Origin of the sequence: Variovorax endophyticus (assembly GCF_025376855.1) — a bacterium.
In the GTDB taxonomy this organism is placed as follows: Bacteria; Pseudomonadota; Gammaproteobacteria; order Burkholderiales; family Burkholderiaceae_C; genus Variovorax.
Map to the genome: position 1 here is coordinate 111041 of NZ_JAHUTH010000009.1, position 170849 is coordinate 281889.

General features: G+C 70.2%; 151 protein-coding genes (1 of these 151 cut by a window edge). 75 read left to right on the forward strand and 76 right to left on the reverse strand.

Features of this window, described 5'->3' with window-relative positions; all coding sequences use genetic code 11:
• Positions 1-300, forward strand: the end of a protein-coding gene (locus KV106_RS13965; RefSeq protein WP_261210763.1) for an NAD(P)/FAD-dependent oxidoreductase. The gene continues 1038 nt to the left of window position 1, outside the view; the window shows 300 of its 1338 coding nt (coding positions 1039-1338); its start codon lies off the left edge, out of view; the stop codon is at positions 298-300.
• 138 nt (positions 301-438) lie between these two features.
• Here the strand turns inward: KV106_RS13965 and KV106_RS13970 are convergent, their stop codons facing one another.
• The 3 genes from KV106_RS13970 to gcl are packed head-to-tail and all read right to left on the reverse strand — an operon-like array spanning position 439 to position 4002.
• Positions 439-1347 (reverse strand): 2-hydroxy-3-oxopropionate reductase, encoded by a 909-nt coding sequence (locus tag KV106_RS13970; protein WP_057591560.1) that lies wholly within the window; start codon positions 1345-1347, stop codon positions 439-441.
• A 35-nt stretch (positions 1348-1382) separates the two neighbouring features.
• Positions 1383-2168 (reverse strand): hydroxypyruvate isomerase, encoded by a 786-nt coding sequence (gene hyi, locus KV106_RS13975; RefSeq protein ID WP_057591559.1) that lies wholly within the window; start codon positions 2166-2168, stop codon positions 1383-1385.
• 40 nt (positions 2169-2208) lie between these two features.
• Positions 2209-4002, reverse strand: a complete 1794-nt coding sequence (gene gcl / locus KV106_RS13980; protein WP_057591558.1) for a glyoxylate carboligase — start codon at positions 4000-4002, stop codon at positions 2209-2211.
• A gap of 130 nt (positions 4003-4132) precedes the next feature.
• Here gcl and KV106_RS13985 point away from each other — a divergent pair, with 130 nt between their 5' ends.
• Positions 4133-5035 (forward strand): LysR family transcriptional regulator, encoded by a 903-nt coding sequence (locus KV106_RS13985; RefSeq protein WP_057591557.1) that lies wholly within the window; start codon positions 4133-4135, stop codon positions 5033-5035.
• A gap of 17 nt (positions 5036-5052) precedes the next feature.
• Here the strand turns inward: KV106_RS13985 and KV106_RS13990 are convergent, their stop codons facing one another.
• The 8 genes from KV106_RS13990 to KV106_RS14025 all read right to left on the reverse strand — a co-directional run bounded on the left by KV106_RS13990 (position 5053) and on the right by KV106_RS14025 (position 15980).
• Complete coding sequence (locus KV106_RS13990; RefSeq protein WP_261210764.1) at positions 5053-6558, reverse strand: carotenoid oxygenase family protein; 1506 nt, start codon at positions 6556-6558, stop codon at positions 5053-5055.
• Between the two features lie 10 nt (positions 6559-6568).
• On the reverse strand, positions 6569-7030 hold the full coding sequence (locus KV106_RS13995; RefSeq protein ID WP_261210765.1) for a DUF2141 domain-containing protein: 462 nt from the start codon (positions 7028-7030) through the stop codon (positions 6569-6571).
• Positions 7031-7170: 140 nt separating this feature from the next.
• Positions 7171-8286 (reverse strand): AI-2E family transporter, encoded by a 1116-nt coding sequence (locus KV106_RS14000; RefSeq protein ID WP_057591555.1) that lies wholly within the window; start codon positions 8284-8286, stop codon positions 7171-7173.
• 101 nt (positions 8287-8387) lie between these two features.
• A complete protein-coding gene (locus tag KV106_RS14005; RefSeq protein WP_057591554.1) occupies positions 8388-9095 on the reverse strand; it encodes a GntR family transcriptional regulator in 708 nt (235 codons plus the stop codon).
• A 21-nt stretch (positions 9096-9116) separates the two neighbouring features.
• Entirely contained in the window at positions 9117-10457 is a 1341-nt protein-coding gene (locus tag KV106_RS14010; RefSeq protein ID WP_057591553.1) for a C4-dicarboxylate transporter DctA, read from the reverse strand.
• 182 nt (positions 10458-10639) lie between these two features.
• Entirely contained in the window at positions 10640-13168 is a 2529-nt protein-coding gene (locus KV106_RS14015) for a CehA/McbA family metallohydrolase (RefSeq protein ID WP_261210766.1), read from the reverse strand.
• 364 nt (positions 13169-13532) lie between these two features.
• Complete coding sequence (locus tag KV106_RS14020; protein ID WP_261210767.1) at positions 13533-15335, reverse strand: ATP-binding response regulator; 1803 nt, start codon at positions 15333-15335, stop codon at positions 13533-13535.
• A gap of 18 nt (positions 15336-15353) precedes the next feature.
• Entirely contained in the window at positions 15354-15980 is a 627-nt protein-coding gene (locus KV106_RS14025) for a response regulator transcription factor (RefSeq protein ID WP_261210768.1), read from the reverse strand.
• A gap of 132 nt (positions 15981-16112) precedes the next feature.
• On the opposite strand from KV106_RS14025, the gene KV106_RS14030 reads away from it, so the two are divergent.
• Positions 16113-16511, forward strand: coding sequence for a hypothetical protein (locus tag KV106_RS14030; protein ID WP_261210769.1), 399 nt, complete (start codon positions 16113-16115; stop codon positions 16509-16511).
• A gap of 12 nt (positions 16512-16523) precedes the next feature.
• Here the strand turns inward: KV106_RS14030 and KV106_RS14035 are convergent, their stop codons facing one another.
• The 8 genes from KV106_RS14035 to KV106_RS14070 all read right to left on the reverse strand — a co-directional run bounded on the left by KV106_RS14035 (position 16524) and on the right by KV106_RS14070 (position 23883).
• Complete coding sequence (locus KV106_RS14035) at positions 16524-17183, reverse strand: hypothetical protein (protein WP_261210770.1); 660 nt, start codon at positions 17181-17183, stop codon at positions 16524-16526.
• Between the two features lie 64 nt (positions 17184-17247).
• Positions 17248-18174 carry a non-homologous end joining protein Ku gene (gene ku, locus KV106_RS14040; RefSeq protein WP_261210771.1) on the reverse strand — a complete coding sequence of 309 codons (927 nt, stop codon included), beginning with the start codon at positions 18172-18174 and terminating at the stop codon, positions 17248-17250.
• Positions 18175-18292: 118 nt separating this feature from the next.
• A complete protein-coding gene (locus tag KV106_RS14045) occupies positions 18293-19477 on the reverse strand; it encodes a GGDEF domain-containing protein (RefSeq protein WP_082321711.1) in 1185 nt (394 codons plus the stop codon).
• A 91-nt stretch (positions 19478-19568) separates the two neighbouring features.
• Complete coding sequence (locus KV106_RS14050) at positions 19569-20384, reverse strand: SDR family NAD(P)-dependent oxidoreductase (RefSeq protein WP_057591545.1); 816 nt, start codon at positions 20382-20384, stop codon at positions 19569-19571.
• Positions 20385-20436: 52 nt separating this feature from the next.
• Positions 20437-21243 carry an enoyl-CoA hydratase/isomerase family protein gene (locus tag KV106_RS14055; protein WP_057591544.1) on the reverse strand — a complete coding sequence of 269 codons (807 nt, stop codon included), beginning with the start codon at positions 21241-21243 and terminating at the stop codon, positions 20437-20439.
• Between the two features lie 32 nt (positions 21244-21275).
• A complete protein-coding gene (locus tag KV106_RS14060; protein WP_261210772.1) occupies positions 21276-22439 on the reverse strand; it encodes a thiolase family protein in 1164 nt (387 codons plus the stop codon).
• Positions 22436-22858, reverse strand: coding sequence for a Zn-ribbon domain-containing OB-fold protein (locus KV106_RS14065; protein WP_261210773.1), 423 nt, complete (start codon positions 22856-22858; stop codon positions 22436-22438). The genes KV106_RS14060 and KV106_RS14065 overlap by 4 nt, the downstream gene beginning before the upstream one ends.
• A gap of 38 nt (positions 22859-22896) precedes the next feature.
• On the reverse strand, positions 22897-23883 hold the full coding sequence (locus KV106_RS14070; protein ID WP_057591541.1) for a Bug family tripartite tricarboxylate transporter substrate binding protein: 987 nt from the start codon (positions 23881-23883) through the stop codon (positions 22897-22899).
• A 196-nt stretch (positions 23884-24079) separates the two neighbouring features.
• Between KV106_RS14070 and KV106_RS14075 the strand changes: the two genes are divergently transcribed.
• From KV106_RS14075 to KV106_RS14120, 10 genes are all read left to right on the forward strand, one after another.
• The gene (locus KV106_RS14075; RefSeq protein WP_261210774.1) at positions 24080-24844 is read left to right on the forward strand and encodes an IclR family transcriptional regulator; all 765 of its coding nucleotides are present in this window, start codon (positions 24080-24082) and stop codon (positions 24842-24844) included.
• A gap of 63 nt (positions 24845-24907) precedes the next feature.
• Complete coding sequence (locus KV106_RS14080; RefSeq protein ID WP_057591539.1) at positions 24908-26059, forward strand: acyl-CoA dehydrogenase family protein; 1152 nt, start codon at positions 24908-24910, stop codon at positions 26057-26059.
• A 13-nt stretch (positions 26060-26072) separates the two neighbouring features.
• Positions 26073-28208, forward strand: coding sequence for an acetate--CoA ligase family protein (locus KV106_RS14085; RefSeq protein ID WP_261210775.1), 2136 nt, complete (start codon positions 26073-26075; stop codon positions 28206-28208).
• Entirely contained in the window at positions 28205-29311 is a 1107-nt protein-coding gene (locus KV106_RS14090) for a CaiB/BaiF CoA transferase family protein (protein ID WP_261210776.1), read from the forward strand. Before KV106_RS14085 ends, KV106_RS14090 begins: the two co-directional genes overlap by 4 nt.
• A gap of 6 nt (positions 29312-29317) precedes the next feature.
• On the forward strand, positions 29318-30328 hold the full coding sequence (locus KV106_RS14095; protein WP_261210777.1) for an NAD(P)H-dependent flavin oxidoreductase: 1011 nt from the start codon (positions 29318-29320) through the stop codon (positions 30326-30328).
• Positions 30325-31272, forward strand: coding sequence for an NAD(P)H-dependent flavin oxidoreductase (locus KV106_RS14100; RefSeq protein ID WP_261210778.1), 948 nt, complete (start codon positions 30325-30327; stop codon positions 31270-31272). The genes KV106_RS14095 and KV106_RS14100 overlap by 4 nt, the downstream gene beginning before the upstream one ends.
• 388 nt (positions 31273-31660) lie before the next feature.
• On the forward strand, positions 31661-33010 hold the full coding sequence (locus tag KV106_RS14105) for a dicarboxylate/amino acid:cation symporter (RefSeq protein WP_057591534.1): 1350 nt from the start codon (positions 31661-31663) through the stop codon (positions 33008-33010).
• Between the two features lie 138 nt (positions 33011-33148).
• Positions 33149-34924 carry a sensor histidine kinase gene (locus tag KV106_RS14110; RefSeq protein WP_261210779.1) on the forward strand — a complete coding sequence of 592 codons (1776 nt, stop codon included), beginning with the start codon at positions 33149-33151 and terminating at the stop codon, positions 34922-34924.
• Positions 34921-36291, forward strand: a complete 1371-nt coding sequence (locus KV106_RS14115; protein ID WP_057591532.1) for a sigma-54-dependent transcriptional regulator — start codon at positions 34921-34923, stop codon at positions 36289-36291. The genes KV106_RS14110 and KV106_RS14115 overlap by 4 nt, the downstream gene beginning before the upstream one ends.
• 37 nt (positions 36292-36328) lie before the next feature.
• A complete protein-coding gene (locus tag KV106_RS14120) occupies positions 36329-37198 on the forward strand; it encodes an aldo/keto reductase (protein WP_261210780.1) in 870 nt (289 codons plus the stop codon).
• Positions 37199-37205: 7 nt separating this feature from the next.
• On the opposite strand, the gene KV106_RS14125 is transcribed toward KV106_RS14120, so the two are convergent.
• Entirely contained in the window at positions 37206-37868 is a 663-nt protein-coding gene (locus KV106_RS14125) for a TetR/AcrR family transcriptional regulator (protein ID WP_261210781.1), read from the reverse strand.
• 189 nt (positions 37869-38057) lie between these two features.
• Here KV106_RS14125 and KV106_RS14130 point away from each other — a divergent pair, with 189 nt between their 5' ends.
• From KV106_RS14130 to KV106_RS14150, 5 genes are read left to right on the forward strand one after another with little or no spacing between them, the layout of a single operon-like run.
• Positions 38058-40178: a hydantoinase/oxoprolinase family protein gene (locus tag KV106_RS14130; protein ID WP_093340531.1), complete on the forward strand. Its 2121-nt coding sequence runs from the start codon at positions 38058-38060 to the stop codon at positions 40176-40178.
• On the forward strand, positions 40175-41899 hold the full coding sequence (locus tag KV106_RS14135) for a hydantoinase B/oxoprolinase family protein (protein ID WP_261210782.1): 1725 nt from the start codon (positions 40175-40177) through the stop codon (positions 41897-41899). The genes KV106_RS14130 and KV106_RS14135 overlap by 4 nt, the downstream gene beginning before the upstream one ends.
• 60 nt (positions 41900-41959) lie before the next feature.
• Entirely contained in the window at positions 41960-42961 is a 1002-nt protein-coding gene (locus KV106_RS14140) for an ABC transporter substrate-binding protein (protein WP_261210783.1), read from the forward strand.
• Between the two features lie 25 nt (positions 42962-42986).
• Positions 42987-43754: an ABC transporter ATP-binding protein gene (locus KV106_RS14145; protein ID WP_261210784.1), complete on the forward strand. Its 768-nt coding sequence runs from the start codon at positions 42987-42989 to the stop codon at positions 43752-43754.
• 2 nt (positions 43755-43756) lie between these two features.
• Entirely contained in the window at positions 43757-44545 is a 789-nt protein-coding gene (locus KV106_RS14150) for an ABC transporter permease (protein WP_057591526.1), read from the forward strand.
• A 68-nt stretch (positions 44546-44613) separates the two neighbouring features.
• Here the strand turns inward: KV106_RS14150 and KV106_RS14155 are convergent, their stop codons facing one another.
• The 8 genes from KV106_RS14155 to KV106_RS14190 form a co-directional block, all read right to left on the reverse strand.
• Positions 44614-46101 (reverse strand): nucleobase:cation symporter-2 family protein, encoded by a 1488-nt coding sequence (locus KV106_RS14155; protein ID WP_261210785.1) that lies wholly within the window; start codon positions 46099-46101, stop codon positions 44614-44616.
• 172 nt (positions 46102-46273) lie between these two features.
• Positions 46274-47266 carry an NAD-dependent epimerase/dehydratase family protein gene (locus KV106_RS14160; protein WP_261210786.1) on the reverse strand — a complete coding sequence of 331 codons (993 nt, stop codon included), beginning with the start codon at positions 47264-47266 and terminating at the stop codon, positions 46274-46276.
• A gap of 102 nt (positions 47267-47368) precedes the next feature.
• The gene (locus KV106_RS40090) at positions 47369-47911 is read right to left on the reverse strand and encodes a helix-turn-helix domain-containing protein (protein WP_409976520.1); all 543 of its coding nucleotides are present in this window, start codon (positions 47909-47911) and stop codon (positions 47369-47371) included.
• Between the two features lie 11 nt (positions 47912-47922).
• Positions 47923-48690 carry a GntR family transcriptional regulator gene (locus tag KV106_RS14170; protein WP_261210787.1) on the reverse strand — a complete coding sequence of 256 codons (768 nt, stop codon included), beginning with the start codon at positions 48688-48690 and terminating at the stop codon, positions 47923-47925.
• Between the two features lie 46 nt (positions 48691-48736).
• Positions 48737-49477 (reverse strand): aspartate/glutamate racemase family protein, encoded by a 741-nt coding sequence (locus KV106_RS14175; protein ID WP_057591522.1) that lies wholly within the window; start codon positions 49475-49477, stop codon positions 48737-48739.
• A 28-nt stretch (positions 49478-49505) separates the two neighbouring features.
• Complete coding sequence (locus KV106_RS14180) at positions 49506-50999, reverse strand: NCS1 family nucleobase:cation symporter-1 (protein ID WP_261210788.1); 1494 nt, start codon at positions 50997-50999, stop codon at positions 49506-49508.
• Between the two features lie 251 nt (positions 51000-51250).
• Positions 51251-52942, reverse strand: a complete 1692-nt coding sequence (locus tag KV106_RS14185; protein WP_261210789.1) for a CehA/McbA family metallohydrolase domain-containing protein — start codon at positions 52940-52942, stop codon at positions 51251-51253.
• Positions 52943-53124: 182 nt separating this feature from the next.
• A complete protein-coding gene (locus tag KV106_RS14190) occupies positions 53125-54045 on the reverse strand; it encodes a LysR family transcriptional regulator (RefSeq protein ID WP_261210857.1) in 921 nt (306 codons plus the stop codon).
• A 156-nt stretch (positions 54046-54201) separates the two neighbouring features.
• Between KV106_RS14190 and KV106_RS14195 the strand changes: the two genes are divergently transcribed.
• From KV106_RS14195 to KV106_RS14210, 4 genes are all read left to right on the forward strand, one after another.
• Entirely contained in the window at positions 54202-55104 is a 903-nt protein-coding gene (locus KV106_RS14195; protein ID WP_261210790.1) for an amino acid ABC transporter substrate-binding protein, read from the forward strand.
• Between the two features lie 77 nt (positions 55105-55181).
• Complete coding sequence (locus KV106_RS14200; RefSeq protein ID WP_261210858.1) at positions 55182-56432, forward strand: aminotransferase class V-fold PLP-dependent enzyme; 1251 nt, start codon at positions 55182-55184, stop codon at positions 56430-56432.
• A 96-nt stretch (positions 56433-56528) separates the two neighbouring features.
• Entirely contained in the window at positions 56529-57305 is a 777-nt protein-coding gene (locus tag KV106_RS14205; RefSeq protein WP_261210791.1) for an acetoacetate decarboxylase family protein, read from the forward strand.
• 10 nt (positions 57306-57315) lie between these two features.
• A complete protein-coding gene (locus tag KV106_RS14210) occupies positions 57316-58167 on the forward strand; it encodes a helix-turn-helix transcriptional regulator (RefSeq protein ID WP_261210792.1) in 852 nt (283 codons plus the stop codon).
• A 3-nt stretch (positions 58168-58170) separates the two neighbouring features.
• Here the strand turns inward: KV106_RS14210 and KV106_RS14215 are convergent, their stop codons facing one another.
• The 4 genes from KV106_RS14215 to KV106_RS14230 are packed head-to-tail and all read right to left on the reverse strand — an operon-like array spanning position 58171 to position 62860.
• Positions 58171-59406 (reverse strand): M20 family metallopeptidase, encoded by a 1236-nt coding sequence (locus tag KV106_RS14215; RefSeq protein WP_093340503.1) that lies wholly within the window; start codon positions 59404-59406, stop codon positions 58171-58173.
• Between the two features lie 5 nt (positions 59407-59411).
• Positions 59412-61193, reverse strand: coding sequence for a 2-oxo-4-hydroxy-4-carboxy-5-ureidoimidazoline decarboxylase (gene uraD, locus KV106_RS14220; protein WP_261210793.1), 1782 nt, complete (start codon positions 61191-61193; stop codon positions 59412-59414).
• Between the two features lie 21 nt (positions 61194-61214).
• Positions 61215-62174: an allantoinase PuuE gene (puuE, locus tag KV106_RS14225; protein ID WP_057596530.1), complete on the reverse strand. Its 960-nt coding sequence runs from the start codon at positions 62172-62174 to the stop codon at positions 61215-61217.
• 11 nt (positions 62175-62185) lie between these two features.
• Positions 62186-62860 (reverse strand): GntR family transcriptional regulator, encoded by a 675-nt coding sequence (locus KV106_RS14230; RefSeq protein ID WP_057596531.1) that lies wholly within the window; start codon positions 62858-62860, stop codon positions 62186-62188.
• A gap of 84 nt (positions 62861-62944) precedes the next feature.
• Here KV106_RS14230 and uraH point away from each other — a divergent pair, with 84 nt between their 5' ends.
• A complete protein-coding gene (gene uraH / locus KV106_RS14235) occupies positions 62945-63295 on the forward strand; it encodes a hydroxyisourate hydrolase (protein WP_203202341.1) in 351 nt (116 codons plus the stop codon).
• Positions 63296-63357: 62 nt separating this feature from the next.
• On the opposite strand, the gene KV106_RS14240 is transcribed toward uraH, so the two are convergent.
• The gene (locus KV106_RS14240) at positions 63358-63858 is read right to left on the reverse strand and encodes a hypothetical protein (protein WP_261210794.1); all 501 of its coding nucleotides are present in this window, start codon (positions 63856-63858) and stop codon (positions 63358-63360) included.
• Between the two features lie 53 nt (positions 63859-63911).
• Between KV106_RS14240 and xdhC the strand changes: the two genes are divergently transcribed.
• The 4 genes from xdhC to KV106_RS14260 all read left to right on the forward strand — a co-directional run bounded on the left by xdhC (position 63912) and on the right by KV106_RS14260 (position 69410).
• Entirely contained in the window at positions 63912-64718 is an 807-nt protein-coding gene (xdhC, locus tag KV106_RS14245) for a xanthine dehydrogenase accessory protein XdhC (protein ID WP_057596534.1), read from the forward strand.
• A 239-nt stretch (positions 64719-64957) separates the two neighbouring features.
• Entirely contained in the window at positions 64958-66169 is a 1212-nt protein-coding gene (locus KV106_RS14250; RefSeq protein WP_057596535.1) for a urate hydroxylase PuuD, read from the forward strand.
• A 64-nt stretch (positions 66170-66233) separates the two neighbouring features.
• Positions 66234-67586, forward strand: a complete 1353-nt coding sequence (locus KV106_RS14255) for a glycerate kinase type-2 family protein (RefSeq protein ID WP_261210795.1) — start codon at positions 66234-66236, stop codon at positions 67584-67586.
• A gap of 378 nt (positions 67587-67964) precedes the next feature.
• Positions 67965-69410, forward strand: a complete 1446-nt coding sequence (locus KV106_RS14260) for an NAD-dependent succinate-semialdehyde dehydrogenase (RefSeq protein WP_057596537.1) — start codon at positions 67965-67967, stop codon at positions 69408-69410.
• An 80-nt stretch (positions 69411-69490) separates the two neighbouring features.
• Here KV106_RS14260 and KV106_RS14265 read toward each other — a convergent pair whose 3' ends face one another.
• The 5 genes from KV106_RS14265 to KV106_RS14285 form a co-directional block, all read right to left on the reverse strand.
• Positions 69491-70207 (reverse strand): MgtC/SapB family protein, encoded by a 717-nt coding sequence (locus KV106_RS14265; protein ID WP_261210796.1) that lies wholly within the window; start codon positions 70205-70207, stop codon positions 69491-69493.
• Positions 70208-70286: 79 nt separating this feature from the next.
• Positions 70287-73019, reverse strand: a complete 2733-nt coding sequence (gene mgtA / locus KV106_RS14270; protein WP_261210797.1) for a magnesium-translocating P-type ATPase — start codon at positions 73017-73019, stop codon at positions 70287-70289.
• A gap of 355 nt (positions 73020-73374) precedes the next feature.
• On the reverse strand, positions 73375-73587 hold the full coding sequence (locus KV106_RS14275; protein ID WP_057596539.1) for a hypothetical protein: 213 nt from the start codon (positions 73585-73587) through the stop codon (positions 73375-73377).
• 411 nt (positions 73588-73998) lie between these two features.
• Positions 73999-74292: a HigA family addiction module antitoxin gene (locus KV106_RS14280; RefSeq protein ID WP_057596540.1), complete on the reverse strand. Its 294-nt coding sequence runs from the start codon at positions 74290-74292 to the stop codon at positions 73999-74001.
• A 67-nt stretch (positions 74293-74359) separates the two neighbouring features.
• On the reverse strand, positions 74360-74641 hold the full coding sequence (locus tag KV106_RS14285; RefSeq protein WP_057596541.1) for a type II toxin-antitoxin system RelE/ParE family toxin: 282 nt from the start codon (positions 74639-74641) through the stop codon (positions 74360-74362).
• 139 nt (positions 74642-74780) lie between these two features.
• On the opposite strand from KV106_RS14285, the gene KV106_RS14290 reads away from it, so the two are divergent.
• Positions 74781-75251, forward strand: a complete 471-nt coding sequence (locus KV106_RS14290; protein WP_261210798.1) for a low molecular weight protein-tyrosine-phosphatase — start codon at positions 74781-74783, stop codon at positions 75249-75251.
• A 154-nt stretch (positions 75252-75405) separates the two neighbouring features.
• Here the strand turns inward: KV106_RS14290 and KV106_RS14295 are convergent, their stop codons facing one another.
• From KV106_RS14295 to KV106_RS14340, 10 genes are all read right to left on the reverse strand, one after another.
• A complete protein-coding gene (locus KV106_RS14295; protein ID WP_261210799.1) occupies positions 75406-77256 on the reverse strand; it encodes an alkaline phosphatase D family protein in 1851 nt (616 codons plus the stop codon).
• A 111-nt stretch (positions 77257-77367) separates the two neighbouring features.
• On the reverse strand, positions 77368-77784 hold the full coding sequence (locus tag KV106_RS14300) for an acyl-CoA thioesterase (RefSeq protein WP_057592023.1): 417 nt from the start codon (positions 77782-77784) through the stop codon (positions 77368-77370).
• Positions 77785-77807: 23 nt separating this feature from the next.
• Complete coding sequence (locus tag KV106_RS14305) at positions 77808-79109, reverse strand: TRAP transporter large permease (RefSeq protein ID WP_057592022.1); 1302 nt, start codon at positions 79107-79109, stop codon at positions 77808-77810.
• Positions 79106-79630 (reverse strand): TRAP transporter small permease, encoded by a 525-nt coding sequence (locus tag KV106_RS14310; protein ID WP_261210800.1) that lies wholly within the window; start codon positions 79628-79630, stop codon positions 79106-79108. Before KV106_RS14310 ends, KV106_RS14305 begins: the two co-directional genes overlap by 4 nt.
• A 5-nt stretch (positions 79631-79635) precedes the next feature.
• A complete protein-coding gene (locus KV106_RS14315) occupies positions 79636-80673 on the reverse strand; it encodes a TRAP transporter substrate-binding protein (RefSeq protein ID WP_057592020.1) in 1038 nt (345 codons plus the stop codon).
• A gap of 90 nt (positions 80674-80763) precedes the next feature.
• Entirely contained in the window at positions 80764-81756 is a 993-nt protein-coding gene (locus KV106_RS14320; RefSeq protein ID WP_261210801.1) for a Bug family tripartite tricarboxylate transporter substrate binding protein, read from the reverse strand.
• Between the two features lie 38 nt (positions 81757-81794).
• Positions 81795-83438, reverse strand: a complete 1644-nt coding sequence (locus tag KV106_RS14325; protein WP_261210802.1) for an indolepyruvate oxidoreductase subunit beta family protein — start codon at positions 83436-83438, stop codon at positions 81795-81797.
• A 13-nt stretch (positions 83439-83451) separates the two neighbouring features.
• Positions 83452-85620, reverse strand: a complete 2169-nt coding sequence (locus tag KV106_RS14330) for an indolepyruvate ferredoxin oxidoreductase subunit alpha (RefSeq protein ID WP_261210803.1) — start codon at positions 85618-85620, stop codon at positions 83452-83454.
• A gap of 105 nt (positions 85621-85725) precedes the next feature.
• Positions 85726-86394: a c-type cytochrome gene (locus tag KV106_RS14335; protein WP_261210804.1), complete on the reverse strand. Its 669-nt coding sequence runs from the start codon at positions 86392-86394 to the stop codon at positions 85726-85728.
• 10 nt (positions 86395-86404) lie between these two features.
• Entirely contained in the window at positions 86405-87622 is a 1218-nt protein-coding gene (locus KV106_RS14340; protein ID WP_172705586.1) for a PQQ-dependent sugar dehydrogenase, read from the reverse strand.
• A 114-nt stretch (positions 87623-87736) separates the two neighbouring features.
• On the opposite strand from KV106_RS14340, the gene KV106_RS14345 reads away from it, so the two are divergent.
• Positions 87737-88666: a LysR family transcriptional regulator gene (locus tag KV106_RS14345; protein ID WP_093340459.1), complete on the forward strand. Its 930-nt coding sequence runs from the start codon at positions 87737-87739 to the stop codon at positions 88664-88666.
• 6 nt (positions 88667-88672) lie between these two features.
• Here KV106_RS14345 and KV106_RS14350 read toward each other — a convergent pair whose 3' ends face one another.
• Complete coding sequence (locus KV106_RS14350; protein ID WP_261210805.1) at positions 88673-89110, reverse strand: hypothetical protein; 438 nt, start codon at positions 89108-89110, stop codon at positions 88673-88675.
• Positions 89111-89148: 38 nt separating this feature from the next.
• Positions 89149-90222, reverse strand: coding sequence for a LacI family DNA-binding transcriptional regulator (locus KV106_RS14355; RefSeq protein WP_057592014.1), 1074 nt, complete (start codon positions 90220-90222; stop codon positions 89149-89151).
• Between the two features lie 112 nt (positions 90223-90334).
• Here KV106_RS14355 and KV106_RS14360 point away from each other — a divergent pair, with 112 nt between their 5' ends.
• From KV106_RS14360 to KV106_RS14440, 17 genes are all read left to right on the forward strand, one after another.
• A complete protein-coding gene (locus KV106_RS14360) occupies positions 90335-91372 on the forward strand; it encodes a TRAP transporter substrate-binding protein (protein WP_203202321.1) in 1038 nt (345 codons plus the stop codon).
• Between the two features lie 9 nt (positions 91373-91381).
• Entirely contained in the window at positions 91382-93283 is a 1902-nt protein-coding gene (locus KV106_RS14365; RefSeq protein WP_261210806.1) for a TRAP transporter large permease, read from the forward strand.
• Between the two features lie 31 nt (positions 93284-93314).
• Positions 93315-93854: a VOC family protein gene (locus tag KV106_RS14370; RefSeq protein WP_057592011.1), complete on the forward strand. Its 540-nt coding sequence runs from the start codon at positions 93315-93317 to the stop codon at positions 93852-93854.
• Between the two features lie 5 nt (positions 93855-93859).
• Positions 93860-95143, forward strand: a complete 1284-nt coding sequence (locus KV106_RS14375; RefSeq protein WP_409976521.1) for a ribulose-bisphosphate carboxylase large subunit family protein — start codon at positions 93860-93862, stop codon at positions 95141-95143.
• Complete coding sequence (locus KV106_RS14380) at positions 95140-96438, forward strand: four-carbon acid sugar kinase family protein (protein WP_261210808.1); 1299 nt, start codon at positions 95140-95142, stop codon at positions 96436-96438. Before KV106_RS14375 ends, KV106_RS14380 begins: the two co-directional genes overlap by 4 nt.
• Before the next feature lie 202 nt (positions 96439-96640).
• The gene (xdhA, locus tag KV106_RS14385; protein WP_261210809.1) at positions 96641-98284 is read left to right on the forward strand and encodes a xanthine dehydrogenase small subunit; all 1644 of its coding nucleotides are present in this window, start codon (positions 96641-96643) and stop codon (positions 98282-98284) included.
• 4 nt (positions 98285-98288) lie between these two features.
• A complete protein-coding gene (gene xdhB / locus KV106_RS14390) occupies positions 98289-100748 on the forward strand; it encodes a xanthine dehydrogenase molybdopterin binding subunit (RefSeq protein WP_261210810.1) in 2460 nt (819 codons plus the stop codon).
• Between the two features lie 193 nt (positions 100749-100941).
• A complete protein-coding gene (locus tag KV106_RS14395) occupies positions 100942-101919 on the forward strand; it encodes a LysR family transcriptional regulator (RefSeq protein ID WP_057592004.1) in 978 nt (325 codons plus the stop codon).
• 144 nt (positions 101920-102063) lie between these two features.
• Positions 102064-103365 (forward strand): NCS2 family permease, encoded by a 1302-nt coding sequence (locus tag KV106_RS14400; RefSeq protein WP_093340442.1) that lies wholly within the window; start codon positions 102064-102066, stop codon positions 103363-103365.
• Between the two features lie 148 nt (positions 103366-103513).
• Positions 103514-105055, forward strand: a complete 1542-nt coding sequence (locus KV106_RS14405) for an ABC transporter ATP-binding protein (RefSeq protein ID WP_261210811.1) — start codon at positions 103514-103516, stop codon at positions 105053-105055.
• Positions 105048-106193 carry an ABC transporter permease gene (locus KV106_RS14410; RefSeq protein ID WP_057591999.1) on the forward strand — a complete coding sequence of 382 codons (1146 nt, stop codon included), beginning with the start codon at positions 105048-105050 and terminating at the stop codon, positions 106191-106193. Before KV106_RS14405 ends, KV106_RS14410 begins: the two co-directional genes overlap by 8 nt.
• Before the next feature lie 330 nt (positions 106194-106523).
• Positions 106524-107444 (forward strand): ABC transporter permease, encoded by a 921-nt coding sequence (locus tag KV106_RS14415; protein WP_057591998.1) that lies wholly within the window; start codon positions 106524-106526, stop codon positions 107442-107444.
• 50 nt (positions 107445-107494) lie between these two features.
• A complete protein-coding gene (locus KV106_RS14420; RefSeq protein ID WP_057591996.1) occupies positions 107495-108667 on the forward strand; it encodes a BMP family ABC transporter substrate-binding protein in 1173 nt (390 codons plus the stop codon).
• Positions 108668-108743: 76 nt separating this feature from the next.
• Positions 108744-109136 carry a hypothetical protein gene (locus KV106_RS14425; RefSeq protein ID WP_057591994.1) on the forward strand — a complete coding sequence of 131 codons (393 nt, stop codon included), beginning with the start codon at positions 108744-108746 and terminating at the stop codon, positions 109134-109136.
• Positions 109137-109274: 138 nt separating this feature from the next.
• Positions 109275-110015 (forward strand): hypothetical protein, encoded by a 741-nt coding sequence (locus KV106_RS14430; protein WP_261210812.1) that lies wholly within the window; start codon positions 109275-109277, stop codon positions 110013-110015.
• Positions 110012-111202 (forward strand): glycoside hydrolase 100 family protein, encoded by a 1191-nt coding sequence (locus tag KV106_RS14435; RefSeq protein WP_261210813.1) that lies wholly within the window; start codon positions 110012-110014, stop codon positions 111200-111202. Before KV106_RS14430 ends, KV106_RS14435 begins: the two co-directional genes overlap by 4 nt.
• 88 nt (positions 111203-111290) lie before the next feature.
• Positions 111291-112208, forward strand: coding sequence for a DUF3883 domain-containing protein (locus tag KV106_RS14440; RefSeq protein ID WP_261210814.1), 918 nt, complete (start codon positions 111291-111293; stop codon positions 112206-112208).
• Between the two features lie 4 nt (positions 112209-112212).
• Here the strand turns inward: KV106_RS14440 and KV106_RS14445 are convergent, their stop codons facing one another.
• From KV106_RS14445 to KV106_RS14470, 6 genes are all read right to left on the reverse strand, one after another.
• Positions 112213-112617, reverse strand: coding sequence for a nuclear transport factor 2 family protein (locus KV106_RS14445; protein WP_057591984.1), 405 nt, complete (start codon positions 112615-112617; stop codon positions 112213-112215).
• 65 nt (positions 112618-112682) lie between these two features.
• Positions 112683-113021 carry a hypothetical protein gene (locus KV106_RS14450; protein ID WP_261210815.1) on the reverse strand — a complete coding sequence of 113 codons (339 nt, stop codon included), beginning with the start codon at positions 113019-113021 and terminating at the stop codon, positions 112683-112685.
• 13 nt (positions 113022-113034) lie between these two features.
• Positions 113035-114321, reverse strand: a complete 1287-nt coding sequence (locus KV106_RS14455; RefSeq protein WP_409976522.1) for an NAD(P)/FAD-dependent oxidoreductase — start codon at positions 114319-114321, stop codon at positions 113035-113037.
• Positions 114318-115064 (reverse strand): amino acid ABC transporter ATP-binding protein, encoded by a 747-nt coding sequence (locus tag KV106_RS14460; RefSeq protein ID WP_261210816.1) that lies wholly within the window; start codon positions 115062-115064, stop codon positions 114318-114320. Before KV106_RS14460 ends, KV106_RS14455 begins: the two co-directional genes overlap by 4 nt.
• Complete coding sequence (gene ehuD, locus KV106_RS14465) at positions 115061-115729, reverse strand: ectoine/hydroxyectoine ABC transporter permease subunit EhuD (RefSeq protein ID WP_057591978.1); 669 nt, start codon at positions 115727-115729, stop codon at positions 115061-115063. Before ehuD ends, KV106_RS14460 begins: the two co-directional genes overlap by 4 nt.
• A 14-nt stretch (positions 115730-115743) precedes the next feature.
• Positions 115744-116523 carry an ABC transporter substrate-binding protein gene (locus tag KV106_RS14470; RefSeq protein WP_057591976.1) on the reverse strand — a complete coding sequence of 260 codons (780 nt, stop codon included), beginning with the start codon at positions 116521-116523 and terminating at the stop codon, positions 115744-115746.
• Between the two features lie 172 nt (positions 116524-116695).
• On the opposite strand from KV106_RS14470, the gene KV106_RS14475 reads away from it, so the two are divergent.
• Together KV106_RS14475 and KV106_RS14480 are read left to right on the forward strand one after the other, a co-directional pair.
• Entirely contained in the window at positions 116696-117520 is an 825-nt protein-coding gene (locus KV106_RS14475; RefSeq protein ID WP_093340419.1) for an IclR family transcriptional regulator, read from the forward strand.
• Between the two features lie 95 nt (positions 117521-117615).
• Positions 117616-118686 carry an adenosine deaminase gene (locus KV106_RS14480; protein WP_261210817.1) on the forward strand — a complete coding sequence of 357 codons (1071 nt, stop codon included), beginning with the start codon at positions 117616-117618 and terminating at the stop codon, positions 118684-118686.
• Here KV106_RS14480 and KV106_RS14485 read toward each other — a convergent pair.
• Positions 118641-119960 (reverse strand): MFS transporter, encoded by a 1320-nt coding sequence (locus tag KV106_RS14485; RefSeq protein ID WP_261210818.1) that lies wholly within the window; start codon positions 119958-119960, stop codon positions 118641-118643. The genes KV106_RS14480 and KV106_RS14485 overlap by 46 nt on opposite strands.
• Before the next feature lie 84 nt (positions 119961-120044).
• Here KV106_RS14485 and KV106_RS14490 point away from each other — a divergent pair, with 84 nt between their 5' ends.
• The 3 genes from KV106_RS14490 (at position 120045) to KV106_RS14500 (ending at position 124603) form a co-directional block, all read left to right on the forward strand.
• Positions 120045-120995 carry a LysR substrate-binding domain-containing protein gene (locus KV106_RS14490; RefSeq protein WP_057591969.1) on the forward strand — a complete coding sequence of 317 codons (951 nt, stop codon included), beginning with the start codon at positions 120045-120047 and terminating at the stop codon, positions 120993-120995.
• Between the two features lie 114 nt (positions 120996-121109).
• Positions 121110-121925, forward strand: a complete 816-nt coding sequence (locus tag KV106_RS14495) for a helix-turn-helix domain-containing protein (RefSeq protein ID WP_261210819.1) — start codon at positions 121110-121112, stop codon at positions 121923-121925.
• A 131-nt stretch (positions 121926-122056) separates the two neighbouring features.
• Positions 122057-124603, forward strand: coding sequence for a penicillin acylase family protein (locus KV106_RS14500; RefSeq protein WP_261210820.1), 2547 nt, complete (start codon positions 122057-122059; stop codon positions 124601-124603).
• A 158-nt stretch (positions 124604-124761) separates the two neighbouring features.
• Here the strand turns inward: KV106_RS14500 and KV106_RS14505 are convergent, their stop codons facing one another.
• Complete coding sequence (locus KV106_RS14505; protein WP_409976523.1) at positions 124762-125910, reverse strand: MFS transporter; 1149 nt, start codon at positions 125908-125910, stop codon at positions 124762-124764.
• 225 nt (positions 125911-126135) lie between these two features.
• On the opposite strand from KV106_RS14505, the gene KV106_RS14510 reads away from it, so the two are divergent.
• The 7 genes from KV106_RS14510 (at position 126136) to KV106_RS14540 (ending at position 133243) form a co-directional block, all read left to right on the forward strand.
• Complete coding sequence (locus KV106_RS14510) at positions 126136-126528, forward strand: carboxymuconolactone decarboxylase family protein (protein WP_261210822.1); 393 nt, start codon at positions 126136-126138, stop codon at positions 126526-126528.
• Between the two features lie 74 nt (positions 126529-126602).
• The gene (locus KV106_RS14515; RefSeq protein WP_261210823.1) at positions 126603-127712 is read left to right on the forward strand and encodes a BMP family ABC transporter substrate-binding protein; all 1110 of its coding nucleotides are present in this window, start codon (positions 126603-126605) and stop codon (positions 127710-127712) included.
• Between the two features lie 264 nt (positions 127713-127976).
• Positions 127977-128513, forward strand: coding sequence for an Rrf2 family transcriptional regulator (locus KV106_RS14520; RefSeq protein WP_057591960.1), 537 nt, complete (start codon positions 127977-127979; stop codon positions 128511-128513).
• A 159-nt stretch (positions 128514-128672) separates the two neighbouring features.
• Positions 128673-129959 (forward strand): guanine deaminase, encoded by a 1287-nt coding sequence (guaD, locus tag KV106_RS14525; protein WP_057591959.1) that lies wholly within the window; start codon positions 128673-128675, stop codon positions 129957-129959.
• A 68-nt stretch (positions 129960-130027) separates the two neighbouring features.
• The gene (dcd, locus tag KV106_RS14530) at positions 130028-130594 is read left to right on the forward strand and encodes a dCTP deaminase (protein ID WP_261210824.1); all 567 of its coding nucleotides are present in this window, start codon (positions 130028-130030) and stop codon (positions 130592-130594) included.
• Between the two features lie 135 nt (positions 130595-130729).
• On the forward strand, positions 130730-131617 hold the full coding sequence (gene ypfJ / locus KV106_RS14535) for a KPN_02809 family neutral zinc metallopeptidase (RefSeq protein ID WP_057591957.1): 888 nt from the start codon (positions 130730-130732) through the stop codon (positions 131615-131617).
• Between the two features lie 153 nt (positions 131618-131770).
• Complete coding sequence (locus KV106_RS14540) at positions 131771-133243, forward strand: DEAD/DEAH box helicase (RefSeq protein WP_261210825.1); 1473 nt, start codon at positions 131771-131773, stop codon at positions 133241-133243.
• Positions 133244-133306: 63 nt separating this feature from the next.
• Here KV106_RS14540 and pdxR (KV106_RS14545) read toward each other — a convergent pair whose 3' ends face one another.
• Positions 133307-134845 (reverse strand): MocR-like pyridoxine biosynthesis transcription factor PdxR, encoded by a 1539-nt coding sequence (gene pdxR / locus KV106_RS14545; protein WP_057591955.1) that lies wholly within the window; start codon positions 134843-134845, stop codon positions 133307-133309.
• A gap of 149 nt (positions 134846-134994) precedes the next feature.
• Between pdxR (KV106_RS14545) and KV106_RS14550 the strand changes: the two genes are divergently transcribed.
• From KV106_RS14550 to KV106_RS14595, 10 genes are all read left to right on the forward strand, one after another.
• Positions 134995-135396: a nuclear transport factor 2 family protein gene (locus KV106_RS14550; RefSeq protein WP_057591954.1), complete on the forward strand. Its 402-nt coding sequence runs from the start codon at positions 134995-134997 to the stop codon at positions 135394-135396.
• An 8-nt stretch (positions 135397-135404) separates the two neighbouring features.
• Positions 135405-136853 (forward strand): NAD(P)/FAD-dependent oxidoreductase, encoded by a 1449-nt coding sequence (locus KV106_RS14555; RefSeq protein WP_057591953.1) that lies wholly within the window; start codon positions 135405-135407, stop codon positions 136851-136853.
• A 209-nt stretch (positions 136854-137062) separates the two neighbouring features.
• Complete coding sequence (locus KV106_RS14560) at positions 137063-138664, forward strand: ABC transporter substrate-binding protein (protein WP_261210826.1); 1602 nt, start codon at positions 137063-137065, stop codon at positions 138662-138664.
• 12 nt (positions 138665-138676) lie between these two features.
• A complete protein-coding gene (locus KV106_RS14565; protein WP_261210827.1) occupies positions 138677-139651 on the forward strand; it encodes an ABC transporter permease in 975 nt (324 codons plus the stop codon).
• A gap of 29 nt (positions 139652-139680) precedes the next feature.
• Positions 139681-140601: an ABC transporter permease gene (locus tag KV106_RS14570; RefSeq protein ID WP_208512634.1), complete on the forward strand. Its 921-nt coding sequence runs from the start codon at positions 139681-139683 to the stop codon at positions 140599-140601.
• A gap of 1 nt (position 140602) precedes the next feature.
• Positions 140603-141634 (forward strand): ABC transporter ATP-binding protein, encoded by a 1032-nt coding sequence (locus KV106_RS14575; RefSeq protein ID WP_261210828.1) that lies wholly within the window; start codon positions 140603-140605, stop codon positions 141632-141634.
• Positions 141631-142665: an ABC transporter ATP-binding protein gene (locus KV106_RS14580; protein ID WP_261210829.1), complete on the forward strand. Its 1035-nt coding sequence runs from the start codon at positions 141631-141633 to the stop codon at positions 142663-142665. Before KV106_RS14575 ends, KV106_RS14580 begins: the two co-directional genes overlap by 4 nt.
• A 49-nt stretch (positions 142666-142714) precedes the next feature.
• Positions 142715-144376 carry an amidohydrolase gene (locus KV106_RS14585; protein WP_261210830.1) on the forward strand — a complete coding sequence of 554 codons (1662 nt, stop codon included), beginning with the start codon at positions 142715-142717 and terminating at the stop codon, positions 144374-144376.
• Between the two features lie 16 nt (positions 144377-144392).
• A complete protein-coding gene (locus KV106_RS14590) occupies positions 144393-145367 on the forward strand; it encodes a CobW family GTP-binding protein (protein WP_261210860.1) in 975 nt (324 codons plus the stop codon).
• A gap of 70 nt (positions 145368-145437) precedes the next feature.
• Positions 145438-145899 (forward strand): GNAT family N-acetyltransferase, encoded by a 462-nt coding sequence (locus KV106_RS14595; protein WP_261210831.1) that lies wholly within the window; start codon positions 145438-145440, stop codon positions 145897-145899.
• A 4-nt stretch (positions 145900-145903) separates the two neighbouring features.
• Here KV106_RS14595 and KV106_RS14600 read toward each other — a convergent pair whose 3' ends face one another.
• The 11 genes from KV106_RS14600 to KV106_RS14650 all read right to left on the reverse strand — a co-directional run bounded on the left by KV106_RS14600 (position 145904) and on the right by KV106_RS14650 (position 156245).
• A complete protein-coding gene (locus tag KV106_RS14600; RefSeq protein WP_261210832.1) occupies positions 145904-147289 on the reverse strand; it encodes a glycosyltransferase family protein in 1386 nt (461 codons plus the stop codon).
• 57 nt (positions 147290-147346) lie between these two features.
• Positions 147347-147553, reverse strand: a complete 207-nt coding sequence (locus KV106_RS14605) for a hypothetical protein (RefSeq protein WP_261210833.1) — start codon at positions 147551-147553, stop codon at positions 147347-147349.
• Entirely contained in the window at positions 147537-147953 is a 417-nt protein-coding gene (locus KV106_RS14610) for an SEL1-like repeat protein (protein ID WP_261210834.1), read from the reverse strand. The genes KV106_RS14605 and KV106_RS14610 overlap by 17 nt, the downstream gene beginning before the upstream one ends.
• Positions 147954-148326: 373 nt before the next feature.
• Positions 148327-148887, reverse strand: a complete 561-nt coding sequence (locus KV106_RS14615) for a gamma carbonic anhydrase family protein (RefSeq protein WP_057591942.1) — start codon at positions 148885-148887, stop codon at positions 148327-148329.
• 73 nt (positions 148888-148960) lie between these two features.
• Positions 148961-149689 (reverse strand): TerC family protein, encoded by a 729-nt coding sequence (locus KV106_RS14620; protein ID WP_261210861.1) that lies wholly within the window; start codon positions 149687-149689, stop codon positions 148961-148963.
• Between the two features lie 126 nt (positions 149690-149815).
• Positions 149816-150817, reverse strand: coding sequence for a TRAP transporter substrate-binding protein DctP (gene dctP, locus KV106_RS14625; RefSeq protein WP_261210835.1), 1002 nt, complete (start codon positions 150815-150817; stop codon positions 149816-149818).
• A gap of 123 nt (positions 150818-150940) precedes the next feature.
• Positions 150941-151588 (reverse strand): class I SAM-dependent methyltransferase, encoded by a 648-nt coding sequence (locus KV106_RS14630; RefSeq protein WP_261210836.1) that lies wholly within the window; start codon positions 151586-151588, stop codon positions 150941-150943.
• Entirely contained in the window at positions 151585-152910 is a 1326-nt protein-coding gene (locus KV106_RS14635) for an adenylosuccinate synthetase (protein WP_261210837.1), read from the reverse strand. Before KV106_RS14635 ends, KV106_RS14630 begins: the two co-directional genes overlap by 4 nt.
• Positions 152911-152926: 16 nt before the next feature.
• Positions 152927-153904: a VWA domain-containing protein gene (locus tag KV106_RS14640; protein WP_261210838.1), complete on the reverse strand. Its 978-nt coding sequence runs from the start codon at positions 153902-153904 to the stop codon at positions 152927-152929.
• Positions 153905-153943: 39 nt separating this feature from the next.
• Positions 153944-154912 carry a protein kinase family protein gene (locus KV106_RS14645; RefSeq protein WP_261210839.1) on the reverse strand — a complete coding sequence of 323 codons (969 nt, stop codon included), beginning with the start codon at positions 154910-154912 and terminating at the stop codon, positions 153944-153946.
• A 16-nt stretch (positions 154913-154928) separates the two neighbouring features.
• Positions 154929-156245 carry a hemolysin family protein gene (locus tag KV106_RS14650; RefSeq protein WP_261210840.1) on the reverse strand — a complete coding sequence of 439 codons (1317 nt, stop codon included), beginning with the start codon at positions 156243-156245 and terminating at the stop codon, positions 154929-154931.
• 23 nt (positions 156246-156268) lie between these two features.
• Here KV106_RS14650 and KV106_RS14655 point away from each other — a divergent pair, with 23 nt between their 5' ends.
• Positions 156269-157132 carry a symmetrical bis(5'-nucleosyl)-tetraphosphatase gene (locus tag KV106_RS14655; RefSeq protein WP_261210841.1) on the forward strand — a complete coding sequence of 288 codons (864 nt, stop codon included), beginning with the start codon at positions 156269-156271 and terminating at the stop codon, positions 157130-157132.
• A 12-nt stretch (positions 157133-157144) separates the two neighbouring features.
• Here the strand turns inward: KV106_RS14655 and KV106_RS14660 are convergent, their stop codons facing one another.
• Complete coding sequence (locus KV106_RS14660; RefSeq protein WP_261210842.1) at positions 157145-158707, reverse strand: M20/M25/M40 family metallo-hydrolase; 1563 nt, start codon at positions 158705-158707, stop codon at positions 157145-157147.
• 135 nt (positions 158708-158842) lie between these two features.
• Here KV106_RS14660 and KV106_RS14665 point away from each other — a divergent pair, with 135 nt between their 5' ends.
• Positions 158843-159760, forward strand: a complete 918-nt coding sequence (locus KV106_RS14665) for a LysR substrate-binding domain-containing protein (RefSeq protein ID WP_261210843.1) — start codon at positions 158843-158845, stop codon at positions 159758-159760.
• 6 nt (positions 159761-159766) lie between these two features.
• On the opposite strand, the gene KV106_RS14670 is transcribed toward KV106_RS14665, so the two are convergent.
• The gene (locus KV106_RS14670) at positions 159767-160513 is read right to left on the reverse strand and encodes a GNAT family N-acetyltransferase (RefSeq protein ID WP_261210844.1); all 747 of its coding nucleotides are present in this window, start codon (positions 160511-160513) and stop codon (positions 159767-159769) included.
• A gap of 103 nt (positions 160514-160616) precedes the next feature.
• Between KV106_RS14670 and pdxR (KV106_RS14675) the strand changes: the two genes are divergently transcribed.
• A complete protein-coding gene (pdxR, locus tag KV106_RS14675; RefSeq protein WP_261210845.1) occupies positions 160617-162113 on the forward strand; it encodes a MocR-like pyridoxine biosynthesis transcription factor PdxR in 1497 nt (498 codons plus the stop codon).
• On the opposite strand, the gene KV106_RS14680 is transcribed toward pdxR (KV106_RS14675), so the two are convergent.
• From KV106_RS14680 to KV106_RS14695, 4 genes are all read right to left on the reverse strand, one after another.
• Positions 162114-163094, reverse strand: a complete 981-nt coding sequence (locus tag KV106_RS14680; RefSeq protein ID WP_261210846.1) for an ABC transporter substrate-binding protein — start codon at positions 163092-163094, stop codon at positions 162114-162116.
• A 13-nt stretch (positions 163095-163107) separates the two neighbouring features.
• The gene (locus KV106_RS14685; protein WP_261210847.1) at positions 163108-164109 is read right to left on the reverse strand and encodes an ABC transporter substrate-binding protein; all 1002 of its coding nucleotides are present in this window, start codon (positions 164107-164109) and stop codon (positions 163108-163110) included.
• Between the two features lie 25 nt (positions 164110-164134).
• Entirely contained in the window at positions 164135-164956 is an 822-nt protein-coding gene (locus KV106_RS14690; RefSeq protein ID WP_261210848.1) for a class II aldolase/adducin family protein, read from the reverse strand.
• A gap of 61 nt (positions 164957-165017) precedes the next feature.
• Positions 165018-166139 (reverse strand): LLM class flavin-dependent oxidoreductase, encoded by a 1122-nt coding sequence (locus KV106_RS14695; RefSeq protein WP_261210849.1) that lies wholly within the window; start codon positions 166137-166139, stop codon positions 165018-165020.
• A gap of 141 nt (positions 166140-166280) precedes the next feature.
• On the opposite strand from KV106_RS14695, the gene KV106_RS14700 reads away from it, so the two are divergent.
• From KV106_RS14700 to KV106_RS14715, 4 genes are read left to right on the forward strand one after another with little or no spacing between them, the layout of a single operon-like run.
• Positions 166281-167516, forward strand: a complete 1236-nt coding sequence (locus KV106_RS14700) for an acyl-CoA dehydrogenase family protein (RefSeq protein WP_261210850.1) — start codon at positions 166281-166283, stop codon at positions 167514-167516.
• Positions 167513-168493: an ABC transporter substrate-binding protein gene (locus KV106_RS14705; RefSeq protein ID WP_261210851.1), complete on the forward strand. Its 981-nt coding sequence runs from the start codon at positions 167513-167515 to the stop codon at positions 168491-168493. Before KV106_RS14700 ends, KV106_RS14705 begins: the two co-directional genes overlap by 4 nt.
• The gene (locus KV106_RS14710) at positions 168490-169122 is read left to right on the forward strand and encodes a cysteine dioxygenase family protein (protein WP_261210852.1); all 633 of its coding nucleotides are present in this window, start codon (positions 168490-168492) and stop codon (positions 169120-169122) included. Before KV106_RS14705 ends, KV106_RS14710 begins: the two co-directional genes overlap by 4 nt.
• Entirely contained in the window at positions 169119-170768 is a 1650-nt protein-coding gene (locus KV106_RS14715) for a rhodanese-related sulfurtransferase (RefSeq protein ID WP_261210853.1), read from the forward strand. The genes KV106_RS14710 and KV106_RS14715 overlap by 4 nt, the downstream gene beginning before the upstream one ends.
• The last annotated feature ends 81 nt before the right edge of the window (positions 170769-170849 follow it).

A 170849-nucleotide genomic window follows, 5' to 3' on the forward strand; every position in this document is an offset into this window, starting at 1 on the left:
TTCCGCCACTACGAGAAGGTCATGAAGCGCGGTCCGAAGATGTTCTCGTGGTTCATCTACCGCATCACCTCGCCGGCGATCCGGCGCCTGTTCATGGCGCCGCGCAACGTCTGGCGCATGCAGGAGGCGCTGCTGTCCATCCTGGCCGGCGACCTGTTCCGCGACACCCCCATCGGCCCGCGCTTCTGGGGCTTCAAGGTGACCTACTACGCCTCCTGCCTCGGCATCCTGCCGCAGGCCATCAAGACCTGGGCCTGGCGGCGGCGCAACCTCAAGGAGTCGCTGGAGGCGGCGAAGTAGGGAGCGGACTTCCGGACGCAGAGGACGCGAAGGTTTCGCGAAAGACGCAAAAGAAATCTCAAAGTTGTCTTCGGTCCCTTTCGCGTTCTTCGCGAAATCTTTGCGTCCTCTGCGTCCGGCTGCCCGATTTCGACGGTTTCAGTCCGGCGCCACCGTGTGCTGCGCCAGCGCTTCCAGCGCGCGCACCAGCGCCGAATGGTCCTGCTGCCCGTGGCCCAGTGCCGCGCAGGCGTTCATCAGTTGCGCCGCGCCGGCCGTCTGCGGCAGCGCCACGCCCAGCGAACGCGCGCTCTGCAGCGCGAGGTTCAGGTCCTTCTGGTGCAGCGAGATGCGGAAACCCGGCGCGAAGGTGCGCTTGATCATGCGTTCGCCATGCACCTCGAGGATGCGCGAGCTCGCGAAGCCGCCCATCAGCGCCTGGCGCACCTTGGCCGGATCGGCGCCGGCCTTGCTCGCGAACAGCAGCGCCTCGCCCACGGCCGCGATGTTCAGCGCCACGATGATCTGGTTGGCCACCTTGCAGACCTGGCCGTCGCCCACGCCGCCCACCAGCGTCACGTTCTTGCCCATCTTCTCGAGCAGCGGGCGCACGCGGCCGAAGGTGCCCTCGTCGCCGCCGCACATGATCGTGAGGCTCGCGGCCTTGGCGCCCACCTCGCCGCCCGAGACCGGCGCGTCGATGTAGCCGCAGCCCAGCGCCTCGATGCGCTGCGCGAAGCCCTTGGTGGCGATCGGGTCGATCGAGCTGCAGTCCACCACGATCTTGCCCTTGCTCAGGCCCGCGGCCACGCCGTCGCGGCCCGGTTCGCCGAACAGCACCTTCTCCACGTCGGGCGTGTCGGGCACCATCACGAACACGATGTCGGCCTGGCGTGCGACCTCGACCGGCGAGGCGCAGATGGTGGCGCGCGAGATGAAGGGCTCGGGCGTGTTGCCGTGCGTGTTCACGAACAGCTGGTGGCCGGCCTCGAGCAGGTGGCCCGCCATGGGCGCGCCCATGATGCCCAGGCCGATGAATCCGATGCGTTGCGATGCTTGTTGCGTCATGTCTGAGGTTTCCTTGAATCTTGTCGTGTCGTCGTTCACTGCGCGCGGGTCAGCGCCTCGCGCCAGCCCAGGCCTTCGACGGTGGTGGCGCGTGGCTTGTATTCGCAGCCGATGAAGCCGTCGTAGCCGAGCGCATCGATGTGCTGGAACAGCCACGGGTAGTTGATCTCGCCCGTGCCTGGCTCGCCGCGGCCCGGGTTGTCGGCCAGCTGGATGTGGCCGATGCGCGCGAAGTGCTTCGTGAGCGTGTTGCCCAGCTCGCCCTCGGTGCGCTGCGCGTGGTAGATGTCGTACTGCACGCGCAGGTTGGCCGAGCCCACTTCGTCGATCAGCGCGATCGCCTGCTCGGTGCGGTTGAGGAAGAAGCCGGGAATGTCGAAGGGGTTGATCGGCTCGATCAGCAGGCGGATGCCCGCCGCCTCGAGCTCGGAAGCGGCGAGGCGCAGGTTCTCGACCACCGTGCGGTGGGCGATGTCGTGGCTCACGCCGGCCGGCACCTTGCCGACCAGGCAGTTGACCTGCGGGCAGCCGAGGGCCGTGGCGTAGTCGATGGCCATCGCGATGCCTTCGCGGAACTCGCCGGTGCGGTCCGGATGGCAGGCGATGCCGCGCTCGCCCTTGTCCCAATCGCCGGCCGGCAGGTTGTGCAGCACCTGCACGAGACCGTTGGCGCGCAGCGCGGCAGTCAGGTCCTTCTTCTCGAAGGGATAGGGGAACAGGTACTCCACCGCCTCGAAGCCCGCCTTGGCGGCGGCCTCGAAGCGCTGCAGGAACGGCAGCTCGGTGAAGAGCATGGTGAGATTGGCTGCGAACTTGGGCATGGTGTGTGGTCCTTCGAATCGATTCGGCGATGACCCGTGCTCAGTCCAGCAGCACCGCCGCCACGGCGGTGGGCGCATCGGCCGGCGTCTCCGCGAGCGGCTCGAACTCGGTGATGTTGTCGATCTCGGTGCCCATCGCGATGTTGGTCACGCGCTCGAGCATCACCTCGATCACCACCGGCACGCCGTGCTCGGCCATCAGCGCCTCGGCGCGGCGGATCGCGGGGGCGATCTCTTCCTGGCGGTTGACGCGGATCGCCTTGCAGCCCAGGCCCTCGACCACCTTCATGTGGTCCACGCCGTAGCTGCTCTCGATGCCGGCGTCGGGGCCCGCGTTGATGTTGTCGAAGGCCAGCTGCACGCAGTAGTCCATCTCGAAGCCGCGCTGCGCCTGGCGGATCAGGCCGAGGTAGGAGTTGTTGACCACGATGTGGATGTAGGGCAGCTTGAACTGCGCGCCCACCGCGAGCTCCTCGATCATGAACTGGAAGTCGTAGTCGCCCGAGAGCGCGACGATCTTGCGCGTGGGGTCGGCCGCGCGCACGCCGAGCGCGGCGGGAATGGTCCAGCCCAGCGGGCCGGCCTGGCCGCAGTTGATCCAGTGGCGCGGGTTGTAGACGTGCAGGAACTGCGCCGCGGCGATCTGCGACAGCCCGATGGTGCTGACGTAGCAGGTGTCGTTGTCGAAGTTGTTGTTCATGCACTGGTACACGCGCTGCGGCTTCATCGGCACTTCGTCGAAGTTGGTCTTGCGCAGCATGGTCCTCTTGCGCTCGATGCAAGCGTTGGCCCACTCGCGGCGGCTCGGCAGCCGGCCCGCGGCCTTCATCTCCTCGGCCACCTGCACGAACAGCTCGAGCGCGGCCTTGGCATCGGAGACGATGCCGAAGTCGGGCGTGAACACGCGGCCGATCTGCGTGGGCTCGATGTCCACGTGCACGAACTTGCGGCCCTTGGTGTAGACGTCGACCGAGCCGGTGTGGCGGTTGGCCCAGCGGTTGCCGATGCCCAGCACGAAGTCGGAGGCCAGCATGGTGGCGTTGCCGTAGCGGTGGCTGGTCTGCAGGCCGCACATGCCGGCCATCAGCGGATGGTCGTCGGGGATCGAGCCCCAGCCCATCAGCGTGGGGATCACGGGCACGCCGGTGGCTTCGGCGAAGCGCACCAGCAGCTCGCTCGCGTCGGCGTTGATGACGCCGCCGCCGGCCACGATCAGCGGGCGCTCGGCCGCATTCAGCATCTCGATCGCGCGCTCGATCTGCGCGCGGCTCGCGGCCGGCTTGTAGGGCTTGAGCGGTTCGTAGCTGTCGATGTCGAACTCGATCTGCGCCATCTGCACGTCGAAGGGCAGGTCGATCAGCACCGGGCCCGGGCGGCCCGAGCGCATCAGGTGGAAGGCCTGCTGGAACACCTGCGGCACCTGGCCGGGTTCGCGCACCGTCACCGACCACTTGGTGACCGGCTTGGAGATCGATTCGATGTCGACCGCCTGGAAGTCTTCCTTGTAGAGGCGCGCGCGCGGTGCCTGGCCGGTGATGCACAGGATCGGGATCGAGTCGGCCCAGGCCGAGTACAGGCCCGTGATCATGTCGGTGCCCGCGGGGCCCGAGGTGCCGATGCACACGCCGATGTTGCCGGCGACGGCGCGGGTGTAGCCCTCGGCCATGTGCGAGGCGCCCTCGACGTGGCGCGCGAGGATGTGCGCGATGCTGCCGCGTTGCCGCAGCGCCGAGTACATCGGGTTGATGGCGGCACCGGGCACGCCGAAGGCCTGCGTCACGCCCTCCTTCTCCATCACCAGCACGGCGGCCTGGACCGCGGTCATCTTTGCCATTGAAAGTCTCCTTAAAAGCTTGGGTCCACTGTAGGAAGCGGGGCGGATTCCAAGAAGACGGCACGGGACCATAAAACCTATTCCATTGCGGAATAAGTGATTAGGATGGCGGCGATCCGAAGGAGTGGCGATGGACCGGTTGCTGGCAATGGAAATGTTCGTGCGCGTGGTGGAGACCGGCAGCTTCTCGAAGGCCGCGCTCGAGTTCCACACCACCCAGCCCACGGTGACCAAGCAGATCGCCGCCACCGAGGCGCGCCTGAAAGTAAGGCTGCTCAACCGCAACACGCGCGGCGTGAGCCTCACCGAGCCCGGCGCGCTCTACTACGAGAAGTGCAAGTCGATCGTGCGCGACGCCGAGGAGGCCGACAGCGTGGTGCAGCTGCGCCAGAACCAGGCACAGGGCCTGCTGCGCGTCGGCACCTCGGTGGCCTTCGGCCGCCGCGTGGTGGTGCCGCTCGCGCTCGAGTACATGCGCCGGTATCCGCAGGTGCAGATCGACCTGAGCTTCGAGGATCGCTACGTGGACCTGATCGCGCAGGGCATCGACGTGGCGGTGCGCATGGGCAAGCTGGCCGATTCCTCGCTGGGCGCGCGCTACCTGGGTGCCAACCCCTGGGCCATGGTCGCCTCGCCGGCCTACCTCAAGAAGCACGGCACGCCCAGGCGCGCGCAGGACCTGAGCGCGCACGTGGCGCTGATCTACAGCAGCGTGGTGGGCGACGAGTTCTGGCGCATGCACACGCCCAAGGGCGAGCCGGTGACGGTGCCGGTGTCGGGCCGCTTCCGCTCCAACAACCTCTCGGCCGTGCTGGCGGCCGCGCGCGACGGCCTGGGCATCGCGCTGATGCCGCGCTACGTGGCCAGCGAGTCGCTGGCCGCGGGCAAGGTGCGCGCGGTGCTGGCCGACCATGCGCTGCCCGAGCAGGAGATCCACGCCGTCTTCCCGTCGCCCAAGCTGGTGCCGGGCAAGGTGTCGAGCTTCGTGGCCTTCCTGCAGGGGCGCTTCGACGAAGGCTGGTGGGACGCCTGACGGCGTCCCCTCGCGCCTCAGGCCTTCACGAAGGCCCCGTGCAGCCCCAGCGGCAGTGCGTAGGGCAAGGTGGCCTGCGCCACCGGCCCCGCCGCGAGATGGTCGGCCGCGAAGCAGGACAGCACCGTGCACTTGCGGCCGAAGTCGAGCGAGGTGCCCAGCACCCAGCCCGGCTTCCTGCCGTCGGGCACGAACACATGCTCCTCGACGATCGACTGCGCGCCGTGGACGAAGCGCTCGCTGCGGCCGCTCTCGACGTCGGTGCGCGCCACCGCCTGGAAGCCCGGCACGTCGGGCCGCGTCAGCGTGGCATGGATCACCTGGCGATGGCGCAGGCCGACGCGGCGCGGATCGATGCGCGGGAACTCGGCCTCCTGCGGCAGCACCTTCTGCGTGGCCCGGCCGGCGGCCAGGTCGAGCGTGGCGACGGTCAGGCGCGGTTCGTTCTGGCGCACGCGGCGTGCGCGCATCAGCTCGCGGTTGGTCGTGAACACCGACTCGGCATCCTCGGTGCGCACGTAGTCGATATGGATGCGCGGGCCGCGCGGCGTGTCCTCCTCCCAGGCATTGCCGACATGGAACAGGAAGCCGGCCGGCAGGGTCAGCAGCTGGCGCCGCTCCCAGTCGCGCTTGTCGACCACCAGCGCGCGCATGCCGAGCTCGGGCCGCCAGACATGGGCGTCGAGGAAGCTGGCACCGGCCTCCTTGCGCTTGCCGTCGTAGACCAGCGGCGGCATCAGGAACACCAGGTGGCGCTCGGTCACGGCGAAGTCGTGGACCATCGGCAGGTCGGGCACCGGCACCGCGGCGGCGCGGCGCAGCGTGCCCTCGGGCGCGATCTCGTAGAGCGCGAGCAGGCTCGCGCCCGAGCTCACGCCGAAGTTCCACACCGTGCCGTCGGGGTCCACCTTCGGATGGGCCGAGAACGGCATGCCCGCGAGGTCGGCGCGCCAGGTCTTCAGGCCCAGCGTGTCGAGCGTGCGCGCATCGAGGCGCGTGGCCGAGCCGCCTTCCCACAGCGCCAGCACCTCGCCCTGCAGCGGCAGCACGCTGGTGTTGGCGACGTTCATCGCGTCGGGCGAGGCCGGCGGCTCCGCGCCCGGCGGCACGGTGCCGAAGGCCTCGACCAGCCGGCGCCCGGCGCGCAGCTCGGCCACGCGCTTGGGCGTGGCCACGTAGCGGCCCTGGTGCAGCACCTCGCCGCCCGCGATCGCGAAGCGGTGCACCATGCCGTCGCCGTCGAACCAGTGGTGGTAGCGCTCGCCGCCGAGGTCGTGGCCGGTGGGGCCGACACGGAACAGCGTGCCGGCCACCGCGTCGGGAAAGCGCCCGCGCACCGTGGCGCGGGTCGGCGGCAGGTCGCCGGGCGGGGTGGCGAAGCCGATCTTCCAGGGGGCGTCGGCGGCCTCGAACTGGGCCTGCCAGTTCTCCTCGCCGGCCGCGCCCGCCGCTCGGGCCCAGGGCGCGAGCAGGGGCAGGGCGCCGGTGCCGGCCAGCAGGCGCAGCAGTTCGCGTCGTTGCATGGCGGCCTCCTCAGCGCAGGTGGATGGCGCTCTGCAGGTCGGCGTCGACGCCGATCGCCGCGGCCTCGAAGTCGGGTGCGCCGAGCTTGCCCCTGGCATCGTTCGAGAAGCCGTAGCGCTCGGTCGGCAGGCCCACGAGGTTGGTGTCGAGCTTGCCGTTGCCGTTCTCGTCGGCATAGGCGCGCACGGCATAGCGGCCCGGCGGCAGGCCCGCGAACACCACGCGCGCCTTGCCCTCGCGCAGCGGCAGGCTCTGCGAGGCCAGCGGCTTGCTGGCGCCGAAGCTGGCGGCATCGGCGTACAGCGCGATGTAGAGCGTGGCCTCGGTCGCGGGGCCGTCGGCCACGTTCAGGCTGAGGTCGGCGGCCCGCGCGCTCAGCGGGGCGAAGGTGGCGGCCGTGAGCGCGGCGACGGCGGTCGCGGCGTACAGGGTGCGCGCGGCCGGGCGGGGCAGGAAAGCGGGAAGGTGCATGGCGGTCCTCGTCGTGGTGGATGGGAAGACCCGACGATCCCAAAGGCGGCGGATGCTGCCCACCGCCATGCGACGGAATGCGCGAATGCACGCGCGAAATGCGCGAGGGCCGGCGCGAACGGCCGGCGCTCGCGGTGTCCTCAATGCTTGTGAGGATTCTTGCGGCGGCCTTCCTCGCCGTCCGCTTCGGGGGGCTCGTGGCCCGTTCCCACGTGCCCCGAATCGGCGAACAGGCTCCACGCCGCCATGAACAGCGCCGCCACCACCGGCCCGATCACGAAGCCGTTGATGCCGAAGATCGCCATGCCGCCGATGGTGGACATCAGCACGATGTAGTCGGGCATCTGCGTGTCCTTGCCCACCAGCACCGGGCGCAGGATGTTGTCGACCAGGCCGATCACGAACACGCCGACGAAGATCAGGATGCCGCCCTGCCAGAAGTGGCCGGTGGCGAGGAAGTAGATCGCCACCGGACCCCAGATCAGCGCCGCGCCCACGGCGGGCAGCAGCGACAGGAAGGCCATCAGCACCGCCCACAGCAGCGCGCCCTGCACGCCGAGGAACCAGAAGGCCAGCCCGCCCAGCGTGCCCTGCGCCACCGCCACCGCCACGTTGCCCTTGATGGTGGCGCGGATCACGGTGGTGAACTTGTTGAGCAGGTAGTGCGTGTGCGGCTTGGCCAGCGGCAGCGCGTCGCGCACCTTCTTCGACAGTTCGGCGCCATCGCGCACCAGGAAATAGAGCAGGTACAGCATCACGAAGAAGCTGACCACGAAGTCGAAAGTGTTCTGTCCGATCGCCAGCGCCTGGCTCGCGATCAACTGGCTGCCCTGGCCGGCGATGGCCGAGATGCGCGCCTGCCAGGCGGCCGCGTCGCCGAGGTTGAAGCGCTCGACGAGGTTGAGCAGCCACTGCGGCGTGGCGGCCAGGATCTGCTGGAAGTAGGCCGCGAAGTTGATCTGCCCCGAGCGGATGTTCTGCGTGACCAGCGCCACTTCCTGCACCAGCGACACGCCGATCATCGCCAGCGGCAGGATCACGATCACCAGGCAGATCGCGAGCGTGGACAGCGCCGCCGCGTTCGGCTTGCCGCGCATCTTCCTGAGCAGCCACTTGTAGAGCGGCGTGAACAGGATCGCGAGCGCCACGCCCCAGAGCACCGCGCCGAAGAACGGCATCAGCACCCAGAGGAAAGCGACGGTGACGACGGCGAGCAAGGCGAGGAACACGCCGCGCTGGAGTTGGGGAGAATTCATGGTTGTCCCGGACTGTAGCCGAGCGCGCCGGGCCGCTTTTGTAGTCGCCGACCCCTTCGTGCGCCCTCGCCAGCGGCCGGCGCGGACCTAATGCACGGTTCTCAGCGCTTGGCGCGCGGCAAGGCCACCGGCGCCAGCGTGGCGCGCAGCCGCGCCGAGGCATCGGGTTCGGCGCTGGCTTCGACCTCGAGCGCGCGCTCGACGTTGCCGATGTGCGCCAGCATCAGGCTGCGCGCGCGCGGCCGGTCGCCGTTCTCGAGCGCGGCCACGATCGCCTCGTGGTCGGCGCACGACTGGCCGGCCTCGTGCTTCGACTGGTAGAGCGTGGCCGCGAGCGTGGTGCGCGCCGTCAGGTCGCGCAGCACGTCGACCAGCAGCTGGTGGCCGAGCTGCTCGGCCAGGCAGACGTGGAAGTCGGCCAGCAGGAAGGCGCGGGTGGCGGCATCGGCGCCTTCCACCGCGCGCTGCTCGTCGGCGATGTGGTCGCGCAGCTTGCGGATCACCTTCGCCAGTGGCCGGCCCTCGGGCTCCGAGAGGATGCCCGACTCGATGATGCGGCGCGCGCGGAAGGCGTCGCGCGCCTCCTCGGCCGAGGGCTCGACCACGTACCAGCCGCGGCGCGACTGCACCTCGACGAAGCCGCGCGCCTGCAGCTGCATCAGCGCCTCGCGCACCATGGTGCGGCTGACCGCGAAGTTCTCGGCCAGCGCCTGCTCGCCGAGCCGCTCGCCGGGCGCGAGCTTCTGCGCGAGGATCGCCTCGACCACGCGCTCGGCGATGACGGTGGGGCTGACTTCGGTGGTGCTCATCGGTGGCGGCGGTGGCTTGCTTCAGTGGCGTTCGAGGGCGGCGCCGGCGAGCGGCGCGCCGGATTCTGCCAGCGCCGGCTCGAGTGCCGGTTCTTCGGGCGCCACGCGGCCGTCGAGCACCGCATGGGCGCGCTCGCGGTCGATGTCGCCTTCCCAGGCGGCGATCGCCACCGTCGCCACGCAGTTGCCGATCAGGTTGCCGAGCGCGCGCGCGATGCCCATGAACCAGTCGACCGACAGCACCAGCACCAGCCCGATCGCGGGAATGGCCGGAATCGCGTGCAGGGTGGCGGCCAGCACCACGATCGCCGAGCCCGGCACGCCGTGCGCGCCCTTGGAGGTGACCAGCGAGATCGCGAGGATCGTCAGCAGGTCGGTCATGGTGATCGGCGTGTTGGTGGCCTGCGCGATGAACACCGCCGCCAGCGTGATGTAGATCGAGAAGGCGTCGAGGTTGAACGAGTAGCCGGTGGGGATCACCAGGCCCACCGTCGAGTCGCGGATGCCCATGCGGCGCAGCTTGGCCATGATCTGCGGCAGCACGCTGTCCGACGAGGTGGTGGCGAACACGATCGCGAGCTCCTCGCGCAGGTAGCGCAGCAGCTTCCAGAGGCTGAAGCCCGACATGCGCATCACGAAGCCCAGCACCACGAACACGAACAGCAGCACCGCGAGGTAGAACAGCGCGATCAGCATGCCCAGCTGCTTGAGCGAGCCCAGGCCGTACTGGCCCACCGTGAAGGCGATCGCGCCGAGCACGCCCAGCGGCGCCAGCTTGATGAGGATGCCCATGATCTTGAACAGCACCAGCGAGAGCGCGTCCACCACCACCGCCACCGGCTTGCCGCGCTCGCCGAGCAGCGACAGCGCGCAGCCGAACAGCACCGCGAACAGCAGCACCTGCAGCACGTCGCCGGTCGCGAAGGCGTTCACCACCGTGGTGGGGATCAGCTTCATCAGGAACTCGACCGTGCCGCCGCTCGTGAGCTTGTCGGCATTGGAGGCATAGGCGCTCATCGCGGCCGGGTCGAGCTTGCCCGGATCGACGTTCATGCCCACGCCGGGCTGGAACACGAAGGCCAGCACCAGCCCCATCGCCAGCGCGATGGTGGTGAGCACCTCGAAGTAGATCAGCGCCTTCACGCCGACGCGGCCCACGCGCTTCAAGTCGCCCGCGCCGGCGATGCCATGCACCACCACGCAGAAGACCAGCACGGGAATGATCATCTTGATCAGCTTGATGAAGCCGTCGCCCAGCGGCTTGAGCTTGACGGCGAACTGCGGGGCCACGAGGCCCAGCACCACGCCGATCAGCAGGGCGAGCACGACCTGGCCGAACAGGGAGCGGGTGAAACGACGCATGGAAATCTCCTGTGTTATTTGCATGCAAGTCGTCGGAAATCTTGCATACAAGCAATGTAGGCAAGAAAGGGCCCGGGCTGGCAGAGGGTATTCCCGGGCCTGTGGGAGCCCTTTCTTCAGGCATCGGCCCCATGAAAAATGCCCCGCATCGGCGGGGCATCGGGCTCGAAAGCGGGGGCCGCCTACTTCGCGGACAACAGGAACACCTGCTGCGTCGGGTCGCGCTGCAGCCGCGTGGCGTTGCGCGTGCTCGCGAAGGCGATCACACCGCCCGAGGTCACGGGCCAGGTGTTGATGCCGGTGCCTTTCAGCAGCGTGCCGGTGTCCCAGCCCGCGGGCTTCCTGTAGACCGCCGTCATCACGCGCCAGCGCCAGTCGGCCGAGCGCGAGTCGAACCAGACCGCGCGCACCGAGCCGTCCTTGTCCACACCCAGGCGCGGCCGCTGGCTCATGGTGGTGGGCTCCGCGGCCAGCACCGTGGGGGCCGAGAAGGTCGCGCCGCCGTCGCCCGACACCGCCGCGAGCACCGCGATGTTCTTGCCGGCCGGCTCCTGCTCCTTGCTTTCCCAGGCCACGACGAGATCGCCGTTGCCGCCGAAGATCACGTCGGGATGGCGATCGGCGCGGTCGGTGGCGCCGAGGCTCACGGGCGTCTTCCAGGCGCCGGCCGCATCGCGCACCGCGACCTGGACCTGCCAGTCGTCGGGATTCGAGCCGTCGCCGTAGGCGGCGGCGCCGGTCCACAGCGGATCCTGGTCGTTGCGGTTGTCCTGCCAGGCCACGGCGACCCGGCCGTCGGCCGCGACCGTCAGGTTCGGCAGCACCGAGGCCGGGTAGTGCGGCGAGCGCGTGTCGTCGAGCACGCCGGCGTCGACCGACTTGCCGGCGCGCGAGAGGTTGCGCGGCTGCGCGTCGGTGCCGACCTCCTGCACCATGATGTCGAAGGGCTGGTCGGCCCGGATCTCCTGCCAGGCCAGCACCGGCTTGCCGCTCGCGGCCACGGCGACGTCCGGATGCTCGGCACGGCCCTCGAGCGAGCGCACGGTGTCGGTCGAGGCCCAGGTCGCGCCGCCGTCGGCCGAATGGCGCAGGTTGATGACCGGGCGGTGCGGCACCTGCACCGCGTCTTCCTCCCAGGCCACCCAGACGTCGTTGCCGCGCACGGCCACGCGCGGGAAGCGCGCCTGGCCCTTGCCGCTCAGCGTCTGGCCGGCATCGCTCCAGACGCCCTTGGCGTCGCGGCGGCGGTAGACCACGGTGCTGGTGGCATCGCCATGCATCTCGGTCACGATGTGCGTCACGCCGTCGGCGGTCACGAGGTCGGGGAAGCCGGCGAAGTCCCCGCGCGCACCGGCGACGCGCAGCGCGCCGTCGGGCACGCTGTCTTCCTTCGGCACGGCGATTTCGGCCTTGGCCTCGACCGGGGCGGGCGACACGAAGATCGGCGACACGGCCGCCTTGAGCTCCATCGCGGGCGCGGCCGGCGGAATCGGCACGTTGATGCCGCGCACCTCGACGCGGTACCAGTCGGGCTGCGAGCCGGCGGTGATGTCGACCGTGTAGGTCTCGTCGTCGCGGGTGGGCTTGAAGGTCTTCATCGGGCCGGCGCTCTTGCCGGGCATGCGGAACAGCAGCACGTCCATGCCGGCGGCGCGCTGCACGCCGATGCGCAGGTGGCCGGTGGTGCCCGCGGGCACGAAGACCTCGTCGCCGCTCATGGCGGTGTAGCCGCCGCCCTTGAGGTCGGTGGTCATCGAGACGCCGGGGCCGGTCGGGTTGATCGACAGGCTGGTGTAGCCCGCGCGCAGCGCCTCGAGGATGCCGCGCTCGTTGTAGCCCTTGGCCAGCACCTTGGTCACCGGCATGCCGGGGCTGTTGAGGTAGGGCGCGCCCCAGTACTCGCGGAAGTGGTTGTCGCTGGCGCCGGCCACGCCGAAGCGGAAGCCCGCGTTCCAGCGGTTCTCCGCGTAGTCCATCTGCTTGTCCGGGCTCTTCGAGCGGTTCCAGACCTCGACCAGGTTGACGCCCTGCACGTTGGCGTTCACGTTGGGCGAGCCGTCGGCATTCGTCTCGCCGTCGTCGGCATGCGCGACCGACCAGATGGCGCCCTGGGCGTGCGCATCCCAGACCGACTGCTGGACCAGCGCGAACTGCGCGCGGTCCGGATGCATGGCGCCTTGCTCCACCGAGTCCACGCCGCCGAGCGCGATGGCGTGCGGCTTGCCGTTGGCTTCCTCGCCGCGGATCAGCAGCAGCGAGGACGACTCCCACAGCGGGTCGTAGTGCTGGTCGTAGGTGCGGTGGTCGGTGAAGGGCACGAAGTCCAGGCCGGTGCGGCCGGCCTGGCCGATCTGGTCGGCCAGCGAGAGGTTGCCCTTGGCCTTGTCCTTGTTGAGCTGGCGCGGCGCGCTGCCGTCGTCCGAGTGGTCGTCGTGCACGTGGGTGTCGCCCTTGAACCAGGTGCCCGTGGGCGCGGCGTTCGCGGCCAGCGAGAACTTCGCCACCACGTTGCGCGCCTGGTCCATCGTCAGTTCGCAGGCCTCGGTGCCTTCGCAGGCGCCCTGCCAGCCGTCGAAGACCGAGCCGCGCGCGGCGGTCGCGATGAGCTTGACGCTCGCACCCTCGGCGTAGTCAGCGCTGCAGTCGGCATGGCAGGCGAGCGTGGTGTCGAGCGACTCCACGTCGCCGCTGCCGTCGCCCTGCACGCTCACGGCCGCGGCATGGCGGACGTTCGGGTTGTCGGGCGTGCCGGAGCCGCCGGAGCCACCGGAGCCGCCGGAGTCACTGGAGCCTCCTGTGCCTTGGCCGGCGGGCGGAGGAAGGAAGGCCAGCCCGCCGTTGCCCGAGCCTCCCCCGCACGATGCGAGGAAGACTGCGCAGGCCACCGCGAGGAAGCGTTTGGAAAAAGACTGGGGCGTCGTCAACACCATGAACCTCTGGAAGTAGGGACGGGTTCCGCCATGCAGGGCTGCGCGGTCGGAGGGCGCCGTCGAAGTGAGAACCAAAGGATGTGGTTTGCTCGTTACATCGCCATGAAAAATGTTCAGCCTAATTTCTTCATAAGATAAAGAAAACTCAAAGACGCGTGGCTCCGTGCGCCGCCAGCAGCGACTGGATCGTCGCGCGCAGCGTCTGCGCATCCACCGGCTTGTGCAGCAGCGGCCAGCGTGTGGCGCGCGCCTCGCGCAGGGCCTCGGACGAGGTCTCGCCGGTGATGAAGGCCACCGGAAACTCGCCATGGATCTCGCGCATGCGCGCGACCAGCGCCGGCCCGTGTTCGTTGCCGCGCAGCCGCAGGTCCGCGATCAGCAGGTCGGGACAACCGCCTTCGTCGAACAGCGCCGCCGTGCCGGCGACATCGAGGGCCGTGCGCACCTCGAGCTTCCAGGCCTGCAGCAGGGTCGTCATGCCGCGCACGATGTCGGGCTCGTCGTCGACCAGGTAGATCCTCGGCCGGCTGCCGGCCACGGCCTCGAGCGCGGCGGCCACCGGCGCCGGCGCGGCCGCGGCAACGGGCGGCGGCGCATCGTGCACGCCCGGCATGCGCACTTCGAAGCGGCTGCCGGCACCGAGCCGCGATCGCACCGAGATCCGCGCGCCGATCAGCGTCACCAGCCGCTCGACGATCGCCAGCCCCAGTCCCACCCCCTGGCTGCGGTCGCGTCCCGCGTTGCCGAGCTGGTAGAACTCCTCGAAGATGTGCGCGTGCTCCGAGGCGGCGATGCCCTTGCCGCTGTCCTCGACCACGAGGACGGCGCACAGGCCGTCGTGCCGCAGCCGCACGCGCAGCCCGCCGCGCTCGGTGTACTTGATGGCGTTGTCGATCAGGTTGCGCGCGATGCGCAGCACCGCGGTGGGATCGCTCTCGAGCGTGACGGGCCGCAGCTCGCGCTCGAAGTACAGCCCCTTCTTCGCGGCGGCCGCCTCGAATTCGGCACAGACGTTCGCGATCACCGCATCGAGCGCGAAGCGCTGCCGCGCCGGCACGTAGTGGCCCGAGGACAGCTGCGACAGGTCGAGCAGTCCGTGCAGCAGCGCACCGAGCGAACGCACCAGCTGGTCGATGTGCGTGGCGACCTCGTCCAGCGTGGCCGGCGTGGGGCTCGTGGCCAGGATCGCGCTGTAGACCGACAGCGCATGCAGCGGCTGGCGCAGGTCGTGGCTCGCCGCCGCGAGCACGCGCGTGCGCGCCAGCGCCGCGGCCTCCGCGCGCGTGACCGCCGCGTTGACCTCCGCATTGCTGCGCTCGAGGTGGCGCACCATCTCGTCGCGCTCGCGCCGGATCGCCACCGAGCGCGTGAGCAGCTTCTCGTTCTCGTTGGCGGCGAACAGCAGCGCGAGCATGTAGGCGAGCGTCATGACGATGGTCGCCAGCAGGTGCTCGGGATGCAGCAGCACCCAGGCGGTGGAGGTGGGTACGAGGATGGCGGCTGCGTAGACGCCGGCGAGCAGGCGCGAGGAGATCGAGACCGCGACTCCGATGGCCGGCAATGCCACCAGGATGAAGGTCAGGAAGGTCTGGTTCAGCGCGCTCAAGTCGGGCTTGAACAGCGGCAGCATCACGCCGGCCTCGGCGCCGGCCAGGAAGGCCAGCGCGACCTGCTGGCGCAGGGCCTTGCGCAGGTCGAGGCGGGAGAGCCGCCGCAGCAGCTGCCAGGCATGGGCGGCGCGCGCTCCCTCCATGCAGAGCACCGCGACGGCCCACAGCGCGAACTCGATGAGCGGCACCTGCGGCAGCAGCACGAAGGCGGAGCCACCGACCAGCAGGGCCTGCACCAGCGGAATGCGCAGGGTGACGCGTGCATGCAGCTCGACGAACTCCCGCAGCAGCTCGCGCTGGAACGAGGCCTCGGCCGCGGGGTCGTGGGTGGCTGGCACGCTGTCCCCGGGGCCGGGTCAGCAGGGACGCGGCAGGTCCAGCAGGCCGAGCCGGCTCGCGGTGATCACGGCCTCGGTGCGGTTGTGGACGTCGAGCGCCTCGAACAGCCCGCATATGTATTCCTTGACGGTGTATTCTGAAAGCCGCAGCTCGCGCGCGATCGCCTTGGTCGGCAGGGCCCGGGCCAGGCCGCGCAGCACGTCGACCTGGCGCGGGCTCAGCGCGGGAAGCTCGTGCGCCAGCGCGATGGTGTTCAGCACCTCCTGCGGCAGGTAGATCTGGCCGGCCAGCACCCGGCGCAGCGCCCGCGTCAGGGTCTCGGGCGGCATGCTCTTGGGCACGAAGCTCATGGCGCCGGCATCGATGCAGGCCCGCACGGTGGCGAGGTCGCTGGTGGCCGACACGATCACCACCGCGACGTCGGGCGCGGCTGCCTTGAAGGCGGTGAGTGCCTCATGGCCGCGTTCGCGCGCGAGCGTGAGGTCGAGCAGGCAGACGGCGAGATCGGGGTGTGCGGCGACGGCGGCCGTCGCCTCGCGCAAGGTGGCGGCCTCGTAGACCGCCGCGCCGCTCTCCATGCTGGCGAGCAGCAGACGCAGACCCGCACGGAACAGTGCGTGGTCGTCCACGACAAGAATCTTCATCTTGTACCTCTCCCTGCGCCGGGCCGGAGCTGGCTCTGCGGCCGCGTTTTTACACCATCGCAGGGCCCGATCGGGCGCGGCCCCCTCGCAAGAGGGGATGTTTTCCGGGGGGCTAAAAACTATGGTCGGGGCATGACGCTCAAGCGCCTTCATCAACTGCTGCGTGTGACCTCGCACCTGCTGGACCAGGCGGCCGCCGATGCCCACAGGACGCAGCTGCACCCCCTGTCCACCAACATCGAAAGAATAGGCCGCGCGCTGATCGAGGTGCTCGACGTGCAACGGCAGATCCACATCGCGCACCCCGAACTCAGGCCGCGGTCGCTGGCGGCGCCGGCACGCGAGCGCGATGCCATCCTTCTGTTCGCGCGCTGCATGGCGGAGGCGCTCGAACTCGAGGAACGCGGCGAGACCCAGGCCGCGATCGCGACCTACGAATGGTTCCTCGGCAATTCGCGCTCGCTCTCGCGGCGGGCCATCGCGCAGGCGCAGATCCGGCGGCTGTCCTTGTCGGCGGTTCCGGCGCGTTGAGCGCCCGGGTCCTCAGTGGCGGGTGGCGGGGTTCTCCGCTTCCTGTCGCAGGCGTTCGGCCTCCCGCGCCAGCGCGACGATCTCGACGATCTCGCGCAGCGCGAGCCGCCCGGTCAGTTCGGCTTCGCCGGCCAGCACGCTCTGCAGTGCCTCCCGGCCCTTGGCGCCGGTCAGCCAGGCGGCGGCCGACGAGATCGATCCGCCACCGAAGCGGACCTTCAGCGCCTTGCCCGCGGCGTGGCTGATCCGCACGAACTCCTCGTGGTTCGTGGCCGCCGATGCCTGGCGCACCACCAGGCAGAAGGCTTCGAGCTTGTCGGTTTCGGTGCGCAGGCGGCGGGCCTTCGCTTCGCTCGGTGCGATGGGCCCCAGAAGCACCGGTTCCGAGGCTTCGGTGAACAACCGGATCTCGCGGCCTTCCGCCCATCCGGCATCGCCGCGCGACAGCACCTCGACCGGCCGGCCCTGGGCCTGGGTCGCTCGCTCGGCGGCGGCGCGCGCTTCGTCCGCCCGTGCCGCAGGCCATGCGAGCAGCGGCGAGTCCGGCGTGCCATGCACCGCCCACCGGCCCGCGGCGTTGAGGCAGCGCGCATGGCTGTCTTGCCGTTCGGCGGCAGGTGACGCCGAGGGGTGATCCGCGAGGGACAGGAACAGGTACTGGGTGGGCGGCATGGGAGCGGGCTTTGCGGACAAGGGCCCGATTGTCCCCTCGTCGTCCCCTCGTTGCCTTCGCGTGCTACGCCGCCTTGCGCTCCTCGGACTTCCTGGCCGGCGCCGCCTTCGCACGCGTCGTCTTCTTCGCGGCCGCCTTGCCCGCCTTGGGCGCCGCGCGCGCACCCTTCTTCGCGGCGGCCCCCGCCTTCGCGCCCTTGAGGCTTCGCGTCAGCAGCTCGGTCAGGTCGATCACCTTCGCGCCCGGACCCGGTGCCTCTTCCTCGGGCTCGACCACCGTCTCGGTGTCGCCGGCCTTGACCTTCTTCTCGACGATCTTCATCACCGCGTGCTTGAACTCGTCCTTGAAGTCCTCGGGGTCCCAGGCGCCAGACATGTCCTTGACCAGCTGCTCGGCCATCTTCATCTCGGCCGGCGTGATCTTCGCGCTCTTCACGCCCTCGGGCGGAAGATCCAGCCCCTCGGTCGACTTCACCTCGTCGCCCCAGCGCAGCAGGTTCAGCACCAGCACCTTGCCAGAGGGCACGAGCACGGCGAGGTGCTGCTTGGTCGAGATCACCACCTTCGCAAGCCCGACCTTGCCGGTCTTCACGAGCACCTCGCGCAGCAGCGCATAGACCTTCTGGCCCTTGTTGATCGGCGCCACGTAGTAGGGCCGCTCTAGGTAGACGAAGGGAATCTCGCCGGCGTCGATGAAGCGCTCGATCTCGATGGTCTGCGTGGTGCGCGGAAAGGCGGCCTCGATCTCGGCCGGCGAGACGATCACGTACTTGCCGTCCTCGTACTCGACGCCCTTGACGATGTTGTCGCGGTCGATCTCGCGGCCGGTGCGCTTGTTGATGCGCTTGTAGCCCACGGGGTCCATGCTGCGCTTGTCGAGCCAGTCGAAATCCACGCCCTGCTCGCTGCTCGCGGTGTGCAGGCCGACGGGGATGTGGACCAGGCCGAAGCTGATCGCGCCTTTCCAGAGGGTTCGGGTGCCGGTGGCCATGGGCGTGACTCCTTGCCGGCTCGAAACGCAGCCGGTTCATGGCCGCACCATGCGCGCGGGCGCGGCCGCGGCTCGTAGGAGACCGGCGGCCGATCGCGTCGGGCCGTTGCCGCGGTGATCAGCCGGCCATGGCCAGCACCACCCGGTCGCGCCCCTGCGACTTGGCGCGGTAGAGCGCCTCGTCGGCCTGCCCGAGCATGTCGTCGATGTCGGCGCCCGGCCATTGCGGCGCCACGCCCACGCTGACGGTGAACGAGCCCACCGCGGCCAGCGGCGAATCGGCCGGGAAGGCCTGGCGCGCGCCATGGCGCAGTTCTTCGGCCAGCGCGGTGGCCTCGTCGGTGCTGGCTTCGGGCAGCATCACGACGAACTCCTCGCCGCCGTAGCGCCCGAGCACGCCCTGGCCGCCCAGGCTGCGCTGCATGCGCCCGACCGCCTCGCGCAGCACCGCGTCGCCGGTCTGGTGGCCGAAGCGGTCGTTGATCGACTTGAAGTGGTCGACGTCGATCATCAGCAGCGCCATGCGCCGCGGCGCCGAGGCCTCGCGGCCGGCCGTGCCGAGCTGGGCCTGGCAGGCGTCGAGCAGCGCGCGCCGGTTGAGCACGCCGGTCAGCGGATCGTGGGTGGCGAGGAACTCGAACTCCGAGTGCATGCGGTCGGTGGCCATCAGGATGGCGCCGATCGACAGCAGCAGCACGGTGAAGGAATACATCGAGATGTAGATCGACTGCAGCAGGGTTGCGTCCATCAGGCCCACGCCGGCCATGCCCAGCAGCGCCGACACCAGCCGCGCCAGGGCCACCAGCGACTGCAGCAGCAGCAGCACGATCATCAGCCGCATGCCGAGCACGCGGCCGCGGTTGCGGATGTAGAGCAGCGCGTGGTTGAAGAACAGGGCGGCGACCAGCGCCGTGACGATCACCAGCCGGATCTCGTAGTCGGGCTTGAACTCGCTGAACCAGAACAGCGCGCAGGCCATCACCACGGTCAGGCCGTGCCAGCCGGCGGTGTCGCTGCGGCCGTGCAGGAAGCGCTGGCTGCCGGCGTAGTAGAGAAGGCAGGCCTCGAACAGCACCACGTTCGCGACCACGATGGTGATGAAGTCCGGCAGCACGTCGCGGCCGGCGAACAGCAGGGTGCTGACGAAGGCCACCAGCGGCGCCCAGGCCCACTCGCGCAGGCCCTGGATGGTGGCCGGGTAGCTGCGGCGCATGAAGAACACGACCACCGACATCACGACGCCCATCAGGCCCGCCAGCATGATGACGGAACGGGGATCGAGAACGGAGGGCAATGCAGCCATGGGACCGGATTCTGCATTGCCCCGCACGGCCCGTGCCGGCGCGGGGCTGCGGGAGAACCCTGGGCGCGGCCCGATCTTCAGGAACGCGCGCTCAGAGCATCGCGAAACCGCCCGAGGCGCCCAGCGTCTGGCCGGTGACGAACAGCGCCCGGTCCGAGGCCAGGAAGGCCACCACGCCCGAGACGTCCTCGGGCCGCGAGAGCCGGCCCACGCCCTTGGCGATCGGGTAGACGTTGAGCATCTTGGGCAGGCGCTCGTCGTTCTCGACCGTGGCGTCCACGCGCAGCGGGCCGTCCTTGATGCCGGCGTGCGAGACCGCGCCCAGCGCGATCGAGTTGACCGTGATCGCGTGCCGGCCGTGCTCGCGCGCCAGCGCCTTGCCGAAGCCGGCGATCGCGGCCTTGGCGCCCGAGTACACCGCCATGTTGGCCTCGCCGATGCGCCCGGCCTCCGAGATGATGTTGACGATGCGCCCGCCCTTGCGCGCCACCATGCCCGGCAGCACGGTGCGGCAGCAGTGCATGGTGCCGTAGACGTTGAGGTTGACGATCTTGGCCCAGTCCTCGATGGGCATGTCGAGGAAGGGCGGCGTGCGCCCGCCCTTCTCGCGGCGCTCGGGAATGATGCCGGCGTTGTTGACCAGCACGCTGACCGGCGCGTCGAAGTGCGCCGTGCCTTTGGCGACCATGGCCTCGACCTGGTCGGCGCGCGTGATGTCGGCCGGCGCCGCGAGGGCCTGGCCGCCGGCGGCCGCGATCTCGGCCGCCACCGCTTCGGCGCGCTCGGCGAACAGGTCGTTGACGATGACGCGCGCGCCCTCGGCCGCGAGCTCGATGCAGATCTGGCGGCCGACGCCCTGGCCGCCGCCGGTGACCAGCGCGACCTGGCCTTCCAATCCGAGTTTCATGGGATGCGTTCCTTGTCTTGTAGGGGATGGGGAAGAAATGGAGGGAAGGGACTCAGCGGCCGGTGAACACCGGCTTGCGTTTCTCGACGAAGGCGCGCATGCCTTCCTTGCGGTCCTCGCTGTCGATGATCATGGCGGCCGCGTAGCGCTCGTACTCGAGGCCCGAGTCGAGGTCGGTCTGCATGCCGCGGTTGATGGCGCGCTTGGCGAAGCGCACCGCCAGCGGCGGATGCTCGGCGATGCGCTGGGCCAGCTCGAGCGCGGCGGGCATCAGCTCGGCGGGCGGCAGCACGCGGCTCACGATGCCGTAGCGCAGCGCGGTGTCGGCGTCGACCAGGTCGGCCGTGAGGATCAGCTCCTTGGCGCGCGCCTCGCCGATCAGCCGCGGCAGCCGCTGGGTGCCGCCGGCCGCGGGGATCACGCCGAGCTTGATCTCGGGCAGGCCGAAGCGCGCGGCCTGCGAGGCCAGGCGTATATCGGCGCACAGCGCGATCTCGAGCCCGCCGCCGAGCGCCACGCCGTTGATGGCGGCGATCACCGGCTTCTCGAACTCCTCGATGTCGCGGAACAGGTCGTGCGTGGCCTTCTGCGCCACGAAGTAGTCGGTGCCGAGGGTGGCGTTGCCGGCGCGCTCCTTGATGTCGGCACCGGCGCAGAAGGCGCGCTCGCCGCTGCCGGTGACCAGCACGGCGCGCACGCGCTCGTCGGCGCGCGCGTACTCGAAGAAGGCGCGCGCGAGGTCGGGCTTCATCGAGCCGCCGAGCGTGTTCATGCGATCGGGCCGGTTCAGCGTGACCACGGCGACGTTGCCGCGCACTTCGTACAGCAGGGTTTCGAGGGCAGGGGTGTTCGGGTTCATGGGGAGCTTCTTCCTGTGTCGTCTTCTGTTCTTCAGCCCTGCGCCGTGCCGCCGAGCACGTGCGCGATAGCCACCGACCCGAGGCCGATCATGTGGGCCATGCCCCAGCGCGCGGCCGGGTGCTGGCGGCCCTCGGCCTCGCCGCGGATCTGGCGCACGATCTCGGCGACCTGGCCGATGCCCGTGGGCCCGAGCGGATGGCCCATGCCGATCAGCCCGCCCGAGGCATTGATGGCGCAGCGCCCGCCGATGCGCGAGTCGCCGCGCTCGAGGTAGGCCGCGCCCTCGCCGGGCTGGCACACGCCCACGGCCTCGCTGTAGAGCAGTTCCTCGACCGAGAAGGCGTCGTGCAGCTCGAGCAGGTCGAGCTCGGTGGCGCCGATGCCGGCCTGCTCGAGCGCGGCGCGCGCGCTGTCGCGCACCAGCTCGACCGGGCCCTCGCCGTAACGCGTTTCGTCGCGCTCGCTGTTGGCGGCCGAGGCCTGCACGCGCACGCAGCGCTTCGGGTCGAGCCCGAGCCGCGCCAGCGCCTGGCCCGACACCAGCAGCACCGCGGCGGCGCCCTCGCCGCGCGGGCAGCACTGCTGCACCGTGAGATCGCCCGCCACCTTGGGCGAGGCCAGCACCTGTTCGAGCGTGCGCGGCTTGCGGAACTGCGCATAGGGGTTGAGCGCGGCGTTGCCGTGGTTCTTGACCGCCACCTTCGCCATCGATTCCATGCCGCCGCCGTGCTCGCGCAGGTAGCTGCGCGCCATCAGCGCGAACTTCACGGCCGGGATGGTGGCGGTGTCGCTGAGGCGCTCGAGCCCGTCCTTGTTGGCCGCGCGGCGGCCGTCGCCGTGCTTGTCCACGCCCATCGCGAGCACCACGTCGCTGATGCCGTGCGCCACTTCCATGCAGGCCTGGCGGAAGGCGAAGGAGCCCGAGGCCGAGGCGTTCTCGACCTGCGTCACCGCGAGCCCGGTCGAGCCCAGGTGGCGCAGCATCACGCGGCCCGCGGCCATGCCGATCGAGGTGGTGCCCACGTACGCGGCCTGCACCTGTTTCCAGGCCAGGCCGGCGTCGGCCAGCGCGGCGCGCACGGCCGTGAGGCCCAGGTGGGTGTAGGGCGTGTCGCTCGGGAACTGGTAGGGATGCAGGCCGATGCCGACCACGTAGACGCCGCCGTGGCCGGCCAGCCAGTTGCTGCTGCTCATGCCGCATCCGCCGGCACGAAGTGGCAGCCGTAGTGCTCGCCCGAGGGCAGCGGCACCGCCACCGCGCGCAGCGCCATGCCCGGCGCGAGCAGGCTTTCATCGGCCACGCCGATCACGCCTTCCTCCACCACCTGCTCGGCGATGCGGATGTCGCCCGCGATGCTGGGCGCGCTCAGGCCCGGCACCATCGGCACGTGCAGGGTCACGTACTCGAGCAGGGTGCCGCCGCCGGGCCGTGCCACCTGCGCCGAGGCATCGATGGCGTGGCCGCAGTGCATGCAGCCCGGCGCGTTGGCCGGAAAGCTCAGTTGCCGGCATTGCGGGCACTGGGCGAACAGGAAGTCGAGCGAGCGGCCGTCGGCCGCGAGCCGGTAGAGCGTGGGCCGCAGGGGCTGGAGCGTGGTCAGGTCTGGGGTCATGGAGGAAGGAATCGCGGAGGAAAGGAAGAGGCGTGGGGTCAGTCGATGCGGGCGCCCGATTGCTGCACCACCTCGCGCCAGCGCACCATCTCGGTCTTGACGAACTCGCCGAGCTTCGCGTCGCGCAGGTCCTTGAGCGGCACGCTGCCGAATTTCTCGGTGACCTGCAGCATCTCGGGGTCGACGATGGCCAGCGCGATCGCATCGCCTAGCTTCTTCACGACCTCGGGCGGCGTCTTCGCGGGCACGAAGACCGCGCTCCAGGCCGAGGACTCGGCGCGCGGGAAGCCGAGTTCGCCCACGGTGGGCACCTCGGGCATCACCGACAGCCGCGCGCGGCCGGTCATCGCGAGCGGCTTGAGCTTGCCGGCCTGCACGAAGGGCATGACCACCACCGGGTAGTCGAACATCAGGTCGAGGTTGCCGGCCATCAGGTCGGTCAGCGCCGGGCTGCTGCCCTTGTAGGGCACGTGGGTCATCTTGATGCCGGTGGCGACCTGGAACAGCTCGGCCGTCAGGTGCGTGCCGGTGCCCGGGCCGGCCGAGCCGAAGTTGAGCTTGCCGGGATTGGCCTTGGCGTAGGCGATCAGCTCGGGCACGGTCTTGAACGGCCGGTTCGGGTTGATCACCAGGATCAGCGGCGTCTCGGACATGGCGTGCACCGGCACGAAGTCCTTCACAGGGTCGTAGCGGATGTTCTTGTAGAGCGCGAGGTTGGCCGCCTGCGTGCCCTGGGTGCCGTAGATCATGGTGTAGCCGTCGGGCGCCTGGCGCGAGGCCGCCTCCACGCCGATCGAGCCGCCCGCGCCGGGCCGGTTGTCGACCACCACCGGCTGCCCCAGCTTGTCGCCCACGATCTTCGCGAGCACGCGCGAGGTGTTGTCGGTGATGCCGCCCGGCGTGAACGGCACCACGAAGGTGATGGGCTTGGCGGGCCAGGCCTCGCCGGCCGCCCGGGCGGGGCCGCCGAGCAGGGCGGACACCGCCGCCAGCCCCACGAATGCTGTCTTCCAGAACTTCTGCATGCCTTGTCTCCGGGTTTGTTTTGGGTCTCGTTTGTCTACGAGTAATCGCAATATACTTCGACCATTCGTAGAAAAACAAGAGGAAATCCGCCGATGCCGAAAAACCCGTATCGGAAGAAACTGCCCGTCACCAATGGAAGTTCTAGACCGTCCCTTCGTTAATATTCGTGGATCTCTACGAAATATCGGAGGAAATATGCCCACACTCGTCCCCGCCGCCGCCCGCACCATGGCGCTGCTCGAGCTGTTCGCGCGCGAAAAGCGCGAGCTCTCCAATTCCGACCTGGCGCGGCTCATGGACCTGCCCGAGAGCAGCTGCTCGGACCTGCTGCACACGCTGCACGAGCTCGGCTACCTGCTGCGCACCGCGCGCAGCCGGCGCTTCTATCCCACCGCCCGGCTGCTGGCCGTGGCCCGGGAGATCTCGGCCAGCGACCCGCTCTATGCCGTGGCCTCGGAAGCCGCCGAGCTGCTGCGCGACAAGACCGGCGAGACCGGGCTGGTCGGCCGCGTCGAGGGCGGCGTGGTCAAGGTGCTGGCCTTCTTCGAGGGCCGCCATCCGCTGCGCTACATGCAGAACCCCGGCGACAAGCTGAGCCTGCACGTCTCGGCGCTCGGCAAGGCGGCGCTGGCGCTGGGCACGCCCGAGGAGGCGGCGCGCCAGCTGCGCCTGAAGCCGCTGCGCCCGCTCGCCGAGGGAACCATCACCGACCTCGCCGCCCTCGAGGCGCAGGTGGCGCGGGCGCGCGAGCAGGGCTGGATCTGGGTCGAGAACGAAGGCGGCGACGGGCTCTCGGCCCTGGCCGTCGCCGGCTACGTGGGCGGGGAGCCGATCGCGCTCTCGGTCGCCGGCCCCACCGACCGCCTGCGCCAGCAGCGCGAACCTTTCCTGGCCGCCCTGCAGGAAGTGCAGGCGCTGGTCTTCCGTCCCCGCAACGCCCGGGAGCCCGGCGCCTCGTAGACCGAGGGCCGGGCGCCCGGCGTGCGTCCTCTTTCCATCCAACGCCACACAGGAGACATCTCGATGAATTTCACCCCCGACGCCGACCAGGAACTGCTGCGCGACAGCATCCGGCGCTTCATGAAGAGCGAGGTGGCGCCCCTGGTGGCGAAGCACGACGTGGAGAAGACCTTCCCGTTCGAGATCCTGAAGCAGCTCGCGCAGTTCGGCTACATCGGCGGCCGTCTGCCCGAATCGGAGGGCGGCATGGGCCTGGACCAGATGACCTGGGCCATGCTGATGGAAGAGGCGGGCCACACCTGGCTGTCGCTGCGCACCATGCTCAACATCACCAACGGGCCGATCCACAAGATCGCGAGCGAGGGCACGGCGGCGCAGAAGAAGAGGTTCCTCGAGCCGCTGCTGGCGAGCGAGCGCCGCGTCTTCACCGCCATCAGCGAGCCCGGCACCGGCTCGAACATCGCGCAGATCCAGACCCGTGCCGACCTGCAGGGCGACCACTACGTGCTCAACGGCCGCAAGCTCTGGATCACCAACGGCGCCTTCGCCGACTTCGGCATCGTGGTGGCGCGCACCTTCAGCCCCGACTGCCAGGGGCAGCTGTCGACCTTTCTCGTGGAGCGCGAGGTCTCGCCCTTCGAGGCGCGCCGCGTCGACACCATGGTGCTGCGCAGCACCGGCACCGCCGAGCTGAGCTTCGACAACGTGAAGGTGCCGCGCGAGAACCTGCTGGGCGAGGAGGGCAGCGCGCTCAAGCGCATGCTGGTGGGGCTGGACGGCGCGCGCGTGAACATCGCGATGGGCGCGGTCGGCGCCGCGCGCGCGGCGCTCGAGCTGTCGATCGACTACGCGCGCACGCGCACCCAGTTCGGCAAGCCGATCGGCAGCTTCCAGCTGGTGCAGAAGCTCATCGTCGACATGACGGTGCGCGTGGAGGCGGCGCGCGCGCTCGCGCTGCGCGCGGCCGCGGCACTCGACGCCAACGCAGACGACGCGCGCATGGCCTGCTCGATCGCCAAGCTCTATGCCACCGAGGCCGCGCACGAGGTCGCGAGCATGGCGCTGCAGGTGCATGGCGGGCTCGGCTATTCCACCGACTACCCGATCGAGCGCATCTTCCGCGACACCCGCGGCGGCACCATTCCCGAGGGCACGACCGAGGTCCAGACGCTGATCGTCGGGCGCGAGATCCTCGGCATGTCGGCGATCGCCTGAGGGGAGCACCGCAATGCAAGGCACCCAGGACACGCGCCCGGTCGACATCGCGCGGCTGATCCGCCCGCGCTCCATCGCGCTGGTCGGCGCTTCCGAGCGCGAAGGCAGCATCGGCGAGCGCACGCTGACCAACCTGATCGAACACTCCGAATTCGACGGCGAGGTCTACCTCGTCAATCCCACCAAGGCCGAGCTTCGCGGCCGCCAATGCTGGCCCAGCGTGGCCGCGCTGCCTGCCACGCCCGACGTGGCCGTGGTCGCGGTGCCCGCGAGCGGCGTGCTGGCCGTGATCGAGGAATGCACGGCGCGCGGCGTGGGCTTCGCCGTGATCCTCAGTTCGGGCTTCGGCGAGGCCGGCGAGGAAGGCGAGCGCGAGCAGCAGCGCATGAAGGAGATCGCCGCGCGCGGCGGCCTGCGGCTGTACGGCCCCAACTGCCCGGGGCTGACCAACGTCAACCATCGGCTGGGCCTGACCTTCTCGCCCTCGTTCCCGCACGACCTCACGAAGGGCCCGATCGGCCTGGCCACGCAGGGCGGCGGCCTGGGCCGCAACGTGATGCAGGCGATGGAGCGCGGCATCGGCATCGGCCTGTGGGCTTCGACCGGCAACGAGGTCGACCTGCAGGTGGCCGACTTCATCAATTACATGGCCGACGCGCCCGACATCAAGGTGGTGGTCACGCTGCTCGAAGGCATCAAGGACGGCGCGAAGTTCGCGGCCGCGGTGCAGCGCTGCGCGGCCAACGGCAAGCCCGTGATCGGGCTCAAGGTGGGCCGCTCCGAATACGGGCGCAAGGCCGCGCAGTCGCACACCGCCTCGCTCACGGGCTCGGCCGAGGTCAACAGCGCGGTGTTCCGCCAGTTCGGCGTGATCGAGGTCGACGACATCGACGAGCTGGTCGATACCGCCTGGCTGTTCGCGCGCGCCATGCCGGGGGCGCAGGAGGCGCTGGGCATCTACTGCTCCTCGGGCGGCACGGCCGCGCTGACCGCCGACGCGGTGGGCGCCGCCGGCCTCACGCTGGCCAGCTTCGCGCCCGAGACCACGGCGGTGCTGCGCGCCAAGCTGCCCGACTACGCGGCCATCGGCAACCCGGTCGACACCACGGCGATGGTGCTCAGCGACAAGACCGTGGTCGAGACCACGCTGGGCTGCGTGGCGAACGATCCGCACACGGGCCTGACCATCGTGCCGATCGCGCTCGACTACGGCGAGACCACCACGCGCATGGCCGACAACATCATCAATGCGCAGAAGGACAGCGCCTCGCCGATCGTGCCGATCTGGATGAGCGACCGGCTCGGCGAGGGCTACCGCAAGCTGGTGGCGGCCGGCTTCGCGCCGCCGCGCTCGGTCAACAAGGCGATCGCGGCGATCGCGCGCTGGGTCGAGTACGGGCGCTGGAAGCGCGCGAATCCGTCGAACCCCGAGGCGCGACCGGTGCTGCCGACGCGCGCGCCCGAGGGCGAGTTCGCCACGCGCAGCCTGTCGGAGTCGCAGGCCAAGGCGCAGTTGAAGCAAGCCGGCATCGCGTTGCTGCCGCAAGGGCTCGCAAGCTCGGCCGAGCAGGCGTGCGCGCTGGCGGAAGGCATGGGCTACCCGGTGGTCGCGAAGATCGCGAGCGCGCAGATCGTCCACAAGTCCGACATCGGCGGCGTGAAGGTGGGACTGCAGGACGCGGCCCAGGTCGCCGAAGCCTGGCGCGAGATCATGGCCGCGGCCGCGAAGCACCATCCCGAGGCCACGGTCGATGGCCTGCTGGTCGAGAAGATGGCGCCGCGCGGCGGCACCGAGCTCATGGTGGGCGTCACGCGCGACCCGGTGTTCGGCCATGTCATGACCTTCGGCCTCGGCGGCATCTACGTCGAGGTGCTGCGCGACGTGACGCGGCGCATGCTGCCCATAGGCCCGCGCGACGCGGCGGCGATGGTGCGCGAGATCCGCAGCTTCGCGCTGCTCGACGGCGCGCGCGGCCGGCCCAAGGCCGACCTCGCGGCGCTCGAGGCGCTGCTGCTGCGCGTGTCGGAGTTCGTGGTGGCGGATGCCGACCGCATCGAGGAGATGGACCTCAACCCGGTCTGGGTGGGCGCGATGGGCGAGGGCGCGCTGCCGCTCGACGCCGTGATCATCGAGCGCGTGCCGGCATGACGCGGGACGTCGCAACGCCGCCACTGGCCGGCATCGTGGTGGTCGACTTCAGCGAACTGCTGCCCGGCCCCTTCTTCACGCAGAACCTCGCCGAGCTCGGCGCGCGCGTGATCAAGATCGAACGCCCGCCGCATGGCGACAACGTGCGGCGCATGGGGCCGGGCGTGTTCGAGGCCGTGAACCGCGGCAAGCAGAGCCTGCTGGTCGACCTCAAGGACGAGGCCCAGCGTGCCGAGGTGCGCGCGCTGATCGCCACGGTCGACGTGGTGGTGGAGTCGTACCGGCCCGGCGTGATGGCGCGGCTGGGGCTCGATGCAGACAGCCTGCGCGCGGAATTCCCGCGGCTGGTCTACGTGTCGCTCAGCGGCTATGGCCAGCAGGGGCCGTGGGCCGACCTGCCGGGGCACGACATCAACTACCTGGGCGCGGCCGGCGTGCTCGCGGTCTCGGGCGTGCCCGGCGGCGGTCCGGCGCAGAGCTTCGGCCTGCCGGTGGCCGACCTCTGCGGCGCGATGTATGCGCTGTCGTCCACGCTGGCCGCGCTGCTGCAGCGCCAGCACACGGGCCAGGGCCAGCACCTCGACGTGGCGCTGGCCGACTGCGCGCTGCACTGGATGAATCCGCGCCTCGGCGCCTGGCGCTCGTCGGGCGATGCGGACCTGGAGGCGCAGCGCGAGGCCACGCTGGTGAAGGCGGCCTACGGCGCCTTCCTCTGCCGCGACGGCAGGCACCTGTCGGTGGCCGCGCTCGAGGACCACTTCTGGGCCCGGCTGTGCGAAGCGCTCGATCTCTCGCCCTATGGCGACGCGGCCTTCCGCTCGCATGGCGCGCGCAAGAAGGTGGCGCCGGCGATCAATGCGCGGCTGGCCCAGGCGCTGGCCGCGCTCGATGCCGACGATGCTTTCGCGCTGCTGCAGCGGCATGACGTGCCGGTGGCGCCGGTGGTGGAGCCGGCCGCGCTCGCGGCGCTGCCGCAGTTCGCGCAGCGCGGCAAGTTCGAAGGCGATGCGGCGCTCGCGCTCGCGCGCTATCCGGTGCCGATGGCGGGCGTGGCGCCTGGCGGGCTCGGCGGCGCGCCGCGGCTCGACAGCGCGCGCGGCTGAGCGGCCATGACGGCACCGCTCTTTTGCACCCGCATCACCGAGCTGTTCGGGATCGACCATCCGATCCTCGGCGGCGGGCTGATGTGGCTCTCCGACGCGCGCTACGTGGCCGCGCTGGTCAATGCCGGCTGCATGGGCTTCGTCACGCCGCGCTCCTTCGCCGACGACACGGCCTTCGCGGCCGCGCTCGTGCAGTGCCGCGAACTCACGCGCGGGCGTCCCTTCGGCGTGAACCTCACGCTCTCGAAGCGGCCCGAGGCCAACACGGCGGTGCGGCGCTGGATGGAGATCGCGCTCGCGCATGGCGTGCGCCACTTCGAGACCGCGGGCTATGCGCCCGGCGAGCTGATCGGCACCTTGCACGCGGCCGGCGCGGTGGTGATCCACAAGGCGCCGGGCCTGCGCCATGCGCTCGCGGCCGAGCGCGCGGGCGCCGACGCGGTGGCGCTGGTCGGCATGGAGGAGGGCGGCCATCCGGGCGCCAACGAGCTGCCGACCATGCTGCTGGGCGCGCTGGCGGCCGAGCAACTGCGCGTGCCCGTGGTGCTGGCCGGCGGCATCGGCCATGGGCGCCAGCTCGCGGCCGTGCTCGCGCAGGGGCTCGACGGCGTGCTGATCGGCAGCCGCTTCCTGGTGGCCGAGGAGATCGCCACCCATCCGGCCTACAAGCGCCACCTGCTCGACTGCGACGAGCAGTCCACCGTGCGGCTGCTGCACACGCTGGGCAACACCTGGCGCGTGCTGCGCAATGAGACCGCGCTTGAGGTCGAGGCGATCGAACGCGCCGGCGCGGCCGACCACGCCGCCTTCGGCGCGCTGATCGACGGCCGCCAGACGCGCGACCACTGCTATGCGCAGGGCGACTGGCAGCGCGGCATGGTGTCGCTCGGGCCGGCTATCGCCTTCGCGCGGCGCATCGAGCCGCTGGCGGCCATCGTGGCCGAGCTGCTGGCGCAGGCGCGGGCCTCGCTCGCGCGCCTGCCTTCCCTCGTGTCCCCCGCATCGGAGCCCTCATGACGCAGCGCCTGCCTTTCCTCGACCGCCTGGCGGTGCCCGCGATCGCCGCGCCGATGCTGCGGGTGTCGGGCATCGAACTGGTGTCGGCCGCCTGCCGCGCCGGCGTGGTCGGTGCCTTTCCGACCGCCAATGCGGAATCGCTCGAGGCCTTCGCGGGCTGGATGGCGCGGCTCAACGACGAGGCGGCCGCGGCGCGCGATGCCGGCACCGCGCATGCGCCCTGGTGCCCCAACCTGATCATGCGGCGCGACCCGGCACGCGTGCGCGCCGAGGTCGAGCTGATCGTGCGCCATCGCGCCGAACTCGTGATCACCAGCGTGGGCTCGCCCGCGGCGGTGATCCCCGCGCTGCACGACGGCGGCTGCCTGGTGCTGGCCGACGTGGCCTCGGTGCACCATGCCGAGCGCGCCATCGAGGCCGGCGCCGACGGCCTGGTGCTGCTGACCGCGGGCGCGGGCGGCCACACCGGCTGGGCCAATCCCTTCGCCTTCGTGCGCGCGGTGCGCGCCTTCTTCGACGGCCCGCTGGTGCTGGCCGGCGGCCTGCCCGACGGCGTGGCGCTGCGCGCGGCCACCGTGCTGGGCTGCGACCTGGGCTCGATGGGCACGCGCTTCATCGCCACCGAAGAGAGCCTAGCCTCGGTGCCCTACAAGAAGATGCTGGCCGCGAGCTCGCTCGACGACGTGATGACCACGCGCGCCTTCACCGGCCTGCCGGCCAACTTCCTGCGTCCCTCGGTGGTGAACGCCGGGCTCGATCCGGCGGCGCTCGACGAGACGGTGTCGGTGCAGGAGGCGCGCCAGCGCTTCGGCGGCGGCTCCGAAGGCGCCGTGATCCAGCGCTGGGCCGACCTGTGGAGCGCCGGGCATTCGGTCGGCGGCGTGGCCGGGCTGGCCACGGTCGAGCAGGTGGTGCGCGGGCTGCGCGCGGAATTCAGCGCCTAGGGTTTTCCCTGAAGGGTGCGTCCGAAACGCCGGACGGCCCGCGCGGGCCGCGTCCGGAAGCGCGGCGCGGGGTCTCGTTGGCCCCTGATTTTCTTCAATGAAATCAATGACTTGAGTCGGGTTCACGTGCCGTTTCGACTGGCATGTGCGTTGCTCTGTGTTCTGCACTGCCGGCGCCGCCTTTTCGGACGGCGCAGCCGGCGACAACGAGCCCAGGAGACAACCATGACCCTCAGCCGACCGGCCTTGCGGCCCCCTTCGCCAGCACGCCCCGCTCCGAGCGGCGGCGCGCCGGCGCGCTGACCCCGTCCGACCGCGCCCGTCGGGCGCACCCCTTTCCATCCCAGTGTTCAGCCCCGGCCGGCCCCCGGCCTCAAGGAGATTTCCCGTGGACCACGTATCCGCATCCGCCCCCAAGCCCTTCTACAGATCGCTGTACTTCCAGGTCATCACCGCCATCGTCATCGGCGTGCTGCTCGGCCACTTCTATCCCGACACCGGCGCCGCGATGAAGCCGCTGGGCGACGGCTTCATCAAGCTGATCAAGATGATCATCGCGCCGATCATCTTCTGCACGGTGGTGGTCGGCATCGCCGGCATGGAGGACATGAAGAAGGTCGGCAAGACCGGCGGCCTCGCGCTCTTGTACTTCGAGATCGTCAGCACCATCGCGCTGATCGTCGGCCTGGTCATCATCAACATCGTGCAGCCCGGCCACGGCATGAACGTGGACCCGAGCCAGCTCGACGCCAAGTCGATCGCGGCCTACACCGGCCCGGGCAAAATGGCCTCGACCACCGAGTTCCTGCTCAACGTGATCCCGACCACCGTGGTCGATGCCTTCGCCAAGGGCGAGATCCTGCAGGTGCTGCTTTTCGCCGTGATGTTCGGCTTCGCGCTGCACCGCTTCGGCGGCCGCGGCACGCTGGTGTTCGACTTCATCGAGAAGTTCTCGCACGTGCTGTTCACCATCGTCGGCTACATCATGAAGGTGGCCCCGATCGGTGCCTTCGGCGCGATGGCCTTCACCATCGGCAAGTACGGCGTGGGCTCGCTGGTGCAGCTCGGCGCGCTGATGGCGACCTTCTACGCCACCTGCCTGTTCTTCATCTTCGTGGTGCTCGGCGCGATCGCGCGCGCGCACGGCTTCAGCATCTGGAAGTTCATCAAGTACATCAAGGAAGAGCTGCTGATCGTGCTGGGCACCTCCTCGAGCGAGGCCGCGCTGCCGCGCATGATGGCCAAGATGGAGAACCTCGGCGCCAAGAAGTCGGTGGTCGGCCTGGTGATTCCCACCGGCTACTCGTTCAACCTCGACGGCACCTCGATCTACCTGACCATGGCCGCGGTGTTCATCGCCCAGGCCACCAACACGCCGATGTCGATCACCCAGCAGATCACGCTGCTGCTGGTGCTGCTGCTGACCTCGAAGGGCGCGGCCGGCGTGACCGGCAGCGGCTTCATCGTGCTGGCGGCCACGCTCTCGGCCGTGGGCCACGTGCCGGTGGCGGGCCTGGCGCTGATCCTGGGCATCGACCGCTTCATGTCGGAAGCGCGCGCGCTGACCAACCTGATCGGCAACGGCGTGGCCACCATGGTGGTCGCGAAGTGGACCGGCGACCTCGACACCGAGCGCCTGACCAGCCAGCTGAACCAGGGCAGCGGCGCCGAGGCCGACGAGCCCGAGCTGGTGCTCGACGCCAAGGAAGCGCACATGCCCGCGGGCAGCGGGCGCTGATCGGGGCCGGCGTTCGCGCCGGTCTTTCCTCGGACGCCCGCCTCGCGCGGGCGTCCTGCCTTGCGGCTTCGCAATCTGCATTAACCTGCGCCCCAGAATCGAACCGGAGCGGCGCGCCCTTCCATGGAGACTTCCACCGTGACCTTCCGTCCCCGCACCCGGCGCGCGGTGGTGCGCTGGTGCGCCGCGCTCGTGCTGGTGGCGCTGTCCGCCCTGGTCGGCCACCACCTCTCCATGCAGGCCGGCCTGGCGCGATTGCGCGAGGCCGCCGAGCACCGGCTCGACATGGTCGCCACCGGGCTCGACGCCGAGCTCACGCGCTTCGACTACCTGCCCGCGCTGCTCGAGATGACGCCGGTGGTGCCCGCGCTGCTGAACGCGCCGGCCGACGCCTCGCTGCGCGACGCCGCCAACCGCTACCTCGCGGGCGTGAACGCCACCGCGCGCGCCGAGATGCTCTACGTGCTCGATGCCGGCGGCACCTCGCTCGCGGCCTCCGACTGGGACCGGCCCGGCACCACGCTGGGCCAGCACTACGAGTTCCGGCCCTACATGATCGATGCGCTGGCCCAGGGGCGCGGGCGCTTCTACGGCGTGGGCATCACGAGCCGCCGGCCCGGCTACTACCTCTCGTACGCGCTGCGCCGCGAGCGCTCCGTGCCCGGCGTGGTCACGGTGAAGATCAACCTCGAGGACAACGAGGCCGCGTGGCGCAAGCTGCCGGGCGACGTGGTGGTGGTCGACCAGCGCGGCGTGGTGATCCTCGCCACGCGCGACGACCTCAAGTTCCGGCCGCTGCTGCCGCTCGACGCGCTGCAGCGCGCCGAGGTGCTGCGCTCGCGGCCCTATGGCGAGGCCGCGCTCGCGCCGCTGCGCTGGCAGCGGCTGGAGGCGCTGGCGCCGGGCGTGCAGCTGATCCGCGTGGAGGGCGCCGACCGGCTCGTCGCCAGCCGTACCCTGCGCAACGCGCCGTGGCAGTTGCTCACGCTCGACGACATGGCGCCGCTGCGCGTGGCCGCGCGCAATGCCGCGATGACCGCCGCGCTCGGCATGGTCGCGCTGCTGCTGCTGGGCGTGACGCTGTGGCAGCGCCGCCGCGCCGAGCGCCAGAAGCTCGCCAACCAGGCCGCGCTGCAGGCCGCGCACGACGGCCTCGAGTCGATGGTGGCGGCGCGCACCGCGCAGCTGCGCGCCGCGCAGGACGAGCTGGTGCAGGCCGGCAAGATGGCCGCGCTGGGCCAGATGTCGGCCGGCCTCGCGCACGAACTCAACCAGCCGCTGACCGCGATGCGCACGCTGTCGGAGAGCGCGGCCATCCTGCTCGACCACGAGCGCCACGACGAGGTGCGCGGCAACCTCAAGCGCATCCGCGACATGGTCGACCGGCTCGCGCGGCTGACCGCGCAGCTCAAGACCTTCTCGCACAAGAACCAGCTCGGGCCCTCGCCCGTGGCGCTGGCCGCCGCGATCGACGATGCGCGCGTGATCGTCGCCGGCGCCGAGCAGAAGCACGGCGTGCAGGTCGAGGTCGACATCGAGCCGCCGCAGCTCGCCGTGATGGCCGACGAGGCCGCGCTCGGCAGCGTGCTGGTGAACCTGATGCGCAACGCGATCGAGGCCATGGAGCACATGCCGCAGCGCGTGCTGCGCCTGCAGGGGCGGCTCAGCGAGGACGGCCGCGCGGTGCTGACCGTGAGCGACACCGGGCCCGGCATCCGCGACGACGTGGTGCCGAAGCTGTTCGAGCCCTTCGTCACCACCAAGCCCGCGGGTTCGGGGCTGGGGCTCGGCCTCGTGCTGTGCGCGCAGCTCGTGCGCGCCATGAACGGCGGCCTGCGGGCGGACAACCGGGAGGGCGGCGGGGCATACTTCGTCGTCGACCTGCCGGCCGCCAGCCCCCACGCCCACCCATGACACCACCGCCCGCCAACGAAGCCTCCGCCATCCGCGTGCTGCTCGTCGAAGACGACGACGACGTGCGCCTGAGCACCGCGCAGATGCTGAGCCTGGCGGGCTTCGAGGTCGAGGCCTTCGCGAGCGTGGAGCGGGTGCGGCCGCACATCGCCTTCGGCGTGCCCGCGGTGGTGGTGTGCGACGTGCGGCTGCCGCGCATGAGCGGCACCGAGTGGCTGGTGGAGGTGCGCGGCATCGATCCCGAGCTGCCGGTGATCCTGGTCACGGGCCATGGCCACATCGCGATGGCGGTGGCGGCGATGCGCGACGGCGCCTACGACTTCATCGAGAAGCCCTTCACCACCGAGCGGCTGGTGGCCATCGTGCGGCATGCGATCGAGCGGCGGCAGCTGGCGCTGCAGGTGCGCAGCCTGCGCGAGGCGCTCGACAACTGGAACGGCATCCAGTCGGTGCTGATCGGCCGCTCGGCCCAGATGCAGCGGGTGCGGCGCAATGTGATGACCCTGGCCGGCACCTCGGCCGACGTGCTGATCTACGGCGAGACCGGCACCGGCAAGGAGATGGTGGCGCGCTGCCTGCACGACCACAGCGAGCGGCGGCGCGAGCACTTCGTGCCGCTGAACTGCGGCGGCCTGCCCGAGGCGCTGGCCGAGAGCGAACTGTTCGGCCACGAGGCCGGCGCCTTCACCAGCGCCAACCGTACGCGCGTGGGCAAGTTCGAATACGCGAGCGGCGGCACCCTGTTCCTCGACGAGATCGAGAGCATGCCGATGGCGGTGCAGATCAAGCTGCTGCGCGCGCTGCAGGAGCGCAGCATCGAGCGCATCGGCTCGAACAAGCCGATCCCCTTCGATTGCCGCGTGGTGGCCGCGAGCAAGGAGGACCTGAAGGCGCTGAGCGACCGGCAGAAATTCCGCGCCGACCTCTACTACCGCATCGGCGTGGCGTTCATCGAGCTGCCGCCGCTGCGTGAGCGGCGCGAGGACATCCCGCTCCTGTTCGAGCATTTCACGCTGCAGGCCGCGAAGAAATACGACCGGCCCGCGCCGGTGCCCAGCCATGCCCAGCTCGCCGACCTGATGGCCTATGCCTGGCCCGGCAACGTGCGCGAGCTGCGCAACGTGGCCGACCGCTTCGTGCTGGGCCTGCTCGGCGAGCGGCTCACGCTGCTGCGCGCGAGCGACGAGGAGGTGCTGCCGCAGGCCCTGCCGCAGCAGGTGGAGGCCTTCGAGCGCGCCGTCATCGTCGAGGCGCTGCGCCAGCACCAGGGCGACCAGCCGGCCACCGCGGGCGCCCTGGGCATCGCGCGCCAGACCCTGTTCGACAAGCTGCGCAAGCTCGGCATCGCGGCCGAGGAATTCAAGTAGTCCGCGTGTGGCATTCGGCCGGCGCTAGCATGGCCCGATGCGAACACTCTCCTTTCCCCAAGGCGCCGGCAACGGCAACGAGATGCCCGTGCTCGGGCTGGGCACCTGGCGCATGGGCGAGGCCGCGGGCCGCCGCCAGGCCGAGGTGGCCGCGGTGCGCGAGGCCATCGCGCTCGGTTACCGGCTGATCGACACCGCCGAGATGTACGGCGAGGGCGGCGCCGAGACCGTGGTGGGCCAGGCCGTGGCCGAGGCGCTGCGCGCCAGCGAGGTGCGGCGCGACGAGCTCTTCATCGTCAGCAAGGTCTATCCGCACAACGCGAGCCGGCGCGGCACGCCCGAGGCCTGCGAGCGCAGCCTGAAGCGCCTGGGCCTCGATGCCATCGACCTCTACCTGCTGCACTGGCGCGGCAGCCATCCGCTGGCCGAGACCGTCGACGCCCTGCAGGCGCTGGTGGCGCGCGGGCGCATCGCGCGCTGGGGCGTGAGCAACTTCGACACCGACGACATGGAGGAGCTGGCGCCGCTGGGGCAGGGCGGCCCCGCGTGCGCGGCGAACCAGGTCTACCTGTCGCTCGGCGAGCGCGGTCCCGAGTTCAGCCTGCTGCCCTGGCAGCGCGAGCGCGGCATCCCGCTGATGGCCTACAGCCCGATCGACCAGGGCGCGCTGGCCGGCGACGAGGGGCTCGCCGAACTCGCGGCGGAGCTGGGCGTGAGCGCGGCCCAGCTCGCGCTGGCCGCGGTCATCGCGCGGCCGGGCGTGGCGGCGATTCCGAAGGCGGTGGGCAGCGCGCATCTGAAGGAGAACTTCGCGGCGGCCTCGTTGGCGCTCGATGCCGGCGTGCTCGCGAAGCTCGACCGGCTGCATCCGCCGCCGAAGCGCAAGACGGCGCTGGCGATGATCTGAGCGGACCTCATGCGGCTTCGCCGCTGCGGTCGCAGAGGTAGCTGATCACCATGTCCGAGGCGTGCCTGAGCCGCGACTGCTGGCGGTCCGCCGCGCCGAGGTCGACGTCGAGCACGTACGAGAGCGTGTAGCGGTTGGTGATGAAGTACGAGCCCAGGCCCGAGATCGAGACATAGAGGTCGACCCAGTCGGCATCGCGGCGGAACACGCCCTTCTGCTTGCCCGATTCGAGGATGGTCGACAGCGCGGTGCGCAGCGGGTTGAACATCTCCGAGATCACCTTCGACTTGCGGATGTGCACCGCCTTGTGCAGGTTCTCGGTCGACAGCAGCTGGTGGAACTCGGGCTGGTCGATGAAGTGCTGCACCGTCTTCTCGACCAGCTCGCGCATGTCGCGCACCGGGTCCTCGCCCGTGAGCGCGAGCTCGTTCTGGCGTTCGCGCATCGCGCCGTAGGCGCGCTCCATCACCTCGATGAACAGCGCCTCCTTGCTGTCGAAGTAGTGATAGACGAGGTTCTTGCTGATCTTGCAGCGGGCCACGATCGCGTCGATGCGCGCGCCGTCGTAGCCGTGCGCGGCGAACTCCTTGCTCGCGATCTTCAAGATCCGGTCTCGCGTTGCCACGGCATTGCGCTGCCGCGGCTTGGGCGTCTTTGTGTCGTGTGTCATGGGTCCTGATGTCGGCGAGGCACCACCGAGGCCGCGAGTCTACTTCCGGCGCGGGCGCGAAAAAGATGCAAAACAAAGGTTGACACCGTGCGGTCACGGCTCCTATATTTCGCCCTCAATGGTACTAGCCAGTTAGTTAGTTAAGGCTGGTCCCATTATCGTCCAACCCCGCTAGAACGGAGCATCACAATGGGTTCTGCACCACAGCGAAGCAAAGGCGTGCGCGTCGGATGCGATATCGGAGGAACCTTCACCGATATCGTGCTCGCGATGCCCGACGGCCGGCTCTTCGTCAACAAGACGTCCACCACGCCGGAGGACCTCGGCAAGGCCATCGTCAACGGCTTGCGCGCATTGATCGACCAGGCCGGCATCGCGCCGGGAGACATCGCCGAGATCGTGCACGGCACCACCACCGCGTCGAACACCATCCTGCAGAAGGTCGGCGCCAACACCGGCGTGCTCACCACCGAGGGCTTCCGCGACGTGCTGGAGATCGGCCGCATCCGCACGCCCACCATGTTCGATCTCGGCTGGCAGAAGCCGCAGCCGCTGGCCACGCGCCGCTGGCGCCGCGGCGTGCGCGAGCGCATGGGCTCGCGCGGCGAGGTGGTCGTGCCGCTCGACGTCGAGCACCTGCTCGAGCAGGCCGGCGAGCTGGTGGCCGACGGCGTGAACGCGGTCGCGCTGTGCTTCCTCAACAGCTACATCAACCCGGCGCACGAGCTCCAGGCCAAGGCCGCGCTGCAGGCGCGCTTTCCCGAGCTGCTGCTGAGCGTGTCGTGCGAGGTGCTGCCCGAGATCAAGGAGTACGAGCGCACCAGCACGACGGTGGTCAACGCCTACATCCTGCCCGCGATGAAGACCTATCTCGCGCGCCTGAAGAAGGACCTGCGCGACATGGGCGTCGATGCCTCGCTGCAGGTGATGGCCTCCAACGGCGGCATGATGGGCATCGCCTCCGCGACCGAGAAGCCGGTGTTCGCCGTGGCCTCGGGCCCGGCGGGCGGCGTGGCCGGCGCCGCGCGCATCGGCGCGATGGGCGGCGACGACGACCTGATCGTCTTCGACATGGGCGGCACCACCGCCAAGGCCTCGGTCATCGTCGGCGGCCAGCCCTCGCTGACCAACGAGTACGAGTTCCGCGACGGCATCAGCGCGCCGAGCCGCTTCGTCAAGGGCGGCGGCTACGTGCTCAAGGTGCCCGCGATCGACATCGCCGAGGTGGGCGCGGGCGGCGGCTCGATCGCCTGGATCGACGGCGGCGGCCTGCTGTGCGTCGGCCCCGAATCGGCCGGTGCCTCGCCGGGTCCGGCCTGCTATGGCAACGGCAACGAGCGCCCGACCGTGACCGACGCCAACATGGTGCTCGGCTACCTCAATCCGCAAGCGCTCGCGGGCGGCAGCCTGCCGGTCTCGCCCGAGCTGTCGGCGCGGGCGATCGATGCCCACGTGGCCGGGCCGCTGAAGCTCGACCGCCTCGCCGCGGCGCACGGCATCCGCCAGGTCGCCAACGTGAACATGGCGCGCGCGATCCGCGCGGTGACGGTGGAGCGCGGCCGCGATCCGCGCGACATGTCGATGATCGCCTTCGGCGGCGGCGGCCCGCTGCATGCGGTGGCGGTGGCGCGGCTGCTCGGCATCCGCCGAGTGATCGCACCGATCATGGCCGGCGTCTTCTGCTCGGCCGGCATGCTCTCGGCCGACGCCGAGCACAACTTCGTGAAGGCGGTGCTGCGCCCGCTGGCCGATTGCGAACCGGCCGCGCTGGCACGCGCCACCGCGGTGCTCGCCGACCAGGGCTTCACGGTGCTGGCCTCCGAAGGCTACGCGGCCGACGCGGTGCGCGTGGAGCGCTTCGCCGACCTGCGCTACCTCGGCCAGAGCTCGGAACTCACCGTGGCGCTGCCCGCGGGCACGCTCGACACGGCCGTGCTCGAGCAACTGGCGCGCGACTTCCATGCGCTCTACCAGCAGACCTTCGGCTACAGCAGCGACGAGCCGCTCGAGCTGGTCAACCTGCGCGTCAGCGCCCATGGCCGCAGCGACTTCCGGCTCGACTTCGCCAAGTGCCGCGTCGACGCGACCGCGCTGCAGGGCACGCAGGGCGAACGCCTCGTGAGCTTCGCGCCCGGCGAGGCGCCCGCTTCGACGCCCGTGGTCCCGCGCGCCAGCCTCGGTGCCGCGCCGGTGCAGGGGCCGCTGATCGTCGAGTCCTACGACACCACCATCGTCGTGCCGCCGCACTGCAGCGCGCGCGCCGATGCCATCGGCAACATCGTCATCGACCTCCAGGAGATACCGGCATGAACCGCGCCATCGACCCGATCACCTTCGCGGTGGTCAAGAACGCGATGGATTCCATCGTCGACGAAGTGGCCTACACCGTGCTGCGCACCGCGCGCTCGGAGATCGTCAAGGACGTGATGGACTACTCGGCCGCGATCTGCGACCGCCACGGCCAGATGATCGCGCAGGCCAAGACCATCGCGCTGCACCTGGGCGCCATCCCCGAGGCCATGGCCGAGGTGCGCAAGCGCTACGGCGATGCGCTCGCGCCGGGCGACGCGGTGATCGTCAACGATCCCTACCAGGGCGGCATGCACCTGCCGGACATCTTCATGTTCGTGCCCTTCTTCTACCGCGAGGAGCTCGAGGGCTTCTGCGTCGTCATCTGCCACCACACCGACGTGGGCGGCCGCGTGCCCGGCTCGAACGCCAGCGACTCGACCGAGGTCTACCAGGAAGGCCTGCGCATCCCGGTGGTCAAGCTCTACGAACGCGGCACGGTCAACGACATCATGGAGCGCGTGATCGCGCAGAACGTGCGCGTGCCCGACCGCGTGCTCGGCGACCTGCGCGCGCAGTACGCGGCCTCGCAGGTGGGCGTGCGCGAGCTCACGGCGCTGTTCGACCGCTATGGCCGCGACGACGCGCGGCGCTACTTCGCCGAACTGCTCGACTATGCCGAGCGGCTCACGCGCGAGGAGATCCGCCGCTGGCCCAAGGGCACCTTCCACTTCGAGGACTTCATCGACGACGACGGCCTCTCGCCCGAGCCGATCCCGATCCGCGTCGCGCTCACGGTGCACGAGGACCGCGTCAGCGTCGACTACACCGGCTCCTCGCCGCAGGTGCGCGCGGCGATCAACTCGACGCTGTCGTACACCAAGTCCTGCACCTACCTCAGCGTGCGCTGCGCATTGAAGGGCGACGTGCCGAACAACGCCGGCGTGTTCCGCTGCATCGAGGTGCACGTGCCCGAAGGCACCGTGCTCAACCCGATCGAGCCGGCCGCGGTCGCGGCGCGCGCGCTCACCGGCTACCGCGTGTTCGACGCGATGCTCGGCGCGCTGGCCCAGGTGGTGCCCGACCGCATTCCCGCCGCGGGCGAGGGCGGCAACACCGTGGTCTGCCTCTCGGGCAAGAAGGACGACGGCAGCGGCTACATCATCGTCGACATGATCTGCGGCGCCTGGGGCGGCCGCCCCGGTTCCGACGGCATCGAGGCGATCACCAATGCCTCGCAGAACCTCTCGAACACGCCGGTGGAAACGCTGGAGGCGCAGCATCCGGTGCGCGTCGAGGCCTACGAGCTCGAGCCCGACTCCTGCGGTGCCGGCCGCTACCGCGGCGGCCTCGGCATCCGGCGCAGCTACCGCGTGCTGGCCGACGACGTGCTGCTGCAGCTGCGCGCCGACCGCATGAAGTTCCAGCCCTACGGCCTGCAGGGCGGCCTGCCCGCGAAGTCGGCCTCGAATCGGCTGCAGCACGACGGTGAAACCATCGAGCTCGCGAGCAAGGTTGGCATGCGCATTGCAAGAGGCAGCGTGGTGACGCACACGCAACCCGGTGGCGGTGGCTTCGGCGATCCGCTGCTGCGCCCCGCGCAAGAGATCGAGCGCGACGTCTGGGACCACAAGCTCTCGGCCGACTTCGTGCGCCGGCACTACCGCGCGGTGGTCGATCCGGCCAGCGGCCGCCTCGATGCCGCGCAAACCCAGGCACTGCGCGCCGGCACGGCGGACTGAAGCACCGCGCCGCTCCCGCGATTCCCCCACCACCCCATGACGAAGAAGCAGAGGTAAGCGATGAAAAGACGTACGTTGACCCAAGGCCTCGCGGCGATGGCCGCGCTCCCGGCGCTGTCCCTCGGCCTGCGAACGGCGCAGGCGCAGGGGGCCACCAAGCTGCGCGTGCGCATGGACTTCTCGCCCTGGGGCATGCACGGCGCGGTGCACCTGGCCCAGCAGAAGGGCTGGTTCAAGGACGAGGGCCTGGAGGTCGAGGTGCAGGACGGCACCGGCACCATCTCGACGCTGCAGCTGCTCGCGGCGGGGCAGGTCGACGTGGGCCAGGTGGCGCTCGGCACCATGGCGGTGGCGAAGGAGAACGGGCTCGAGCTGGTCTCGATCGCCGGCTTCGCGCGCACCGGCGACCTCGCCGTCATGACCGACGCGGCGCAGGGCGTGAAGTCGCCGAAGGAGCTCGCGGGCAAGAAGATCGTGTGCTTCACGACCAGCCCGTGGGCGCCGTTCATCGAGCCCTTCCTCAAGGCCAACGGCATGAGCAAGAGCAGCATCGAGCTGGTGATGGTCACGCCCAGCGCGATGATCTCGACCTATGCCTCGGGCAACAGCGACGGCTTCATGTCGCAGGCCCCGTTCGGCCAGCCGATGGTGCTGAAGACCCGCAAGGCCAGCGCGCTGCTGCTGGCCGACAGCGGCATCAGCTTTCCGAGCTACGGGCTGGCCACGACGCCGAAGGCGATCGAATCGAAGCAGGCCGCGATCGCGAAGTTCACGCGCGTGCAGCTGCGCGCCTGGCAGTACATCCACGACAACCACATCGACGAGGCGGTGGCCGCCATCGTGGCGCAGCGGCCCAATGCGCGCCTCGACCCCGAGGTGCTCAAGGGACAGCTCGTGGCCTACCGCCCGTTCTTCCAGAGCCCGGGCGACAAGAACCTGCCGATCGGCCAGCAGTCCGACGCCGACTGGGCCGCGGCGATCCGCTCGATGGAACAGACCGGCCAGATCAAGCCGGGCCGCAAACCCTCCGACTACTACACCAATGCGCTCCTTTCCGTCTGAAGCGCCCGCGCGCGGAGCCCCCCACGTGGCCGATTTCCTGTCGATCGACGGCCTCCACAAGGTCTACCAGTCCGGCCGCAAGCCGATCACCGCGCTGCAGGACGTGCGCCTCGGCGTCGCGCGCGGCGAGTTCGTCTCGATCGTGGGCCCGAGCGGCTGCGGCAAGAGCACGCTGATGCGCTGCATCGCCGGGCTCGAGCCGATCACCAGCGGCCGGCTCGCGCTCGACGGCGTGCCGATCACCGAGCCACCCGACAACATGGGCGTGGTGTTCCAGCGCGACCTGCTGCTGGAATGGCGCAGCATCCTCGACAACGTGCTGGCGGCCGCCGAGTTCCACGGTCTCGAGCGTGCACGGCATGCGCCGCGCGCGCGCGAACTGCTGGCCCTGTTCGGCCTGGCCGACTTCATGGACCGCTATCCGCGCGAGCTCTCGGGCGGCATGCGCCAGCGCGTGTCGATCTGCCGCGCGCTGCTGCTCGATCCGCAGCTGCTGCTGATGGACGAGCCCTTCGGCGCGCTCGACCCCTTCACGCGCGATGCGCTCAACGCGGAGCTGCAGCGCACCTGGATGGCGACCGGCAAGACGGTGATCTTCATCACCCATTCGATCACCGAGGCCGTGTACCTCGGCGGGCGCGTGGTGATGATGGCGCGCGGACCCGGTCGCATCGCCGACATCCTGCCGATCGAGCTCGAGCGGCCGCGCGGCCTCGACGTGCGCGAGACGCGCGAGTTCGCGGCCTACGTGTCGCGCATCAAGGAAACCTTCCGCGAACTGGGCGCCTACTGACCATGAAGACACTCTGGAACCACACCGAGCGCAGCCGCCAGGCCCTGCTCACGCTCGCCGTGCTGCTCGTGGCCTGGGAGGCGTGCGTGCGTCTGCTCGGCATCCGCGACTTCCTGCTGCCCGCGCCCTCGAAGATCATCGGGCAGTTCCTCGCGCAGCCCGGCTACCTGCTGCGCGAGACGCTCGACACCTTGCTCACCACCCTGTACGGCTTCGTGCTGGCCGTGGTGCTCGGCGTGGCCGCGGCCATCGGCATCGTCTATTCGCGCTTCCTCGACCGCACGCTCTACTCGCTGCTGGTGGCGCTCAATGCCGTGCCCAAGGTCGCGCTCGCGCCGCTGTTCGTGATCTGGATGGGCACCGGCGCGCTGCCCAAGGTGGCGATCGCGATGCTGATCGCGATCTTCCCGATCCTGATCGACTGCGTGCTGGGGCTGCGTTCCACCGACCCCGACATGCTCGACATGGCGCGGGTCAACAAGGCCACGCGCGGGCGCATCCTCTGGAAGATCCGCTTTCCCAATGCGCTGCCGAGCCTGTTCGCGGGCATGAAGGTCGGCGTGTCCTTCGCGCTGGTGGGCACCATCGTGGGCGAGTTCGTGGCCGGCGAATCGGGTCTGGGCCACGTGATCCTGGTGGCGCAGGGCAGCTTCGATACCTCCACCGTGTTCGTCGCGCTCGCGCTGCTGTGCGTGCTCGGCGTGGTGCTGTTCAAGGGGATCGAGCTGGCCGAGGAGCGGCTGCTCGGCTGGCATGCTTCGCAGCGCGGCGTGCCGGCGCACGCGGTCTAGCAGAGGCCGTGCGCGCTGCATGAAAAAAGGGGCCGTCGGCCCCTTCGTTCGTCGTGGCGTGCAGCGGCTCAGTGCGCATCCGCATGCTTGGCGGCCGCGATCACCGCCTGCTCGTCGTGCTTCGCGCCGTTGAGGAACAGGTTCAGCAGCACCGCCGCGATCGATGCGAGCAGGATGCCCGACTCGATCAGCGAGTGGATCGCATGCGGCATCCACTGCTTGAAGTTGGGCGCGATCAGCGGAATCATGCCGACGCCGATCGAGACCGCGACGATCATCGCGTTGTGGCGGTTGTGCTTGAAGTCCACACCCGAGAGGATGCGGATGCCGGTGGCGGCCACCATGCCGAACATCACGAGGCCCGCGCCGCCGAGCACCACGGTGGGCAGCGACTCCACCAGCGCCGCCATCTTCGGCAGCAGGCCCAGCACGATCAGGATGATGCCGCCGGCCACGCAGACATAGCGGCTCTTGATGCCGGTGACGGCGACCAGGCCCACGTTCTGCGAGAAGCTGGTGTAGGGGAAGGTGTTGAAGATGCCGCCGATCAGCGTGCCCAGGCCGTCGGTGCGCAGGCCCTTGGCGAGGTCCTGCTGCGAGATCCTGCGCTCGGTCATCTCGCCGAGCGCGAGGAACATGCCGGTCGATTCGATCATCACCACCACCATGATCAGCGTCATCGTGAGGATCAGGATCGGGTCGAACTGCGGCATGCCGAAGTGGAAGGGCAGCACGATGTCGAACCACGCGGCCTTGCCGACCTTCTCGTAGGTCATGAGGCCGGTGAGCGAGGCCACGACCGCGCCGATGACGATGCCCAGCAGCACCGAGATGTTGGCGACGAAGCCCTTGGCGTACTTCACGATCAGCAGGATCGACACCAGCACCAGCGCGGCCACGCCCAGGCCCGAGAGGTCGGCGTACTTGGGGTTGGGCACGGTGGGCATGATCGCGAAGCCCTTCGGCACGGCGGGGATGGAGCTGCCGGGCGAGGTCACCTCGGCCAGCCACTTGGCGTAGACCGGGTCGACCAGCGCGGGCGCCGTCGGGCCCACGGGATTGCCGAAGATCCAGTTGATGCCCACGCGCATCAGGCTGATGCCGATCACCGCGATGATGGTGCCCGTGACCACCGGCGGGAAGAAGCGCAGCATGCGGCTCACGAAGGGCGCGATCAGTATCGAGACGATGCCCGCGCCGATGATGGCGCCGAACAGCAGCTGCGCGCCGTTCTGGCCCGGGTTGGCATTGGCGATGGCCACCATGGGCGCCACCGAGGCGAAGGTCACGCCCATCATCACGGGCAGCTTGATGCCGAACCACTGCGTGGCGCCGAGCGCCTGGATCAGCGTGGCGATGCCGCAGCAGAACAGGTCGGCCGAGATCAGCAGCGCGACCTCGTCGGGCGAGAGCTTGAGCGCGCGGCCCACGATCAGCGGGACCGCGACCGCGCCCGCGTACATGACCAGCACGTGCTGCAGGCCCAGGGCGGTGAGCTTGCCGGCGGGCAGGCGCTGGTCCACCGGATGGACTGAGGAAAGGGAGTCGGCCGTCATCGTGAATCTCCTGCTGCGGCAATGAGAGAAAGACAGGGAGAGGTGCGGCGCGCAGTCGTCGGGCGCGTCCACCGCATCTGGTGTACGCGAAACTGTATACAATTTATGCGGCAATCCGGACTGAGGAAAACCCGGAGGGCCCGAGTGGGCCGGAGGCCGTGCCGCGGCGGGTTCAGGCCACGGGGTAGGGACCGTTTTCGAAGCGCTGCGCGTGGTAGCCCTTGCTGCCCACGGCGTGCGCCAGGTCGCTGCGGAAATCGCGGCCCTCGCGCAGGCTTTGCAGCACCTGCGCGAAGTTGTGCTTCGGCGCCCAGCCCAGGTCGCGCCGCGCGCGTTCGTTCACGTACACGCGGTCGAGCTGCGCGGGCAGGGTCCAGCCGCGCCGTTCGTAGAGCGCCTCGCAGTCCCGGAAATGCCGGCGCAGCACGGCCGGCGCATCGCTGCGCAGCAGCTCGAGCTCGTCGCGCGCGAAGGGCGTGGTGGCCGAGACGATGTAGCGGCCGAAGCCCAGTGCCGGTGCGCGCCGTGCCGCGCACAGGTGCGCATCGACGATGTCCGCGATGTCGGCGCGGCGGTGCAGCAGCTCGTTGGCCTGCGCGTTCTCGAGCGAGTGGCGTTCGCGCGCGCGCGGATCGTCGTCGTCCTCGGGGAAGAAGCGCGAGGTGCGCAGCACGATCGCGTGGAGGCCGTGCTCGCGATGGAACAGCTGGCACAGGTCCTCGGCCGCGGTCTTGGTCGCGCCGTAGATGTTCTTCGGGATCGGCGTCACGTCTTCCGTGATCCAGGCGGCGGGCTCGCCCGCGGCCGGCGTGAGCGCCGAGCCGAAGCTGCTGGTGGTGCTCGTGAACACGAAGGCCTGCACGCCGGCCGCGACCGCCTCCTCGAGCAGCGCGAGCGTGCCCGCGATGTTGGTCTCGACGAAGTCCTGCTTCGCATGCGTGGCCACGTGCGGCTTGTGCAGGGTGGCGGTGTGCAGCACGGTGCGCACGCCGCGCATGCACTCGCGCACGAAGCCGCGGTCGGCGATGGAGCCGGTGCGGTCGGTGAAGGGCGAGGCGAGCAGGTCGATGCCGCGGGCCTCGCCCAGGGTGTCGGGGTGCGCGCGCAGATGGCGCATCAGTGCTTCGCCGAGATGGCCGGCGCTGCCGGTGACCAGGGTGGTCATGGGAACGGTTTCCTTCCTGCGATGGGGATTCTCGAAACCGCGAGGCTAGCGCGAGGCCGCGCGCCCCGTCCACGCATAAGTTATGCGTGGGGCGGTCCGCCCTCAGGCGATGGTGGTAACGAGCCGGCCCGCGCTGCCGTCGGCCAGCGCGATGCGTTCCCACAGCACGCGGCCCGGCAGGATCGGGATCACGGGGTCGAGCGTGCCGGCGGTCGCGATCTCGAGCGTGGCCAGCTCGCCCTCGTGCCAGCCGCGGTCCGCGAGCGTGGCCTCGGCCGCGAGGATCTCCTGCGAGGCATAGCCGATCAGCGAGCGGCCGATGAACTCGGCCGGGTCGGCGCGCCATTCGGACTGGCGCGCGGGAGAGGCCGCGAGCAGCCGGTGCGTGCGGTCGCAGATCAGGTGCACCTTGCGCGTGGACGACTCCACCAGCCGCTTGAGCGCCGCGTCCTGGCTAGGATCGCGCGCCGCGGCCAGCAGCCGGTGCGCGGCCGCCTGCTGCGCCTTCGACAGCGGCAGGTCGCCGCGCTCCCAGCGCGACACCGTGGCCTGGTGCACGCCCATGAGCTGCGCGAAATGGCTCTGCTTGAAGCCGCGCAGCAGCCGCAGGCGCCGAAGCGCGAGACCGGTGTCGTGGGCCGCCATGCGCGCGCTCCTCAGGCCAGCAGCGCCTTCACCAGGTCGAGCTGGCGGTCGGGCTTGCCGGTGCCGAGCTCGAGGCTGGCCTCGATGCGGTCGAGGTGTTCGATCATGCAGTTCACGGCGGCCTCCACGTCGCCGGTGCGGCAGATGCGCAGGAAGTCGGCATGCTCGTCGGACGAGCAGTGCGGATCGTTCGACGAGTGGTAGAGCATCGCGATCAGCGAGCTGCGCGCGACCAGCTCGCGCACCAGCTCGGCCAGCGTGTGGTTGCCCGTGGCCTCGGCCAGCGCGACGTGGAAGTCGCCCAGCAGCTTCTCGCGCACCGTGCCCATGGTGGTGGTCTGGCGCAGCGCGTTGCGCTCGAAGCGGATGTGCTGGTCGAGCGCCTGGTAGTCGCGCGGCCGCGCGTTGGCGATGAACAGCCGCACCACCTCGCGCTCGAGGATGCGGCGCACCGCGAACACCTCGCGCGCTTCCTCCACGGTGGGCTGGCAGACGAAGGCGCCCTTGTCGGGAATGATCTCGATCAGCTTGTCCTTCGACAGCATCAGGAGCGCCGCGCGCACCTTGGTGCGGCTCACCGAATAGACGCGGCCCAGCGCCTCCTCGCGCAGCCAGGTGCCGGGCGGCAGGCGCTTCTCGACGATGGCGGTGGCGATGTCCTGGGCGATGCTCTCGATGGAGCTGGCCTTGTCCGCCTTCTCGCTGGCGGCGGCCGGGGCGTCGCCGGACGCAACCGGCGCGGCGGGGGAAGGAGCGGGGGTGGAACGTGCGCGGGGCATCGGTGGATTGTCGCTTGGCGCAAGCCGGTGCCGGGCGCACATGCTGCTATGGCCTCGCGAGGGTGAAGCCTTCGAGCGCGCCGACCATGGTCTTGGGCAGCGGCCGCGCGAGCTCGCCGCGCTTGCTGGTGCGCAGCTTGAGCCGCACCAGCGATTCGATCAGCTGCGTGCCCGCGGCCACGCCGTCGATCACCGGCACGCCGAGCAGTTCGCCGATGTGCTCGCACAGGTCGGTCATGCCGGCGCAGCCGAGCACGATGCAGTCGGAGCCGTCCTCCTCGAGCGCGCGCCGGCATTCCTCGACGATGCGTTCGCGCGCGCGCGAGCCCGGCTCCTCGAGCTCGAGCACCGGCAGCTCGCAGGCGCGCACGTTGGCGCAGAAGCGCTCCATGCCGTAGATCTCCGCCAGGTGCCAGGCCTGGCCGATGGTGCGCCCCAGGGTGGTGACCACGCTGAAGCGGCTGCCGACCATGCTGGCCAGGTGCATCGCGGCCTCGGCGATGCCCACCACCGGCCCGCGCGCGAGCTCGCGCGCGGCCTTCAGGCCCGGGTCGCCGAAGCAGGCGATCACGTAGCCGTCGATGCCGTCGCGCTCGCCGGCCGCGATCTCCTGCAGCAGCCCGGGCACGGCCAGCGCCTCGTCGTAGTGGCTCTCGATGGACACCGGGCCCATGGCCGGGCTCACGGCCACGATCTCGGTGCCGGCGTGCGCCACCGCGCGGGCGCAGGCACCGATCTTCTCGGTCATGCTCCAGGTGGTGTTGGGGTTGATGATCTTGATGCGCACGGTGCGCTCCCTTTCTCTTGCAGTGTGTTCAGCTCTTGGTGTTGCGGTTCAGCAGCGCGTAGATCACGAAGCCCAGCGCCATGCCGATGAACCAGGCGTAGTTGGCCGCGCCGCGCAGGGTCGGCACCATCACGCACAGGATCGGCACGATCGCCGAGGGGATCAGCGCCTGGATCGCCTTCGGGTTGTAGCCGCCGCTGTACCAGTACTTGCCCTGCGTGCTCATGCTGTAGAGCGCATCCACGTCGATCTGCTGCTTGCGCACCAGGTAGTAGTCGGCGATCAGGATGCCGAACAGCGGGCCGATGAACGAGCCCAGCACGTCGAGCGTGTAGTGGATGACCTCGGGGCTGTTGTAGAGGTTCCACGGCGTGAGGAACACCGAGCCCACGGCGGCGATCATGCCGCCGGTGCGCCAGCTGATGTGCTGCGGCGCCACGTTCGAGAAGTCGAAGGCCGGCGAGACGAAGTTGGCGACGATGTTGATGCCGATGGTGGCGATCATGAAGGTCAGCGCGCCCAGCACCACGGCGGTGGTGCTGTCGATCTTGCCCACGGTGTGCACCGGGTCGGTGATCAGTTCGCCGAACACCGGCAGCGTGGCGGCGGTGGTGATCACGGTCAGCAGCGAGAAGAACACGAAGTTGACCGGCAGGCCCCAGAAGTTGCCCTTCTTCACCGCGTCGAAGCTCTTGCCGTAGCGCGAGAAGTCGCCGAAGTTGAGCATCGGGCCGCTGAAGTAGCTAACCACCAGCGCGATGGCCGACAGCATCACCGGCAGCGCGTCCCAGCCCTGGAACTTGATGCCGCCGAGGTTCAGGTCGATGTTCTTCCAGCCGGCCTTCCACACCAGCCAGCCGCACAGGATGGCCATCACCACGTAGACCGCCGGACCGGCCCAGTCGATGAACTTGCGGATCGCGTCCATGCCGTGCCAGAACACGAAGGCCTGCAGCACCCACATCACCATGAAGGCGACCCAGCCCAGCGTCGACAGGCCGACGAAGCCGTGCTGCGCCAGGTCGGCGTAGGGGGCGAGGTTGGGAAACATGTGCAGCGCCAGCACCATGAAGGCGGCCGAGGCGAGGTAGGTCTGCACGCCATACCAGGCCACCGCGATCAGGCCGCGGATGATGGCCGGGATGTTGGCGCCGAGCACGCCGAAGGAGGCGCGGCACATCACGGGGTAGGGCGTGCCGGTCACCTGGCTGGGCTTGGCGACCAGGTTGCAGAAGATCTGCACGATCACGATGCCCACCAGCAGCGACACCAGCACCTGCCAGCTCGACAGGCCGAGCGCGAACAGGCTGCCGGCCGTGATGTAGCCGCCCACGCTGTGCACGTCGGACATCCAGAACGCGAAGATGTTGTACTGCCCCCAGGTCTGCTTCTTGAGCGGCGCGAGGTCCTCGTTGGTCAGGCGCGGGTGGTAGCCGGGCTTGATGAGGGCATTCGATTCGGCATGCGCCGGGGCGCTGGCTGCGCTGGCCCCGGCGGGCGTCTGGCTGACGGCTGTGCTCATGGTCTTTACCTCGTCTCTTCGATTGGGTTGCGTTGGAGGACCTGCTTGCGACGCAATTTGTGCGCCCGTTTTTGAGTTCGTTATTTGTATACAAAAACTGAGCACAATCAAGATCATCCAGATATTCATATATCCGTAGATTCCCTGAGGCGCGGACGGGCGGGCTCGGACCGCCGCTGCAAGAAAAAGAGCGCCGGGCCCAGGGGCCACGGCGCTCTCGCGCGGAAAGGGAGGGGGAAGACGGGCCGGGCCTACTTCGCCGCCACCTTCACGAACACCGGGTTCGAATAGAACCAGAGGTCGGCGTAGTTGCGCGCGTTGATCGCGTTGAAGCGCGCCACGTTGTCGTTGCCCTCGGTTCGCGCGTCGGGCAGCGGCTCGCCGTTGGCGGTCTCGCCGGGCACGTCGGTCCCCAGGTTGGTGCCGCGCAGCCGGAAGTACTGGTTGGCGCCGGCCTTCACGGTGAAGCTGGCGGCGTAGTAGCCCTCGGCGTCGAGCTTCCAGTCGGCGCGTGTGAAGCGCTTGACGACGCGTGTCGACGGATTGGTCGCGCGGTCGTAGCCGGGCGTGCCGGGCTGCTCGCGGCCGGTCACGTCGCCCGCGATCAGGTCGATGTGGTCGACCACGGGCTTGACGTTGGCGTAGAGGCCGCTGCCGAGCTGGTACTCGAAGTTGTTGCGCTCGGGGCTCCTGAAGCGCACGGTGATCCGCAGCTCCTCGCCCGCGGCGGCCGCGAGTTCGCTGCCCATCCGGCCGGCGCCCTTGCTGCCTTCCACCCGGAAGTCGAGCGCATCGATCAGGTCGCCGTTGACCGCGAACAGCCGGCCCGCGCGCATCGCCGCGAGCAGCGACTTCGGATCCTTGATGTCGCCGAACAGGTGGTTCTTGGCGTACTCGCCGGGCGCGTAGCCGCTGCTGTAGAGGCCCTGCGAGGTGGTGAAGTGGTAGTCGGAGTCGGCCACGTTCCAGATCCGGCGGCCTTCCGACAGCAGCGCGTCCCAGGTGCCGCCGAGCTTGGCCACCAGGTAGTCGACGCCGCCATAGGTGCGCGAGGGCAGGTTGGCGTCGATGTAGGCGCTGTTGTAGCCGCCGCGGTCGGGCTCCATCTGGTTGCCGACCATGCCTTCGAGCGAGAACACGATGTCGGGCGCGAGGTCGTTCATCTCGCGCAGCTGCGCGATCGTGTACTTGCCGGGGTTGCGCGAGGGATGGTTGATCTGCAGGTAGCTGGTGGCCGGGTAGTTCTTCTTGAGCCAGGCCACGGCCTGCATCGTCTCGGCATGGGTGTTGTAGCCGGTGCCGGCCTTCGGGCCCCAGGCGGCCACGTCGGCGGCCGGGAACAGCGCGGCGTCGCGGTTGGTGAACAGGTATTCGAACTGGCTCACGGCCTTGAGCGCGGCGTCCGACATCGGGCTGTCGGTCAGGATGCCGACGTTGCCGTGATCGTGCGCGGGCATGTCCCACTCGGCCGAGGCGAAGATGGTCTTGTCGGCGTACTTGCCGCCGGCCTGCAGCGCCTTGATGCGTGGCACCTGGTACTTGGCCATGCCCTCGGAGAAGGGGATCTGCGCCGGCAGCTTGTTGCCGGCGTTGTCGTAGGACGAGAGGCGCAGGTGGTCCGAGATCGCGACCCAGTCCAGGCCGAAGCGGTCGAAGGCCTTGGCCAGCACCTGGTCGAGCGTGGAGATCTGCTGCGTGTCGTCCGACTGGTACGTGTGGACGTGCAGGTCGCCGACGGTCCAGCGGCCGGCTTCGGCGACCGGCGCGGGCGGCGGGGCCGGGGGCGCGGGTGCCGGGGCGGGCGCCGGCGCGGCGGGCAGGCCGCCGAACAGCACGCTGCTGTCGGAACCGCCGCCGCAGCCGGCGAGCAGGGCCGTGCCGAGCACGAGCGAGAAGGCGAGGCGCGACAGCGGCAGGCCGGGGAGGGAAGGCAGGGATTTCATGAAGACGGAAACAGGAACGCGGAGAGGAGCACGAGGCAGCCACGGCGATGCCGCGGCGCTCGGGGACGGACCCGGCGCGCGGGCGCCGGGAACGCGCTGCAGTCTCGGTGCGCGCCATGACGCGCCCATGAAAGATTTTTGAAAGTCACGCCGCCGTCATGCCCGCGGCATGACCCGCGACATCAGCCCGTCACCGCATCGTCGGCCTGCGCCTGGAACATGCGCGTGAAGTCGCAGCAGGACTGCGCGAGCATCACGATCGACGAGGTCAGCGCGCTGCGGTGCTCGCCCTTGTGCATCGCCACGTAGCGCACCACCGGCAGGGCCGGCGCCACCTCGATCTCGGCCAGCATGCCGGCGGCCACCATCGGCCGCAGGCATTCGCGCGGCAGGTAGCTCACGCCCAGGCCCGACACCGTGAGACCGACCAGCGCGATCAGGTTGCTGACCACGATGGTGTCGGCCGGCTGCACGCCCTGTTCCTTCATCCAGGCGTCGTAGGCGCGGCCCGTGCCCGAGTTGCCGCCCTGCACCAGCATGCGCTGGCGCGCCAGCTCGTGCAGCCGCAGCGGCGCGTCGGTGGGCACCACGCCGGGCTTGCACATCCAGGCGCTCTTCACCTCGCCGATCGCCTTGCTCGCCATGCGCGCGTCGGCGAAGCTGTCGGGCAGGAACACCAGGTCGAGCTCGTCGGCCAGCAGTTTGTCGCGCAGCTGCAGGCTGTCGTCGACGTCGGGCTCGAGGATCACCTTCGGGTAGTGCTGCTGGATCAGCCGCACCAGCCGCGGCAGCCAGGTCATGGCCGTGAGCTCGGTCACGCCGATGCGCAGCCGGCGCTCCACCACGCCGGGCTTGCCGAACTGCTCGACCGCCGCGTCGCGCTGCGCCAGCAGCTTCTGCGCGAGCACGTACATCTCCTCGCCCTTCTCGGTGAGCCGCGCGCTGCGCTGGCTGCGGTCGAACAGCTCGGTGTCGAACAGCGCCTCGAGCTCGTGCACCCGCTTCGACACCGCCGACTGCGAGGTGTGGAGCTGGTTCGCGGCCTGCGCGAAGCCGCCCAGGCGGGCGATCCAGTACAGGGCCTCGAGCTGCTTGAAGGTCATCATGGCGGTGCGTTCCTTGGGCGACAGAACACTTTAAGCGATCTTTTTCGATGAATAAAAATCGCTTTTGGAAACTTGAGGCCGCGCCGAAGATGCGCTCCGAACCGGTTGCGCCCACCACTTTCGTATTCAACCCACACGGCCAAGGACTTCACCATGCACTTCCCACGCGCCTTCGCACGCCCCGCCGCACTCGGCATCGCCCTCGTAGTGGCCTGCGGCGTCGCCGCCGCCCAGGACAGCGGCACGCTGCGCAAGATCAAGGACAGCGGCACCATCCAGATCGGCAGCCGCGACACCCAGATCCCGTTCTCGTACAAGACCAGCGCCGACGCGGCGCCGATCGGCTTCACCAACGAGATCTGCCTGAAGATCGTCGAGGCGGTGAAGGCGAAGCTGAACCTGCCGAAGCTCGACGTGCGCTACACGCTGCTGAACTCCACCAACCGCATCCCGCTGCTGCAGAACGGCACCGTGGACCTCGACTGCGCGACCACCACCAACACCACGCAGCGCCAGCAGCAGGTGGACTTCGCACCCAGCCATTTCGTCACCAACATCACGGCGGCGGTCAAGAAGAGTTCGGGCATCAACAGCTTCGCCGACCTGCAGGGCAAGACCGTGGCCACCGTGGCCGGCAGCACCTCGATCCAGCTGCTGCGCGGCGCGCGCAAGAACGGCATCGACGTGCAGGAGATCGCCGGCAAGGACACGGCCGATGCCTTCCTGCTGCTCGCGAGCGACCGCGCCGCGGCCTACGTGCTCGACGACGTGCAGCTCGCCGGCCTGATCGCCAACCAGCCCAACGCGGGCGACTACAAGCTGCTGAAGGAATCGCTGCGCCAGGAGCCCTACGGGATCATGCTGCGCAAGGACGATCCCGAGTTCAAGGCGATCGTCGACCAGACCGTGGCCGGCCTCATGAAGTCGGGCGAGATCGACAAGCTCTATGCGCGCTGGTTCACGCAGCCGATCCCGCCGCGCAACGTGAGCCTCGACTTCCCGATGTCGGACGCGGTGCGCGAGACCTACAAGAACCCGAACAACAAGGGCGTGTGAGCGTGAGCGCTTCTTCCTCCTTTTCTTCCCCGACCGGCGCGCAGCATCCGCGCGGCCTGGCCTTCTCCGCCGCGCTGATGCGCGAGGTGCGCGAGCGCTTCCTGCTGGTGGAGCGCGACCACCACGGGCGCGAGCGCCTGTACTTCGACAACGCGGGCGGCTCGTTCCGGCTCAAGGCCGCCATCGAGCGCTTCGCGGCCATCGACGCGGTGCCCGACAACACCGAGCGCATCCACGAGACCGCGCTCGAGCTGCAGGCCGTGCAGGCGCGCGGCTGGGACGACGTGCGCACGATCCTCAATGCCGAGGGCGGCAGCATCTTCGCGGCGCTCACCGCCTCGGGCGCCATGTTCGACATGGTGCGCGCGGTGGCCGAGAACGTGGGCGGCACGAACATGGTGACCACCGTGCTCGAGCATCCCTCGGCCTACGACGCGATGGCGCTCTATGCCGAGCGCACCGGCCGCGAATTGCGCGTGGCGCGCAGCAACCCCGAGACCGGCGGCATCGACGTCGACGAGATCGTGCGGCTGGTCGATGCCAACACCTGCCTGCTCAACGTGATCTACGCCTCGAACATCTCGGGCGCGAAGCTCGACATCGAGGCCATCGTGCGGCGCGCGCGCGAGGTCAAGCCCGATCTCTACATCGTGGTGGACGCGGTGCAGCATGCGCCGCACGGGCTGATCGATCTGCAGAAGACGCCGGTGGACGGCATCAACCTCGCGCCCTACAAGTTCTTCGGCTGCCGCGGCTCGGGCATCGCCTGGATGTCGGAGCGCGCCGCGGCCTTGCCGCACCACAAGCTCGCGGGCAAGAAGGCCGGCCACTGGGACCTCGGCAGCGTGGCGCCCTGGCAGTTCGCGGTGGTCAGCGAGATCGTCGACTACGTCTGCTGGCTCGGCGGCCACTTCAGCGAGGCCACCGGGCGGCGCGAGCTGTTCGCGGCCGGCATCGAGCACATCGAGCTGCACGAACGCGCGCTGCTCGCGGCGCTGCTCGAGGGCGTGGACGGCCAGCCGGGCCTGCGCGCCATGCCGGGCGTGCGCGTGTTCCTCGACCACCCGGACCTGAGCCGGCGCGACCTGATCCTGGGCATCGGCTTCGACGGCCTGGACTGCACGCGCGCCGTGCACGAGTACGGGCTGCGCGGCGTCACGGTCTACGAGCGCACGGCCGCGAGCATCTACTCGAAGCGCATGCTCGATTCCTTCGGGCTCGAGGGCACGGTGCGCGTGTCGCCGCTGCACTGCAACTCGATGGCGGAAATGGCGCGCTTCCTCCAGGTGACGCAGGAGATCGCGCGCGCGTTCGCGACGGCGGACTGAGGCAAGGGGCGCCGCGGCGGGATCACTGGCGTACAAGACGCCCGCGCGCGGGCGTCCTATCGTGAGGCGGTCTTCCACTTTCGTGAACCGCCTCCGATGCCCACCCCGTTCTCGCCCCCCTTCACCGCCTCCGGCCGCAGCGCGCTCGTGCAGGCGCCGCCCTGGCACTACGCCGGCTGGCTGGTCAACGTGGCCTTCGCCTTCGAGGCCGAACGCGCCGCCGCGCTGCTGCCCGCCGGGCTCGGCCGGGCCACCGGCCAGGGCTGCGTGCATTTCGCCGACTGGCAGTTCTGCGGCGCCGATGGCGCGGAGCTGCTCGATCCCGTCTATGCGCAGTACCGAGAGACCATCGTCGTGCTCGAGATCGAAGGCCCTCCGGGCGAACAGCGCTTCTGCTGCCCCTTCATCTACGTCGACCAGGACATCTCGCTGCTGCGCGGCTGGCTGCAGGGCTGGCCCAAGAAGATCGGCCAGACCTGGGTCACGCGCAGCCTGCCCATCGTCCATCCGGCGGCCGCCTCGCTGGGCCAAGGCAGCCGGCTCGGCGCCAGCCTCAGCGTGAAGGAGCGCCGGCTGGTCGATGCCAGCGTCACATTGAACGGCGAGCCCGGCGAACGGCTGGGTTTCCTGCGCGCGCCGACCATCGGCGCGATCGGCTGGCCCGACCTGACGCGGCCGCGGGAGGTGCCGGTGCCGCGCCACCTGCGCGCCGACATCGTCGACCGCGTGGAGTCGGGCTGGAGCGCGGGCAGCGCCACCCTGCGCTTCCACGACCATCCGGTGGAGGAGCTCGCGCTGCTCGGCGAGGTGCGCGCCACCCAGGCCACGGCCGGCTGGATGGGGCTCACGGTGCGCGGTGCCTTCGCTGCCTAGGTCGAAGCCGATGCCCGCGGCGATCGTGTCGAGGGCGCTGCTGCGCTACCCTCGCGCGATGACCGCCGTCGCCGCGCCGCCGCCGTCCTCCCGCCTGGTCGTGCTGCCCTCGGGCGAGGGCCTGCGCGTGGAGGCGCTGTTCGCGGCCGAGCCGCGCGCCCGCTTCGCGCCGCACTGGCATCCCGAATGGAGCGTGGGCGCCATCCTCGAGGGCCACTGCGAGTTCACCTGCGATGGCGAGGCGCTCGTGGCCCATGCGGGCGAGCTGGTGCTGATGGCGCCCTACATGCTGCACACAGCGGGCGTGAGCCGGCGCAGCTTCCGCATGGTGATGCTCTATGTGCCGCACGGCTGGGTCGCGGCGCGGCTGGGTTGGCCGGCGGATTCGCGCGGTGCCTTGCGGCGCAAGGTGCTGCCCGATTCGGAACTGGCCGGGGCCCTCGCTGCCGCCGCCACGGCAGCGGACGGCGCGGGCATCGCCCACCTGGTCGAGCGCATCCTGCGTGCCCAGGCCGGCCCCGAACTCATGGCGCTGCAGCCGCCGGCGCCCGATGCGCGCGTGGCGGAGATCTGCGCGCTGCTCGCCGGGGAGGATGCCTGCCGCATCGATCCGGCCGCGCTCGCGCGCCGCATGGGCGTGTCGCGCGAGCACTTTCAGCGTGCCTTCCGCGAGGCCGTGGGCATGACGCCCGCGCACTACGCGCGGCATGCGCGCATCGGCCGCGCCAAGGCGCTGCTGCGCGAGGGCGTGGCCCTGAAGGACGTGGCGGCCGAATGCGGCTTCGCCGACCAGGCGCATTTCTCGCGCTGGTTCCGGCGCTGCTTCGGGGTGGCGCCGGGGCGGTATCGCGTGGCCGCCTGAGACTCAGGCCAGCAGGTCGCTCAGCGTGCGCGCGATCACCTTGGTCGCGCGTCGCAGGTCCTCGAGCACCACGCGTTCGTCGCTGCGCTTGGCATGCGACTCGAGCACGGTGCGCGGGCCGGCGCCGTAGATCACGCCCGGGATGCCGGCCTCGCCATAGAGGCGAACGTCGGTGTACAGCGGCGTGCCCATGGCCTTGATCGGCTCGCCGAACAGTTCGCCGCCATGCTTCTGGATCGCCTCGACCAGCGGCTTGTTGCCCGCCAGCGGCTTCATCGAATTGGCCAGCAGCAGGCGCTTGATCTCGACCGTGATGCCCGGGAACGAGGCCGCCGCGTCGGCGATGACCTGGCGGATCGAGGCCTCGACCTCGACCGGGTTCTCCTCGGGGATCATGCGGCGGTCGAGCTTGAACACGACCTTGCCGGGCACGACGTTGGTGTTGGTGCCGCCCTCGATGCGGCCGACGTTGAGGTAGGGGTGCGTGATGCCCTCGACCTGCGAGCTGACCTGCTGGTAGAGCGTGTTCTGCGCATAGAGCGCCTCGAGGATCTTCACCGCGCCCTGCAGCGCGTCGATGCCGGTGGAGGGAATGGCGGCATGCGCCATCTTGCCGTGCACCGTCACTTCCATCTGCAGGCAGCCGTTGTGGGCCGTGACCACTTCGTAGCTGAAGCCCGCGGCGATCATCAGGTCGGGCTTGGTGAGGCCGTTCTTCAGCAGCCAGCCCGGGCCGAGGATGCCGCCGAATTCCTCGTCGTAGGTGAAGTGCAGTTCGACGCCGCCCCTGGTCGGCTTCGCGACCGCTTCGAGCGCGCGCAGCGCGAAGGTGAAGCTCGCGAAGTCGCTCTTGCTCACGGCGGCCGCGCGTCCGTAGAGCGAGCCGTCGGCGATCTCGCCGCCGTAGGGGTCGTGGGTCCAGCCCTCGCCGGGCGGCACCACGTCGCCGTGCGCGTTGAGCGCCACGGTGCGGCCGCCGTCGCCGTCCTTGCCGTACCTGCGGCGCACGATCAGGTTGGTGATCGATTCGAGGCCGTAGTCCTTCACGTCCTGCGCCGGCACGGCGTGCTTCTCGGCCACGAGGCCGAAGCCCTCGAGCAGTTCGGCGGTGCGCTCGGCATGCGGCGCGTTGTTGCCGGGCGGGGTGTCGGTGGGCACCTGCACCAGTTGCTGCAGGAACTTCACTTCCTCGTCGAAGTGGGCGTCGATCCAGGCGTCGAGCTTTGCGTAGTCGGTCATGGGGTTCAGGCGGCGCTCGGCGCGCCGTTCAGGTTGTCGAGCAGATGCTGGAAGGCTTGCACCGCCAGCTCCATGTCGTCGTTGGTGCTCGATTCGAGCGGGTTGTGGCTGATGCCGGAGTTGATGCCGCGCACGAACAGCATGGCCTGCGGCATCACCTCGTGCAGCTTCATCGCGTCGTGGCCGGCGCCGCTGGGCATGCGGAACAGCGGCACGCCGAGCGAATCGACCGCGCGTTCCCAGCGCTGCTGCCATTCGGGCGCGCTCGGCGCGGCCGAGGCACGCATGGTCTCCTCGAGCGTGTGGCGTACGCCGCGGCGCTCGCAGATGTCCTGCAGCGCCTTCACCACGTCGTTGGCGAGCGCGTCGCGCTGCGCGTCGTTGGGCGCGCGCAGGTCGAGGCTGAACTTGCAGCGCCCGGGCACCACGTTGATCGAGCCGCTCGGCACCTCGAGCATGCCGACGGTGCCGACCGAGTCGCCATCCTTCGCGGCGCGCTGCTCGGTGTAGAGGATCAGCTCGGCCACGGCCGCGGCCGCGTCGCGGCGGCGGTCCATCGGCGTGGTGCCCGCATGGCTGGCCATGCCGATCACCTCGCCCACGTAGCGCACGCTGCCGTTGATCGAGGTCACGATGCCCAGCGGGATGTCGAGCTCGTTGAGCACCGGGCCCTGCTCGATGTGCACCTCGACGAAGCCCAGGTACTTCGAGGGATCGCGCTGCGCCTTGGCGATGTCTTCCTCGCGCAGGCCCGCATGGGCGCGCGCCTCGCGCATGGTGATGCCGTCGGCGTCCTTCTGGTCGAGCCAGGCCGGGTTGAAGTGGCCGATCAGCGCGCCCGAACCGAGGAAGGTGGCCTTGTAGCGCTGGCCTTCTTCCTCGGCGAAGCCCACCACCTCGAAGGCGAAGGGCAGACGGCGGTTCTGGCGCTTGAGCTCGCGCACGCAGGCCATGGGCACGAAGATGCCGAGCCGGCCGTCGTACTTGCCGCCGTTGCGCACGGTGTCGTAGTGCGAGCCCGTGAGCAGCGTCTTCGCATCGGGCGTCGCGCCCTCGTAGCGGCCCACCACGTTGCCGACCGCGTCGATCTCCACCGAGTCGAAGCCGGCCTCGCGCATCTCGCGCGCGATCTGCGCGGCGCAGGCGCGGTGCGCGTCGGTCAGGTAGGTCACGGTGAGCTGGCCCTTCTCGGCGAAGCCCGGGTCGCTGTGCACCGCGAGCGCCTCCTGCCAGTCCCACACGTGGTTGCCGAGCGCCGGCTCGGTGCCGAACTTGTCGTTCAGCCGGATCTCGGCGATGCGGTGGATGTTGCGCAGCGCCTCGGCGAGCTCGAAGTCGGGATGGTTGTAGGCGCGGCGCTCGAAGGTGTCGATGATCTCGCGCTTGGACAGGCCCGTGCCGCGCGGGCCGCGCACCGCGAGGATGAAGGGGAAGCCGAACTTCGCGTTGTAGTCGGCGTTGAGCCGCTGGATCTTCGCGAACTCCTCGGGCGTGCAGTCGGTAAGGCCCGCCTTGCCCTGCTCGTTGGTCGACTCGGCCGTCAGCGTCTTGCTGACCATCGCCTTGCCCGCGAGCTCGGGGTGGGCGCGGATCAGGGCCAGGCGCTCTTCCCTGGTGGCCGTGTTCACGGCCTGCGCGAGCGCGTACTTCAGGTGCTGCAGCGAACGGAACGGGCGCGCGGCCAGCGCCTGGCGCGCGATCCACGGCGAGTGCTCGTAGGTGCCGTCGAGCAGCGCGACGGCTTCGTCGGCGCCCGCGGCGTTCAGTTGTTCGATGGTCAGGCTCATGGCGTGTGTCCTCCGTGTGAATCAAGCTTGCGAGGCTTGGGAAGAGGCTTCGAACGGATGGGTCTTCTTCCAGTGCCGCGCGATGTCGACGCGGCGGCAGACCCACACCCGCTCGTGGCTGGCGATGTGATCGAGAAAGCGCTGCAGCGCCACGATGCGGCCCGGGCGCCCGAGCAGGCGGCAGTGCATGCCGATGCTCATCATCTTCGGCGCCTCGTCGCCCTCGGCGTAGAGCGCGTCGAAGCTGTCCTTCATGTACTGGAAGAAGGGATCGGCGTGCGAGTAGCCCTGCGGCAGCGCGAAGCGCATGTCGTTGCAGTCGAGCGTGTAGGGCACGATGAGCTGCGGCACCGTGCTGCCGTCGGTCTTGCGCACCTTCATCCAGAACGGCAGGTCGTCGCCGTAGTAGTCGCTGTCGTACTCGAAGCCGCCGTAGTCGGCCACCAGCCGGCGCGTGCGCGGGCTGTCGCGGCCGGTGTACCACCCCAGGGCGCGCTCGCCCGTGAGCTTCTCGATCGCCTCCATGCCCAGGCGCATGTGCTCGCGCTCGGTGGCCTCGTCGATGTTCTGGTAGTGGATCCAGCGCCAGCCGTGGCAGGCGATCTCGTGGCCCAGTTCCTTGAAGGCGGCGGTGAGCTCGGGATGGCGCTCGAGCGCCATGCCGACGCCGAACACGGTGAGCGGCAGGCCGCGCTTCTCGAACTCGCGCAAGAGGCGCCACACGCCCACGCGCGAGCCGTACTCGTAGATGCCTTCCATGCTGATGTGGCGGTCGGGGTAGCTCGCGGGATTGAACATCTCCGAGAGGAACTGTTCCGAGCCGGCGTCGCCGTGCAGCGTGGCGTTCTCGCCGCCTTCCTCGTAGTTGAGGACGAACTGCACCGCGATGCGCGCGTTGCCGGGCCACTGCGCGTGGGGCGGGTTGCGGCCGTAGCCGACGAGGTCGCGCGGGTAGGGCAGGGTGGTGTCGTAGACGGTCATGGTGGAAGGGGTCAGGACAATGCGAGGGAGATGTCGCTGGTGGGCACCTTGCGGTCGAACACCAGGTTGGCCTCGACGTGCTGCAGGTGCTCGGTCATCAGGCGCACGGCGCGCTCCTCGTCGCGCGCGGCCAGCGCCTTGACGATGTCGGCGTGCTCGTCGTTCGAATGCTCGGCGGCGCTGGTGCTCTGGTACATGAGCGTGATGAGGGCGCAGCGCGAGATCAGCTCGCCGAGGATCTGCGCCAGCACCTGGTTGCCCATGAGCTCGGCCATGCGCACGTGGAAGTCGCCGAGCAGCTCGGTGCGGCCCGAGACGTCCTCGCCCGACACGGCCGACTTCTCGAGCGCCACGTGTTCCTTGAGCGCCTTGATCTTGGCCGGCGTGACGGTGCGCACGAACTCGCGCGTCATCTCGGCCTCGAGCATGCGGCGCACCGCGAACACCTGCTTGGCCTCGTCGACCGCGGGCGCCGCCACGAAGGCGCCGCGCGCGGGCTCGAGCCGGATCAGCTTGTTCTGCGCGAGCTGGAACAGCGCCTGGCGCACCAGCGTGCGCGACACGCCGAAATGGTCCGCCAGCTTCTGCTCGGCCAGCTTGGTGCCGGGCTGAAGCCGGTGGTCGACGATCGCGCGGGTGAGCGCATCGACGATCGAACGGGTGGTGGAGGACTCCATGTTTTTCATGATAGACCGAAAGCCGACAACTGTATACACTTTTGTCCACCGGAATATCCCGCACTCTCACCTGACCGACCGAAGGAAACTCCCATGGGCCTGAGCACCCACGTACTGGACACGATGCATGGCGGCCCCGCGGCCGGCATGGAGGTCGCGCTCTTCACCACCGAGGGCGATGCCGCCACGCTGGTCAAGCGCTTCACGCTGAACGCCGACGGCCGCAGCGACGGCCCGCTCTACGACAACAGCACGCTGAAGACCGGCACCTACCGGCTGGTGTTCGACGTGGCGGGGTACTTCAAGGCGCGCGGCGTGGCGCTGCCCGAGCCGAACTTCCTCAACAAGGTGTCGCTGGACTTCGGCGTGGCGCATGCCGACCAGCACTACCACGTGCCGCTCTTGGTGAGCCCGTGGAGCTATTCGACCTACCGGGGGTCGTGAACGCCGACAGCGTGACTGTCGGAGGCTTTTCGCCGCTCCCCGTCCGGGGAGCGGCGGGGGCGCTACTGCTGCAGCTGCCCTTCGGTCAGCGTGTCGAGCTGGAAGCGCCCGCTCTTGTCCCAGAGCCAGGTGTCGGTCCACACGACCGGCCCGAGCCGCGACGCGGCCGGGAAGGGCGCGGCCTGCAGCACGGTGCGCTCGATCTCGGCGATGACTTCGGGCGCATGCTGGGGCGCGCGCAGCCAGTGCAGCGAGACCACGCGGCCGCTGCCGTCGAGGCTGACCTGCAGCGTGCCGACCGCGTAGAGCACCGGCGGCAGTTGCCCGCCATAGATGCGGCGGCTGTTGAGGTCGTAGACATGGCGCGCGGCGTCGCGCCGGTAGTCGCGCGCGCTGGTGGCATTCGATGCGCGCGGCGCCGGCCGGCCGCTGGCGCCGGGTTCGGCGGTGGCCTTGCTCAGTTGACCGGGCACCGAACCGGTGGTGCCGCATCCGGCGAGCCAGAGCGCGGCGAGGAAAGACACCGCCAGGGCAAGGCGGCGCGTCGTGGGCTGAAAATTCATCGCCGGGTTTATACCGTGAGTCCCTCACTCGCCGGCAACCGAAGGTATCCCTCATGAACGGCGCGGTCGACCAACTGCTGGCCCGTCTTCGCGACGAAGACGCGGTGCTGGTGCGCGTCGAATCCACGCAGGGCTCGGCGCCGCGCGAGGCCGGCACCTGGATGGCGGTCTGGGCCGAGGGCCTCACGGCCACCATCGGCGGCGGCCAGCTCGAGTTCCAGGCCACGCAGGAAGCGCGCGAGCTGCTGGCCGGCGCGCGCGCGATGGAGGGCATCCAGCGCTATCCGCTGGGCCCGAGCCTGGGCCAGTGCTGCGGCGGCGTGGTGTTCCTCTCGTTCCGGCGCGTCTCGGCCACCGACATCCCCGAGCTGAGGCGCGCGCTGGTCGAGCGTTTGCGGCCGGTGGCGCTGTTCGGCGGCGGCCATGTGGGCGCGGCGATCGCGCGGCTGCTCGCGGGCCTGCCGTTCTCGGTGCGCTGGATCGACAGCCGCGACGGCGTGTTCCCCGAAGAACTGCCCGCCCAGGTCGAGACCGAGCATTCCGAGCCGGTGCAGGACGCGGTGGCCTCGCTCGCGCCCGGCAGCCGCGTGCTGATCATGAGCTTCAGCCATGCCGAGGACCTCGACATCGTGATCGCCTGCCTGCGCCGCCTGCGCGAGCGCGACGACCTGCCCTACATCGGCCTGATCGGCAGCAAGACCAAGTGGGCCACCTTCAGCCACCGGCTCGAGGCGCGCGGCTTCACGGCGGCCGAGCTGGCGCGCGTCACCTGTCCGATCGGCGTGCCGGGCATCACGGGCAAGGAGCCCGAGGTGATCGCGGTCGCGGTGGCGGCACAGTTGTTGCAATCGCTGGGCTGAGCCGGGCGCTTCGGTGCACGAACAGGGTTTTCCCGGCACCGGCTCCGCAAAAAACCACGCCGCCCCACGCCAAAACTGTATACACTTTCAGTCCACAAGTATCTGCCGCAGCGGAGCGAGGCCCACCCGGAGCCTGCGTTCGCGGCACTTTCTCTGCTTACAGCGCCCGCAGTGGTGAGCAGGACGAAGACATCCGCGCCCGGCGTTCCCCCGCGCCGAGCGGATTGAGAGAGCACCTCATGGAAAGCTACTACCTCGACTGGGCCAACCTGCTGCTGCGCTGGGTCCACGTCATCACCGCCATCGCCTGGATCGGCGCCTCCTTCTACTTCGTGATGCTGGACAACAGCCTCGAGAAGCCGCAGGACCAGGAATCGCTCGACAAGGGCGTGGGCGGCGAGCAGTGGGCCGTGCACGGCGGCGGCTTCTACAACATGCAGAAGTACCTGCTGGCGCCCAAGAAGCTGCCGGACCACCTGCACTGGTCGTACTGGGAGAGCTACTCCACATGGCTCACGGGCTTCGCGCTCTTCACCATGTCGTACCTCTGGAACGCCAGCACCTACCTGATCGACAAGTCGAAGATGGACTGGCAGCCGGGCGCGGCGATCGCCGTGGCGCTGGCCTTCCTGGTCGTGTTCTGGATGGTCTACGACAGCATCTGCCAGCTGTTCGGCCGGCGCAAGAACGGCGACACCATCGTCGGCGTGCTGGTCGCGATCTTCGTGGCCTTCGCGGCCTGGCTGGCCTGCCAGTGGTTCGCGGGCCGCGCGGCCTTCCTGCTGGTCGGCGCGATGATGGCCACGACCATGAGCGGCAACGTGTTCTTCTGGATCATCCCGGGCCAGCGCAAGAACGTGCAGGCCCTGCGCGAAGGCCGCCCGGTCGACCCGGTGCACGGCCAGCGCGGCAAGCAGCGCAGCGTGCACAACACCTACTTCACGCTGCCGGTGCTGTTCGCGATGCTGAGCAACCATTACAGCTTCACCTACACCCACAAGTACAACTGGATCGTGCTGCTGCTGATCATGCTCGGCGGCGCGGCGATCCGGCAGTTCTTCGTGGTGCGCCACCGCTTCAAGCTCGGCAACGCGCGCAACCCGCTGCCCTATGCGATGGTCGGCGTGGCCGTGCTCGGCCTCACCATCGTCTGGATGAAGCCCGAGCCCGCCGCCCCCGTGGCCGCCGCCGCGCCGAGCGCGCCGGCCGTGGCCTACCAGGACGTGCAGAAGGTGCTCGAGCAGCGCTGCTACATGTGCCACGGCGCGAGCGTGCAGATGAAGAACGTGCGCGTCGACTCGCCCGAGCAGGTGAGCGCCCACGCTCAGGCCATCTACCAGCAGGTGGTGGTCACGAAGATCATGCCGATGAACAACGCCACCTCGATCACCGACGAGGAGCGTGCACTGATCGGCCGCTGGTTCCAGGGCGGCGCAAAGACGACGAACTAGACCGCGGTCAAGAGGGCGGACCTCGGTTCGCCGCAAAATGCAGGCCCCGGAGACAACGCCACCCATGACCGCCAAGACCCCGCCCCCCTCGCTGCAAGACGCGACCGCTCCCGATCCCCGCCAGGCGCCGCGCGCCTTCCTCGAACACCTCTACCGCGTCGCGGTCGACCGCGCGCTGCCGCTGTCCACCCTGGGCGCGCACCTGCCCAAGCCGCCCAAGGGCCGCACGCTGGTGCTCGGTGCCGGCAAGGCCGGCGGCTCGATGGTGCAGGCGCTCGAGGCGCTGTGGCCTGCCGACGCGCCGCTGTCGGGCCTGGTCGTCACGCGCTACGACCACATCCCGCCGCGGCCCGAGGGGCTGCCCAGCCGCATCGAGATCGTCGAGGCCGCGCATCCCGTGCCCGACGCGGCCGGCCAGCAGGCGGCCGAGCGCATCCTCGCGCTGACCGAGGGCCTGACCGCCGACGACCTCGTGCTGTGCCTGATCTCGGGCGGCGGCTCCTCGCTGCTGGTGCTGCCGGCCGAGGGCCTGACGCTGGCCGACAAGCAGCGCATCAACAAGCAGCTGCTCGACAGCGGCGCCCACATCGGCGAGATGAACTGCGTGCGCAAGCACCTCTCGCGCATCAAGGGCGGCCGGCTCGCGGCGGCCTGCGCGCCGGCGCGCGTGGTCACGCTCACCATCAGCGACGTGCCCGGCGACGACCCGGCCGTGATCGCCAGCGGCCCCACCGTGCCCGACGCCACCACCTGCGCCGACGCGCTGGCCATCCTCGACCGCTACCGCATCGAGGTGCCGGCGCCGGTGCGCGCGCAGCTCGAGAGCGGCGCGCTCGAGACGCCCAAGCCCGGCGATGCCGTGTTCCAGGGCCACGAGACCCACATGATCGCGGCGCCGCAGCAGTCGCTAGAGGCGGCCGCCGCGGCCGCGCGCGCCGCCGGCATCGAGGCCCACATCCTCAGCGACGAGATGGAGGGCGAATCGCGCGAGGTCGGCAAGGTCCATGCCGCGCTCGCGCGCGCCGTGGCCCAGCGCGGCGCGCCGTTCGCCAGGCCCTGCGTGATCCTCTCGGGCGGCGAGACCACGGTCACCATCCGGCCGCGCCAGCCCGGCCAGGCCAAGGGCCGGGGCGGACGCGCGGGCGAGTTCTGCATGGGCCTCGCGGGCGCGCTGCTGGGCCAGGTCGACGTGTGGGCGCTGGCGGCCGACACCGACGGCATCGACGGCGTGGAGGACAACGCCGGCGCCTACGTCACGCCCGACACCCTGGCGCGCGCCGCCAACGCGGGCCGCAAGCTCTCGGACCACCTCGACCGCAACGACGCCTACGGCTACTTCGACGCCATCGGCGACCTGTTCGTGACCGGGCCGACGCACACCAACGTCAACGACTTCCGGGCGCTGCTGGTGCTCTGAAATAGAACACCAACAGCCGGACGCAGAGGACGCGAAGGTTTCGCAAAGGGCGCGAAAGAAAAATTCAAATTTTTCTTGCCTTCCTTTTGCGTCCTTCGCGCAACCTTCGCGTCCTCTGCGTCCGGAAGTCCGCTCCCGTCTTCGGATGCATCCACCGTTTCATGCGATGCGGTGGCGCGCAGCCCCATCGATAACCGAGACGTCTCCCTCCCCCAGCGGGGGAAGGAGCGGCACCGTCCTGCGCGCATCCCCGACTCGGGTTAACCTATGCGCCCCGGCAGCCCGCTGCCGCCCAGCCGCACGCGCCTTTCGGGGCGCCGTGCCGCCATCCGAACTCCCCGTTTCCACTCCCATCCCCTGCCGAAGGAAAAGCTCGCCATGACCGCCTCCTCCTATACCGACACCCGCCTGCTGATCGACAACGAATGGGTGGACGCCGCCAGCCGCAAGACCCTCGACGTGGTGAACCCGGCCACGGGCCAGGTCATCGGCAAGGTGGCGCATGCCGGCATCCCCGACCTCGACCGCGCCCTGGCCGCCGCCCAGCGCGGCTTCGACGCCTGGCGCAACACCCCGGCCCATGAGCGTGCCGCCGTCATGCGCCGCGCCGCCGGCCTGATCCGCGAACGCGCTGGCGACATCGCCAAGCTGCTGACGCAGGAACAGGGCAAACCGCTGGCCGAAGCCAAGGGCGAGACCCTGGCCGCCGCCGACATCATCGAATGGTTCGCCGACGAAGGCCGCCGCGTCTACGGCCGCATCGTTCCCTCGCGCAACCTCGCGGCGCAGCAGCTGGTCATCAAGGAGCCCGTGGGCCCCGTGGCCGCCTTCACGCCCTGGAACTTCCCGATCAACCAGGTCGTGCGCAAGCTCGGCGCCGCGCTGGCCACCGGCTGCTCCTTCCTCGTGAAGGCGCCCGAGGAGACCCCCGCGTCGCCCGCCGCCCTGCTGCAGGCCTTCGTCGACGCCGGCATCCCCGCCGGCACCGTCGGCCTGGTGTTCGGCAACCCGGCCGAGATCTCGGCCTACCTGATCCCGCACCCGATCATCCGCAAGGTCACCTTCACCGGCTCGACCCCCGTCGGCAAGCAGCTCGCCGGCCTGGCCGGCCAGCACATGAAGCGCGTGACCATGGAACTGGGCGGCCACGCCCCGGTGATCGTGGCCGAGGACGCCGACGTCGCGCTGGCCGCCAAGGCCGCCGGTGCCGCCAAGTTCCGCAACGCGGGCCAGGTCTGCATCTCGCCGACCCGCTTCCTGGTGCACAACAGCATCCGCGAGGAATTCGCCAAGGCCATGGTCAAGCACGCCGAAGGCCTGAAGCTCGGCGACGGCCTGGCCGACGGCACCACCCTGGGCCCGCTGGCCAATGCGCGCCGCCTCACGGCCATGGCGCATGTGCTCGACGACGCCCGCAAGAAGGGCGCGACCATCGCCACCGGCGGCGAGCGCGTCGGCGATGCCGGCAACTTCTTCGCCCCCACCGTGCTGACCGACGTGCCGCTGGACGCCGACGTCTTCAACAACGAGCCCTTCGGCCCGATCGCCGCCATCCGTGGCTTCGACACGCTGGACGAGGCCATCGCCGAATCGAACCGCCTGCCCTTCGGCCTGGCCGGCTATGCGTTCACCAAGTCGATCAAGAACGCGCACCTGCTGAGCCAGAAGCTCGAACTCGGCATGCTGTGGGTCAACCAGCCCGCGACCCCGTCGCCCGAGATGCCGTTCGGTGGCGTGAAGGACTCGGGCTACGGCTCGGAAGGCGGCCCGGAGGCGCTCGAGGCCTACCTCAACACCAAGGCGGTGTCGATCCTCGGCGTCTGAGCGCGACGCTTCGATCCGCTGTCTCGAAGAGGGCGGCATCGCTGGAAGGCGATGCCGCTTTTTTCATGGGCGGCACGGGCTCAGTCCTCCGCGCTCGCGTTCCAGAACGCCTGCTGCACCCCCTCCAGCGCCTCGAGCTCCGCGACCACCCGGTCGAGCTCCTCGGCCTCGACCGCGGTGGCATAGAGCGTGGCCTCGATCTCTGTGTCGGTGGCGCCGAAGGCATGCTGGTCCACGTCGCGCACCGGGTAGTTGGCTTCCTCGAGCAGCAGCAGCACCTGGTCCATCACCTCGGGCCGCGAGGCGCGCGTGCAGATCACGCGCACGGTGTAGCTGGCCTCGCCCGACTCCTCCTTCACCGGCTGCCGGTTGATGCGGTTGACCACGGGCCGCAGCAGGGTGTTGCTCGCGAGCACGAACAGCGCGGCGATCACGGCCTCGCCGATCAGGTCGGCGCCCGCGCAGGCGCCCACGGCGGCCGATCCCCACAAGGTGGCCGCGGTGTTGAGGCCCGTGATGTTGGCGCCTTCCTTCATGATCGCGCCCGCGCCGAGAAAGCCGATGCCCGAGACTACGTAGGCCGCCACGTGCACCGCGCCGTCGTGACCGTGCAGGCGGTTGGCCATGTCGACGAACACGGCCGCGCCCACGGCCACCAGCGTGTTGGTGCGCAGCCCGGCGGTGCGCTGGCGCACCTGGCGCTCGAAGCCGATCAGCGAGCCCAGCACGAAGGCCGTGAAGACGCTCAGCAGGGTGTCGAGCAGCGAAGGCAGGTTGAAGTTCTGTATTGCTTCCATGCGGATCTCCTCCTCGTCGTTCGCGAACCAGGGTAGCGGCGGCATGTGACAACCGCCACCCCCTCCTGTCGTCATCGGCTCATTGCCAGCCGTAGCGCCGCGCGTACCAGCCCTTGACCGCCTGCACCAGCGCCGCATAGCCACCGAGCATCAGCAAGAGCCACGGGAAGTAGCCGAGCGGCAGCGCCTCGAGCTTGAAGTAGTGCGCCACCGGGCCCATCGGCAGCCAGATGCCCACGGCCGCGATCGCCGCGCCCATGATCAAGAGCGGCCAGGCCGCGCGGCTTTGCAGGAAAGGAATCCGGCGCGTGCGGATCAGGTGCACGATCAGCGTCTGCGAGAGCAGTCCCTCGACGAACCAGCCCGACTGGAACAGGGTCTGGTGCTCGGGCGAGTTGGCGGCGAACACGAACCACATCACGGCATAGGTCAGGATGTCGAACACCGAGCTCAGCGGCCCGAAGAACACCATGAAGCGCCCCAGGTCGCCCGGGTTCCAGCTCTGCGGCTTGCGCAGGAACTCCTCGTCGACGTTGTCGAACGGGATCGCGATCTGCGACACGTCGTACAGCAGGTTCTGCACCAGCAGGTGCAGCGGCAGCATCGGCAGGAAGGGCAGGAAGGCGCTCGCCACCAGCACCGAGAACACGTTGCCGAAGTTCGAGCTCGCGGTGAGCTTGATGTACTTCAGCATGTTCGCGAAGGTGCGGCGGCCCTCCACCACGCCCTGCTCGAGCACCATCAGGCTCTTCTCGAGCAGGATGATGTCGGCCGATTCCTTGGCCACGTCCACCGCGCCGTCGACCGAGATGCCGATGTCGGCCGCGCGCAGCGCGGGCGCGTCGTTGATGCCGTCGCCCATGAAGCCGACCACGTGGCCGTTGGCATGCAGCGCCTGCACGATGCGCTCCTTGTGCGCGGGCGTGAGCTTGGCGAAGACCTGGCGCTTCTCGACGATCTGGCGCAGCTCGGCCTCGTTCATGCGCTCGACCTCGTGGCCCAGCACCATGCGGCCGGCCTCGATGCCGACGTCGGCGCAGACCTTGCGCGTCACGAGCTCGTTGTCGCCGGTCAGCACCTTCACCGCCACGCCGTGCTCGGCCAGCGCGCGCAGCGCGGGCGCGGTCGATTCCTTCGGCGGATCGAGGAAGGCCACGTAGCCCAGCAGCGTGAGGCCGGCCTCGTCGGCCACGCCGTAGGCGGCGCGGCGCTCCTCGCCGCGCAGCGCGCGGCTGGCCACGGCCACCACGCGCAGGCCCTGGGCATTGAGTTCCGAGGCCACGGCGTGGATGCGCGCGAGCACCTCCGCGTCGAGCGCGAGCACCTCGGCGCCGCGCTCGACCGCGCTGCACACGGCCAGCACTTCCTCGAGCGCGCCCTTGCAGATCAGCAGGTGTTCCTCGGCCGCGTCGCTGCCGGCCACCACCACCGACATGCGGCGGCGCGAGAAGTCGAAGGGCACCTCGTCGAGCTTGCGCCAGTCGGTCTGCAGCCGGGTGTCGAGCTGCATCTGCGCATGGCTCAGCACCGCCTTGTCGAGCAGGTTCTTCAGGCCGGTCTGGTGGAAGCTGTTGAGGTAGGCCAGCTGCAGCACGTGGTCGGAGCCCTCGCCCCAGGCGTTGGTGTGGCGCTCGAGCACGATGCGGTCCTGCGTCAGCGTGCCGGTCTTGTCGGTGCACAGCACGTCCATGGCGCCGAAGTTGTGGATCGCCTCGAGGCGCTTGACGATCACCTTCTGGCGCGACATCACGACCGCGCCCTTGGCGAGCGTGGCGGTCACGATCATCGGCAGCATCTCGGGCGTGAGCCCGACCGCGATCGACAGCGCAAACAGCGCCGCCTCCCACCAGTCGCCCTTGGTCACGCCATTGATCACCAGCACCAGCGGCGCCATCACCAGCATGAAGCGGATCAGCACCCAGCTCACGCGGTTGATGCCGGCCTGGAAGGCCGTGGTGCCGCGGTCGGTGGCGCTCACGCGCTGCGCCAGCGCGCCGAAGAAGGTGCGCGCGCCGGTGTGCACGATCAGCGCGGTCGCGGTGCCGCTGATCACGTTGGTGCCCATGAACAGCAGGTTGTCGCGCTCGAGCACACCGCTCGCGCTGCCGTTGGCGGGCACGCTGGCGAACTTCTCGACCGGCATCGCCTCGCCGGTCAGCGCCGACTGGCTGATGAACAGGTCCTTGGCCGAGAGCAGTCGGCAGTCGGCCGGGATCATGTCGCCGGCCGACAGCGCGATCAGGTCGCCGGGCACCAGGTCGCGCATCGGCACCTCGATGCGCAGTGCGCCGCCCGTGCCTTCCTCGGGCCGCAGCACGGTCGAGGTGTTGCTGACCATCGCCTTGAGCTCGTCGGCCGCCTTGTTCGAGCGCGACTCCTGCAGGAAGCGCAGCACCGTCGACAGCACCACCATGCTGCCGATCACCACCGCGGCCTTCATGTCCTCGGTGACGTAGGAGACCAGCGCGAGCACGGTCAGCAGCAGGTTGAATGGATTGCGGTAGCACTGCCACAGGTGGGTCCACCACGGCAGCGGCTTCTCGTGGTTCACCTCGTTGCCGCCCAGACGCTTGCGCAGCGCGGTGGCGTGTTCCTCGCTCAGGCCCTGGGGCGAGCTGTCGAGCTGCGCGAGCATGTCGCTTGCATCGGCCAGCGAGGCGGCGCTCAGCGCGTTCGCGATCTCGGGCGGCATCGCGGCCGAGGCGGTGCCCACCGGCTTCGAGCCCAGCAGCGTCTGCCAGCGCTCGAAGTGATGCAGCATGCGGCGGCTGCGCAGGAAGCTTTCGAAGAAGGACTTGAAGACGTTCTTCATGCGCCTTCTCCTTCGCGACGCAGGTCGCGAGCGGGGCGGAGGAGGAGGGGGGCCCTGGCGGCGGGCCGCAGGCTTTGGCGGTTCATTCGAGGTTCTCCTGGCGATGCGCGCAACGGGGCGCGCGAAGGAGAACCTCCCGCGGGTCAGCCGGAGGTGAAGGTCCTTCGCGGCTCGGTGTGCCGCGGATGGTTCATGGCGATGAAGGCCGACCGGCGCATGGCGCGGTCAGGCAGGGGAGGCGCGCAGCGGCGCCAGCGAGGGTCTGGGTCCATGAGGCCTCCGTGAAGATGGGTGGATGAAAGCGCGATGCTTCGTTCGAATGCAACGGTCGGTGCGACGTGCCGGTGGACAGGCGCTACGAACGCCTGCCCTGGCCCGGCACCAGCAGCAGGAAGCAGCGAATGCGCCGCGTGCTCCAGAACGAAGCGGACTTGTCGAGCTCCTGGTCGGCCTCGGGTTGCAGCACGTCGGCCGCGGACCGGCGTGCCGACGCGGCGCGCGGGTCGGCGTCATGCGTGGCGACGTGGCCACGATGCAGGGGCTGGCGATGAAGAACGAGTTGACGCATGACAAGGCTCCTTCGACCCGTGACGGGCGAGAGGACCTCGTGGCATGGACCACGCTGGCTGGCAAAGAGACGCCAGTGACGAAACGGATGTCGGGGGAGGGAGAGCCTGCCGGGGAGGGCAGGCATCACGCCGCGGGCACGTCGGCCGCGGCGCGCAAGAAGCCTGCGCTACGGAGCCGGGTGTGCCGCGCATGCCACGGCACGCGTCTGGTCACTGATCCAACTGGCACTGTCCACGCACGAGGCTCCGAAGTGAAGATGCAGGATTGTTGCACTGCGTCATCGCGAGGGCAACCCGAAATGCGCGTTTCAGCGTTCGATGCAGGGTTTTAAGGCCACGGTGTTGCGATGGCGCCTCGATGCGACACGGGCCCGTGTGGTGGTCAGGCTGCGTTAAGTCGGTACGCTCCATCAAGCGGTCAGCGGCTCGATCTCGTCCAGTTCGTCTCCGAGCGCATCGCGCGCCTGCGCGGCGTCATAGTCGCGCTGAAGGTTCATCCAGAACTCGTCGCTCACGCCGAATGCACGTGCCAGGCGCAGGCCGGTATCGGCCGTGATGCCGCGGGTGCCGGCGATGATGGCGGCCACGCGCGTCTGCGGCACGTGGATCGCCTTGGCGAGACGGTAGGCGGTGATGCCCATCGGCTCCAGGAACTCCGCGGCGAGGATCTCGCCGGGGTGCGGGTAGGGTACTTGGCGCGTCATGGTGTCTTCCTGCGTAGCAGATGAGGTTGAACAGGGCCTCGTCAAGCCGGCGAGGTCGGTCGCGAACTCAGTGATAGTCGACGATCTCCACTTCGATGGGACCCGCGGCGGTCCATTTGAAGCAAGCGCGCCACTGGTCGTTGATGCGGATGCTGTGCTGTCCCTTGCGGTCGCCGGCCAGTGCTTCCAATCGGTTCTGCGGCGGAATGCGCAGATCGCCGAGAACGACAGCGGCATTCAGCATGGCCAGCTTTCGCATCGCGACGGTCTGAATATTCACCCAGCGAGCAACCCGGCCGCCCTCGAACAGCTGGCGAGTCTGTTCGCATTTGAAGCTCTGGATTGTCATGAGGACGAATAGTAACGCTTGGCGTTACTATCGACAAGCGTTGCTAATGTTCTGTGTGTACAAAGGAGGGCCGATGGGACAAAAGGCCCATCGGACATGATCAGCCAATGCGCCAGAGTCACGCCAGCAGGAACATCCGTTGAAGAAAACCGCCATCTTGTTCGTGTGCACCGGCAACATCTGCCGTTCCCCCACCGCCCACGCCCTGCTCGCCCACAAGGCCCGCGCCGCGCAGCTCGCGCTCGAGGTCGACAGCGCCGCGATCTCCGACGAGGAGCGCGGCAATCCGCCCGATCCGCGCTCGGTGGCCGAGGCGCGGCGGCGCGGCATCGAGATGCCCGCGCATCGCGCGCGGCAGGTGCGGGCCTCGGACTTCGAGCGCTTCGACACCATCGTCGGCATGACCGGCCAGCACTGCGCGGCCTTGCGCCGCCTCGCGCCCGCGGGCACGGCGCACAAGATCCATCTGCTGACCGACTTCGCCGACGGGCTCTCGGGCGACGTGCCCGACCCCTGGTACGGCGACCGGCAGGCCTTCGTCGAGGCCTTCGACCTGATCGAGCGCGGCGTCGACGGCCTGCTCGCGAAGCTGGCGGTCACGAGATCCTGAAGTCGCAGGAAAGGCGGGCAGCCGAACGCAGAAGGCGCGAAGGTCTCGCAGAAGTCGCAGAAGGACATCTGGAGATCGGTTGTTCCTTCTGCGACCTCTGCGCGCTTTGGTCTTCCTTCTGCGTTCGGCTGTCCGTATCCGCAGCCCGTCCGTCTCAGACGTTGTCCTCGATCACCGGCGTCGTGCTGCCGGCATTCACGCGGATCCGCGTGCGCTTGAGCAGCGGGCTCGCGGGCGCCTTGCCCGCGTCGAGCGGCTTGACCTTGTTGAAGACCACCGTGAAGGCCTGCGCCGTGACCGTCGCGCTCGCGTAGCCCTGCGCGTCGTGGTCGGAGAACAGCAGGTCGGGGTTGTTGCCGCGCATGACCTGCTCGAAGGCCGCGGGCGTGGCGGTCAGCGCCGTGAGCGGCGTGCCCTGCGAACCGGCCTTGATGTAGCTGTAGAACGAGGAACTGCTGACGCCCGCGCAGACGAAGTCGACCAGCACCGGCGTGCCGGCCGCGGGATCGGGCAGGTCGCGGATCAGGCCGCACTGGAAGGCATGCAGGTCGCCCGTGATCGCCACCACGTTGCGGATGTTCTGTGCCTTCAGGTAGCCCATCAGGTCGGCCTTGTGGCTCGGATAGCCGTCCCAGGCGTCGCAGTTGACGACGTAGCGCTGGTTGTAGGGCGGCGGCGCCATCTGCGTCAGGTCCACCCACATGCGGCTCAGCGAGACCTCGTTGCCCCAGACCTTCCAGGTGGCGTTCGAGTTCTTCAGCGTGGTCTTCCACCAGTCGGTCTGCGTCGGGCCGAGGATGCTCGGCGCCCGGCCGAGCTGCTGCGTGCGCTGAGCCTCCAGCGCCAGCAGCGTCGTCTGCGGCGCGAAGTAGCGCGAGCCGATCGAGCTGTTGCCATTGACCGGATCGCCGCCCGTCTGCTGCGCGACCAGCGCCTCGGAGATCACGTGGTCGTCGCGGTACAGCCGCTCGTCGGTCATCACCAGGTGCAGCAGCGGGCCGAAGCGGAAGTCGCGGTAGATCTTGATGTTGTCGTAGGCCGGGTTTGCCATGTCGAAGGAGACATCGCCGAAGTCCACCGGCATGTACTCGGCCCAGGCCTGGCTCGCGCCGCGGCGGCGCGCGGTCTGCTGGGTGTTGGCGTTGGTGTAGGTCTGGTGGTCCTGCCAGCAGTCGTCCGAGAACTCGTGGTCGTCCCAGATCGCGATCAGCGGGAACTTCGCATGCACCGCCTGCAGCCGCGCGTCGCCGCGGTAGGTGCGGTAGAGCGTGCGGTAGTCGTCGACCGTGTTGGCGTAGACGCTGCCGTCGGCCAGCGCCACGCCGTTGGGCAGCTGGATCGCCTGGTGCGCGGGCTCGGCCACGCCGGCCTGGAACTTCGCGCCCACGGTCTCGTAGACGTAGTCGCCCACGTGCACCGTGAAGTCGAGGTCGTCCTCGGCCGCGAGCAGGTCGAGCGCGCCCCAGTGGTTGATCAGCCAGTCCTGGCAGGTGAACCAGGCGAAGCGCAGCTGCTGGCGCTGGCTGTCGGCGGCCGGCGCGGTGCGCGTGCGGCCGGTGGCGCTGACGTCGCTGCCCGCGACGAAGCGGAAGAAGTAGCGCGTGTCGGGCGAGAGGCCCGTGACCTTGGCGCGCACGGTGCGGTCGAAGCGGTCCGAGGCCTCGAGCGCGACTTTCGCCACCAGGTTGCCGAAGCCCGAGGTGTCCGACACCTCGAGCCGCAGCGCGATGGCCGCGCTGTCGGCGGCGGTGCCGGTGCGCACGCAGCGGGTCCAGAAGACGATGCTGGTGTCCTTCGGATCGCCCGAGGCCACGCCCTGGCCGAAGGCATAGCGGCCCGCGGGTTCGGGCGCGGGTGGCGGCGGTGCCGGCGCGGGAGCGGGCGGCGGCACGATCGGGAACACGATCCCGTCGCTGCCTCCGCCGCCGCAGGCGCTCAGCACGGGAGGGGTGGCGGCGGCGACCGTGTAGAACAGGCCGCGGCGCAGGAAGGAACGTCTTTCCATGGGGGATTTCTTTTCGCGTGTGGGGTCGATGGCGGGGCGCGCACGAATCTGCGCGAGCGCCATGACACCGCGATGAAAGCCGCCCGCCGCCCCCGCGGCCCCGGCGCCGCCCTATTCGCAGAGCGCGCGGATCGACGGCGGCACCGGCAGCGCGCGCAGGCTGCCGTCCTCGCGCTTGCCGCCGAAGATGCGCACCTCCTCGCATTCGAGGATCAGGTCGTCGCCGCGCGTCACGCGGTAGGCCTGCACGAAGCTCTTCTCGCGCCACTCGGCGATGCGCGTCGCGATCTCGAGCGTGTCGCCGTAGCTCGCGGTCTTGACGAAGCGCGTGTGGGTGTCGACCAGCGGCGTGCCGATCACGCCGAGCGTCTTCGTGGTCTCCTCCCAGCGCGGCACGCCGCACTGGTGGAAGAAGTGGCGCGAGGCCGCGTCGATCCAGCGGAAGAAGTTCGGGAACCAGACGATGCCGGCGGGGTCGCAGTCGCCGAATTCGACGCGGACGGTGTGGACGATTTCCTTGGTGCTCATGTGTTCGATTCTGCTTGCTGCCTTCATCCCATGCGCCCGGGCAGCCACAGCGCGATCGCCGGGAACGCGATCAGGATCACCAGCCGCAGGATGTCGGTCGCCACGAAGGGCAGCACGCCCTTGAAGATGGTGGTGAAGCTCACGTCCTTCACCACGCTCTTGATGACGAACACGTTCATGCCCACGGGCGGATGGATCAGCCCGAGCTCCACCGTCATCACGATGATGATGCCGAACCAGATCGGGTCGAAGCCCAGGTGCACGATCACCGGATAGATGATCGGCACCGTGAGGATGATCATCGCCATCGCGTCCATCAGGCAGCCGAGCACCAGGTACATCACCATGATCAGCGCGAGCACGCCGTAGCGGCCCACGCCCAGGCCGGTGAGGAACTCGGTGAGCTTCTGCGGGCTTTGCGTGATGGTGAGGAAGTAGCCGAACAGCAGCGCGCCGATCAGCACGGTGAACACCGCCGCCGCCGTGCGCGTGGCCGACAGCAGGGCCTCGCGGATCTTCGCGCGGTCGAGCCGCCCGCGCAGCACGCCGAGGATGAAGGCACCGCTCGCGCCCACGCCGCCGGCCTCGGTGGGCGTGAAGAAGCCGCCGTACAGCCCGCCGATCACGAACAGGAACAGCACGATCGGCGCCCACACGTTCTTGAGCTCGGCCGCGCGCTCGCTCCACGCCCGCGCCTCGCCGCGCGGCAGCCAGCCGGGCTTCACGCGCACGATGACCACGATGGTCAGCACGTACATCAGCATCGCGAGCAGGCCCGGCACGATGCCGGCCATGAACAGCTTGCCGATGTCCTGCTGCGTGAGGATGGCGTAGACCGCGAGCACGGTCGACGGCGGCAGCATCGCGCCCAGCGTGCCGCCCGCGGCGATCACGCCGGTGGCGAAGGACTGCGGGTAGCCGAAGCGCCGCATCTCGGGATAGGCCACCGACGAGAAGGTGGCGGCCGTGGCGACCGAGGAGCCGCAGATCGCCGCGAAGCCGCCGCAGGCCACCACCGTGGCCACGCCGAGGCCGCCGCGCAGGTGGCCGATCATCGAGTTGGCGGCGCGGAACAGCTCGCGGCTCACGCCCGACACCGAGACCAGCGCGCCCATCAGCATGAACATCGGGATCACGCCGAAGGTGTAGTCGGTCACGGTGCGCATCGAGGTCTGGCCCACCAGCTTGAGCGCGGGGCCGGGCCCCACGAGGTAGCTGTAGCCGGTGACGCCGACCAGCCCCATCGCCATGCCCACGGGCACGCGCAGCAGCATCAGCACGAACAGGGCGACGAAGCCCAGCAGGGCGACTGCATCGGTGCTCATTCGCTCACCTTCTCTTCGACGTGTTCGTCGTGCAGCAGCTCGGGATGGAAGATCAGCCGCCAGGTGCGCACTGCGATCAGGATCACGGCCGACACGTCGCCGGCCCAAGCCACGGCATAGAACGGCCAGGTCGGGATGTTCATGTCGTAGGTCAGCACGTTGTCGGTGTAGGTGAGCCGCACCTTGTCGAACAGCATCGCGGTCTGCACCGCCACCACCAGCAGCAGCACCAGCGTGGCGAAGATGTCGATCGCGCGGCGCATGCGCGGGCCGGCCGCGGTCCAGACCAGGTCGACCGTGATGTGGCCGCCGCGGTAGCTGGTGGCCGCGATGCCCCAGAAGATCAGGATCCCGAGCAGCATGCGGCCGAAGTCGTAGGCGTCGGGGATCGAGGTGTCGAAGAACTTGCGCAGCACCACGGCTACGAAGATGTTGAGCGCGACGATCCCCACGAAGATGGCGGCCAGCCATTCGATCGTGTTGATCACGCGGTCCATGGCACTGGCCGGACGCGTGCTCATGGCCGTCACAGCGCCGACTTGTGCTTCGCCAGGCTTGCCTTCAGCGCGTCCATCACGGCCTTCGGATCCTCGCCCGTCTTCTTCACGCTGTCGGACCACTGCGCCTCCGACGGCGCGGCCGCCTTGCGCCAGGCATCGAGCTGCTCGGCCGTGAGCTTGTAGACCTCGTGGCCCGATTGCGCGGCGATCTTGCCGCGGCCCGCGAACTCGAAGTCGGCCCAGGGCGCGGCCACCTTCTGCGCCCATTCGCTGGTGCAGTGGTCGTCGATCACCTTCTTCTGGCCGGCCGACATCGCGTCGTACTTGCCCTTGTTCATGACCCAGACGAAGGGCGTGACGTACAGCGGCACGTCCATATGGTACTTGACCACCTTGTCGATGCCGAACAGGCCGATCGATCCCCAGGGGAAGGTGATGGCATCGGCCACGCCGCGCTCGAGCATGTCGCGCGACTCCGGCGCCGAGGCCTGCACGTTGGTGCCGCCCAGCGAGGTGATGAGCTGGCCCACGGTGCTGGTCGCGGGCCGCACCTTCATGCCCTTCACGTCGGCGGGCAGCACGATCTTCTTGCGCGAATGGAAGGTGCCGGGGTCGTGCACGAAGGCGAAGCAGTACTTCACGTCCTTCATTTCCTTGGCGGCATAGGCGCGGTACCAGTCGTCGATGGCGGCCGAGCCCTCCTTGCCGTTGGCGAACAGGAAGGGCAGCGAGGCACCGGCCATCACCGGGAAGCGGCCTGGCTGGTAGCCGGGGTTCACGTACGAGAAGTCGGCGATGCCGTCGCGCGCCATGTCGTAGTGGTCGAAGGCCTTGCCCAGTTGCTCCGACGGGAAAAGGATCGCGGTGATCGAGCCGTTCGAGGCCTTCTTGATGTCGTCGGCCCAGGCCTGCAGGGCCGGGTTCAGCGGATGCTGCGCGGGCACCCAGCTCGACAGCTTGATCTGCACCGGCTTGTCCTGCGCGAGCGCGGGGACCATGGCCGAGGCCGCGAGTGCCAGTGTGAGCGCGAGGGCGCCGGGGCGGCGATGGAAGGAAGTCTGCATGGCTTGTCTCTCTTTCGTTCTGCGTGTTGTGGATTCAGTGAGCAAGGGGATCGGGCAAGGTCTCGAGGTCTGGTTGGGCTCCTCGCGTGTTCAGTCCGCCGCGATGCGGCGTTCGCGGATCAGCGCGCCGAAGCGCTGCGAATCGGCCGCGGCGCGCTGCTGGAACTCGGCCGGCGTGCCGGGCACGGCCTCGCCGCCCAGCGAGGCGATGCGTTCCTTCACGGCCGGCAATGCGAGCGCGCGGTTGATCTGCGCATTGAGCTGCGCCACCACCTCGGGCGGCGTGCCGGCCGGCGCATAGAAACCGAACACGGTGTCGGCGTCGAAGCCGCGCAGGCCGGCCTCGTCGAGCGTGGGCACGTCGGGGAACAGCGGCGAGCGCTGCGGGCTGCCCACGGCCAGCAGGCGCAGCTTGCCCGCGCGCACCTGCTGCAGGCCGATGCCGGGATCAAAGGCGTAGTCGACCTGGCCCGCCAGCAGGTCCTGCAGCGCGGGCGCGGCGCCGCGGTAGGGCACGTGCAGCGCGAACAGGCCGGCCTGGCTCTTGAACATCTCGCCCGCGAGGTGCGGCGAACTGCCGCTGCCCGGCGAGGCATACGAGAGCTTGCCCGGGTTGGCCTTGGCATAGGCGATGAAGTCGCGCACGTTGGCCGGCGGCAGCGAGGGCTTGGCGACCAGGAACACCAGCACCCGCGCCGCGGCCGCCACCGGCACCAGGTCCTTTGCCGGGTCGAAGCTCATGCGCGCATAGAGGTGCGGGTTCACCGACACCATGCCGCCCGAGCTCATGAGCAGCGTGTAGCCGTCGGCCGGCGCGCGCGCCACGGCCTCGCCGCCCACGTTGCCGTTGGCGCCGCCGCGGTTCTCGATCACCACCGGCTGCCTGAGCGCCTCCTGCAGCGGCTGCGCGACGGCGCGCGCGATCTGGTCGGCCGCGCCGCCGGGCGGGAAGTTGACGATCACTTTGACCGGCTTGGCGGGCCAGGCGGTGGCGGTGTTGGCCTGCGCCGAGGCACAAGCAAGAGAGGCGAGAGCGGCCGCCAGCAGCAGCCGGCGTCGCCAGGGGAAAGCGTCGAGGGTCATGGTGTGTCTCCTGTTTCTTCTTGGGGGTGCGATGAGGCTCAGGCGGGGCGCGAGGGCGTGGCGGCCGGCGGCCGCTTCATCCAGCGGATGGGCTGCGCCTGCACCGGCCGCGGCGCCGCGCCGTGCTGCGCGAGCGCGGCATCGAGCGCCTTGCCACCTTCGTCGGCCAGCGCGGCCTCGCGCGCGGCGCCGATGGCCTCGGCGCGTGCCGGCGCGGGCATCGCCGTGCGGCCCGCAAGTTCGCCGACCAGGTGCAGCAGCGTGTGCTTGCCGCGCTCGTTGGTGCTGCCGTAGCCCTTGATGAGCCGGCCGCACAGCGCGAGCTCGCGGCCCAGCATCCAGTTCTCGCGCGCGCCGGCTTCCACGGCCGCGAGCCAGCGCTCGATCAGCGCCTGTTCCTCCGCGAAGCGGCTGCCGCGGCGGCGCAGCCAGCGCAGCGAGGCCAGCAGGCGCAGCGAGGCCATGCCCCAGACGGCATGGCTGCCCACCTGCAGCGGCAGCGCCCAGGGCTCGCGGCCGCGCGCCTGGCGCGCGCGGTCCCAGGCCGTCACGCGGCGCGCGAGCGTGGGCGGCAGCAGCGCCGCGAACTCGGCCGCGCCGGGCTTGAAGTGGTCGTAGACCTTCACGATGTCGGCCTCGCCCGCGCGCACTTCCCGGCGCACGCGTTGCGCGCGGCTGGCGCGGCCCTTGAGCGCGGCCACGCGCACGATGTCGTCGAAGGCCATCCACAGCGCGAGCCAGCGCGCGGTCTCGCGCACGATCGCGAAGCCGCGTGCGCCGGCCGGGTCGGCCGCGCGCTCGGCATCGAGCACGCGCGCCAGCCGTTGCGCATAGAGCGCGGCGTAGGCCTCGTCCTGGTAGTCGAGCACGCGCGCATGGCCGAGCGCCAGCAGGTCGTGCACGGCCGGCGGAAAGCGCTGCGCCAGCTCGGCGGGCAGCGCACGCGCGGGCGGCGGCGCATCGCGGCCTTCCTCGGCCAGCACGCCACGCACGAAGGCGGCCTGCGCGCGCGGCGCGCTCACGGCCTCGAAGGCGGCCGCGAAGCCGCGCAGGCTGGCCGCGGCCGCCTTGCCGACCTTGTCGTGCGCGACGCCGCCGCGCACCGCGTGCTCGTAGGCCGCGCGATCGAACGGGAACAGCCCGCTGCCCGCGATTGCGCCGAGCATCACGGCGCTGACCACGGTGCCGGCCTCGCGCGCCATCGCGCCCATGTCGAGCACATGGTGCTCGCGGCTGAAGGCCTTGACCACGTCGATCAGCCGCTGCGCGTCGGCGCGTCCGTCGCCGGGCACCATGCGCTCGGCGGTGGTGAGCACGCGCGCCGACGAGCTGATGACCAGCGTGCGCGGCGGCGCGCTCATGCCGTTGCCGATCTGGCGCGTGGTCTCGAGCAGCTCCGACGACACGATCGCATCGAGCGCGCCCGGCACCGGGCTCAGGCTGAAGACGGGCCGGCGCCCGCCGAGTTGCTCGAGTGGCACCGGGAACACCTCGATGTAGTAGGTGGTGGCGCCGGTGCGCTGCGCCACGCCGGGGATCGAGGTGCTCTGCGCCGCGAAGCCCGCGTGGCGCGCGGTCTCCACCAGCCATTCGGTGAGCACGCCGCCGCCTTCGCCGCCGAGTGCGCAGACGAGCAGGGTGATCGGGCGCTGCGTGGACGTCGGGGAGGAATGTCGTTCCATGGCTCGTGTCTCCTCAGGCCGGGCGCAGCGCACGCACCACCGCGCCGCGCAGGCCATGCAGCAGCCGCTCGTGCCACTTCGGGTTCTGCACCACCTCGGCGCGGTAGAAGCTCGGGCACAGCGTGGCGGCGTGCGCGTTGGCGCCGCACAGGCCGCAGCCCACGCAGCCGTCGATCACGGTCGCCACCGGGTCGAGCTTGAGCGGATCGGGGTTGTCCTTCAGCGTGAGCGTGGGGCAGCCCGAGAGCCGGATGCAGGCATGGTCGCCGTTGCACACGTCCTCGTCCACGCCGTACTTCACGCGCACCACGCGTTCGCCGCGCTGCAGCAGGCCCGCGATCCAGGGCTTGATGCGGCGCTGCCGCTCGAGCTGGCACTCGCCCTCGGCGATCACCACCTTGAGGCCGTCGAAGTCGCTGGTCAGCGCCTCGGTCAGGGTGCGGCGCATGCGCTCCACGTCGTAGGTGGTCACGGTGCGCATCCATTGCACGCCCAGGCCCTTCAAGGTCGATTCGATGGTCTGGTTCTTGTCGACCAGGCTCTGCTGCTTGTCGACGGCGCGCTCCTTCGCCTCGTCGTCGGGCGTGGAGATGATGTCCTGCGTGCCGGTGGCCGAGGTGTAGCCGTTCTTGAAGATCAGGAGCACCGCGTCGTCGCCGTTGAACAGCGCGCTCTGCACGCCGGTCAACAGGCCGTTGTGCCAGAAGCCGCCGTCGCCCATGATCGACAGCGTGCGCCGGTTCATCATCGGCGACACGCCCGCGCGGCTCGCGAGGCTCATGCCGTAGCCGAGGATCGAGTGGCCCATCGAGAAGGGCTCGAAGGTGCCGAAGGCATGGCAGCCGATGTCGGCCGCGATGTGCACCGGGCCCGTGGCCTGCTGCGCGAGCTTGAGGGCCGAGAACACCGGCCGCTCGGGACAGCCCACGCAGAAGCTCGGCGGCCGGTTCGGCAGCGGCACGTCGAGCCGGCGCGCCACCGCCTCGCGGCGCTCGCGGTTGCCGGCCAGCCAGGCCTGGGCCGACAGCGCCGATGCGGCCGTCTCGCCCTCGCCGACGTACTTCGCGACGAAGGCGGCGAGCCCGCCCGAGAGCACTTCCACGCCGTACTCGCCGGCCGAGGGCAGCAGGTCCTTGCCGTGCAGCGGCGTCTGGATGTCGCGGCGGCGCAGCAGGGTCGCGATGTCCTGCTCGATGTATTCGGGCTGGCCTTCCTCCACCACCAGCACCGCGCGTTTGCCGAGGCAGAAGTCGGCCAGCTGCTCGGGCACCAGCGGATAGGTGACGTTGAGCACCAGGATCGGGATCTCGCTCTCGCCGAAGGCATCGGCCAGCCCCTGCTGCTGCAGGCCGCGGATCAGCGCGTTGTACAGGCCGCCCTGCACCACGATGCCGAGCTCGGCACGGCGCCCGCCGGGCATCAGCTCGTTGAGCCCCTGGGCCACGATGTGGCGGCGCGCGGCCGGAATGCGCTCGTCGCCCTTGAGCTTCTCGTGGCGGAAGGTCACGGGCGGATGCGCGAGCCGCATGTAGTCGAAGCCCGCGGGGTCGGCCATGAGCGCGCGCGTCGACACGGCGGGCGCGAGGTTGTCCTTGCACGCGAAGCTGCCGCGCACGTGGCAGGTGCGGATGCGCAGCTCCATCAGGCAGGGCATGTTCGAGGTCTCCGAGAGCTGGAAGCCCTGCTCGACCATGCGCACCATCACGGCCAGGTCGGGCCGCGGGTCGAGCAGGCACATGCTCGACTTGAGCGCATAGGCATGGGTGCGCTCCTGGATCACGCTGGCGCCTTCGCCGTAGTCCTCGCCGACCACGATCAGCACGCCGCCGGTCACGCCGGGCGAGGACAGGTTCGACAGCGCATCGGCCGCCACGTTGGTGCCGACGATGGACTTCCAGGTCACGGCACCGCGCAGCGGATAGTGGATCGAGGCGCCGAGCATGGCCGCGGCCGAGGCCTCGTTCGAGCAGGCCTCCACGTGCACGCCGAGCTCGTCCATGTAGCCCTTGGCCTGCACCATCACGTCGAGCAGGTGCGAGACCGGCGCGCCCTGGTAGCCGCCGACGTAGGCCACGCCCGACTGCAGCAGGCCCTTGGTGATCGCGAGGATGCCCTCGCCGTGAAAGGTGTCGCCCTCGCCGAGGCGCAGCGCCTCGACTTCCTTGCTGAATGAGACTTCCAAAAGAATCGGCTCCGATAAGTTGATGCGTGGGTGATGAAGGAATGCGCGGACGCAGGCGTCCCCGCGCCGGGTGCGTACCGGCGTTGTTCGTTGCTGGAGGCGGTGCTACTTGCCGCCGGGCTTGGGTGGCGCGGTGGGAAAACGCGCCACGTAGTAGGCGAGGGTGTCGAGGTCTTCTGGCGCCATGCGGCCCACGGCCTCGCCCATCGCCTGCGTGTAGCCCGGGCGCTTGCCGCTGCGGAACTCCTGCAGCGTGAGCGCGAGGTATTCCTCGCGCTGGTGCGCGATGCGCGGCACCTGCTGGCCGCCGCTCAGGTCGGCGCCGTGGCAGATCACGCAGCGGTTCTCCTGCGCGAGCGCCTGGCCGCGCGCCATGCGCGCCGCGTCGGGCGGCGCGGCGGCGGCGGCCGGCGCCAGCGCGGGCAGCGTCGCGATGAAGTCCGAGAAGCCGCGCAGGTCCTCGTCCTTCATCGTCTTGGCGACCGCGGTCATGGCCTCGTTCGCGCGCCGGCCCTCACGGAACAGGAACAGCTGCGTGATCGCGTATAACGAATGCTGGCCCGCGAGCGAGGGAACGCCCTGCATCTCGCTGCGACCGTCGGCGCCGTGGCAGGCGGCGCACAGCGCGGCGTAACGCTCGGCATAGACCTTGGCGCCCGATGCCGCCGCCGGCGCGGCCTTGGGTTGCGCGCCCCTGGTCGCCTGCGCGAACGCGGGCAGGGCCAGCGCCCACAGCATCGCCACCGTCGCCGCCATCGCCGTGTGCCTCGTCATCCGGCGCGCCTCACTTGCCGCCGTAGCTGATGCGGTAGATCGCACCCGCGTGGTCGTCGCTCACCAGCATCGAGCCGTCCTTGAGCACCAGGAAGTCCACCGGCCGGCCCAGGTAGGTGTTGTTCTCGACGAAGCCGGTCATGAAGGGCTCGACCTTCGCGCCGCCCTTGCCGTCGGGCCAGGCCACCGCGATGTCGGCGTACTTGGTGGTGCGGTTCCAGGGGCCGTGGCGCGCGATGAACATCGCGCCGCGGTACTTGGCCGGGAACATCTTTCCTTGATAGAAGGTCATGCCCAGCGCCGCGGCATGCGGGCCCAGCAGCGCGGCGGGCTTGGCGTAGTCGGCGCAGCTCTTGCCCCAGCCGAATTCCGAATCGAGGATGTTGCCCTGGTGGCAGTACGGATAGCCGAAGTGCTGGTCGGCCTTGGTCACCACGTTGAGCTCGTCGTTGGGCAGGTCCTCGGAGAGCCAGTCGCGCCCGTTGTCGGTGAACCAGAGGTTGCCGGTCTTCGGATCGAAGTCGAAGCCCACCGTGTTGCGCACGCCGCGCGCGATGGTCTCGATGCCGCTGCCGTCGAGGTTCATGCGGAAGATGCGCGCATGCGCGTCGTCGGGCTCGCAGAGGTTGCAGGGCGCGCCGACCGCGTAGTAGAGCTTCTCGTCGCGGATGCGCAGGTAGCGCCAGCTGTGGTCCTGGCCGCCGGGCAGCTTGTCGTAAAGCACCACCGGCTGGCCGGGGTTGTCGAGCTTGTCCTCGATGCCGTCGTAGCGCTGGATCTGCTTGTGCGTCGCGAGGTAGAGCGCGCCCTTGTGGAATTCGATGCCGGTGGCGAACTCGGTCTTGTCGACGATGGTCTTCGGCTTGCGGTCGCCCTTCTCGGCAATGGCATAGACCTTGTTGCCGACGAACAGCGTGCTCACGAACACCGTGCCCTTGGCGCCCTGGCGCAGCGAGCGCGCATCGAGCACGCCCGAGGCCCAGGTCTCGACCTTGAAGCCCGGCGGAAGCTTGAACTTCGCAGTGGGCAACTGGTCGGCCGCAGTGGGGATGGGGAAGGAAGGCACGGGCGCCAGCCGCGTGGCCGCGTCGTTCTTGGGCCGGCCCTTGGCCCAGCCGGGTTCCTCGGTGGGCGGCTGCTGGGCCCAGGCGGCGCCGGCCGCGAGGAGCAGGGAGGTTGCAAGGGTCGCGAGCACCGCTGACATCGAATGCGGGCGCAGTCTGGCCATGTCGTGTCTCCTTCTCGTTGTGGTGGCGCTTTCGTCGGGGGCGGCGAATTCACGCCGGGCGCCAGTGTGCGGAGCTTGCGGCCCGGCTTCAATAAAATAAGCGAGCTAAGCGATATGAACGGCATGCATATTGAAACCATAGACCTCAACCTGCTGCGCCTCTTCGATGCCGTCTACCGCGCGCGCAGCGTGAGCCGTGCCGCCGAGTCGCTGGGCCTGACCCAGCCCGCGGCCAGCCACGGCCTGGGCCGGCTGCGGCTGCTGCTGAAAGATGCGCTGTTCACGCGCGCCCCTGGCGGCGTGGCGCCCACGCCGCGCGCCGAGCGCCTCGCCGCCGCGGTGCAGGCCGCGCTCGCGCTGCTCGAGGAGGCGCTGCACGAGCCCGCGCGCTTCGAGCCGCAAGCCTCGCGCAAGGTCTTTCGTATTCACATGAGCGACATCGGCGAGGGCCGCTTCCTGCCCGCGCTGATGGCGCGGCTCGGCGAGCTCGCGCCCGGCGTGCGCATGGAGACGCTGCCGCTCGCGCCTGGCGAGATCGCGCCCGCGCTCGACAGCGGCCGCGTCGACTTCGCCTTCGGCTTCCTGCCCAAGGTGCGCGACACGCAGCGCCTGCACCTGCTGAAGGACCGCTACATCGTGCTGCTGCGCAAGGGCCACCCGTTCGCGCGCGGCCGGCGCACCAGCCAGGCGCTGATCGAGGCGCTGCAGACGCTCGAGTACGTGGCGGTGCGCACCCATGCCGAGACCCTGCGCATCCTGCAGCTGCTGAACCTCGAGGACCGCGTGCGCCTGACCACCGAGCACTTCATGGTGCTGCCGGCCATCGTGCGCGCCACCGACCTCGCGGTGGTGATGCCGCGCAACATCGCGCGCGGCTTCGCGCAGGAGGGCGGCTACGCGATCGTCGAGCCGGCCTTTCCGCTGCGCGACTTCACGGTGTCGCTGCACTGGAGCAAGCGCTTCGAGGCCGACCCCGCGAACCGCTGGCTGCGGCAGGTGATCGCGGAGCTGTTCGCCGAGCGCGCGGGCCGTGCCGAGCGCTGAGCCGGCTCAGCGAAAGAACGCGCGCAGGTAGTCCGCCGCGGCGTCGGAGATGCCGACGATCTTGTCGGTGGCCTGGCGGTAGAACTTGAAGTTGAGCTCGGTCTCGGGCCGGCCGTCGTTCCAGTCGGCATGGGGCTTGAGCTCGCGCCGCCCGAGCGGCGCCTTGGCAAGCGCGGTGCGCCGCACCTCGATGCTCACGCGCGGCGTCTGCCGCTCGAGGTCGGGCAGCAGCGGCAGCGCCTCGGCCGCGGTCACGATGCCCATCGCGACCAGGCCGGCGCCGCCCGCGTTCTCGCTCGCGAACACGAACACCGTGTCGCCGGGCGCGATCTGCCTGCCGCCGTACATGGTCTTCTGGGCCGCGAATTCGAAGCGCGTGGCGCGCGGGTCGGCGACCTCGGTCTTGATCGCGTAGCAGGGGCGTGGGGACGGGGCTTGCGGCATCGATGCTAGTTTCCATCAGCCGCGAATACCCCCGCGCCTCAAGGCAGGTTCTCCCTGAAGATCACCACGCTGCGCGTCGTCTCCACCCCGCTGAGCACGTCGCGCCCCTCGCGCAGGTTGGTGAAGATGCGCACGCAGCTCATCAGGGTCGCATGCGGGCTTTGCGTGATCACCGCGTCCATGCTGCCGTCGATCAGCAGCGCGCGCGTGTCGGGCGTGAGGCCGTGGCCGATGAAGGCCACCTTCTGGTCGCGCTGCGCTTCCTTGAGCGCGCGCGCCACGCCGTCGGAGGCGCCGCCGATGTTGTAGATGCCCGCGAGTTCGGGATGCTGCTCGAGCAGCGCGCGGGTCTGGCGGTAGTTCTTGTCGGCATCGTCCTGGCCCTCGCGCAGGCCCACCACCTGCAGCGGCTCGAACATCTCGTCGATCACCTGCAGGAAGCCGGCCTCGCGCTCCTGGTGCGCGCTGTAGCGCAGGCTGCCCGCGATCAGCGCGACCTTGGCGGCGCGCGCTCCGATGAAGCGGCCGATGAGGTAGCCCGCGGTGCGGCCGGCGGCGCGGTTGTCCAGCCCGATGTAGGCCGCGCGCTGCGAGTTCGCGAGGTCCGAGATCAGCGTCACCACCGGCACGCCGCGCGCGGCCAGCGCGGCCACGGCCTCGCGCACGGCCGGATGCTCGAGCGCCATCATCGCGATGCCGTCGCAGCGCCCGCCCAGGCGCAGCAGCGCGGCGGCCAGCGCCTCGGGGTTGAAGCTCTCGGTGAGCTCGGTGCGGCACACCACGTTGAACGGCGCCCAGTGCTCCTGCGCGTAGCCGACCATGTCGCCGAGCATGCGGATGAAGCGGTTGGTGCCGCTGGGCAGCAGGAACACCAGCCGCAGCGGCCGCGGCGCCAGCGCCGCGTAGAGGTCGCGCTCGGGCAGGTAGCCGAGTTCGGCGGCGGCCTTGAGCACGCGCTGCACGGTGGCGTCGCGCACGCCGGGGCGCTTGTTGAGCACGCGGTCGACGGTGGCGGTCGAGACCTGCGCGGTGCGCGCGATGTCGGCCACGGTGGCGCGCGCCGCGGCGCCATCGGCCGGCGCGGAGGATTGGTTTGAAGGGTTAACCCGCATACATCAAAAACCATCAAACCGTGGTTTGACGGTACAGGGTGAGGCCTATATCTTCGAGGAAATTCAATCAATGATGCATCAATTCGCATCATCCACACAACGGAGACACAGCATGGCACCGGTCACCCGCCGCAGCGCGATTCGCACCCTGTCCGCCCTTCCCGCCATCGCGGCCGTTCCGGCCGCCGGCGTGTTCTCGGCCCTGCCGCGCACGGCCCGCGCGGCGGAGTTCTCGTACAAGTACGGCAACAACCTGCCGCTGAGCCATCCGCTGAACATCCGCGCGCAGGAGGCGGCCGACCGCATCGCCAAGGAGACCAACGGCCGGGTCGAGATCAAGATCTTCCCGAACAACCAGCTCGGCGGCGACACCGACATGCTGGCCCAGGTGCGCTCGGGCGGCATCGAGTTCTTCACGCCCTCGGCGCTGGTGATCGCCACGCTGGTGCCGGTGGCCGCGATCAATGCGGTGGGCTTCGCCTTCGCCGACTACAAGCAGGTCTGGGCCGCGATGGACGGCAAGCTCGGCGCCCATGTGCGCGGCGCGATCGCCAAGTCGCGCCTCTACGCCTTCGAGAAGATGTGGGACAACGGCTTCCGCCAGACCACCAGCAGCAAGGCCGCGGTCGCCACCGCCAAGGACATGGATGGCCTGAAGATCCGCGTGCCCGTGAGCCCGCTGTCGATCTCGATGTTCAAGGGCCTGGGCGCCGCGCCCGCGAGCCTGCAGTTCAGCGAGGTCTACTCGGCGCTGCAGACGAAGATCGTCGACGCGCAGGAGAACCCGCTGCCGATCATCCAGGTCGCCAAGCTGTTCGAGGTGCAGAAGTTCTGCTCGCTCACCAACCACATCTGGGACGGCTACTGGTTCATCGCCAACGGCCGCGCCTGGGACGCGCTGCCCGCCGACCTGAAGACCGTCGTCGCGCGCGCCATCAACGAAGCCGGCCTGCAGCAGCGCGAGGACATCCGCAAGCTCAACGAGTCGGTGGTCGGCGACCTGCAGGCCAAGGGCCTGACCATCAACCGCCCGGCGGCCGACAGCTTCCGCGCCAAGCTGCGCGACTCGGGCTTCTACGGCGAGTGGAAGGGCCGCTTCGGCCCCGAGGCCTGGGCGCTGCTCGAAGAGGCCGTGGGCAAGCTGGCCTGAGCGTCACCCATGTCCTCGCACGTGCTTCCCGCCGACGCGCTCGCCCCTGGTGGCGCCGCCGTGGCCCATCCGAACGCGCTGGCGCCGCTGGCCGGCCGCCTCGACCGCAGGCTCGGCGGCACGGTGGAGTCGCTGGCCGCGCTGCTGGTGCTGGCCGAGATCGTGGTGCTGTTCGCGGGCGTCACGGCGCGCTATGCCTTCCATGCGCCGCTGGTGTGGTCCGACGAGCTGGCCTCGATCCTGTTCCTGTGGCTGTCGATGCTCGGTGCCGTGGTGGCGCTGCGCCGCGGCGAGCACATGCGCATGACCGCCTTCGTGGCGCGGCTGCGGCCCGACACGCGCGCGCTGTTCGATACCTTCGCCATCACGGCCTCGGTGGCCTTCCTCGCGCTGGTGGCCTGGCCGGCCATCGACTACGCGCACGAGGAGTCCTTCGTCGTCACGCCCGCGCTCGAGATCAGCAATGCCTGGCGCGCCTCGGCCATCCCCGCGGGCATCGCGCTGATGGGGGTGGTGGCGCTGCTGCGGCTGCTGCGCGTGTGCACCTTGCGGCAGATCGCCGTGGCCGCGCTCGGCACCGTGGCGCTCGTGGCCGCCTTCTGGCTCGCGGGGCCGGTGCTGGCGCCGCTGGGCAAGCTCAACCTGCTGATCTTCTTCGTCGGCGTGGTGGCCTTCACCGTGTTCGCCGGCGTGCCGATCGCCTTCTCGTTCGCGCTCGCCACCTTCGGCTACCTGGCGCTGACCACGCGCACGCCGATGCTGGTGATGGTGGGCCGGCTCGACGAAGGCATGTCGCACCTGATCCTGCTGGCGGTGCCGCTGTTCATCTTCCTCGGCGCGCTGATCGAGATGACCGGCATGGCGCGCGCCATGATCCAGTTCCTCGCGAGCCTGCTGGGCCATGTGCGCGGCGGCCTGTCGTACGTGCTGATCGGCGCCATGTACCTGATCTCGGGCATCTCGGGCTCGAAGATCGCCGACATGGCGGCCATCGCGCCGGTGCTGTTCCCCGAGATGACCCAGCGCGGCGCCAAGCCCGGCGACCTGGTGGCGCTGCTGTCGGCCACCGGCGCGCAGACCGAGACCATCCCGCCCTCGATCGTGCTGATCACCATCGGCTCGGTCACCGGCATCTCGATCGCGGCGCTGTTCACCGGCGGCCTGATGCCCGCGGTGGTGCTCGGCGCCATGCTCTGCGTGGTGGTCTGGTGGCGCTACCGCCGCGAGGACCTGAGCCGGGTGAAGCGCCACGGCGCGCGCGAGATCGGCAAGCTGCTGCTGGTGGCGCTGCCCGCGGTGCTGCTGCCCTTCGTGATCCGCGCCGCGGTGGTCGAGGGCGTGGCCACGGCCACCGAGGTCTCGACCATCGGCATCGTCTATTCGGCGCTGGTCGGCCTCTTGATCTACCGCCAGTTCGACTGGCGCCGGCTGCGCCCGATGCTGGTCGAGACCGCCTCGCTCTCGGGCGCCATCATCTTCATCGTCGGCTGCGCCACCGCCATGGCCTGGGGGCTCACGCAGTCGGGCTTCTCGCAGGACCTCGCGAAGCTCATGGCCGGCATACCGGGCGGCGCCTACGGCTTCCTCGCGGTCTCGATCGTGGCCTTCATCGTGCTGGGCAGCGTGCTCGAGGGCATTCCGGCCATCGTGCTGTTCGGGCCGCTGCTGTTCCCGATCGCCAAGGCGGCCGGCGTGCACGAGGTGCACTACGCCATGGTCGTGATCTTCGCGATGGGCATCGGCCTGTTCGCGCCGCCCTTCGGCGTCGGCTACTACGGCGCCTGCGCCGTCAGCAAGGTCGATCCCGACGAGGGCATCCGCCACATCTGGGGCTACATGGCCGCGCTGCTCGCGGGGCTGGTGCTGGTCGCCGCGATCCCGTGGTTCTCCACCGGTTTTCTCAAAGTCTGACAACAACACGCACAACGGAGCGCGCAAGAAAATGAGTCGATTCCTCGGCGAGATCCGCCAACTGGGCTATGTGGTGCCCGACATCGAGGCCGCCATGGACTACTGGAGCCGCGAGCTCGGCGTCGGTCCCTGGTTCTACAACCCCAAGGTGCCGATCCGCAACTACCGCTACAACGGCGAGGCGCACGAGCCGCACAACTCGGTGGCGCTGGCCAACTCGGGCTATGTGCAGGTCGAGCTGATCCAGACCCGCAACGACGTGCCCTCGATGTACCGCGACTTCCTGCGCGCGGGCCGCACCGGCCTGCAGCACGTGGCCTACTGGACCGCCGACTACGACGCCGACCTCGCGCGCCTCACGGCGCAGGGCTTCAAGCCGGTGATGAGCGGCGAGGTGGGCGAGCGCGGCCGCTTCATCTACTTCGACACCGAATACCACCCGGGCACCGTGATCGAGCTGTCGGAAGTGGCCGGGCCGAAGGGGAAGATGTTCGACCTGATTCGCGCGGCCTCCGAAGGCTGGGACGGCAGCGAGCCGGTGCGGCCCTTCCCCGACCTGTCGAAGCTCTGATGACGATGGCGCAGGCAGAACAGCGCATCCGCGCGCGCTACCGCATCGAGACGCCGCTCGAGCCGGCCGCGGTGGCCGAGGTGATGGCGGGCGAGCAGTCGTGCGGCACCTTCACGCGCGTCGAGGGCGAGACCGACGACCTGCGCGCGCGGGCGCGCGCCACCGTCGAGGCCATCGACGAGCTCGAGCCGGCCGCGGCGCCCAGCCTGCCCAATGCGCTGCTCGAGCGCCAGGGCCGGCGCGGGCCGTGGCGGCGCGCGCTGGTCGACATCTCGTTTCCCGTCGCCAACATCGGCGCCAACCTGCCGACGCTGGCGGCCACGGTCGCGGGCAACCTCTACGACCTCGGCGAGGTCACGGGGCTGCGGCTCGAATCGCTGCAGCTGCCCGCGGCCTACCGCGCGCGGTTCGAGCGGCCGAGTCACGGCGTGGCCGGCACCCGTCGTGCCACCGGCGTGGAATCGGGCGCGCTGGTGGGCACCATCATCAAGCCCAACGTCGGCTTCTCGGCCGCGCAGACCGCCGAGCTGGTGGCGCGGCTGTGCGCCGCCGGCGTGGACTTCATCAAGGACGACGAGGTCTCGGCCGATCCGCTGCATGCACCGCTGGCCGAGCGCGTGCCGGCCGTGATGGCGGTGGTGCGCGACCATGCGCAGCGCACCGGCAAGCAGGTGATGGTGGCCTTCAACATCACCGACGAGACCGACGCCATGAAGCGCCATGCCGACCTGGTCGAGCGCGAGGGCGGCAGCTGCGTGATGGCCAGCCTCAACTGGTGCGGCCATTCGGGCATCCAGACCCTGCGGCGCCATACGCCGCTGGCGCTGCACGGCCATCGCAACGGCTACGGCGCGCTGTCGCGCCATCCGCTGCTGGGCATCTCGTTCCAGGCCTACCAGGCGCTGTGGCGGCTGGCCGGCGTCGACCACATGCACGTGCACGGGCTGCAGGGCAAGTTCTCGCAGCCCGACGCGGAGGTGATCGAGTCGGCGCGCGACTGCCTGGCGCCGCTGGTGGCGGGCGAGGGCGCCTTCGATGACCGCGTGATGCCCGCCTTCTCCTCGGGCCAGTGGGCCGGCACCGTGGCGCCGACCTGGGCCGCGGTCGGCAGCGACGACCTGCTGTTCATGTCGGGCGGCGGCATCCTGGCCCATCCGGGCGGCGCGGCCGCGGGCGTGGCGAGCATCCGCCAGGCCTGGGCCGCGGCGCGCGCGGGCGTGCCGGTGGCCGAGGCCGCGCGCGAGGCGCGGGAGCTGGCGCAGGCGCTGGCCTTCTTCGGCGCCCAATGAGCACGCCGGTGCCGCTCGCCTACTACGGCGACGACTTCACCGGCGCCACCGACACGCTCGCCACCGCGGCGCGTGCCGGGCTGCGCGCCTTGCTGTTCCTGCGCGTGCCCGACGAGCCGCTGCTCGCGCGCGCCGGTCCGCTCGACTGCCTGGGCATCGCGGGCGCGGCGCGCTCGATGGCGCCGGACGCGATGCGCGCGGAACTCGCGCCGGTCGCGCGGCTGATGGCCGGGCTCGGCGCGCGCGTTCTGCACTACAAGACCTGCTCCACCTTCGACAGCGCGCCCGGCGTCGGCAACATCGCCGTCGCCATCGAGGCGCTGCGCCCCGCCGCCGGCCAGCCCTGGACCGCGATCGTCGGCGGCCAGCCGAACCTCGAGCGCTACTGCCTGTTCGGCCACCTGTTCGCCGCGGCCGGCAGCGGCGGCATGGTGCACCGCATCGACCGCCACCCGACCATGAGCCGCCATCCGGTCACGCCGATGCGCGAGTCGGACCTGCGGCTGCATCTACAGGCGCAGGGCCTGGGCGAGACCGCGCTGCTGCCATACCCACGGCATGCGGCCACGGGCGAGGCGCTGGCCGCCGTGCTGGGCGAGCAGCCCGAGGCCGTGCTGTTCGATGTCGCGCGGCCCGAGGACCTCGAGGCCATCGGCGCGGCGCTGTGGCCGCTCGCCACCGCCGAAGCGCCGCTGCTGGCCGTCGGCCCGAGCAGCGTGGTGCAGGCCTTCGCGCCGCGGCTGGCGGATGCGCCCGCGGCGCCGGCCGCCGTGGCGCCCGCGCGCGGCCCGGTGTTCGTGCTGGCCGGCAGCCTCTCGCCAGTCACGGCGCGGCAGGTGGCGGCCGCGCGGTCCTTCGAGGTCGTCTGGCTCGACGCGGCGCGGCTGGTCGACCCCCATTCCGATCATCTGGCGCAGTCCGCGCGCGAGCTGGCCGACCGGCTCTCGACCGGTGCCCATGTGCTGGCCTGCACCGCCACCGAGGCCGCGCGCGCCGGCCACACGCGCGTGCCCGCGCGCGCGCTGGCCGAGGCCGGCGGCGAACTGCTGGCGCGCGTGCTCGCGGCCGTGCCGCTGTCGCGCGTGGGCGTGGCCGGCGGCGACACCTCCAGCCTCGCCGTGGGCGCGCTCGACGCCTGGGGCCTGTCCTACCTCGCGCAGCTCGCGCCCGGCACCGCGCTGTGCCGGCTGCACAGCGAGGCGCCGGGGCTCGACGGGGTCGAGATCATGCTCAAGGGCGGGCAGATGGGGTCGCAGGACGTGTTCGAGCGCCTGGTGCACGGCACCGGCGGCTGAGCGGGCGCCAGGCCCGTTTTTTCGGCGCGGCCATGGCGCCCGCGCCCCCATGGCACGAGAATTGCCCCGGAATCCAGGGTTTCCCCGTACGTCGCATACCGGGCCCCGCATACGCAATATGGGCACCACGGTATGCGTGCGGCGGCGCAAGCCGCTAACGTCCAGGCCTGGCCACCACGCGCCACCCCACGAGCACGACAGCATGAGTACCGAGAGCAGCAGCCACAGCCCCAGCCAGCCCATTCGATTCTTCCATCGCGGACAGGTCGTCGACGTCAGTGGCGTCCACCCGACCCGCTCGGTGCTCGACTGGCTGCGCGAGGACGCGCGCTGCACCGGCACCAAGGAGGGTTGCAACGAGGGCGACTGCGGTGCGTGCACCGTGGTGATCGGCGAGCTGGCCGAGGCCGGCGCGCCCGACGCGGTCGGCGGCCTGCGGCTGCAGACGGTCAATGCCTGCATCCAGTTCCTGCCCACGCTCAACGGCAAGGCGCTGTTCACGGTCGAGGACCTCAAGGACCAGTGCCAAGCTTCGCAGGCAGCCCCGGCCCCCGCACTTCAAGAGGGCGACAAGCGCCCGCACCCCGTGCATTGCCTGCACCCGGTGCAGCAGGCGCTGGTCGACTGCCACGGCTCGCAGTGCGGCTTCTGCACGCCGGGCTTCGTGATGTCGCTGTGGTCGGCCTACGAGCATCACCAGGCGCGCGGCACGCAGCCCTCGCGCCAGCAGCTGGCCGACGACCTCTCGGGCAACCTGTGCCGCTGCACCGGCTACCGCCCGATCCTCGACGCGGGCCAGCGCATGTTCGACCTGCCGCCGGTGCGGCTGGACAGCCGCGCGGTGGTGGCCGCGCTCACCGCGCTGAATCCGCCCTCCGGCGCCACGGGCTTCGAGTACGCGGCCCCGCTGGGCGCGCGCATCGACCGCTTCCACGCGCCGCGCTCGCTCGAGCAGCTGGCCGCGCTGCGCGAGCAGAAGCCGCGCGCGCAACTGCTGTCGGGCTCGACCGACGTGGGCCTGTGGGTCAACAAGCAGTTCCGCGACCTCGGCGACATCATCTACGTGGGCGACGTGCCCGAGCTCAAGACCGTCGAGGTCCGCGGCGACCACCTCTATATCGGCGCGGGCGCCTCGCTCGAATCGGCCTTCGCGGCGCTGGTCGAGCGCGTGCCCAGCCTGGCCGACGTCTGGCTGCGCTTCGCCTCGCCGCCGATCCGCCATGCCGGCACCATGGGCGGCAACGTGGCCAACGGCTCGCCGATCGGCGACTCGCCGCCGGTGCTGATGTCGCTCGACGCCGAGATCGAGCTGCGCCGCGGTGCCGAGGTGCGCCGCATGCCGTTGCCCGACTTCTACGTCGACTACATGAAGAACCAGCTGCAGCCCGGCGAATTCGTGCAGGGCCTGTGGCTGCCGCTGGCCGCGATGCGCCGCCAGGTGCGCGCCTACAAGATCAGCAAGCGCTTCGACTGCGACATCTCGGCGCTGTGCGCGGGCTTCGCGCTCGAGCTCGAGCCCGGCGGCAACAAGGTGAAGGCCGTGCGCCTGGCCTTCGGCGGCATGGCCGCCACCGTGAAGCGCGCGGCGCAGGCCGAGGCCGCGCTGGTCGGCAAGCCCTGGACCCAGTCCAGCGTGAACGCCGCCAAGCTGGCGCTGGCGCAGGACTTCAAGCCGCTGTCCGACATGCGTGCCTCGGCCGACTACCGGATGCAGGTGGCGCAGAACCTGATCCAGCGCCTGTGGCTCGAGACCCGGGCCGAGGATGCGCTGCCCGGCAGCGCCACCAGCGTCTGGAGCGTGATGCCGCACGCCGCCACCGCCAAGCCGGCCGCGCAAGGAGTCTGAGACCATGAACAAGCCCCTCGATGCCCGCCTGCTGCAACCCGCAGAGGCCTTTGCCGACTACCTGAAGAACACCGCCGCCCGCATCGACCAGGGTGCCGAGGCGCTCGCCCACGACCAGGGCGTGCGCGTGGGCATCAGCCGCCCGCACGAATCGGCGCACCTGCACGTGGCCGGCGAGGCCACCTACATCGACGACATCCCCGAGATCGCCGGCACCCTGCATTGCGCGCTGGGCCTGTCGCCCGCGGCCAACGGGCGCGTCACGGCGCTGTCGCTCGACGCCATCCGCGCCATGCCGGGCGTGGTGTCGGTGATCACGGCCGACGACATCCCCGGCACCAACGACTGCGGCTCGATCATCCACGACGACCCGATCCTGCTGTCCGTGAAGGACGGCGGCGAGATCCGCTACCTGGGCCAGCCGGTGTTCGCCGTGATCGCGCGCACCCGCGACGCCGCGCGCCGCGCCGCCGCGCGCGCCAAGGACGCGCTGACCATCGAGGCGCAGCCGCCGGTGCTCACGCCGCAGGACGCGCATGCGCGCGGCCAGTACGTGGTGCCGCCGATGCACATCGTGCGCAGCGGCGGTGCCGCCAACGGCGGCGACGAGGCCGCGGTGCGCGCCGCCATCGCGGCCGCGCCGCGCCGGCTCAAGGCCACGCTCGACGTCGGCGGGCAGGAGCAGTTCTATCTCGAGGGCCAGATCAGCTACGCGATCCCGAAGGAGGGCGGCGCGCTGCACATCCACTGCTCGACCCAGCATCCGAGCGAGATGCAGCACCTGGTCGCGCACGCGATGCACCTGCAGTCGAACGAGGTGCACGTCGAGTGCCGGCGCATGGGCGGCGGCTTCGGCGGCAAGGAGTCGCAGTCGGCGCTGTTCGCCTGCGTGGCCGCGGTGGCCGCGAGCAAGCTGCGCCGCCCGGTCAAGCTGCGGCTGGACCGCGACGACGACTTCATGGTCACGGGCCGGCGCCACTGCTTCTGGTACGAGTACGAGGTGGGCTTCGACGACGAGGGCCGCCTGCTCGGCGCCGAGATCACCATGGTCTCGCGCGCCGGCCACTCGGCCGACCTGTCGGGCCCGGTGATGACGCGCGCGCTGTGCCACTTCGACAACGCCTACTGGCTGCCCAACGTCAGCATGCACGGCTACTCGGGCAAGACCAACACGCAGAGCAACACGGCCTTCCGCGGCTTCGGCGGCCCGCAGGGCGCGATCGCGATCGAGAACATCATGGACTCGGTGGCGCGCGCGCTGGGCCGCGACCCGCTCGACGTGCGGCGCGTCAACTTCTACGGCAAGGGCGAGAACAACGTGACGCCCTACCGCCAGACCGTGACCGACAACATCGTGCACGAGCTGGTGGCCGAGCTCGAGGCCACGAGCGACTACCGCGCGCGGCGCGAGGAGATCGCCGGCTTCAACGCCGCGAGCCCGGTGCTCAAGCGCGGGCTGGCGCTGGCACCGCTGAAGTTCGGCATCTCGTTCAACGTCAAGCACTTCAACCAGGCCGGCGCGCTGGTGCACGTCTACACCGACGGCTCGATTCTGGTGAACCACGGCGGCACCGAGATGGGCCAGGGCCTGAACACCAAGGTGGCGCAGGTGGTGGCGCACGAGCTCGGCGTGAGCTTCGAGCGCGTGCGCGTCACGGCCACCGACACGACCAAGGTCGCGAACACCTCGGCCACGGCGGCCTCGACCGGCGCCGACCTCAACGGCAAGGCCGCGCAGGACGCCGCGCGCCAGATCCGCGAGCGGCTGGCGCAGAGCGCGGCCGAGCGCCATGGCGGCGAGCCCGGCGCGGTGCGCTTCGCCAACGACAAGGTCGAGGTCAACGGCCGCACGCTGGCCTTCAGCACCGTGGTGGGCGAGGCCTACCTCGACCGCAAGCAGCTGTGGTCCGACGGCTTCTACGCCACGCCCGGCCTGAGCTGGGACAAGGACAAGATGCAGGGCCGCCCGTTCTACTACTACGCCTACGGCGCGGCGGTCAGCGAGGTGATCGTCGACACGCTGACCGGCGAATGGAAGCTGCTGCGCGCCGACATCCTGCACGACGCGGGCAAGTCGCTGAACCCGGCGGTCGACATCGGCCAGGTCGAGGGCGCCTTCATCCAGGGCATGGGCTGGCTCACGACCGAGGAACTGGTGTGGCATCCGCAGAGCGGCAAGCTCACGACCCACGCGCCCAGCACCTACAAGATCCCGACCGCCAACGACTGCCCGCCGGTGTTCAACGTGCGGCTGTTCGAGGGCCAGAACTTCGAGGACTCGATCCACCGCAGCAAGGCCGTGGGCGAGCCGCCGCTGCTGCTGCCGTTCTCGGTCTTCTTCGCGATCCGCGACGCCGTGTCGGCCGCGGGCGGCCACCGCGTCGACCCGCCGCTGCGCGCGCCCGCCACGAGCGAATCGATCCTGCGCGCCGTGACGGCCGTGACGACATCGCAGGTGGAATGAGCGCCGAGAACACGGATTTCCGGACGCAGAGGACGCGAAGATTTCGCAAAGAACGCAAAAGAAGCCAGATTGAACATTGCCATGTCTTCCTTTTGCGTCCTTCGCGGATCCTTCGCGTCCTCTGCGTCCGGCTGTCCGATCCCGCTCCCCGGCTGTATAACGCCTCGCATCGACCACTTCCGTGCGAGCGGCCATGAGAGACCAGGCGCTTTTCGACAAGATCGACCTTCACCTGATCCGGGTGCTGCACACCGTGCTGACCGACCGCAGCGTCTCGCGCGCCGCGATCCGGCTCGGGATGTACCAGCCGGCGGTGTCGGCCGCGCTCAAGCGGCTGCGCGAGCTCTCGGGCGATCCGCTGCTGGTGCGTTCGGGCTCGGGCATGGTGCCCACCGATGCGGGGCTGCGCATGATCGAGCCGGCCGCGAGCATCCTGCGCGCGGCCGAGATGCTGTTCTCCGATGCGCGCGGCTTCGACCCGCAATCGGCCAGCACCACCTTCCGCATCGCGGCCAGCGACTACATGGACCCGATCTTCCTGCCCATGCTGGTGGCGCAGGTCAAGCGCGAGGCGCCGCTGTGCCACATCGAGATCCATCCGCTGTCGCCCGACTCCGACTACCACGGCCACCTGTCGCTGGGCCAGGTCGACGTGGTGATCGGCAACTGGCTCAAGCCACCCGAGGACCTGCACATGGCACGCCTGTTCGGTGACGAGGTGGTGTCGCTGGTGAACCAGGACCATCCGGCGGTGCGCCGCGGCTGGGACCTCGAGACCTGGCTGCAGGCCGAGCACATCGCGCCCACGCCCATGCACCCGGGCGGGCGCGGCATCATCGACCAGATGCTCGACGAGCTCGGGCGCCAGCGCAACATCACGGCGCGCTGCGCGCACTTCGGGCTGATCCCCGACATGGTGGCCTCGAGCCTGCTGGTGCTGACCACCGGCCGCCAGTACTGCGAGCGCTTCGCCGCGCGGCTGCCGCTGAAGATCCTCGACTGCCCGGTGGCGCTGCCGCGGCTCATGTACTACCAGCTCTGGCACGAGCGCACCCACTCGTCGAGCTCGGCGCGCTGGCTGCGCGAATGCATCAAGGACGTGGCGGCCTCGCTGCGTCCGCCCACCCCGCCCGCGCGCGATGCGCGCGATCCGCCGCCCCTGGGCGCCTGACGGCGCCGGCTCCCTCACCACCAGAACCCCAAGGACCTCGAGGCGCGACCGAGCTCGCGCCAGGGACGGGCTCGGCCCGCTTTTTCTTCAGAACGACGCCGCACGACGCGACACGAGACAACACATCCCGGAGACAAGAAACCCATGAACTGGATCGACAAGGTGTTCAAGCTCAACGAACACAACACCACCGTGCGCACCGAGGTCATCGCGGGGCTCACCACCTTCCTGACGATGGCCTACATCATCTTCGTCAACCCATCGATCCTCGGCGACGCGGGCATGCCCAAGGGCGCGGTCTTCGTGGCCACCTGCCTGATCGCGGCGCTGGGCACGCTGATCATGGGCCTGTACGCCAACTACCCGATCGCCATGGCGCCGGGCATGGGCCTGAACGCCTACTTCGCCTACGTGGTGGTGCTCGGCATGGGCTACACGTGGCAGACCGCGCTGGGCGCGGTCTTCATCTCGGGCTGCCTGTTCCTGATCGTCACGGTCACGGGGCTGCGCGAGCTGTTCATCCAGGGCATACCGCAGTCGCTGCGAACGGCGATCACGGTGGGCATCGGCATGTTCCTCGCGCTGATCGCGCTCAAGAGCGCGGGCGTGGTCGCGGCCTCGCCGGCCACCTTCGTGACGCTGGGCGACCTGCACTCGGCGCCGGTGGTGCTGGCCACGCTGGGCTTTTTGATCATCGTGGTGCTCGACAAGCTCAAGGTGCGCGGCGCGATCCTGATCGGCATCGTCACGGTCACGGTGCTGTCCTTCTTCTTCGGCGGCAACAAGTTCCACGGCGTGTTCGCGCCGCCGCCGTCGATCGCGCCCACCTTCATGCAGCTCGACATCCTGAGCGCGCTCAAGGGCGGCATCCTCAACGTGGTGCTGGTGTTCTTCCTGGTCGAGATGTTCGACGCCACCGGCACGCTGATGGGCGTGGCCAAGCGCGCCGGCCTGCTGGTGCCCGGCAAGATGGAGCGCATGAACAAGGCGCTGCTGGCCGACAGCGGCGCGATCTTCGCGGGCTCGCTGCTCGGCACCTCGAGCACCACGGCCTACGTGGAGAGCGCGGCCGGCGTGCAGGCGGGCGGTCGCACCGGCCTCACGGCCGTGGTGGTGGCGGTGCTGTTCCTGGCCTGCCTGATGATCTCGCCGCTCGCGGGCTCGGTGCCGGCCTATGCCACCGCGCCGGCGCTGCTGTTCGTGGGCTGCCTGATGCTGCGCGACCTGGTCGAGCTCGACTGGGAGGACACCACCGAGGTCATCCCCGCGGCCGTGACCGCGCTGGCCATGCCCTTCACCTACTCGATCGCCAACGGCCTGGCCTTCGGCTTCATCACCTACGCCGTGCTCAAGCTGTTCACCGGCCGGGCACGGGAAGTGCATGCCATGGTGTGGGTCATCGCCGCCATCTTCCTGTTCAAGTTCGTCTACGTGACGGGCCACTGAACCCGAAATCAGCCGAAGCCCCGGAGTCGGGGTCTTCCATCGCCCGGATTCCGTGGGCACGCTATTAAACTTATAGCTATCGACGTACATCGGAACCCGCGAGACGAGGCCCATTCCTGTACCGAACGAGACAACCCACGGAACCGGCATGACAACACCCAGACTCCAGCTCGCGCACATCACCAAGCGCTACCCGGCGGTGGTCGCCAACAGCGACATCTCGCTGGCGGTGCAACCGGGCGAGATCCACGCCGTGCTCGGCGAGAACGGCGCCGGCAAGTCGACGCTGATGAAGATCATCTACGGCTCGGTCAAGCCCGACGAGGGCAGCGTCGCATTCGACGGCCAGCCGGTGAACCTGCGCAACCCGCAGCAGGCGCGCGCGCTGGGCATCAGCATGGTGTTCCAGCACTTCAGCCTGTTCGACACCCTCACGGTGGCCGAGAACGTCTGGCTCGGCCTCGACAAGTCGCTGGCGCTGGCCGACGTGGCGCGCAGCATCACGGCCAAGGCGAGCGAGTACGGCCTCGACATCGATCCCGCGCGGCCGGTCCACACGCTGTCGGTGGGCGAGATGCAGCGGGTGGAGATCATCCGCGCGCTGCTGACCGACCCCAAGCTGCTGATCCTCGACGAGCCGACCTCGGTGCTCACGCCGCAGGCGGTGGTCAAGCTGTTCGGCGTGCTCAACAAGCTGGCCTCCGAGGGCTGCAGCATCCTCTACATCAGCCACAAGCTGCACGAGATCCGCGAACTGTGCACCGCCTGCACGGTGCTGCGCGGCGGCAAGGTCACGGGGGTGTGCAACCCGAAGAACGAGAGCAACGAGTCGCTGTCGCGGCTGATGATCGGCAGCGAGCCGCCGCCGCTCGAGCACCGTCCGGTGCATGCGGGCGCGGTGGCGCTGCGCGTGCAGGGCCTCACGCTGGCGCGCGAGGACCAGTTCGGCGTGGACCTCGAGGGCGTGTCCTTCGAGGTGCGCGCGGGCGAGGTGGTGGGCATTGCGGGCGTGTCGGGCAACGGCCAGAAGGAGCTGCTCTACACGCTCTCGGGCGAGGACGTGCGTGCCGAGGCGGCGATGGTGCGGGTCTTCGACCAGCCGGCCGGCCGGCTGCGCCCGCGCGCGCGCCGTGCGCTGGGCCTGCACTTCGTGCCCGAGGAACGGCTGGGCCGCGGCGCGGTGCCCACGCTGGGGCTCGCGCACAACCTGCTGCTGACGCGCGGCGACGCGGTGGGCCGTGGCGGCTGGATCCGCACCGGCGCGCTCGAGCGCCAGGCCAGGTCCATCATCGAGCGCTTCAAGGTCAAGGCCGGCGGCCCGAAGGCGGCGGCGCGCTCGCTGTCGGGCGGCAACCTGCAGAAGTTCATCGTCGGCCGCGAGATCGACGCCAACCCGAAGCTGTTCATCGTCTCGCAGCCGACCTGGGGCGTGGACGTGGGCGCGGCCGCGCTGATCCATGCCGAGATCCTCGCGCTGCGCGACGCGGGCTGCGCGGTGCTGGTGATCAGCGAGGAGCTCGACGAGCTCTTCAGCATCAGCGACCGGCTGCACGTGATCGCCAAGGGGCGGCTGTCGCCCTCGATCGACCGCGCGGCCGCCACGCTGGCGCAGATCGGCGAATGGATGAGCGGGCTGTGGCCGGGCCAACCCGGCAAGAGCAACAAGAACGAGGAGGCCGCCCATGCTTAAGCTCGAACCCCGTCCGGAGCTCTCGCGCTTCTGGACCTTCGCCTCGCCGATCCTGGCGCTGCTGATCACGGTGCTGATCGGCGTGGCGCTGTTCGCCGCGCTCGGCAAGGACCCGGTCAAGGGCCTGCTGGTGTTCTTCTACGAGCCGATCAAGAACGGCTATGCGCTGGGCGAGCTGACGGTGAAGGCCACGCCGCTTCTGATCATCGCGCTGGGCCTGGCGGTCTGCTTTCGCTCCAACGTGTGGAACATCGGCGCCGAGGGCCAGTTCGTGTTCGGCGCGATCGCCGCGGGCGGCGTGGCGCTGATGGCCGACAAGACCACGGGCGGCTGGATCGTGCTGGCGATCCTGGTGGCGGGCACGCTGGGCGGCATGGTCTGGGCCGGCATCGTGGCCTGGCTGCGCGACCGCTTCAACGCGAACGAGATCCTGGTGAGCCTGATGCTGGTGTACGTGGCGACGCTGCTGCTGAGCTACATGGTGTTCGGCCCCTGGAAGGATCCCAACGGCTACAACTTCCCGCAGTCGAAGACCTTCGAGGCGGTGACGCAGATCCCGCGCCTGTTCAAGGGCTCGCGCGTGACGATCGGGGTGATCATCGCGCTGGTGGGGGTGGGGGCGCTGTGGGTGTTCCTGTTCCGCACGCGCGCGGGCTTCGCGCAGCAGGTCGGCGGCCTCGCGCCCGCGGCGGCGCGCTATGCGGGCTTCTCGGCGCGCCGCGCGGTGTGGATCGCGCTCTTGACCTCGGGCGGCGCGGCCGGCCTGGCCGGTGCGCTCGAAGTGGCCGGTCCGCTCGGTCAGCTCACGCCCTACGTGCCGGCCGGCTACGGCTTCGCGGCCATCATCGTGGCCTTCGTCGGCCGCCTGCATCCGGTGGGGATGGTGTTCTCGGCCATCCTGATGAGCATGTTCTACATCGGCGGCGAGCTCGCGCAGTCGCGGCTCGGGCTGCCGAAGTCGCTGACGGGGGTGTTCCAGGGGCTGCTGCTGTTCACGCTGCTGGCTTGCGATACCTTGATTGCCTATCGGGTTCGTCGCAAGGCGGCTGCGAAGGCTGCCGTGCTCACGACGAGTTCTCTGCAAGCGAGTACGCCTTTGACTGCGCCTGTTGCGCGTACGACCGAGGGGGCGCTGTGATGCTGTCCTGCGCTTTCGATCTGGTTCGTTCGGGGTGGGCTCACGCCGACGGCGTACTCCCCTCCGCGAATGTCCCCCGGCCTGCGGCCTCCTCCTTTATTTCGCTGCGGGGAGTACGCCATCGACGTGAGCCTGGGGCAGGTCGGTTGAACCGGCCGGCACAACGACTGCGCCCACGTGCACAGGGCAGTGGGTGCTTCCCGCAGCGAAATAAAGGAGGAGCCGAAGGCGGGGGACATTCGCGGAGGGAAGTACCCGCTGTCCTGTGCACGCGCCCCGACCGTCCCCTCTGCACCCCGAGCAACCCAAGCAACGAGAGCCACTAAAAAAATGGACAGCTACGCACTCCTGCTCGGCTCCACCCTGAGCGCCGGCACCGTCCTGGCCATCGCCGCGCTCGGCCTCCTCATCAACGAGAAGGCCGGCATCGTCAACCTCGGCGCCGAGGGCATGATGCTGTGCGCCGCCATCGCCGGTTTCGCCACCGTGGTGACCACCCACAACCCCTGGCTCGGCCTGCTCGCCGGCATGGCCGCCGGGGCCTTGCTGGCCGCCTTCTTCGGCGTGCTCGTCATCTGGCTCAACACCAACCAGTACGCCACCGGCCTCGCGCTGAGCCTGTTCGGTGTCGGCTTCTCGGCCTTCGCCGGCATCAACTTCGTGCAGGCCAAGCTGCCCGAGAGCGCCAGCTATGCGATTCCCGTGCTGGCCGACATTCCGCTGCTCGGCCCCGCGCTGTTCCGCCATCACCCGATGGTCTACGTCGCCGTGCTGCTGACCGTGGGCCTGATCTGGTTTCTCTACCGCACGCGCGCCGGCCTCGTGCTGCGCTCGGTCGGCGAGTCGCCCGAATCGGCGCATGCGCTGGGCTATCCGGTGCGGCGCATCCGCCTCATGGCCGTGATCGCGGGCGGGGCGCTGTGCGGCCTTTCGGGCGCGTATCTCTCGACCGTCTACACCCCGCTGTGGGTCGAGGGCATGGTCGCGGGCCGCGGCTGGATCGCGCTGGCGCTCACCACCTTCGCCACCTGGCGGCCGATGCGCGTGCTGCTGGGCGCCTACCTGTTCGGCGGCGTCTCGATGCTGGGCTTCCATCTGCAGAGCAGCGGCGTCGACGTGCCCTCGCAGTTCCTCAGCATGTTGCAGTACATCGCGCCCATCGTGGTGCTGGCCCTGATCTCGCGCAACCCCGCATTCATTCGCGTCAACATGCCGGCTTCGATCGGGAAACCGTTCTACCCCGGCTCATAATCGCGGTTTTCGTTTTTCCGCCAACCCGTCCTTTTTGAGGATTTCCGACAATGAATGATCTGAACAAGCGCTCCCTGCTCAAGCTCGCCGCCCTCACGGCGGTCGCTTCGGCAGCCTTGATCGGCTGCGGCAAGAAAGAAGAAGCGGCAGCACCGGCCGCCGCGCCCGCACCGGCTCCGGCACCCGCCGCCGCAGCGCCGGCTCCGGCAGCGCCGCTCAACATCGCATTCGCATACATCGGACCCGTGGGCGACGGCGGCTGGACCTTCGCGCACGACAACGGCCGCAAGGCGCTCGAGAAGGAATTCGGCGACAAGATCAAGACCACCTTCGTGGAAAGCGTGCCCGAGGGCGCCGACGCCGAGCGCGTGTTCCGCGACATGGTCGGCCAGGGCAACAAGCTGATCTTCGGCACCACCTTCGGCTACATGGAGCCCATGCTCAAGGTCGCCAACGACAGCAAGGACGTCAAGTTCGAGCATGCCACCGGCTACAAGACCGCCGAGAACATGCGCACCTACGACAGCCGCACCTACGAAGGCGCGTACATGGCCGGCATCATCGCGGGCGCCATGACCAAGTCGAACACGCTCGGCGTCGTCGGCTCGGTGCCGATCCCCGAGGTGCTGCGCAACATCAACAGCTTCACGCTCGGCGCCCAGTCGGTCAACCCGAAGATCACGACCAAGGTCGTGTGGGTCAACGAGTGGTTCAGCCCGCCGAAGGAAACCGAAGCCGCCACCGCGCTCATCAACGGCGGCGCCGACATCCTGTTCCAGAACACCGACTCGCCGGCCGTGCTCAAGACCGCGCAGGAAAAGGGCAAGCGCGCCTTCGGCTGGGACTCCGACATGACCGCCTACGGTCCCAAGGCCCACCTGGGCTCGGCCACCATCAACTGGGCGCCGTACTACATCAAGGCCACGCAGGACGCGCTCGACGGCAAGTGGGCCACCGGCCAGGCCTGGTGGGGCGTCAAGGAAGGCGCCATCGACCTCGTGTCGATCGCCGAGGACGTGCCGGCCGAAGCCAAGGCCAAGGTCGACGAAGTCAAGAAGGGCCTGAAGGACGGCAGCTTCTCGATCTGGAAGGGCCCGATCCTCGGTCAGGACGGCAAGGAAGTGGTCGCCAAGGACGCGGTCGCCGACGACAAGTTCCTGACCGGCATCAACTTCTACGTCAAGGGCGTCGAAGGCAAGGTGCCGGGCGGCGACAAGAAGTAAACAAGCAGGCTGCTTCGCGTCGCGATGCAGGCAAGGCCGCCTTCGGGGCGGCCTTTTTTCATGGAGGATCCGTTCGATGAAGCGCATTTTTCGCCCCTTCGTTGCCGCAGCCCTCGCGGCGTTGGTCTCGCTGCCCGCCGCCGCGGCTGGCGAGACGCCGCCGCGTTTCTCGAAGGACGAGCAGCCGCTGCGCCAGGCCGTCGAGGATGCCGCGATGTGCTTCCACTTTGCCGGCGAATTCGGCGGCGACGGCTCGGCGCGCGACCGCGAGGTGAAGCGGGAGATGGCCAAGGTCTGCAAGGACGAAAGCCAGCAGCGCGTGATGCAGGCCTACCGCAAGAACCCGCGCGACCGGCGGCTCTATCCCGCGGTGCTGATGCTCGACGGGATGGTCAAGGGGCCGGCGCTGACCGAGGCCGAGAAGGCGCGGCTGTGCGCGGTGGCGAAGACGGAGCTGGTGTGTCCCTGAGGGACGGCCTGCTTTTTCGGGCGGGCCGCATCGTGCGCCGCGACCTACAGCCGGGCGCCACCCACCTGTGGATACTGTGAGCCGACGCACGGCCCGCGCGCGATGCGGGCCTTTTCTTCAGAACGCCACGGCTTCCCGATGCGCAACTCACTCGACTTCACATCCTGGCAAGGCCTGCTCTCGACCCTGCTCGGCCTGGTGCTGGTGTCGCTGGTCGCGGTCGGCATCCGCATCGTCGTGATGCTCAGCGTGCAGCAGCGGCGCGAGCGGCAGAACCGGCAGATCAACGAGCGGCTCAAGACCCTGATCGCGGCCTACAAGGTGCTCGGCGGCTCGTTCACCGGCGAGCTCGCGGTCGACCCCAGCCATCTGCGCGAGCTGCGCACGCGCGGCCTGCAGGCCGAGGCCGAAGGCGGCGCCGACGCCGGCCTGCCCGCCTCGGACCGGCGCCGCCGCATCCGCGATGCGGTCGAGACCGCGCTGTCCGACGTGATCCTGCTCGGCACCGAGGAGCAGGTGCGGCTGGCCGCGAAGGCCGCGGCAGACATGGTCGCGGGCCGCAGCGTGGAGACGGCCGAGCTCGTGGTCTCGCTGCGCACCTTCATCCGCGCGGTGCTCGACCTCGATCCGGTGCCGCCGACGCTCGGCATCCCGAAGCAGGGGCCGCTGCGGCTCAAGGGCACGGCCACGCGCGGCGAGCGCGCGGGCGGTGGCGGCGGCAATGCCGGTGGTGGTGGCGGTGGCAAGGGCGGAGGCGGCGGCATGGGCGGCGGCGGCATGGGCGCCGGCATGGGCGCGGGCCTCGGGGCCGGCATGGGCCTGCACCATGGCGCGGCCGAGGCCGAAGCCACGATCTCCAGCGAACGCACCGACCCATGACCGATACGACGCTCGACACCTCCTCCCTCGCGCTCGTCGACGCCTGCACCCAGGCCTCGCTCGCGCTGCTCGAAGCCAACCTCACGCCGCACGGCATCCTGGCCGCGAGCCGCACCGAGGCCGCGGTGGCGCGGCGCTACACGCGCATCTTCGGGCGCGACGCGGCGATCTGCGTGATGGCGATGTGCGGCAGCGGCGTGCCCGCGCTCGAGCAGGGCGCGGTCGCGAGCCTCGACGCGCTCGCGGCGCAGCAGGCGGCCAACGGGCAGATCCCGAAATACGTCGATCCCGAGGGCCAGGACGCCGACTTCTGGTATCTGGGCTGCATCGACGCCACGCTTTGGTGGCTGATCGCGGTAGACCACGTGCGCCGCCACGGCAAGGTGGGCGCCACGCACTGGGCCGACGGCGTGCAGCGCGCGGTCGGCTGGCTGCTGGCGCAGGAGCACCAGCACTTCCGGCTACTGCAGCAGAACGAGGCCAGCGACTGGGCCGACATCATGCCGCGCTCGGGCTACGTGCTCTACACCAACGCGCTGTGGTTCGACGTCAAGCGCCGCTTCGCGATCGCGCAGGCCGACGAGACCCGGCACCACTTCAACCACCTGTTCAACCCGTTCCAGCGAGACCTGCCCGAATACCACCGCGCGCGGCTGCTGCAGCACTACGCGCGCCGCGGCCGGCGCGATCCGGGGCTGTACCTGAGCTTCGTCAACCTCGCGGTGGTGGGCGACGAGGGCGATGTGTTCGGCAACGTGCTGGCGATCCAGGCCGGGCTGGCCGACGAGGCGATGGCGCACCGCATCGTCAACACCATCGAGGGCGCGCGCGCGAGCGATCCCTACCCGGTGCGCGTGGTGCTGCATCCGCTGTCGCCGCAGCACGATCTGTGGCGCGCCTACATGGGCCGGCACCGGCAGAACCTGGTGCACCAGTACCACAACGGCGGCATCTGGCCCTTCGTGGGTGGTTTCTGGGCCATGGCGCTCGCCAGGCTGGGGCTCGCGGCCGAGGGCTGGGCCGAACTCGCGAAGCTGGCGCGGGCCAACGAGCTCGACGGCTGGCGCTTCACCGAGTGGTTCCATGGCCGCACGCTGGCGCCGATGGGCATGGCGGGCCAGAGCTGGAATGCCGCCACCTTCCTGCTGGCGCGGCGCGCGCTCGAGGGCGTCGCCACGGCCTGGTGAGGGGGCGCTCGAGGGCGGCCGGCTTCCGGTTGCGGCATACTCGCCACCCCCCGCAATCTCCAATCTGCCTCTCGCACAAGACCCCCGCATGGACAAGGAAGTCGACCCCAAAGTACTCGCCGTCATCGATGAGATGCGTCTCTCCGGCCCCCGGCTCACGCCGGTCGACATCGTCGCCAAGATGGGTGTGTTCGACGCGCGCGAGAAGGCCTCGGACCACGCCTGGCTCGCCACCGGCGACAACGTGATCGCCACCATCTGGGGCGAGTACGTCAACCTCGGCGAGGGCGGGCGCTGGTTCTGCCTCGAGTCGCTCGACGTGCAGTTCCGCCCCGGCGGCGGCCCGCGCACCGCGTTCCAGTCGCAGCGCGCCGCCGACCGCCTCGCGCTGCTCAAGCGCACCTTCGACGCCGGCCAGGATTTCCGCGCCGTGGTGCAGACCAACCGCATCGCCATCGGCGAGATCGAAACCAACCGCAGCGCCAAGGTCTCCACGCGCGTGCGCGACGACGCCGAATGGCACGTCGCGAGCTGGGAGCCCGAGCGCAAGTTCGCGGTGCTGGTGCGCGGCCCGCGCGGCTGGGTGCCCGACGAGGCCGCGATCCAGGCCGCTCGCGCCAAGGGCAACGTGCCCGACGAGGCCGCGGCCGGTGCCGACGGCGCGGCGAAGCTGGGCTCGGCCGAGGCCGTGCAGGAGGCCGCCATGGACTACGTGATGCGCCACTTCAAGGGCTACGGCTACAACGCCGAGGACGTGCGCAGCCAGAAGACCGGCTACGACATCGTGGTGTCGAACTCGAAGGGCGCGACCCTGCTCAAGGTCACGGTCAAGGGCACGGCCTCGGGCTTCCCGACCTTCCGCCTCACGCGCGAGGAGCAACTGAGCTCGGTCGGCGAGCCGTTGTGGCGCCTGCTGGTGGTGTCCGACGTGGCGACCACCACGGCCGCGCACAAGATCTACAAGCCCACCGAGATGACGCAGGCGCCCGGCTTCGAGCCGCTCTGAACCGTCAGGCCCGGGGCTGCTGCTGCGCGGCCTGCAGCTGCGCCGCCATCTTCTGGTGGATCAGGTTCACGGCCTTCAGCGGGCGCAGCATCACCTTGAACTCGGTGATCTTGCCGGCGTCGTTCCAGCGGATCATGTCGACGCCGTTGACCACGATGCCGTCGAGCTCCACCTCGAACTCGAGCACCGCGTCGCGCTCGGCCTTCACTTCGCGCACGTAGCGGAAGCTCGGGTTGAAGAAGACCTCGAAGGCCGCGGCCAGGTAGCGGCGCGTGATCTCCTTGCCGACCTGCGGCTTGTGCACCACCGGCGAATGGAAGACGGCGTTCTCGTCGAGCAGGATGTCGAGCCCCGCCGCGTCGTGCGTCTTCACGAGCTGGTGCCAGGTGGAAAGCGTGTCGATCGCCATGTCGTGTGTCCGATGCTGTGGATGGATGGAGCACGCCATGGTATCGGCTGGCCGCCCTGCGTGTGCTATTGGTCGACGCTCGAGAGCGCCCTGAGCACGGCCACGCCCCGATAGGCCCGCCAGAGCCCGAAGGGCACCAGCAGCAGGCCGGCCAGCCGATGCCACGACGGCTCCAGGGACAGCGCGGCCCAGATCCCGAGCGCGGCGATGAGCAGGCCGCCGACGATGTTGACCACACCGCCACTGAGCCACTGCACCTGGAGCAGCCGCGCCGTCAGCGACAGCATGCGGTCGGCCACCTTGAGCCCGAGCCGGTCGGCCAGCACATAGAGCCCGAGCAGCAGCAACGGCGCCACGGCGATGCCGATCAGGAGATACGCCGCGATGCCGACCAGGGTGTGCATGCGGCCCAGCTTATCAAGCGAATCGATCGAGCAGGCTGTACCAGGCCACGCCCGCCGCGATGTAGAAGCGCTGCAGTCCATGCAGCGGGATCGGCCGCAGCGGCGTCACCGGGTAAGGGAAATCCGCCCCCGGCTGCAGCAGTCGTGCCGCCACGTGTCGGCCCATGCTGGTGGCCAGCGCGATGCCGCGCCCGTTGTAGCCCAGCGCGATCGTGAGGCCCGGCGCGGGCGTGTGCACATGCGGCATGAAGTCGCGCGTGACGGCGATGCGGCCGGCCCAGCGGTACTCGTACTGGAGCGGCCCGAGCTGCGGGAACAGCAGTTCGAGCGAGCGCTCGAGGTGCGCGAAGTCGGCCGGTCCCGCCGGATCGGCGAAGTGGCCGCGCCCGCCCATCAGCAACCGGCCCTGCGCGTCCTTGCGGAAGTACAGCAACAGGCGCTGCGAGGTCGAGGCGGTCTCGCCGCCCGGCAGGATGGCGTGCGCGGCCGCGCCCTGCAGCGGCGCGGTCGCGACGATGAAGCTGTTGGCCGCGAGCACCGTGCGCGAGAGGCCGGGCCACAGGCCGCCGGTGTAGCCGTTGGTGGCGATCAGCACCTGGTCGGCGACCACGCTCGCGCCGCTGGCCGTGGTCGCATGCCACTGCGTACCGCGGCGTTCGAGCGCGGTGACCGCGCTGCCGCCGTGCACCGATGCGCCCGCCGCCTGCGCCGCGCGCACCAGGCCGCGCGTGTAGGCCAGCGGCTGGATGCCACCCGCGCGGCCGTCGAGCCAGCCGCCCGCGAAGGCGTCCGTCCCCAGGCGCGCCGCGACCTCGTTGCGGTCGAGCATCTGCGTGGCGGCGCCGCGCCGCGCCCATTGCTCGGCGCGCGCATGCATGGCGGCGATGTGCTGCTGCGAATAGGCCACCTGCAGCCAGCCCTTGCGCACCGGCTGGCAGTCGATGCCGTGGCGTTCGATCAGCTCGAACACCAGGTCGGCCGAGCGCGAGACCGCGTCGATCAGCGGCTCGGCGCGCGCGGCGCCGTAGAGCCGCACCAGCTCGTCGGGATCGTGCTTGAGCGTGGGATTGACCTGGCCGCCGTTGCGCCCCGAGGCGCCCCAGCCCGGCTCGTGCGCCTCGAGCACGCAGACCTTCGCGCCGGCCTCGGCCAGGTGCAGCGCGGCCGACAGGCCCGTGAAGCCGGCGCCGACGATCAGCACGTCGGCGCGCCGCGAACCCGCCAGCGGTGGCGTCGGCGGTGCCGCCGGCGCGGTGGCTGCCCACAGCGAGGGAGGCAGTGTGGATGTCGCGATGCTCACGCGCGCACCTCCGCCGACGGATGCAGCACGCGGCGCAGGAAGTCCTGCGTGCGCGCCTGGCGCGGCGCGCCCAGCATCTGCGCGGCCGGGCCTTCCTCGACGATGCTGCCGCTGTGCAGGAAGCACACGCGGTCGGCCACCTCGCGCGCGAAGCCCATCTCGTGCGTGACCACGATCATGGTCATGCCCTCGTCGGCCAGCGCACGCATCACGCCGAGCACGTCGCCCACGAGCTCGGGGTCGAGCGCCGAGGTGGGTTCGTCGAACAGCATGGCCTCGGGCTTCATCGCGAGCGCGCGCGCGATCGCCACGCGCTGCTGCTGGCCGCCCGAGAGCTGCGCCGGCCAGGCCTGCGCCTTCTCGGCCAGCCCGACCTTGGCGAGCAGCACGAGCGCCTCCTCGCGCGCCTGCGCCGGATTCTGGCGCAGCACGTGCACCGGGCCCTCCATCACGTTCTCGATCACGGTGCGGTGCGGGAACAGGTTGAAGCGCTGGAACACCATGCCCATGCGGCTGCGCAGCCGGTGGATGGCGGGTGAGTTCCGGTCCACGCGCTCGCCGAAGGCGCGCACCTCGCCGCCCTCGTACGACTCGAGGCCGTTGATGCAGCGCAGCACCGTCGACTTGCCCGAACCCGAGGGGCCGATCAGGCACACCACTTCGCCCTTGTCCACGCGCAGGCTCACGCCCTGCAGCACGCGGTGCGCGCCGAAGCGCTTCTCCAGGCCTTCGACGTGGATCATGGCTTTCTCCTTCCGGCGCCGAAGCGCGCCTCGAGCCGGCGCAGGCCCCAGACCAGCGGCAGGCTCATCAAGAGGTAGAGCAGCGCGACCAGCGTGTAGACCGTCATGTTCTGGAAGGTGGAGGAGGCGATCAGCTGGCCCGCGCGCGTCATCTCGGCCACCGTGATGGTCGAGACCAGCGAGGAGTCCTTGAGCATCATCACCAGCGTGTTGCCGTAGGGCGGCAGCGCGATGCGGAAGGCCTGCGGCAGGATCACGCGCCGCATGATCAGCGCCGAGCGCATGCCCATGGCCTGCGCGGCCTCGCGCTGGCCCGGGTCGACGGCCTCGATGCCGGCGCGGAAGTTCTCGGCCTGGTAGGCCGAGTAGGCGATGCCCAGCCCGATCACGCCGGCCTGGAAGGCCGTGAGCTGCACGCCGAACTCGGGCAGCACGAAGTAGATGTAGAACAGCTGCACGATGATCGGCAGCCCGCGGATCACGTTGACGATCACCGCGCCGGTCCACGAGACGGCGCGCACCGGCGACAGCTTCATCAGCGCCAGCGCGAGGCCGAGCACGCTGCTCAGCAGGAACGACAGCACGGTGACCTGCACCGTGACCACCGCGCCCTGCAGCAGGATCGGCAGGAAGTCCTGCGCGTGTTGGAGAAACGAGGAGGCCATGGCTCAGCGCGCGCTCAGATGCCCCATTTCTGGACGATCTTCGCCAGCGTGCCGTCGGCCTTGATCGCGGCGATGGCCTTGTTCAGCCGCGCCAGCGTCTCGGTGTCGCCCTTGCGCACCACCAGGCAGACGTCGCCCACGTTCACCGGCTTGTAGCTGTCGACCAGCTTCACGCCCGGGAAGGTGTTCTGCCGGATCTGGTAGGCCATGATGGGCTGGTCGCCGAGGCCGGCCTTGATGCGGCCGAGCGAGAGATCGCGCGTCATGTCGGCCACCGAGTCGTAGCTGCGCACCTCCTTGAAGATGCCCTTCTTGTTGAGCATGTCGAGGAACACGGTGCCGACCTGCGCGCCCACCACCTCGCCCTTGAGCTCGTCGAGCGTGGCGTAGGCGCGGGTGTCGTCGGCCTTGACGATCAGGCCCTCGCCGTACGAATAGACCGGGTCGCTGAAGTCGACCACCTCCTGGCGCGCGGGCGTCTTGAGCATGGCGGCCGAGACGATGTCGATCTTGCGCGCCGTGAGCGAGGGGATCAGCGCCGAGAACACGGTCTGCTGCACGTTGACCGTGAAGCCGCCCGCCTTGCCGACCGCGGTGACGGTGTCGACCATCATTCCCTGGATGCTGTTGCTCTTCACGTCGAGGAAGGTGAAGGGCACGCCGGTGGCGGTGGCGCCCACGTTGAAGCTGGCCGGGGCCGCGCCCTGGGCCGCCGCGAACGAGGCGGCGCCGGCGATGCAGAGGCCGAGCGCGAGGCGGCGCAGCGGGCGGAGGTGGCGAACGATGCGATTCATGGAAGCACTCCTCAGGACAAGAGAGACAGAGAAAAGAAGGAAGCGGGTTCGACGCAACATGCATGCCAATAATCGATTCAATCGACTCTTTAATCAATAAATGAAAACCACTAGTCGAATTGATCGTATCGATATTCGATATTTCTTCGGACGCTAGCTATACTTCGGCGCCATGGACCCCACGACCGCCCCCACCGGGACCGCCGACGACGCGGCGCCCGAGGACAGCCAGAGCCTTCTCTTCAACCAGTCGCTCGAGAAGGGCCTGGCGGTGCTGCGCGCCTTCAGCGCGCGGCGGCGCACCATGACGCTGGCCGACGTGGCCGCGGCCACCGACATCACCAAGAGCTCGGCCCAGCGCATGGTCTTCACGCTCGAGAAGCTCGGCTACCTGCGCAAGCATCCGAAGACGCGGCGCTATCAGCTCACGCCGCGCGTGATGGAGATCGGCTTCAACTACCTCGCCGCCAATGCGCTGATCGACGTGGCGAATCCCTACCTGTCGGAGCTCACCAAGGTGACGACCGAGACCTCCTGCCTCACCGAGCCCGACGGGCTGGACATGGTCTACGTGGCGCGCTTCGTGAGCGCGCAGTTCGTGCCGGTGCACATGCCGATCGGCAGCCGCATCCCGATGTACTGCACCGCCTCGGGTCGCGCCTTCCTGAGCGCGCTGCCCGAGGACGAGGCGCGCGCGCTGATCGAGGCCTCGGACCGGGTGGCCCACACCACTCACACGCTGACCGAGGTCGAGGCGATCCTGGCCACCTTGCGCCAGGCACGGCTGCAGGGCTTCGCGACCAATGCCGAGGAGCTGTTCCTCGGCGACATGACCATCGCCGCGCCGGTGCTCGGCAGCCAGGGCCGGCCGGTGGCCTCGGTGCACGTGGTCGCGCCCACCAGCCGCTGGACGCTGGAGGAGGCGGTGCGCAAGCTGGCGCCCACCTTGCTCTTGTGCGCGCGCTCGCTCACGAGCTCGGCGCGCAGCCTCGATTGAGGCCATACGGTTTCGCGCATTGCGCGGCCGCGGGCAGCCTTTATGCTCGCGCGAACGCAATGCCCCACGGCGCCCCCCATGCGCCAGACCCCACCATGACCGACTTTCGCCCCGCCGCCGACCACCTGCGCTTCGACGCCATTCCCGCCGAGCGCCTGCCCGAGCTGCTGCGCGCCATGCCCAAGGCCGAGCTGCACATGCACATCGAGGGCTCGCTCGAGCCCGAGCTGATCTTCGCGCTCGCGCAGCGCAACGGCGTGGCCATTCCCTACGCCAGCGTCGAGGAGCTGCGCCAGGCCTACGCCTTCACCAACCTGCAGAGCTTCCTCGACATCTACTACGCGGGCGCGAGCGTGCTGCTGAAGGAGCAGGACTTCTACGACATGGCCTGGGCCTACCTCGAGCGCGCCGCGGCCGACCACGTGGTCCACACCGAGATGTTCTTCGACCCGCAGACCCACACCGCGCGCGGCGTGGCGATGCAGACCGTGGTCGACGGCCTGCACCGCGCCTGCGTCGAGGCGAAATCGAAGCTGGGCGTGAGCGCCTCGCTGATCCTGTGCTTCCTGCGCCACCTGAGCGAGGAGGAAGCCTTCGAGACCCTGGAGCAGGCGCTGCCCCATCGCGACAAGTTCATCGGCGTGGGGCTCGACTCGAGCGAGGTCGGCCATCCGCCCGAGAAGTTCGCGCGCGTGTTCGCGCGCTGCCGCGAGCTGGGCCTGCACCTCGTGGCCCATGCGGGCGAGGAGGGCCCGCCCGAATACGTGTGGAGCGCGCTCGACGTGCTCAAGGTGGAGCGCGTCGACCATGGCGTGCAGAGCGCGAAGGACCCGGCGCTGATGCAGCGGCTGGCGCAGGACCGCATCCCGCTGACCGTGTGCCCGCTGTCGAACCTCAAGCTGTGCGTGTTCCCCGACCTCGCGCAGCACAACCTCGGCACCCTGCTCGACGCGGGCCTGGTCGCCACGGTGAACTCCGACGACCCGGCCTACTTCGGCGGCTACATGAACCAGAACTTCACGCAGACCTTCGAGGCCACCGGCCTGAATGCGCGCCACGCCTGGCAGCTCGCGGCCAACAGCTTCGAGGGCAGCTTCATCGACGAGGCCGCCAAGCGCGCCTATGTGGAGCGGCTCAACGCCGTCTTCGCCGACTTCGGCGCCTGACAGGCACCGGCGGAAGTCGAAGGCGCGCGCGGCGCCAGCAGCGGCACCGCGACCAGCGCGCAGCCCGCCGCCGCCAGCCACACCAGCGGCCAGCCCCGCGCCGCCATCAGGTGCGGGATCGAGAACGGCGTGAGGAAGCAGACCAGGAACACGCTGGTGTTCGCCATGCCCAGCGCCGTGCCGGCGCGCGCGGCGCCGGCCAGTGTGGCGAGCTCGGTGTAGGCCACGCCGTGCCAAGCCGAGACGCAGATGCCGCTCACGCCCAGCAGCACCACCAGCGCGATACGCAACGCCTGCGATTCGGCCGCGACCTGCGAGCCGGTGCAGAACACCAGCAGCGCGAGCAACGCGAACAGCGCCACGCTGAGGCTGGCGCAGGCGCGCAGGTAGGCCGGCCGATTGCCGCGCCGGTCGGTCCAGCGCCCGCTCCACACGCGCATCGCCATCGCGCCGGCCTGCAGCGTGACCATGGCGGCGGTGATGGTGGCCAGGCCCGCATGGCCGAAGTCGTGCAGGAACACCGTGCCGAAGGACAGCACCGCGAACTGCGGCGCGCAGAGGATGCCGATGCCCGCGACGATGCGCCACACGCGCGCATCGCGCAGCGGGCCGGTGCCCGAAGCGGCCGGCGCGGCCGAGGGCCGTGCGGCGCGCTCGAGCGGCGGCTCGTGCACCCAGGCCCAGGCCATCCAGGCGCTGAGCGCGCACAGCAGCGCGAGCACGCCGTAGAGCGCCGCGAAGCCGAGGTGCAGCGCCAGCCACGGCAGCACCAGCGCGCCGACGGCGCCGCCCAGCGGCACGGCGGTTTGCCGGATGCTCATCGCGAGGCCGCGCTCGCCGGCCGCGAACCAGGTCATCACCGCGCGGCCGCTGGCGCCGTTGACGCTGCCGCCGAGCAGCCCGACCAGCAGCAGCCCGCCGCCGAGCAGGCCCAGGCCCGGGACGTGGCCGGCCGCGGGCGCGGCCCACAGCGCCATCGCCGCCAGGGCCAGCGCGGTGGCGCCCAGGCCCAGCAGCAGCACCGGGCGGTCGCCCCAGCGGTCGGTCAGCAGGCCCCAGGGCAGTTCGCTGACCGCGATGCCCAGGCCCATGAGGCCGAGCACCAGGCCGAGCGTGGCGTTGTCGAGCTGGTAGCCCGAGCGCATCAGCACGGCGGTCATCGGGATGCCGCTGAAGGCGACCGAGAAGGCGGCGTTGGCCGCGACGCCCGCGCTCAGCACTTTCCAGCGGTGGCGCGGCGGGAGCGGGGAGGGGGAAGGGGCGGAATGGGTCATATGCGGCCGCAGTCTCCGCGCTTGCGAAGGTTTTGAAAATCAGAAAATAATCGTCGAATCGTTCGAAAAAACAGGATGGTTGCGATGTCCCAGGTGATGTTCGATCTCGACGTGCTGCGCAGCTTCTCGACCGGCGTGGCGCTCGGCAGCTATGCGCGCGCGGCCGACCGGCTCGGCCGCTCGACCTCGGCGGTCAGCGCCCAGCTCAAGAAGCTCGAGTCGCAGGCCGGCACGGTGCTGTTCCGCAAGGCCGGCCGCGGCCTGGAGCTGACCGACGCGGGCGAGACCCTGCTGGCCTACGCGCACCGGCTGCTGGCGCTCAACGAGGAGGCGGGCGCCGCGATGCGCGGTGTCGACCTCGAGGGCTGGGTGCGGCTCGGGCTGCAGGAGGACTTCGGCGAGACGCTGCTGCCCGCGGTGCTGGGCCGCTTCGCGCGCGCCCATCCCAAGGTGCGCATCGAGGCCTGCGTGGCGCGCAGCGGCGACCTGCGCGAGCGGCTCGAGCTCGGCAAGCTCGACCTGGCGCTGGCCTGGGACGCGGGCGAGCAGCCGATCTCCGCGCATGCGCAGCGCGTGGCGCGGCTGCCGCTGCAGTGGATCGGCCCGGTCGACGCGGCGATGTGCGATGCCCCCTGGTGGAAGGAGCGCGAGCGCGGCGCGGCGGGCGCGCGCAGGACGCGGGAGCCGCTGCCGCTGGTGCTGCTCGACGCGCCCTGTCCGCTGCGCGCCATCGTCACCGACGCCCTCGATCGCGCGGGCGTGCCCTGGCGCCATGCCTTCGCGAGCAGCAGCCTGGCCGCGCTGTGGGCCGCGAGTTCGGCTGGCCTCGGCCTCTCGGTGCGCACGCCCTTCGGCCTGCCGCGCCAGGTGCGGGCCATCGACCGCACGCTGCTCGGCCTGCCCGCGCTGCCGCAGATGTCGCTGTCGCTCTATCGCGCGCAGGCGCAGGCGGAAGCGCCGGCCGCGCGGCTGGGCACCCTGCTGCTGGAGGCGGTGCGCGAGCATGTGCAGGGCGAGGGGAGCGTGCTGCACTGAGCCCGGGGGCGGACCGACCGTCCTTCGGCCCAGTGAGGGCAATGCCTCATACCGCCTGCGCGTTGATCGCCCCAGAATGGGGCGCAGAAGACAAGAGACGAGACAAGCGGGTCCATGACCATCCCGAAGAACTTCCTGCACCTGTGGGACGACAGGTTCCTCTACATCACACCGGCGATCCAGTCGGGCCTGACCGCGCGCTCCTCGGCCACGGTGCTGGCCTCGGTGAGCGGGCATCCGTTCATGCTCGAGGCGGCCGACGGCACGCGCACGTACTGCACCGCCGCCGTGGTGGCGCCGCACGTGGCGCGCCGGCTCGCGGTCGAGGGTTGCGGGTTGTTGTCGCTCAACATCGATCCGGCCTCGGGCGCCTACCGCATGCTCTCGCGCCAGCTCGGCGGGCACGGCATCCAGGTGTTCGATGCGCGCCGCTTCGGCCGCCTGCGCGAGGGCTTCGAGCCCGCGCAGGCCGGCGTGCTCGACGATGCCGCGCTGCAGGCGCTGAGCCGCGGCCTGGTGGAGACCATCACCGGCAGCCCCGAGCGCCGCACGCCCAACGATCCGCGCATCGAGCGCGTGCTCGACGCGATCCGCCATCGCGCGGGCGCGGTGTCGCTGCGCGAGCTGTCGGCCGTGGCCTGCCTCTCGCCCGACCGGCTCACCCACCTGTTCGCGCAGCAGGTGGGCGTGTCGATCAAGCGCTATGCGCTGTGGACCAAGGTGCGGCGCACGGTGCAGCAGTTCACCGGCCAGCGCCCGCTGACCGACGTCGCGCTGACCAGCGGCTTCACCGACGCGGCCCACATGAGCCGCACCTTCAAGAGCTACTTCGGCCTCGCGCCCTCGTTCCTCGCGGGCAAGGTCGAGGTCAAGGCCGACGAGCAGGCCTCGCAGGCCTGGGGCCACGGCGCGCTCCCGATGCATTCCTGAGCGCCTGCTGAAGCGGCGCCCGCGCGAGCGCAATACAGCGGCTTCGTTCAAGCCAGCGGCCGGTGCGCTGCCTAAGCTGGCAAGGCTCCATCAAGAGAGCACCACCAGAGCATTCACAGGAGACATCCGACATGAGACAAGACAATCCGCGCGGCCGGAGGCGGCCGCTCGCCCTCGCATTCACGGCCACCTCGCTGGCCGCGGCGGCCACGCTGCTGGTCGCCTGCGGCGGCGGTGGAGGCGGCGGCGGCTTCTTCCCGATCGGACCGATCAGCCCGCCGCCGGCCGAGAACGCCACCTACAAGGCCGAGATCCGCCGCACCGCGATGGGCGTGCCGCACATCAAGGCGGACAACTGGGCCGGCGCGGGCTATGGCTACGGCTATGCGCAGGCGCAGGACGACCTGTGCACCATGGCCAACTCCTTCCTCACCTACCGCGGCGAGCGCTCGCGCTACTTCGGCGCCGACGCGCAGATCCCGTTCAGCAGCACCATCGGCCGGCCGAAGAACATCGACGCCGACTTCTTCCACAAGCACGTGATCTCGGACGACGTGGTGGCGACCATGCTCAAGCAGCAGCCCGACACGCTGATCAAGCTGGTCGAGGGCTTCGCCGCGGGCTACAACCGCTACGTGCGCGAGATCAAGGCCGGCGGCAGCGCCGGCGCCAACGCAGCCTGCCGCAACGAGGCCTGGGTGCAGCCGGTCACGCGCGAGGACATCTTCCGGCGCATGTACGCGGCCAACTTCGCGGCCGGGCTCAGCAACTTCCTGCCGAACATCGCGGGCGCCACCGCGCCGGCCGCCTCGGTCGCCATGGCCCGGCGCGAGGCCGCGAAGAGCGAGCCGGCCACCCGCCTCGCCGCGGTGCGCATGCCCGAGCTCCAGGTCGGCGGCCACGAGGGCGTGGGCAGCAACATGATCGGCTTCGGCACCGGCGCCACCGGCGGCGACAGCCCGCTGCTGTTCGGCAACCCGCACTGGTACTGGCGCGGCCCCGACCGCTTCTATCAGGCGCAGATCACGATCCCGGGCCAGGCCAACATCAGCGGCACCTCCTTCCTCGGCATCCCGGTGATCCTGATCGGCTTCAACAACGACGTCGCCTGGAGCCACACGGTCTCGACCGCCACCCGCTTCGGCTTCTTCGAGCTCAAGCTCGCCTCGGGCGACCCCACCAGCTACATGCGCGACGGCGCCGCGGTGAAGATGAAGGCCGCGAACATCACCGTGCAGGTGAAGCAGGACGGCGGTGGCGTGGTGCCGGTCACGCGCACGCTCTACAAGTCGGAGTACGGTCCGCTGATCAACCTCGGCGCGCTCAGTCCGGCGCTGGCCTGGAGCCAGACCACGGCCTACGCGATCCGCGACATCAACGCCGACAACTTCCGGCTGTTCCGCAACTGGCACCGCTGGAACACGGCCAAGTCGCTCGACGAGTTCATCGCGATCCAGAAGGAGGAGGTCGCGATCCCCTGGGTCAACACCGTGGCCGTGGGCCGTGGCGCGGCCAAGGCCTGGTATGCCGACATCGGCGCGATCCCGAACGTGTCGCCCGCGCAGATGACCGACTGCACCACGCCCACCGGCCAGATGCTCAATGCCGGCGTGGCCTCGCTCGCGCGCGTGCCGGTGTTCGACGGCTCGCGCAGCGCCTGCGACTGGCAGACCGACGCCGACTCGCCGCAAAAGGGCGTGATCGGTGCCTCGCGCCTGCCGAACCTGCAGCGCGACGACTACGTGGCCAACATGAACGACAGCTACTGGCTCGCCAACCCGAAGGCGCCGATGACCGGCTATCCGCCGATCATGGGGCCGGCCGGCACCAGCCCCGTGAGCTTCCGCACCCGCATGGGCAACCTGCTGGCGCAGGGACGCATCGACGGCGGCGACGCCTACGGCGCCAAGGGCGCGACCGCCGACACGGTCAAGCGCATGGTGCTCAACAGCCGGGCGCTGACGGCCGAGCTGTTCAAGGACCAGGCGCTGGCGATGGTGTGCACCGGCCCGACGGTGTCGGTGTCGAAGGACCCGGCGACCGGCGACGCGATCGGACCGACGGTGGACGTCAATGCCGCCTGCGCCGCGCTGCGTGCCTGGGACAACACCGGCACCGTGGCCTCGCGCGGCGCGCACGTCTGGGACGAGTTCTGGAACCGTGCTTCGCTGCTGCCGGCCGCCACGCTCTACAACGTGCCCTTCGATCCGGCCGATCCGATCCACACGCCGCGCGACCTCAAGAGCAGCGCCGCCGTCGCGCTGCGCGAAGCCCTCGGTGCCGCGGCGGCGCGGGTGCAGGCCAGCGGTTTCGCGGCCGATGCCAAGCGCGGCGACGTGCTGTTCGCAACGCGCAGCGGCGAGAAGATCCCGCTGTACGGTGGCTGCGGCGGCCCGGGCTACTTCACCATCGCCTGCTCGGAAAACCGGCTCGACAAGGGCGGCTACACCATGGACAACGACCCGAACGGCAACAGCTACATGCAGATCGTGCGCTTCCCCGCCGGCGGCGTGGAGGCCCATACCTTCCTGACCTTCTCGCTGTCGGACGACCCGGCCTCGGCGCACAACGCCGACTACACCCGTGCCTACAGCGCCGGGCAGTGGCTCAAGGTGCCGTTCTCCGAAGCCGAGATCCAGGCCGATGCGGCGCTGAAGACCAGTTCGATCAGCGAATGAGCGAATGAGCGAGTGAGGCGCGGGACGCCGTTCGTCGGAACAGCCACGAAAGGTTGAACTTCGGCGAACGGGCCCGCTCCCAACCTTCACTGCGTTGCCGAGGTGCGGGCCCCAAAGCCCCGCCTCGGTTTTTTTATGGGCGCGCGATCGCCACCCGCTCAGCGCCGCTTGGCGGCCCAGTTCCACGCCGCGCCCGCCGCCATCAGCACGCAGGTGCCGAGGAACACCGCGCGCATGCCGATGTGGCCGCCCACGAAGCCTCCGAGCAGCGGCCCCGCGACCTGGCCCGTGTACTGGGCCGAGGTCGAGTAGCCGAGCATGTTGCCGGCCACGCGCTCGGGCACGTTGTGGCGGATCACGCTCGCGATGCAAGGCAGGAGGCCGCCGAGCGACAGCCCCATCAGGAAGCGCAGCACCACGAGCTGCCAGCCCGAGGTCACGAAGGCCTGCGGGATCAGCAGCAGCGCCGACACCGCGAGGCAGCCCACGATCACGTTCCAGTGACCCACGCGGTCGGCCAGCTTGCCCAGCCGCGAAGCCGACAGGATGCTGCCGAGCGCGGCGGCCGACATCACGAAGCCGGCCATCATGGTCACGCGGTCCGGGTCCTCGACCAGCGTCGCCACGTAGACAGTGATGATCGGCTCGATCGACATGTTGGCGAGCATCAGCAGCATGCCGGTGAACAGCATCGCGACCAGCGGCCCCTTGTCGGGCACCGCGGCCCAGCCGGCGCCGGCGTCGCCGCTCTTGGCCGTGGCGGCGCGCGGCCTCTTCTCCTCGCGGATCAGGAAGGCCGTGGCGAGGAAGGCCACGAAGATGATCGCGCCGGCCGCGAAGAAGGTGGCGCGGATGCCGATCAGCGGCGGCAGCGCGCCGCCGACCAGCGGCCCCACGAGGTTGCCGGCCATGATCGCCGAGGACATCGTGCCCAGTGCCCAGCCGGTGCGGTCCTTGGGCGTCTGCGTGGCGACCAGCACCATCGAGCCCGAGGCGTAGCCGCCGAGCAGGCCCGCGAGCAGCCGCAGCCCGACCAGCTGCCAGACGTTGCCGGCCACGCCGATCAGCGCCATCGCCACCGCCATGCCGAGGCTGGCGCGGATCAGCATCGGCTTGCGCCCGTAGCGGTCGGCCAGCCAGCCCCACAGCGGCGCCACCAGCGCCGCGCTGAGGAAGGTCGCGCCATAGGCCGCGCCCGACCACTGCACGATCGCCGCATGGTCCTTCACGCCGAGCTGCTCCACGTACAGCGGCAGGAAGGGCAGCAGCAGCGTCATCGCCACGATGGTGGTGAAGGAGCCGAACATGCAGACGACCAGGTTGCGTCGCCAGTGGGTGGAATGCGTGAACGCGGCGGTGGAGGAGGGCTGTGCGTCGGTCGTCATGGGGTGGCGGGATTGTCCCGCCGCCCGCGCGCGCCGGCGCCTGCCGATTGGCGGCGGCAGCCATCGCGGCTGTGCACGGCTGGCGGCGCGGCCGCGCGGCTTTCGCTTTAATGGGCGTCCGGCCACAGACACCCAGGAGAACACCGCATGAAACCCCAGCCCATCGAATACGCGAACGCCCCGGACGAGGTCCGCGCCGTGTTCGACGACATCAAGGCCACGCGCAACGTGCCCGACGTCAACAACTTCTGGAAGTACCTCGCGAACGACCCCGCCACCTTGCGGCGCACCTGGTCCAGCCTCAAGGAGGTGATGGCGCCTGGCGCGCTCGACCCGGTGGTCAAGGAGATGGTCTACCTGGCCGTGAGCGTCAGCAACGGCTGCAACTACTGCATCGCGAGCCACCACGCGGGCGCCGAGAAGGCCGGCATGACGCCGGCGATGTTCGCCGAGCTGATGGCCGTGGTCGGCATGGCCAACGAGACCAACCGGCTGGTCAACGGCTACCGGGTGCCGGTCGACCTGGCCTTCGACAAGTAGAATGCCCGCCCCTGCACCGGGCGTCCCGGCCGGTGCGGGGCTTTCTTTTGACCGGGGCCATGTAGAGGAACACCATGTACAAAAACCTCGCGGGCCGCGCCTTGGTGGCGTGGCTGACCGCTTGTTTTCTGTTGTCCGCCCACTCCCGGGCCCACTCCCAGCCCCAACCCGCGCCGCCGCTGAAGATCGGCTTCGTCTACGTCACGCCGCTGACCGAGGCCGGCTGGGTGCGCCAGCACGACGAGGGCCGCAAGGCCGTGGAAGCGGCGCTCGGCGCCCGCGTCAAGACCACCTATGTCGAGAACGTGGCCGAGGGCGCCGATGCCGAGCGCGTGATCCGCGACCTCGCGCAGCAGGGCCATCGACTGATCTTCACGCCGAGCTTCGGCTACATGGAGCCCACGCTCAAGGTGGCGCGCGACTTCCCCGAGGTGAAGTTCGAGTCCATCACCGGCTACAAGACCGCGCCCAACGTGGCGACCGCCAACGCGCGCTACTACGAGGGCCGCTACCTGGCCGGCGTGGCGGCCGGGCGCATGACGAAGAGCAACGTCGCGGGCTATGTGGCCGGCTTCCCGATCCCCGAGGTGCTGCAGGGCATCAACGCCTTCACGCTCGGCATGCGTTCGGTGAATCCGAAGGCCACCGTGCGCGTGGTCTGGCTCAACGAGTGGTTCGATCCGCCGAAGGAGCGCGACGCGGCCATGACCCTGTTCAACCAGTCGGTGGACGTGATCGCCTTCCACACCGGCTCGACCGCGGTGATGGCGGCCGCGCAGGAGCGCGGCAAGCTGGCGATCGCCTACCACTCCGACATGCGCAGGATCGCGCCCGACGCCCAGGTGGTCGCGGTCACGCACCAGTGGGGCGGCTACTACACGCAGCGCGCCCGCGCGGTGCTCGACGGCAGCTGGAAGAGCGCCAACCTCTGGGGCGGCGTGAAGGAAGGAATGATCCGGGTCGGCGATTTCGGCACCAGGGTGCCCCAGGCCGTGCAGCAGGAGGTGCTGGCGCGCCAGCAGGACATCGCGGCCGGCCGGCTGCAGCCGTTCCGCGCCGTGGCGGCCGAGGTGCGCGACAACGAGGGCCGCGTCGCGATCGCCAAGGGCAGCCAGCTGTCCGACGAGCAGATCCTGCGGATGAACTGGCTGGCCGAGGGCGTGCAGGGGCGGATCGCGCGCTGAGCGGAACGACCGTCGGCGGGTTCGGGAACCGAATGCCGTTTTTCGTGTCGGACAGGCCTATGCCGGTGTTCGGGAAGGCTTCAGTGCTTTTCCGGTGCCAAAAAGGCAGATCTTTCGCCGACAATGGCGGGATCTGCCGGTAGTCGGTCCGCGAGGCCCGATACTCCGGCGTCGAGTTTCTGGAAGAACGCATAACAACAAAGGAAGCTTCGCCCCGGGGCCGCAATGGCCTCACGTCTACAAGAAGCACGAAGGAGAGATGAGATGCGTCTCACCACCAAGGGCCGCTTTGCGGTCACCGCCATGATCGATCTGGCCCTGCACCAGACCACCGGTCCGGTCACGCTGGCTGCCATCAGCCTGCGGCAGAAGATTTCGATGTCCTATCTGGAGCAGATGTTCAGCAAGCTGCGCCGGCACGAACTGGTCGCCTCCACGCGCGGCCCGGGCGGCGGCTACTCGCTGGGCCGCAAGGCCGCCCGCATCACGGTGGCCGACATCGTGTTCGCGGTCGATGCCGCCGAAGCGGCGCCGTCCTCGGCCTCCGCGAGCGAGGAAGAAGGCGTGCGCTGCACCGCGCACGAGCTCTGGGCATCGCTCAACAGCCGCATGGTGGAGTTCCTCGATTCGGTCACGCTGCAGCACCTGATGGACGAGCAGCTCGCGCGCAACGCGACCCAGGCCAAGGCGCCCGCGGTGGTCCGTCACGCGACCTCGCGCCAGGCCGCGCCCAGCGTCGCCCGCCCGACCAACGTGCCGAACTCGGTGTTCGCGCTCGGCAAGGTGCTCGCGAAGTCCTGAGACCGCGGGCATCGGGGTTTTCCGGCCGGGCCGCCATGGCCCGGCTTCGCCGTTTCCAGGCCCCGGCCTCGGGATAACCCGCAGGCGGCGCGCCATATAGCGCTCATACGCGCATGGAAATTGCGGCGGCGCGAGGCTGCATTACGCTCGGTCTCCACGATGAAAAAAGCCTACCGCGCCTCCCTGCTGCGCTTCGATGCCGCAGGTCTTCCCCAGTTCGACGAAGACGGCCTGCTGGTCGTCGGCCCCGATGCCGCCGGCCGCCAGCGCGTGCTCGATGCGGGCAGCCACGCCGCCGTGGCGCCGCGCCATCCCGAGGTCCACACCACGCACCTGCCGGGGCGCATCCTCGCGCCGGGCTTCGTGGACATGCACATCCATTTCCCGCAGACCGACATCATCGGTTCGCCCTCGCCGGGCCTCCTGCCCTGGCTCGAGAACTACACCTTCCCGGCCGAGAGCCGCTTCGCCGACCCGGCCCATTCGAAGGAAGTGGCCGGCTTCTTCCTCGACGAACTGCTGCGCAACGGCGTCACCACCTCGCTGACCTTCGCGACCTCGCACGTGGCCTCGGTCGATGCCTTCTTCGAGGACGCCCGGCGCCGCGGCCTGCGCATGATCACCGGCAAGGTGCTGCAGGACCGCAACTCGCCCGACGGCGTGCGCGACCGGACCGAGCAGAGCCTGATCGATTCCGAGGCGCTGATCCGCAAGTGGCACGGCGTCGACCGGCTCGGCTACGCCATCACGCCGCGCTTCGCGCCCGCGAGCACCGACGCGCAGATGCGCGGCGCCGGCGAGCTGGCCGCGAAGTACGCCGACACCTGGATCCAGTCGCACGTGGCCGAGAACCGCGACGAGGTGGCCTGGGTGCGCGAGCTGTATCCGCAGGCGCGTTCCTACCTCGACGTCTATGCCGGCTTCGGCCTGATGCGCGAGCGCGCCGTCTACGCGCACTGCATCTACCTCGACGACACCGACCGCGCGCTGCTGCGCGAGACGAAGACCGCCGCGGCCGTGAGCCCGACCAGCAACCTGTTCCTGGGCAGCGGCTTCTTCGACTTCGGCAAGGCCGACCAGGTGGGCCATCCCTACGGCCTGGCCAGCGACGTGGGCGGCGGCACCAGCTTCAGCCCCTTCCACACCATGATGGCCGCCTACTACGTGGGCCGCGAGGGCCAGACCAAGGCCGGCCTGAGCATCGCGCCCTCGGAACTCTGGTGGCGCCACACCGGCGGCGCGGCGCGCGCGCTGGGGCTCGACGGCGTGGTCGGCAACCTGCAGCCGGGCTGCGAGGCCGACTTCCTGGTGCTGAATCCCAAGGCCACGCCGCTGCTGGAGCGCAAGACCGCGCGGGCGAACGGCCTCGAGGAGCTGCTGTTCGCGCTGATCGTGCTGGGCGACGACCGGCTGGTCGAGCGCACGGTGATCTCGCAGGCTGGGTAGGCGGGGCAGGGCGGCGCTGCCTGCCGTGCCACAATTCGCGCCCGTTCCCCCCGCAGCAGCGACCGCATATGAGCATCAAGAGCGACAAATGGATCCGGCGCATGGCCGAGCAGCACGGCATGATCGAGCCCTTCGAGCCCGGCCAGGTGCGCGAGTCCGACGGCCACAAGATCATCAGCTACGGCACCTCGAGCTACGGCTACGACATCCGCTGCGCGCCCGAATTCAAGGTCTTCACCAACATCCACAGCACGGTGGTCGACCCGAAGAACTTCGACGAGAAGAGCTTCGTCGACATGCGCGGCGACTACTGCATCATCCCGCCCAACAGCTTCGCGCTGGCGCGCACCGTCGAGTACTTCCGCATCCCGCGCAACGTGCTGACCATCTGCCTGGGCAAGAGCACCTATGCGCGCTGCGGCATCATCGTCAACGTCACGCCCTTCGAGCCTGAATGGGAAGGCTACGTGACGCTCGAGTTCAGCAACACCACGCCGCTGCCGGCCAAGATCTATGCGGGCGAGGGCTGCGCCCAGGTGCTGTTCTTCGAGAGCGACGAGGTCTGCGAGACCAGCTACAAGGACCGCGGCGGCAAGTACCAGGGCCAGCGCGGCGTGACGCTGCCCAAGACCTGATCCGGCGTTCGAGCGCGCCTCCGCCATGCGCGCGCGGCCTGCGCTGACGCCCGGTTACCCCGGCGCGCGCCGGGGCCGCTACCATCCGGCGATCACCGGCCAAAACCCCAGCAAGAGGCCGGCAAGGAGCGTGCGATGAGATGGGAAGGCAACGAGCAATCCGACAACGTGGAAGACCGCCGCGGCGAGGGTGGCGGTGGTGGTGGCGGCGGCTTCATCGGCGGCCGCGGGATCGGCATCGGCACCATCGCCGTCGCGCTGATCGCGGGCTGGGTCTTCGGCATCAATCCGCTCACCGTGCTGAGCCTGCTCAGCGGTGGCGGCGGCCCGGCACCGGTGCAGCAGCAGCAACAGGGCCCGGCGCCCAAGCCGCCGGCCAACGACCGCGAGGCCGCCTTCGTCAGCACCGTGCTGCGCAACACCGAGGTAGTCTGGAGCGACATCTTCCAGAAGAACGGCGGCACCTACCACGCGCCGCGCCTCGTGCTGTTCCGCGGCGCCACGCCCACGGCCTGCGGCACCGGCGAATCGGCCATGGGGCCGTTCTACTGCCCGGGCGACAAGAAGGTCTACATCGACCTCGGCTTCTACGACACGCTCAAGAACCAGCTCGGCGCGCCGGGCGAGTTCGCGCAGGCCTACGTGATCGCGCACGAGGTCGGCCATCACGTGCAGGACGAGCTCGGCATCACGGCCAAGGTCGACGGCATGCGCCGGCGCCTGAGCCAGAGCCAGAACAACGCGATGAGCGTGCGCGTCGAGCTGCAGGCCGACTGCTTCGCGGGCATCTGGGCGCACCACTCGCAGGAGTCGAAGAAGTGGCTCGACCCGGGCGACATCGAGTCCGCGATGAATGCCGCGCAGAAGATCGGCGACGACGCCCTGCAGCGCTCCGCGGGGCGCGCGGTGGTGCCCGACAGCTTCACGCACGGTACCAGCGCGCAGCGCCAGCGCTGGTTCGGAACCGGCTATCAAACGGGCAGCGTGCAGGCCTGCGACACCTTCAACGCGCGCAACCTCTGATGGTTGCACACGATTGCCTGACAGCGCGACATCTTGGACCGCGCGCCAGTGCTCCGTTGTTTGCTATTGAATAAATAGCAATGCCGTGAAAGCGGACGTTGTCATCGCGCGGTCACTGCCGTTTTTTGCGGCAGTGCGACAATAGCGGGCTCAATGACAAGTTCCTTCTCCAACCTATCGCTGGCGGCTCCGCTGGCGCGTGCCGTGGCCGAAATGGGCTACGAGACCATGACGCCAATCCAGGAGCAGGCCATTCCGGTCGTGCTTTCGGGCCAGGACGTGATGGGCGCAGCGCAGACCGGCACCGGCAAGACCGCGGCGTTCTCGCTGCCCCTGCTGCAGCGCATGCTCAAGCACGAGAACGCCTCCACCTCGCCCGCGCGGCATCCGGTGCGGGCCCTCGTGCTGCTGCCCACGCGCGAACTCGCCGACCAGGTGGCGCAGCAGATCAAGCTCTATGCCAAGTACACCAACCTGCGCAGCACGGTGGTGTTCGGCGGCATCGACATGAAGCCGCAGACGCTGGAGTTGAAGAAGGGCGTCGAGGTGCTGGTGGCCACGCCGGGCCGGCTGCTCGATCACATCGAGGCCAAGAACGCTGTGCTCAACCAGGTCGAGTACGTGGTGCTCGACGAGGCCGACCGCATGCTCGACATCGGCTTCCTGCCCGACCTGCAGCGCATCCTCAGCTACCTGCCCAAGCAGCGCACCACGCTGCTGTTCTCGGCCACCTTCTCGCCCGAGATCAAGCGCCTGGCCGGCAGCTACCTGCAGAACCCGGTGACCATCGAGGTGGCGCGTCCCAACGAGACCGCCTCCACCGTCGAGCAGCACTTCTACAGCGTGTCCGACGACGACAAGCGCCGCGCGCTCAAGCAGATCGTGCGCCAGCGCGGCATCACACAGGCCTTCGTGTTCGTCAACAGCAAGCTGGGCTGCGCGCGTCTCGCGCGCACGCTCGAGCGCGACGGCCTGCGCACCTCGGCGCTGCATGGCGACAAGAGCCAGGACGAGCGCCTGAAGGCGCTTGCCGCCTTCAAGGCCGGCGAGGTCGACCTGCTGGTGTGCACCGACGTCGCGGCCCGCGGCCTCGACATCAAGGACGTGCCCGCGGTCTTCAACTTCGACATCCCGTTCAACGCCGAGGACTACGTGCACCGCATCGGCCGCACGGGCCGTGCCGGCGCCTCGGGCCTGGCCGTGAGCTTCGCGAGCGGCGGCAACGATGCGCGCCTGGTGGCCGACATCGAGAAGCTGATCAAGAAGAAGATCGAGCTCGAGCCGGTCGAGTTCGAGGAAGACCGCCCGCGCGGCCGCATCAACGACGGCCGCCGTCATTGGCGCGAAGAGGGCGAGGCCGGCGATGCGCGCGACGTGCTCGACCAGCCGCGCGAACGTGGCTACGGCAGCGATGCGCGGCGCGGCGGCGGACGCCCGCATCGCGCGCCCTCGGCGCCGCGCGATCCCTTCTTCGACAAGCCCTACGAGCCCGGCAACAGCAACAGCGAGGCCGCGCCGGCCTGGGAAGCCGCGGCCAAGTCCGCGCCCGCGCGCACCGGCGTGTCGAGCAACATCAAGAGCAAGCGCAAGATCCCGGCGCTGTTCAAGACGCCCGAGCCGAGCTGACCGGCTCGCCGATCGCCCAGCAACGAGGCCGCGCATGTCGCGGCCTTTTTCATGGGCGCTTCCTCAGTGCGTGCGTCCGCCCGCGGGACGGCGCTCGCCGCGCGCGGCCGCGAGCTCTTCCACCGCCAGCCCCAGCGCGCGGATGCCGGCCGAGATCTGCGCCGCCGGTATCGACGACAGCCGCAGCCGGAAGAACGGACACGGATAGGGCGGCTTCGCGAAGAACACGTCGCCGGCCTCGATCAGCACGCCGTGGCTGCGCGCCATCAGCGACAGCTCGCCCGCGTCGACCCAGGCCGGCGCGCGCACCCACAGCGACGCGCCGCCCTGCGGCAGCCTGAACTCGAAATCGGGCAGGTGGTCGCGCAGCGCCTGCGCCGCGAGCGCGAGCCGTTCCTGCATCGCATGGTTCACGCGCCGCGCATGCGACTCGTGATGGCCCAGCGAGAGGAACAGCGCATAGGCATGCTGCAGGAACGCGCTCGGATGCCGCACCATCGCGTGGCGGATGGCGCGCAGCTCCTTGATCAGCGCGCGCGGCGCCACGATGAAGCCCAGCCGCAGCGCGGGCGACAGGCTCTTCGACACCGAGCCCACGTAGATCACGCGCCCGGTCTTGTCCAGGCTCTTGAGCGCCGGCATCGGCGTGCCCTCGTAGAGGTTCTCGGCCTCGTAGTCGTCCTCGATGATCACGAAGTCCTGCAGCTCGGCCTTGCGCAGCAGCCACTGGCGGCGCTCCAGGCTCAGGGTGGCGGTGGTCGGGCTCTGGTGCGAGGGCGTGACGAACAGGTAGTCGGCCGCGGGCAGCGCATCGACCACCAGCCCGTCTTCATCCACCGCCACCTCCACCCACCTGGGCTGGCGCAGCGAGAAGCTGTTGCGCGCATGCGGATGGCCGGGCTCCTCGAGGCCCACGCGCGTGTGGGTGTCGAACAGCGTGTCGGCCAGCAGGTAGTAGGCATGCTGCGCGCCGAGCGTGACGATGATCTCCTCCTTGAGCGCGAACACGCCGCGCTTGGGCAGCAGGCGCGTGCGGATCTGCTCGATCAGGTCGGGCACGTCGTCGGTCTCGAAGTCGGGCGTCCAGTGCTGCAGCTGCGAGCGCGCCAGGCTGCGCGCGCAGCACTCGCGGAAGTCCTCGGTCGGAAACAGCAGCGGGTCGTGCTGGCCGTAGACGAAGGGATAGGGATAGTCGCGCCAGCGCTCGGGCTTGGACAGCGTGGGCTGGTCCACCAGCGAGCGCAGCACGCGCTGCGACCAGTCGGGCGGCTGGCCCGACTGCCCGCTGCGCCCCACCAGCGGTTCGGCCGGTGCCGCCGCGGGCGGGCGCGCATTGCGCGCCACGAACACGCCACTGCGCGGACGCGCCTCGAGAAAGCCCTCGTCGATCAGCTGCAGGTAGGCCGAGGTCACGGTGTTGCGGCTCAGGCCCAGCAGCACCGCGAGCTCGCGCGAGGAGGGCAGCGACGCGCCCGGGCTCAGGTGGTCCTCGAGGATGGCCTGCACCACCGCGGCGCGCAGCCGCGCCTGCAGCGGCAGCGCGGGCTGGTCGGGCAGCGCGAAGAGCTGCGCCCACTGGGTGGCTCGGGGATGGCTTGCCATGGTCGCCGCAGTTTAGGGCAGGCCTCTGGCGAGCGCGCATGCCGGTGCGCTCTGGCTCGGTCGAATCCCCGCATCTGGCCCTATCGCGCGTCCCGCCCGCTGCCTACCCTCGGCTCCATTCATTCCCCAAAGACTTCAATCCGAGCGCCATGTCCTCTTCTTTCCCGCCCGTGACCACCGACACCCTCGCCGCCTTCAGCGCGGCCTGGAACCGCCACGACATCGATGCGCTGATGAGCTTCATGAGCGACGACTGCGTGTTCCAGACCGCCGCCGGCCCCGATGCCTGCGGCACCCGCCACACGGGCACCGAGGCCGTGCGCAAGGCCTTCGCGGCCGCCTGGCAGGCCGTGCCCGACGCGCAGTGGATCGACGGCGTGCATTTCGTGCACGGCGACTTCGGCACCTCGCAGTGGACCTTCACCGGCACCGCCGCCGACGGCAGCCGCATCGAGACCGATGGCATCGACGTCTTCACCTTCAAGGACGGGAAGATCCAGCTCAAGAACGTGTTCCGCAAGGCAAGGCCGAACCTGCCCGCGGCCAAGTAGACAAGGCCATGACGACCGGTACCGCCACGCACTTCGCTTCCGCCGAGCCCGTGCCCGCCACGCCCTCGCGGCCCTACGACCCGCGCTACGACCCGCTGCTCGCGCCCGACCCCGGCGCCGGCCGCGCCTATGCGCCCACCTGGTGGGTTGCGAGCGCGGGCACGCCGCCCGAGGACGACGGCCCGCTGGTGCAGGACATCGACGTCGACGTGGCGATCGTGGGCTCGGGCGCCACCGGCATGTCGACCGCGCTCTACCTCGCGCAGGAGCACGGCATCCGCGCCACCGTGCTCGAGGCCAACCAGGCGGCCTGGGGCTGCTCGAGCCGCAGCGGCGGCCAGGGCCAGAACGCCAGCGGCCGCCTCAAGCGCTCGCAGTGGATCGCGCGCTGGGGCCTCGATACCGCGAAGAAGCTCGACGCCGAGATCCGCGCGGGCTTCGAGAACTTCAAGGCGCTCACGCAGCAGATCGACTGCGATGCCTTCGACGGCGGCCACCTCTACCTCGCGCACCGCCGCGAGAAGCTGCCGGTGCTCGCCGCCGAGGCCGCGCTGATGCGCGACACCTTCGGCTATGCCACGCGCATGATGAGCGCCGAGGAAGTGCGCAGCGACTACTGCGACGAACGCGAGACCGTGGGCGCGATGTTCGAGGCCGAGGGCGTGGGCATCCATCCGCTGAAGTTCACCTTCGGCCTGCTGCGGCGCGCACGCGCGCTCGGCGTGAAGGTCCACACCTCGAGCCCGGTGCAGGGCTGGCAGACCATCGACGGCGTGCACCACCTGCGCACGCCCGGCGGCACGGTGCGCGCGCGCCGCGTGGCGGTGTGCACCGGCGGCTACACGGGCCAGGCGCTGAGCCCGCTGTTGAAGAACCGCGTGATGCCGATCCTCTCGAACTCGGTGGTCACGCGCGAGCTCACCGAGGCCGAGCTCAAGGCCACCAACTTCCGCTCCAAGACCTTCCTCACCGACACGCGCACGCTGCGCTTCTACTACCGGCTGCTCGAGGGCAACCGGCTGCAGATCGGCAGCCGCAGCTCGGTCAGCGGCGCCGATGCCGAGGCACCGGTGCACCTCAAGCTGCTCACCGACGCGATCGCGCGCAAGTTCCCGCCGCTCGCCAACATCCGCATCGACCACTCGTGGTGGGGCTGGGTCGACATGAGCCACGACATGATGCCGCGCATCACGCAGCCCGATGCGTCGAAGAAGATCTGGTACGCGGTGGGCTATGGCGGCAACGGCGTCTCGTTCTCGACCTGGGCCGGCAAGCGCCTGGCCGAGCGCATCGCGGGCCGCGATGCGGGCCGCGAGGTGTTCGAGCTGCCGATCTACGACTCGCCGCTGCCCTTCCCCAACGTGATGGGCCTGGTCGAGTCGCAGGCCTTCGCGCCGTTCCGCCGCATGGGCCAGCGCATGCTCTACAAGTGGTACTGGCTCAAGGACGAGAAGTAGCGCGCGAGCGCCATCGCGCTCCCGCATCCGGTGCGCCTTCCCGCAAACGGCGCATCGCACGCCGCACAACGGGGCAAACCCGCAGCGTCTGGCCCTGCGGATCGGTGCCACGTGGCTCTTCGTGGCACCTGTTCGCGGGCCTATCGTCGATCTCGTCGGCGCCGCACCGCGCGCCGCTTCATCTTCGAGTAGCCATCCAGAGGTCCCGCATGCCGTTTCCGCTCTCCCGCTTCACGCGCCGTGTCACCCTGTTGTCGGCGGCCTCGCTGGCCGCGCTCGCGCTGTGCTCCCTGCCGGCCGCCGCGCAAGAACCCAAGCGTGGCGGCACGCTGGTGATCGGCAGCACGCAGACGCCGCGCCACCTCAACGGCGCCGTGCAGTCGGGCATCGCCACCGCGCTGCCCTCGGCGCAGATCTTCGCGAGCCCGCTGCGCTTCGACGACAAGTGGAACCCGCAGCCCTACCTGGCCGAATCGTGGAAGCTCGCCGACGACGCGAAGTCGCTCACGCTCAACCTGCGCAAGAACGCCGTGTTCCACGACGGCAAGCCCATCACCTCGGCCGACGTCGCGTTCTCGATCATGGCCATCAAGGCCAACCATCCCTTCACCACCATGCTGGGCCCGGTCGAGAAGGTCGACACGCCCGATCCCTACACCGCCATCATCCGCATGAGCGCGCCGCATCCGGCGATCGTGCTCGCGATGTCGCCCGCGCTGTGCCCGATCCTGCCCAAGCACGTCTACGGCGACGGCACCGACCTCAAGAACCATCCGCGCAACAGCACCGACGTGGTCGGCTCGGGCCCGTTCCGCGTCACCGAGTTCAAGCCCTCGCAGCGCATCGTGATGGAGCGCTTCGACAAGTTCTTCCTGCCCAACAAGCCGTACCTCGACAAGGTCATCGTGAGCATCACGCCCGACATGGCGAGCCTGGTGCTCGGCGTGGAACGCGGCGACATCCAGATGCTGCCCTTCGCGACCCTGCCCACCGACCTCAAGCGCTTCGCCAGCGATCCGCGCGTTTCGCTCACGCCCAAGGGCTACGACGGCATCGGCCCGCTCAACTGGCTGGCCTTCAACACCGCGAAGAAGCCGCTGTCGGACCTGCAGGTGCGCAAGGCCATCGCGCACTCGATCGACAAGAACTTCATCACCAAGGCGCTGATGGGCGGCTTCGCCACCGTGTCCGACGGCCCGCTGGTGGCCAGCAGCCCGTTCGCGGTCAACGACCTGGTGCGCTATCCGCTCGACCTCAAGAAGGCCGGCGAGATGCTCGATGCCGCGGGCTACAAGGCCGGCGCCAGCGGCGAGCGCTTCAAGCTCACCATCGACTACCTGCCCGGCGGCGACGACCAGCAGAAGAACGTGGCCGAGTACGTGCGCGGCCAGCTCAAGAAGGTGGGTATCACGGTGGAGGTGCGCGCCTCGGCCGACTTCCCGGCCTGGGCCAAGCGGCTGGCCACGCACGACTTCGACATGTCGATGGACGCGGTCTTCAACTGGGGCGATCCGATCATCGGCGTGCACCGCACGTACCTGTCGACCAACATCAAGCCCATCGTCTGGACCAACACCCAGTCCTATGCCAACCCGAAGGTCGACGAGCTGCTCAACACCGCCGGCGGCCTGACCGACCCGACGCAGCGCAAGGCCTACTACGCCACCTTCCAGAAGATCGTGACCGACGAGCTGCCGATCGAGTTCATCAACCAGGTGCCCTACCACACGATCACCAGCAAGAAGGTCGGCAACGTGCCGACCACCATCTGGGGGCCGCTGTCGCCGCTCGACGAGGTCTACCTCAAGTAAGGCGGGGCGCACATGGGCATGCTCCGCTACGCCGCCTCGCGCCTGCTGCAGGGCCTCGCCCTGGTGCTCGCGGTGGTGGTGCTGAACTTCGTGCTGGTGCACGCGGCACCGGGCGATCCGGTCGAGACCATCGCGGGCGCCAGCGGCGGCATGTCACCCGAGCTCATGGCCGAGCTGCGCACGCAGTACGGCCTCGACCGGCCGCTGCCGGTGCAGCTCGGCGTCTACCTCGGCAAGGTGCTACGCGGCGACCTCGGCTATTCCTACTTCTTCAACCTGCCGGTCACGCAGATGATCGCCGAGCGCGTGCCCGCCACCTTGCTGCTGGTGCTCAGTTCGGTGCTGCTGGCCTTCATCGTCGGCACGGCGCTCGGCGTGCTGTCCTCGCGCCGGCCCAACGGGCTGCTGTCGCAGTTCATCACCGTGCTGTCGCTGGTGGGCTTCGCGGCGCCGGTGTTCTGGATCGGCATCATGCTGGTGATCCTGCTGGCCTCGGTGTTCCCGATCCTGCCGGTGGCCGGCATGCGCTCCATCGACGCCACCGGCGGCGGCCTGGCCGACGTGCTCGACGTCGCGCACCACCTGGTGCTGCCCACGATCACGCTGAGCCTGGTCTATCTCGCGCAGTACAGCCGGCTCGCGCGTTCGTCGATGCTCGACGTGCTCGGCTCCGACTTCATCCGCACCGCGCGCTCCAAGGGCCTGGCCGAGCGCGTGGTGCTCTACAAGCATGCGCTGCGCAACGCGCTGCTGCCGGTGGTGACGGTGCTGGGGCTGCAGTTCGGCAACGTGCTCGCGGGCGCGATCCTGGTCGAGACCGTCTTCAACTGGCCGGGGCTCGGCCGCCTGGCCTTCGACTCGGTGCTGCGGCGCGACTACCCGACCATCCTCGGCGTGCTGCTGTTCTCCTCCATCGTGGTGGTGGTGATGAACCAGCTCACCGACCTCTGCTACCGCCTGATCGATCCGCGCATCAAGACCGCGTGACGCCTCCCCCGATGAATGCGACCTCCACGATGACCCTCGACCCAGACCCGGCGCCCGCCGCGAAGCCGGCGGCGCCCGCGCGCACGAGCGCCGCCACCGGCCCGCGCGCCGAGCATCCCGGCATCGAGGCCGCGCGCATGTTCCTGCGCAACCCCGCGGCCATCGCCGGCATGGTGCTGCTGCTGATCGTGCTCGCGGTCGCGATCGCCGGCCCCTGGCTCTATCCGGCCGATCCCTTCGAGATCAAGGCCGCGCCGCTCACGCCGCCGTTCAGCGAGGAGGCCTGGCTCGGCAGCGACTACCTCGGGCGCGACGTGCTCACCGCGCTGATCTACGGCGGCCGCGCCACCCTGCTGGTGGGCGCGGTGGCGGCGCTGCTGTCGGTGCTGATCGGCATCACGCTCGGCGCCTTCGCCGGCTACTACGGCGGCAAGGTCGACGCGGTGCTGATGAAGATCACCGAGTTCTTCCAGGTGCTGCCCGCGCTGCTGTTCGCGATGGTGGTGGTGACGCTGTTCTCGCCCACGCTGGTCACGGTCACGCTGGCCATCGGCGTCGTGAGCTGGACCGGCACCGCGCGGCTCACGCGCGCCGAGTTCCTCAAGTACCGCGGGCTGGAGTTCGTGCGCGCCGAGCGCGCCATCGGCGCGCGCGACGCCCGCATCATCTGGAAGGTGATCCTGCCCAATGCGCTGCCGCCGCTGGTGGTGTCGGCCACCTTGGCGATCGGCGCCGCGATCCTGTTCGAGGCCGGCCTGTCCTTCCTCGGGCTGGGCGATCCCAACCAGATGAGCTGGGGCCTGATGATCGGCTCGAGCCGCCAGTACGTGCTGTCGTGCTGGTGGGCCGTGGCCTTTCCGGGCGCCGCGATCTTCGTCACCGTGCTCGCGGTCAGCCTGATCGGCGACGGACTCAACGATGCCCTCAACCCCAAGCTGAGGGAGCGCTGAGATGAGCGAGCCACTGCTGCGCGTGCAGGACCTGCACGTCGAATTCAGGACCCGCCGCGGCCAGGCGCTGGTGCTCAACGGCGTGGACTTCGAGCTGCGCGCCGGCGAGACGCTGTGCGTGGTCGGCGAGTCGGGCTGCGGCAAGAGCATGACCGCGCTCGCGCTGCTGCGGCTCATTCCCTCGCCGCCGGGGCGCATCCGCGACGGCCGCGTGCTGTTCCAGGGCGAGGACCTGGTGCGCGCCACCGACGCGCGCATGCGCGAGGTGCGCGGCAACCGCATCTCGATGATCTTCCAGGAACCGATGACCTCGCTGAATCCGGTGTTCAGCGTGGGCGACCAGATCGGCGAATCGCTGCGGCTGCATGCGGGCCTCGATGCGCAGGCCGCGCGCGAACGCGCCATCGAGATGCTGCGCCAGGTCGGCATCCCCGCGCCCGAGCGGCGCGTGGACGAGTATCCGCACCAGCTCTCGGGCGGCATGCGCCAGCGCGTGATGATCGCAATGGCGCTGGCCTGCCGGCCCGACATCCTGATCGCCGACGAGCCCACCACCGCGCTCGACGTGACGGTGCAGGCGCAGATCTTCGACCTGCTGCGCGAACTGCAGCGCGAGAAGGGCACGGCGATCCTGCTGATCACGCACGACATGGGCGCGGTGGCCGAGATGGCCGACCGCGTGATGGTGATGTATGCGGGTCGCGTGATCGAGCAGGGCAGCGCCGACCAGGTGCTGTCCGCGCCCGGCCATCCCTACACGCGCGGCCTGATCGACTGCCTGCCCGAACTCGGCAGCAGCGCGGCCTTCGACGACGACACGCGCGAGGACCTGGCCGAGATCCCGGGCGTCGTGCCCTCGATCTGGGAACTGGGCAGCGGCTGTGCCTTCCGCGAGCGCTGCCGGCATGCCATGCCGCGCTGCGCGCACGAGGTGCCGCCGATGTTCGCGCTGGCCGGCGACGGCGATGGCGGCAGCTCGCACGGCGCGGCCTGCTGGCTGCATGTCGAGGCGCTGGCGGAGGAGGCGGCATGAGCCTGATCGAACCGGCGGACACGCTGCTCGCGGTCGACGACCTGCAGGTGCACTTCCCGCGCGCCAGGGCCGGCTGGGGCCGCAAGCCCGAGGTGGTGAAGGCGGTGGACGGCGTGTCCTTCGAGATCCGCCGCGGCCGCACGCTCGCGGTGGTCGGCGAATCGGGCTCGGGCAAGACCACCACCGCGCTCGCCGTGATGCGGCTGTCGCCGCTGACCGGTGGCCGCATCCGGCTCGGCGACACCGACCTCGGCGCGCTCGAGGGCGAGGCGCTGCGCCGTTCGCGCACGCGCATGCAGATCATCTTCCAGGACCCGTTCTCCTCGCTCAACCCGCGCGAGCGCGCCGGTGCCGCGGTGCGCGCGCCGCTCGACCTGATGCAGGTGGGCACGCCCGGGCAGCGCACGCGCCGCGTGGCCGAGCTGTTCGAGGCCGTGGGCCTGCGGCCCGAGCAGCAGCAGCTGTTTCCGCACCAGTTCTCGGGCGGCCAGCGCCAGCGCATCAACATCGCGCGCGCGCTCGCCACCAACCCCGAGCTCGTGGTCTGCGACGAGCCGGTGTCGGCGCTCGACATCGCGATCCGCGCGCAGATCCTCAACCTGCTCGCGCGGCTGCAGCGCGAACTGGGCCTGACCTACCTGTTCATCTCGCACGACATGGCGGTGGTCGAGCACATCTGCGACGACATCGCCGTGATGTACCTGGGCCAGATCGTGGAGCGCGCGCCGCGGCGCGCCTTCTTCGCGCAGCCGCTGCATCCCTACAGCGTGGCGCTGATGTCGGCCGTGCCCACCGTGGGCGGCGGCCGGCGCCGCGCCGCGGGCCGCATCAAGCTCACGGGCGATCCGCCGAGCCCGATCGATCCGCCGCATGGCTGCCGCTTCGCCGGCCGCTGCCCGGTGGCCGAGCCGGCCTGCGCGGCCGAGCCGCCGCCGCTGCGCGAGGTGGTGCCCGGCCACTGGGTGCGCTGCCGCCGCGTCGGGCTGGCCGACGGCCAGCCGCTGCCGCCCCTGCGCCTGCAAGCCGATTGAATCCGCGCGAACATCGCGTCGCGCCCCGTCCATCCTCCTTCCCGAATCCATGACCGCCACCACCGTCTACAGCGCCCGCAAGATCCTCACGATGAACCCGATGCAGCCCGAGGCCACCCATGTCGCGGTGCGCGACGGGCGCGTGCTCGCGGTCGGCTCGCTCGACGAGATGCGCGCCTGGGGCGACTTCGCGCTCGACGAGCGCTTCGCGTCCAAGGTGCTGATGCCGGGGCTGGTCGAGGGCCACTGCCACCTCAAGGAAGGCAGCATGTGGGACTGGGCGTATCTCGGCTGGTTCGACCGGCGCGATCCGCAGGGCAAGGTCTGGAGCGGCCTGCGCTCGATGGAGGCCGTGGTCGCGCGGCTGGCCGAGATCGCCGCGCGCATGCAGGCCGAGGGCCGGCCCGAGTCCGAGCCGCTGGTGGCCTGGGGCTTCGATCCGATCTATTTCGGCGGCGAGCGCATGACGGTGGAGCACGTCGACCGCGCGAGCGCCACGCGGCCGATCGTCATCGGCCATGCCAACGGCCACCTGATGAACGTCAACAGCGCGATGCTGCGCATCGCCGACATCACGCGCGACAACGAGGTCGAGGGCGTGGTCAAGTTCGCCGCCGGGCCGGCCGCGGGCGAGCCCACCGGCGAGCTGCAGGAGCCGGCCGCGATGTTCCTGGTGCTGCGCAGGATCGGCAATGCCGGCCTGCTGGCGCCGATGACCGAGGCCGGCGTGCGCTCCTTCGCGCGGCTGGCCTGCATGCAGGGCGTGACCACCGCCACCGACCTGGTCAACAAGCTCACCGAGGAGGACTGCGGCGTGCTCGAGCGCGCCACTGGCGCCGAGGATTTCGCGGTGCGCATCCTGCCCGCGTTCCAGGCCTTCCACGGCACGCACGGCGCGGCGCAGGGCGCGGAGCATGTACAGGCGCTGATGCCGCGCAACACCGACCGGCTGCGCTATGGCCTCGTGAAAATGATGCTCGACGGCTCGATCCAGGGCTTCTCGGCGCGGCTGCGCTGGCCCGGCCATTTCAACGGCGCGCCCAACGGCATCTGGGTGACCGCGCCCGCGCAGTACGAGGCCGACTTCGAGACCTACCACCGCGCCGGCCTCACCATCCACACCCACACCAACGGCGACGAGGCCAGCGAGGTCGCGATCGACGCCATCGGCCGCGTGCTCGCGCGCGCGCCGCGCCCCGACCACCGCCACACGCTGCAGCACGGCCAGATGATCGACGCGCCGCTGTTCCGCCGCATGGCCGCGCTGGGCCTGTGCGCCAACCTGTTCGCCAACCACATCTGGTACTGGGGCGACCAGCACTACGAGATGACCATGGGCCCCGACCGCGCCAACCGGCTCGATGCCTGCGGCAGCGCGCTCGCCGCCGGCGTGCCGCTGGCGATCCATTCCGACGCGCCGGTCACGCCGCTCGGCCCGTTGTTCACCGCCTGGTGCGCGGTCAACCGCGTCACGCCCAAGGGCCGCGTGCTCGGCGCGGCCGAGCGCATCACCGTCGAACAGGCGCTGCGCGCCATCACGCTGGGCGCGGCCTGGACCCTCAAGCTCGATGGCGAGATCGGCAGCATCGAATGCGGCAAGCGCGCCGACTTCTGCGTGCTCGAGGAGGATCCGCTGGCCATCGACCCGATGCGGCTCAAGGACCTGCGCGTCTGGGGCACGGTGCTGTCGGGCCGCGTGTTCGAGGCATGAGGGCGCGATGACCGCGATGACGGCGCGGCGCCTGCCGCTCACGGTCGTCGGCGGCTTCCTCGGCGCCGGCAAGACCACGCTGCTCAACCGCTGGCTGGCCGAGGCCGAGGGCCTGCGCATGGCGGTGCTGGTCAACGACTTCGGCGCGCTCAACATCGATGCCGGCCTGATCGCCGCGCGCCATGGCGACACCGTCGCGCTCACCAACGGCTGCGTCTGCTGCCAGATCGGCGACGACCTCGGGCGCGCGCTGCAGGGCACGATCGACGCCCAGCCGCCGTTCGACGCCGTGGTGATCGAGGCCAGCGGCGTCTCCGACCCCTGGCGCATCGCGCAGATCGGCATGGCCGCGCCCGAGCTGAGCCTGCAGGCCGTGCTGGTGCTGGTCGATGCGAGCGCGGTCGCCGCGCAGTCGCGCGACCCGCTGCTGGCCGACACGCTCGCGCGGCAGGCGAAGTCGGCCGACCTCGTGGTGCTCAACAAGACGGACATCGCGGACGATGCGGCGCTGGCGGCCGGCATGGCCTGGCTCGACGCGACCGTGCCGGGCACGCCGCGAGTCGCGACCACGCAGTCCGAGCTGCCGCTCGCGCTGGCCTCGGGGTTGCATGGGCAGGCAAGGCCGCATGCGCATTGCGATGTGCCGGGCTGCGACCATGATCATGGCCATCACGCCGACCACGGTGCGCAGTTCGCGACCTGGAGCGCCCGGCCTTCGGCCACGTTCGCGCCCGAGGCCTTGCGCGCCTGGATGCGCGCGATGCCGCCCGGCGTGCTGCGGCTCAAGGGCCTGCTGAAGATCGAGGCCGAGGGCGGTGTCGAGACCTGGTCCGAAGTCCAGTACGCGGGCCGCCACGGCATGCTGCGGCGGGCTGCCGCGCCGCTCGATGCCGAAGGCGCGGCGGTGGTCGCGATCGGGCTGCGCGGCCACCTGCCGGCAGCGGCACTCGAGGAATTCTTCCTGAGCGTGACGTCTTCAGCGAATCCTTAGCTGCGCCCCAGCCCGTTCGTGTTGCAATGCCGGCTTTTCGCCCGACGCGCACCCGCGCATTGCACACGCCATGAACCCGACCCTCGTGATCCGCCCGCCCACGCGCGACGACTACGCCGACTGGAAGCCGCTGTGGGACGGCTACAACGCCTTCTACGAGCGCGAGGGCCCGACGGCCTTGCCCGACGCGATCACGCAGGCCACCTGGCAGCGCTTCTTCGATACCTACGAGCCCGTGCATGCGCTCGTGGCCGAGCACGAGGGCCGGCTGGTCGGCCTCACGCACTACCTGTTCCACCGCAGCACCACGCGCATTGAGCCGACCTGCTATCTGCAGGACCTGTTCACGCTGCCCTCGCTGCGCGGGCAGGGCGTGGGCCGGCAGTTGATCGAGGGCGTGTACGAGCGTGCGCGGCAGGCCGGCTTGAAGCGCGTCTACTGGCAGACGCACGAGACCAATCTCGCGGGGCAGCGGCTCTACGACAAGGTCGCGGACCGCACGGGCTTCATCATCTTTGCGAAGAACGTCTGAGGTTTCAGCGTTCGTGGCTCCACCGGTCCCAGGCCCGCATCGCCTCGGCCCGGTAGGCATTGATCTGCGACGGAAAGTGCACGAAGCGGCTGTCGCGGGTCGCGTAGATCGGCGCCGGCGCGAGCGAGATCGCGTCGATCACGTGCTCGGCGTTCTCGAGCCCGAACTGGCGCATGCCCGCGAGCACGCTGGCCTGGTCGCCACCGCCCGCATAGACGTTCGACTTGTCGGGCGCGGTTTCGATGGCCGCGCAGACATGGTCGACGAACTGCCGCATGCGCGGCCCGGGCCTAAAGCCCATCAGCCCCGAGTTCGCGGGCCAGGCACTGTGGTCCATGCCGATCACGAAGTCGCGCGCGCCGAGCACGTCCTCGACGCCGAGGCGCTGGTTGATCGCGAGGATGTCGGCATCGATCCAGAACAGCTGCTCGTGCTGCGCCAGATGCTCGCGCACCAGATGCATCTTGGCCCAGTTGGCCTGCACGCCCGCCGGCACGAAGGCCGGCAGCTCGCGATAGAGGTGATGGGCATAGCCGTGGCGCTCGCAGTAGCGCGCGAGGTTGTCTTCGTGGATGCGGCCGTAGCCCGCGACCTTGGCGTCGTAGAACGAGACGAAGGCGATCTTCGCCTGCGGGTTCAGGTGCAACTCGCCTCCCCGTGCCTCCTGCGCGGCCTGCTCCCACTGCGCCGGCAGGTCGAGCGGCCGTTCCTCCTCGAAGGCCCGCGCCTGCTCGAGCAGCACGCTGACGTAGCGGAAGTCGTAGCCATAGGTCGGCAGCCACACGCCATGCTGGCGTTCCCAGCGCGGCGCGGCATGCGCGACCAGCGGCACCACCCTCGGCAACTGGTCGATGGCCACGCGGCCGCCGCCGTCCCAGACGGCCTGGATGCTGCTGTAGAAGCCGTTGGCCAAGCGGTTCTCGAGCGGATGCACGGCGAAGGCCTCGCCCAGGTGCTCGCCGGCGGACTTGCCCAGCGTGTCCGGGTCGCCCGCCACGCTCACCGACAGACGGAACACCAGCAGCCGCAGCCGCTCGCGGACCTCGGCGGTGTTGCGCAGGATCATCCCGCTCGATGTGGGCAGGCCGGCGCCGGGTTCCTGCGACACGACCACGAAGTCATGGCCCTGTGCCACGTCCTCGAGCTTCTGCCGGCCGTAGATCACCGAGAACTCGTCGAGCACCAGCAGCAGCCCGCCTTCGGCCAGCGCGAGCAGGGCGCCATAGATCGCGTGGTACTTGTAGAGCTCGGCCTGCCGGTCGCCGAACACGTGCAGGCTGTCCCTGGCCTCGTGCGCATAGCCCCAGCGCGCCGCATAGGCCGCGTGGTTCTCGAGCAGGCCCTCGATCGGCCGGTGGGCGAAGACGGAGAGGATCGTGGTGGAGGGCATGCGGGGGCGGCGAGTGGGGCGTGCCCCATTGTCGTCCCCGTGCCTCGACGCGGATCGCTAGCGCGACGGATGCTCGCAGGCCGCGGCCCGGACGCAGTCGCCCGTCGTGCAGGTGGCGGCCGGTGCTTCGTCGCTGCCCGCATCGACCGATGCCGCGAAGGCCGCCACCGCGACCGCCGCGAGCAGCATGCGCCAGGCCTGCAGCAGGCCCACCGCGCCGTGCCGCGCGAGCAGCCCGCGCGCGAACTCAGGAACGCTGCGCATCGCAGGCCTCCCTGCCCATGGGCGCGTTGCGCGCGCGGTTGAGCAGGTGCAGCTGGTGCTGGCCGACCTCGCTGCCCTGGCGCGCCGCCTCGCGCGCCCAGTGGCGGGCCTCGCAGCGGTCGGCGGGCACGCCGTTGCCGTACAGCAGCGGCCCGGCCAGCAGCACCACGCCGAGCATCTCCTGCGCCTCGCGGTGGCCCGAGGCGCCGGCCTCGCGCAGCAGCGACATCATCGAACGGTAGTCGCGCGCGGACTGGGCCTCGAGCGCGAGCTGGAAGCGCTGTTCGGGCGTGACCGCCACGGCCGTGTCGCGCGCCGAGGCACTGGCGGCCGCGGCGAACGCGACCGCGAGGAGCATCGCGCGCAGGGCGCGGTGGGGGAATGGCGGGGAGAGGTGCATCGCGGGCTCCTTCGTGGCGTTCGGTGGCCACGATCTTCCCGCGCGCGTGCCGGCGCGTCGAACTGGAATTTCCGCAGCCGGCCTATGGCGCAGGCTGAGGGCACTAGGGCCTGTTCACACTATCCAAGGGGTCGCGTTGCCCCGCAAAGGGGCTGGATGCAAGGCGCCCGCGCGCAGCAAGGCGTCCGCCTTGCAAGCGCGGGCAACGCCGCAGACGGCCCCTTTGCGGGGCAACCCGGAGGGAAGCTCGCCAAAGCCCGCCCCTCGGCGTTGCGCTCCTAGCGTGTGCGGACGCACACGCGTCGTCGCGCGCCTTGATGGGCGGGCTTTGGCGAGCTTCGCGACCCCTTGCATAGTGTGAACAGGCCCTAGCCTAGAACTCGTTCTGGATGTTCTTGTAGCCCTGCACCAGCGCGTTGTTGGTGCGCACCACGTCCTCCGAGAACTCGCTCGCATCCACCGAGACGGTCGGCCGTCCGTCCAGGGCGGTCTCGGGGCCGATGCGCTCGGTGGAGCGCACGTAGAAGTTCGGCGGCAGCTCGCAGCCGTCGACCACCGCGTTGTAGCGCACCACGCTGCCGTCGCCGACCGCGCAGTTGAACAGCACGCTGTTGAAGCCGATGAACACGCCCTGGCCCACCCGGCACGGCCCGTGGACGATGGCGCGGTGCGCGATCGAGGTGCGCTCGCCGATCGTCACCGGCGCACCCGACTTGGAATGGATCACCACGCCGTCCTGGATGTTCGAGTGCGCGCCGATGACGATGGGGGCTATGTGGCCGTTCGCATCGGTCTCGTCGGCGCGGATCACGGCATAGGGGCCGATGAACACGTTCTCCTCCACCACGACCAGGCCGCAGAGGATCGCGGTCGGGTCGACGAAGGCGCTTGGATGGATCTGCGGCAGGTCGCCGCGCGGGTTCTTGCGGATCATGTGGAATCTCGTCGGTCGTCGTTGGAGTGGCGGCCGGATAATGCCACAGAGATGCGTTAGCGAGTCGTTCCGGTCAGGGCGCCTTGCCCGCCTCGGCCCGTGCCTTCAGCGCCCGCGCCGCGGTGCGCTTGCCGCGCGCGCGGATGTTCAGCGCCTCGACCGCGAGCGAGAAGGCCATCGCCGCGTAGATGTAGCCCTTGGGCACGTGCTTGTCGAAGGCCTCGGCCGTGAGCACCATGCCCACCATCACGAGGAAGGCCAGCGCCAGCACCTTGACCGAGGGATGCTTGTCGACGAAGTCGCCGATCGGCTTGGCGGCCACCAGCATCACGCCGACCGAGGCGACCACCGCGGCCACCATCACGGCGATCTGGTCGACCATGCCGACGGCGGTGATCACCGAGTCGAGCGAGAACACGATGTCGATGATGGCGATCTGGCCGATCACGCCCCAGAACGCGGCCTTGCGCGCGCCCCCGTCCTCCGCGGCATCGGGGCCGTGTTCCTCGCCGGCCTCGACCTCGAGGAAGATCTCGTGCGAGGCCTTGTAGAGCAGGAACAGGCCGCCCAGCAGCAGCACGATGTCGCGCCCGCTGATGCCCTGGCCGAAGACGTGGAACAGGTCGGCCGTGAGGCCCATCACCCAGCTCAGCGAGAACAGCAGCAACAGCCGCGAGACCATCGCGAAGCCCAGCCCGAGCCGGCGCGCCTTGTCGCGCTGATTGGGCGGCAGCCGGCCGACCAGGATCGAGATGAAGATGATGTTGTCGATGCCCAGGACGATCTCGAGGGCGGTCAGCATCGCGAAGGCGATCCAGACATTCGGGTCCAGGAGGAATTCCACGGTGTGCTCCCGGCAATGCGGTCAGGGCGCATGCCGCTCGCCAGTGTGCAGCAGCGCGGCCGGTTCGCCAACAGGCGCGAGCGATCAGTTGGCGAGTGCCTGCAGCTTCGCCCAGTCGCCGGGCCGCGCGCCCAGTTGCTCGGGCGTGGAGCGCCGCGCGATGCGCTCGAGAAAAGGCTGCCGGTTGACCTGCGACACCGTCATGCCCTTGCCGCGCAGGAACTGCTCGTCTTCCAGCTCGCCCGCGATCACGCCCACGTTGGTCCATTTGGCGCCGTCGACCAGCACCTTCTCGACCATGGCCTGCTGCGGCGCCGAGAGCCTGGCCCAGGCGGCCTTGCCGATCACGATGCCCAGCGTGTCGTAGACGTGGGCGGTGAGCTGCACGTACTTCTGCACCTCGTAGAGCTTCTTGGCCTTCACCGTGCTCAGCGGATATTCCTGCGCCTCGACCTCGTTCTTCTTCAGCGCGTCATGGAGGCCGACGTAGGGCAGGGTCACGGGCCTGGCATCGAGCGCGGTGGCGAACAGCTGGTAGGCCGAGGCATCGGGCACGTGCAGCCGCAGGTCGCGGAAATCCTCGGGCCGCGCGAGCGGCCGGTTCGAGGTGACCTGGCGCGCGCCGTAGTAGACCGAGGCCACGAGGTGGTTGCCGCTGCGCTCGTCGTAGCCCTTCATGAGCTGGCCCAGCAGCGGGCTCGCGAGGTACTTGCGCACGTGGTCGAGGTCCTTGAAGGCGAAGGGATAGCTGCCCAGGCGCAGCGGCGCATAGCCCTCGGCCAGCGTGGCGGCCGTGACATAGGCGATCTGCACCGAGTCGTTGGCCAGCATCAGCGGGTAGTCGCTCTCCTGGCCGAGCTTCGAGGCGGGCACCACCTCGATCCTGATCTTTCCCTCGGACTGCTCGGCGATCTTGCGCGCCGCGAGCTCGGCCTGCTGGTGGAAGATGCTCGAAGGCTCATAGACATGGCCCCATTTGAGCTGCAGCACCTGCGCGTGGGCAGGCGCCACGCCCGTGCCGAGCGCGGCGCAAGCGAGCGCCAACAGCCAGCCGCGGGCGCGATGCCGCGGCGTCGAAATCGTCATGGTGTCTCCCAGCGGTGCGGGGCATCGGCCCGGTGCCGCATGGTAGGCATCGCGCGCGCGGGCGCGATAGGGATTTGTCCGGCCTCGTGCGGCCGCCGTTTCGGCCGATGGGCGTTGGCGTCCCTATCGCCTGCGCGCCACGATGAAGGCGCGCGGATCGCCGCGCTTCGAGCCATGGCGCTCGGTGGCGAGGATCTCGAAGCCCGCCGCCTCGATCCGCTGGCTCAGTTGCGACGTGTCGAACACCGACACGTGCGGCGCCTTGCCGAGCGCGCGGGCCAGGCCGATCGCGGGCAGCAGGAGCAGGCGCAACGGCACCGGCATGTCGCCGAGGCAGGGTGTCTTGGACACGAACAGGCCATCGCTTGCCAGCAACGCATGGATGCCGCGCAACGTGCCTGGCAGGTCGCGCACCAGGTGCAGGTAGTTGAAGCCCAGCACCGCGTCGAAGCGTTCGGTGCCGGTCGCGAGTTCGTCCACGGTCGCGGTGCGCAGCGCGAGGGCCGCAACGGGTTGGGCGGCCAGCTTCTCCTGCGCGATCGCGATCATCTCGGTGGAGATGTCGGTGGCGAGATAGCGCCGCACGCCACCGGCGAGCCGCAGCGCGGTGCTGCCGGTGCCGCAGCCCAGTTCGAGCACGCCATGGTCCGGCCGCAGCAGACCGCGCGTGCGGTCCAGCGTGCGCTCGTAACCGGCCGGGTCCGCGACCGCACCGCGCGCGTATTTGCGCGCGCCGCGGTCCCAAAAGCGGGTGTCGTCGACCTTGCTCATGGCCGCAGCGCCTCGAGGGTGTCGCGCGTGGGGCCGTGGGAGCCCCATTGCACGCGCAGGCCACTCGCGGCCTCCACGCGTTCGAGCCAGTCGCGCTCGCTCGCGATGCCGGCCTCCGCATAGACCGGTTGCGCGCGCTCCAGCAGGCGCGTCAGGCGCAGTTGATGATCGAGGTCCGCCTCGGGGCCCAACGCGAGCTGCGCGATGGTTTCCCCATCGGTATCGCGGTAGCCCTCGCACCAGCGCAGGCCCGCGCGTCCGATCGCATCGAGATGGCTCGCGACCAGGCCGTCGAGCGTGCCGGCCGCGGCGATCGCATAGCGCAGCAGCACGGCATCGGGATGCCCGCGGCGGAACGCGCCCTGCCAACCGGCGTCGGCGTTGTGCGGCTCGGGCAGCCGCGCGGCGAGCGCGGGATCGTGCGTGGGCAGTGGTCCGGCGCCATGGCGCGTGAGGTAGCTGCGCAGCACGCCCAGGTGCCGCACGGGCGGCGTGCCCAGGCCGGCGTCGCACAGCACGGCCTCGACCGCGGCGGTGGAGACCGTGCTCCAGCTCGTGTGCGGATGGAAGCCGCGCCATTCGTCGAGCAGCACACCCTGCGCGCCCTCGAACACCACGGCACCGGGCCGCGCCAGTTGCTCGGCGACCGCATCGACGCCCGAGGGCGGCGTGGCGCGCAGGCAGGGTTCGACGGCCGCGAGCCAGCGCTGCGACAGGCTGGCATCGGCCAGCAGCGTCTGTTCGCGCTGCCAATCGGGATCGGGCCGTGGCGCGAATTCGCGCAGCAACACGAGGCGCAGCGCCTCGAGCTTCTCGAATGCGAGCGCCGGCCGCAGCAGGTCGCCATAGCGCAGCGCGAGGTCGGGCGCGGCCAGTGCCTGGCGCACGGTCTCGCCCACGCCCACGCCGCAGCTGCCATGGGCCGCCTCGCCGCGCGCCCATTCGCGCAGCCGGCCCGCGGCCTGGTGGAAGGGCGTGGTCACGCGGCAGCGCGCGTCGATGCGCAGGCGCGCGAGCGCGTCGGGCACGCCCTTGTCACGCAGCACGGCGGCCTCGACGAGCAGCGCCGTGGGATGCACCACCACCGGGCTCGCGAGCAGCGTGGCGACGCCGGGCTGGAAGCTGCCGGCGCCGAACTGCGAGAAGGTGTGATGGCGCCCGTCGGCCAGCACCACGTTGTGGCCGGCCTGCGCGCCGCCGTTGAAGCGCACCACGGTGTGGGCGCGCAGCGCGGCGCAGAAGTGGTCGGTGTAGAGCCCCTTGCCGCAGTCGCCGAAGCCCAGGCCCAGCAGCGAGAGATAGCGCGTGGCGCCGGTGCTCACGACGCGCGCGAAGGGGTCAGCCGAACAGGCGCTTCCACCACGACGAGCGCGGTGCCGACGCGGCGGCGCTCGGCGGCGCGTGGCGCGGCTTGTTCGGATCGAGCAGCGCCGCATAGCCGTCGAGCGCATGCAGCACGCCGTTGATGCGCGCCTCGTCGACGCTGCCGGTCGCGGCCATCACGCGGCCGAGCTCGTCGAGGCTGGGCACGGCCTTCTCGGTCAGCGCGACGATGCCCGCGGCCACCGCGCAGGCGTCGTCGGGCGAGTCCATGCAGATCACGTGGTCGCCGAGCAGTTCGCGCCAGCGCGGTTCGCAGCGGCGGCGGCGCTGCGCGTCGGGGATCAGGAAGAACAGGTGGCAGGTCTCGGCCGCGGCCGCGATGGCCTCCTCGATCGGGATGTCCTCGTCGAGCTTCTCGCCGACCAGACCCTCGATCTGGTGCCGCGAGACGGCGGGGTAGGGCAGCTCGTCGCCGGTCACGAACAGGTAGCCGCGCTTCTTGCGCTTGACCCAGCAGTCCATGTCGGTGTGCTGCGCGATCACGTAGAAGGCCAGCTCGTAGCTCTCCTCGCCGGTGCCGCCGCCGCCGCCCTCGAGGTAGCTCCAGGTGAGCCACTGGTCCATCAGGTTGGCGGTGGATTCGAACTGGCCCACCTGCAGCGGCGCGCGGTCGGAGGTGGCGTCGCCGATCGCCATGAACATCAGCTGCGGGTCGGCCACGCCGCAGTCGGTCAAGAGCTTCATGAAGGTCGGCAGCTCGCGGCGCGCCAGCGTCTGCGGGATGTCGCCCATGGAGCCGGTGACGTCGAGCGCGAACACGATGCCCAGCGAGTTCGGATGGTCGGCGTTGTCGCGCGCCTCGCGCACCTTGAGGCCGCGCGGGTCCATCAGCGGATGGGTGGCGGTCTGGGTGAAGACCTCGGCGCCCGACTTGGTGGCGCGGTCCGCGACCAGGGCCGCGTGCGCGGCGTGCGAATAGTTTCCGTAACCCATGGATGTTCCTCGTCGTGAAGAGAGAAGAAGAAAGGACCGTCAGCCGCCGTGCGGCGCGGGATCGAAGGGAATGAAGCGCGGCGCGCCGAAGGCCTCGCGCGCGGCCGCCGACAGCGCCTGCTCGATGCCGCGCGCACCGAGGCGGCGGCATTCGCCGGGGTCCTCGCTGCAGCGGCGCAGCAGCGCGGCCAGCGGCGCGGGCGCGGCGCCGGTGCCCGGTTCGCCGAGGCCTTCGTGGCCATGCAGCACGGCACGCACCGCCCAGGCGCTCTGCGCGAGGTCGTCCGCGGCGCGTGCCGTGTCGTGCCGCGCGCGCGACCAGCCGATCAGCAGCACGCCATGGTCGCGCGGATGCACCAGCGCATGGGCGGGCGAGAGGTCGCCGTGCGTCCAGCCCGCGTCGTGCACGAAGGCCAGCACCTCGAGCATGCGGCGCCAGAGCCAGACCGCATGGGGCGCATCGATGCCGCGCGGGTTGGCGCGTTGCACGTCGAGCAGGCTGCCCCAGTAGCCGGTCGGATGGCGCAGCACCAGCGCCTGGCGCGCGTCTTCCGAGCCATCGGCGGCATCGATCGCGCCGAGGCCCACGGGCTGCGGCAGCCGGCGCGTGAAATAGGCGGCGCCGGGCATGGCGAGCGACTGCAGGGCCTGCAACGCGGCATGCTCGCGCGCCAGCGCCTCGGCGCCCTCCCGGCCGCGCGCCAGCTTGAAGGTCACGCGCTCGGGCAGGGCGCCGAGCCGTTCGGCCAGCAGCACCTCGCTGTGCTCGCCGGTGGCCAGCGGCGCCAGCACGCGGTAGCGCGCGCCGCGCCAGCGCAGCAGGCGCGCGCCGTCGGCGCCCCGTGCATTGGCGCGTTGCAACGCGGCGCGGAAGCTCTCGCGCTCGACCGTTTCCTCGCCGCGCGAGATGGTGGCGCCGCAGTAGCTGCAGTTGACGGTGCGCCAGCGCGCCGCGCGCGGCAGCGGCGCGGAGCATTGGGGGCAAGCGAGCGCGAGCAGCGACAGCATCGGCGCCCCGCTCGCGTCAGTCGTCGCCGCCGGACGGCACCGAGGGATCGCGCGAGGCGCGCACGCGGTCGATGCGCCGGCCTTCGAGCGCGGTCACCTCGAAGCACCAGCCGGCGCAGTCGATGTGCTCGCCCACCGAGGGCAGGTGGCCCGACACCGCCATCAGCAAGCCGGCCACCGTGTTGTAGAGGCCGCGCTCCTCGTCGGGCAGCTCGCGGATGCCCAGGCGCGCGCGCAGCTCCGACACCGGCATCAGGCCGTCGAGCTCCCAGATGCCATCGGGCCGCTCGTGAGCCCAGGCGTCGGTCTGCATGCCGGGCTGCAACTCGCCCGTGATCGCTTCGAGCAGGTCGCGCGGCGTCATCAGGCCCTGCACCACGCCGTATTCGTCGACCACGAACACCAGCCGGCCGGCGCGCGCGCGGAACTGCTCGAGCAGTTCCATGCCGGTCAGCGTCTCGGGCACGAACACCGCGGCCGTGGCCTCCTGGCCCAGCGTACCGACGTGGGCCGGGCCCAGCCGCAGCAGGTGCGCCACGCTGATCACGCCGACCACGTCGTCGAGCGAGTTGCGGCACACCGGGTACCAGGAATGCACCAGGTTGAGCGCGCCCGCGGCCGCCACCTTCTGCAGCGCCTCGGCCACGCTGAACGAGGCCTCGAGCCATTCGATGTCGGCGCGCGGGATCATCAGCGAGGACAGGCGCCGGTCGTCGAGGTGGAACACGTTGCGCACCATCTGGTGCTCGTGCTGCTCGATCACGCCGGCGTCCACGCCTTCCTCGAGGCTGGCGGAAATCTCTTCCTCGGTCACCGAGCGCGCCGCGTTGGCGTCGATGCGCAGCAGCTTCAGCACGGTGGCGGTGGCGCCCGCGAGCAGCCAGACGAAGGGCTTGGCGCCCTTGGCCAGGCCGCGCATCGGGCGCGAGACCCAGCGCGCCACCGGCTCGGGGTAGAGCTGGCCGATGCGCTTGGGCACCAGCTCGCCGAAGATGATCGTGAAGAAGGTGATGCAGGTGACCACCACCGCGGTCGACACCACGCTGGCGGTGCCCGCGCCCATGCCCACGCTCTCCATCCACACCGCCAGCGGCGCCGCGAAGGCAGCCTCGCCCACGATGCCGCTCAGCATGCCGATCGAGGTGATGCCGATCTGCACCGTCGAGAGGAACTGGGTCGGCGACTCCATCAGCTTGAGCGCCGCGGCGGCGCCCGTATCCCCGGTTTCGACCAATGCCGCGAGGCGCGCGCGGCGGCTGGTGGAAAGGGCCATTTCGGACATTGCGAACAACGCGTTGAGCGTGGTCAGCAAGGCCAGCAGGAAGACATCCATGTACGGGGGGAGAGAATGAGGAGATGGCACTTTACTTGATTGGCGACATCCAGGGCTGCGACAGCGCGCTCGGCCGGCTCCTCGACGAGCTCGCTTTCTCTCCCAGCCGCGACACCGCGGTGCTGCTCGGCGACCTGGTCAACCGCGGCCCCGAATCGGCCCAGGTGCTGCGGCGCGCGCAGCGCCTGGGCGGCGCGGCGCTGAGCCTGCTGGGCAATCACGACCTGCACCTGCTGGGCGTGGCGCATGGCGTGCGCAAGTCCGGCCGCAAGGACACGCTGGCCGAGCTGCTGGCCGCGCCCGACCGCGAGGCGATGCTCGACTGGCTGCGCCACCAGCACATGGCGCTGCACCGGCGCATCGGTTCGGGCGCGGCCGCGCGCGACCTGCTGATGGTGCACGCGGGCGTGCTGCCCCAGTGGAGCGTGGCCGACGTGCGTGCCCACGCGGGCGAGCTCGAGGCGGTGCTGCGCGGCCCCGACCTCGGCGAATTCCTCACCACCATGTACGGCAACCAGCCCGATCGCTGGAGCGACACGCTCGAAGGCAGCGACCGGCTGCGCGTGATCGTCAACGCGCTCACGCGGCTGCGGCTGTGCACCGTCGACGGCACGATGGAGTTCGAGACCAAGGACGACGCGGCCCAGGCACCCGCGGGCTACATGCCCTGGTTCGACGTGCCGGGTCGCCGCACGGCCGAAGCCACGGTCGCCTTCGGCCACTGGTCCACGCTGGGCTGGGTGTCGCGGCCCGACCTGCTGTCGACCGACACCGGCTGCGTCTGGGGCGGTTGCCTCAGCGCGGTGCGCATCGGCGCCACGCTCGACGAGCGCGAGCGGATCCAGGTGAAGTGCGAGCAGGCGCAGAAGCCCGGCAAGGGCGCCTGAGCCTCCGTTCGTTCAGAGCGGGTGCGTCATCAGGCTGTAGATGGTGCGCACGCCGCTCACGTAGTTGCCCAGCCGCAGGTTCTCGTTGGCCGCATGCTGGTTGTTGTCGGCGTTCACCAGCGGGACGATCGCGAACGGCACCTGCAGCACCTTGACGATCTCCGCGGTCGGCACCGTGCCGCCCATCATGCGGATGCGCACCGGCGCCGGCGTGGCGCCGAAGCTGTCGGTCAGCGACTTGTAGGCCCAGCGCCCGATCGCCGAATCGATCGGCGCGCCGGCCGCGTCGGCGCCCTCGCTCTGGTAGCTGAAGGTCGCGAGCTTGTCGTAGCGCGCGCGGTCCTCGTCGCTGGGCGTGCCCTTCACGAGGTGGTAGCCCTGCTTGACGATGTGCTTCTCGATCAGCGCGCCCAGGTAGGCCGCGTCGGAATCGGGCGTGGTGCGCAGGTCGAGCTCGGCCACCGCGCGGTCGGGCACGATGTTCGCGACCTTGTCGCCGACCGCCGCCGAGGCCATGCCGCGCACGTTGAGCGAAGGGTACTGCATCGCCTCCTGGTAGTTGGCGCCCACCTTGTCGGTGCGCGCGATGCCCAGGCGGTGGCGCAGCGCGGTCTCGTCGTCGGGCACCGCGGCCATCACCTGGCGGTCGGCCGCGCTGATGCGCACCCGGTCGTAGTAGCCGGCCACGGTCACGCGGCCCTGCTCGTTCTTCATCGAGGCCAGCAGGGTCGCGAGCCGCTGCGCCGGGTTGGGCGCGTAGTTGCCGTAGTGGCCGCTGTGCAGCGGCACCTTGGCGCCGTAGACCGTGAGCCGCGCCTCGGCCGCGCCGCGGTTGCCGAACACCAGGGTGGGTCGGTTGGTGGCGTGCATCGGGCCGTCGTGGATCACGATGGCGTCGCAGGCCAGCAGCTCGCGGTGCGCCTGCATCACCTTGGCGATCGAGGGCGAGCCCTTCTCCTCCTCGCTGTCGAGGATCACCTTGACGTTGACCGCGGGCGTGCCGCCGGCCGCCTTCAGCGCGTCGATCGCGGCCAGCATCATCATGATCGGGCCCTTGTCGTCGGCCGAGGCGCGGCCGAACACGCGCCACTCGGGATCGACCGGGCCGTCGAACAGCGGCGCGGCATCGATCTCCTCCCAGCCGCCATCGGCCGCGCGGCGCTTGAGCACCGGCGTCCACGGGCTCTTCTGCGCCCACTGCGCGGGAATCACCGGCTGGCCGTCGAGGTGCATGTAGAACAGCACGGTCTTGCGCGCCGGGTCGCGCCCGGGCAGCTCGGCATAGAGCATCGGCTTGCCGTCGTTGTCGAGCTGGCGCGTCGCGAAGCCGCGCTTCTCGAAGGCCTTGGCGAGCCAGTCCACGTTCTTGCGGATGTCTTCGGGAACGATCGCGTCGTTGGGCAGCGAGAGCAGCTCGAAGTACTCGCGGTAGCTGGCCTGCGCGTGGCGTTCGGCCTCGGCCTGCGGCAGGTCGGCCGCCTGGGCCAGGCCGGTGCCGGCGATCAGGGCGGCGGCCAGCAGGGCGAGCAGGGTGCGTGGGCGGGGCGCGGGGCGGTGGAGGAGCGGGAGGTGCATGCGCGGATCGTTCGGTGGGGGTGAGGGAAGGGGCTGGCCGGGGCGGCCACCGTGCAGCTTAGGCAGGCCGCCGCTTTTGAACAATTGCCGTTTTTTGGCGATATCTTTGCGTTTTCCTCAAAGCGAAAGCCCGTCATGACCGCCCACCGCCTGCAGGACACCGCCCTGCGCTACTTCCTCGAGGTGGCCCGCAGCGGCTCGCTCACGGTCGCGGCCGAGCGGCTCAGCGTCAGCCCCTCGGCCATCAGCCGCCAGGTGGCGATGCTCGAGGACCTGCTCGGCGTGCCGCTGTTCGAGCGCCATCCGCGCGGCATGGTCGCGAGTCCCGCGGGCGAGCTGCTGGCCGCGCATGCGCTGCACGGCGCGCTCGAGGCCGAGCGCGTGGTGTCCGACATCCGCGGGCTGCAGGGCTTGAAGCGCGGGCGGGTGCGCCTCGCCTGTTCCTCGGGTTTCGCCAACGAGTTCCTGCCGCGCGCCATCGCGGACTTTCGCGCCGAACACCCGGGCATCCAGTTCCAGCTGCGCGCCGCGCGGCCGGCCGAGGTGACCGAGGCGGTGCTGCTCGGCGAGGCCGACATCGGCCTGACCTACAGCCGCGCCGCAGTCGACGGCATCCGCGTCGAGCGGCGCCAGCCGGCCTCGGTGTTCGCCGTGATGCGGCCCGACCATCCGCTCGCGAAGCTGCGCACCGTGACCCTGGCGCAGATGCATCCGTACCCGATCGCGCTCTCGGGCGCCGACAACACCGTGCGCCAGCTGTTCGACGTGGGCTGCAGCCAGCGCGGGCTGGTGTTCGAGCCAGTGCTGACCAGCAACCGCTTCGAGTCGCTGGCCAGCTTCGTGCTGCACGGCGGCGGCCTCACGATCGCGGGCGAGATCACGGTGCGCGACCGCGTGCGGCGCGGCGAGCTGCACGCGGCGGAGATCCGCGAGCGCGGCATGCGCGGCCGCGCGGTCGAACTGCAGACCCTGGCGGGCCGCACCCTGTCCGAGGTGGTGAAGACCTTCCTGGCCTTCCTCGGCGAGCAGCTGCCCGCGCCCGCCGCGGCCTGAGTCGCGTCAGGCCGCGGCTGCGCGCACCTGTTCGAGCGACCGACGCTGCCTGCCGTCGGCATCGAAGTTGGCGGGCGAGAGCCATTGCTCGAAGCCCGCGCGCAGCGCTGGCCATTCGCCGTCGACGATCGAGAACCAGGCCGTGTCGCGCGTGCGGCCCTTGTAGACGATCGCCTGGCGGAACACGCCCTCGAACTGGAAGCCCAGGCGCTGCGCCGCCTTCTTCGAGGGTGCGTTGAAGTTGTCGCACTTCCATTCGTAGCGCCGGTAGCCGAGCTCGTCGAAGGCCAGCTGCATCAGCAGGTACTGGGCCTCGGTCGACAGCGGCGTGCGCTTGAGCAGCGGCGAGAAGGTCACGTGGCCGACCTCCATCACGCCATGGTTGGGCTCGATGCGCATCAGCGCGAGGCTGCCCACGGCGCGGCCCGTGGCCTTGTCGATCACCGCGAAGTGCATCGGGTCCGCGCTCTGCGCGAGCAGCTCCACGTAGGCACGCGCGCTCGCGGCGTCGGGCGCGCGCTCCACCGAGAGGTAGGTCCAGTCGCGGCCGTCGGGTGCCAGCGCATGGGCGGCATGCAGGTCGGCCGCGTGGCGCTCGGCCGACAAGGGTTCGAGCCGGCACAGGCGGCCTTCGATGGGCGTGCGCGGCGGCTTCGGGCGCGGCGACCAGCCGGGCAGGGCGGCGCCGATGGTCTGGCCGAACTGGTTGGTGCGCGGGGTGAGTGGGGTGTGCGGGGTGGGGGAGGCGGGCATGGGGAACTCTCTTTCGGTGACGACAGGCGCTACAGTACGCCCGCCGTGGCGCCACGAAAAGTGCCACCGCAGAAGCATTTCATGGTGCCACGAGAAACGCCCGATGACCGATGCCGCCGACTCCTCCGCCACCCTGTCCGACCCCGTGCGCCGCGTGCTGCTCGAGGCGCCGCTCGCACGCGAGCGCGAGGCCGGCTCGATGCAGCGCCAGCTCCACGAGCGCCTGAAGCGCGCCATCCTCGACGGCCGCCTCGCGCCCGGCACGCGGCTGCCCGGCTCGCGCGCGCTGGCCGAGGCGCTCGCGGTGTCGCGCAACACCGTCACGGCCACCTACGAGCATCTCGCGGCCGAGGGCTACCTGCGGCCCGACCGCCAGGGCACGCGCGTGATGGAACTGGCCGCGCCCGTGCCGCCGCGCCGCGGCCCGCGCGCGCCGGCCGTGCCCGCCACCGCGGGCCGGCTCGCGCGCATCCATCCCATGGGAAGCCGCGCCGAGCCCGAACTCGCGCTGCGCCCCGGCGTGCCCGCGCTGTCGCACTTCCCGATCGCGGCCTGGCGCGGCGCGCTCGACCGCGCGCTGCGCGGCGCCGGCCATGCCGCGCTCGGCTATGGCAATCCCTTCGGCGAGCCCGCGTTGCGCGCCGCCATCGCGCAGCACCTGGGCCTGGCGCGCGGCGTGCGCTGCACGGCCGAGCAGGTGGTGATCGCCGAAGGCGCGCAGGAGGCCATCGCGCTGTGCGTGCGCCTGCTCACCGACCCGGGCGACACCGCCTGGGTCGAGGACCCCGGCTACCGCGGCGCCAAGTCCGCGATGCACGCGGGCGACCTGCGCATCGTGCCGATGCCGGTCGATGCCGGCGGCCTGCGCGCGAGCGAGGAGGACTGGCGGCTGCAAACGCCGCGGCTGGTCTATGCCACGCCCTCGCACCAGTACCCCTCGGGCGTGGTGCTCGGCATCGCGCGGCGGCTCGCGCTGATTGCGCAGGCGCGCGCGCACGGCGCCTGGATCATCGAGGACGACTACGACAGCGAGTTTCGCCACACCGGCGATCCCATCGCCGCCATGCAGGGGCTGGTGCCGCAGGCGCCGGTGCTCTACGTGGGCACCTTCAGCAAGACCATGTTCCCTTCGCTGCGGCTGGGCTTCCTGGTGCTGCCCGAGGACCTGCTGGCCACCGTGCGCGCGCCGCTCGAGGAGATGCTGCGCGGCGGCCATCGCCACGAGCAGCTCGCGCTGGCCGACTTCATCGAGAGCGGCCAGTTCAGCCGCCACCTGGGCCGCATGCGGCGCCTGTACCGCGAGCGCCAGCAGGCTTTGCGCGCCGCGCTCGAGCGCCACTTCAGGCTGCCGCACACCATCGACGGCGGTCACTGCGGCATGCACCTCACCCTGCGCCTGCCCGCGCGCTTCGACGACCGCCGCATCGCCGCCGAGGCGCGGCGCCACCGCATGGCGCCGATGCCGCTGTCGGCCGCCGCGATCCGGCTCGGGCCGGACTGCAACGGGCTGGTGCTGGGCTACGGCAACACCTCGGCCGAGCTGTTCGAGCCGATGGCGAAGCGGCTGGCGCAGTTGGCGCGCGCGGTGGATGCCGGTTAGCTAGGCTGCGATGCCGATCCCGAAGCCGGTATCGAAGGTGGTCTTCACATCCAGCCCCTGCTTGATCAGCCCCACCTGCCGGTAGAAGTCCGCCGTGCCCTGCTGGTCGGCGACCACCTGCGCATCGATCGGCACCCACTTCTGCTGCCGCCGCTCGAACTGCAGCCTGGCGGCCTCGGGCGGGATGCCGATGATGCGCGCGAGCGTGGCGGAAAAGGCATCGACGTTGCGATAGGACCATTGCTGCGCGCGCACTACGCGCTGCAGGAAGTCCTGCAGCACCGGCCGCTTGGCGGCAATCGCCGCTTCGGTGGCCGCGAGGTAGCTCAGGCCCGGCAGCAAGCCGCGGCCGCTCGCGAGCACGCGTGCATGGCCGCTGGTCTCGGCCAGCGCGGTATAGGGCTCCCAGGTGGCCCAGGCATCGACCGAGCCCTGCGTGAGCGCGAGCTTGGCGTCGGCCGGCGCGAGGAAGCGCAGGTTGATGTCCTCGGGCTTCAGCCCGGCCGCGACGATGGCCTTGAGCGTCACATAGTGGCCGATGGAGCCGCGGTTGGTGGCCACGCTCTTGCCCTTGAGCTCGGCCGCGCTCCTGAGCGGCGAATCGGGCCGCACCAGCACGGCCGTGCCGTAGGAGTCGGAGCGGTTGGCGCCGATCGCCTTCACGCGCGTGCCGGCCGCGAGCGCGAAGATCAGCGGCGCATCGCCGATCGGGCCCGAATCGACGGCGCCCGCGTTCAAGGCCTCGGCCAGCGGCGCGGCGGCCGGGAATTCCGACCACTGGATGTCGTACGAGAGGCCCTCGAGCCCGCCCGCAGCCTCGAGCAGCGCGCGCAGGCCGCCCTTCTGGTCGCCGGCCTTGAGCAGCGGGCGCGCCTGGGCACGGGCCTGCAGCGCGAAGGCGGGCAGGGCGGCGATGGTCGCGGCGGCGCCGCCCTGGGCGATGAAGCGGCGGCGGCTGGCGGATGGCATGCGGTTCGTCATGGCGTGACCGTGCTCAGGCCAGCGGGTCGTACGACACGTGGTCCGCGAAGCGCGCCGGGTCGGTGCTCTTCTTGAGCACGCCCACGTTGCGGAAGTCGGCCGCGTAGAACGCGACCTCGTCGCGCAGGCTGCGGCCCAGCGGATGGTGCGCATGCGTGAGCGTGCCCAGCAGCGCGCGCAGGTCCTCCACCGGCACCTTGGGCGAATACTTGGCGAACAGCCTGGCCGATTCGTTCGGGTTCTCGGCCACGTAGTCGGAGGCCTGCGAGATGGCGCGCACCAGGCCCGCCACGGTGGCCTTGTCCTTGCGCACCAGCTCGCCGCGCGCGCCGACGATGCAGCAGACCTTGTCCTTGTACTCGCCCGTGAGGTTGCTCGCGATTTCGACGAACGCACCCTTGTTGCGCTTCTCGATCAGGTAGACGTTCGGGTCGCCGTCGGCGATGGCGTGGATCTCGCCCTTCTGCACCGCGAGGTCGAGCAGGTCGGCCGGGTACTGGCGCCAGGTCACGTCGCGCTCGGCGTCGATGCCGTTCTTGGCGAGCAGGATCGAGAAGAAGTTCTTGCCCGGGCTCGTGATGTCCGACACGCCGATGATCTTGCCCTTGAGGCTCGCGAGGCTGGTGGCGCCCGCGGCCCTGGCGCCCACCAGGCGCACGCAGCCGCCGTGCGAGCTGCCGACGATCTTCACGTCGAAGCCCGACTCCAGCGGCTTGAGCCAGCGGTGGATCATGCCCACCGCCGCGTCGGCCTTGGCCGTGGCCAGCGATTCGAGCAACTGGTCGGTCGAGCCGGTGTAGTTGATCAGCTCGACCTGCAGGCCGTTGCGTTCGAAGTAGCCGCGCTCCTGCGCCACCACCACCGGCGAGAGGCAGAAGGCCGCGGCGTTCCAGGCGAAGGTCAGCTTGCGCGTGGACTGCGAGAAGGCCTGCGAGGCGATCAGGCCGCCCGAGGCGACCACGGCGGCGGCGCCGCCGGCACGCAGGAGGCGGCGGCGGGAGAGGGATGCGTTCATCGGCGGTTCCAGGAGAAAGAAGGAGTCAGTCCAGCAGCTCGGGCTCGGCCTCGACCAGCCCCTGGTAGAGGCTGTCGAAGGAATGGATCGCGCCCTCGGGCCCGCCGATCTGGCCGTGCGTGTGGCGCGCCGTGGCTTCGTCGATCGGTTGCGGCGTGCCGGCGGCCTCGGCCAGCAGCTGCGTGTGGCAGGCGTTGTCGAGCGCGATGTACCACCAGGCCGCGGCCTCCACCGTCGGGCCGGCGGTCAGGATGCCGTGGTTCTTGAGGATCGCGCCCTTCCTGTCGCCCAGTGCCCGCGCGATGCGGTCGCCCTCGCTGGTGTCGACCACCATGCCGGTGAAGTCGTCGAACAGCGCCACGTCGTCGTGGAACACGCAACTGTCCTGCGTCAGCGTGTCGAGCTTGCGGCCCAGGGTCGACCAGGCCTTGCCGTAGGTCGAGTGGGTATGGGCGGCCGCGACGATCTTGGGGTTGTGCTCGTGGATCGCCGCGTGGATCGCGAAGGCCGCCTTGTTGAGCGGGCGGTCGCCGATCACGGTCTCGCCCCTGGCATTGACCAGCAGCAGGTCGGAGACCTTGATGCGCGAGAAGTGGATGCCCAGCGGGTTGACCCAGAAGTGGTCGGCCAGCTCGGGATCGCGCGCGGTGATGTGGCCGGCCAGGCCCTGCGCGAAGCCGAAGCGCGCGAACAGGCGGAAGGCGCCCGCCAGGCGCTCCTGGCGGTGGCGGCGCTCGGCCTGCACGCTGGTGCGCGGCGGGATCGGGTCGAACCAGTACTTCTGCGTCGGCACCGGGTTGAGCTTCAGGGCCGAGGCGTTGCGGTCGATGGAAAGAACGGCGCTCATGGGGATGTCCTTTTGGGTATCTGCTCCTTCCCCCGCTGGGGGAGGGAGGAAGGCAGGGTGGTCAGGCGGCCTTGCGGACCGAAGCCGCGCGCTGCGCCACCAGTTCGCGCGTGCGCGGGATCAGTTCGCGCCCGTAGTCGGCTGCGTCCTCCAGCGGATCGAAGCCGCGGATCAGGAAGGTGGTCACGCCGAGGTCGTAGTAGTCGAGCAGCGCATCGGCGACCTGCTCGGGCGTGCCGACCAGCGCGGTGCTGTTGGAGCGTCCGCCGATCTCCTGCGCGACCGCGGTCCACAGCCGCTTGTCGAGCCGCGTGCCCTGTCCGGCCGCGGCCAGCAGGCGCCTGGCGCCCTCGCTCTGCTGCGGGCCGCCGCGGTTGTAGCCCTGCACCACGCGCAGCCGCTTCGTCTCGGCCAGGATGTGGTCGGCGCGGGCCCAGGCCTGCTCCTCGGTCTCGGCCAGGATCGGGCGGAACGAGACCGAGAAGCGCACGCTGCGCCCATGCTTCGCGGCCTCGGCGCGCACGCGGGTCGTGAGTTCGCGCGCCTGCTCGAGCGACTCGCCCCACAGCGCGTAGACGTCGGCGTACTTGCCGGCCACGGGGATCGCGGCTTCCGAGGCGCCGCCGAAATACACCGGCACGTGCGGGCGGCCGTTGCGCGTCTGCAGCGGCTTGACCTCCGAGAAGGCATTGAGCGCGCGGTAGTGCGCGCCCTCGTGATCGAAGGGCTTGTCGGCCTGCCAGACCTTGTGCAGCACATCGAGGTATTCGTCGGTGCGCGCATAGCGCTGGTCGTGGTCGAGCCAGTCGCCGTCGCGCTTCTGTTCGTCGTCGGAGCCGCCCGAGATGTAGTGCACCGCGAGCCGTCCGCCGCTGAACTGGTCGAGCGAGGCGAACTGGCGCGCCGCCAGCGTGGGCGCCACGAAGCCCGGGCGGTGCGCGAGCATGAAGTGGATGCGCTTGGTGACCGAGGCCGCGTAGGCCACGGTCAACGTGGCATCGGGGCCGGTCGAGTGGTGCGGCACCAGCACGCGGTCGAAGCCGGCCTGCTCGTGCGCCTGGGCGAAGGCGCGCACGTAGTCGCGGTCGATCGCCGGGCCCTGGGCGGCATGGATCTCCGAGACCTTCTGGCCCTGGATCATGCCGATGAATTCGACGCCGTTGTCGGTGGGGTTCTGGCTCATGGTGTGTGTGCGATGGTGGGAAGGGCGGGACCACCGCGAAACTAACCAGCCGCGCCGCCGATGCGAACGCAGAAAAACGAGTTTGGATATGCGCGATGCGTCGTTTTCGCGCGCACGGCGGCTCGCTAACGTGCCGGGACCATGAGCGCCATCCCCCTGCGCCGGCCCGCGGCCGGCCCGAATTCCCGCGATTCCTCCGGCCTGCCCGACGCCGCGCTGCTGGCCAGCCTCACGGCGCGCTTCGCGAGCACCGCCGCCGACCACGACCGCAGCGGCGCCTTTCCCGCGCAGAACTTCGAGGCGCTGCACTCGCACGGACTCATCGGACTGGTCGCGCCGAGCGCCTTTGGCGGCGGCGGCGCCACGCTCGCGTCGGCGCGGCAGGTGATCGCCGCGGTGGCGCGCGGCGAGCCCGCCACGGCGCTGATCCTCACCATGACCTACCTGCAGCACCATGGGCTGGCGCGCGGCGACAGCCGCTGGCCGCCGCACCTGCGCGAGCGCGTGGTGCGCGACGCGGTCGAGCAGGGCGCGCTGATCAATGCGCTGCGCGTCGAGCCCGCGCTCGGTTCGCCCGCGCGCGGCGGCCTGCCCGCCACCGTGGCGCGCCGCGACGGCGAGGGCTGGCGCATCGACGGCCACAAGCTCTACACCACCGGCATCGAGGGCCTGGGCTGGCTCGCCGTGTGGGCCCGCACCGACGAACCCGCGCCGCGCATCGGCGTGTTCCTGGTGCCGCGCCATGCCGAGGGCGTGCGCGTGATCGCGAGCTGGGACCACCTGGGCCTGCGCGCCTCGGGCAGCCACGAGGTGGTGTTCGAGAACGTCGCGATCCCGCTCGACCATGCGGTGGACCTGCGCGCGCCGGCCGACTGGGCGCCCGATGCCGGCAGCCAGACCGACATCGACGCCCAGGCCTCGCAGCAGGCCTGGATGGTGGTGCTGCTCGGCAGCCTGTACGACGCGGTCGCGCGCTCGGCACGCGACTGGCTCGTAGGTTTCCTGAACCAGCGCGCGCCCGGCAGCCTGGGCGCGCCGCTCTCGAGCCTGCCGCGCGTGCAGGAGACGGTGGGCGAGATCGAGGCGCTGCTGCGCACCAACCGCGTGCTGCTCGACGCGGCCAGCGAGGCCGTCGACGGCGGCCGCACGCCGTCGGCGGTCGACAGCGGGCTGCTCAAGCACACCGTCACCGGCAACGCGGTGCGCGCCGTCGAGCTCGCGCTGCAGCTCACGGGCAACCATGGCCTCGCGCGCCAGAACCCGCTCGAGCGTCACTACCGCGACGTGCTCTGCAGCCGCATCCACACGCCGCAGAACGACGCGCTCCTGGTCGGCGCGGGCAAGCGCGCGCTGCTGTCGGCGGGAGCCGTCGCATGACCGACCTGCTGTTCTCGAAGGCATCGCGCCGCCGCTGGCTCCAGCAGGGCGCGGCGCTTTCCCTCGCGGCCGCGGCCTCGCTGCGCGGCTGGGCGCAGCCGCAGATCTCGCTGGTACTCGGCGACCAGGCCGGCGGACTGCGCTCGCTGTTCGAGGCCTCGAAGGCGCTCGAGGGCGCGCCCTTCGCCTACCGCTGGGCCAACTTCCAGGGCGCCGCGCCGCTGTTCGAGGCGCAGCGCAGCGCGGCGGTCGACACCGCGATGGCCGGCGACCTGCCGGTGCTCGCCGCGGCCGTCGGCAGGACGCCGCTGAAGATCGTCGCCACGCGCGTCGGCAAGGCCGACTCGCTCGGCATCGTGGTGCAGCCCGATTCGAAGCTGCGCAGCGTGGCCGAGCTGCGCGGCCAGACCGTGGTCGTCTCGTCGGCGCGCGGCAGCATCTCGCAGTACCAGCTCTACGGCGCGCTCGAGGAGGCCGGCGTGCGGCGCGACGAGGTCACGGTGAAGTTCGTGCTGCCGACCGATGCGGCGGCCGCCTTCGCCTCGCGCCAGATCGACGCCTGGGCCATCTTCGATCCCTACTACACGATCGCGCTGCAGCAGGGCGGGCGCATCCTGCGCGACGGCCGCGGCATCAACACCGCGCTGGGCTTCATCACCGCCAGCGAACCTTCGCTGGCCGATCCCGCCAAGCGCGCCGCCATCGTGCAGTTCCTCGACCGGCTGGGCCGCGCGGGCGACTGGGCGCTGGCCAATCCCGAGGCCTACGCGCAGGCCTACAGCCAGCTCACGCGGCTGCCGATCGAATCGGCCCGGCTCATCACCGCGCGCGCCTCGGTGGCCGCGCGGCCGGTGAGCGAGGCCGACATCGTGGCGCTGCAGGCCGTGGCCGACCGCTCCGCGCGCGACGGCATCCTGCCGGTGCGCGTCGACGTGCGCGCGATCTCCGACACCCAGCTCTGGAAGCGCGCGGCGTGAGCGCCGCCATTCCCGCATCGATCGCGCCGCTGCGCGAGTTCGTGGTCGATTTCGGCCGCCTGCTCGACGGCCGGCCCGACGAGCGCGCCATCCTCGCCGAGGGCGGTGCGCTGCTGCGCCGGCTGGTGGCGCGCGACGACTGGCTGCCCGAGGCCTTCGCGCAGCCCGACCCCGCGCGCTACCAGCAGTACCTGCTGCATGCCGACAGCACCGAGCGCTTCTCGGTCGTGAGCTTCGTCTGGGGACCGGGCCAGGCCACGCCGGTGCACGACCACACCGTGTGGGGCCTGATCGGCATGCTGCGCGGCGCCGAGTACAGCCAGCCCCATGCCTTCGGCGACGACGGCCAGGCGCGGCCCGTGGGCGACGCGGTGCGGCTCGACGAAGGCGACGTCGAGGCCGTCTCGCCCACCGTCGGCGACCTGCACCGCGTGCACAACGCGCACGCGGACCGCGTGTCGATCAGCATCCATGTCTATGGCGCCAACATCGGCGCGGTGCGGCGGCATACTTACCCGGCCGAGGGCGGGCGCAAGCCCTTCGTCTCGGGCTACACCAACACGCTGCTGCCCAATCTCTGGGACCGGTCCGCCGAACTCCGGGCGGCCCCGCCCGCCACCACGCCATGACCGACGCCACGCTCCAAGCCACCTCCGCCTTCCCCTTCCTCTCGTTCGCAGCCGTGCGCGAACGCCTGCTCACGCCCGGCGCCGAGATCGCGCTGCTCGACGTGCGCGAGGAGGACCCCTTCGCCCAGGCCCATCCGCTGTGGGCCGCGAACCTGCCGCTGTCGCGCATCGAGATCGAGGCCTGGCGCCGCATCCCGCGCCGCGACACCTTGATCGTGCTGTTCGGCGAGCACCGCGGCACCGACCTCGCGCCGCTGGCCGCGCGGCGGCTCACCGGCCTCGGCTACACCCGGGTGCACCTGCTTGAGGGCGGCCTCGAGGGCTGGCGCGCGGCCGGCGGCGAGCTGTTCCGCGACGTCAACGTGCCGAGCAAATCGTTCGGCGAACTGGTCGAGCACGAGCGCCACACGCCCTCGCTCTCGGCGCCCGAGGTGAAGGCGCTGATCGACGAGCGCGCCAACGTGGTCGTGCTCGACGCGCGCCGCTTCGACGAGTACCAGACCATGAGCATCCCGGGCGCCACCAGCGTGCCGGGCGCCGAACTGGTGCTGCGCGTGCGCGAGCTCGCACCCGATCCGGCCACGCGCGTGATCGTCAATTGCGCGGGGCGCACGCGCAGCATCATCGGTACGCAGTCGCTGGTGAATGCCGGCATTCCCAATCCCGTGGCCGCGCTGCGCAACGGCACGATCGGGTGGAAGCTCGCGGGGCAGGTGCTCGACCATGGGGCGGTGCGGCGTGCGCCCGAGGCGGTGAGCGAGGCGCATCGTTCGCAGGCGCGTGCCGATGCGCGGCGCGTGGCGGAGAAGGCGGGGGTGCGGTGGGTGGCCGTCGATGCCGTGGACGCGCTCGAGGAGGCGGGGCGGACGGTCTATCGCTTCGATGTGCGCACGCCCGAGGAATACGCGGCGGGTCATCTTCCCGGCTTTGCCGGCGCGCCCGGCGGGCAGCTGGTGCAGGAGACGGATCACCAGGTGCCGGTGCGGCATGCGCGGATCGTGCTGGCGGATGACGATGGGGTGCGGGCTTCGATGTCTGCGTCCTGGCTGGCACAGATGGGGTGGGAGGTCTATGTGGTGGAGCCTGTGCCTGCTGCTGATGCGTTGAGCGAACGCGGTGCTCTGGCCGCTGTGTATCCGGAAGTGGCTCGGGCCGTTGGAGAGATCGAGCCGCTTGACCTGGCTCGGTTGCTCGACGGGGATGCTTCATCGACCGCGGTGATCGATGTGACGGCCGGTGCGAATTACGTGAAGCGGCATGTGCCGGGGGCGTGGTTTGCGATTCGGGCGCAGCTCTTGGATGCGGTTTCTGGCGTCATTCCTTTGGCTCGGCGCTATGTGCTGACTTGTGGGAGCAGTTTGCTGGCTCGGTATGCGGCTTCGGATCTGAGGGAGTGGCTCGATTCGCGTGGGGAGCTGGATGTGGAAGTGCTCGTGCTACGTGGCGGGAATGCGGCCTGGTTTTCTGCCGGGCTGCCTTCCGAGGCTGGTGAGACTCGCCTGGGTAGTGAGAGGACTGATCGGTATCGGAGGCCTTATGAAGGGACCTCGGCTTCCGTGGAGGCTATGCAGGGGTATCTGGATTGGGAGTTCGGGCTGGTCGAGCAGTTGGGGCGGGATGGGACGCATCGGTTTGTCGTGGTCTGAATTTGGGGTGGCTTTTTGCTGAGGCTGTCGGCCGGGATTTCGCCCCGGCGGGCGAGTCACTTTCTTTTGTCTCGCCAAAAG

What these genes read in the sequence shown, in the direction of transcription:
- KV106_RS14035 (WP_261210770.1), bottom strand. Translation starts at nt 17,183, where the DNA reads ATGCCGCCCACCCAGTACCTGTTCCTGTCCCTCGCGGATCACCCCTCG.
- KV106_RS14440 (WP_261210814.1), top strand. Translation starts at nt 111,291, where the DNA reads ATGGACAAGGAAGTCGACCCCAAAGTACTCGCCGTCATCGATGAGATG.
- ypfJ (WP_057591957.1), top strand. Translation starts at nt 130,730, where the DNA reads ATGAGATGGGAAGGCAACGAGCAATCCGACAACGTGGAAGACCGCCGC.
- KV106_RS14600 (WP_261210832.1), bottom strand. Translation starts at nt 147,289, where the DNA reads ATGCCCTCCACCACGATCCTCTCCGTCTTCGCCCACCGGCCGATCGAG.
- KV106_RS14620 (WP_261210861.1), bottom strand. Translation starts at nt 149,689, where the DNA reads ATGCTGACCGCCCTCGAGATCGTCCTGGGCATCGACAACATCATCTTC.
- KV106_RS14070 (WP_057591541.1), bottom strand. Translation starts at nt 23,883, where the DNA reads ATGCAGAAGTTCTGGAAGACAGCATTCGTGGGGCTGGCGGCGGTGTCC.
- KV106_RS14355 (WP_057592014.1), bottom strand. Translation starts at nt 90,222, where the DNA reads ATGCGGGTTAACCCTTCAAACCAATCCTCCGCGCCGGCCGATGGCGCC.
- KV106_RS14140 (WP_261210783.1), top strand. Translation starts at nt 41,960, where the DNA reads ATGAAAAGACGTACGTTGACCCAAGGCCTCGCGGCGATGGCCGCGCTC.
- KV106_RS14615 (WP_057591942.1), bottom strand. Translation starts at nt 148,887, where the DNA reads ATGATCCGCAAGAACCCGCGCGGCGACCTGCCGCAGATCCATCCAAGC.
- KV106_RS14365 (WP_261210806.1), top strand. Translation starts at nt 91,382, where the DNA reads ATGTCCTCGCACGTGCTTCCCGCCGACGCGCTCGCCCCTGGTGGCGCC.
- KV106_RS14515 (WP_261210823.1), top strand. Translation starts at nt 126,603, where the DNA reads ATGTACAAAAACCTCGCGGGCCGCGCCTTGGTGGCGTGGCTGACCGCT.
- KV106_RS14315 (WP_057592020.1), bottom strand. Translation starts at nt 80,673, where the DNA reads ATGCAGACTTCCTTCCATCGCCGCCCCGGCGCCCTCGCGCTCACACTG.
- KV106_RS14005 (WP_057591554.1), bottom strand. Translation starts at nt 9,095, where the DNA reads ATGAGCACCACCGAAGTCAGCCCCACCGTCATCGCCGAGCGCGTGGTC.
- KV106_RS14305 (WP_057592022.1), bottom strand. Translation starts at nt 79,109, where the DNA reads ATGAGCACCGATGCAGTCGCCCTGCTGGGCTTCGTCGCCCTGTTCGTG.
- KV106_RS14655 (WP_261210841.1), top strand. Translation starts at nt 156,269, where the DNA reads ATGGCACTTTACTTGATTGGCGACATCCAGGGCTGCGACAGCGCGCTC.
- KV106_RS14660 (WP_261210842.1), bottom strand. Translation starts at nt 158,707, where the DNA reads ATGCACCTCCCGCTCCTCCACCGCCCCGCGCCCCGCCCACGCACCCTG.
- KV106_RS13985 (WP_057591557.1), top strand. Translation starts at nt 4,133, where the DNA reads ATGGACCGGTTGCTGGCAATGGAAATGTTCGTGCGCGTGGTGGAGACC.
- KV106_RS14200 (WP_261210858.1), top strand. Translation starts at nt 55,182, where the DNA reads ATGCGCGAGGTGCGCGAGCGCTTCCTGCTGGTGGAGCGCGACCACCAC.
- KV106_RS14065 (WP_261210773.1), bottom strand. Translation starts at nt 22,858, where the DNA reads ATGACCCCAGACCTGACCACGCTCCAGCCCCTGCGGCCCACGCTCTAC.
- KV106_RS40090 (WP_409976520.1), bottom strand. Translation starts at nt 47,911, where the DNA reads ATGGCGGCCCACGACACCGGTCTCGCGCTTCGGCGCCTGCGGCTGCTG.
- KV106_RS14485 (WP_261210818.1), bottom strand. Translation starts at nt 119,960, where the DNA reads ATGACCCATTCCGCCCCTTCCCCCTCCCCGCTCCCGCCGCGCCACCGC.
- KV106_RS14415 (WP_057591998.1), top strand. Translation starts at nt 106,524, where the DNA reads ATGGACAGCTACGCACTCCTGCTCGGCTCCACCCTGAGCGCCGGCACC.
- KV106_RS14265 (WP_261210796.1), bottom strand. Translation starts at nt 70,207, where the DNA reads ATGGAAGCAATACAGAACTTCAACCTGCCTTCGCTGCTCGACACCCTG.
- KV106_RS14120 (WP_261210780.1), top strand. Translation starts at nt 36,329, where the DNA reads ATGCGAACACTCTCCTTTCCCCAAGGCGCCGGCAACGGCAACGAGATG.
- KV106_RS14565 (WP_261210827.1), top strand. Translation starts at nt 138,677, where the DNA reads ATGGGCATGCTCCGCTACGCCGCCTCGCGCCTGCTGCAGGGCCTCGCC.
- KV106_RS14240 (WP_261210794.1), bottom strand. Translation starts at nt 63,858, where the DNA reads ATGAATTTTCAGCCCACGACGCGCCGCCTTGCCCTGGCGGTGTCTTTC.
- KV106_RS14640 (WP_261210838.1), bottom strand. Translation starts at nt 153,904, where the DNA reads ATGGGTTACGGAAACTATTCGCACGCCGCGCACGCGGCCCTGGTCGCG.
- KV106_RS14350 (WP_261210805.1), bottom strand. Translation starts at nt 89,110, where the DNA reads ATGCCGCAAGCCCCGTCCCCACGCCCCTGCTACGCGATCAAGACCGAG.
- KV106_RS14575 (WP_261210828.1), top strand. Translation starts at nt 140,603, where the DNA reads ATGAGCGAGCCACTGCTGCGCGTGCAGGACCTGCACGTCGAATTCAGG.
- KV106_RS14495 (WP_261210819.1), top strand. Translation starts at nt 121,110, where the DNA reads ATGACCATCCCGAAGAACTTCCTGCACCTGTGGGACGACAGGTTCCTC.
- KV106_RS14280 (WP_057596540.1), bottom strand. Translation starts at nt 74,292, where the DNA reads ATGACGCGCCAAGTACCCTACCCGCACCCCGGCGAGATCCTCGCCGCG.
- KV106_RS14400 (WP_093340442.1), top strand. Translation starts at nt 102,064, where the DNA reads ATGAACTGGATCGACAAGGTGTTCAAGCTCAACGAACACAACACCACC.
- KV106_RS14160 (WP_261210786.1), bottom strand. Translation starts at nt 47,266, where the DNA reads ATGACCACCCTGGTCACCGGCAGCGCCGGCCATCTCGGCGAAGCACTG.
- KV106_RS14090 (WP_261210776.1), top strand. Translation starts at nt 28,205, where the DNA reads ATGACGCGGGACGTCGCAACGCCGCCACTGGCCGGCATCGTGGTGGTC.
- KV106_RS14115 (WP_057591532.1), top strand. Translation starts at nt 34,921, where the DNA reads ATGACACCACCGCCCGCCAACGAAGCCTCCGCCATCCGCGTGCTGCTC.
- KV106_RS14420 (WP_057591996.1), top strand. Translation starts at nt 107,495, where the DNA reads ATGAATGATCTGAACAAGCGCTCCCTGCTCAAGCTCGCCGCCCTCACG.
- uraH (WP_203202341.1), top strand. Translation starts at nt 62,945, where the DNA reads ATGGGCCTGAGCACCCACGTACTGGACACGATGCATGGCGGCCCCGCG.
- KV106_RS14055 (WP_057591544.1), bottom strand. Translation starts at nt 21,243, where the DNA reads ATGAACCCGAACACCCCTGCCCTCGAAACCCTGCTGTACGAAGTGCGC.
- KV106_RS14590 (WP_261210860.1), top strand. Translation starts at nt 144,393, where the DNA reads ATGACGGCGCGGCGCCTGCCGCTCACGGTCGTCGGCGGCTTCCTCGGC.
- KV106_RS14125 (WP_261210781.1), bottom strand. Translation starts at nt 37,868, where the DNA reads ATGACACACGACACAAAGACGCCCAAGCCGCGGCAGCGCAATGCCGTG.
- KV106_RS14150 (WP_057591526.1), top strand. Translation starts at nt 43,757, where the DNA reads ATGAAGACACTCTGGAACCACACCGAGCGCAGCCGCCAGGCCCTGCTC.
- KV106_RS14000 (WP_057591555.1), bottom strand. Translation starts at nt 8,286, where the DNA reads ATGAATTCTCCCCAACTCCAGCGCGGCGTGTTCCTCGCCTTGCTCGCC.
- KV106_RS14715 (WP_261210853.1), top strand. Translation starts at nt 169,119, where the DNA reads ATGACCGACGCCACGCTCCAAGCCACCTCCGCCTTCCCCTTCCTCTCG.
- KV106_RS14030 (WP_261210769.1), top strand. Translation starts at nt 16,113, where the DNA reads ATGACGCTCAAGCGCCTTCATCAACTGCTGCGTGTGACCTCGCACCTG.
- KV106_RS14700 (WP_261210850.1), top strand. Translation starts at nt 166,281, where the DNA reads ATGAGCGCCATCCCCCTGCGCCGGCCCGCGGCCGGCCCGAATTCCCGC.
- KV106_RS14670 (WP_261210844.1), bottom strand. Translation starts at nt 160,513, where the DNA reads ATGCCCGCCTCCCCCACCCCGCACACCCCACTCACCCCGCGCACCAAC.
- KV106_RS14480 (WP_261210817.1), top strand. Translation starts at nt 117,616, where the DNA reads ATGACCGACTTTCGCCCCGCCGCCGACCACCTGCGCTTCGACGCCATT.
- ku (WP_261210771.1), bottom strand. Translation starts at nt 18,174, where the DNA reads ATGGCCACCGGCACCCGAACCCTCTGGAAAGGCGCGATCAGCTTCGGC.
- KV106_RS14680 (WP_261210846.1), bottom strand. Translation starts at nt 163,094, where the DNA reads ATGACGAACCGCATGCCATCCGCCAGCCGCCGCCGCTTCATCGCCCAG.
- KV106_RS14460 (WP_261210816.1), bottom strand. Translation starts at nt 115,064, where the DNA reads ATGATCCACGTCGAAGGCCTGGAGAAGCGCTTCGGCGCGCACCGCGTG.
- KV106_RS14135 (WP_261210782.1), top strand. Translation starts at nt 40,175, where the DNA reads ATGAACCGCGCCATCGACCCGATCACCTTCGCGGTGGTCAAGAACGCG.
- KV106_RS14500 (WP_261210820.1), top strand. Translation starts at nt 122,057, where the DNA reads ATGAGACAAGACAATCCGCGCGGCCGGAGGCGGCCGCTCGCCCTCGCA.
- KV106_RS14190 (WP_261210857.1), bottom strand. Translation starts at nt 54,045, where the DNA reads ATGACCTTCAAGCAGCTCGAGGCCCTGTACTGGATCGCCCGCCTGGGC.
- uraD (WP_261210793.1), bottom strand. Translation starts at nt 61,193, where the DNA reads ATGAGCCTGACCATCGAACAACTGAACGCCGCGGGCGCCGACGAAGCC.
- KV106_RS14230 (WP_057596531.1), bottom strand. Translation starts at nt 62,860, where the DNA reads ATGAAAAACATGGAGTCCTCCACCACCCGTTCGATCGTCGATGCGCTC.
- KV106_RS14025 (WP_261210768.1), bottom strand. Translation starts at nt 15,980, where the DNA reads ATGAAGATTCTTGTCGTGGACGACCACGCACTGTTCCGTGCGGGTCTG.
- KV106_RS14210 (WP_261210792.1), top strand. Translation starts at nt 57,316, where the DNA reads ATGCCCGCGGCGATCGTGTCGAGGGCGCTGCTGCGCTACCCTCGCGCG.
- KV106_RS14510 (WP_261210822.1), top strand. Translation starts at nt 126,136, where the DNA reads ATGAAACCCCAGCCCATCGAATACGCGAACGCCCCGGACGAGGTCCGC.
- ehuD (WP_057591978.1), bottom strand. Translation starts at nt 115,729, where the DNA reads ATGGCCTCCTCGTTTCTCCAACACGCGCAGGACTTCCTGCCGATCCTG.
- KV106_RS14050 (WP_057591545.1), bottom strand. Translation starts at nt 20,384, where the DNA reads ATGAAACTCGGATTGGAAGGCCAGGTCGCGCTGGTCACCGGCGGCGGC.
- KV106_RS14380 (WP_261210808.1), top strand. Translation starts at nt 95,140, where the DNA reads ATGAGCACGCCGGTGCCGCTCGCCTACTACGGCGACGACTTCACCGGC.
- KV106_RS14705 (WP_261210851.1), top strand. Translation starts at nt 167,513, where the DNA reads ATGACCGACCTGCTGTTCTCGAAGGCATCGCGCCGCCGCTGGCTCCAG.
- KV106_RS14345 (WP_093340459.1), top strand. Translation starts at nt 87,737, where the DNA reads ATGAACGGCATGCATATTGAAACCATAGACCTCAACCTGCTGCGCCTC.
- mgtA (WP_261210797.1), bottom strand. Translation starts at nt 73,019, where the DNA reads ATGAAGAACGTCTTCAAGTCCTTCTTCGAAAGCTTCCTGCGCAGCCGC.
- KV106_RS13995 (WP_261210765.1), bottom strand. Translation starts at nt 7,030, where the DNA reads ATGCACCTTCCCGCTTTCCTGCCCCGCCCGGCCGCGCGCACCCTGTAC.
- KV106_RS14555 (WP_057591953.1), top strand. Translation starts at nt 135,405, where the DNA reads ATGACGACCGGTACCGCCACGCACTTCGCTTCCGCCGAGCCCGTGCCC.
- KV106_RS14250 (WP_057596535.1), top strand. Translation starts at nt 64,958, where the DNA reads ATGGAAAGCTACTACCTCGACTGGGCCAACCTGCTGCTGCGCTGGGTC.
- KV106_RS14310 (WP_261210800.1), bottom strand. Translation starts at nt 79,630, where the DNA reads ATGAGCACGCGTCCGGCCAGTGCCATGGACCGCGTGATCAACACGATC.
- KV106_RS14010 (WP_057591553.1), bottom strand. Translation starts at nt 10,457, where the DNA reads ATGCGTCGTTTCACCCGCTCCCTGTTCGGCCAGGTCGTGCTCGCCCTG.
- KV106_RS14170 (WP_261210787.1), bottom strand. Translation starts at nt 48,690, where the DNA reads ATGCCCCGCGCACGTTCCACCCCCGCTCCTTCCCCCGCCGCGCCGGTT.
- KV106_RS14435 (WP_261210813.1), top strand. Translation starts at nt 110,012, where the DNA reads ATGACCGATACGACGCTCGACACCTCCTCCCTCGCGCTCGTCGACGCC.
- xdhC (WP_057596534.1), top strand. Translation starts at nt 63,912, where the DNA reads ATGAACGGCGCGGTCGACCAACTGCTGGCCCGTCTTCGCGACGAAGAC.
- KV106_RS14665 (WP_261210843.1), top strand. Translation starts at nt 158,843, where the DNA reads ATGACCGCCCACCGCCTGCAGGACACCGCCCTGCGCTACTTCCTCGAG.
- pdxR (WP_057591955.1), bottom strand. Translation starts at nt 134,845, where the DNA reads ATGGCAAGCCATCCCCGAGCCACCCAGTGGGCGCAGCTCTTCGCGCTG.
- KV106_RS14490 (WP_057591969.1), top strand. Translation starts at nt 120,045, where the DNA reads ATGTCCCAGGTGATGTTCGATCTCGACGTGCTGCGCAGCTTCTCGACC.
- KV106_RS14215 (WP_093340503.1), bottom strand. Translation starts at nt 59,406, where the DNA reads ATGACCGACTACGCAAAGCTCGACGCCTGGATCGACGCCCACTTCGAC.
- KV106_RS14340 (WP_172705586.1), bottom strand. Translation starts at nt 87,622, where the DNA reads ATGGCCAGACTGCGCCCGCATTCGATGTCAGCGGTGCTCGCGACCCTT.
- KV106_RS14300 (WP_057592023.1), bottom strand. Translation starts at nt 77,784, where the DNA reads ATGAGCACCAAGGAAATCGTCCACACCGTCCGCGTCGAATTCGGCGAC.
- pdxR (WP_261210845.1), top strand. Translation starts at nt 160,617, where the DNA reads ATGACCGATGCCGCCGACTCCTCCGCCACCCTGTCCGACCCCGTGCGC.
- KV106_RS14375 (WP_409976521.1), top strand. Translation starts at nt 93,860, where the DNA reads ATGGCGCAGGCAGAACAGCGCATCCGCGCGCGCTACCGCATCGAGACG.
- KV106_RS14405 (WP_261210811.1), top strand. Translation starts at nt 103,514, where the DNA reads ATGACAACACCCAGACTCCAGCTCGCGCACATCACCAAGCGCTACCCG.
- KV106_RS14130 (WP_093340531.1), top strand. Translation starts at nt 38,058, where the DNA reads ATGGGTTCTGCACCACAGCGAAGCAAAGGCGTGCGCGTCGGATGCGAT.
- KV106_RS14585 (WP_261210830.1), top strand. Translation starts at nt 142,715, where the DNA reads ATGACCGCCACCACCGTCTACAGCGCCCGCAAGATCCTCACGATGAAC.
- KV106_RS14195 (WP_261210790.1), top strand. Translation starts at nt 54,202, where the DNA reads ATGCACTTCCCACGCGCCTTCGCACGCCCCGCCGCACTCGGCATCGCC.
- KV106_RS14205 (WP_261210791.1), top strand. Translation starts at nt 56,529, where the DNA reads ATGCCCACCCCGTTCTCGCCCCCCTTCACCGCCTCCGGCCGCAGCGCG.
- KV106_RS14650 (WP_261210840.1), bottom strand. Translation starts at nt 156,245, where the DNA reads ATGGATGTCTTCCTGCTGGCCTTGCTGACCACGCTCAACGCGTTGTTC.
- KV106_RS14395 (WP_057592004.1), top strand. Translation starts at nt 100,942, where the DNA reads ATGAGAGACCAGGCGCTTTTCGACAAGATCGACCTTCACCTGATCCGG.
- KV106_RS14425 (WP_057591994.1), top strand. Translation starts at nt 108,744, where the DNA reads ATGAAGCGCATTTTTCGCCCCTTCGTTGCCGCAGCCCTCGCGGCGTTG.
- KV106_RS14520 (WP_057591960.1), top strand. Translation starts at nt 127,977, where the DNA reads ATGCGTCTCACCACCAAGGGCCGCTTTGCGGTCACCGCCATGATCGAT.
- KV106_RS14605 (WP_261210833.1), bottom strand. Translation starts at nt 147,553, where the DNA reads ATGCGCAGCGTTCCTGAGTTCGCGCGCGGGCTGCTCGCGCGGCACGGC.
- KV106_RS14080 (WP_057591539.1), top strand. Translation starts at nt 24,908, where the DNA reads ATGAATTTCACCCCCGACGCCGACCAGGAACTGCTGCGCGACAGCATC.
- hyi (WP_057591559.1), bottom strand. Translation starts at nt 2,168, where the DNA reads ATGCCCAAGTTCGCAGCCAATCTCACCATGCTCTTCACCGAGCTGCCG.
- KV106_RS14505 (WP_409976523.1), bottom strand. Translation starts at nt 125,910, where the DNA reads ATGTTCGGCTCCTTCACCACCATCGTGGCGATGACGCTGCTGCTGCCC.
- KV106_RS14540 (WP_261210825.1), top strand. Translation starts at nt 131,771, where the DNA reads ATGACAAGTTCCTTCTCCAACCTATCGCTGGCGGCTCCGCTGGCGCGT.
- KV106_RS14155 (WP_261210785.1), bottom strand. Translation starts at nt 46,101, where the DNA reads ATGACGGCCGACTCCCTTTCCTCAGTCCATCCGGTGGACCAGCGCCTG.
- KV106_RS14095 (WP_261210777.1), top strand. Translation starts at nt 29,318, where the DNA reads ATGACGGCACCGCTCTTTTGCACCCGCATCACCGAGCTGTTCGGGATC.
- KV106_RS14360 (WP_203202321.1), top strand. Translation starts at nt 90,335, where the DNA reads ATGGCACCGGTCACCCGCCGCAGCGCGATTCGCACCCTGTCCGCCCTT.
- KV106_RS13990 (WP_261210764.1), bottom strand. Translation starts at nt 6,558, where the DNA reads ATGCAACGACGCGAACTGCTGCGCCTGCTGGCCGGCACCGGCGCCCTG.
- KV106_RS14445 (WP_057591984.1), bottom strand. Translation starts at nt 112,617, where the DNA reads ATGGCGATCGACACGCTTTCCACCTGGCACCAGCTCGTGAAGACGCAC.
- KV106_RS14685 (WP_261210847.1), bottom strand. Translation starts at nt 164,109, where the DNA reads ATGAACGCATCCCTCTCCCGCCGCCGCCTCCTGCGTGCCGGCGGCGCC.
- KV106_RS14450 (WP_261210815.1), bottom strand. Translation starts at nt 113,021, where the DNA reads ATGCACACCCTGGTCGGCATCGCGGCGTATCTCCTGATCGGCATCGCC.
- dcd (WP_261210824.1), top strand. Translation starts at nt 130,028, where the DNA reads ATGAGCATCAAGAGCGACAAATGGATCCGGCGCATGGCCGAGCAGCAC.
- KV106_RS14275 (WP_057596539.1), bottom strand. Translation starts at nt 73,587, where the DNA reads ATGCGTCAACTCGTTCTTCATCGCCAGCCCCTGCATCGTGGCCACGTC.
- KV106_RS14180 (WP_261210788.1), bottom strand. Translation starts at nt 50,999, where the DNA reads ATGAGCACAGCCGTCAGCCAGACGCCCGCCGGGGCCAGCGCAGCCAGC.
- KV106_RS14370 (WP_057592011.1), top strand. Translation starts at nt 93,315, where the DNA reads ATGAGTCGATTCCTCGGCGAGATCCGCCAACTGGGCTATGTGGTGCCC.
- KV106_RS14045 (WP_082321711.1), bottom strand. Translation starts at nt 19,477, where the DNA reads ATGGCTGCATTGCCCTCCGTTCTCGATCCCCGTTCCGTCATCATGCTG.
- KV106_RS14610 (WP_261210834.1), bottom strand. Translation starts at nt 147,953, where the DNA reads ATGCACCTCTCCCCGCCATTCCCCCACCGCGCCCTGCGCGCGATGCTC.
- gcl (WP_057591558.1), bottom strand. Translation starts at nt 4,002, where the DNA reads ATGGCAAAGATGACCGCGGTCCAGGCCGCCGTGCTGGTGATGGAGAAG.
- KV106_RS14285 (WP_057596541.1), bottom strand. Translation starts at nt 74,641, where the DNA reads ATGACAATCCAGAGCTTCAAATGCGAACAGACTCGCCAGCTGTTCGAG.
- KV106_RS14430 (WP_261210812.1), top strand. Translation starts at nt 109,275, where the DNA reads ATGCGCAACTCACTCGACTTCACATCCTGGCAAGGCCTGCTCTCGACC.
- KV106_RS14075 (WP_261210774.1), top strand. Translation starts at nt 24,080, where the DNA reads ATGCCCACACTCGTCCCCGCCGCCGCCCGCACCATGGCGCTGCTCGAG.
- KV106_RS14260 (WP_057596537.1), top strand. Translation starts at nt 67,965, where the DNA reads ATGACCGCCTCCTCCTATACCGACACCCGCCTGCTGATCGACAACGAA.
- KV106_RS14325 (WP_261210802.1), bottom strand. Translation starts at nt 83,438, where the DNA reads ATGGAACGACATTCCTCCCCGACGTCCACGCAGCGCCCGATCACCCTG.
- KV106_RS14645 (WP_261210839.1), bottom strand. Translation starts at nt 154,912, where the DNA reads ATGCTGTCGCTGCTCGCGCTCGCTTGCCCCCAATGCTCCGCGCCGCTG.
- puuE (WP_057596530.1), bottom strand. Translation starts at nt 62,174, where the DNA reads ATGACCGTCTACGACACCACCCTGCCCTACCCGCGCGACCTCGTCGGC.
- dctP (WP_261210835.1), bottom strand. Translation starts at nt 150,817, where the DNA reads ATGACGATTTCGACGCCGCGGCATCGCGCCCGCGGCTGGCTGTTGGCG.
- KV106_RS14550 (WP_057591954.1), top strand. Translation starts at nt 134,995, where the DNA reads ATGTCCTCTTCTTTCCCGCCCGTGACCACCGACACCCTCGCCGCCTTC.
- KV106_RS14295 (WP_261210799.1), bottom strand. Translation starts at nt 77,256, where the DNA reads ATGGAAAGACGTTCCTTCCTGCGCCGCGGCCTGTTCTACACGGTCGCC.
- KV106_RS14630 (WP_261210836.1), bottom strand. Translation starts at nt 151,588, where the DNA reads ATGAGCAAGGTCGACGACACCCGCTTTTGGGACCGCGGCGCGCGCAAA.
- xdhB (WP_261210810.1), top strand. Translation starts at nt 98,289, where the DNA reads ATGAACAAGCCCCTCGATGCCCGCCTGCTGCAACCCGCAGAGGCCTTT.
- xdhA (WP_261210809.1), top strand. Translation starts at nt 96,641, where the DNA reads ATGAGTACCGAGAGCAGCAGCCACAGCCCCAGCCAGCCCATTCGATTC.
- KV106_RS14580 (WP_261210829.1), top strand. Translation starts at nt 141,631, where the DNA reads ATGAGCCTGATCGAACCGGCGGACACGCTGCTCGCGGTCGACGACCTG.
- guaD (WP_057591959.1), top strand. Translation starts at nt 128,673, where the DNA reads ATGAAAAAAGCCTACCGCGCCTCCCTGCTGCGCTTCGATGCCGCAGGT.
- KV106_RS14560 (WP_261210826.1), top strand. Translation starts at nt 137,063, where the DNA reads ATGCCGTTTCCGCTCTCCCGCTTCACGCGCCGTGTCACCCTGTTGTCG.
- KV106_RS14410 (WP_057591999.1), top strand. Translation starts at nt 105,048, where the DNA reads ATGCTTAAGCTCGAACCCCGTCCGGAGCTCTCGCGCTTCTGGACCTTC.
- KV106_RS13970 (WP_057591560.1), bottom strand. Translation starts at nt 1,347, where the DNA reads ATGACGCAACAAGCATCGCAACGCATCGGATTCATCGGCCTGGGCATC.
- KV106_RS14060 (WP_261210772.1), bottom strand. Translation starts at nt 22,439, where the DNA reads ATGAGCAGCAGCAACTGGCTGGCCGGCCACGGCGGCGTCTACGTGGTC.
- KV106_RS14595 (WP_261210831.1), top strand. Translation starts at nt 145,438, where the DNA reads ATGAACCCGACCCTCGTGATCCGCCCGCCCACGCGCGACGACTACGCC.
- KV106_RS14695 (WP_261210849.1), bottom strand. Translation starts at nt 166,139, where the DNA reads ATGAGCCAGAACCCCACCGACAACGGCGTCGAATTCATCGGCATGATC.
- KV106_RS14320 (WP_261210801.1), bottom strand. Translation starts at nt 81,756, where the DNA reads ATGACCCTCGACGCTTTCCCCTGGCGACGCCGGCTGCTGCTGGCGGCC.
- KV106_RS14255 (WP_261210795.1), top strand. Translation starts at nt 66,234, where the DNA reads ATGACCGCCAAGACCCCGCCCCCCTCGCTGCAAGACGCGACCGCTCCC.
- KV106_RS14690 (WP_261210848.1), bottom strand. Translation starts at nt 164,956, where the DNA reads ATGAGCGCCGTTCTTTCCATCGACCGCAACGCCTCGGCCCTGAAGCTC.
- KV106_RS14085 (WP_261210775.1), top strand. Translation starts at nt 26,073, where the DNA reads ATGCAAGGCACCCAGGACACGCGCCCGGTCGACATCGCGCGGCTGATC.
- KV106_RS14335 (WP_261210804.1), bottom strand. Translation starts at nt 86,394, where the DNA reads ATGACGAGGCACACGGCGATGGCGGCGACGGTGGCGATGCTGTGGGCG.
- KV106_RS14475 (WP_093340419.1), top strand. Translation starts at nt 116,696, where the DNA reads ATGGACCCCACGACCGCCCCCACCGGGACCGCCGACGACGCGGCGCCC.
- KV106_RS14100 (WP_261210778.1), top strand. Translation starts at nt 30,325, where the DNA reads ATGACGCAGCGCCTGCCTTTCCTCGACCGCCTGGCGGTGCCCGCGATC.
- KV106_RS14470 (WP_057591976.1), bottom strand. Translation starts at nt 116,523, where the DNA reads ATGAATCGCATCGTTCGCCACCTCCGCCCGCTGCGCCGCCTCGCGCTC.
- KV106_RS14185 (WP_261210789.1), bottom strand. Translation starts at nt 52,942, where the DNA reads ATGAAATCCCTGCCTTCCCTCCCCGGCCTGCCGCTGTCGCGCCTCGCC.
- KV106_RS14570 (WP_208512634.1), top strand. Translation starts at nt 139,681, where the DNA reads ATGACCCTCGACCCAGACCCGGCGCCCGCCGCGAAGCCGGCGGCGCCC.